This window comes from Methylomonas sp. BW4-1, from assembly GCF_052474385.1.
On record NZ_CP184125.1, the window covers coordinates 5001412 to 5228961 of the forward strand.

Below are 227550 nucleotides of genomic sequence, written 5' to 3' on the forward strand. Positions count from 1 at the left end.
CCAAAAGCGCGGCTTGATTCTGATCGATCCCAGTTACGAAATGCGCGACGAATACAAAAAAATCGTTGCCGCGCTGGCGACCGCATATAAACACTTCGCTACCGGTGTTTATGCGCTGTGGTATCCGGTCATCGACCGCGCGGCCACTGAAAACTTCATGCGGCAACTTGAGCAAAGCGGCATTCCTCGCCAGCTGCGCATCGAGCATTGTATAGCCGAAGACGGACCGGGGCGCGGCATGACCGGTTCCGGCATGTTATTCATCAATCCGCCGTGGCAACTGGATAGTCAAGCCGAAGCCTTGTTGCCTCGCTTGAATCAAGCGTTGGCGGATGGCCGGGGGCATTGGCGGGTAGAGTGGCAGGTGCCCGAAGCGACAGTGGCGAGCGCGGTAAGGAATTAGCCATGATTAGAAAGAATCTCGACTTGATCATCGTCGGTTTTGTGGTACTCGCTATCGTCATGTACGATGTGACGCTGGAGCTGCTGGGTGAATTGATGCATCTGGTGTTCGAAGGATTTCATGTGGCCTTCGAGTATGTCGAATTAGGTATTGAAGAAGCCGTCGAATTGGTATTCCACGTTTTGGATGTCGGTGAAATCATCGAGTATCTATTCGAGTCCGACCGCCACGGCAGCCAGGTGGTGACGTTTTATATTTTGGTCACCATTGCGTGGTTCGGTTTTTATCGACTTTCGAAATTAGTTCCCCGGCTTTGGGCCTCTTTTAAGCAAATGCTTTTGAATACCTGGGTACGGCGGAAGACCGAATTAGAGTTGTATTGGCTGTCGCTGACGATAAGGGACAAGGTGACTATCGCTTTTACTGCCGTGGCTGTTGCTTATATCGCGTCATTTTTCGTGATGTGATGGCGTGCATCGTTGACGAAACCGTTTTATTTTTAATTTTCTTATGCCATTACTAGAACAAGTTACCCAATCCATTCTGGCCGGCAACGGCCTGCAAACCCAGGACGTAGACCGAGTGATGGCGGCGCTGCTCAGTGCACCGGTCGACGCGGCCGATATTTATTTTCAGTCCAGTCATTTCGAGTCCTGGTCCATGGAGGGCGGCATTATCAAGGAAGGTAGTCATTCCATAGAACACGGCGCCGGGGTACGTGTGGTGAGTGGCGATAAGACCGGCTTTGCTTACAGCGACCGCATCGAATTGCCGATTCTGCTGGAGGCCGCCAATAACGTCAAAGCCATTGTCAGACACGGTCAGCAGGCGCGGCGCCAGATCGAAGTCGCCAAGAGTTGGCCGCAGTTATACCAACCGGTTAATCCGTTGAAGTCTCTGGACGATCAGGCAAAAATCGACTTACTAAAACGTGTCGATAGCGAAACCCGCAAGTTGGACAGTCGTATCGAAGAAGTGATGGTCAGCTTGATTGCGGCTTATGACAGCGTGCTGATTGCCAATCAGGATGGCTCGTTGGCGGCCGATGTGCGGCCCTTGGTGCGGATGAACGTGACGGTGATTATGGTCGAAAACGGTCGCCGCGAGCAGGGCAGCATGGGCGGCGGCGGGCGCAGCGATTACAGCTTTTTTCTGGAAAATGACCGGGCTTTCGAATACGGCCGCGAAGCGGTGCGTTTGGCCCAGGTTAATTTGCAGGCCCAGGAAGCACCGGCCGGCAATATGACCGTGGTGTTGGGGCCGGGCTGGCCGGGGATTTTGTTGCACGAGGCCATCGGCCACGGTTTGGAAGGCGACTTCAACCGCAAAGGCACTTCAGCATTTAGTGGCCGAGTCGGCGAGCGGGTAGCGTCGGATTTATGCACGGTGGTTGATGACGGTACGCTGGTTGGTCGGCGCGGTTCTTTGAATATCGACGACGAAGGCACGCCCACCGAAAACACCGTGCTCATCGAAAAAGGAATTTTAAAAGGTTATATGCAAGACAAGCTCAATGCGCGTTTGATGGGCGTAAAACCCACCGGCAACGGCCGCCGCGAATCGTATGCGCATTTGCCGATGCCGCGCATGACCAATACCTATATGCTGCCGGGGCAGAGCGATCCGGAAGAAATTATCCGTTCCGTTAAGAAAGGCTTGTACGCCCGTAACTTTGGCGGCGGCCAGGTGGATATTACCTCCGGCAAATTTGTGTTTTCCACCAGCGAAGCCTACTTGATTGAAGACGGCAAAATTACCCGCCCAGTGAAAGGTGCCACGCTAATTGGTAATGGTCCGGACGTGTTGACTAAAGTATCGATGGTCGGTAACGACATGGCTTTGGATAGCGGCGTCGGCACTTGCGGCAAGGATGGGCAAAGCGTGCCGGTCGGCGTCGGTCAGCCCACCTTGAAAATCGATGGTCTAACCGTCGGCGGCACCAGCGTTTAATGCCTCGGGCCGCTCGGCCTCGGCCCACACCTGCAATCGAATTCTAAGAGACTTACCGTGCAAAATCAGGAAGAAATTAATCGCTTAAAAAATGTCGTTCAGCAGTTACTGGACGAAGCCAAACAACAAGGCGCCAGTGGCGCCGAAGCGGCGTTCAGCGTAGACAACGGGCTGTCGGTGTCGGCGCGGCTAGGGGAAGTGGAAACCGTCGAGTATCACTGCGATCAAGGCATAGGGGTTACCGTTTATTTCGGCCAGAAAAAGGGGTCGGCCAGTACCAACGATATTTCCAGTGATTCGCTAAAAGAAACCGTCAAGGCAGCCTGTAGTATCGCCCGTTACGCCAGCGACGATGCCTATTCCGGCTTGCCGGATGCCGAGTTATTGGCAACCGAGTTTCCGGATCTGGATCTGAACCACCCCTGGGATATTAACGCCGAGCAAGCCATCAATATCGCCATCGAATGCGAAAACATCGCGCGCGGCTACGATAAAGCGATTAGCAATTCCGAAGGCGCGTCGGTGAATACGCATCAAGGCACGCGGGTATTCGGCAATTCGCTGGGTTTTTTGCAAGGTTACCAATCCAGCCGGCATTCTCTAAGTTGTTCGGTGCTGGCCGGCAGCGGCGACGCGATGCAGCGCGATTATTGGTACAGCGTGGCGCGTGATGCGGCAGCTCTGGAATCTGCTAGACAAGTCGGCGAAAAAACCGCGCAACGCACCATAGCTCGCTTGAACGCCCGTAGTCTGAGTACGCGGCAATGTCCGGTATTGTTTGCATCCGAAATGGCGTCCGGTTTGATCGGGGCGTTGATCGGTGCGATCAGCGGCGGCAGTTTATATCGCAAATCCTCGTTCTTATTGGATACGCTGGATACGCAAATTTTGCCGGATTTCGTGCGCATTCATGAGCAACCCTTCCTGCGAGGTGCGCTGGGCAGCGCCAGTTACGACTCGGAAGGTGTGGCGACTAAGGCCAGGGATATTGTCAGCGACGGTATTTTAAGATCGTACGTGCTCAGCACCTACTCGGCCCGCAAGTTGGGCATGCAAACCACCGGCAATGCCGGCGGCGTGCACAATCTGACCGTCGAACCCGGCAGCAACGATTTTGCCGGCATGCTGAAATTGCTGGACACCGGTTTGCTGGTGACCGAATTGATGGGGCAGGGCGTGAACCGGGTGACCGGCGATTATTCGCGCGGCGCCTCGGGGTTTTGGGTGGAAAACGGCGTGGTCCAGTATCCGGTGCAAGAAATCACGATCGCCGGAAATTTAAAGTCCATGCTGCGCAACATCGTTGCCATCGGCAACGATGTGGATTTGCGCGGTAATATCCGGGTGGGCTCGATTTTGCTGGAACAGATGGCGATTGCGGGCGAGTAAATGCCCGGTGGGTTGTCTGTTCAGCCGCTAATATAAGTCTAAGCGTCTCAGACCACTTCGGCATTATTAACCCGGCCCTTAAATCCCCATTCGCCCTGTCGAAAGGCAATCCAGCCAGGGCTTCCGCTCAGCCCGAACGGAATACCCGTGATAAGTAGGACCGGGTTAATAGGCAATCAACCCGTTACGCCAGGGGTCAGTAAAAAGTGACCTGCGGGTAGTTTTTCTGGGTATGTGTAAGGGCTAGCCTTATTTTCCGCAACCCAGCGCTTTTCCGCTATCGACTCGAACGGCGGTGGCAATTCGCCCTGTAGCGACCAAAGATCGAATGGGGTTTCGTCAATTGAAATCTCCCAATCGAAACCGCGTTCTTTGACAAAAGGCGCAATCACGTTGTCAAGCGTTCGCATCCACCATTCTCGTATGATCGGTCCCGGTAATGTCCGGGCGATTTGGTCAACCTTAAAGCGAATAAACTTGTCATTCCGCACACCACCGACAAAACAATTGCCTTTAACCACTTCTTCGAAAATGACCACCGCATAAAACCGTGGGATTGGCACCGCCGCATAGACGTTGGTGATTTGTTCAGCCAGTTCCTGTTTGTCTTCTGCGCTGAAGGCTCCGCTGGGATGATAGACTTTCCACAAAGGCATGATGATTCTCCTGATAATTGAGTAAGTTTTGGTGATCCACTGACCACCTTGTTTTTCTCAATCAGCATCCCGCCAAAATCCGGCGCTTGATGCACGATTGAGAGTCAGGCGACGCGCTACCGCGTTAACTTGCAAATTCCTTGGGGGGATCTAAACGCCGGCGGCTGCGTCGGCGAGTAATCTATGCCTGAGGAGGCAAGCGGTAAAATGCTTTGTATTCATGCGCCTATGAAAATAATTGATGCCAAACGCCCCAGGCATTTTCGGTAACATAGCCTGCGTTTACATTCAGGAAACCCAGCCATGGCCGACTTAAGAACGTTTGATTTGAATCTATTGATCGCCTTCGATCTGCTGATGAAGGAACGCAACGTGTCGAGGGCGGCGGAAAAAATGTTCATTAGCCAATCGGCAATGAGCCACGTGCTGCAACGCTTGCGGCAACAATTGGAAGACCCGTTGCTGGTGAAAACCCCGGAGGGTATGACACCGACGCTACGCGCCCTGTCGCTGGTGGCACCCGTGGCCGCGGTGCTTAAGGATGTGGAAGGTTTGATTCGAGCGCCGGCGCCGTTCGATCCCGCCAGTTGCCGGCGAGCTTTTACCATCGCGGCGACGGATTACGTGGAAGCCTTGCTATTGCCGATACTGGCGCCGCGCATCGCCCGCCAGGCGCCGGGCGTAGATATTCATTTCAAACGTACCAGCAGCCGCTTTCCGCTTAATGCGCTGGAGCAAGGCGAGATAGACCTGATACTGGGTTTTGAAGTGATGTTGAATCCACCCAAACATCTACATTGCGAACGCCTGTTCGACGATTTCATGGTCTGCGTGGCCCGCATAGGCCACCCGCGAGTGAATGCGGTATTGACGCTGGAAGACTATATCGACCTGCCGCATATACTGCTATCCAGAACCGGGGCCGGCATGGGCCAAGTGGACGCCTGGTTAGCGGAACACGGCCGCGAGCGGCGTGTGGCGCTGACCGTGTCGCATTTTCTGTCCGCATCGTTGATCGTGGCACAAACGGACATGGTCATGGCTTTTCCCAAACGAACGGCCGAGCAATTCGTCCGGAACTTGCCATTGCAATGGGTGCCCTTGCCGCTGGATTTACCGCATTACGACACGGTCATGGTCTGGCATCCGCTGCAAGACCAGGATGTCGCCAACCGCTGGCTACGTGATGAAATTCGCGACGCTTGCGCCATGCTGGACCATCATTCCCCAAACGTCGGTTCGCCCAGCTCTGGAAAATAGCGTTCTTGAATGCGTCGACAGTAATCGACTAAAGCGGATTGCGTTAAGGCGTAATCCTTGACTGGTGAACTGACGGGACAGGCCAATAGATTGATCAATACGCCAAAGGCCGAGGTATCGACACTGCTGGGCCGGTCTCCCAACAAAAACGCCTTGCCGTGAAGCGCGGCGGAAATAGCCGCCACATCGCACCGGCCCAATTCGAATATGTCGGCGGCGGGTAGCCGGCCAATCCCGTGGCCGCGCATCTGTCCCCGAATCCGCAGCCTATAGAAAGCGGCAACTATGTCCATCATGGGTTGCGACAACCCTTGAAAGATCGCCTGCTTATTGATTTGCCAATTCTTCGCCCCGTATTGCCAGCGGCTATACATGCACACCCAATACAAATGTTCTTCCAACAAGCGTTGCCAAGCCAGAGCTATGGCCTTTTGCTCGGTCGATAGATGCTCATCCAGGCTGTCGCCATAATGGTGTTGCAGATAGCGAATAATCATCCGGCTATCGGCAAGCTTTAGGCCGTTGTCTTCTATGAAAGGCAGTTTGCCCAAGGGCGCATAAAGCGGCAGGGTTTCGGCTATTTGATAGTCGATGCCGGCCATGCGTAGATACGTTTCCAGCTTTACGCAAAACTGACTGGGGTTGGGAATGTTCCAGGCTCTGGGAAATTGATACAACGTAATCATGCGGAACTTTGTTTATATCTCTGTAAACAGTGGCGACAGGCTCCGTAGAAATAGCTGGCCATTGCATTTTCTATAAAACAAACGGTGTCGTGATCCAATAGTACCATGCAGTGTTTGGCTGATCCGGCTCTTGACATGCGGTTGGCCAATACCCAGAAATGGTTCAAAGATTAGCCACCATCAGGTAACACAAAGCGGATCGGCCGTGAACCGATCTTTGCGCCAGTGACCTCGTCGATGGCCACTGGTTTAATGGCCTGCCCGGTTTCGGCGTCCTCGATATACACCAGTTTGCCGCCACTACGGTGTTGGCTACCCCATGCACCTATCATGATCAACACCGGCAGAAAATCGCGGCCGGCGGCCGTCAACACATACTCTTCGCGCGGCGGACGCTCCGAGTAAAGCCGCTTTTCCAAGATGCCTTCCTCTGTCAGCGTCGCCAAACGCCGGGTCAACATCGTCGGCGCGATACCCAGGCTTTTCCGAAACTGGTCGAAGCGCGTCAGGCCAAAATGCGCGTCCCGCAGAATCAATAGACTCCAGGTGTCGCCGAGAAAAGCCAGGCTGCGCGCGATAGGGCAAGGATCAGCACAAATATTTTTATCGTTCATACGTTTTTAGTAGTGACTTAATATTAAATTGATAGTAACATTGATTTCAAAATGATAGTAACACTTAAGCGATAGACAATCCACCCCACGGGAGACTTGATATGAACAATAAAGACCAAGCCGTAGCCTTGATCACCGGTGCATCCTCTGGCATTGGGTTGGTAACGGCCAAGGCCCTGCAACGCGCAGGTTACCGCGTGTTTGGAACCAGCCGCAAAGCGCTTGCTAGCACCGACGGCATCACGATGCTGAGCTGCGACGTGACCGACGAAACGTCGGTAAACAACATGGTGACCGAGGTGTTAAAACAAGCCGGACGCATCGACCTGCTGGTCAACAATGCCGGCGTCGGCTTGCTTGGCGGCGCGGAAGAGTCGTCCACCGCGCAGGCTCAGGGCTTGTTCGACGTCAATGTGTTTGGCATTACCCGCGTCACCAACGCTGTGTTGCCGACCATGCGCATCCAAGGAAAAGGCAGAATCGTCAATATCAGCTCAGCCCTTGGTTTTATCCCAGCGCCTTACAACGCGCTGTATGCCGCGACCAAGCATGCGGTCGAAGGCTATTCCGAATCGCTGGATCACGAACTGCGCAGCTTCGGCATCCGGGTGGTACTGGTTGAACCGGGATATACCCGCACCGCGTTCGAAGCCAGCCTAACCAAGCCCGATCAACCGCTGGCCGTCTACGACTCGGTGCGTGCCGGTATGGAAGTGGTCATGCGCAATGGCGTGAATGCGGGCGATGCTCCGCAGGTGGTCGCCGACACGGTGTTGAAAGCCGCGACTGCCGTGGCTCCCAAAAGGCGTTATACCGCTGGAAAACAGGCAACCCAAGTGCGCTTTCTGCGTCGTTTCATGCCGGAAGCCTTGGTCGACAAGAGCTTGCGCCAGTTTAACCAGCTGCCGATAGTCTGAATGATTGGAAGATAAGCATATGATCTATTCATCTAAGAATGCCATGACAGTGGGTAAGCATGTCCGAGAAGGAACGGTAGCGATATGAGTCTTGTAACCAAAACCGGCGCCGGGCTCAATGGCTTAAACCAGTTGCGTGCCCTGATGGCCTCTGAGCGTAAGCCGGGAATGTTGATGTCGCTGGATTTCGAGCTGGTGGAAGTCGATCTAGGCAAAGCCGTGTTTGCCGGCAAACCTGGCGAACATGCCTATAACCCCCTGGGCACCGTTCACGGCGGCTATGCGGCCACTTTGCTGGATTCCGCTTGCGGCTGTGCCGTTCATTCCAGATTAACCGGAAAGCAGGCCTATACCACCTTGGAATTGAAAATTGCCTATCATCAGGCCATGACCAAGCACACGGGCTTGGTAAGAGCGGAAGGCAGGGTTTTGTCGTTAGGGAGGCGAGTCGCTTTTGCCGAAGCCCGTTTGATTGATGCAGAAGACCAGCTCTATGCCTCGGCGTCATCGACATTATTGATTTTCGGGCGAGAGGCTAATTGATGGCCATTGCTTTGCCGAACCATTGCAGCGTAATTCCCCTGCAGCCGTCGATGCCAAGTTGGCCGCCGAGATCCTGATCAATAACAGCAGCGAATGATTATTTCGAATATCACTCAACCTTTTACCGAAGGAGGCAGCCACATGCCGAAACCAAATACGCCGTTTACACCGATTGCCCCTGACCGGCTGCAATTCCAATTCACCAACAAAGGCTGGCTGCTGGCTGGGCTGTTGCCGCTTATGATGAACGCCGGCTGCAGCGACCAGGACAAACCCACACAATCCGTTGTCCGCCCGGTGAAGGTGTTTCGCATCGAGCAAAACGCCGTCGCCGGCGCCAGAAGTTTTGCCGGGGAAGTCCGGGCCAGATTCGAGACGCCCTTATCCTTCCGAGTGGCCGGTAAACTGCTGGAGCGCAAAGTGGACGTCGGCGACTCCGTGCGTAAAGGCCAACTGCTGGCGATACTGGACGGCAACGATTACCGCCTGGCCGTGCAGGGCCTTAAGGCTCAGCTGGCTTCCTCCCTGGCCGACAGTAATTTTCTGCGCGACGATCTGGTGAGATACCGCGAATTACTGAACCAGCAAGTCATCAGTCCGCCGGAGTTCGAGCGTCACGAAACCGCTTATACCACGGCGCGGGAGCGGGCGGCGGCGCTGGCAGCGCAATTGGCCGAGGCGAACAACCAGCTGAGCTATACCGAATTGCATGCCGACCGCGACGGCGTGGTCACGGCCTTGGCTGTCGAGGCCGGACAGGTGTTGGCGGCGGGTCAGGCCGTGGTGACGCTGGCCCAGCTCGACGAAAAGGAAATCCACTTCGACCTGCCCGAACACCGGCTACGAGAAATCCAGCTTCAACAAGAAGTTAATACGTCTTTGTGGTCCGACGACAATCGACTGCTCAAGGCCAGAATCCGCGAGATCGCCTCGGCCGCCGACCCGGCCAGCCGCACCTATCGCGTCAAGGCCAGCTTGCTGGAAGGCCTGGACGCCGCGCAATTGGGCATGACGGCAACGGTGCATATCGATGCAAACACCGCCTCCGGCATCGCCATCCCACTTTCCGCCGTCTATACCCCGCAAAACCAGCCCGATCATCCTTTAGTCTGGCTGATCGACGAGCAGGCGGCTACCGTCAAATCCGTGCCAGTTAAGCTTGGCGAAACGCAGACCGGCGAACGCATTGCCGTCGAGGGAGTAACCGCAGGCCAATTACTGGTCAGCGCCGGCGTCCAACGTCTGGCAGAAGGTCAGGCCGTGCGCTTGCCGCAAGAAAATGCATCGGCTAAGCATGCTGCAAAAGAGGGGCAACTATGAAAGCATTCAACCTTAGTGAGTGGGTGCTTAACCATCGCTCCTTCACCGGCTTTATGCTGGCTTTGGTGGTGCTCGGTGGGGTGTTCGCGTATCACATGCTAGGTCAGCAAGAAGATCCACCGTTCACCTTCCGGATCATGGTGGTCAAGACCCTCTATCCCGGCGCCACCGCGCTGGAAGTCGAGCAACAATTGACCGATCGGCTGGAAAAGAAAATCCAGGAGCTGCCCAACCTGGATTATTTGCGCAGTTACTCCAAACCCGGCGAATCGGTGATTTTCGTCACCCCGCGCGAGGATATACCACCCAGCGAGATCCCTGAGCTTTGGTATCAGGTGCGCAAGAAGGTCGACGATATTCGCATGACCTTGCCACCCGGCAGCATCGGGCCGTTTTTCAACGACGAATTCGGCGATACCTACAGCCTGATCTACGCCTTTTCCGGCGAGGGCTTTAGTTATGCCGACCTGAAACTGGCAGCCGATTCGGTCCGCCAACAGTTGTTGCGGGGCAAGGATGTCGAGAAGGTCGATCTGATCGGCGTGCAGGACGAAAAGATTTTCGTTGAGTTTTCCGATAAAAAGCTGGCCGAATTGGGCCTGGATACGGCGGCGGTTGCCCAGGCCTTGCAGGCACAAAACGTCATGGCGCCGGCCGGCACGGTGTTTTCCGCGCAACGCAATCTGCCGATACGCCTGACGGGCTCGTTCGACTCGGAAGAGAGCGTCGCCAATATGGCGGTGCGCATCGCTAATCGCACCTTCAAGGTCAAGGATTTCGCCCAGGTGAATCGCGACTATATCGATCCCGCCGAATTCACGATGCGTTTCAACGGCAAACCGGCCCTCGGCCTCGGCGTGACGATGAACAAGAAAGGCAACGTGATCGCCCTGGGAAAAAACTTGGAGGACACGCTGGCCGGCATCAAAAACGAATTGCCGTTGGGCATGGACGTGGAGCCAGTCGCCAATCAAGCGCATGTGGTGAAAAACCAGATGGCGGAATTCGGCCAAACCTTCTTCGAAGCCTTGGCCACCGTGTTGGTAGTCAGCTTCTTGAGTCTGGGCTGGCGCACCGGCTCAGTGGTAGCGCTAACCGTGCCGCTGGTGCTGGCGGCCACCTTGCTGGTCATGCTGCTGTGCGGCATCGATCTGCAAAGGATTTCATTGGGCGCGTTGATTTTGGCGCTGGGCCTGCTAGTGGACGATGCGATGATTGCCGTCGAGATGATGGCCCGCAAGCTGGAAGAAGGCTGGGACCAGATGCGCGCCGCGACCTATGCGTATACTGCCACCGCCTTTCCGATGCTGACCGGCACCTTGATCACCATCGCCGGATTCCTGCCGGTGGGTCTGGCGCAATCCTCGGCCGGCGAATATACCGTGGCGATCTTTCAGGTGGTCGGCATTTCGCTGATCCTGTCGTGGATAGGCGCGGTGGTGTTCACCCCGTATTTGGGATTCTTGATCCTCAGGGTGCATGCCAACGCCGACGGCCCGATCCACGACTTGTTCGACACGCCGTTCTACAACCGGCTGCGGCGTTGGGTGGATGCCTGCGTGGCGCACCGTAAGAAAGTCATTATCGCCACGCTGGCTTTGTTCTGCCTCGGCGTCGTGGCCTTAACCCACGTTCCCGAACAGTTCTTCCCGCTATCTAACCGGCCGGAAGTCATCGTCAACCTGTGGCTGCCGGAAGGCAGTGCCTTCGAGCAAACCGAAGCCGCCGCCAAACGCATGGAAGCGCTGTTAGCCAAGGACGAGGACGTGGAACACGTCGCCAGCTATATCGGCAGCGGCACGCCGAGGTTTTTCATGTTGATCGTGCAGCAATTGGCGAATACCAATCTGGCCGAATTGGTGGTGATGACCAAGGATAACAAGGCGCGCGAACGGGTGATGCAGCGCGTCCGGCAGATTCTGGAGACGGATTTCCCGAATGTCAGGGGCCGGGTCAAACGGCTCAATGTCGGGCCGCCGATGGATTATCCGTTGGCATTCAGGGTGCTCGGCGAAAACCCCAACATCGTGCGCGGCATTGCCGAGCGGGTAGCAGAGGTCGTGCGTAACCATCCCGGCACCGTGGATGTCAACGACGACTGGCATGACCGCATGCCGTCGTTCCGGCTGATGTTGGATCAGGACAAGGCCCGCGCCCTGGGCGTGTCGACGGCCAGTCTGTCGCAAGCCTTGCAGGCGCATTACGCCGGCATCCCGGTCGGGCAATTGCGCGAACAGGATAAATTGATAGACATCGTCTGGCGGGCCAGCCCCGAATTGCGCACCGCCGCCGACCAATTGCCGGACGTCGCGGTGCGCACGGCCAATGGCAAGTCGGTAGCGCTGTCGCAGTTCGTCAAGTTCGAGACCGTGTTCGAGGACGGCGTGCGTTGGCGGCGCAACCGTTTCCCGACCATTTCGGTACGGGCCGACGTGGCCGACGGCAAGATGGCACCGGACGTGGCGGCGGAAATCGTCCCGAAACTTAAACCGATACAGGACAGCCTGCCGGCCGGTTATTTCATCGAAACCGGCGGTTCCAAGGAAGACGCGGTAAACGCGCAAAAGTCGATTCTGATCTGGATTCCGCTGGTGTTGATCGTCACGCTGATCTTGTTGATGATGCAATTGCAGAACCTGTCCAGGACGTTCATGGTGTTCAGCACCGCGCCGCTGGGCGTGATCGGCGCGGCCTTCGCCTTGCTGTTGTTCCGGGCGCCGTTCGGCTTCGTCGCGCTGCTCGGCATCCTGGCGCTGGCCGGCATGATCATGCGCAACTCGGTGATTCTGGTGGATCAGATCGATCAGGACGAACAATCGGGACTCGACACCTGGTCGGCCATCGTCGAATCGACGGTGCGGCGGTTCCGACCGATCATGCTGACCGCCGCTGCGGCGATCCTGGCGATGATACCGCTGTCGCGCAACGACTTCTTCGGCCCGCAGGCCATCGCCATCATGGGTGGATTGACGGTGGCGACTGTGTTGACGGTGTTCTTCCTACCGGCGTTGTATGCGGCGTGGTTCAGGGTGGAGAGTGCGAACGAAGGTCATAAAGCCCTCACCTAATGGCTTTTCATCAAGCCAACAATTCTTCCCCCTTTGAAAAAGGGGGATCGAGGGGGATTTATTAAAAAAATCTCCCCCAGCCCCTCTTTTTCAAAGAGGGGCGAAGAATAGCGGTAGGGTACGCAATGCGTACCTTTTTAAAGTCTCTGCAAATGTTAAAGCCCAGAAGGTACGCGGTGCGTACCCTACGCGGCGCCCACGGAGTTTTACAATGAATTACCAATATTTAACACCGCTAATCCTACTGTCCCTGGCTGGTCTAATCGCCTGTACGCCAACCCGTGTCGGCGACCAAGTGGCGCTCAATAGCCCGGCAACCTGGCAACACGCGCCCAACACCCAAACCACTAAAACGGCAGATCTGAAAACTTGGTGGCAAGGTTTCAACGATCCCTTGCTGAATGAGTTGATAGACAAGGCCTTGGCCGCCAACCACGATCTGAAAATCGCCACCGCCCGCGTCCGTGAAGCTAATTCGATGGTGATCGTCGCCGAAGCGGCGCTGTACCCCAGTCTAGATTTCTCGCTGTCCGGCGGCAGGGAAAAACGCATCGACCGCATCGTCGGCGTACCGAGCGGGCAAGGCATCAAATTGATTACGCCGACCGCCGATGCCGTCAGCGGCGGACTGGCGGCGCGCTGGGAAATCGACGTGTTCGGCGGCCGGCATTTGGAAGCAGAAGCCGCCGCCGCGCAAGCCCAAGGCAGCCAGGAAGGCTTGCATGCGGCGCAAGTCGGTTTGCTGGCCCAGGTGGCGACCAATTATCTGGAGCTGCGCGGCGTGCAGCAACGCATCGGCATTCTGCAAAACAATATCGCCTTGCAACGCGAACGCTTACGGACTTTACAGGTATTCCTTAAAGCCGGGCTGGCTAACGAGCCGGACCTTGCCCGTCAGCAAACGCTGTTGCAGGGCACCGAAGCGACGCTACCGCAACTGACCAATGCCGAGCAAAACTTGATCCATCGTTTGGGCGTGTTATTGGGTGAGCCGCCGGAAAGCCTCGGAAACCGCTTGGCCGTTGTTAGCCCTTTGCCGAAGCAAGCACCGGCCATCCCCAACCTGCTACCGGCCGATTTGCTCGCGCAACGGCCGGATCTGCGTTTGGCGCAAACTGAAGTCAGCGCGGCGGCGGCCAGCCTGGGTTCGGCGCGGGCCGATCTTTATCCCAAGATAGTTTTGTCGGCGAGTGGCGGTCTAGGCGCGATTGCGGTCGGCGGTTTTCCGAGCCTGGCCGATAGCGTTTATGCGCTGGGTTCCGGCCTTTCCGCACCCATCTTCAATGCGGGACGCATCCGCGCCCAGATTACCGCCGCCGATGCGCGGCTGGAGCAAGTTGCGGCTAATTATGAGAAGACTTTTTTGCTGGCTTTGGAAGACGTCGAAAATGCCTTCGTCGCGCACCGTTCCGCGAACGATAGCTTAGGAAAACTGACCGAAGCGGAAGCCTCGGCGGAAAAAGCCTACCGGCTTGTCGATACCTTGTATAGTCGCGGCGCAGGGAATTATTTGGCTGTTTTGGATGCCCAACGCAGCAAGCTGGCTGTCAGCGACGAACGCGCCAAAGCCGAAACGGCGGTCGGCGTGGCGATGGTGTCGTTGTACCGGGCTTTTGGTGGCGGCTGGACAGTTGATTCATTGGTGAGTGGGATCGACAATGAATCGATCGCTAGCCGCGACAAGCAATAGCAAAATCAACGAAAGTCATATCATTTTGCATACAGGAAACCACATGACGAAATTTTATCGGCAACCCTTAACCGCGTATTGTCCATGAATAACGACCCTATTATTTCCATACGAGGGGTCAGCAAGACCTACGCCGGTGGTTTCCAGGCATTGAAAAACATCAACCTGGACATAAAGCGCGGTGAGATATTTGCTTTGCTCGGCGCCAATGGCGCCGGCAAAACCACGTTGATCGGCGTCATCTGCGGCATTGTCAACGCCAGTGCTGGCACCATCATCGCCGACGGCCACGACACCGTCCGAGACTATCGCGCCGTGCGCGCCGCCATCGGCTTGGTGCCGCAGGAATTGCATACCGACGCCTTCGAGTCGGTGTGGGCCACGGTCAGTTTCAGTCGTGGCCTGTTCGGCAAGCCGCCCAACCCTGCTTATATAGAAAAAGTGCTGCGCGATTTATCGTTGTGGGACAAGCGCGACGCGAAAATCATGTCGTTGTCCGGTGGTATGAAACGCCGGGTGCTGATCGCCAAGGCTTTGTCGCATGAGCCGACGATATTGTTTCTGGACGAGCCGAGCGCTGGCGTGGACGTGGAATTGCGGCACGACATGTGGCGCATGGTCCGCGAGCTGCGCGCCAACGGCACCACCATCATTTTAACGACCCATTACATCGAAGAAGCCGAAGACATGGCGGACCGCATCGGCGTCATCAATAAAGGCGAATTGATCATCGTCGAAGACAAAGCCGTGCTGATGCGCAAGCTCGGCAAGAAGCAGCTGACGCTGACTTTACGCCAGCCCATGTCCGAGATTCCGTCCGAACTTGACGCTTGGTCGTTAGCGCTGACAGCAGATGGCGAACGCTTAGTCTACAGCTTCGACACCCAGGAAGAAGAGACCGGTATTGCCGAGCTGTTGCGCCGGCTAAGCGAACACGGTATCGATTTCAAAGACCTGAGCTCCAGCGAAAGCTCGCTGGAAGACATTTTCGTCAGCCTGGTCCAACAATCCCAAGGAACGCAATCATGAACATCTACGGCATTCGCGCCATTTACCGCTTCGAAATGGCCCGCACCTTTCGCACGCTGGCGCAAAGCATCGCCGCGCCAGTGTTGACCACCTCGCTGTACTTCATCGTCTTCGGCAAGGCCATCGGCTCGCGGATGGGCGACATCGACAGCGTCAGTTACGGTGCCTTCATCATCCCCGGCCTGGTGATGCTGAATCTGCTCAACGAAAGCATCTCCAACGCCTCGTTCGGCATCTATATGCCCAAGTGGGCCGGCACGATTTACGAACTACTATCGGCACCGGTTTCCTGGGTCGAAGTGCTAATCGGTTATGTGGGGGCGGCCGCGACCAAGTCGGTGATGTTGGGCCTGCTAATTCTAAGCACCGCCCGCCTATTCGTGCCCTACGAGATAGCTCATCCGCTGTGGATGATCGGCTTTTTGCTGCTGACGGCAGTGACCTTCAGCCTGTTCGGCTTCATCATCGGCCTGTGGGCCGACAGTTTTCAGAAGCTGCAAGTGGTGCCAATGCTAGTTGTGACGCCGCTGACTTTCCTGGGCGGCGCGTTCTATTCGATCAATATGCTGCCGCCCTTGTGGCAGAAAGTCACCTTGTTTAATCCGGTGGTGTATTTGATCAGCGGCTTTCGCTGGAGCTTTTACGGCATGGCCGACGTGGATGTCGCGATGAGCATAGGCATGACGTTTGGCTTTCTGACCGTCTGTTTGATTTTTGTCTGGTGGGTATTTAAAACCGGGTACAAGATTAGAAATTAAGTCTGAAGCAACGTAGCTTAGTAGGGTACGCAGCGCGTACCCTTTGGCTTATCAGATAGTGCTCAGTATCTCTTCGATCAACGCCGGGCCTTTATAGATCAAGCCGCTATAAATCTGCACCAGACTGGCGCCGGCCGCGAGTTTTTCCTGGGCGTCTGTGCCGCTTAATATGCCGCCGGCCGCGATAATCGGTAGTTTGCCGTTCAATTCTGCTGCCAAGTCTTTCACCACCCGAGTCGAACTGTCTTTAACCGGCGCGCCGCTCAAGCCGCCGGCTTCGTTGGCGTGGATATGGCCCTGGATTTTATCGCGGGCGATGGTGGTGTTGGTGGCAATCACCCCGTCGATGCCAAATTCCAACAACAACCCCGCGATGTGGCGGATTTCTTCATCCGTTAAATCCGGCGCGATTTTTACCGCGATGGGCGTGTACTTGCCCTGTGCCGCTTGCAACTTCAGTTGTTCTTCCTTCAATGCGCTGAGTAGTTGCTTGATCTCGTCCCCTTGCTGCAGTTGGCGTAAATTCTTGGTGTTGGGCGAGGAAATGTTGATGGTGATATAGCTCGCTGCCGCGTAACTTTTCCTGAGACCGATCAAATAATCTTCAGTCGCGTTTTCCAATGGCGTATCGGCGTTCTTGCCAATATTGATGCCCAAAATGCCGCGATATTGGCATTTACCGACTTGTTCCAGCAAATGATCGATACCCTGGTTATTAAAACCCATCCGGTTGATGATGGCCTGGTGTTCCGGCAGGCGGAACAGGCGCGGTTTGGGGTTGCCGGGTTGCGGGCGCGGGGTGACGGTGCCGATTTCGATAAAGCCAAAACCCAACTCGGCCAACGCATCAATGTAATCGCCGTTTTTATCCAGGCCGGCAGCCAAGCCAAGCGGGTTTTTGAAATTCAAGCCCATCACTTCGACCGGCTTGTCGCTGACTTTGGGTTTGCTCAAAACCGACAAGCCGCTGCGCTGGGCCAGTTTTAACAAATCCAGCGTGACATGATGCGCGGTTTCCGGGTCCAGGGAGAACAGTAAAGGGCGTAACAAAGGATAAAAATTCATGGCGCGGTTGCTCGAGTTAGCGAATACGGGGTCGGGTCTATTTCGGTGGGGCGCTGCAAAATCAGGTCCGCCAACAGCTTTGCGGAAGCCGGTCCCATCACCAAGCCATTTCTAAAATGGCCGGCATTGATGCTGAGATTGTCAATTTTGGGATGTTGTCCAACCGTCGGTATGCCTTGCGGGCTGCCTGGGCGCAGGCCGGCCCAATGATGGCAAACGGGATAGTTTTTCAAGGTCGGCAGTAATTCGGTGGCGAATTGGTAAAGCTGTTGCTTGGCGTCTTCTGTGGTGACTTTGTGAAAGCCGGCTAGCTCCACGGTGCTGCCCGCCAGGATTTTGCCGTCGCGGCGCGGGATCAAATATTGATCGCCGTCCAGCACCATATAAGGCAAGGTGCTGGGGGTGGCGTCGAACAGTAGCATCTGCCCTCTGACCGGCTTGATTTGCAGGTCTACCGGCCAATCCGGCAATAACTCCTGCATTAAATCGGTGGTCCAGGCGCCGGTGCTGACGATCAGGTGTTGAGCGGAGTAGGTCCCGTTGTTGGTGTCAATGCGTTCAACTCGGTGGTTGGCGATGTCGATCTTGCGAATTTCGGTGCTATCGAGAAATTTCACGCCGGCTTGTATTAAGTAAGCGTGGAGCGATTTTAATAATCTGGGATTGCGGGCCTGGGCAATTCCCGGCAGCCATAGCGGTTGGTCGAGATCGCTGGTAAACGGCTCGGTCAAGGCCGTTGCGGCCGGCTGGTAGTCGATGTGGTAATGCTCGCACCATTCTATGGCTTGTGCGTAGTCCGGATTTTTGCAGATCAGCATGCCGCAGTCATACCATTCAGGGTCGATACCGGTCGCGGCGAGCAGGTCCCGGCTTAAGGCCGGGTATTTTTTTAAGCTGTTGACCGCTAAATCAGAGATCGCTGCGGCTTGGCGCCAGGGATAAATCGGCAGCAAAATGCCGCCGCCGGCCCATGAGGATTCCTGGCCCGGTTTGGATTTGTCGAGGATGGTGACGTCGCGGCCGGCCAGGCGCAGTTCGCGAGCGGCTAATAGGCCGCTGATACCGCCGCCGATGATCAGAATATCCAGGTGTGTGGTCATGCAAATGCCGAGGAAAACGGGTGTAAGAAGGCTTTTTTAAGGTAACACGAAGGCGGCTTATTTTGATAGGGTTTGCCGATTGTCCATGGGTGTGTGAAAAAGCAAATGGCTGTTGTTAATTTTTGACAAATATGGATTATAGTTTACAAAGTATTTGTATCTTATTGATATAAAACAAATTTTTTGAGTAAAAAAAATAGACTTAAAACTTGTAAGGCTAGTGTTTTGCTGCTATTATTGCCCACGTGAAGAAATCCTGTGTTGCTTTAAAGCTATTCAGTCTTAACAATAATTACCCTTGGGGGGAACAACAATGAGTTTTACTAAAAGCAAATTAGCGCTGGGTGTTGCCGCAGCGTCTTTAACAATGGCTGGAGCATTCATTGCCCCACAAGCCCAAGCTGCCGGTTCCAGTGCCGAGCGCGTCGCTGACGCTGCCGCCAGAAAAACCGAAGCTCTGGAAGCGCAAATGCAACAAATGGCCGAGCAAATGCAAGCCATGCAAGCTGAATTGAGCCGTGTTAAATCTTCATCTGCCAGCTCCACTGCTGCGAATGCAAAAGTTCAAGAGTTGGATCAATGGATGGCGTCTGTTAAATCAACACCTGCTCAAGCGTCTGCAAAAGATAACTTGGTAGCGGTTCGTGGCGGTTGGCAAGCTTTGGATCACGCCAGAGGAAGCACTGTTTTTCCAACGCATAATGGCGCATTCTTATCCAACAACCAAAACAACGAAGGTTTTTACTTCGGTGGTGCGTTTGATTTTAACGTGAACAACGATTTGTTCGGATTGGTGGATGACACCTCTTTCGCTATTGAGTTGGGTATTGAATATGCTCAGTACGGTACTGGTGCAAACACTGTGTCGAGTGGTTACTATGTACCATCTCTCAATGCAACGGCGATTACTGATGACACTCAAGCAACCGATGCTCGCTTGAGAATCAATGCTTCTCCAAAAATCAAATTCATGCATGGCAGCAAATTCCGTCCTTGGTTGATTCCTGTCGGTCTGGATATCAACATTCTGGGCGTGCCTTCCAACGCGGTTTCCGTGTTGAATGCTGGTATGAACTTCGGTGCTGGCGCAGAATATGACATCTTCAGAGGCATCGTATTGGGTTCCGACGTGCGTTACCACTACTCCACAAGCAAATTGGACGGTACACCTACCGACGGTTTCAGTGCTGGCGGTTACTTAGGTTTCAAATTCTAAGTTAACACTTAGTTAGCATGCAAAAGGGAAGGTGTCACAGCCTTCCCTTTTTTTATGGATGAAAAACAATGAAAACCCTCTATCCGGATATTTCGCCGTTTCATACCTTTTTTCTGGAAACCGATAGCGAGCATCGCGTCTATGTCGAGCAATCCGGCAATCCGGCCGGTATTCCGGCGATTTTTTTGCATGGCGGGCCGTGTTCCGGCACCAAGCCGGATCATCGGCGGTTTTTCGATCCCGAGCGCTACCACATTATCCTGATGGACCAGCGTGGCTGCGGATTATCCGAGCCGTTTGGTGAATTGCAAGGCAATACCACTCAGGATTTGCTGGCCGATATGGAGCGTATCCGCACGCAATTACGGATTGATAGTTGGTTGTTATTCGGCGGTTCCTGGGGTGGTACGTTGGCTTTGCTTTATGCTCAGCAGCATCCGACACAGGTGTTGGCTATGATCTTGCGCGGCGTGTTTTTAGCGCGGCAGGCCGATATGGAGTGGTTTCTGGGTAACGGCGTCAATAAAATCTACCCCGAACGCTGGCAGATCTTGCTGGATGCTTTGCCCAATTTGCCGGATGCCAATGTCCTGGAGCGATTGGTGGAGGCGATTTTTGGTGCCGATCAGGATGTAGCTAAACGTGCTGCTCAACAATGGCAAGCCTGGAGCGGGCAAGTGGCGCTGGGCAATGACTATCTGGAAAGTATGGAGTCGGTTAGCGAGCAAATGCTACGGCAAGTAAAAATGGAATTGTCTTATGCCATCCATGATTATTTCATCCGCGAAAATCAAATCCTGGAAAACTGTGCGGCGTTACAGTCGATACCAACTATCATCATTCACGGCAGAAACGATTTGACCTGTCCTATAGAAGCCGGTTGGCGCCTGCATCAAGCGTTGCCGCAATCTCGTTACGTAGTGCTGCCAAATGCCGGCCACATTGCGCGGGGCGACGAAATGATCGATGCGTTAGTATCCGCGACCGATGAGATGGCCAGGCTTTTAGCGTAGACAAGGGCATTATGAGCAATAAAAAACGACTGGTCATCGGCATGACCGGCGCAACCGGGGCTATTTACGGCGTCAGGATGCTGCAAATATTGCGAGAGCAAGACGAATGGGAAACGCATCTGGTGGTATCGTCCGCCGGTTTGGTTAACCTGAAATACGAACTAGATATGGATCGGGCTGCTTTGTATGAACTGGCGGATGTTACGCATGGCATAAACGATATTGCTTCCTGTATTGCCAGCGGCTCTTTCAAGACCGAAGGCGTGGTGATTGCGCCGTGTTCGATGAAGACGCTGGCGGCGGTAGCGCATGGGTTTGGCGATAACTTGATTTCCAGAGCGGCGGACGTGGCGTTGAAAGAGCGCCGCAAAACGGTGCTGGTGCCCCGCGAGACCCCGTTAAATTTGGCGCATATCCGCAATATGGCCAGCGTCACGGAAATGGGCGGGATTATCTATCCGCCAATGCCGGCTTTTTACAACAAGACCGATTCCGTGCGGGCAATGGTTGATGAGGGGGTGGGGCGAATTCTGGATATGTTTGGGGTTGACGCGACGGGGCTATTCAAGCCTTGGACGGGTCTGGGCGGTTAAGTTTTTATCGGTCTCGACTAAATACGGGGTTTTTGCCGGGTAAATAGTCGGTCTTCAATTGACAGGGTGCCTTATTCTGATTTAGAGTTGCCGCACTCGCGAAAAATGCCCATCGACAAAGGCTTGCGGCGCTCTCGACTTAAAGACCTGAAAATGGTGTTTGGTTGGGGGGTGGGTCTTAAAACAATAACTGTAACTATAACAATCGGAGCACATAAATATGGCAAGACCATTAATTCAAATGGCGTTGGATTCACTGGATTTCAACCAAACTGTCGAATTGGCTGATAAAGTAGCGCCTTATGTCGATATTTTTGAAATCGGCACTCCTTGCATTAAATACAACGGTATCAACCTGGTCAAAGAACTGAGACAACGTTACCCAGACAAATTGTTGTTGGTTGACTTGAAAACCATGGACGCCGGCGAATACGAAGCAGGCGCTTTCTACGCTGCAGGCGCAGACATCTGCACCGTGTTGGGCGTATCCGGTTTGGCTACTATCGCTGGCGTTATCAAGGCAGCAAAAAAACACGCTGCCGAAACCCAAATCGACTTGATCAACGTGGCTGACAAAGCCGAGTGCGCGAGAGAGTCTGTTAAATTGGGCGCGCAAATCGTCGGTATTCACACCGGTTTGGATGCACAAGCGGCAGGCCAAACCCCATTTGGCGACTTGAACGACATTGCTCGTTTGGGCTTGGGCGTACGTATTTCTGTTGCCGGCGGTATTAAACAAGCGACTGTTCAACAAGTCGTTGAAGCTGGCGCTAACATCATCGTGGTTGGTGCTGCTATCTATGGCGCACCATGCCCAGCAACAGCTGCTCGCGAAATCCGCGAACTGGTTGACGCTGCTGCTGCATAAACCAGCTTTGTCAATTCCTATTTGTTAGGAAATATAAGGACGGGTGGTTTGCGCCACTCGTCCTTTCGTTCGTTATAACCCCCAGTTTTTACCGGGTACGGCCGATCACGAGCCGGCTCGCACTACCAGATTCAAAGGAGAATTAAACATGCCTTCGCGCCGAGACTTAGCGAACGCCATCCGCGCACTTAGCATGGACGCCGTACAGAAAGCCAACTCCGGGCACCCCGGTGCCCCGATGGGGATGGCCGACATCGCAGAAGTATTGTGGAATGATTTTCTGCAACACAACCCCAGCAACCCTAAATGGCCCAACCGCGACCGCTTCATTTTGTCCAACGGCCACGGCTCCATGCTGATTTATTCCTTGCTGCACTTGGCCGGCTACAACCTGCCGATCGAAGAACTGAAACAGTTCCGCCAACTGCACTCCCAAACCCCAGGACACCCTGAATACGGTTACACCGAAGGTGTGGAAACCACCACAGGTCCCTTGGGACAAGGCATTACCAACGCGGTAGGCTTTGCTTTGGCCGAACGTACCCTGGCCGGTCAATTCAACCGTCCCGGTCACGACATCGTCGACCACCACACCTACGTATTCCTGGGTGACGGTTGCTTGATGGAAGGTATCTCCCACGAAGCCTGCTCCCTGGCCGGCTCCATGAAACTGGGCAAACTGATCGCCTTCTACGACGACAACAACATCTCCATCGATGGCGAAGTCCGTGGTCATGGCAACGTTGCCGGCTGGTTCCTCGACGACACCCCGAAACGCTTCGAAGCCTACGGCTGGCACGTCATTCCTAAAGTCGACGGCCACAACCCCGACGCCATCAAAGCCGCGATTGAAGAAGCCAAAAAAGTCACCGACAAGCCCAGCATCATCTGCTGCCAAACCATCATCGGTTTCGGCTCGCCGAACAAACAAGGCAAAGAAGAATGCCACGGTGCGGCCTTAGGTGAAGCTGAAATCGCCCTGACCCGCGAACAACTGGGCTGGCCGCACGCGCCGTTCGACATTCCTGCCGACATCAAAGCCGGTTGGGACGCCAATGCCAAAGGCGCCCAACTGGAAAGCGCCTGGAACGCCAAATTTGCTGCCTACAAAGCCGCACACCCTGAACTCGCGGCCGAATTCGAACGTCGCGTGATCAAAAACCAACTGCCTGCCGATTGGGCTGAAAAATCCAAAGCGTTTATCGCTGCGGTGGATGCCAAAGGCGAAACCATCGCCAGCCGCAAAGCCTCACAAAACACCTTGAACGGCTTTGGCCCCTTGTTGCCCGAACTGCTGGGCGGCTCTGCCGACTTGGCGGGCTCCAACCTGACCCTGTGGTCCGGCTGCAAAGACGTCAACCAACCGGGCTTCGATGGCAACTACGCCTACTACGGCGTGCGCGAATTCGGTATGTCCGCCATCATGAACGGCATCACCCTGCACGGTGGCTTCAAACCCTACGGCGCCACCTTCCTGATGTTCTCGGAATACGCCCGTAACGCCCTGCGCATGGCCGCGTTGATGAAAATCCCGACCATCTTCGTTTACACCCACGACTCCATCGGTCTGGGCGAAGACGGCCCGACCCACCAACCGGTCGAACAAACCGCCACCCTGCGCATGATTCCCAACATGCACGTCTGGCGTCCTTGCGACGCGGTCGAGTCGGCTGTTTGCTGGAAAGCCGCTATCGAACGTCAAGACGGACCGAGCACTCTGATCTTCTCCCGTCAAAACCTGCCGCACGTGCCTCGCACCGCCGCACAAATTGACGCGATCAGCAAAGGGGGCTACATCCTGAAAGACAGCGATGGCACGCCGGACGCGATCATCATTGCCACCGGCTCTGAAGTGGAATTGGCATTGAAAGCGGCCGATGCACTGGCTGCGAAAGGCAAAAAAATCCGCGTGGTGTCACTACCGTCTACCAACGTCTTCGAAGCGCAAGACCAAGCTTACAAAGACAGCGTATTGCCGCCAAGCGTGACCCAGCGCGTGGTAGTAGAAGCGGGAGTAACCGACAGCTGGTGGAAATACGCCGGCAGCGCGGGTAGAGTCGTAGGATTGGACCGTTTCGGCGAATCGGCCCCGGCAGGTCAGCTCTTCAAAGAGTTCGGCTTTACCGTGGACAATGTCGTCGCTAATGTGGAAGCTGTGCTTTAATAGGCGCTAATTGAAAGGCCTGTCGGTGACGAGGTTGCCGGCAGGCCCGTCTTTAATCAATAGAGTAAGGTGGAATCATGATAAACACGCAATTGATTAAGAAGTTTTTAACGGGCTTGCTGTTTGCTGCATCGGCTGCCGTCAGTGCCCAGGAATATCCTGCCGCGGATTTTCAACCTAAGGTTCTCTACAGAGATCCTGCTATTGCGGAAGTCGCCAAGGCCAGTTCTCCGGTCGCCGCTACCAGTAATGCTAGTGCGCCTTGCGCCGAAGCAAAGCAGGAGCCGACGTCAGAAGTTGATGCCAAGTACCCGGCAGCCAGTTTTCAGCCTAAAGTAGTATTCAGCGCGGCGGGTTCCTAGTATTTTTAGGCTATACCGTGAATTTGATGAACTCGTCGTCTAGACACATAACAATTATTACATTCAGGAGTATTCTCAAATGGCAACAAACAGTTTGATGAATAGCTTATTCGGCTTTTTGTTCGACAATTCGAGCAGTAGTGATAGTCGGTCGGAAGCTTATTCTCGTGTCGACAGCGAAGACGCGCAATTGACCGGTGTAGCCCGTTATCTGCAAAAACTTGAGCCGCCAAAGCCGGAGCTGGACGAAAACGGTCAGCCGTTGACCGGGGTGGCGAAATATCTAGCCTTGCAAGCGCAATTGGAAAAAGCTCGGCAAGCCGTCGAAGAGGCGGCTGTCGTGGATCCGGTTGTCGAGGAAACAGTAGAAGAAGAAATTGAAGAAGTTGCCGAAGTAGTAGAAGAGCTTGTTGAAGAGGTGACCGAAAGCGAGCCGGTTGCGACGGGTGTCGATAAATATCTGACTCAACAAGCGGAAAATCCGGTTACTCGAGTTGCCAAATACCTGATCAAGCAGTTGATTTTGTCTAAAGAAGCGCCGGTGACTGGGGTTTCTAAATACATTACCAAAAATGATCGCGAAGACCATGCGGTGACCAATGTTGCTAAATACGTCATTCGGCAAAATATGCAGAGCGGTTCGACGCCATTGGTTACCGGCGTTGCCAAGTATGTGTTGAAGCAAGATGTCTTGGCAAAAGACGCGCCAATCGCAACTGGTGTGAGCAAATACGTCACCAAGCAAGCTTTGTTGGCGAAAGATGCGCCACTAGTAACCGGTGTGGCTAAGTATGTCGCTCAACAGGAGCGCTTATTAAAAGAGCAGGCACCTTTGACCGGCGTTGCTAAATTTTTGGCGGAGCAGGCGGCCGCGGATAGAAAAGCGGCAGCTGCGGCTTTGATTGCCCGATATGTTGCAGCGGAAGCACTAGCTCAACAGGAAAAAGCGGAGGCCCAATTGAATCAAGAACAAAATGCTCAGCAAGAATTGGCCGAGGAATTGGCATTTGAGGGTTCCGCTGTAGAGCGTTACCTGGCTAGGCAGGCTGCGTCTGCCCAACAAGCGCCAAAGCCAACCGGTGTTGCCAAATATCTGGCTAAACAGTTGCAATTGCAAAGCCAGGCAGAGCCTTTAACCGGTGTTGCCCGTTACCTTGCCAAGCAGGCAATATTGACCAGACAGTTGCCGCCGCCTACTGGTGTCAGCAAGTATTTAGCCAAGCAAATATTAGCGCAAAAACCTGTTGCCGAAGTGAGCTCGGTTAGCCGATATGTCACTAAGCATGAGTTGCTGGATAAGGATTCGAAAGAACTCACTGGTGTAGCCAGATACATGTCCAAACAGGACGCACTAGCAAAGGATGCGCCTGGCGTGTCGGGTGTGGCGCGTTACATGGCAAAGCAAGCCTTGCAGTCCAAGAATGAGGTCGTGGCTAGAACTACCGGGGTAGAGAAATACTTACGTAAACAGGCTTAGTACCTGCCTGAAGAAGCCGGCACTTTATTTTGGAAGTGCCGGTTTTTTTATGCCTGCTGGTTTTAGTGTGTCGAAGGGAGCCGGCAAGCCATGGATTTATACGGCTTTACCGAATCTGTATTATCATGACTACCCACATTCAAATTTTTTGCAGGGATCTTGATGTCTCGTTTATTGGGTTTTAGCTTGATGTTGTTTTTGCCGATCGTTGCTTTTGCCGCAGGCCCTGATGCCAACGAATTGGCGCCAGTTCCGGAACCGCCTGATTTACCGGCTCCGGTGCAGTCAGGGGAAGAGATGGAGCCCGACATTACCATTATTCGTAAAGGCAAAGATACTATTCAGGAGTTTCGCCGCAACGGCAAGCTATACATGGTGAAAATTCAGCCCCAGGTTGGCCCTGCTTACTACATGCTGGATACCAACGGCGACGAGCAGATGGATGTAAAAAAAAATGATTTGGACGAAAACACCAATATCAACAAGTGGACTTTGTTTGAATGGGATTTTAATTGAGCTTATTGAATGTATCCTCCCAATACGACGCCCTGAGATTACTCGGCAATTTTTAGCAGCCAGCCGCCGTCCGCATCGCATTTACTGACTTTTGCTTTGGCTTTCACCGAGATTCTGACGACCGTGTTTTTAAGGTCGTCAGACAGTTTACCTTTCACCAAATAGAACGTGTCCTTGTCTTCAATTTGAACCGCGACAGGTTGCTGTTTAATGCTGACATGAATGTGGCCCGGCCCATTGCTGCCGGAAACCGCAAATGAAAACTCCGAACCCGGTTTGACTGTGGCTAAATGTTCCGGCGTGTAGCGGCTAATTTTAGCGTTGATGCACCCGCTGCCCTCTGCGCCGCCGCTGGTTCCGCCGTGACCGCCATGGCTGGGTGTGGATTGCGACCAAGCAGAATTGCCGAAACCGATAGTCAGCAATACGATGGCAAAAAGACGTGCGTGCATGGGTGTTCCTCATGTTCTTGTTTTAGGATGGCTGCGATTATATGTTTTAAGCCTGCAAGTTTGAAGCGCAAGCTATAAATGGTCTGACGGTATTGATTTGATCTTTCTGCCGGGATTGGTTTACATTGCGTTACGGTTTGGTTTGCATATTAACAACAATAAAATGGGGGAGAAGATGTTATTTCTGGCTAAGTTATGCGGTATTTTGACCTTGGTTTGGTTTTATATGGCGGCGAAAAATCATGGCGGCCCGTTAATTAATTGGTCTGTGATCGGTCTGATAGGGTATTGGCTGACTTGGTGGTTATCTAAAATGCTGATCGTGGTGCCTTTGGCGGGTATGGTAACCCAGCATTCGGTGCCTGAGTTTTTGCTTACCCAATTACCCGTATTCGTCGCATTGGCAGCTTGCTATCTGATTAGAAAGAAATTGATCGCCAGTTTGCCGGCCGCTGGGCAATAAATGCCCAAAAATGTGCTGATAACCGGTGCGGCAAGACGCATCGGTGCGGCGTGTGCCCGCTTACTGCACGGTGAGGGTTGTAATGTGATTTTGCATTACAACCGCTCCGATGCAGACGCTTTACGTTTAGCTGCCGAGTTGAATGCCGTGAGAGCCGAATCGGCAAGGGTATTAAGCGGCGATTTATCGGTGTTCAGCGGCGTCCAGAAGTTGGCCGAAAATGCAGTAGCTCAGTGGGATGGTGTCGATGTTTTGGTGAATAACGCGTCCTTGTTTCAATCCGTACCCTTTGGGCAAGTCACGGAACAGGACTGGGATTTGGTCATGGCTAGTAATCTGAAAGCGCCGTTTTTTTTGACACAAGCGTTGTGGTCGTCACTAAAAGTTAAACACGGCTGTGTAGTCAATATCGCCGATATTCACGCCGAGACAGGTTTGCCGGGCTTTCCGGTTTACAGCATGGCTAAAGCCGGTTTGGTGGCAATGACGCGGATATTGGCCAGGGAAATGGCGCCGGAGGTCCGCGTTAACGCGGTGGCTCCGGGCGCTATTTTATGGCCGGAGCAAGATGTAGATGAAGCGGAGCGGGTGGAAATCTTAAAAAAAGTGGCCTTGCAGCGTCGCGGCGAAGCAGACGATATTGCCAAAGCAGTAAGGTTTTTGGTTGGCAGCGCCGATTATATTACCGGTCAAGTATTGACGGTAGATGGAGGACGGACACTGTTTCGCTGAAGTTTACAGGGTGTTATTTCTCGAGTTTGGTTTGGCGTAAATCGTGTTTGTCGAAATCGTGCCACAGATCTTTGTAACAACGCTTGCTTATCGGGTGAGTGGCGTTTGGCGCAATTTCCGCTAAAGGCTCCAGTACGAAGGCATAATGTTCTATTTCATCGCGCGGAATTTGCAGTCTACCGTCACTGATGATTTGGTCGCCGTATAAAATCAAGTCCAAATCCAGAGTTCGGGCCGAGAATTTTTGACTTTCCCTGCTACGGCCGTGGTCCAGTTCGATTTGCTTCAGCAATTTGGCGACTTCTTTCGCGGATAATGCCGATTCGAATTGCACGACGAGGTTATGAAAGCTGTCGCCGACAAAGCCAACCGGCTCGCTTTCGAAGATACTGGAAATGGTCAGCTCTCCGAACAATTCGCGTAGCGTGAGCAGGCTGGCTGGAATGTGAATTTCCTTATCTATATTGCTGCCGATGCTGATATATCCGGTAGGCATGACTATCTTTCGCCGCGTTCGATGATGATGCCGACGTCGCGAGCGCGGCTAATCGCGCCTTTCTTGTTTAGGGTGATTTTTACCCAGGGAATCGCAAATTCGCTGCGTAAAATGCCGGCAATTTCTTCTATCAGCTTTTCCACTAAATAAAATTCGCTGTGCTCGACAAAGCTGACAACGCGATCCGAAACGGCTTTATAGTCCAGTGTGTGGGCAATATCGTCGCTGGCGGCGGCTTTTTGGATGTCAAAGCCCATTTCAATGTCCAGGATGATTTTTTGTTTAATCTTCCTTTCCCATTCGTAAATACCTATCACAGTATCGATTTCAAGCCCGCCTAAAAAGATGATGTCCATCGTTGCTTTCCGGTTATTATATTTCTTGAAGAGGCGGCAGTATCGAGTAAATAGCGCCGCTGTACAAGTATTGACGAGAGGTTGATTAAATGATGGATTGGTTGTTGGTGCCTTTGGCTTACTTAACTGGCTCGGTGTCTAGTGCGATTATCGTCTGTAAGATGATGGGCTTGGCGGATCCTCGGGAAAACGGTTCCGGTAATCCGGGGGCAACCAATGTTATGCGTATCGGCGGTAAAAAGGCTGCGGCGATTACTTTGCTCGGTGACGCTTTGAAAGGGCTATTACCGGTGTTGTTGGCGAAGGCGTTGGCGGTCGATAGTATGGTTCTTTCCTTGGTCGTGTTTGCCGCTTTTTTGGGGCACCTTTATCCGATTTTTTTTGAATTTAAAGGTGGCAAAGGTGTGGCAACATCGCTGGGCGTGACACTCGGTGTCGCTTGGTTGTTGGGTTTGGTGGTGGCTGCCACCTGGTTTGTTGTTTACAAAATAGGCAAAATTTCGTCGTTAGCTGCTTTGGTGGCGGCAACATTAACGCCTCTGTATGTTTGGCTGATTGTTGGCGATGTCAAATTGACCACTACCTTTACCACTATTTCTCTGATTTTGCTGTGGCGGCATAAAAGCAATATTCAGCGCTTATTGGCTGGGCAAGAGTCTTGATCAAAGGCTGATTAGCTGCCCCATCGGCCAGCGCGGCCGGGCGAAAATTTCCAGGTTTTGGGTTTGCCCCGCCATTAAGCGCTGGCATCCTGCATAGGCAATCATCGCCCCGTTATCGGTGCAAAATTCTGGTCGGGGAAAGCGTATTTCGGCCCCTTCCTTGGCGGCCATCTGTTGTAATTGTTTCCGAATCTCGTGGTTGGCGCTCACGCCGCCGGCTACGATCAATGTTTTCAACTGCGTCTGTTGTAAAGCCCGTTTGCATTTGATGCTTAATGTTTCCGCGACGGCTTGTTGAAATGCGAAAGCGATATCCGCTTTGTCCTGCTCGGATTGCTCGGTGGCATGCAGCGCGTTCATTGTGAAGGTTTTCAGGCCGCTAAAACTAAATTCCAACCCTGGTCTGTCGGTCATCGGTCGGGGGAATTTGAAGCGATTTTGACCATCGCGCGCTAACTCAGCCAATTTGGGGCCGCCGGGATAGTCCAGGCCTAACAACTTTGCAGTTTTGTCGAAAGCTTCGCCCGCGGCATCGTCCAGCGATTCTCCGAGTAAGCGGTATTCGCCAATCGCGTGGACTTCAATAAGCAGGGTATGGCCGCCTGAAATGAGTAATGCGACGAAAGGGTAGGCGGGCGGATTATCTTCCAGCATCGGCGCCAATAAATGTCCTTCCATATGGTGCACGGCGATAGCGGGTATTTGCCAAGTCCAGGCCAGGCTTTGGGCGGTGGCGGCCCCAACCAATAATGACCCCATCAAGCCGGGGCCTGCGGTATAAGCAATGCCTTCAATGTCATTGGCTGTTAATTCGGCTTCTTTCAATAGCGCTTTGATTAGCGGAACCAGTTTGCGGATATGGTCTCTTGAGGCTAGTTCAGGAACGACGCCGCCATACTCGGCGTGCGTGGCAATTTGGCTGTATAAGGTGTGGGCAATTAAGCCCTTGCTAGCATGGTACACGGCGACTGCCGTTTCGTCGCAAGAGCTTTCTATGCCTAAAACGTACATTAGTTTTTGAATAAAAGAATTTTATGAGTATAATCGGCCGTTTTCGGCGGGCTTGCTATCGCCGATAGCGTCAAAAGATACTAACATAAATCGGATTATTGATAATGCCATCAGTTAAAGTTAAAGAGAACGAACATTTTGACATCGCGATTCGTCGCTTCAAACGTGCGTGCGAAAAAGCCGGTGTATTGGCTGAAGTGCGCCGCCGCGAGTTTTATGAGAAGCCAACCACCGAGCGTAAACGCAAAGGTGCTGCGGCAGTTAAGCGTCATTTGAAAAAGCTGGCTCGTGAACGCTATGCGCTGAAAAATCTGCGTCGCGGTCGTCCACAAATTTAAGGCAGACAATGGATGCGTTAAAAAAGCGTATCACGGACGATATGAAAGCCGCGATGAAAGGCGGCGAAAAAGGCAGGCTGGGTGTAATCCGTATGATTTTGGCTGCTATCAAGCAGGTTGAAGTCGACGAGCGTATCGAGCTAAGTGATGAGCGAATCATCCTTGTGCTCGATAAAATGCTGAAGCAGCGGCGCGAGTCCATCAAGCAGTTCCGAGACGCTAGTCGCAACGATTTGGCCGAAATCGAGGAAGCTGAAGTGCTGGTTATTCAAGATTTTCTACCACAACCGCTCAGTGATGCTGAAATCGATGGCATGGTCGCCGACGCTATCGCTAAAGTGGGCGCCACATCGGTAAAGGACATGGGTGGTGTGATGGCTTTGCTTAAGCCGCAAATGCAAGGTAGAGCTGACATGGCGAATGTCAGTGCGAGAATCAAGGCCTGTTTTATCGCTTAATATCTTGTCGGTAAGATGTCCGGCAGGATACCTCGTCAGTTCATAGATGATCTTTTGGTGCGGGTCGATATTGTCGATCTAATCGATTCGCGCGTCCCTCTTAAAAAGTCCGGCAGCAATTTTACGGCGCGCTGCCCGTTCCATACCGAAAAAACTCCCAGCTTTTCAGTCAATCGCGGTCGGCAGATCTATCATTGCTTCGGTTGCGGAGCCAGCGGTAATGCAATCGGCTTTTTGATGGAATTTAACCATCTGGGTTTTGTTGAGGCGGTCGAGGATTTGGCAGCCTTTGCCGGCGTGGATGTGCCTAGGGAGTTGATCGATGGCGAATCTGGGCGGCCGGATAAAAAAACTGTGTCGCACATTTACGAGGTGTTGGCGGGAGTTGCTGGGTTTTACGCCGAGCAATTGCGCGGAAATGCCGAGGGTAGGATCGCTGTAGATTATTTGAAAGCCCGGGGTGTCAGTGGTGAGGTGGCGCGGGATTTTTCTCTGGGGTATGCGCCAAATAAGTGGGACGCCCTGTTGGCGCGTTTCGATCAAGCGGATTTGATCGAGGCTGGTATGCTGGTGGTCAGGGATGATGGCAAGGTTTACGACCGCTTTCGCGGTAGATTGATGTTTCCGATCAGGGATAAACGGAAGCGAGTGGTGGGGTTTGGTGGTCGAGTATTGGATGATGCTTTGCCCAAATACCTGAATTCGCCGGAGACTGCGGTTTTTTCTAAAAGTAAGGAGCTTTATGGGCTTTGTGAGCTTTTAGAAAAGAATAGCAAGCCTGGTCGGATACTGGTGGTAGAGGGTTATATGGATGTGATTGCCCTGGCTCAGTTTGGTATTTCCAATGCGGTCGCTGCGCTGGGTACTGCAACTTCCAAAGCGCAAATCGATTTATTGTTCCGATTTACCTCTGAATTGGTGTTCTGTTTCGATGGTGACAATGCCGGCAGGCAGGCGGCCTGGAAGGCTGCCGATGCTGCTTTGCCTTGTTTGCGTGATGGCAGGCAAATCAAAATAATGCTATTGCCACAGGGTCAAGATCCGGATTCTCTGTTGCGTTCTGAAAATTCATCCGCATTTATGGAACGAATTGCTAATGCGCAGGTCTTGTCTGATTACTTTTTCGAGAATATTGTCGGGCAATTGGAATTGACAACCGTTGAGGGGCGGTCTCAGTTGCTAGCGACAGCAAAGCCTTTGCTGGAAAAAGTTCCTGCCGGGTTTTTTAGGGAAATGATGTTTGACCGATTGCAGAAGTTGTCGGGCTCCAGAGTTGCCGTGGATGTTGTCGAAAATCAGTCTAGACTTAAGGCTAAATTTAATGTCGGCAAAAAAGTTATTCCCTCGCCAAGAATCAGTTTGGCTCGCAAGGTATTAGGGTTGTTGCTTCAACACCCGCATTTTGCAAGCTTGATTGAGCGTGAGGGAGTTATTCTCGATGATTTGAGTTTTGCCGGAGTGGAGTTATTAAGAGAGGTGTTGCAACGGATTGCCCTTGAAAAGCCAGAAAATAGCGCCATCTTGTTGGAGTCTTTCCGAGGAACATCCCAGGAAAAAGCTGTAAAAGCTTTAGCTAGTTTAGATCTCGATGTACCGGTGGGCGGGGAAGAGTCCGAGTTTTGCGGTGCGTTGCGACAGCTTTGTAAACAGGCCAAGGAAGCTATGCTAACCCGATTGATCGAAAAGGAGGGTCGAGAAGGCTTAATGATTGAAGAAAAAGAGATGCTGCGGAAGCTTTTAAGGGATAAGGCCTAGGTGACCGCATTAATTTTTGCCGTTATAATTTCCTGTTCTGCGGCGCTTGGTGCTGAAAACGTATTGTGAGTAAAGAATGAATCAAGAACAACAGCAATCCCAACTGAAACAACTGATAGCAAAAGGCAAGGCGCAGGGTTATTTGACTTATGCGGAAGTCAACGACCATTTGCCTAGCGATATTATCGATCCCGAGCAAATCGACGATATTATCGGCATGATCAATGATATGGGGATTCAGGTTTATGAGGTGGCGCCGGATGACGATGACTCGCTGATAACCTCAGATGCCGTCGTTACTGCAGATGACGACGAGGAAGTGGCTGAAGTCGCAGCCTTGGCGTCTGTCGATAGCGAGTTCGGCCGAACCACCGATCCCGTGCGCTTATATATGCGTGAAATGGGTTCGGTTGAGTTATTGACTCGCGAGGAAGAATTAAAAATTGCGAAACGGATTGAGGAAGGGCAACGCCAAGTAGTGGGGGCCATTGCCCGATCCGGGTTTATTGTCGAGACTTTTATCGAAGCATTTGATTCCGTTCAGGTTGAAGACTCCGGCGTACGACTCAACGATTTGGTGTTGGGTTTTGTCGATCTCACTGAGGTTGAGGATATTGACGTCAGCGGTATCGAGATTGAAGAGCCTGCTGAGGATGCTGAAGAAGAGAGCAAAACCGTTGATTACGAAGAGGTTAAGCAAAAAGTCGAGTTGCTCAGAAAAGCTTTAAAAGCCGCGACGACCTCAGTTAAAAAACATGGTTACGGCCATGATAAAACCGAAAAACTGTTTGATGCGATAGACGAAATATTTTGTGAGTTTAAATGGACGCCGCAGTATTTGAAAAAAATGGTATCCATTTCTGAAGAGTTGATTTCAGCTATTCGCGAAGAAGAGCGTTTAATACTGGATGTTTGCGTCAAGAAAGCAAAAATGCCGCGTAAAGACTTTATCAACGCGTTTGCCGAGAATGAGGCTAACCTTGAGTGGTTGGATCAATTTATCGCTGCAAGGCCTAATTTTTCTGAGGTTTTCAGTAGTCACCGTGAGAATATTAGGGCGGCACAACAGCGATTGGCCGATATCGAGTCTCGCTACGGTTTGAGCATTGCTGTTCTGAAAAGTATTTGTCGTAGCATCTCCTTAGGGGAAGCTAAAGCCAGGCGCGCTAAAAAGGAAATGATCGAAGCCAATTTGCGCTTGGTTATTTCTATTGCCAAAAAATACACCAATCGCGGCTTGCAGTTTCTGGATTTGATTCAGGAAGGCAATATTGGTCTGATGAAGGCTGTCGATAAATTTGAATATCGACGCGGTTACAAATTTTCTACCTACGCAACATGGTGGATCCGTCAGGCGATTACCCGTTCCATCGCTGATCAGGCCAGAACTATTCGTATTCCGGTACACATGATCGAAACCATTAACAAGCTGAATCGCGTCTCCAGACAGATTTTGCAGGAGCTGGGTCGCGAGGCTACACCGGAAGAATTGGCTGAGCGTATGGAAATGCCCGAGGACAAAATTCGCAAAGTGTTGAAGATTGCCAAAGAGCCGATTTCAATGGAAACACCGATTGGTGACGACGAAGATTCGCATTTGGGTGATTTTATTGAAGATTCCAAGATGCTTTCGCCGGTAGAGTCTGCTACAATCGCCGGCCTTCGCGAGTCCACTCAAAATGTATTGGCGGGCTTAACAGCTAGAGAGGCCAAGGTGCTCCGGATGCGTTTCGGTATCAACATGAATACCGACCATACACTGGAAGAGGTTGGCAAACAGTTTGACGTGACCCGTGAGCGGATTCGTCAGATCGAAGCAAAAGCGCTGCGGAAACTAAGGCATCCTTCCAGATCAGAGCAGTTAAGATGTTTTCTTGATGGCGAGTAAGGCGTTTTCAGTGTTCTTAAGCTAGATAATTAAGGGCCCTTAGCTCAGTTGGTTAGAGCTTCCGACTCATAATCGGCAGGTCGTAGGTTCAAGTCCTACAGGGCCCACCACAGATAACAGGCCGTTTGCGCGGCCTTTTTTTATACGCGCAAGTTTTAATTTTGGCGAGGGTGTAACCGTGAATAAAAACTACCTTTTTACCTCAGAGTCTGTTTCGGAAGGTCATCCGGACAAAGTTGCTGACCAAATTTCAGATGCTGTCGTTGATGCCTTGCTGGCTCAAGACCCTCGTTCCAGGGTAGCCTGCGAAACACTGGTCAAGACCGGTATGGTGGTTTTGGCCGGCGAAATTACCACCAATGCTTGGGTGGATACCGAAGAGTTGGTCAGAAAAGTAGTTTGCGAGATTGGTTACGACAACGGCGAAATCGGCTTTGACGGTAATAGCTGCGCAGTATTGAACGCCATCGGTAAACAGTCAGCCGACATCGCGATGGGTGTTGATGAATCGGAAAACCACGAACAAGGTGCCGGCGACCAAGGTTTAATGTTTGGATATGCCAGCAACGAAACCGACGTGTTAATGCCGGCCCCTATTACCTACGCGCATCGTTTGGTTGAGAGACAAGCCTTGGTGCGGAAGAATAAAACCCTGACATGGCTGCGTCCGGATGCAAAAAGCCAGGTGACTTTCCGTTACGAAAACAACAAGCCGGTCGCCATTGATGCCGTCGTTCTATCTACCCAGCATTCCCCGGAAATAGGTGGCAAACAACTGGAAGAAGCGGTAATGGATGAAATCATCCTGCCGACCTTGCCGAAAGAGTGGCTGCACAAAGATACTAAGTATTTCATCAATCCTACCGGCCAGTTCATCATCGGCGGTCCCGTGGGCGACTGCGGCTTGACCGGCCGTAAAATCATCGTCGATACCTACGGTGGCATGGCTCGCCATGGTGGCGGCGCGTTTTCCGGTAAAGATCCGTCAAAAGTGGATAGATCCGCGGCCTATATGGGGCGCTATGTGGCAAAAAATATCGTTGCCGCCGGCTTGGCAGAGCGTTGCGAAATTCAGGTCTCCTACGCGATCGGCGTCGCTGAGCCTACTTCCATCAGCATCGAAACCTTCGGTACTGGCAAAATCGAAGAAGAACGCTTGGTGCAAATCGTGCGCGAGCACTTCGATTTGCGGCCGAAAGGCTTGATTGCCCAATTGGATTTATTAAAACCGATTTATCGTCCAACTGCCTCTTACGGCCATTTTGGTCGTAACGAAGCCAGCTTCAGCTGGGAAAAAACCGACAAAGCCGAAGCATTGAAAGATGCTGCGGGCATTTAATCCGGATCAGGAAAACATTATGAGCCAAGCCGATTACAAAGTTGCCGATTTAGCCCTAGCTGAATGGGGTCGTAAAGAAATTAATATCGCCGAAACCGAAATGCCAGGTTTGATGGCTTTGCGCGCCGAGTTCGGCTCGCAACAGCCACTGAAGGGCGCGCGTATCGCCGGTTGTTTGCATATGACCATTCAAACTGCGGTATTGATAGAAACCCTGACGGCATTGGGTGCGGAAGTCCGCTGGTCCTCCTGCAATATTTTCTCCACTCAGGATCATGCAGCGGCTGCGATAGCTGCTGCCGGAATCCCTGTTTTTGCCTGGAAAGGCGAGACCGAGGCGGAAGCGGAATGGTGTATCGAACAAACCATTCTTGGCCCTGACGGTTGGCGTCCGAATATGATTCTGGACGATGGCGGGGACCTGACCACCATGATGCACAATAACTTCCCCGAATTGATGGCGGATGTGAAAGGCTTGTCCGAAGAAACCACCACTGGTGTGTTGCGTCTGACCGAAATGGTGGCGAAAGGCACTCTGAAAGTACCGGCGTTTAACGTTAACGATTCGGTCACCAAATCCAAATTCGATAACCTTTACGGTTGCCGCGAGTCTTTGGTCGACGGTATCAAACGTGCCACCGACGTAATGGTAGCCGGCAAAATTGCCGTGGTCTGCGGTTATGGCGATGTAGGTAAAGGTTGCGCGCAATCCCTACGCGGTTTGGGCGCCACTGTTCTGATTACGGAAATCGACCCAATCTGCGCATTGCAGGCAGCAATGGAAGGTTATCGTGTAGTAACAATGGACGAAGCGGCGCCTATTGCCAACATCTTTGTTACGGCTACGGGCAACGTCGGGGTCATTACTCACGATCACATGAAAGCGATGCGTGATCAGGCTATCGTCTGCAATATTGGCCATTTCGATTCGGAAATCGATATTGCGTCCTTACGCCACTACACCTGGGAAAACATCAAGCCGCAGGTCGATCATGTCATTTTCCCTGACGGCAAGCGCATTATCGTGTTGGCAGAAGGTCGTCTGGTGAATTTGGGCTGCGCCACCGGCCATCCTAGCTTCGTTATGTCCAACTCGTTTTGTAACCAAGTATTGGCGCAGATCGAGCTTTGGACCAACGCATCCAGCTATGAAAACAAAGTTTACGTATTGCCGAAGAAACTTGATGAGAAAGTCGCGCGTTCGCATTTGGCGCAAATCGGCGTCAAGCTGACCGAATTGACGAAAGAACAGGCGGCGTATATTAATGTACCGGTGGAAGGTCCTTACAAACCGGATCATTATCGTTATTAAGGCTTAGATCAATCTAACCGGAAAGGGGCGCAAGCCCCTTTTTTATGCAAGCTATGAATAATCAAACTATCGCTCAGCGCGATCTTGCCGTGCTCTGGCACCCGTGTAGTCAGATGAAAGACCACGATGCTCGGGCATCTGCGCCGGATGCGTTGCCGTTGATTCCGATTAAATCGGGCCAAGGCGTCTGGCTGGAAGATTTCGACGGTAATCGCTATCTGGACGCAATCAGTTCCTGGTGGGTCAATCTATTCGGTCACGCCAATCCCATTATCAATCAAGCGCTTCGTGATCAGCTTGAGACGCTTGAGCATGTCATCCTCGGCGGATTTACCCATGAGGCGGCGTTAACACTGGCGGAAAAGTTGGTGGAAATTACGCCGCCGGGTTTGGATAAGTGCTTCTACGCGGATAACGGTTCATCGGCGGTCGAAATTGCGTTAAAGATGAGTTTTCATTATTGGCGCAATCTCGGACAAACTCAAAAAACTAAATTCATCACGCTGGAAAACAGCTATCACGGCGAAACCCTGGGGGCATTGGCGGTTGGCAACGTGGCTTTATACAAGGAAACCTACGCGCCATTGTTGATGGATGTGATCACGGTAGCTGGCCCCGATTGTTACTATCGCGAAAACGGCGAAAGTTGGGAGGCCTATTCCATCCGCCGTTTCGCGGCCATGGAGCAAGCCTTGGCGCGACACGCTGATGAAGTTTGCGCGGTAATTATCGAGCCTTTGGTGCAATGCGCCGGCAGTATGCGCATGTATCATCCGGTGTACCTAAAATTACTACGTGAAGCGTGCGACAAATACCAAGTACATTTGATCGCCGACGAAATTGCCGTGGGCTTTGGCCGTACCGGCGCCTTATTTGCCTGCGAACAAGCGGCCATCAGTCCGGATTTTATCTGCCTATCCAAAGGGCTGACCGGCGGCTATTTACCCTTGTCCGCCGTGTTGACCAGCAATCAGGTCTATAAAGCTTTTTACGACGACTACCAGAATCTCACTGCCTTTTTACACTCGCATAGCTACACCGGCAACGCATTGGGCTGCCGGGCGGCCTTGGCGACGCTGGGGATATTTGAGCAGCAAAATGTGATTGCCAACAATCGGTATTTGGCTGGGCTAATGACTAAAGCCGTAGCGCGATTTAAGGAGCATCCCAACGTCGCCGAAGTACGGCAAACCGGCATGATCGTCGCTATCGAATTGGTTAAAAATAAGCATACACGCGAGGCCTACCCGTGGCAGCAGCGACGCGGTTTGGCCGTTTATCGCTATGCTTTGAGTCGGGGCGTGTTGCTGCGGCCCTTGGGGAATGTGATTTATTTTATGCCGCCTTATGTGATCAACGAGCAGGAGATACAACTGATGGCAGACGTGGCCTGGCAGGGCATCCAACTGGCGGTGCAGGACTAATGCGAGTGTCGCGCTTATATGTTGCTGAGTCGCTCAATGTGGGCGGACGTGTCGAATTGGATGACGATGCGGCCCATTACGTGCGCAGTGTGCTGCGCTTAAAGCAGGATCAAAACATCGTGCTGTTTAACGGTCACGGCGGAGAATATCTGGGTCGTTTCTCTGAGGTCAGCCGTAAGACCGTGCGGGTAGAAATCGAGCAATTTGTTGAGCGCAATGTCGAATCATCGTTGGCGATCAATCTGGGTTTGGGTATTTCTCGCGGCGACCGGATGGACTGGGCGGTACAAAAAGCCGTTGAACTGGGTGTCACGCGCTTAACGCCCCTGGTAACGGAGCGTTGCGTGATCAAATTCAACGACGATAAAAAACAGCAACGCTTGCAGCATTGGCAGCATATTGTCCAGCACGCGGCCGAACAATCCGGAAGAACTTATTGTCCGCCAATTGGCGAGATAACGAATTTAGCTGATTGGGTTGCCAGCCAGCAAGGCTTAAGAGTGTTTCTCGATCCCTATGCCGAGCAATCCCTGGCGGACCTAAAGCTGGAAAATCCCTGTGTTACCTTGCTCTCCGGACCGGAAGGCGGATTTAGTGAGCAAGAACGACAAGCTGCCAAGGCGGCAGGATTCGTTCCGGTGCGGATGGGTGCCCGGATCTTGCGTACCGAGACTGCGGTGTTATCGGCATTGACCGCTGTGCAAACCTTATGGGGAGATTTTCGTTGATCCGCTGGATTGTCTATGCGTTGCTGCCGTTGCTTATATTGGTCATTGCCGCCACGACTGCGAGCCTGCTGGGTTTCGGTTTGCTGTGGCTTGCCGGCGATATTTTGCCGTTGGCAAAAGTTATCAGCAAAATTACCTTGGTGCTGTTGCTGCTGAGTATTTTTCCGTTAAAGAACTATCTGCAATTCAGTTGGGCGGATTTGGGATTTGCGCCCAAAGCGATATTTTTCAAACAAATGCGCCAAGGTCTGGCCTTGGGCTTATTGACCTTGCTGCCGGTGCTGTTGACGCTGTATTGGCTGGATGTTCATATCTGGGACGATACCCGGCATTGGACGGTGGGCAAAATAGCTGAAAAAATCGGATTGGGTTTGTTTTTTGCGATGCTGATTGCGGTCGGCGAAGAAATGCTATTTCGCGGCCTGCTGCTGGGGGCTTTAGGCCGGAAAATGTCAATGATGGCAGCCGTGACAATTAGCTCAATCTATTATGCGGCGCTACATTTTTTGAAAAGTAAGTCGCAACTGGTTTACGCCGATTTAACGCCGGGCAGTGGTTTAAAATTAATCGCCGAAGCTTTTGCCAATTGGTTGAATCCGCAGATAATCAGCGCCTTGCTGGCTTTATTTGTGGTTGGTGTGTTTTTAGCAATTCTCAGAAGTCGGGTGCCGCAAAGCCTGGGTCTATGTATCGGTTGTCACGCCGCGTGGGTCTGGCAGATTAAAGTGAGCAGAGATTTGTTCAACGTTAATTTGCAAGCGGATTCACTGTTTCTGGTCAACACCTATTACGACGGCGTGGTGGGCCCTTTGGTTAGTAGCTGGTTGGTATTCGCACTAATTGTTTATGGGGTATGGACCCAGTGGCCAGCTAAAGCCGCACGCGGCAATTAGATCAAAACGCCATACCAACTTGAAAAAATGATTGCCAGATACCATGGTGTTTTGCAATATTTCTCTCCATCATTTCCAGTGCATCATAAGAGGACATATTTATGCGCAGAGTCAGACCGAATACTTCCGTTCTTCTGTTAACTTTACTGGTCGCCGGTTGTGCTAGCGAGCCAGCCGCCCCGACCAAGCAGGCGGACAAAATTCTGTCCGGTGAACAAATGTTGCGGGATAGTCAGGGCATTGCGCAGTTGGGTAGCCGTTGGCAGGAAGGTAAGCAAATGGTCGAACGCGGACAAGTGATGCAACGTGAGGGTCAGATAAAGATTGACGAAGGCCGCAATCTGGTTGAGGAAGGCCAAAAAATCATGCGTGAAAGTGAAGAAGGTTATAAAAACATAAAACAGTAGGCAACCCGTATACCGTTACAGGATGCTTTTTATAAAGTTTAGCGATGATAGGGGTTTAAGTCCGGTGGCTACCAGCGTTTTGCTACCGGATTGAAGCGGTTAGGCGGCGTTGCTGTCTTGAGTCTTTGGGGTTTGCGGCACTAAGGTTAAGACGGTTTTGGATATTTTAACGCCTGAGTGATGGATATCCCGATATTCCAGCTGCGTGTTGTAGCAAAAAGCGCATAGCGAAGCATTTGGCAGAAATTGCAATTCGTCTGGCGGAATTTCATCCCCGCACCTTGAGCAAAAGCTTAACTGCGTTGCCTTTGGTTTCATGTTTCCCCCTCTTTCCCGTAAAAATCGCTGCTGAGGATAAACGGAATATTTCTTGCCTTCTGTTGGAACGCCGGCATTTTTCAACACTCCGTTGTTAGGGCAATGTGATAAAGTCCAAAGTTCCTGAACTAACCCCGTGTACCGGCGCTAATCGGTGCTTGCGACATAGTGCAAATATGCGAAATATCTAATGCGATTATCCAAGCACTGACGATTCCGTAGCAAGCTTTTTTCGCTGTGGGGCGCAAGAATTTTAAAAATATGCTACTCCAAGTGCTTTAGGGGGGATTATGCGTCGGAGCAAGCTGCTATGACAGATGAGATGAAGCAGGTGGGCCGGATTGAGGCCGCGCAGGGGCCGGTGGTCGATGTGCGTTGCGAATATCTGCCGCCAATCGGTCAGGCGCTTGATGTTGTGAACGGTGGCGGTCGCTATGTGCTGGTCGTGTTTCAGCATCTGGAGTCTACGCTGATTCGGGCAATTGCTTTGCATTCGGTTTCGGGCTTATTTCGCGGCATGCCGGTGTTTGATCGTGGCGACGCTTTAAATGTGCCGGTCGATCCCAGTTGTTTGGGGCGCATGCTCAATGTGTTCGGCGATCCGCTTGATGGAGGCCAGCCCTTACCTAACATTAATTTCCGCAATATTCTCTCCGCTCCGCCCTTGCTGTCCGATACGCTGCCGGCTTCGCAAATCTTGGAAACCGGCATCAAAGTCATCGACCTGCTTTGCCCGTTCGTGCGTGGCGGTAAAACCGGCTTGTTTGGCGGTGCTGGTGTCGGCAAGACCGTTTTGATGATGGAGTTCATGCACGCGGTGAGCGTGGCGATGCAAGGTGTATCGGTTTATGCGGGCGTTGGCGAACGCATGCGTGAAGGCCACGAACTCTGGCATGAAATGGCTGATGCCGGCGTATTACCTAAAGCACTACTGGTCTACGGGCAAATGGACGAATCGCCCGGGGTGCGTTTTCATGTCGGTTACACCGCTTTGGCGTATGCTGAATATTTGCGCGACACGCTGGATACCGAAGTGTTGTTTTTGATGGACAATATTTTTCGCTTCGTCCAGGCCGGTAGCGAAATTTCCGGTTTGCTGGGGCGGATGCCCGCCACGGTCGGCTATCAACCGACTCTACTGACCGAAGTTGCGTCGCTGGAAGAACGTATCGTCTCCACCAAATCCGGCTCCATCACCTCGGTGCAGGCTGTGTATGTGCCGGCCGATGACATGTCTGATCCGGCAGTGGCGACCATCCTTGGGCATCTGGATAGCGTGGTCATCTTATCGCGGCAACAGGCCGCCAAAGGAATATATCCGGCCATAGATCCGTTGCGATCCAGCAGCCGGATCATGGATCACCATATCCTGGGCGACCGGCACTACCAGGTGGCGCGTGCGGTCCGCGAGCATTTGTCGCGCTATCGAGAATTAGAAGATATTATCGCTATGCTCGGTATCGAAGAGCTCTCGCAAGAGGATCGCCGTATCGTCGAACGGGCGCGCCGCTTGCAACGCTATCTGACTCAACCGTTTAACACCGTTGCCGACCATACCGGCATGCCGGGCGTGCGCGTGCCGCTGGCGCAAACTATTGCCGACTGCGAAGCATTCATGGACGGCCAATATGACCAGCTCAGCGAAGCCGATTGCTATATGAAAGGCGCAATGTCGGCATGAGCAGTTTTACGTTAACTTTGTTGGATAGTCGTGGCGCCGAGCATTTCGATACCGTCACCCAGTTTATCGGCGCCGATGCCGACGGCAGTTTCGGGATTTTGGCGGGGCATATTCACTGCGTGGCTTTGCTGAGATACGGGCTGGCCCGTTTCTGCGATCAATCCGATGTCTGGCATTATTTGGCCTTGCCCAGCGGTGTGCTGCGTTTTGCCGACAATCAACTGACTGTGACGACGGTGCGCTATTTTCTCGGCAAAGACCGCGATAGCATCTGCGAACGACTCGCCGCGGAAATGGCCCAGGCCGATTCAGAAGTACATACCGCGCGGGCGACGTTGTCGGAAATTGAACATTCTTTGGTGCGGCGCCTAGCCGAATTGAGTAGTCGCGGATCAGCGGGAATAGTGCCATGAGTTTTCGCAACAAATTAATCGAACACACTCGTCGCGATCTGCGTCGCTTGGAAGATAAAACCCGCCGCCCGGCGACTTGGGTTGGCATGCTGTTTTATGGCGGCACCCTGGGTTTACTGTTTGTAGTGCCTATCGTCGCCGGTGCGTATTTGGGGCGGTGGTTGGATACATTGGCTACCGGTTATTCGGTGCGCTGGACTGTCAGTTTGATCGTGTTGGGTATTGGGGTTGGCGCTTATAATGTTTTTCGATTTTTGCAGGAAAAAAGCTGATTTTTTTCGGATTTATTCTTCACGAAAATTCGAAATGAGCGCTATTATTTATTGAAAATACACGAGGAATATTTTACGGCTCTTCGGCGTAGCAAACTTTACATCGATCAACGTTGCACTCAATAACCAGACTAAAATGAAACCACCCTTGCTGCGTTTAGCTCTTCCCTTATTAGCCTTATTTTTATTAAATGCTTGCACCAGCAGTTCGCCGGTAAAGCGAGAGAAAATGGCGTCGGTAAGGCCGAATATCGTCCAACAGCGACCGTCTTATCAACCGCAACCGACGCCGTATAAACCAGCATTTTATACGGGGACGTTCCCAAAACCGGCAGCGTTGGAGCCGGCCGTGGATTTCTGGCGAAAAACCTATGCGGTCTGGCAGCGTTCCGAAGTGGCGTTTCATGACGACCGTTATTTGGATGTCGTCTACGAAGTGATGACCTTACCGGGCTATGTCGCGGAAGGCCTGACAACTGAACAAAAAGACATGATCAGCCAGCGCCGCGAGTATTGGAAAGCACAATTGGCGGAATTGGAGAGTAAAGTGCGTTATGGCGCGGCGTTGAATGCCAACGACCGGCAATTGATCGCCAAGCTGGAAAGTAACGGCAGATCGCTCAATAGCGTATTGCCTGGGATTAGCGACAGATTGCGTTCGCAACGCGGTACTCGCGAGCGTTTTAAACGCGGCTTGGAGATCAGCGGTCGCTATGATTTGCAGTTTAGAAAAACCTTCCGCGATGCCGGCTTGCCTGAGGACTTGGCTTATCTGCCGCACGTAGAGTCCTCGTTTCAACCGTCCGCCAAATCCTCCGCCGGCGCGGTCGGTATGTGGCAATTTACCAAGGCTGCCGCCAAAACCTTCATGCCCGGCGGTGATCGCGTCGATCAACGTTATGATCCTTTCGTGTCCGCCAACGGCGCCGCCCGTTACCTGTCGTACGCTTACGGCAAACTCGGTGACTGGCCGGCGGCTGTGACTTCATACAACCACGGCATCGGCGGGATGAAGCGTGCGCAAAACCAAGTCGGCAGCGACTTCGTGCGCATCGTGGACACTTATGACGGTCCGGCCTTCGGTTTCGCCTCCCGTAACTACTATGCGCAATTCCTGGCCGCCCGCGAAATTGCTTCCAACCCTGAGCAGTTTTTCCGGGAAGGCGTCCGCTACGAAAGTCCGTTGGCTCCCGGTCAATACTTGGCTGTCGAATAAATCAGCGTCCAGCGAGGCTGTCGTAAAGGGTGGACTAGGCTGAACGCATGAAGCCCAACATTTATATTTTGTTGGGCTTCGCTGTGCTCTGCCAAACCTACATTGCTGTTCTGTTTGTTTAATTCTAGGTGCGGACATGAACAACTCAGAATCTGTTGCCACCACTGTTTTTCAACTCGGCCCACTGGCGATCAGTAACACGGTCGTGACTACCTGGGGCGTGATGCTGGTTTTTATGGTGTTAATCTTGTCGCTGCGCTTCAGTAGCCAGTCATCCCCATTGCATAACTTACTCGAAGCGGTAGTCGTGGCCATAGAAGGTGCAATTGCCGAAGTATTACCGGCAGCATCGGTACGGCGGGTGCTGCCGTTCGTGGCCAGCTTGTGGCTGTTTGTGTTGGTGGCTAATCTGGTGGGTTTAATTCCGGAACTCCACGCGCCCACCCGCGACTTGTCCGCCACCGCCGCCTTGGCGGTACTGGTGTTCGGGTCTACTCACTGGTTCGGGATCCGTGATCGCGGCTGGCGCCAGCATTTTCGCCATTATGTTGAGCCCAGCATCATCCTGCTGCCGTTTCACATCATCAGCGAATTTACCCGCACCCTGGCTTTAGCCATCCGCCTATTCGGCAACATCATGAGTCTGGAAATGGCGGCCTTGCTGGTATTGTTGATTGCCGGCTTTCTGGTGCCGGTGCCGTTATTGATGCTGCATGTCATCGAAGCAGTGGTGCAGGCCTATATCTTTGGTATGCTGGCGCTGATTTACATTGCCGGTGCGTTGGAACCTGGCGAATCCGATACATCCGCCATTCCCGAGGAATAGCCATGAACGACATCCATTTATTCAGCATGATTTCCACCGGCGTGGCCGGTCTGGTCATTGCTCTCGGCACTATGTTGCCGGCTCTGGCAATGGGCAAAGCCATCGCCGCCGCGCTGGAAGCTCTGGCTCGCCAGCCGGAAGCCGAAAAGACCATTACCCGTACCTTGTTCATCGGTTTAGCGATGATAGAGTCTTTGGCGATTTATTGTTTGGTGGTGGCCCTGATTGTGTTGTTTAGAAATCCGCTGCTTGAATATTTTTTAAAATAACTCAACGCAGATTGCTATATGACGCTCCAATCGTTTACTTGGACTCTTTGTCCAACCATTCGGTAAATTTGTCGAAAATAAATTTACTGCCGCGCATGGAAAGGTGATCGTCGTCGTAAAAATAAGACATGTCATCGTGCATGCCGCCGCAAGTCGATTCATCGCATAAATATTCGTAGGCGGGAAAAATCTTAATCCGCTTATGCGTGGCGGCATTGATGGCATCGACCGCGCGTCTGTAGTTTATATTCCGTTCTTCAAAAGACTTTCTGGACACATCGCACTCGGGCAGCGCTTTGTCTGTAATACGCAGTGGGCGCTCGTCCACACAGTTTTTAGCGCTTATACCAATCTCCGGTACGTCTTCAATAAAAACCACCGCTTTGCCCAGCTTTAAAATCTCATTGATGGTTGCGACATAGCCGGAAACAAATTGGTTGTAATTTTCCGTCAACACATCATCCGGGCTTCTAACAATCCGATACAGGTTTTTAGAATCAGTATTGCCGAAGCCAAAACCTTCAATATACATCGCGCCTCTGGTCGCAAACACTACGCGCTGAATGGATGGGAATTCCTTCAGCAGCTTTAGCACGATAGGAACGACTACCCGGCATCGTGTCGATTTTTCGGCAAATTCTTCCGTCGGATTAATGCTCACCAGATCGATGAATGGCAGGCAGCCATTGACCCCGACCAATGCCAGATCGTTCGAGCCCTTGGAAATGGAGTCGTAGACAAATTGCGCGGCGTGACTATCGCCGACCACCAGCATTTTTGGGGTGGCGGTGGTAAAGCGGCACATCAAATAATTGTAACTGGCTCCCTCCAATACCGTCTTACAGCGCTCATCGACCCAGTCCTCCGGCGTGTTGTAGAGCACTGTGCCGTTTACGTCGGCATACATTTTGGTTTTGGTCTGCGCATCGGCTTTACGAAAACCCAGTCCGTCCCGAGAATATGAGGCGTAACCGACATAGCCGATACCTAGCATCAGCAGCAGCAGTACCGCGGTCTTGGCTCTGCTGTGACTGCCCAAACGTATCGGTTTTTCAATCAGTATGTAGGTCAGCCAAGCCAATGCCACGGCCAGCAACACCGCAATGGCGCGGATATTCATACTGGGTACGTCGGTCTCGATGATTTGCGCAAAAGACAGCAAAGGCCAGTGCCACAAATACAACGGAAAACTGATCAGGCCGAACCAGACCGCCAGCGGGTGGGATAAGACGATGCGATTAACCCAGGCATTTGGTCCAGCCGATATGATCATGACCGCAGCCAACATCGGGATTACCGCCCAACGGCCAGGGAAATTGAGATCTTTATTGATGATGAAAAAACCGAAGGCCAGCAGCAGCATGCCCAGAATGGAAAGCGCGTTGGCCAGCGTTTTGCCGTCGGCGGCGTGAGAGTTTCGATAAACCGCGCCAGCCAGCCAGCCGTCGAGCTTGAGCTTGATAGCAGAGAACGAGTCCTTCTTGTAGAGCGTCATCCAGGCCAGCAAACTACCGCATAACAGCTCCCAAAACCGGGTTTGTGGGGAGTAAAACGTCGCGACAGGATGGGCGATGATGCCTGTGATATTCAGGCCGAAAGAGACGATGGCAATCAGAACCGTAATGGTCAACAGATTGAAGTTCCGCTCCCAGGCAAACCAAAGCAATAAGGGCCAGACTATGTAAAACTGTTCCTCAATGCCCAAACTCCAAAGATGCAGCAAGGGTTTAGTCTCGCCGGAGTTGTCGAAATAGCCGGCCTCGCTCCACAACACAATGTTGGAAACGAATCCCGCGCCGGCGGCAATATGCTTGCTCAACTGCTTGTACTCGTCGGCAAACAGCGCGAACCAACCGAAGACGTAACAGGCGACTAACACCAGAATCAGGGCCGGGAAGATCCGCTTAACCCTGCGGGCATAAAACTCGGTGAAGCTGAAAGTACCCTTTTCCAGGTTCTGAAAAATGATGGTCGAAATCAGATAGCCAGAAATCACAAAGAAGATGTCTACACCTATAAAGCCGCCTTGCAAACTGCTGGGAAAGGCATGAAAGGCGATAACCGAGAGCACGGCAATGGCTCTCAATCCGTCAATATCCGGACGATACTTGGGGTGTGACAGGTGTTCTTGCAAAGAGGTCATAGGGTAAAGAAATGCTAAGTGGGTTCGGACTTTCCATCTAATCTGCTCTAGCCTGGAAAGGCGGGCCGTATTCTAAGCCGTAAGTATTCGAGCCTCAAGACGTGCCTAAGCGGCAAACTGCGCAGGCTAAATTTTCAGACATCGAAACCATTGCGGGGTTTAAGATAGCGGATAAACAAAAGATCGGCGGTATTTTCGGAACAACACCGCAAGTTCATATCCAACAAAACGGGTTACCCATCCATGATGCAATTCGACTGGACAACCTTTATCCTGGAAATCCTCAACTTTCTAGTCCTGGTGTGGATACTGCAACGCTTTCTGTACCGGCCGGTGCTGGCCATGCTCGATGCCCGGCAGCAGCGCATCAAAGACGAAACCGAGCAGGCCGTGCTTTTGCGCAACGAAGCGGAAGCCCTGCGTCAACAATACGAACAACGATTAGCCGCTTGGAATCAAGAACAGGAGACCAGTCGCCGCCAACTAGACGAAGAGTTAACTCAGTTGCGCAATACTGCAATGGAGAATCTGAAACAAACCCTAGCCGATGAAGAAGCTAAATTGCGCGTCCGCAACCAGACGCTGATTGCGGCACGGGAAGCCGCTTTGATAAGGGAAGCTGCGGGCGCGGCTTACGGGCAAGCTGCGGCTATGTTGCAACGGCTGGCTTCGCCGCAATTGACGCAGACTATTGTCGAGGTATTTTTGCAGGATCTGCTTAACATGCCGGATAGCGAACTAGCGGCGCTGCGCAAAGCGGCGGCGATGCTGATTGCCGCTTCTGCGGTCGAGGTGCTTAGCGCGCACCCCTTGAGCGAAGCCGATCAAGCGCGAGTGACGGAGGCCTTGTCGACTGCTGCTGGACAAACCTTGCAAATCACCTTCAAGGAAGACTCGGCCTTGATTGCCGGGCTGCGCGCCATAGTCGGCGAATGCCAATTGCACGCCAATCTGGCCGACGAACTGGCGTTTTTCCGGCGCCAAGCCAATCATGGTTGAGTCGGTTAAACCCTACCAATTCGGCTTGCGCTTATCTGAGCGCGGCTGCGTGGCCGGCATCGGCGATGGCATCGCCTGGATCCGCGGCTTGCCAACGGCGCGGCTGGACGAACTGATCGGTTTCGACGACGGCAGCACAGGCTTGGTGTTTCAGTTGGGCCGGGAAGTGTTGGGAGCGATTCTGTTGTCGCAAAACCGTGGCGTCACCGCCGGCATGGCGGTGCAACATATCGGCCGCAAGCTGGAAATAGGTGTTGGCGACGCTTTATTGGGGCGAGTGGTCGATCCGCTCGGCAGTCCGTTGGACGGTTTACCGCCGCCGGAATTGCGCCAGTTTCGTTCCCTGGAAGCTGCCGCCCCGCCCATCATCGAGCGCGATTTCGTCTCCGAACCTTTATACACCGGCTGCAAGATCGTCGATACGCTGATTCCCATCGGTAAGGGCCAGCGCCAGTTGATCATCGGCGACGACGGCATCGGCAAAAGCGCGCTGGCCCTGGATGCTGTGGTGAACCAACGCGGTCGCAACGTATTGTGCGTGATGGTGTTGATCGGCCAGCCGCGTTCTTCCGTCGCCGGTACCCTAGAAGCGCTGCGTCAGGCCGACGCGCTGGCCTATACCGTGGTGGTGGTCGCCGAAGCCAACGCCTTGCCGGGTTTTCGTTATCTGGCGCCATTTGCCGGTTGCGCGATTGCCGAGCACTGGATGCGCATGGGCCGTGACACCTTGGTGATCTACGACGATTTGACGCGCCATGCCCAGTCCTACCGCGAGTTATCGCTGCTACTGCAACGGCCGCCAGGAAGAGAAGCCTATCCGGGCGATATTTTTTATCTGCATTCCCGGCTGCTGGAGCGATCCACCGTATTGTCGTCGGCCTATGGCGGCGGCAGCATGACCGCCTTGCCGATTATCGAAACCCGCCAGGGCGAGCTGTCGGCGTATATCCCCACCAACTTGATTTCGATCACCGACGGCCAGATTTATCTGGAAAGCAAGCTGTTCGCGGCGGGTATGCTGCCGGCCATCGACATCGGCCGTTCGGTGTCGCGCATCGGCGGCAAGGCCCAGCATCCAGCCATCAAAACCGCCTCCGCGCATATTCGTTTGGACTATTTGCAGTTTCTGGAACTAGAGTTGTTCGCCCGCTTCGGTACCCGTTTGGAAGCCGGTGTCGAGGAAAAGCTGCAACGCGGCCGCTTGCTGCGGGAAATATTGAAACAGGATCGCTTGCAACCCTTGTCCGAACGAGCGCACCTGGCCTGGTTGCTGGCCTATGGCGAGGGTTTGCTGGAAAATCTCAAACCGGAACAGGCGGCCGGCGTATTGGCAGAGCTACTTGCAAAATTGCCGGATACGTTGAGCTTGGATTCGCCGAAAAAGCAATGGCTGTCAGTGTTGAGGCAACTCTTGGCGGATAAAACATGAGCCAGCGCCGGGAAGTCGAGGCGCGCTTAGCCTTGTTTGACGATTTGTCCGGCATTCTCGGCGCGATGCGCAGTTTTGCCTTGGCCGAATTGCGGAAAGTGGGTAAGCGCGAAGCCGCGCAACAACAAGTCGTGCAATCGCTGGAAACGGCATTGGCCGATTTGGCCGACAGCTTGCCGGAGCCGGCTTTAAGCGCGCCAGCGAAAGACATCTGGCTGTTATTCGGTTCCGTGCGCGGCTTTTGCGGCAGCTTTAACGAAGACGTGATCCGTTACTGGCAGCAAAACGCCGATCAGCAAGGTCCGCTGATTCTGCTTGGCGAACGCCTGCACCCAATGGTTGAGGAACGCGCCGCATTGCAACGGCTGCGCGGTGCCGAAGGTGGTCTGGATGCGCCGGCAGCGATAGATAGTATTCTGGCGGCGGTGGCAGAGCTGCGCGGTGTCGAATTTGGGCTGATAGCTTGTATTCGTGACGAACAAGGTGCGCGCAGCCAACGTCTTTGGCCTCTGGCGAATGTTGCCAGCCACGCCCGGCTAAACCCGCCGTTGACTTTCGCGCCGGCAGCGGAAGTGGCGCAAGGCGTTGCCGAACATTATCTGTTTCATACCTTGCTGGCCTTATTGTTACGCTCGATTCGGGTCGAAAACTACATGCGGCTGATGCAGATGGAAACCGCGTTGCGGCATCTGGAGCGAGGCGGCGAAGAATTACAACGGCAACGCAACCGGCTGCGCCAGGAAGAAATCGTCGAGGAAATCGAGTTGATGGTGGGGCGGCATTAGTAGTCTGCGTTTAGCCATTCAGTGCTTATTCCCGTTGCAGATCTTCCTGTTTGAAGTCTCGCCGCTTATGAATCACACCATGGATATATAAGGTTTCGCCGATTATTTCGTAAAGTATCCGGTATGAATATACGCCGATTTCGCGCACATTTTCCTCGCCAATTTCGGAAACTGTCCTGCCCAGCTTTGGCATGATCGCCAGTACATCCACTTTAGCGAGAATGTCTTGCGTTACGCGGTTTGCGTAGAGTTTGGAATCACGAGCAATAAATTGATGTATCGAGTGGAGGTCTTCGCTTGCGGGTTTTGACCAAACAATCACCATTGTTCGATTTCGCGCTTTAACTCTTCGTGGTGAATGAATTGGTCTTCAGCGATAGCTTTGCGGCTTTTGCGTAACTTGTCGACGACGTACAACTGATACATGATTTCGTCCATGTCTGCGTTGTCAGGCAAACGGTCAATCGATTCCAGCGCTTCCTGTTTTAGAGTGGGTGCTTGCATGAATAGAGTCCCATTGATGACTGGAGCTACACCATAAAACGCAATCAATGGGACGTCAATACGATATTTGCGCGGCGTTGACGTGATTAACCTGCCAATTGAGCGAGCCTATAGCCCATACTTCCGCCGTTTTCGCCAAAAAGTCGCCCGGCTCATCCCCGCAAATTGCGCGGCCTGCTCCAGATTGTCCGGGTTATTTGCCAAGGCTTCGCGGATCAATTCCGCTTCGTTTTGACTTTTTGGACGCGGGGCAGAGTTTTGTTCAAGCGTTGCTGCCGGTCTAAGCGGCTCACGAAACTCGGGTGGCAAATCGTCTATGCCGAGTTCGCTGCCGCGGCCTACCGCATAGGCGTATTCGACGACATTATTCAGTTCCCGGACATTACCCGGCCAGCGGTAATCCAGCAACAGGCGCATCGCTTCCGGCGCGATGCGGTCGATATGGCGATGGCCTTGGGTGTTATGCCGGTCTATCAGGTGTTGCAGCAACAGGCTGATGTCCTGGCGACGTTCGCGCAGCGGTGGCAGAAAAATCGGCACCACTCGTAAGCGATACATCAAGTCTTCCCGAAACCGCCCGGCCTTAACCTCTTCGCGCAGCGATCTGTGCGTGGCGGCAATAATCCGCACATCCACGCTGACCGCGCTATCGCCGCCCACCGGCGTGAAATTACGCTCCTGTATCACCCGCAGCAACTTGGCTTGCAGCTCTAGTGGCAACTCCGCTATTTCGTCCAAAAATAAAGTACCGCCGTTGGCACGTTGAAACAAGCCGGCATGATTACGCACCGCGCCGGTGAACGCGCCCTTCACATGGCCAAATAGCTCGCTTTCCAACAGGCTGGGAGTCAAGGCCGCGCAGTTGATCGCCAGAAACGGCTGATAGTGTCGTGGGCTTTCCAGGTGCAAGGCATGCGCCACCATTTCCTTGCCGGTGCCGGATTCGCCGCGGATTAACACGGTGGCTTCGGTTTCGGCGACGTTGCGGATGATTTTGATGGCTTCTTTCATGGCCGGGTCGCGCGACAGAATGCCGTGAAAGCTGTCGCTGTCGTCCGGTTTTTGCTCGGGCGCTATGTCGCTTTGCGGTTGCAGAAATTCAATCGCCCCGGCGAAGCCGCCGTTGTTGTCGTAGAAGGCGCGCGCGGTTCGATAACAATTCAGCGTCCGGCCATCCGGGCGATGTATCCGCACCGCTTGCGACTTGACGATGCCGAGTTCGGCCAGATTGCAGGGATCGTTGCCGCTGTCGCAATTCAGTGCGGTTTTGCAAGGCTTGCCTACGGTCTCGGTTGCGTTCAGGCCGAACAATTGTTCGGCGCCTTTGCTCCACAGCAAAATGTCGCTATTGCTGTCTACGATAAAGGCTGCGCCGCTTTCGAATAAATCGGTCAACACTTCTACGACTTGATCGGCGCCGATTTGGCCGAGCCAGCGTTTGAATAGGGGGGAAGAAGATGCCATGCGTTCAAGCTCGTTTTGTTTCAGTGATGTTTCAAGTGTATCAGTATCGTTTCAATATTTCATATTGAAACGCCAAGCTTGGCCATCGCCAGGTCGCTTCATCAAACCTAGCGACTTAATTCTTTAAGGTAAGAAAACTAAAATAATCAGTTAAAACAAAGGTATATATCTATTTAGCCCATGCTGGATAGCGCTGGATTTGTGGGCCGTGCGGATATAAATACTGCCGGTAAACTGGCACGAGTATTGATATACAGCACTTATATTCTTTTTACTTTGCGCTTAATGAGGCGGGTCATGATTTTCAGACAACTCTTCGAAACAGAAACCTCCACCTACAGTTATTTGTTGGGATGCGAACGCAACCGTCGTGCCTGCCTGATTGATCCGGTGGCGTCGGAGCTGCCGATTTATATCGATTTGCTGCAAAGCCTGAACCTCAAGCTGATTTACACATTCGAAACCCATGTGCACGCCGACCACATTACCGGCGCTGGATTGTTGCGGGAAAAACTTGGCAGCAAGAGCGTGGTGCATCGGGATGCCGGCGCGCTGTGTGCCGATTTGCTGGTCACCGACGGGGTGTTATTGCAAGTGGGCGATTTGGATATTCAGGTGCGGCATACCCCCGGCCATACCAGCGGTTGCGTCAGTTATGTGATGGCTGACCGGGTGTTTACCGGTGATGCCTTGTTGATCGGCGGTAGCGGGCGCACCGATTTCCAGCAAGGCGATGCCGGCCAGCTGTATGACAGCATCACCGGCAAGTTATTCACATTACCGCCTGATACGCTGGTGTATCCGGGACATGATTATCAGGGCAATACCGTGTCTACCATCAAACAGGAAATGGCAAAAAACACCCGTTTGGGCCAGGGGCGCACACGTGACGAGTTCATCGGCATCATGAGCGAGTTGAAGCTGGCGTATCCCAAGTTCATTGATCAGGCGCTGCCGGCCAATCAGTCCTGTGGGACGCCGGCCGAGTAGGCGGAGTTAGCCGATGATCCTGACGCTAATCTTGGCAATCTGTATCGGCCTGCTGTTGGGCTTGTTGGGTGGCGGCGGTTCGATTTTGACGGTGCCGATGCTGGTTTACGTGCTGCATGTACCGCCCAAGACCGCTATCGTCACCTCATTTGTGGTGGTAGGCGTCTCCAGCCTGATGGCGTTGATCCCACATGCGCGGCGCGGCCATGTCTGCTGGAAAAGCGCGCTGGTATTCGGTTTGGCCGGGATGCTCGGCGCATTCGGCGGTGGCCGTTTGGCCGGGCATTTTTCCGGGGACTGGCTCATGGTGTTTTTTGGAGCGATTACCTTGTTGACGGGTCTGGCGATGATTTTCAAGAAAACGCCAAGCCAGCCGGCTGTTGAGCAGACGTTACCGATGTGTCCTTTACAAACACCGGTATTGCGATTGTTATTCGACGGGGTTTTGGTCGGCGGGCTGACCGGCTTGGTGGGGGTCGGTGGCGGATTTTTGATCGTGCCGGCATTGACCTTGCTGGTGGGTTTGCCTATGCCGGCGGCTATCGGTACGTCGTTACTGGTTATTGTCATGAACGCCAGCGCCGGCTTGAGCGGCTACGCGAATCACGCCCAACTGGATATTCCCTTGATGGCGTTGGTGACGGCGGGTGCGGTAATGGGCAGTTTTCTGGGTGGCTGGTTATCCAACTTCATCAGCGCGACCGCGTTACGCCGCGGGTTTGGTTGGTTCGTGATACTGGTGGCGGTTTATGTATTGTTTAACGCGCTGAGCTGGCAACTATGGGCATCGTTAGAGCTGTGGCAGGATGACGAACGTGCCTGGCGACGAGGCTTGGCAGGATTGGCCGCCTTGTTGGCGCTCGGTTTGATAGGTAACCGCATTCATAGCCATACGCCGCGCAGAGAAGCGTTGCCAATGTCGCCCCGCCATCACCTTTGAATTAGGCTAGACTAATATTGACGGTTGTGCTACGCCGTTGATTCCGCCATCCGGTGCCAACCGCCTGGCGTATAACTATAAAAAATCGTTTGAGGAGGGTATATGTCTTATTCAATCAATACGTCACGTCGGCGCTTTTTTGCACAAAGTGGAGCGGGATTAATGGCGTGGGCTGCGGCGCCCGCATGGCTGAGAGCGATGGAGAACATGGCCGAGATGCCGACGATGCCACCGCGCAAAGCCTCGGCCAACTTTCATCCGGACGTGGAATTGGACTTGATCTGCAAACCAAACGCGGTGGCTATTTTGCCCGGCCAGCCCACGCGCGTGCAGCAATATTTTGCCAAGTTGGTGAAGGGACCAGCGCAGACTTTAACGGAAATTCCCGGCTCTTATTTGGGGCCGATACTGCGCTTCGAAAAGGGCCAAAAGATCAGAATCAATCTGCATAATCAGCTTAACGAACCGAGCATTACCCACTGGCATGGTTTGCATGTACCTGCGGAAGTGGACGGGCATCCGCTGTACACGATAGACAGCGGCCAAGTGTTTGTGTACGAATTTGAAATGCTCAACCGCGCCAGCATGAATATTTACCATCCGCATCCGCACAACACCACCGCCAAGCAGGTTTATCATGGTTTGGCGGGTGCGATTTTGGTGAACGACGAGGAAGAACGGCGCCTGGAACTGCCTGGCGGCGAATACGAAGTGCCGATCGTGATTCAGGACCGCAAGTTCGACGCGAATAATCAATTGCAATATGTGCATGCCATGCACGACAGAATGATGGGTTTTTACGGCGACCGGATTTTAGTGAACGGTCGCCCCAATTTTCAGCTCGACGTAGCCAGTCGAGCTTATCGTTTCCGCGTCCTCAACGGCTCAACGGCGCGCATCTACAAACTGGCTTGGGACGACAAATCGCCTATCACCGTCATCGGCACCGATGGCGGTTTGTTGGAAGCACCGGTCAATAAACCTTACGTGATGCTGGCCCCCGGCGAGCGTTTGGATATTTGGGCGGATTTCAGCGGGCGTAAAGTTGGCTCTCAGTTGGTGTTGCGCAGCCGTTCTTTTTCCGGCGTATTGCCGGGCATGGCCGAACGGATGATGGGCGGTGGTCAAGGCGATCATGGCCGTATGGGTGGCGGCATGGGTATGCATGCTAGCGCCATACCGGTGGGTAGCGACTATCCGATTTTTACGGTGAAAGTCACCCGGCAGCAAAGTGACAGTCCAAAATTACCCAACAGCCTGGCGAAAATTAACCATTACAGCGTAAACGACACCGTCAACCCCGGTAAACCGGTGCCCATCGCTATTTCGGAAGGGCCGATGCGCATGGTTTTAAATGGCCGGCCTTATGCCTATAACGATGTTTTGCCGAGCGAGCGCATTCCCGTAAATACCGTGCAATTGCTGGAAATTTTTCATGCGCATGGCGGTGGCGGACACGGCGACAAAGCCGGTGGCGAGCACGGCAGTGCCGAAAAGGCCGATGCCGGTTCTCACAAAATGGGCGGTATGGGCATGATGGGTGGTATGCGGCATGGTGATAACAACCAGGGCGAAGGTGAGCATCGGCGCATGGGTATGATGGGCATGCATCACGGCGGCGAGAACGCAGAAGCCGGTGAGCATCAGATGGGCGGCATGGGCGGTATGGGAGGCGGTATGGGTATGATGATGTCTATGGCCCATCCGATTCATTTGCACGGCCAATATTTTCAAATCCTGAGCCGAACCATCGCCAATAACGAAAGCGCAGATTACGCCACGGTTAAAGAGGGTTTTATCGAAGGCGGCTGGAAAGACACGGTGTTGGTGATGCCGGGCGAGCGGGTCAAAATCATCAAGCCCTTCCAGGATTTTAAAGGTTTGTTCATGTACCACTGCCATAACCTGGAACATGAAGATATGGGCATGATGCGCGATTTCCTGGTGGTCTAACCGGAAAGCGCCAATTGTCAGGGATAGGGATATGACGATGATCAACAGGCATTTGACGATCCAGGGCATGCACTGCCCTGGTTGCGAAGACACCATTCGCCTAGCGCTGGCCGATTTGCCGAGTGTGATAACGCTGGATGTCAGCTATGCGCGCGCGACGGTGGATGTGCAATTCGACGACCAGCTTTCCGACGAAGCGGTGATAGACCAAGCCATTCGTGCCAAGGGTTACGCTGTGGCACTGACGCCGCGGCCTGCCGGCGGTAAGCTGAAAGGCCTGTTGATTTTTCTGTTGTTATTGTTGGCGGTCGGCGGCGTGACGTTCTGGGGCAAGAGTTTGATGCCCGGTGTGATGCAACAAATATCACCGCACATGGACCAAGCGGTATTGTTGGGCATCGGTTTTCTCACCGGTTTTCATTGTATCGGTATGTGCGGCGGTTTTGTGGTGGGTTACACCGATCCTCGTCAAGCCAAGTCCCGCCAACTGCTGGCGCATTTAAGTTATGCAGTCGGCAAGACCTTGTCCTACGGCTCACTCGGCGCCGGATTTGGCTTGTTGGGCGCTACTATTGCGATTACCCCGCCAATGCGCGGCGGACTGGCGTTGGCGGCCAGCCTGTTTTTGTTGCTGTACGGTCTGAAGATGCTCAACGTCTTTGCGGTATTGCGCCGTTTTACCTTGCGCATGCCCAAGGCTGTCAATCGCCAGCTTGCCGATGAAATGCGCAAACCGCGCAGTGCTTTGCGTACCGGCTTGTTGACCGGTTTTTTGCTGGGCTGCGGGCCGTTACAGGCTATGTATGTGATGGCCGCCGGCAGCGGCGACCCGCTACAGGGCGCGTCGATGCTGTTCTGGTTTGGTCTCGGTACGTTAGCGCCGTTGCTCGGATTTGGGTTCTTCGCCAGCCTGTTGTCGCAGGTTTTCATGCGCCAGTTGGTAAAGGTTTCCGCAATATTGTTGATCGCGATGGGTGTGATGATGGCGCAGCGCGGTTTGAAAATCGTCCAGGCAGGCCAGATGCCCGTGGCGATGCCAGCGCATAGCCAATCGGTTCAATGAGGTAAGGTGTTATTACTGGCCTGGTCGACCGTGACTATTCGCAAGCCAAGCGACGATACCTGAACGGGCAGTTACAGATAAAGGAAGACAGAGATGAAAAAATTATTACTGATTGCGGCGTTGGTGTTAACGGTTTCTACTGTCCAGGCCATCCCACCTTTCGATCCATCGCGCTTGGACGAAGTGCAAGAGCGCGGCAGCCATGTCATGCCGTTTGCGCTGGAAAAAACCCTGCACATCTTCAATAAGACTGACACTGGTGGTATTCAACAAGTGATCGCCAAGGATGCCGCTGACAGCCAACAAATTGGCTTGGTGCGTAGTCATCTTTCGCAACTGGCTACACATTTTGCGGCTGGCGATTTTTCAGGGCCGCAGCGCATTCATGGGGATGACATGCCGGGGCTAAACGCCTTGGCGTCGGCAGCCGGGAAAGTCAGTTTTGCCTATCGGGAATTGCCGAATGGTGCCGAGATCGAGTATCGGAGTGAAGATAAGCAGCTGATTGGGGCAGTGCACAGCTACTTCGATGCCCAACTCAGCGACCACGCCCGCCATGCTGTGCCAGGCGGACAACAAATGCATCACGGCAAACACCACCCCTGACAGTCGGGATTGAAATGCTGCGTGCATCTTCAAAGCCGCTATTTCGCCGGGATTCTCGGCATTCAGATGTGTAGGGATACGTTGGAGTTTATCCTAATTGGCTTTTGATGGTCGCTCTTAAACACAGGATCGAGCAGTGCTGCCGAAGACTAATTCTTCAACCATTCCTGGTTTGGTAGCCAATTTCTGATCCATTCCTGCAAGTCTCCGGCCGGCATCGGCCGGGCGATGCCGTAGCCCTGCGCGTTATCACAGCCAAGTTTCAGCAATAGCAAGCCATGTTCATCGGTTTCGACGCCTTCGGCTATTACTTGCCGATGAAAGGCGGCGGTGAGATTGATAATGCCGGCGACGATGGCCAGATCTTCCGGGTCGCCGAGAATGTCGCGAATAAAGGATTGGTCGATTTTTAAGGTGTCGGCAGGTAAGGCTTTCAGGTAAGTTAACGACGAATAGCCGGTACCGAAATCGTCCAATGCAAAGCCGACGCCCAGTTTTTGGCATTCCTTCATTACGGCGGTGACGCGGCCAATGTCTTCCAGTGCGGCTGTTTCCAATATCTCCAGCTCCAGGCAGTGGGGGCGCAGTTGCGGATGCGCGGCAAAGCCGGTTTTCAAGGTTTCGACGAAATCCTGGTGCAGTAAGTGGCGCGGGGCGATATTGATGCTGATGGCAATGTTCAAGCCCATGTCTTGCCAGGTTTGCAGGTGATCCAGGGCGCGGGCCAATACCCAATTGCCCAGGGCGATGACCAGTTCGGTGCCTTCTATGTCGGGTAAAAACGCCGCAGGCGACAATAAGCCGCGCTCGGGATGCCGCCAGCGAATCAATGCTTCCGCACCCAGGACTTTACCCAAGCGCATATTGACCTTGGGTTGGAAATACAATTCGAACTGGTTATTGAGCAGCGCGGCTTCGATTTGCGTTAAGGTTTCGCCGCGGACTAGCGCTATCCTGTCCAGTTCCTGATCAAACAGGTGGTAGCGATTTTTGCCGCGCTGTTTGGCGACATACATAGCTTGGTCGGCATGCCGCAACAGCGTGTCCGCGCTTGCCAGGTCGTCGGGGTATAGGGTAAGGCCCACGCTGGCCGATACGCAGACCTGGTTATCATCTATGCTGAACGGTTCCGCTACTTTGCAGAGCATGCGTTCCAATACCGCCTCGCATTCGCGGGGATCATTAAAATCCAGCAAGAGCAGCACAAACTCGTCGCCACCGATGCGGGCTACGGTATCCCCGGCTCTGAGACAGTCGCGGATCCGGAGGGAAATTTCTATTAGCAATTGATCGCCCGCTTCGTGGCCGAATTGATCGTTGACCGGTTTAAAACCGTCCAGATCCAGATAGCATACCGCCATATGGTTGCTAGCTCGGTGCGTGTGGGCCAGCGCTTGGGCGAGACGATCTGCCAGCAACACGCGGTTGGGAATGCCGGTCAGTGGATCGAAATGGGCGATGCGTTCTAGATCGTATTCATGGTTCTTCAGCGGCGTGATGTCTGCTGATAAACCGATGTAATGATGAATTTTTCCGTCTTCGTCTCGCACTACCGAAATAGAAGTTAGTGCCGCAAAAACTTCGCCTTTTTTGTTGCGGTTCCAGAGTTCGCCGCTCCAATGATCGTGTGCGTTTAGCGATTGCCACATGGCCTTGTAAAATTCCGCGGATTGCCGACCGGATTTGAGGATGCTGGGGTTTTTACCTAAAACATCCTCGCGGGCGTAACCGGTAATTCGGCTGAATGCCGCGTTAACATCAATGATGCGGTTCTCGCTGTCGGTAATGACGACGCTGTCGTGAGTGTGGGCGAACACGCTGGCCGCCAAGCGTTGTTCAGCTTCGCGGCGTTGCAGTTCTTGACGAAATTGTTCGCGTTCCAACAGGTTGCGAATCCGCAAGCGGGCGATTTCGATACTGATGGGTTTGGTCAGATAGTCTGCAGCGCCCAAGGAAAAGCCCAATGCTTCAGCTTGAATTTCGTTCAATGCGGTAACGAACACAATCGGAATGTCTTTTAACAGCGGATTGACCTTGAATCGCCGACAGGTTTCGTAGCCGTCCATATCCGGCATCATGATGTCGAGCAGAATTAGGTCAGGCGGCTCATCCAGCGCCAGTTCCAGGCCTTTTGCGCCAGAGGTGGCGATTTGAATTTGATAATCGTCCTGCAACGCTAAACCCAACAAGGCCAGATTGGCTGGGGTGTCGTCGATGGCGAGAATTTTTAACTGTTTGCTGTTCACTCGGTTTGTACTCCGTCCCAGCCCAAGACAAAATAAAGCTGCCGTAATTGCTGGTGTGCCTGATCGAATTTCATTTCGTTAACCGATTGAGCTATTTCGGAAAACTGCGGCTCTAGCGCACTAGCGCGGAGTAAATTCTGCAATGTCTTAACGTGGTTAATGGCATGGAACATGTTTTTGGCTAACAAATTATCGAGCTCGTCCATTAGTGGCCGCATTTCTTCGTTGCTATTAAGCAAGGCGATGTCTTCTGTGCTGATTGTCGGATCGGCCACCGCAAAGACAGTTTGCGCGGGATAGACAGGCGTATCTCGATAATGCCCGGCCTTGACTGCTTTGGAATACAATTCCGCGCAAGGCACAGGTAAGCGCTGTTGTTCTGAATTATGGCTATGCAGTTGACAGTCAACGAGCTCGCAGCGAATTCTGAACCAGAATCGGGCGCCCCTGCCGGGACTACTTTCCACGCCGGCTTCCCCCTGCATCAGTCCGGCAAAGCGTTGGACGATGGATAAGCCCAGACCGGTGCCGGCGTAACGCCGTGTCGAACTGGCGTCAATTTGGCTAAAGGGTTTAAACAGCAGGCGCTGTTGTTCGGCGGCAATCCCGATGCCTTGATCGGACACGGAAAATTCCAGTTGTGCTTGCGAACCTTGCCGATGCAACTCTATTACCTGGATTTTGATCGCGCCTTGATTAGTAAATTTGATGGCATTACTGACCAGATTTGACAGCATTTGCCTGACTCTGATTTGATCCAGTAGGTAGCATTGCTCGCTGGGTCCGAGCCAGATGGTTTCGAGTTGCAGGTTTTTCTGATGTGCGCTTTCCCCAAACAGCGACTGGACTTCGGTGATGATTTGCCGAGGCTGCGCGGCAGAGTAAACCAGCTCCAGCCTATTCGCCTCGATTTTAGACAAATCCAACACATCGTTTAACAGGGTTAATAGAGTCTGTCCGGATGCGAGGATAGTGCGGGCGCATTCTTGATGCTTGCTTGGGTCGCAGTCAGGTAGACTCAGCAGTTGCGCCATTCCCAAGATACCGTTCAACGGGGTGCGGATTTCGTGCGACATGGTGGCCAGGAAATTACTTTTGGCCTGGTTCGCGCTTTCCGCGATGCGGGTTTTGATTTCATTGCTCAATATCAGCGCCATGTGCGAGAAAAACGGCGATAGATAATCGCGCATTTGCGCGGAGCCCAACATATCGGTCATTTTGATGGCACCGATTAATTCTTTGCCCACCTGCAAGGGCATGACCCAGGTGCAGGCAATAGCCGGCGTCATGCCGCGCAGTAGCGTGTGCTCAGAATCCGTGGCTTGTTCGACAAAGCGGCGCTGCTGAAAAACTTCGTTGATTAAGGGATCGTCGATATGATCAATAATTTGGCGTTCGCCGGCTAAATTGGCGTAATGGATTGCCCCCGCGTCCAGATAATAAATTTCGACATTACTGCCGCCCAAACTGCCGCACAAAGCAGTCATTAAGCTCTCTAACAATCCTTCGACGCCGGCGATGGGGTTTAACAACTCCAGCATGTGCAGGATCAGATACAGATTGGCTTTTTCTTCCGAAAGTTTGCGGACGCGGGTTTCCAATTGCTTGACCCGTTCCTGCAACTCTTGATGGGAAGGTGCTTGGGTCATTGTTCCGCAGCAAGCCGGCGTTGAATGGCATCCGCCAAAACGGTTTCCAAATGCTCCAGACCGACATCCATCCATGCCAGCGGCAAATCCACGAAGCGCGCAGCGGTTTCGGCGGCGGCGCTGAAATCGCCGTTACACGGGGTACGCAGCGCCAGAATATATTTATGGCTACTGTGAAATATCTCCCTGATCACCGTCATATTGGCGCCGAAGCAGGCGGTGATCATGGGTTCCCAGGTCAAGGCCCAGTCTTCCAGTAAAAAATACGCGCCTTTTTCCAGTTCCTGCATGAATAACTCGTAGCCGAGCAGCATGACGATACAGTTTTGGCCGTGGGTGCGGCAGGTGTGGTGGCCCTCCAGATATTTTTCCATCAACGGGTGGCAGCCGCCGTAAAACACCACGGTTTTTTCGCCGAGTTTCTCGCGTTCTTCCAGCGCCTGATTCAGCTCGGTCGACAAACGATTCAGGTAATTGTGCAAGGCCGAATCCAGATAATGGGTATGCACGTTCCAGTGATTTTTCGCGATTAGTCCGTCCACCTCCTTACGCAAAATGCCGCAGCCCACCATGGTCAGCGGAGTTTGATTTTCCGGATGTATCGCGAAGGTTTTCATGGCAGTCTCCCGTATTCGAATGCTGCATCGACCATAGTCCGAATGTTGGCCTCGGGCACGGCCATTGGCATGACACCGTTACCGAACAAAAAATGGCCGCCGGTTTTGCCGATTTCGACAATACGCTGCACTTCGGCGCGGGTTTGCTCGGCGCTCCAGTGAATCATTTTAATATCGTCGATCACCCCACAGGTCAGGCCGCGATTACCGATCAGGCGTTTGGCTTCGGCTAAGTCGGCAAGTGGGCTAATGTAGTGAGTTTTGATGTGAAGTTCATCGAAAACCAAATCGATCACATCGTTAAAACCTGCCATGCCGCAGTAATAAACGATGTCCTCATTTCCGCCCGGCAGCAAGTCCCGCCGCATCCAGGGCATCACCTTTTGCTCAATTTGCTTACGGCTGACGAAATACGGCGAGCCAAACGGCGTGGAGTAAATCAACACATTGGCGCCCAAGGCCCGTAAGGCGGCGATTTCTTGCCGGCAGAAATCCGAGCATTTGCGCAGCAGTTCGTCGCGGACATCAAAAGGGCCGAGCAGGAATAACTCCATCCATTTATCCATACCCATCAAGATGGCCGGCAAGGTGGTCGAGGCCGTGACGTAGGCGCAAATCGGATGCGTGCCGCCGACTTCGCTGTGCAAAATCTTTAGACAGTCGGAAACCGATTGCCAGGCCGGATGCTGTGTAATGTCGGTGGGAATGTTGAGTTTGGCAATGTCGTCCAGGTTTTTGATGACGAAGTCCGCGACATTTGGAACGCCGTCGTCGGCAAACAGGATTTCCCGGCAACCCAGCAACTCCGCTTCCTTGCCAACATAATGCAGGCTCCAGATGTTGTCGTAGCCGTAGCGCCGCAACAGGCGTAATTGGCCGTCGGCCACATATTCGCCCCTGCTGAAGTATTGCTTGGCGGGCATACCCAATTCTCGGGCGCCATGATCGGACATATTGCAAAAAACCGGAATGCGCGGCGCGGGGTTGCCGGTCGCCGTCGCGGTGAGGATTTCCAAAGGTGTCATGGCTTGACCTCGCGAATCAGATCGACGATGACTTTGGCGGCGGTGACGCCATCCGGCGCCCAGGCATCCGCGCCGACCTTGGTGTACAACTCCGGATCGAAACGGTAGGGAGCGCCGCCTACCGCCAGTTTGATTTGTTGTTCCAGACCACGTTCTTGTAACAATCTGCGCACACCCAGGCTGCCTTTTTCGCTGGTGGCGGTGTGGACCATCATCGCGGATACCGCGATGACTTGGGCGTTCTCAGCTATCGCGGTATCGACGAATTTTTCGGCAGTGACGTTGGTGCCCAGATCGACCACATCCACCATCAGCGACTTCAAGCAGCCGCTAACGATCCGTTTGCCCAAGGAATGCAAGTCGCCGTAGGCGGCACCGATGACGACCCGGCCTATCATTTCCGGCGGTTTACTGAATTTTTCCAGCATTTTTTCGGTGACGTCGGCCGCAATTTGCGCGGTCATGAAATGCTGGGCCAGATTGGCGTCCGGATCTTTTTCGATTAAGGTCATCATCAACTCGATGGCCGGGATGACTAATTTGAAGACGATATCCTCGGGGCTGAATCCGTCGTTTAAGGCGTGATTGACGACCTCCAGGGCGGCCGGCTTATCGGTTTCGAATACCGCCTGGTTATAGGATTGAATATAAGCGTCGAGCATTATTCGAATTCCTCGATGGACATGGGCTGCAAGCGTAAATTGTCGATAAAGCAGTTTTCATATTCGAAAACCCCGCCAAGATTGACCACGCGCGCCCGTTGCACAATATTGTTTAACAGACTTGGCCCGGCCGGATTCAACAGCAGTTGTTCGCAGCCGGCCAGACTGGCATTGGCCAGCAGGCTGACCCGTTCGGGGGGTATAGGAGGCAGTAAGCCAACTCGGAACCCGCTGTTTAGGTCCAAATGTTGACCAAAACTTCCGCAAATCCACAGACGATTCAAATCGCTTATTGCCAAGCCTGCGTACGACATCAATTGTGACATGGCAGCGGCTGTCGATGCCTTGGCACGCTGGAAAATATCGATGTCGCTCGCAAAAATGGCACTTTTGGGAATGTCGGCTTGCAATAAAAAGCCTTGTTCGGACAGCGGTTCGGCGAAGCGTCCGGACGGTTTCAGATGCTTTTGGTCCAGTAGCAAGGCAATGGCATCAATGAAGCCGCTGGCGCAGTAGCCGCGCGCCTGGACATCTCCTATCGTCCGTAAGCCGCTTGCCGACACTTTGCAAATCGCGCCGGCTTCTGCGGTTAAACCGTTGCGCATACCTACACCTTCGAAAGCGGGGCCGCCCGGCACGGAACTGACCCACAGGTTGCTGCCGTCCCACACGGCGATTTCGGTATTAGTGCCGAAGTCGGCCAACAGCATCGGTTGCGATTGTTCAGTAATGCCGGTTGCGAGCAGGTCGGCCAGTAAATCTGAGCCGATAAAACCAGCCAGCGGTTGGGCGATGTCGATGTCGGCATGCGGTGTGCGCCATGTCTGCCGCCAGGCATCGGCATCGGCGGGCAGACAGGCGATAGGGCTTTGCCAGTTCTCGGGCTGGTAGAGGCAGTCGCCGCTATTGCCGCAAATCAGCGTTAACATCGCGGTATTGCCCACTATTAATACTTTGCCCAGTTCCGCCAGTATCGGCGCTATTTCGCCCATATCGCGGCTGAGAATGTCGCGTATGCCGACGATGATGGCCGCGCGCGCTTCCCGGCCTATACGGCGGCAATCTTGATCGTCCAGGCGCTCGGCATCCAGCCGGGTCAGAATGTCCGCGCCATGCGCGACTTGTGGATTGATGCTGTAGCGGGTGCCGATGCGTCGGCCGGATTGCCGATTCCACAATGACAGGCGGATATGTGTCGTCCCCAGATCGACCGCCACGCCGTAGACATATTCGGAAACGGTTGGATTGCCCTGGGCTTGATAAAGCGGGGTGGGGTCCAGACTTTTCCAGGCGGAATGCGGCGCCGGATTGTCCAGATAAAGCGTGCAGTCGCTGCGTGCCCGCAACTGGCAGGCTAAGCGTATGCCGCCAGCCAAATCTTCAGGAAGCAGCTTTTGCCGTTCCGCCAGCGTCGGCGGATTAAACTCGCCGCTTACGGTTTGAATCAGACACGCGCCACAGGTGCCCAAACCGCCACAAGCAGCGCGTACCCGCAAAGCGGTGGTGTCGAGGGCTTGGCGTACCGACAGATCGGGTTTGAGCAGTATGCGTAACGTCTGATCGTTACTGCCGACCGTCGCCAGCATATCGCCAGCTGGGGGTGCCGGCCGTCCGGTATCGGGAGGGATGGTGGTCATAGGCGATGGAAACCTGTAGGAGTAGTAGCAATTGCGCTTTCGCTTTCGTTGAGGCCTGGCATGATGGGGTTTGATCTATTCGGCATGGGCAAAACAGCCAGTGGTTTTCCCCTTTTATTTTAGTGTGTATTGGTGGTTTCGCTGATCCAATCTTGCGGTGTAAGCGATTTGTCTTTATTAGATCGGGTTTTACGGCATAAACTCCGTGATATGCGGTTATAAGCAGTGCCAAAAGGCACTTTAGGCTATCGGCACACTGTTCATGCTGGAATGTCATCAACAATCGGGTAAACTTTGCCGATGCGCCAAAAAGCGGGTTCGTGACCGGAATCGGCTTGCCTGAGACGCTTGCAGTCAATCCAGATCATGGTTCACCCAAGCCAACGGAATTTAGATGGAATCCGATAAACAATCGACAGAGCGCCAAGCCACCATTCTGTTAGTCGATGACGAGTCTATCAACCTGTCGGTTTTCGGGCAGTTTCTCGCCCCGTATTACCAGATTTTGGTAGCGACCAACGGGCAGCGTGCGTTGCAATTGGCGGGTGGTGCGCCAAAGCCGGATTTGATTTTGTTGGATGTGATGATGCCCGATATGGATGGGTATGAAGTCATCGGCCAGCTAAAAGCCGATCCCAAAACCGGCGATATTCCCGTGATATTCGTGACCGCCTTGACTTCTGATCTGGAGGAAGAGCGGGGTTTGTCACTGGGTGCGGTGGATTATCTTTACAAGCCGTGTCATTTGTCGATTCTATTGGCCAGAATCAAAACCCAGCTGGAACTGAAGCATGCCCGGGATTGGCTAAAAAACCAAAATACCTATCTGGAAGCCGAAGTGCAACGCCGGCATCAGGAGAATCAGTCTGTACATTTGCAACTATTACAATCGGAAAAATTGGCGGCGATAGGGCAACTGGCGGCCGGCATTGCCCACGAAATCAATAATCCGATTGGTTTCGTCAATTCCAATTTGAACACGCTGAACGGCTATTTGTGCGACGTTTTTTGCGTGATGGATGCTTACAACGCTGCTTTAGCCGAAAAAAACTTTTCGGAGGAGGCGCTGCAAAACTTGCGCACGCTGAAACAAACCAAGCAGCTTGACTATTTGCGCGGCGATATTCCGGAATTGATTGCTGAGTCCATGGAAGGTTTGTCGCGGGTGCGTGACATTATTCAGGATTTGAAGGATTTTGCGCATGCCGATAAAAACGATTGGGAATTGGCCGATTTGCATAAAGGGTTGGATTCCACGCTGAATATTATCAACAACGAGCTGAAGTACCATTGCACCGTGCACAAGCAATACGGCGAGATACCGGAGATTTATTGCCTGCCTTCGCAATTGAATCAGGTGTTTATGAATTTACTGATTAACGCCGCGCACGCAATTGATACCAAAGGCGATATTCATATTAGTACCGGTTGCACGGAGCCGAATGTCTGGGTGGAAATCCGCGATAACGGCAAAGGTATTGCCCCGGAGAACCTGCCGCGTTTGTTTGAGCCGTTCTTCACCACCAAGCCGGTCGGCAAGGGCACCGGGCTAGGGTTGTCGGTTTCTCAGAATATCGTCCGTAAGCATGGCGGTAAAATCGAAGTAAGCAGCCAGCTTGGGCAGGGTAGCCGGTTTCGAGTCTGGCTGCCGATTCGGCCGCCGGAATCGGCGTCTGCCGAATAGTCCGGTGCGTCTGGCGGTTTTTGAATACTAAACTTGCAGAAGGGGCTTTACCTGCCAGACTATGTCATCAATAGACCACTGTTAGTGCAAAATCATGAACCAGGCAGATATTAAAATACTCATCGTCGACGACGAGCCGAACGTGCTGAAAGCGCTGGCGCGGTTGCTGAAACAGTACGAACCCGTTACCGCAACCAGCGGCGAGGAAGCGCTGCTGTTAGCTGAGGAACATAGCTTTGATTTGGTGATTTCCGATTACCGGATGCCGGGGATTAACGGTATCGACTTTTTGATTTTATTCAAGCGCATGCAGCCGGATGCTGTGCGCATTGTGTTGACCGGCTTTGCCGATCTGGAAGGCGCCCAGCACGCCATCAATGAGGCGGAAGTGTTTCGCTTTATCAACAAGCCCTGGAGCAATCTGGAAATTGTCAATGTGGTCGAGAACGGTCTGGCGCACAAACGGATGTTGTTGGAAAACCGGGCCTTGGCCGATCAGGTGCGGGCGCAGCAAATACTCCTGAATGAAAAAGAAGCGATTATTAAAGCGCTGGAAGCCGAGGAGCCGGGTATCACCCAAGTGAATTGGGCGCAGGACGGCTCGATTATTCTCGACGACGAAGATTTTAAATAGACAGTTATTGGTAATTCTTTCCGCGATACCGTTACCCCTGCGAAACCAGAGGTCTAGGTATAAACCGATCTCCCATCTATGCGGGAGCTGTTTTGTTTAGAGTGGAGTTACAGCTGTTCGGTACGCTCGTCATTACTAAAGGCATTGAAAAATTGCTTCGCGGTTCTGCCGTTTTTGGCGGCATTCTGATGGGCAAAATCCAGCGCCGATTTGTGTAAAGCCTCGCGGTTGCCGCGATAATCGACGAAATAGCTGTCGACAATATCCAGGTATGTCTGAGTATGCTGCGGGTAAAACGCCAGCCGCAAACCGAAGCGGTCGGACAGTGAGATTTTTTCCTCGATGGTGTCTGAATAATGCACCTCGTTGTCCATCAGCAGCGTATCCAGATTGTCGCGCATATGTTCCGGCAGCAAATGGCGGCGATTGGACGTGGCGTAAAACAGCACATTCTCCGGCGGCATTTCAATAGAGCCTTCCAGCACGCTTTTCAGCGGCTTGTAGAGAGCGTCGCCGTTCTCAAACGATAAATCGTCGCAATAAATAATAAAACGCTGATTATGTTCGCGAATGTCGTCGACGATTTCCGGCAGATACAGTAAATCTTGTTTATCGACTTCGATGACTCGTAAACCTTCGTGCAAATATTCGTTCAACAAGGCTTTCACCAGCGAGGACTTGCCAGTGCCGCGCGCGCCCCACAACAAGGCATTATTCGCCGGCAGTCCCGCCAGAAAGCGCAGCGTGTTGTCTATCATTTGCTGCTTTTGCGGCTCTATGCCCAGCAGTTGATCCAGCCGGATCGGATCGATTTGCCGAACGGGACGCAGAAACGCCTGGCGCTGGCGCCAAATTGCCGCATAGGTGTGGTTCCAATCTATCATCTGTGATCCTTGGCTGGGGCCGGTCGAAGTGCCGGTTTGTGTAAAGAAATGAATATTGTATAAATTTTAGACAATTTAACACCACTCTAAGCACAGCAACAACTTAGCGTGGCTTTTAACGGGTTGCCAACAGAGTTATCCACAGATTTTGTGGGAAAGTTATAGCTGTTGTGGAAATGTGGCTGCCCACTGTAGCCAGTATATGCCGCTTGTGCCGGTAACCAAGGACTGCTTAGACTTTATTTTAAGTCGCGGCTTTGGCGGCCGAGGCGCGTTTCTGCGCGATGATCGACTTATAATCGATTGTTATCATTTAAACGATAGCTATTGGCTATTTACGGGGTGGCTATGAATCTGCGGGATTTACATTATTTAATCGCCGTTGCCGACTTGCGCAGCTTTGTGCAGGCTGCCGACCGTTGTTGCATCAGCCAGCCGACTTTGAGTACCCAGATTAAAAAGTTGGAAGATGAATTGGGTATCCAGATTTTCGAGCGCACCAATAAAAAAGTGCTGCCTACCGAGTTGGGCGAGCAGATCGTGGCGTCGGCAAGGCGGATCTTGAAGGAGCAAGACAATATCAAGGAACTGGCCGCTACAGCCCAGGACCCGCTGGCCGGCAATCTGCGTTTTGGCGCGTTTCCGACCTTGGCGACCTATTTGTTTCCGCCATTGGTCCCCCTAATCAAGAGAGATTTACCGCGCATCCGGCTGATTCTGGTCGAGGAAAAAACCGAGCAATTGTTACAGCAACTCCGCAGCGGACAGATGGATTGCGCCTTGCTAGCCTTGCCGATTTACGAGGATTTTCTGGAAAGCCAGGCCTTGTTCGACGATGAGTTTTTACTGGCGGTGGCGGACGGTCATCCGTTGGCGGCCAAGCCGCAAGTCGAGCAAGATGATCTGAACGGCGAGCATTTACTGCTGCTTGAGGAAGGTCATTGCTTACGTGGGCATGCCCTGCAAATCTGCCAAACCATCGGTGCCGACGAAGAACAGGATCTTCGCGCCACCAGTCTGGAAACCTTGCGGCAAATGGTCCACGCCGGCACAGGCATTACCTTTATGCCGCGAATCGCCGTTCGCGAGGAACCGGGTATCCGCTATTTACCTTTCGCGGAGCCGGCGCCGAGCCGGACCATAGGCATGGTTTGGCGCAAAACCAGTGCCAGAGGGGAGCTGATTCGGCGCTTGAGCGGCTTGGTGCGGGATGCGGCTAAGGACATTTAGGTATACACCGCTGGCGTGGCGACTATTTTATTAGCAGTTAGTGAACCGACGGCCAAATGACATTTTCCACGAAAACCTTTGATGTTCTTTTGCTCTGTATGGCAGCCTGTCGGCTGCGAGTATTCGCTAGAAGTAAACTTGTATTTAGCCGAAAAAAGGCGGCCCTTGTCTCGTATGTCCGTTTAAAAACTGAGAGAGGTACATACTGCGGCATACTGGAGTAATCCCCGACGTGAAATTACAAATCGTCTAATATTCGCAAAGTCCTTAACCCTTATCGCGCCTGATAACAGCCTGATGCTTTGAATATTCGAAGGCGGAGATAAGAGGCGCGACAAAAATTGCGACTATTGCCACCAATGCCTTGAGTCTTATGGCCAAGCAAGCACGTTGCCCGATCTCAATGCCGGGCTTTTACCTTAGGAGTACCGACCATGAACAAAAAACAGTTATTACCTGTTGCTATCGCCCTGTTGACTTCGCAGCCGATTCTCGCCAGCGTGTCCAGTTCGTTCGATGTCGACAGCGAGAACTGGCAAATCGTCAGTTTTGCCGATTTCAGCCAGAACAATTATTCGATCATTGGTCAATACCAACCCAGTTACGTGTCAGGTGGTGGCAATCCCGGCAATTATCTCGCCGCCAGTGATCCGGACAGTGGCGATTTTACCTTCTCCGCTCCCGCTGCGTTCCTGGGGGCGCAGACCAGTGCTACCGGATTATCCTACGATCTCACGTATCGCGATGGTGCTGTCAATTGGCAAACCACCGACGTCATGTTAGTTGGCAACGGCCAACGCCTACTCTGGAAACGCGACCCGAATATCGTACCGGATAGTAGCTGGACTCATATCAGTCTGACTTTTGCGCCCTCCTCGGAATGGCGGTTGGGCAGCACAGGCGGGGTGTTCGCCAGTCAAAGTGATTTTCAAAATGTCCTATCCAATTTGAGTGGGTTGTACATTCACGGCGAATTTACCAACGGTATCATCGAAACCGCCGGCCTGGATAATGTGGTTTTGCAAACGGTGCCGTTGCCGGGGGCGTTTTGGTTATTTGGCGTGGGGGTTGCGGGATTTTGGTCGTTCACTCGCAAGGGGTAATAAGGTCAATTGTTAAGTAGTTGTGTCGCTGGTGCGACGGTTTGTTTTGGAGTCGGGTCTCGGCCCGACAGCCGAGATACTTTCTTTTGCTCCGCCAAAAGAAAGTATCCAAAGAAAAGGCGGCCCGGATGCCGCTTGTCCCCTGCGCTCCGAAGCTTTTGAACGGGGTTGCCGAAAGGGGCTTCCTGCCCCTTCGGCAACGCGCCGCATCCATGCGTCGCCCCTACGGGCTAATCCGTTCAAAAGCTCCGGTGCTCGGCACGGCATACGGGAAAACCCCGCCGCGAAATTGAAAGTCCCTTAATATTTGCAAAGCCCGTAACTCGTATGGCGCATTAGCGATAGCGTCATGCGGTGTACCCAGCATAGGCCAAAACTTATTACCTGGAAAGAGATAATCGGAAGAAGTAACGACAGCCGTAGCGAAACGCAAGGGGGACACCGCATGTACGGTGGTGTGGGAGAGGTGACGCACGAAATCCCGTTACCCCGATCCGATCCGAATGCTTTACGCCTATTGACGCCACGCACATTGTGCCTTTCTGCCATTTGATCGTATCTTATGGTTTTGATAACACGAAGGAAAATTTGGTAATGGATATTGACAAACGCCCCTTATCTGAAGACTTACCGATGAGTATTGATGATGCTCGAAAAATTATGTGGCTTCGTAGCAACCCCAGGCCAGTGGGGGAGCTGCTGGACGAAGGTTATCTGAATGAAGCCAGGCTAAGATGGGCTGCCGAAAAAGCCTACGCTCCAGAACTAAAACTAGCGGCAGGAGTGCTCTTGCAGTCGTTAGGAAAAGCAGAAAAAATTCCAGAGATTAGGCCGACCTCATTTTCTTCTAACTCCTTTCCAATAAAAATCTCTCTTGACCAAGCTCGCAATACTATTTGGCCTTTTCATCCCTACAAAGACAAGTTAATGGGCTGGTTATTGGATACTAAGCAATTAACCCTTAAAGATCTCGGTTATGCCATTGAAAATGCATGGGATGAGCGTGTCCGGCAAGCCGCTATTACCTTAAATTTGGTCGAGTTAAAACAAACGCTTGAAACACCGGTTTCATCTGCCGGATTTTTAAATGTAGTCGAATCGAAGGAAAGGAACTATTCCGAAAGGCGGCAATTGGCCTTTTCCTTCTTACAAGGAGCAATACTTGGAGCTATCCTAGCCGGTTGTATAGCACTCGTTGTTTATATATTCAGCCAAAGACCGCCAGCGCAAGCAATATCAAAACTCGCGGCAATTCCTTCTGGATGGGGCATCTTGATGTTAGCAATCGCGGTATTGCTGGGATGGGGTGGGGCTAAGTTGTGCATATTTTGCCTGGATTGGATAATAGAACGGCTGGAAAAACAGATAAATAACCATCGACTGGGGCAAGAGGGTGAAAACAATGTGGTCGATCGAATGCGTCACCTGTTGGATGGGAATTGGTATTTATTTCGCAACATAGTGCTTCCTGGTCAAAACAAATCAGATATCGATGCCGTGTTAGTTGGCCCTTCTGGTTTATGGGCGTTGGAGGTTAAAACTTTTAATGGGCAATATCGAGTGATTGGTGATGAATGGCGCTACAAGAAAAACCAGACGTGGAAGCCTGTTAAATCAGATCCAACAAGGCAAGCCGTGAACAATGCTAAACGATTGTCTGATTTCATCAGCAATAATAGCCAGATAAAAGTATGGGTTACACCTGTTGTCGTTTGGGCTAATCCCGAAAGTACACTGACAGTTCAGAATTCAACTGTGAACATTTGGCGACTTGAACAACTTGCAGATGAAATTGGGAATTTGTGGGGCAGTCAAAAAGTTTCGGATGCCGATCAAAAAAAACTTATTGATAAATTAAGACAACTTTGCGTTAACCAACTCGAGAACGTGCGCCGATAGGAGGCTCATCGCTCGCGATTTGATGCCCCTCTTAGCGTCCGTAAATTCAATATTTTGGAACTGTACCCTGTCATAGTGGCCTTCCGATCAAGTTCGGGATGGTTATGTTCTCGTTATCTTGGCCCGAGCATCGAAGCTTTTTGCCTAGCATCAGAAAGTATCGGACTGTCGGTTCTGGCCGACATATATAAATCCATCGCGAAAACGACACAAAAATTAGTCTAGCGCCGCCAAAGCCGCTTCCGGTGCCCTGTCCAATACTTTCAGCAACGCCTTGGCGGCTCCGGTGGGTGAGCGTTTGCCTTGTTCCCAGTTACGAATCGTCTCAAGCGATACGTCAATCCGTTTGGAGAATTCGGCTTGGCTCAAACCCAGGCGATTGCGGACTCTACGTGCAAAGCGCGCAGAATCCAGCATCGCATTGGTTTCGTCCTGGACGATTTGTTGGGCTATATCGGCTTCCGTGGTGGTATCGATACGAGCCGGATCGACACGGCCAATTTCTGAATCCGGTTCAATTGTCATGCGTACTATTTTCATAGAATTTGATCTCTCGTTGATTGGCTTTGCGGGCCGAGATAATCCGAAGGGACTCTGGGCGCGGTGTGTAGGCCACGACAAATAGGCGCTGGTGAATCATTCCCATTAGTTGATACCTGTCTTCGCCGTAAACGCGGCGGTTATCGGCTCAAACCAGTCGATTGGGGTCAAAAAACGCCTTGGCCGCATAGGCAAAATCGAATCCACGTTCCCGAAAACAGGTTTCGCTTTTGGTGTCGTCCCATTCAAAGTGCGTGGGATTAGCGTAGTTCATTGGCCTAGTGAGAGCAAGGTCGATGTGTTTTAGGTAGAAACTCTAAAATTGGCTTGCTGGTTTATGATTTTGCGAAGGGTTTGTACCGTTATTTCGCACTGAGCATCGAAGCTTTTGGCCTCGCAAAAGAAAGTATGTTGGCTGTCGGGCCCAGCCCCAGCCCCGACTTCTAAAGAACCCCGTTGCGATAGCGACACAAAATCACTTTTCGTATAAACAAAAACTTGCTCTAACCAGTTTTTGTTTATACATTAATGCCTCATGATCATCGAGTTCGATCCTGTAAAAAACGCCAGAAACATAATCGAACGTGGCTTAAGCTTCGAGCGAGTGGCCGATTTCGATTGGTCTAGCGCCATTGCGACAGAAGATGTTCGTCAGGATTATCCGGAGCGACGTTTTGTTGCGGCGGGTTACCTGAATGATCGGTTGCATATTCTGTGCTTTACGCCAATCAGCGGTGGAATCCGCGTGATTAGTTTCCGAAAAGCAAATTTAAGAGAGGCCCGTAAATATGGCAAAACCATTACCGTTGACTGATGCTGACGGCGAAGTCCGCGAATTGACCGAAACCGATTTTAAACAAATGCGCCCCGCCGGCGAGGTGTTTGCCGAGTTATTTGGGATGGAGCAGGCGGTTGAAATGCTTAGGCCTAAAGGTGGCCGGCCACGTAAGGATTCACCGAAAGTATTTACCGGGATTAGGTTGGATGCAGAGGTGCTGGAGGCGTTTCGTGCTACCGGCAAAGGCTGGCAGACTAGGATGAACGATGCCTTGAAAGAATGGCTGAAGGATCATTCGCCAGCATAATTTGCAGGCCGGAAATACTTTCGCTTATCCGGCCTCCGCGAGTTTGTTGATTAAATCCTAAATTCCGCCGACCGCGCGTGCGCAGTAAGACTCTCGCCCCGCGCCAACACTGAAGCAATCTTGCCCAAGTTCTGCGCGCCAACCGCTGAGCAATTGATCAAACTGCTGCGCTTTTGGAAATCGTAAACCCCTAAAGGCGATGAGTAGCGGGCGGTGCTGGAAGTCGGCAGCACATGGTTCGGTCCGGCACAATAATCGCCTAGCGCTTCGGCGGTGAAGCGACCCATGAAGATGGCGCCGGCGTTATGGATTTGCTCGCACAAGGCTTCCGGCTCCGCCACGGACAACTCCAAATGTTCCGGGGCGATGCGATTGGCTACCTTTGCGGCTTCGGATAAGTTAGCGACTTTAATAAACGCGCCGCGGCCGGTTAGAGAGGCGCGGATGATGTCGGCGCGCTCCATGTCCGGCAGTAATTTGTTGATGCTGGCTTCCACTTGCTGCAGAAATCCGGCGTCGTCGCTGATTAAAATGGCTTGGGCATTTTCGTCGTGTTCGGCTTGTGAGAATAAATCCATGGCAATCCAGTCCGGGTTGGTCTGGCCGTCGCAGATGATTAAAATCTCGGACGGGCCGGCGATCATGTCGATACCCACCTGGCCGAACACCAGTTTTTTCGCGGTGGCAACGTAAATATTGCCGGGGCCGACGATTTTATCGACCGCCGGCACGGTTTCGGTACCGTAAGCCAGGGCTGCCACGGCTTGGGCGCCGCCGATGGCGAATACTCTATCCACGCCGGCGACATGCGCGGCTGCCAATACCAAGGCATTGGTTTCGCCGCGCGGGGTGGGGACGACCATGATCAATTCGCCGACGCCGGCGACTTTGGCGGGAATCGCGTTCATCAATACCGAAGACGGATAAGCGGCTTTGCCGCCCGGTACGTAGAGGCCAGCTTTATCCAATGCGGTGACTTTTTGGCCCAGTACGGTGCCGTCTAGCTCGGTGTATTGCCAGGATTGCAGCTTCTGATGCTCGGCATAAGCGCGGACGCGGTCGGCGGCGGTTTGCAAAGCAATGGCTTGGGTGCTGGGTAAAGTATCCCAGGCCTGTTGTAATGCAGCTCGGTCCAGTTCCAGTTCGGATGCGGCTTTAAATGCGGTGCCGTCGAAGCGGTTGGTGTATTCCAGCAAGGCTTTGTCGCCAAGTTTTTTGACGTCGGCAATAATGTCCAGAACCCGTTTGTGTATTTCCAGATCGTCGCTGGCATCCCAGGCCAAACGGGCTTGCAATTGTTTGTCAAAATCGATTGCCGCGCTGTCTAGGCAGAGCATTTTGATCGCAGTCATGATTACGCCCTCTGGGCCAACGTGGTTTCGAACTGGTCGATGAGCGCTTGAATGGCTTGATGTTTCATTTTCATCGCCGCTTTATTCACCACTAGTCGAGAGGTGATGTTGGCGATTAGTTCCCGTGGCTCCAGGCCGTTGGCTTTTAGGGTGTTGCCGGTATCGACCAAATCAACGATGCAATCGGCCAATCCGACCAGCGGCGCTAACTCCATCGAACCGTAGAGCTTGATGATTTCGGCTTGAATGCCCAAATTGGCGTAATAGCTCTGAGCGGTTTTCACGTATTTGGTGGCGACCCGCAAACGACCTTTTACTTCCGGCGCATTGACCGGGCCGGCAGTCATCAAGCGGCAACCGGCGATGCCTAAATCCAACGGCTCGTAAAGACTTTCCGCGCCGTGTTCCATCAACACGTCCTTGCCGGCGATGCCCAAGTCCGCCGCGCCGTACTCCACAAAGGTCGGCACGTCTGTAGCGCGGATGATCACCAACTGCACGTCGGGGCGGGTGGTTTGCAGAATCAGTTTCCGGCTCTTGTCCGGATCGTCAATCGGCGTGATGCCGGCTTGTTCCAGAAACGGCAGGGCTTCTTCGTAAATACGGCCTTTGGATACGGCAATGGTCAACATGGTTTTGCGATGGGTTTAGTTAGGAACGCGGCGAATGGTAGCGCCCAGTTGTGACAATTTTTCTTCGATATGATCGTAGCCACGGTCGATATGGTAAATCCGATCCACCAGGGTTTCGCCCTCTGCGACCAGAGCGGCTAAGACTAGGCTGGCAGAAGCCCGCAGATCGGTAGCCATGACCGGCGCTGCTTTCAATTGTCCGCTGCCTGTACAAATGGCGGTATTAGATTCCAATTTGATTTGTGCGCCCATGCGTTGCAGTTCTTGCACGTGCATGAAGCGGTTTTCGAATACGGTTTCAGTGATCAGACCCACGCCCTCGGCGACGGAATTCAGCGCGGTAAATTGTGCCTGCATGTCGGTCGGGAACGCCGGATAGGGCGCAGTGCGCACGGTGACGGCTTTTGGGCGCTTACCGTGCATATTCAATTCAATCCAATTCTCGCCGCAGGTGATGTCGGCGCCAGCTTCTTTTAATTTGACCAATACCGCGTCTAGGGTATTGGGGTCGGTGTTTTTCAGTTTGACGTGGCCGCGGCTGATCGCGCCGGCCACCAAATAGGTGCCGGTTTCGATACGGTCGGGCAGGATGTCGTAATGCAAGCCTTCTACACCCAGTCTTTCTACGCCTTCCACGGTCAGAATGTCGGTACCGACACCGGTGATTTTGGCGCCCATTTTATTTAGAAAATGCGCCAAATCGGTGACTTCCGGTTCTTTCGCGGCGTTTTCGATGATGGTCACGCCTTCGGCCAGTGTGGCGGCCATCAGAATGTTTTCGGTGCCGGTCACGGTGACTTTATCCAGCACCAGATGGCAGCCTTGCAAGCGTTTGACCTTGGCGTGGATATAGCCGGCTTCGACGGTAATGTCGGCGCCCATTTTGAGCAGCGAGTCGATGTGAATATCTACAGGCCGTGTGCCGATGGCGCAGCCGCCGGGCAACGAGACATACGCTTCGCCGAAACGCGCCAGCAAGGGGCCCAATACCAGAATCGAGGCGCGCATGGTTTTCACCAGCTCATAAGGCGCTTCGTATTTGTGAATGGTGCTGGTATCGACTTCGATGTTCATTTTTTCGTCGACGGTCAGGCCCACACCCATTTGTCCCAACAATTCCATGGTAGTAGTAATGTCGTGCAAATGCGGAATGTTGCCGACGCTGACCGGCACATCGGACAATAAAGTAGCGGCCAGAATCGGCAGGGCGGCGTTTTTGGCGCCGGAGATTCTCAGTTCGCCGTGTAGCGGTTGGCCGCCGGTAATCAGTAATTTATCCATGGATTTTTATTGGTTTGTAAATTGGAATGCAGCTTAATGCGTGTGGGTTGCAAAATATTCGGTTTCGTCCAAGCCGCTGAGTTTGGCCAATGCCAGCAGCTGAGCCGGGATGTTCTTGAAGGACAGCTTGACCCGGCCCATCCGGCTGAGCCTGATCCATTCGATCATCAAGGCCAGGCCAGCACTATCGGTGGTCTGGACTTTAGCTAGATCGATGCACATGCTGTCCATGCCTTTCAGAAACTTAAAGGATTGCAAGGTTTGTTTGTCGATGCTGGCAAAAGTCAGGCTGCCTTCCACGGTAAAGTGACCGGGCGACTGTTCGGTTAATGTCAGCTTGGACATTATTTGCCTTCCGCTTTGTTCAGCATGAATTTGCCTATCATTTCTTCCAGCACGATGGCGGAGCTGGTGATGTCGATGGTGCTTTTATCCTTTAAATATTCGTCCGACGAGCCTGGGTCCAGGCTGACGTACTGCTCACCCAGCAGGCCTGCGGTATAAATGCTCACGCCGGAATCGCTGGGTAGATTGTTGTATTGCGATTCGATGCGCATTTCCACGACCGATTCGTGGCTGTCCTTGTCCAGCCTGATTGCGGATACCCGGCCGATGCGCACGCCGGCAACCGACACCGGGGATTTGACTTTTAGACCGCCGCTGTTTTGAAAATGGGCGATGACCGTGTAGCTGTCGTCGCTGCTGTAGCTGCCGAGATTGCTGACTTGCAGCGCCATGTAAAACAAGGCGGCGATGCCGCTGGCGACAAAAAAACCGACCAGAGTATCCTGGGTTTTGGAATGCTGCATGTTAAATGTCTCCAAACATGAGTGCGGTTAAAATGAAATCGAGGGCCAGTACCGAGAAGGCCGAATTGACCACGGTGCGGGTGGTGGCGCGGCTGACGCCTTCTGAAGTGGGGATGGCATCGTAGCCTTCGAACAAAGCAATCCAGGACACTACGAAGCCGAACACCACGCTTTTCAGTACGCCGTTGATGATGTCTTCTTGAAAATCGATACTGGCCTGCATTTGTGCCCAAAACGCGCCGTCATCTACGCCGAGCATGCCGACACCAACCAGATGGCCGCCCATGATGCCAATGGCGCTAAACAAGGCGGCAAGCAAGGGCATGGACAGAAAGCCTGCTAAAAAACGTGGGGAAATGATGCGTTTGATCGGGTCAACGGCCATCATTTCCATGCCTGACAATTGTTCGGTGGCCTTCATCAAGCCGATTTCGGCGGTCAATGCCGAGCCTGCCCGGCCGGCAAACAATAGTGCCGACACTACAGGGCCTAATTCGCGTACCAATGAGGCAGCCACCATCACGCCCAGCGATTCCTCGGCGCCGAAGTCGGACAGAATATTAAAGCCTTGTAAACCTAAAACCATGCCGACGAACAGGCCGGAGATGGTGATAATCAAAAATGACAAAACGCCTACCGAATACACCTGTTTGATCAGCAGGTTGGGGCGTGGCAGCACGTCGCTGATGCCGGTCAGCGTGTGGCTCAGAAAAAACGAAGCGCGGCCGAGCTTAGCAAAGCTGCTGCGCGTGGTTTTCCCCAAATTTTGCAAATATTGAAGCATGGTTGGATTCTGGGTGGTTATTTGGTGGCCAGCAGGTCATCAAGGTAATCGGGCGACGGATAGTGGAAGTGTACAGGGCCGTCGGCATCGCCGTGCATAAACTGTTGCACCCACTCCGAATCGGATTGTTGTAATTCTTGCGGGGTGCCTTGGCCGATGATTTTGCCTCCCGACAAGACATAGATGTAATCGGCGATGGCGGCAGTTTCTTGTACGTCGTGCGAGACGATGATGCTGGTCAGGCCCAGTGTGGTGTTCAGCGCCTTGATCAAGTGTACCAGCGCGCCCTTGGAAATGGGGTCTTGGCCGGTAAACGGTTCGTCGTACATGATCATTAGCGGATCCAGAGCGATGGCACGGGCTAAAGCTACCCGCCTGGCCATGCCGCCGGACAACTCGTTGGGCATTAAATGGCGGGCACCGCGCAAACCGACGGCGTGCAGTTTCATCAATACCAAGGTGCGAATCATCGATTCCGGTAAGTGGGTGTGTTCGCGCATCGGAAACGCCACATTGTCATAGACGCTCATATCCGTGAGCAGCGCGCCGCTTTGAAACAACATGCCCATGCGTTTGCGCAATTCGTAGAGTTCCCGATGTTTCAGGCGGTGAACATTTTGCCCGTCCACGTGGATTTGGCCGCGATCCGGGGCCAACTGGCCGCCGATCAATTTCAAAAGCGTGGTTTTGCCGGTGCCGCTGGGGCCCATAATGGCCGTGACTTTGCCGCGCTGAATCTCCAGGCTGACGGCGTCGAAAATTTTCCTGGGGCCTCTGGAAAAGCTCAAGTTGCTAATCGAAACGATATTGTCTTCAGGACTTGCGCTATTGGCCATTTACCGGAATCAAAAGAGTTTTTGGATTGGGAACAGGCTATTTTCTATGACTGGCCGAGAATAAGTCAATGACTTGGGGTGAAAAGTCGGTTAATAACATGCAATAATGGTTCCTTTTTGTTTGGGTGCGTGGAGTTAATTTCCGTGGGTTGTGATCAAGACATACAGGCGTTGGCGTTGGCGGTGATTCAGACCGAAATGCAGGCGGTTGCCGGCTTGGCTGCACGCATCGATGAGCAATTTGTCAGTGCCTGCCGGTTGCTGCTGGCCTGTAAAGGCCGGGTGGTGGTCACCGGTATGGGCAAATCCGGGCATATAGCCGGTAAAATTGCCGCCACGCTAGCTAGCACCGGCACCCCGGCTTTCTTTGTGCACCCCGGAGAAGCCAGTCACGGCGATCTGGGCATGATTACCCGGCAGGACGTGGTGCTGGCATTGTCCAATTCCGGCGAAACCGAAGAAATCCTGACGATATTGCCTATTATTAAGCGACTCGGCGTGCCGCTGATTGCGTTGACGGGTAATCCAGAATCGGCCTTGGCCAGGTTTGCTAGTGTGCACATCAATGTAGCTGTCGAGCATGAGGCTTGCCCGTTGGGTTTGGCGCCGACTGCCAGTACTACGGCGGCATTGGTGATGGGCGATGCGTTAGCCGTGTCACTATTGGAAACCAAGGGTTTTACCCGCGACGATTTTGCTTTATCGCATCCGGGCGGTAGCTTGGGTAAGCGCTTGTTGTTACAGGTTAACGACATCATGCACCGCGGCAGTGAAGTGCCGGTGGTGACGGATAGTGTTTTAGTGAGCGATGCCTTGCTGGAAATGACCGGCAAGAAGCTGGGCATGACCGCAGTGGTCGATGGCGAAGGCAGGGTCGCCGGGATATTTACCGACGGTGATTTGCGGCGCATGTTGGAAAAAAATCTGGATGTGCATGCGACACGCATCGCCGAAGTCATGACGGGTCCTTGTAAAGTGATCGATGTGAATATGTTGGCGGCGGAGGCCATGCAAATCATGGAAAGTAAAAAAATCAATGCCTTATTGGTCGTCGACAACCAACAAAAATTGTTGGGCGCCTTGAATATGCACGACTTGCTGCGGGCCGGCATAGTCTGAGAGTGACGAGTGATGTTCGATTTAAGCCCCCAATTACTGAGTGCTGTTAAGCGGCTAAAGCTGTTGATTCTGGATGTGGATGGCGTGCTGACCGACGGTCGTTTGTTTTTCGACGATAACGGCAAAGAATACAAATGTTTTCACGCGCGCGACGGGCATGGCATTAAATTGTTGCGTCAGACTGGTGTAGAAGTGGCGGTGATTTCCGGCCGCAAATCCAATTCGGTCGCGCTGCGTATGCAGAGTCTTGGAGTCGAGCTTGTCTACCAAGGTCACGAGAACAAGCGGGCGGCATTCGCGGAAATTTTGCAGCGTCTGGTCCTAACGCCGGAACAAGTGGCGTATATCGGCGATGACATTCTGGATTTGCCGGTGATGCGTCAAGTGGGTTTTGCGGTGGCAGTGCAAGATGCCAATTTCGTGCTAAAGAATTATGCTCATTGGCAAACACAGACAGCCGGCGGTTTAGGCGCGGTTCGGGAAGTATGCGATTTAATCATGCAAGTCCAGGATAGCTTTGACGGCGTACTGCAAACCTATTTATGACCGTACTCAAAAATCTACAGATTTTTATTTATGTTGGCTTGGCCGCATTGTTGTCATGGTGGCTGGTACAGCTGAATGAACAGCGTGACGCCGAAATGAAAATTGTCGAAAATAGCCCGGATTTTTTTAGCTTGGGTTATTTCAAAAAGGAAATGAATATCGACGGTGTGCCGAAAAGCGAATTGGCCGCGGAAAAAATGCAGCACTTTAAAGCCGATGGCAGTACGCATTTGGAAAAACCGGTGATGACTTTGTATAACCCCAACCAGATGCCTTGGCTGATCAAGGCCGAAAGCGGCGTGATGGCGGCGGACGGCGATAATTTGCAACTTAACGGTAGTGCTTATATCAATCGGGAAGCGTCGAAAACCAATTCGGCGCTGACCATCAATACATCGGATCTGCGAGTAAAACTCGCCAGCCATTATGCGGAGACACAGGCGTGGACGGAGATCATCAGCCCACCCAACAAAACGGCGGGAGTAGGAATGGAAGCGACTTTTGTTAGTCCGATTCACCTGAAATTGTTGTCCAAAGTGAAAGGTCGCTATGAAATTAAGTAAAATGGTCGGTGTAGGCCTGTTATTCTCGGCGCGGATGGCGTTTGGTCTGGAGTCGGATTCCGAACAACCCATCTACATCGACTCGGATAATGCGGTTTACGACGAAAAGGCGCAGATCAGCACCTATACCGGCAATGTGGTCGCTACGCAGGGAACGATCAGAATCGATGGCGATAAATTGGTGGTTTATCTGAAAGATGGTGCGATTATCAAATTGATTGCTACCGGTAAACCGTCGCGATTCAAGCAGTTGCCGGCGGTGGGCAAGGAAGAAATGCACGGGGAGGGCTTGATCAACGAATTTTATCCCGACCAGAATTTGCTGAAATTTATGAAAAATGCCTCGGTCTGGCAGGGCGATGCTAAACAATCCAGTGAGTATATCGAGTACGATACCAAGAACTCCTTGCTGAAGGCGGGTGAAGCGCAATCCGACGGCAAGCGCGTGCACTCGGTGATTAAACCCAAGCCTAAGCAGGCGCAATAATGGCGCGATTGGTTGCGGAACAGCTGTTTAAACGCTACAACAATCGAAATGTGGTCGATGGGGTCAGTCTGCGGGTCGATACCGGAGAAGTGGTCGGTTTGCTGGGTCCGAACGGAGCGGGGAAAACCACCAGCTTTTACATGATGGTGGGCTTGGTCAAAGCCGATAGCGGCGAGATTTTTTTTGACGAGCAGCGCATCACGCATCATCCGATGCACCGGCGGGCGCGTTTGGGTATAGGGTATCTAGCGCAAGAGGCTTCGGTCTTTCGTAAACTGAGCGTGGCCGACAATTTACGCGCGGTATTGCAGATTCGGGCCGATTTGACCGATGGGCAAATCGAGTTGTTGATCGATGAGTTATTGACAGAGTTTAATATCAACCACTTGCGTAATCAGGTGGCGCTGGGTTTGTCAGGTGGCGAACGGCGCAGGGTGGAAATTGCGCGAGCTTTGGCCAGTGAGCCGCAGTTTATCCTGTTGGACGAGCCGTTTGCCGGGGTCGATCCGATTTCGGTGCTGGAACTGCAAAAAATTATTGCGCATCTGAAGCATCGCGGTATCGGGATTTTGATTACCGAGCACAAAGTGCGGGAGACTTTGGAGATTTGTGATCGCGCTTATATTTTGAACAATGGGAAGGTTATCGCCGAAGGCCAGTCGCGCCAGTTGGTGGATAACGAAGAGGTGCGTAGAGTGTATCTGGGCGAGAAATTTAGTTTATGAAATTCGAATAGTCATGAAGCAATCTCTACAACTCCGTATCGGTCAGAGTCTGACCATGACGCCGCAATTGCAACAGGCTATTAAGCTGTTGCAGATGTCGACTTTGGACTTACAACAGGAAATTCAGCAAGCCTTGGAATCCAACATGATGTTGGAGATCGACGAAGAGGAGCTGCCTAATCTGGAGTTTCGCGATAAAAAGCTCGAAAACACCGATCAGCAAACCAGCGAAGGCTCGCAAACCGATATGCCGGACGAATTACCGGTCGATGTCAGTTGGGACGATGTTTACGAAAGCTCTTTGCCCAGCGGCGGCGATGAGGGCGATAGTCCGGAATTCGAGGCCTTTCGCGGCAAATCCGAGTCTTTACGTGATCATCTGGTTTGGCAGCTGGAGCTGATTCCGATTTCTGACCGCGATTATGCGATAGCTACCGCTATCATCGACGCGATTAACGATGACGGTTATGTGACCAGCGAATTGGCGGATATTTTTCAGGGACTCCAGGATCAACTGGAAGGCTTGGAAATGGATGAAGTCCTGGCCGTGTTGCATAGGGTGCAAAACTTTGATCCCGTCGGTGTGGCAGCGTTGGATTTGGCTGACTGCCTGGGTTTGCAACTGCAACAGTTACCGGCTACGACGCCTTATCGGTCGGAAGCTTTGGAGTTTGTGCACAGGCATTTGGATTTATTGGCCAGTTGCGATCAAGCGCGCTTGATGAAGCGGATAGGGATGACCGAGGATGTATTAAAGGGGGTGCTGGCGTTAATCAGAACCCTGGATCCCAAGCCTGGCGCTCGCTTGCAGGATTCTGATGTCGAATACGTGGTGCCTGATGTGTTCGTCGCCAAAGTCAACGGACAGTGGCTGGTTAATCTGAACCCGGAGATAGCACCCAAATTGCGCGTCAATCCTTTTTACTCCGGGATGATCAAACGCGCCGACAATAGTCATGACAATGTCAGCATGAAAAACCATCTGCAGGAAGCGCGCTGGTTTATTAAAAGTTTGCATAGCCGCAACGACACTTTGTTGAGAGTGGCGAGAAGCATCGTCGAAAAACAAGGCGATTTTTTCGAGCACGGTGCGATTGCGATGAAGCCGATGGTGTTGCGCGATATCGCCGAGGAATTGGAATTACACGAATCCACCATCTCTCGGGTAACCACGCAAAAATACATGCACACCCCGCACGGTGTGATCGAGTTTAAATATTTTTTCTCCAGTCATGTCAGTACCGATGGCGGGGGAGAGTGTTCGGCGACCGCGATTCGGGCGCTGATAAAAGAGTTGGTCGGCAGTGAAAACCCGGCCAAGCCATTGAGCGATAGTAAAATATCGGACTTATTGAATGAGAAGGGCATTAACGTCGCGCGCCGCACCATTGCCAAATATCGGGAAGCGATGTCCATTCCTTCAACCAGCCAGCGGAAAAGGCACATTTGATCAATCTGGAAGAATAATTTTTAAAAACAGGAGTATTCCATGCAAGTCAGTATCACAGGTCATCACGTAGAAGTCACCGAAGCATTAAAAGCCTACGTGGATGAAAAAATCAGCAAAATCAAACGTCATTTCGACAATGTCGTTGATGTTCACGTCATTTTGACCGTTGAGAAATTGGAGCAAAAAGCCGAAGCGGCGGTACAAATCAGCGGTGCCAAACTGTATGCCGAAGACGTACAGGAAGATATGTACGCGGCTATCGACAACATGGTCGACAAACTCGACAGACAAATCGTCAAACATAAAGAAAAAAATCAGAACCATCGTTAAGTTGAGGTCGAGCGGTACAGAGTGAAGATCATTTGCTCTGTATCGTTTTGCATATGAAACTAGTCATCGTCAGCGGCTTATCGGGGTCGGGTAAAAGTATCGCGTTGGATACTTTGGAGGATTGCGGCTATTACTGTATCGACAATCTTCCCGTGACCTTGCTTGAGGATTTTGTCGATCATGTGATGCTGAAAGACCCGGCGACCTATAGTAAAACCGCTATCGGTATCGATGCCAGAAACCGTAACCAGAAGTTAGCCGATTTCCCGGATAGCCTGACTTTTATTCGCAGCAAAGGTATTGATTGCGAACTGGTTTTCATGGAAGCGGATGAGAACATCATTCTGAAGCGCTACAGTGAAACGCGCCGCCGCCATCCGTTGACCACCGAAAGTAGGCCGCTGCGCGAGGCTTTGGAAATCGAACGGGAAATGCTGCGACCCCTGGCAGCTCGTGCCGATATACTTATAGATACCAGTTTCACCCACTATCATCAGTTACGGGATTTGCTGAAAAACCGTTTGGGCGAAAAAGGCAAAAGTTCTTTGTCGATTTTGTTTCAGTCTTTCGGTTTTAAATACGGTATCCCGTTGGATGCCGACTTCGTGTTCGATGCCCGCAGTTTGCCCAATCCCTATTGGGCGCCGGAACTGCGAGGATTGACCGGTAAACACGCCGAGGTCATCGATTTTTTGCAGAATGAAGTGATCGTCAAAGAGTTTCTGCATGATATAGGTTATTTCATCGGTCGCTGGGCGCCGCGCTTCGAATCGGATAATCGCAGTTATTTAACCATAGCGATCGGTTGTACCGGCGGGCAACATCGTTCGGTTTATCTGGTCGAGGCATTGAGTAAGCACTTTCAAACTATTACTCCTAACGTTATCGTCAGGCATAGGGAATTGCGTTAACGCAATTCCCTAGCCCAATTTCTTGGTTTTTACCCATGACATCAGCAGCAAAGCTTGAAAATACCGAGCATCTTTTAGATCGCGCCATCGAAGTGCTGACAAAAGACTCTCTGATCGAGATTAGGAACCTAGTGCGTTCCTTATACCCGGCGGAAGCGGCGCATATTCTCGAGTCATTGGAGCCGGAACTGCGAGCCAAGCTGTGGGCGTTGATTCCGCCCAGCGTGATCGGCGAAATTCTGGTCGAGATAAATGTCGAAGTGGGTAGCAGCTTGCTGAAAATTACCGACAGGAAAGATTTGATTGCCGCGACTGAATCCATGGGCCATGACGGTATGGTCGATCTGCTGCATGTATTGCCTGAGCCTTTGCTGTCGCAAGTGATGGAATCTATCGGTGTACATAACCGCAATCGCATCGAAAAGGCGCTTAGCTATGACGAGCATACCGCCGGCGGCTTGATGTCTGACGATGTGTTAACCATTCGCGCCGATGTAACGCTGGACGTGGTGACGCGATATTTGCGCTTGCGCGGTAATATGCCGACTGCAACAGACAGTCTAATCGTGGTGGATCGCAAAGAGCAGTTTCAGGGCTTGTTGCCGATTAATCAATTGTTGACCCACGATCCGCATACCAAAGTTGAGTCGATTATGGATACCCGTAGCTCAGGTATTCCCTACGGTATGCCTAGTCGGGATGTGGCTGGTTTGTTTGAGCGCCGAAAATTGTTGTCCGCGCCTGTGTTAGCGAATGACGGTAAGGTTTTGGGGCGCGTCACTATCGACGATGTCGTGGGTTTGATTCGCGAAGAAGCCAATCACTCCTTAATGAGCATGGCCGGCTTGAGCGAAGAGCAGGATATGTTTGCGCCGGTATTTAGTAGTGCCAAGCGTCGTGCGCTTTGGTTGGGCGTGAATTTGCTTACCGCATTCTTGGCGGCTTCAGTCATCGATTTGTTTGAGGCTACTATTCAACAGATCGTCGCATTGGCGGTATTGATGCCGATTGTAGCGTCTATGGGGGGTATAGCCGGCAGTCAGACTTTGACACTGGTTGTCAGGGGCTTGGCCTTGCGACAAGTCACCACCGGTAACGCCGTGAGTTTATTGTTTAAAGAGGTCTCGGTCGGCCTGCTAAACGGCTTGGTTTGGGCTGCTGTGGTGGCGGTAGTGGCTGGGCTGTGGTTCCACAATCCGCATATCGGTATGTTGCTCGGCGTGGCGATGATGATCAATTTAGTGTGCGCGGCTTTGTCCGGCGTGGCGATTCCGGTGTTGTTGGATAAGATCGGTGTAGACCCTGCGCTGGCTGGCGGTGTGTTGCTGACCACGGTGACCGATGTGGTTGGATTCATGGCCTTTTTGGGCTTAGCAACCTTGTTTTTACTGTAAGGAACTGTGCTTTTTGTCACGGAAAATGATAGTATTTCGGGCATTCAGTAGCGGATTTTCCAAACTCGATGTCAACCGGCGCACCTACTTCGCAAAAAATAGCTTTGGAGTTTAAAAGCACGTCACTGACCGTGCCGGTGTTGCTGCTAGCCAGTAACGACATCTCTCTGATCGATCAGCAGCTCAAGGAAAAAGTGGTTCAAGCTCCCGAGTTTTTTAAAAACTCGCCCTTGCTGATCGATCTGCAAAAACTTAACGCGCAAAATCTGCCAATTGATTTCACCGAAATAGTCACTATCGTCCGTCAGCACGGCTTCATGCCAATAGGGGTGCGCGGGGGTAACGAACATCAGAACGGCGACGCTTTGGCTATGAATTTGCCCCAGCATTCCCTGCACGGCAGCAATGTGCCCTTAGTCAATAAAGCACCGGCAAAAACCTTGCCGACACCTGCTGCGGAAGAGCAAAAGCAAGCTAATCAGTCAATTGAAAATAAGTTGGTGACACAGCCGATACGCTCGGGCCAGCGGGTTTATGCCAAAGGCGACTTGATCGTCACAGCAACCGTTAGTGCCGGCGCGGAAATCATGGCGGAAGGTAATATTCATATATACGGATCCCTGCGCGGACGAGCGCTTGCCGGCGTGCTGGGTAATGTCAATAGCCGTATTTTTTGTTCGGATTTGCAAGCCGAACTGATTTCGATAGCCGGCATTTACCAGCTCAGCGACGATTTGAGCAAGTATCCAGCACACAAGCCCGTACAGATCAGTCTGGATAACCAGACGCTGATTATCAAAGATATTTAAGCTTTTCTTGGAGGAACAACATTGGCCAGAATTATCGTAGTAACATCGGGAAAAGGTGGTGTGGGCAAAACCACAACCAGCGCCGCTATCGCGATGGGCTTAGCGAAGCGCGGACATAAAACCGCTGTGATTGATTTCGATGTGGGGCTGCGTAATCTCGACTTGATTATGGGATGCGAGCGTCGTGTAGTTTATGATTTGGTCAATGTGATCAACAACGAAGCCACCCTAAATCAGGCCCTGATCAAGGACAAGCGTTGCGACCAGTTATTTATATTGCCGGCATCGCAAACCCGTGATAAAGATGCTTTAACAACGGAAGGTGTCGGCAAAATTCTGGAAGAGTTGTCCAAAGACTTTAAATACATCGTTTGCGACTCGCCGGCAGGAATAGAGCGCGGTGCTACACTTGCCATGTACTTTGCTGATGATGCATTTGTGGTAACCAACCCGGAAGTCTCTTCCGTTAGGGATTCGGATCGTATGCTGGGTATCTTGTCCAGCAAATCGCGCCGCGCCGAGAATGGCGAAGAGCCGATCAAGGAGTATTTGTTGTTGTCGCGTTATTCGCCGGATCGGGTGAAATTGGGCGAGATGCTCAGCGTTGACGATGTACAGGAAATTTTGTCGCTACATTTGTTGGGCGTTATCCCGGAGTCCAAATCTGTGTTGAATGCGTCAAACTCAGGCACACCGGTCATTCTCGACGAGCAAAGCGATGCAGGGCAGGCTTATGCAGACATCGTGGCGCGTTATTTGGGCGAAACCAAACCACATCGTTTTATCGAGGAAGAGAAAAAGGGCTTATTCAGTAAGCTATTCGGGAGCAAGTGATGAGTCTCTTAGATTATTTCAGATCCTCGAAAACCAATACGGCATCGCTGGCCAAGGAGAGATTGCAAATTCTGGTCGCCCATGAGCGTGCATCCAGAAATCAACCGTCCTATTTGCCCGAGTTGCAGCAAGAATTGCTGGCGGTGATCCGTAAATATGTCAATGTCGGGCAGGATGCCATTACCGTTAATTTTGAACAGGATGGAAACCAGGAAACCCTGGAACTTAATATTGTGCTGCCTGATGAGCGTTAGTTTTGCTGACTAGCTTTTGCCGCGGTTTGTGTTGCGTAAGGCTGGATAGCACGACTAAACCCCCCCCCCGATTTTTTTTGTTGTTTAAATGATGAGGAGTTGAAATGGTGGATACAATTGGCGAAGCAGCTGGAGCAGTCTGGCAATACTTGCATACGCATGGCGAAGCTAGCGTTAATAAAGTCACGACCGAAACCGGCTTGGGTAAGAACGACGTCCAGCGAGCGATCGGTTGGCTGGCTAAAGAAGACAAACTGAATATTGAAATGAAAGGCCGCGTAGAAACCCTTTCGTTGAAATAAAAGTTTTCCCGCAACCTGCTTAAGGTTGAGCTAAGCGTGGCGACATTCAATACCGGCTCTTTGCCGGTTTGAGCGTCGCCGGGGTTTGCCCTTGGGCGGGTTCCTAAATGCCGCTGTGTTTTGTTGGTAAATCTGTTACCTGACAGGAATGCGTGGCCCGCTTAGACACGCGCCAGTCGCTCTGTCGAAATCAGATACCTTAGCAAACGCATTTAAATTTGCCGACGGAATGGCTGCGTAATGCCGTGAAAATTAAAAAATACTGATTCTAATAACCCTCTATTGCGGAGTCTTTCTGTCGAAATGAAAGCCAAAATTGCCACATTTTTCACCTTGGTGCTACTGGTTGTCATCAACCTGGGTATCTGGTCTTACGTCAATAATCCGTTAAAACTGCCATCCTGGAGCGATACCATGATGGGGGTGACCTTTAACCCCAAGGGGCGCGATTTCAATCCTGCGGACGGCGTATTTCCCACCAGAGAACAAATTCAATCCGATCTGGAGTTATTGTCCGGTAAAGCCCATTCGATAAGAACCTATACCGCGTTGGAAGGTATGGAGGTTGTGCCTGAGTTGACAGCCAAGAATGCGATCAACCTGGCGATGGGCTGTTGGGTGGATTTGGTTGATGACGATAGCGCCGAGGACGATCCGCAAAAAAAGTTAGAGAACACGCAGAAACGGCTGGATAAAAATCAGCGCGAAGTCGAAAGTCTAATCAACCTAACCAATCAATATCCAAAAACCATTGTTCGCACGCTGGTGGGTAACGAATCCTTGTTACGGTATAGAAACAAGGTTAGTGGACCTATCGCACAGAAAGTCCGTCAAGAATTTTCCGGTTCGATGAGCGAACAAGATTTGCAGCTGAAAATCGAGGCGGATGTTAAGGCGGAAGTGGCCGGCAAAGCCAACGAACTGATCGAGTACGTTCGCGAAGTAAAAAAGCGCACCTGGAAACCGGTTAGTACAGCTGAAACCTGGGATATATGGGTAGCAAACCCGGCCTTGGCGGCGGAAGTCGATTACATCGCTGTGCACATTCTGCCTTATTGGGAAGGTGTGCCGGTCGATTTACCCAAAGGTGCGGAAGGCGATAACGCAGTCGAATATGTGTTCAAGCGTTATTACGAATTGCAGCAGTTGTACCCCAACAAAACCATCGTGATTACCGAGGTGGGTTGGCCATCCGACGGTCCTCCGCAAAAAGCCGCCACTGCTTCGTTGGCGAATCAAGCCAAGTTTTTGCGTGAGTTCCTAAATCGCGCGACTGCCGAAAACATTATTTACTATGTGGTTGAAGCGTTTGACCAGCCGTGGAAGATCAAGCTGGAAGGTACGGCCGGTGCTTACTGGGGCTTATTCAATGCTGATCGTCAGCCTAAGTTCCCGATGGAAGGTGACGTACTGGCCAATCCAACCTGGCGTAACTGGGCTAGTGGCGCTGCAGTACTCAGTATTATCTTGATGGCGGCCTTCTTGTTTACCCGTAAGAGCTTGAAGCTGCCGGGTAAATTTTTCTTCGGTATCGTCGCCAACTTGGCGGCGTCGGTATTGTTTTGGTCGGCATCGATTGCCGCCGCTCAATACCAAACCAGTTTTTCGGTGGTGTTCTGGGCGATTTTGCTGATGATGCAGGCCATGGCCATCTTGGTGTTGCTGACCGAGAGCCTGGAGATTTCCGAAGTCATCTGGCATCGCAAGGGTCGCCGTACCTTCCAGCCGTTGACGCCACCGGTCGGCTTCCGTTATCCGAAAGTCTCGATCCACTTGCCGATCCACAACGAGCCACCGGAAATGGTGCGCAAGACCCTGAATGCGCTGGCTAAGGTCGATTATCCGAACTACGAAGTATTGGTGATGGATAACAACACCAAAGATCCGACAGTTTGGCAGCCGGTGCGTGACGATTGCGACCGCCTTGGGGCGAAGTTCCGCTTCTTCCATCTGGACAACTGGCCCGGTTACAAGGCCGGCGCGATCAACTATGCGTTGACCAATACCGCCGAAGACGCTGAAATCATCGCGGTCATCGACAGCGACTACATTCTGAACCCCGATTGGCTGAAAGCGATGGTGCCGTATTTCGACCAGGAAAATGTCGGCTTTGTGCAGTCGCCGCAGGATTACCGTGATTCTGGCCAAAGCACTTTCAAGGATATTTGCTACTGGGAGTATGCAGGCTTTTTTAATATCGGCATGGTGCAACGTAACGAATTCAACGCCATCATCCAACACGGCACGATGACCATGGTCCGCAAGTCGGCATTCGACAAAGTCGGTCCGTGGGGCGAATGGTGTATCTGCGAGGATAGCGAATTGGGTCTACGTCTTTACGAAGCCGGTTACGACTCGGTGTACTGCAAGGAGTCTTTCGGTCGTGGCCTGATGCCGGATACCTTCTCCGGCTATATGACGCAGCGTTTCCGCTGGGTATACGGCGCGATGCAGATCATCAAAAAGCATTGGCGGCATTTTTTGCCCAACAAAAAGTCTTCGCTTACTTCGGCGCAGCGCTATTACTTTGTGGCGGGTTGGTTGCCTTGGTTTTCCGATGCGTTGGCGCTGTTGTTTACCGGTACCAGCTTGATATTGACCGCGCTGATTGTGTCGGATCCTATTCACAGTGAGCTGCCGGTAAATGCCTTCCTGTTGCCGACCATAGGCCTTTTTGCATTCAAGATTTTGCGCGGTTTGTGGTTGTACAAAGCGCGGGTGGCTTGTTCAATGCTGCATGCATTGGGTGCGGCGCTGGCCGGGTTATCGCTGACGCATACCGTGGCACGGGGTACCTTGCAAGGTTTGTTTACCTCCGGCAAACCCTTCATGCGCACGCCGAAATACGAGCAGCAAGGGCCGTTGGTGGCGGGGTTGTTGATTATTTGGCAGGAGTTGTTATTGCTGACCTTGTTGCTTGCCGGCATCTTGGCGATGCGCTCCATCGAACATTTCGATAACTTGAGCGGCAGGTTGTGGATGGCTGTATTGGCGGTGCAGTCAGTGCCTTATGTCGCCACGCTGCTGACGATTCTGATCAGCGTTGCGCCCAACTACTTTCCTGGCAAAAAGCTCTCTGCCGATGAGTTAGACGCGGACGAATAAGTACCGCTTGCTTGGTATCCGAAGACCCTTGTCGGCTGAAAGGCTGGCAAGGGTTTTTATTTAGCGGGCGAGGGCCGGTTCCAGTTGCTACCTGAGCTGTTGTCGCTGTTTTGAGTGTCAGCATCAAAACAATGGATATGGCGGCGAATAAAATAAACTGTGTTATATGATCTGTTTTTAGTGAGTCATTTGCCGCATAAATGGGTGGTTGTAGTGGCGTATTTGATGATGTGTTGTATTAATTGATTGATAAAAAAGCACAATTGTATTTAGGGTTATAAATTGCTTATATCTACAAATGGTTGTTTTAAAGTGTGTGAGATCACCAGAAACTGTTGGTGTTTTAAATAGCGCTTTTGCCGACAATTAGTCCTTAGCAAGAACAAACCGCATACCTTCGCAATTTTTAAACCTATGAAACACGCAAAAATCAAACTTGGCGCCAAGCCCTATTTAATGGGGGCAATGCTGCTTACTGTGTTGCCGGGAGTCTCGGCGACCGAAGATGGCAAGGCAGACAACAAAACCGGTAGTAATCAAACCGCAGTATTGCCGGAAATGACGGTTACCGCCGAAAGCGGAAAAGCCGCTACGCAAACGGCTACCGAAAAATACAAATTGCCTGCTGTTACCGAAAGCGTTACCCGCGAGAAGATGGAAGATACCATCAACGTAATGAACACTGAGGATGCCATCAAGTATTTGCCTAATATCCTGGTGCGCAAACGTTATATCGGCGACAAGGAAATGCCCGTGGCTATGCGTACTTCCGGGACCGGTTCCAGTGCGCGCAGCTTGATTTATGCGGACGGCATTTTGCTATCGTCGTTGCTGGGCAATAACAACAGCATGACCGGTTCGCCGCGCTGGAATATGGTCTCACCGTCAGAAATTGAGCGGGTTGATGTGATGTACGGACCGTTTTCCGCAGCCTACGGCGGAAACTCGATAGGCGGTGTCGTTGATATTACGACGCGGATGCCTGAGAAATTCGAGGCTGGCGGCGGCGTGCAGTCTACTTGGCAAGAATACGATGTTTACGGCCATACCGATGTCTATGACTCCCAGCAGTACACGGCCAATCTGGGTAGCCGACACGGCGACTTTTCCTGGCGCTTTGACGTCAGTCATTTGGATGCGCACAGCCAGCCTATCAGTTATACATATCTTCCCACTAGTTCCGGCACGGGTGGCGTACCCGTTACCGGCGCCGTCGGCGATGTCGATAGAAGCGGCTCCCAAAGAATCTTTGCCATAGGCGAAGGCAATATCAGGCATACGGTGCAGGATAATTTTAAGTGGAAACTGGCTTACGACATTACGCCCACGCTAAAAGCCTCCTACACATTGGGTTTGTGGCAAAACGACGAAAGCGGGGGCTTCAATAGCTACTTGCGCAGTGCCACTACCGGAGCGCCGGTTAATAGCGGCCTAATCAATATGAACGGTCGAAACTATAATCTGGGTTCGACGTTTGCCGAGAACGATTACCAGCAGATGCATTGGTCGCACGGTATGGCTCTAAAATCGAACACCGGCGGTATTTTCGATTGGGAACTGACCGGCAGTGTGATCAATTATGGTCAGGATGAGCAACGCGCGCCCACTGTTGCGCCCAATCTCGCCGCAGCAGGCGGTGCGGGAACTCTTACCAGCCTAAACGACACCGGTTGGCATACTGTGGATGCTAAAGGTATATGGCGTCCGGATTCCGCATGGGGACCGCATCATGTCAGCTTTGGGTTTCATCATGATCTTTACGAATTAAACAACCAACAATATGTAACCTCCAATTGGATCTACGGTGCACCAGTCCGCTTAAATACCAATTCGCAAGGCAAGACCGAAACCAACGCGGTCTGGATTCAAGACGCATGGACATTTGATCCGGATTGGACGCTGACCTTGGGCGGACGTTTGGAGAACTGGAACGCCTTCGATGGCACTAACACCGGTTCAAACGGCAGAACGATCAATCAGTCTAACCGTAGCGATTTAAGATTTTCGCCAAAAGCCTCGCTGGCCTGGAAGCCGACTGATAGCTGGAAATTTACCAGCTCTATTGCTCAGGCTTACCGTTTCCCAACGGTGACGGAACTGTTCCAGGGTACCAATATCACCGTCAGCGGCACCTCAAATATTGTGAATCCCAATCCAACGCTAAAGCCTGAAGAGGCATTGTCTTCCGAGCTTTCCGCGCAATATTTTCTGAGCGAAGGTTCGTTGCGTTTGAGCTTATTCCACGAAAAAGTCTACGATGCCATCTACAGTCAAACGACTTTCAGTCCTGTCACTAACTCGACATTATCGTATGCGCAGAACATCGACCAGATCAGCACCTACGGATGGGAGTTTTCCGGCGAGCACAGTAATGTCGTTATCGATGGCCTGGATTTGTCGGGTAACGTGACCTGGGCGAATTCGCGCATCGATAAAAATGCGGCCCTGCCTGCGTCTGTCGGCAAGTATCAGCCCAGAGTGCCGGAGTGGCGCGCTAGTGCCACGGCCACATATCATGTGACTAAAGATTTTACGTCCTCTATCAGTGGACGCTATAGCAGTCAACAATATGGGCAAATCGATAACAGCGACGTCAATCCGGATACTTATACCGGCACCGGCAGCGCGTTTTTCGTTGTGGATACCCGTGCCAAATATCAACTGACCAAGCAACTGACGCTTTCAGCAGGTATCGACAATATTACCAACGAAAAATATTGGCTGTTCCACGTGTTTCCGCAGCGCACCTATATCGCAGAATTGAAATTTAACTATTAAGCGGTTATTAAATGTATTCAACCAGGATAGGCAGAGCTCATCTAATCCTGGTCGTGCGTTAAATGACACAGTTTAATTTTTCCCGGTCAAACGGGTAAAAATGTTCGTAACTTTCCGGACACTTACTAAAAGACGATGATGAAATTTCAACTTCCTTTGGCAATGGTTGCCTCGTTGATTTTGACTGCATGTGCCAACGAGCCGATCACAAGTAAGCAAGGCGCTGAGGCAGCTAAGCTTGAACAGCATACCGACCAAAAAGCATTGTGCGCTGATCTGCAAACCAGTCCGGCAATTGGATGTTCCGAGACGGTCACCGCGACTTTCGACAATAGCGGCGTGCTGTGGTTGGCTTGGGTGGTTCGCGATCATATCTATGTGCAATCGTCTACCGATAAAGGTCGGAGCTTTTCCTCACCGGTTGCGGTAAACGCCGAGCCGGAAGCTATTGCTGCGCGCGGTGAATACCGGCCAAAAATCAAACTCGATGCGCAAGGCAATATCTACCTGACCTGGACCCAAAATTTGGAAAAACGCCATACTGGCAACATTCGCTTCAGTCGCTCGACGGACGGCGGAAAAAGTTTTTCCAAGCCGGTGACGGTCAACGACAATCTGGACGTAATCGGCCACCGTTTCGATGCGTTGGCGGTGGGGAAGAATGGCGAGATTTTTGTGGCTTGGCTGGATGCGCGCGACAAGGAAAAAGCCAAGGCCGCTAAGCAAGAGTTTGCAGGTACTGCCGTGTATTACGCCTGGTCGGACAATGGCGGCAAAAGCTTCTATCCCAACAAAACCGTGGCACCGCATAGCTGTGAATGCTGCCGTTTGGGTGTAGAAATAGATGCCGACAATTTGCCGGTGGTGCTGTGGCGGCATGTTTATGAAGGCAATATCCGCGATCATGCGCTGGTTAAATTTAAGGATTGGCACACCCCTGGAGCGGTGCAGCGCGTCAGCCAAGAAAACTGGAAAATCGATGCTTGTCCGCATCATGGCCCGGCCTTATCAGTTGCCGACAATGGCGTTTACCATTCGGTATGGTTCAGCGGAGCCGCTGATAAACAAGGCTTGTTTTACGGCCACTCCAAGGATGGCGGCCTAAGTTATTCGCCGGCCTACCATTTCGGCAATCAAGGCGCCAAACATCCCAACGTGTTTGCCAAGGGCGAGCAGGTAGTGGTGGTCTGGTCGGAATTCGACGGCAGCCATAATCTGTTGCAGTTGATTAAGTCTAATGATGGCGGACTGAGTTGGTCGCAACCCGAAGTCGTGGCTAAAACGGCGGAAAGCGCGGACGATGCTTTTCTGTTGAGCGATGGTGAGAGTGTTTTTCTATCCTGGCAAACCGCGCAGGGTTATCAATTCAAGCCGATTTAGGTTTTAGTGATCCAAAGCCATCCCGCTAGTGGCGCGGGATGGCTTTGGCTGAACGGCTCTTCAATTTCCGATCAGTTTCAACTCGGCTTCCCGATATTTTTCCGCGCATTTTCTGCTAACTTCTTCCGGCAATTTCGGACCAGGCGCGGTTTTGTTCCAATCCAAGGTTTCCAGATAATCGCGTAGATATTGTTTGTCGAAGCTAGGCGGGCTGATGCCGACTTGATATTGCTCGACCGGCCAAAAGCGCGAGGAATCGGGGGTCAACGCTTCGTCGATCAAGTATAGGGTGCCGTCTTCGTCCAGGCCAAATTCGAATTTGGTATCGGCGATGATGATGCCGCGTTCGCGAGCGTAATCAGACCGCGGTTGTGTAGAGCTGCAAACTGGCGTCGCGCACTTTGTCGGCCAGTTCCTCTCCCATTAACGCTACCGTATCGGCGAAGCTGATGTTTTCGTCATGGGTGCCCATTTCGGCCTTGCTGGACGGCGTGTAAATCGGCTGCGGCAATTGTTGCGCCTGTTGCAAGCCGGCCGGCAATTCGATACCGCACACCGAGCCGCTGTTTTGATAATCCTTCCAACCCGAGCCAATCAGGTAGCCGCGCACGATGGCTTCCACCGGTAGCGGTTTCAGGCGTTTGACGATGATGGCCCGGCCTTCCACTTGCGCTCTTAAATCAGGGTCGGGAATCACGTCTGCTAGCGTCAAATCGTCGCTTAAATGATTGGGAATAATATCGCGCATTTTTTCGAACCAAAAATTACTCACTGTAGTCAACACGCGGCCTTTGCCGGGAATCGGATCGGGCATGATCACGTCGAACGCCGACATCCGGTCGGAGGTGACGATCAGCAAATGCTTATCGTCTATTTCGTACATGTCGCGGACTTTGCCGCGGCCGAGCAATTTCAAATGCGGCAGGGAAGATTCGTAAAGTGCGGCGGGGGCATTCATAATACGTGTGTGGAGTCAGTGAAAAGTGGCTGCAATTTTATCATTAAACCTGTTGAGGGTAGGAAACGCATGAGTTGGCTGGGCAAGTTGGTAGGTGGGGCGTTTGGATTTATGTTGGGTGGGCCGTTGGGGGCGATTTTCGGTGCGTCGGTAGGGCATCAGTTCGATGCCGGACTGGACGGGATGGCCGGCGAGTCATTTAATCCCGGCGATCAGCAGCGCGTGCAAATGGCGTTTTTCACCGCCACTTTCGCGGTGATGGGCCATGTCGCCAAGGCCGACGGGCGGGTTTCCAATGAGGAAATCGGGCTGGCTAAACGGGTGATGGACAATATGGAACTCAGTGCCGAGCTGCGCGAAGCCGCTATTCAACTGTTTCAGCAGGGCAAGCAGGTCGATTTTCCGTTGACGGAAGTGCTGCGGCAATTTCGGGTGGAATGTCATCGCCGGACTAATCTGGTGCGGATGTTCGTGGAAATCCAGATTCAAGCGGCGTTTGCCGACGGCGTTTACGATGCCAAGGAAGAAAAGCTGTTACTGGATATTTGCGCGCAACTGGGCGTATCGCGTTTTGAATATCAGATCATCAAAGGCCAAGTACAGGCGCAACATCGTTTTCAGCAGTCGGGCGAGCAGTTTCACGCGGCCAAAGCCGGCTCGTCAAAACTGGAAGATGCTTATGCGGTGTTAGGCATCTCCGCGACGGCGGACGATGCTGAAGTGAAAAAAGCCTATCGGCGCCTGATGAGTCAGCACCATCCGGACAAGTTGGTGGCCAAAGGTTTACCTGAGGAAATGATGCAGATGGCCAAGCAAAAGACTCAGCAAATCAGGAAAGCCTACGAAACGATACGTGAAGCAAGAGGATTTTAAAAAGAGCCCGCCAGCCACGGAGGCGGCTGACGGGCTTGAAATAAACAGATTAACTGCTTAACAACGAGGGAGGTACAACAAAACTTAAGCGCGAAACGAGTCGCTAAAATCCAGATTGCTGGCGATGGTTGCAGCGCCGAATAGCATGGTGGAGATGATGAACTCGCCAGACATGAAGCCAAACACGCCGGTGGTGAAAAACAGGCCGGTGAGTACGTCTTTATACAGATTGTTCGATTTGTTCATTTTTGCTCCTAGACTGAATACAGTCGATACCAATGAAGACGACTTTAATATAAGCTTTATTTTTTTATTTACAATGCCGGCAATAGTGGATTGCTTGTTTCTTTTTGGGAAACAATATTGAAATAAAGCTGTCATCTAGGCTTGTTATAAGCTTGTTTAATCCAGGAAGGCGTTGAGCGCGGGTAGATTGCTCTTGGGGAGTTTGACGGTTAACCTGACCGAATCGGAAAAATCCTGACCGATAATGCTGCCGTCCAGTTTTTTTAACTGGTATTCCAGCGCTTGTAGTCGGTGGTAATCCAGATTCAATGTCAGCTCGGCGAATTCAATGTATTCGACAATGTCGGCAGCTTCTATGACTTGCTTGGCGACATTGCCGTAGGCGCGGGTCAAGCCGCCCGCGCCCAGCTTCACCCCACCAAAATAGCGAATCACCGCCACCACCAGATTGATCAGTTGCTTGCCTTCCAGATGCTGAAAGATCGGCTTACCGGCGGTGCCGCTGGGTTCGCCGGCATCGTGAAAACGGCAGATCAGACCGTCCGGCGATTGGATGCGATAAGCGTAAACGATATGGCTGGCGTCGGGGAAGCGTTGATGCAAATCCTTTAATAACAACAAAGCTTCGCGCTCGGTCTGGCAGGGGCTGATGATGCCGATGAAGCGGGATTTCTTGATGATCTCCTCGACTTCACAAGTCTTGACGACGACACGCACCTTACAATAGCCCGGTAATTGCCGGATACTGGCTCAATAGATGCTCGCGAAACGCTTCGATTTGCGCTTCGTCGTTACGCCGTTCGCGCGGAATGTTGACCGGAATATCGCTGATGATCCGCATCGGCGGCGGCGATAGAAAAATCAGGCGGTCTGCTAGCGCAATCGCCTCGCGCAGGTCGTGGCTGACGAAAAGTACTGTATGCGGCCGCTGTTGCCACAGTGAATACAACAGATTTCTGACCTGCCGGGCGCTGGGCGCATCCAGCGAGACGAAGGGTTCGTCCATCAGCAGAATGTCCGGATTAATGGCGAAGGCGCGGATGATGGCGACTCGCCGCTGCATGCCCAGCGACAAGCGCTCCGGATAAACCTGCTGCACGTCGCTCAGTTGCATGTCTGCCAATAACGAATCGATCAAGGCGGCGGGCGGCGTTTCCTCGAATACCACTTCGATATTCTGCCGGACGGTATACCAGGGCAGTAATCTAGGATTCTGAAACACATAACCAATTCTGGCAGTTGTAGCTTGGCGGCCTATTTGAATTTGGCCCTGATAGTGACTATCCAGTCCGGCAATCATATTCAGCAAAGTGGTTTTACCGCAGCCGGACGGGCCGAGCAGGCAGACGAATTCGTTGCGGCCCACGCCGAGTTGTAAATCGGCAATCGCTTGGTGTTGGCGGTCTTCGGCATGCCCAGAGCGATAAGTTTTATCCTGGATGCTGATGGTAATATCGTTCATCGCCGCCACCGTAAAGCCTTGCGGTCCAGCGGCCGTAGCAACAGCCATTCGATCAGTTGGATGACTGCAACGAAGGCAAAGGTATAAGCCAGCAGGCTGGCGACATCGAACAATTGAAAAAACAGATGCAGCTGATAGCCCATCCCGTTGCTGCGGCCGAGCAACTCCACGACCAAAATGATTTTCCAGATCAGCGCCAGACCGGAGCGCGTGGCCGCCATCACGAACGGATGCAATTGCGGCCAGATCACATGCGCCAAGGTTTTTCTGCGGTCGAAACGGTAGCTTGCAGCCATTTCCAATAAATCCTTGTCCAGTGCCCGCGTGCCTTCACGGATGGTGACAATCACATTCGGCAGTTTATTGATGACCACGGCCAGAATCGCCGCCGATTCGGCCAATCCGAACCAGACGTAGCAAAGGATGATGGTGACCAGCGCAGGAATGTTCAGGAAGATTACCAACCAGTGATCGAAGAACGCATCGAGGGTTTTGTTGTTACCCAGCGTCACCCCTATCGCGCAGCCCAATACCATCGCAATCGAGAAGCTGACCAGCAGCCGCAGCAGCGTAACCCCTAAATGGTAGGGTAGTTCGCCGGATTGAGTTGCTTGCCAAAATACCTGGGCGACCTGGAGCGGATAGGGTAATGTTGGGCTGTGGACCAAGCCAGCCGCCAGCTGCCAGATGCCTAGCAGCGCTAACAGCGATAGCAGTGTGACGGCAGACTGGTTAAGTTTAAAAGTGCCCGTCAACATTAGTCAGCCGACCAGAACGTCCCCGCTTGTATTTGCGCCGATTGGCCGGTCAGCTTGTTATTGCTGAGTTGATGCAGCATGGCGTAGATTTTTGCGGCGGCGCTTTGCTGAGTGGCGCCCCATTGTTCAACGCGGCCTTGGCAGTAACGCTCCCGGAGTTTTTGTTGTTCTTTCGGACTGGTCGCGTCGGTGAGCGGCACAATTTTCTGCCATTCCGCATCGGAACTGCACAGGGTGTCGTGAGCTTGCTTGCCGAGACTCAAGAATTGTTTGAACGCCGCTTTATGTTGATCGGCCCAGTCCTGTTTGAACACATAGCCGATGCTGGGCACTGTCTCGCTAATGCCGAGTTGGCGGATGATCTCCTCGCCGCTCAACAGCGCCCGGTAACCTTGCGCTTCAAGATGCGCGGCAAATTGCCAGAAGGTCAGCAAGGCATCGACGCGCTTTTCCAGTAGTTGCTGGCTCAGTAATGGCGGCGCGCCGTAGATTTTTTCCACACCGGTATTCAGGTCCACATGCTGTTGCTGTCCCAGCGCTTGTAACAGCAGCCAGTTCTTATCCAGCTCGCCACCGGCTATGCCCAGTTTTTTACCTTTTAAATCGGCCAGCGACTTGATCGGGCTATCGGCCGGTACCAGCAATACGCCGGAGGTATCGGAAAACGGGTAAAAACTCAAATTGGTGCCGGTGCTGCGCATGCTGGACGTCCAGATCCAGTCGGAGACGATCACATCGACTGAGCCAGCTTGCAGCGCAACCTTACCGGCTTGCTGATTGGCAACCGCGATGTTTTCCACGTTGAATTTTGCATTGTCCAGTAGTCCTTGGTTGCGCATCGCCGCCAGCTCCCAGTTTAAGGTGCCGGCGGCCATAGCGCCTATGCGGATGGTGGGTTTTTCATCGGCGTTGGCAAATTGCGGCAATAAAGCGGCAATGGCAAACAGGCAAGTTTTTATATTCATCTGCAAAGTCCCTAGTCGGATGGTTAACGCAACGATTTTAACGCAGCCGCCCCCAATACGAGAATGTTTGTCGGATTTGTCTGGAGCGGAATGCGTTGTCCAAGGTTTAAGGGCAAACCGTTTGACCGATATTCCCAAAAGCCCGAGGCCACTAGACCACACGAGTAACCAGGGGTTCCGGCATGGCGGGGCTGGGAGGAATTTAGGGCCTAGGTTAAAACAGCTGATTGGCAAGCTGCGCTACCGCCGCAAAATCGGCCTTTCGGCAAGGCATGCTGATAGCGCTGGGCTTACCGATTCTGGAATATTAAAAGCTGTGGCGTAGACATTTCCCGTGGCTTAACAGCCTAGGATGCAGTGGGAAGTAATCTGTCTTCCCGCTCAAATCTGGCAGCGGCTACCGGCCGGCCGGTGTAATAGCCTTGGTAGGATAGGCAGCCTTTATCACGTAAGAAGATCATTTGTTCCTGGTTTTCCACGCCCTCGGCAATCACGTGTAAACCTAAGTTTTTAGCCATATTGATAATGGTCTCCACAATTACCGCGTCGTTGGGGTCGCTGGCGATGTCGCGGACGAAACTCTGATCGATCTTTAATTGGCTGATGGGCAATTTTTTTAAATAAGACAGTGAGGAATAGCCGATACCGAAATCGTCGATGGAGGTTTTTACGCCCAGGGTTTGCAAATCGCGCATTTTTTCCACGGTGTCGTCTATGTCGCTGATCACGCAGCCTTCGGTCAGTTCGATGACCAGACGCTCAGCCGGCAGTTCGGCGTCGATCAAAATGCGTTTTACTTGGTCGACAAAATCGGCCTGGCGGAATTGCCGGGAACTGACGTTGACCGCCACATGATGAATAGGCAGGTTCTGCGCGTCCCACACTTTGATTTGCCGGCAGGCCTCGCGCATCACCCATTCGCCTATCGGCAAAATCAGCTGGGTATCTTCGGCAATGGGGATAAATTCCGCCGGGGAGATCATGCCCTTTTCCGGATGCTGCCAGCGGATTAGCGCTTCGGCGCTGATTACTTTGCCGAGGTGATCGACCTGAGCCTGATAGTGCAGTAAAAACTGCCGCTGTTTCAGCGCCTGACGAATCTCTTTTTCCAAGGTTAAACGGCGGTCGGCCGTTTCCTGCATCGACGGACGGTAAAAACTGATGCCGTTACGGCCGCTTTCCTTGGCCCGGTACATCGCCGTATCCGCCTGTTGGATGACCGCTTCAGGCTGTTCGGCCACCTCGGGAAACAGGGTCACGCCTATGCTGGTGGAAAAGTGATGTTCGCTGCCCTGAACCGTGAAAGGTTGATTGATGGTGTGCAGGATTTTTTCCGCCAGCATCGCCGCGTGACTGGTCGCTTGCGACAGTTGCGAGTAACGGCCAGGCACCATCACGATAAATTCGTCGCCACCCAGCCGGCAAGCGGTGTCTTCGTCGCGGATAATGGATTTGAGGCGTTGGGCAACCTGGATCAGCAATTCGTCGCCCACTTGATGGCCGCGCGAATCGTTAAGGGTTTTGAAGTGATCCAAATCCAGAAAAAACAGCGAACCGTAATAACTTTGGCGTTTGGCGGCAGCGATCTCCTGTTTCAGGCGGTCCAGCAGCAAACGCCGGTTCGGCAAGCCGGTCAGCGGGTCGTAAAATGCCAGTTCATGGATTTCCCGCTCGGCGGCTTTTTTCTCGCTGATGTCGGAAAAAATCGCCACATAATTGAGCAGGCGATCCTGTTCGTCCCTCACGCCGGTCACCGTCAGCCATTCCGGAAACACGTCGCCGTTTTTGCGCCGATTAAAAATTTCGCCCTGCCATTGGTTATCCTTGGCCAAGGCTTGGGTCAAAGTTTGAATAAATCCGGGAGCTTGATGGGTCGACGACAGAAAATCCGGTTGCCGGCCAATCACTTCTTCCGCGCTATAACCGGTGATTTTGTTAAAAGCATTGTTGACGCGCAAAATTGCCCCATTGGCATCGGTGACGATAATGGCCTCGTGCGACTGGAATGTGGTTGCGGCGATGCGGAGTTCGTTTTCCTGCTGTTTACGGCGTTCGATCTCGGTATTCAGCGCTTGGTTGCTACGCAGCAAATCGCGGGTTTTTAGGGCCACTAAATCTTCGATGCGGGCGGTGCGTCCGCTCATCAGCATTAAACCGAAGCTGGTCAGGCCGCAGAGCAAAAAGCTTCCGGACAACAGCCACCAAACCGTCCAGGGATTTTGTTGCGTATAAAACTCCGGCAGCGGTTTATATTCAAGCGTCCAATTCCGGTCGGCGACCGCCAGCGCTTGCCGCTTGCTTGGAAGGAAATAATGCGTTTTCGATTCAATGCCTTCGGGAGTGCTGCGGTATAACAGCTGGTCTTGATCATAGATCGCTACCGACAAACGTGTGCTTTGTAAGCGTCCGGACAGTTCCTGAATCTCGTTGCTTAATTTAAAAACATTCGAGACCAATCCGACAAAAAACTGTTGACGCTGGGCGCTGGTGTTTAGCGATTTTCCTTTGAGATAAATCGGGGAGTAGATGGCGAAACAGGGCTGTTTGTCGTCGCAGACCATGCCGTCAGTCACCACCGTTTCGCCGGAATTAATCGCTTTTTGGATTGCCGCTAATAGTTTTGGGTTGCTGGCAACGTCGAAACCAATGTTTTGCTGGTTGCCGAAGGCGTAAGCAATGGGTAAATAAACATTCCGCTTACCAGCTGGTATCAATTGCTGATTGCGGTTGCGCTCGTGAATGGTGGTTTCTGTCTGTTGTTCGAATGCGCTACGGTCTTCGGCATTGACTCTGGGTATCCATTCCAGTGCCTCCAGCTCGGGATGTTTGCTGAAAATGGTATGGGCAAATAGCCTGAACTCGTTGGGATTGACCGATTCCGAGCTGTCGAACAAGGCTTTCAATAACTGATTATTCAGAATATCGTCGCTGAAATGTTCCTGGAGGTTGGTATGGGTCAGATTAATCTGGTTGTCGAATAGCCCATTGAGGCGTTGATTTTCCAGATTGCGGCTGTAGACGAAGGCGATGACCACCAACAATAGCGAAATCGATAACGGATAGGCCACGAATTTTTGCCGTTGCCGCCAGATATGCCGCGGGGTACCGATAAACAACAGTAGCAAGGGCGCGAAGATCACCGTACCTATTGCATCGCCTATCCACCAGGTACACCAGTTCAGGCCGATTTCTTCCGCATCGATGGTGTCGAAAATGTACAGAAAACTGGTGCCGACGCTAGCCGATATTAAGCAACTGGCAATTGCCAGCAAGAAAAACCAGACGACATGCCGATCTTCCATCAACGGATTGTGTCTGCCAATCCAGCGGTTGATCAGGGACGCTCCGAGTAAGGGCTGGGCGATGGCGCCGACGCTGGCTGCGGCGCCTACCCAAATCGGTGTAAACCAATCTTCCGGGGTGGCCAGATCGCCAAAAGCGTAAATTTGCGTGCCCAAGCTGCCGATGATCAGACCCGGCAATAATTTGGGGCCATAACCAAGCAGCGCGGCTAAAGCGATACCCGCTGACGGCCAGATTGGGCTGGCATGGCTGGGCTGCATCGCCAGCATATGCCCGAGATAGCCGCCGATAAAATAGGCCAGGGCCAAGGCGCTGTTCAGCAGAAAAAATCTAAAAGCTGTCGGCATGATTAAACAGGCGGACTCTGATTCTCACCGAGGCTGGGCGAAGCAGTCGCTTTAGTGAGTTGCGGGCAACAGAACGCCATTCTCGACATCCATGCTAAATGCTTTGCCAAAGCCGGCGACATATTGGCCGCGCAAAGGCGTCAGTGCCAGTAAATGAAAATCCGCTAGGGAGCGTAAAACCGCGACTGTTTCGCCGAACCGCTGTTGCAGCTTATCTAACAACTGGGTATATGCTGCGTGGGTTTTGTCGATTTCACCAACCTCACATTCGATTATCAAACGGCGTCTGGCAAACGGGTTGACCGCTTCGGCCTCGGGTTCGATAAACATGATGGATGCTTGACGTTGGCGCAGCATATTGCCGGTATGCCGGGCCAATTGGCTGACGTAGATGTAATAAGTATTTTGGTAATCCAGAAACGGCGCATAGCTGACTTCGGCTGTCCCGAGCTCGGAACTGCTGGCGATTATCAGGCTTTGGCTGTTGGCAATTAAAGTCCGGTAATCGGCGGCTAGCGGTTCGGAACTCATGGTGTTGTGGTAGCAGTCAGTTGCGCGTGGCGGAAGCAATCGACGGTGTGATCATTGACCATGCCCACCGCCTGCATATAAGCATAGCAGATGGTTTTGCCGACGAATTTAAAGCCGCGTTTTTGCAGGTCTTTGCACATGCTGGCCGATTCCGGGGAATAGGCCGGTATTTGACTATGGCTCAGCCAACTATTTTGCCGGGTTTCGCCATCCACAAAGCGCCAAATGTACTGATCGAAACCGCCGAATTCCTGTTGTACCCTTAAAAAAGCCTGGGCGTTGCTTACCGCGGATTCAATTTTCAGGCGGTTCTTGACGATGCCGGGATTTTGCAGCAATGACGCCAGTTTTTTGTGATCGTAAGCGGCGACCTTAAGCGGATCAAAATGATCGAAAGCGGCGCGATAAGCCTCGCGTTTATCGAGAATGGTTCGCCAACTGAGGCCGGCTTGTGCGCCTTCCAGCACCAGAAACTCGAACAGCTTTTGCTCGTCGTGCAGCGGTACGCCCCATTCGTGATCGTGATAATGCTCTTCGTTGGAGCTATTCAGCGCCCACACGCATTTGCCTGGCATCAGTCTTTTTTCATCAGGTTTTTCAAATCGGCGAAGGGATTGAAGGTGGCAGCAGGCGCTTTGCCTTCTGAAGTAGCTTTGCCGCCGTAACGCACGTGCTCTTCAAAACGTTGATGTTCGTTGTCGTGGCAATACAGGCACAGCAACTCCCAATTGCTGCCGTCGGGCGGATTGTGGTCGTGATCGTGATTGATGTGGTGGACCGTCAATTCGCGCAGGTTTTTATGATCGAATTCTCTTGAGCAGCGTCCGCATATCCAGGGATAGAGTTTTAAGGCTTGCTCGCGGTAGCCTTTTTCCCGCTCTTCCTTGTAGCGCCGGGCTTCGGCGACGATGTGATAAGCTTTGTTATCCGACATGAGGTCCTCCGTTTGTCAGCCGCCGGTGGCGTTCATGTGCCGCAAAATAACCGGCTGTTCGTGAATATTGAATTCGTGTTTTTCCGGTTTGATTTGCATGGCCTCGACGATGGCTTGTTTCAACATCGATTTGTCGCCGGGGTGGTCTCTCACAACCTGTTTCAGATCCACCGAATGTTCGTTGCCCAAGCAGAGCAATAAACGGCCCTCGGCGGTCAGGCGCACCCTGTTGCAACTACCGCAGAAATTGGCGCTGTGCGGCGAGATAAAACCCACTTTACTAGCGCTGCCCGCCACCCGGTAATAAGCCGATGGCCCGCCGGTCGAGTCGGCGACGGCTTCCAGCGTAAAGCGCTGTTGCAAATCCTGCCTGATCAAATCGCTGGGATAAAAAGCGTCGCCGCGATGATGGTTGTCCACCGCACCCAGCGGCATTTCCTCGATAAAACTGATGTCTATGCCACGCTCGACGGCAAACTGCACCAGATCGCAGACTTCCTGGTGGTTGCGGTTTTTCAGTATCACCGCGTTGAGTTTGATGCGCTGAAAGCCGGCGGTTCGGGCTTTTTCTATGCCTTTCAGCACTTGCTGCAAATCGCCGGTTCGGGTTAGCTCCCTGAATTTGACCGGGTCCAGGGTGTCCAGGCTGATGTTGATGCGTTTCACGCCGGCGGCTTTCAAGTCATCGGCCATTTCGGCCAGATGCGAGCCGTTGCTGGTCATTACCAGTTCATTCAAACCCGGTACGCGCCCCAAGTCTTGCATTAAGCCTAACGCACCTTTACGCACTAGCGGTTCGCCGCCGGTAATCCTGATTTTGCCGACACCTAGTTCGACGAAGGTTTCGCAGATAAAGCGGATTTCCTCTAGGCTAAGAATATGGCTGCGCGGCAGAAACGTCATGTCCTCGGCCATACAGTAAACGCAACGAAAATCGCAGCGGTCGGTAATCGATACCCGCAGGTAGTTGACCACTCTGCCAAAGCGGTCTATCAGTTGCAACGGTTTGCTAGGCGCCATTACATTCGAACAGAAAAAATAAAGGAAGAAAATAGTAACACAGCACCGCGCTGTGTCATCGCCGATTGCGTAAAGAGTTGACTTGATGTGAGAAGTTCCAGGACGGGACGGCGCCAAATAGTCTGGTTAAGATTTAAAGCTGTACCGACGGCTATTACCAGTTTCTCTCTTGATTTGATCATGACTGGATCCTCGTGGCTGATGAGATGGAACAGGGCGTGGTTTAATCGGCAATAACCGGGGCGGGCGGGCAGCAACGGTATTCTTGCGACTTTTCCAGCAATTCGATTTGCTTGCGCAGCAAATCATTTTCCAGTTGCATGCGTTCTTTTAGTAAAGGTTCGCAGACGTCGCATTCGTCCAAACAACCCTTGACGATAATGCCGGGGGTAGGCAATGAAAATTCCATTTCGAACTCGATGGTTTGCTTGGTTTCTTGGGAAACCTTGCCATCTTTGTCGATCAGGTTTTTTGCCAGCAATTGGCTGTCGACTTCTTTTATCGCTTTGGCTCTAGTCTCCGCATCCAATGGAACGCCGAAATTTTGGTTAGTTCTGAACGGCGAAACCGTATCCTGATTAATGTTGCTGGCCGTCTCGCGGGCATTTAGGCTGACCGCTTTTAGTGCGCTGGTGGCTGGAATATCCTGAGGAACCAAGGCTATCGGTAGGCGCGTGCCGCCGGGTTGCAGCAACCCGCCTATCGGTGCGTTATCGTCCAGTACCCGTCTTTCTATCGCAACCAACTCGAATTTGATTTTTTGCTTTTTATTGAGCCGATAAAACAAATAAGACACGGCGTGGCATTTATTAAAATTGGTAAATTCGCGCGCTGATGCCTCGAAATGGTCTTCCGATTCTCCCTCGATATGTGTACGGCTGCTGACTTCGCCAATGGAAAGCGAATAAGCTTTGTGGGTAGCGCTGACGGCTTGCGAAGCCGAACTCTGTACATGCGTTCTTTGTTGATTCAGATAATCGGCGATTGAACTGCTATTGTGGTTCCCACTGGCATTGGTACTGGCGCTGGCGCTTAAACTAAAAGGATTGATACTGCCGTCGGCATCCCCGTGGAAATCCCAATGGCCCTCTGATGAATTGGACGCATGCCCCGATTGGGCGGCGGATGAATCGGCCAGGTATTTTTGGGTGGCCGTCATAAAATATTGGTCTTCGGAAATTTGTTCGCTGCGATAACTTAGCTTTGTCTCGCTGTCGTAACTGAAGCGGCTTCTTCTGTCCGTTGTGGATAAGCGGACCTTTTCGCCCGGTAGCAGCGTAGTGCTGTAAACAGGATCGCCTAAAGTCAATCCCAGGGTGCAGCGCGAGTATTTAAAATGCAGAATGACTTCCACATTGACGCTGCGGCGGTTGTTGGCGGCTAGCGCTGTCGGATAAGTCAGCACCCGGCTAAAATTGATTACGTCGCAGTGGTCGTCTTTAATTAAGTCAGGGTAGCATGGAATGGCTGATGCGTTTTGAGTTTCCATAGTCGTTCTCCGTCATGAGTGGTTAAGTGTTTGGGGCATGACGAATTTATAACTGCGGCAGTCTGGCGTCTGTGACTTAATACCTTGAGAACCAGTGCATCAGTTCACCCCCTCTATCATTTCCGGGGGTGTTGAAACGCTTAGTTGGCCCCGACATTCAAAGGAATCGAACCGGTCAGTTGGTTGCGTTTTGAGAGCTTAATGGCTCAGCTGGGCGTGAATCTGCAATATTAGATGATCGGCAGTCTTAGAGATTGACTTTCCGCGCACGTCAACGCTTGTTGATCGAGATTTTCGCAAACGGGTATTGGTTTGAATCTGCTGGATGGGCCTAGGTTAGGATGTGGCGTACGGCTCTAGTTTGCACAGAAAGTGTTTTTGCTTCCTTAGCTTCTCGACTCATTGGTCAGACGACGTAGTAGCGCCAATACCGCCGCTTCTATCTGCGGCAAGGCCTCGCTCGGATGGACGTCTTCTATATCGTCTACCTGCCAGTATTCCACGCGATCCACCCAGTTTGGGAAGCGGCTATGCAGCAAGGGTTGATGCTCGGTTAGCTTCAAGGCGATGATGTGGCGGGCGGCGGCCAAGTCCTGCTCGGTCAGTGCAAGCGGCGCGCGGACGGGCTCGATGGGGATCTCCCGCAAAGCCAAGCCATGCCGGGTATGCGGCGAAATCGGCCCGGCATCGTCTTTCAGCAGCTCGATAGCCAGCCCGCGCGAAAACGCCCGCCACGGCAGGGCATAACCTGGCGCATGATGATTGAACAAATACTCGGCAAACCGGCTGCGGTAGTAGTTGCCGGTGCAGAGGAATAGGACTTGGGAGTGAGTGTTTGTCATAAAACTCCTTTTGGCGAGGCTGTTTGCATGAGAGCAGGCAGTAAAGAATTTGTTTGAGTCATTATAATCGTGATACCGTATGTGGTATGTTTGAGATTGTACTGGATACCAATGTTCTGTTCGCCGGCTTGTATTCCGCTAACGGCGCATCCTTTAAATTGCTGGAGCTTTTAGCCGGTGGGCAGTTGCAAACAACCATATCGACACCGCTTTTGTTCGAGTATGAGGACGTTTTGAAACGCAACCGTTCCATGCTGCAACTGACCGATGCTGAAGTAGACATAGTACTCGATAACTTGTGCGCGTTTAGCCGTCATCAAAAGGTGTATTTTTTATGGCGACCTTATTTGCCGGACCCGAAAGATGATTTAGTCTTGGAGTTGGCCGTTGCTGCCCGAGTAAACGCCATTGTTACCCATAATTTAAAAGATTTTGCCCGTATCGAAAAATTCGGCGTCGAAGCCATCACGCCAAAAACCTTGCTGGAGCGTCTACCATGAGTGCATTAAGTCTGAGATTGCCCGATTCCATACACCGCCACATCAAGGAACTGGCGAGTAAGGAAGGTGTATCGATCAATCAATTTATTGCCAGCGCCGTTGCCGAAAAAGTCTCGGCTATCGCCACCGAAGACTACCTGCAGGCCCGAGCCGAACGAGCCGACAAAGCCGCTTTCCAGACCATTTTGGCCAAGGTACCCAAACGTGAGCCGTTGGTGGGGGATGAGTTTTAGCGTTGGCGGGCATCATAGGCAGATAGAGCTGTTTCTGTAGAAAGTACTACGAGCTGGGGCTGATTGATTGGATCGATGACTTAAATCTGCTGAATGACTAAGCTTTTATATTTAGCTTAAGTTGACGGCATTCGTCTAGCGCTGATTTAACCCAACAATTCCGAGAGTGTTTGCCCTTTATGAAGCCTTTTCTAAATACGACCGTCAAGGCAGTCTTCGACGGCTATCCTCCGGAAATTCTCCGGAAAATGCTGGTGCTTCGCGAAGCGATCTTTGCTGTGGCGGCTAGCGAGGGTGTCGGACAACTTGAGGAAACTTTAAAGTGGAGCGAGCCTGCTTACATGACCGCCGAAACCGGATGTGGCAGTACGATCAGAATGGCATGGAAGAAAGACAAGCCGTCCCAATACGCCATGTATTTCATCTGTACGACGAATTTGGTTGAAACCTTTCGGACGCTTTTTCCGCACCAGTTTAAATACGAAGGCAATCGGGCGATTGTCTTTCAAGAAACCGAAGACGTCGACATGGATAGCCTGTCAATTTGTATCGCTATGGCCTTGATCTATCATCGGAACAAGCGACGAAAGCAACCGTAGGTGCTGAGCCGGCTTCAGGTTTCTTCGCCAAGAGTATTTCAACTTGCAGTTAGAGAAGGTAGGTGTTGCCTTAGAAATCCACCAATCCGCGCCTCCAGCCAATACGCCGGCCTGAACAATCCTCCGCTCACAAATCCCACATGCCCGCCGCCGGCGCACACTTCCAGTTGCACCTGGTCGGATAATTCCGTGGCGGTCGGCAATACTCGTTCGGTCATGAACGGATCGTCCCTGGCTTGCAAAATTAAAGTTGGAACGCGGATATGCTTTAAAAATTGCCGGGAACTGCTGCGCCGGTAGTAATCGTGGGCGTCTTTAAAACCGTGCAGGCCGGCCACGACTTTGTCGTCGTATTGCCAGAACGATTTGATGCCGGAAAGATCGCCTAATTCTGCGATCCGTTCGGCTTGTTCGTGTTGGCCGATGCCTTGCAAATGCTTGAGCTTGACGCGCATGTACTGTTTCAACTCGCGCAGTAAATAGTCGCGATAGAGTTTTGAGAAACCACGATCAAGCTTGTCGGCGCATTCGTTTAACAACAACGGCACGGATACCGCCACTGCCGCCGATAACCCAATCTTATCGCCTTGTTCGCCCAGCCATTTTAATAAGACGTTGCCGCCCAGGGAAAAACCTATCGCCGCCATCGCCCGGTCCGGAAAACGCTGGCGCAAGGTCTTATATAAAAAATCGATATCCTCGGTTTCGCCGGAGTGATAGCAGCGCGCCATCCGGTTCATCTCGCCGCTGCACCCACGAAAATTCAGCGCCACGCTGGCAAAGCCGGCGGCCAGCAAACTGTGTTGTAAACCCTTGATGTAACCGGAACGGCTGCTGCCGGCCAGGCCGTGCAACAGAATCACCAGCGGCCGGCCGCCGTTATCGACCCAATCGATGTCCAGAAAGTCGCCGTCCGACGTGTCCAGCCGCTCGCGGCGGATGCCGGCCGGTGGCGAGATGCGCCGCAAAAACGCCGGATAGATCGTCTGCAAATGCGGGCTGTTCAGCCACCAGGCCGGGCGGAAGGCGTTGTGCATGATTGTGGACCTGCTTTATAGTAGTGGTTGGGCGATGGTTTGGAAGAGGAATATACCTTTTGTACCGCCAAACGCCAGCGCGCCTTTGCAGCGGATGTATTGCTCTTATCCGCCTGAGATTTTCCAAATCATTTCCAACCCTGTTTCACTGTTCTTGATGAGTCGGCCCATTCCTATTGCCAAAACACCGGTTAAAACTGTCCCGCCTAGCCGGGCAAAAGCCGGTGCGGGGCGTAAGCCGGGCAAACCGCGCCGCAAAGCCAAATCTCTGCGCAAACCAAAGTGGTGGCTGATGGTTGTGGAAGGCTTGGCGTTGATGATTGCCGCTGTACTGGCGACGATGTTCGTACTCGGTTACTCGGCCAGTTGGCTATCCGGCCCCGGTTTTTTTACCAGTTTGCTGCCGTTCGCGATTGGCGTGGTGATCTTGATGTTGGCGGCGGCGGCGCTGTTGCTGGCCTGGTCGCGCTTGCGCGGCTGGTTGCATGGCCGATTGGATTATTTACCCGCCGCGTTGGCCGTGGTGCTGGCCGCTTCGACCGGTTGGTTTGTGATGCACGGTGGCTACACCCAAGTTTTTACGCATTTTCGCACCTTGGTCGGCGGCAAGCAGGAAGCCGAAAAAGTCACCCTGGCGCATCAAGTGTACGCGGCTTATCGGCGCCACGGCATAGGCGGGTTGCAAAAAATGATGGTGCGCGCTGATGCCTTCAATCCGGCAATCGAGGATGCGGCCAAGGCTTTTGATGTCGATGTCAATTTGCTACAAGGCATCGCCGCGACCGAGTCCTCGTTTATGCCGCGCGACAGTTTTGATGGCGGCAAAGGCTTGTTTCAGATTACCGCCGTGCCCAAAGCCATTACCCGCGAAGCTGCCGACGAACTAGACGTGGAGGAATTGCAAGTCAACGATCCCAGGCATAACGCCTTTGTCGCCGCCGCTACCTTTAAACATTATCTGCAAGAAATGAACGGCGATTTGTTTTTAGGCCTGCTGGCTTACAACATTGGGCCGCGCAACGGCGGCTTGCGTTTTATCATGCAGCAATACGGCGCTACCGATTTTGTGACCATGCAACCCTACCTGCAAACTCTGCCGCGCGACTACCCGATTCGGGTATTGTCTTATGCCTTGGCTTTCAAGCTATATCAGAAGGACGGCAAGCTGCTGGCCTATGAAGAAGGCGATAACGCCATGCGGATTCAGCAGATGGGGATCCCCGGTTTGTAGGTTTGCTGCCTGGTTCTGGCCTCTAGCGGGTAGCCGTCGGGTAGCCGTAACAGTCAGGAAAATTTAACGATAATATCCTGTTGGATATGGCGCACCCTGTGATGGAGCTTTTCCGACTTAACCGGGATGTGTCGCAATGGATCATGCTGGCGCATCACAAATTCACGAATCGCTTCATCGTTCCAGGACTGATGGTTGTCATGCACCATACGCAATACAGCATTCAATTTATTGGCGGTGTAAATCACATCGTCTTCGTTATCGTCATAATCCGAGTGTATCAAATCTTTTATGGCGTACTTAACTTGAGCAAGGGCATTATTGGCATCGAATGATGTGGCCTGTCTCATGATTATTTCTCCGGCTTTCAGTTTGTGTTGGCGGCTACTATCTCCTCAGGTCCTTAAATTAAACTTAATAAATGACGATTGAACGACATGCTGCCGACAGCATCGAGAAAATAGTCGATGGCAGGGATTGACATAGCGCTGTATCAGCAAACACGGCGTTATTGCTGCAACAGCGCTTCAAGAAAAGCTTGTGATACGAATTGGTGTTTGGATTGGTGTGAAACGGTCTAATAAATCCGGATATCTCGAAAGGCAGAATTTATACTGTCAGTAGAGGTAACGATGAGTAACGACAAAAACACAAGCGCGCCAAATACAAGCTGGCATTCAAACAAGATGCAACCCCAGGCTGGTTCTTGAAAAAGGTTACAGCCAACAGCAAGCAGCCGGTCATCTGGGTATATCATTAAGTGCTCTCCCCGCTCGAATTCGAGCGGACATTTTTTAGAAACGCTGTCTAAACAGGTGTCCGGCTTTTGTTGGTCATTACAACCAGTATTGGCCTCACCATGAATCACAAGTACAGTGGTTAAATCAGATATCTTTACCAACCTTAACGTCTTTGAAACTTTCCGGATCAGTTTTTTCAGTGAGTTGGAATACCCCTTCGCCAACGTGTCTCCTCATCTGAACCTCTATCATCAAGGTTTGATTGGGTTCAATATAGCTTTTCAGCGCGTCGAAAGTGCCCTTATATTCCGCGGCTGTGTAATAAGCAAAACCCGAATGCGGTCTCACGACGATTTTGATGCCAAATTCGCCTTTACTCGGATCTTTATTAAGACCTTTATTCAAAATATCATAATCGACATAATAGGTTAATTTACCCGGATTATTACTATTACGCTGCCTATCAACGAAGAATCCCTCGGGCAGGTGATTTTCGTCATAGTTGGGGCCGCCGGTAAATAACACATCGTAGTCCGATAGGTTATTACCGCGATCATCAATCAAGCGGAATACCAGCATGCAATATCTGCCGGTCTTGAACGTGCGTTCGACTAAAAATAGTTCTTTTATCTTTTCGATGCGTTCGTCTTTTTGAGTTTGTGCTGTGAGTTTGTCGAAATCCTTCACCGCCGCCGCGTAGCTTGCCGAATCTTTAACGGCCAAACACTTTAAAATCGCGTCGACAGTGGGGTGAGTCTGTGCGCTATCGGTCGCTTTTACGCTGCGCAATATGCCCATCTTGTCGCCGGAATGCGAGCGTCCTGGCAAGATTCCCAATGCTGTTTTTGCCGGGCGGCTCTGTTCATCCACCACCAAACCGCCGTCGGTCTGAGCCAGACGAAGGAATCCGTAATTCATGTTGGCTGCCGTTATCCTGACCACGCCATCAGAGCCGGCCTCACCGGTATAAGAATTGAGATTGTCGTAAAAGGAGCGGTCGATACGCTGCCCCGTCAAGGTAAAAACATATAGCCCATCGGCGGTACAGTCGTATTCCAGCCATTGTCGGTTTAAGGCCCAGCTTTGGTCGCTGCCGAGTTCCAACCAGTCTAAGACACCAATACCCGGCTCGACACCTTCGGTAAAAAACTTCATTCTGGCCAGTTTGCCTTTGCCAAGTTGCGCCAGCGCCGAACCGTGGTTAGCCGGTGCCAGCATGATCAAGTGGCTCATCGGGCATTGTGGGAATTTGTGTTCGTAATACTGGCTCAGCCAATCCCTGACCACCGGACCGCCGGTCGAATGCGTGATGCAAACGAATTTCTCCCCTGGTTTTAGCCTCGATAACACTTCAGTATTGACCGCATGCTGCATACCGCGGGCAATGTCGTCGATTTTAACTTCGTCGGCGAAACTGACATATTTGGCCAACCTCAAGTGTTGCACTTGAATATTCAACTGTCCAGCGACCGAGGATTGCAAGGCCAGCGGCAAGCCACCGTAAGTATCGGTATTGGTGACGCTCCAGCCATGTACAAAAACGATTAACATAAATTGCTCCTTTTATTATCTGATGGCGCTTGAATTATTACTGTTCTATCCTGCATTACTCGGCGGTGGGAGTTTATTGGTCTAATAACAGGCCATTATTTGCTGCATTATTGCTCCCCGGTGAAAACTATCGCCTTTACAATCAACGGCTTTTTTTGCGGGGCTTGCTTAGCGGTCTGGCTTGAGGTGGTTGATCCGGCGTTTTTTCTTTAATGACCGGAGCCGGTAGCAACAGGTCATCAGGATTGACGGCATGGTCATTATCGGCAACCTTGCCGCAATCGACATAGCGGCTTGAAGTATTGTCGACATATACTTGCAAGCTGTTGTTAGCGGCATAACTTTCCTGATCCGAACAGCTTGCCGACTGAGTAGGGCCTACAACAACCAAGGTGCCGGGCTTGAGCTTGCATTTGGTGACCCAACGCAATTCGTTCCACTTCTTACAAATGGCGTTTTGCGCCCGATAGTGGTCGACGTTACCCGACGGCCGCTCGGCGGACCACCAGGCTCCGATGCGGTTGCTGCCACCGTATTCGTTGATGCCTTTATCGGCACCATCCCATAAGCGGTACACCTCAATGTCTTCCTTGAGCTTCAGTAATACACCGGAGGAAATCCCGCCTTGGCCTTCTTTCATAATGGCATGGGATAGGATGTCCTGCTTACAATCCTTCTTGCAGGAGGCAATAACTTCTACCTTCCCCATCATCGCCGCGGGAAGGAATAACGGCTGTTGTTGCTCGCAATTACAAGCCACGAGCAAAGCCATACCCAAAAACCAAGTAATCGAGCGATACGATTTCGAAAATGTCTGACGCATTGACTTTGCCTTTTTTGGAGTTTAATTGCTTTCGGCGAGAAGTATCTTATTTAGACTCTATTAAGCTGAAGCCCGGCCTTTTGTATTTGCGAAAACCTTCTTTGGCGCAGAACAATCAGCTTTTCTTTGTAACCTCACCCGTTATGGTCGTTTCTGCTTTGCCGATTAAAGCCGGTAATACCCGTTCGCTAAAGCCGGCGGCGAAGGCCAGAAAAAACCGTAGCGCCGGGGTATTGACTAACTCCTGGCCTAAAATCAGGTGTCCGTCGATGGCAAGCGAAGTCAGCGCTCCGGCGGTGGCGCCGAGAATGGCGCGCGATAAGGCTTCCGTGAACAAACCCAATTGCCCTGATCGCGGATCAAGCCCTATCTGTTGGGTCCTGGAAATCGCCGACACCAATGCACCAATGGTGCCGGCACCTAATGCCAACATGGCGTGAGCGTGGCCTTGTCCCCATTTTTGCATACATAAGGTCGTTACATCCGGCCAACAAGAAAGGCTGAAATGCGGCAAAAAATTAGCCAAGATGACCGGCACTAAAAACCAAAAGATAAACCAAGGCCGGCATCTTCGGTCTTTCGCCAGCGTGACCTGTTTTCGGGCTTCATCGATTACCCGCCCCCAATCTTCCTGTTTGCCGCCGTTCATGGCAATCGCCGCCGCTTCTCCCAGCATCGCGCGAATACCGATTAATTCGCTGGACGCTTGAAAAGGCAAGGATAGCGTTGCAGAGTCTGCATCCGCTTGAGTGTTACGAAAAAAACTCGGAAATTGCCAAGGTTTGCCGACTTTCTCCATCAGGAAATTACTGTCGGTTTCAATTTGGGTAATATGGGTTTGCAGCAAGGTCAGATTATCTAAATCCGCCGGCGGACTCGTCCACCACCATTGAATTTCGAAATTCTGGTCCAGATAAATAATATAGCGGGTACTCTTACGGATAATCAGCTGAATCTTCCCCAGCATCCAGGGGTCGGTATCATCGGGTTTTAGTTTCGAGATAGCGCGTATCGCCACTAGATAGGCATCTTTAACCTCTTGCGGCGCTTCGATGAGAGGCACGCGGCTGCCATCCGCCTTAATCCCTTCAATTTGCCGCCAAGCGCTAATTCTAGCCATGGCGTCAGTAAATAATTGTTGGTCGCTGATACTATTTTCAGTCGTGCTGACCATGGTTATCTCTTAGGATTATCAGGCGAATAAAAATTGGTCGAGACTTGCGCTTTCGCGTCCGCGGCCAGTCGCCGCAATTCGCTGGCTAGGTGTTCATGTTGGGCGGCATATTCGGTGGCAGGCCCGAAAATGGCAGCATCCGCAGCGACAGCGATACTCTGGTAAGCCTGGCTCAATCGTAAACACTCTGCCTGATACTCTTCACATTTCAAGGCCTTATGAATAGCAGTCAATACAGCGGCAAGTCCGGCGAGCAATGAAACCAGCGGCATGGAATAGCAAAAAACACTTATTTGATATTGCTCTTCCTTGGCCGCCAAAACCGCGGCTATAGTCGACGAAACCGCAGGTAGCACGACAAAGCAAAGATTTGCATACCATAGCCACGCCAGGCGAATTCTATAGGCTTCGGATAGGGCAACTGACCGTTGTTTAGTCTGTTCAAACCATAAACAAAAATCATCTTTCATCGCAATATTTTCCAGATATTTTAGATGGCAAGTATCAGTATAATTTCGATCCCAACGTTAATTAGTCTAGTGAAGCTTCTACATTTTTCTATTCTATAAAATGTACTAGTACGAAAGTACTGGATATCCAAGATACTAAATCGCTATGTTATAGCCGAAATGATGTAGTAGTGATGGTTGATTAGTAGGTATGTGAACAGCACTCCAGCGCTCGTGATTCGGTTGAATAGATCCACCAGCTGAGTCAGCTTTTCACCACAATCCTGCCATTCACTACCTTAGTTTGTTAGCTTGTTGAATGTCGTAAACTGGCCGATAGTCCCCCCAACACAGACACAAGCATTCAAACCCGCAAGCAATTTTTTCTCCGCGTATGCGGGCATCATTTATTTCTACTGCCCAGCAGATAATCAAACCCCGGCCAGGTGACGCACCAGTTGCCGGAGCCTGGCTGGGTGTGATGTTGGTAATGCCAGGGTAAATGCTGTTTAGCCCAGTCAGGGTCGAGATGGGCTTTGCGGTGCAGAATGTAATAAAGCGTCAACGAGCCGTATAAACCCATCACGAAAATCGGCCAATACCAAAATAGCGGCAGATGCACCATGACAATGGCGGCCAATACCGCCAACTCCTTGGTTTGCGCATTCCAGGTCGATAAGTCCAAATGGCGATAGCCGGGATCCAGCATCTGGTGTTTAGCGCAGATCGCATGGTGTTCATACCAATGGTAAGCCCAGATGCTGCCTGGCTGTTTGCCAAAGCGATGCAAGATGAATTTGTGCATCAGCCATTCGCCGAGATTGGCGTACAGAATGGCTAGTAAAAATTGTAGGCTCACTGAGATCATGGTTCGGCTGGGGCTAATGGTTTGTAGTGGGGATTATCTTCACCCGGTTTGCCGTGCTCGGCATAGTTGTTTTATTCCTGCTGCTTTGGTTGTGTACTTTTGGTTCCGGCTCTTACCTTTTCCAAATGGTGTTCCATTTTTAATCCGATTTTAATGACTTCTGCACCAGCAATTTCCAAAAGCTCTGCTAAAAACTAATACCATTATTTGATTGAGGCACGGAATTTAGCCGGCCAGTTTGCTGTAGATCGCTTTTTTCGATTTTTATCGGCGGATAGCTTCACAAAATCGACTTGCGTACAGTAGACCTATGTACTAGGCTATGCTACCGCTCAAGTGGGGGAGGAGAAATGGCTTCGTACCGGGGAGTGACCGGCGCGCTTTTGGCGTTGGAATCGTTCTTGACCAGCAGATTACCTGCCGAGCTGAGCAGCGAGCCCACCAATGCCCAAGCAAAACTGCTGGGCAGCGCCGACATTGCCAATATCCTGACCGGCAATCTGCTGGGTATTTACCTGCATCGCATCACCATCGATCCTCACGGCCGGCAGCGCACCTTTGCGTCGCGCGGTTCCGACCAAAACGCCCCGCAAGCCGAACTGCCGGTCAATCTGCATTTCCTGTTAATCGCCAACGCTGCCAGCGCCACCATCGAAGCCGATCTTTTGAGTTGGGCCATGGTCGAACTCGCCAACGAATGTCAGCTCGACATCTCGCATATTCAAGACATCGACGACGAATGGGGCCAGGCGGAAGTGCTGAATATCGCCCCGGACGAGATGACTACCGAAGATTTGATGCGCATCTGGGACGTCTTCAAATCGCCTTACACCAGTACCGTACCCTATGTGGCGCGCACCGTGCGCTTGCGGCTGCGCCGGCCGCGTACGGAAGGTCCGCCGGTTTCGACGCGGGTATTTCCTGGAGGCTCGGTATGAAAGCCGTCAAGGTTCTGGAAACCAATATCCTCTACGCCAGCGACGTGATTTATTGGCTGGACGGCAGCAGTGCCGCACAGGAAGCCGATATGCGACGGCTCAGCGAAGCCGTTGTGTTGCAACTCGATACCCGCCCCGCCGATCTGCAATGGTTACACACGCCAGGCAAAACGGCCTTGTGGCGGCGCTCGGCCGGTAAAACGGTGCAAGGCACGCCTAATGAGGCGGATAAATTACGGCCGGCTGAAGCGGCATATGCCATCGCCGGTTCGGTGGCGGACAGTCAAAGCCGCTACGTCCCGCGCCGTTTTGCAGTTCAAGCCGGCAATGCCGCCGGGCACAGCTTGGTGCTTTATCCGACCCCTTTCGGTACCAAGCTCGGCCGCGGCGGCGGTTTGCGCGGCACTCTGAGGTTTACCGGCAGTAATGCGCCGGCTATCTGGGCATTGCTGACGCTGACGGTCAATCTGGGCGTCGGCGGCAATTTGATCTGCCGTGCCCAAGCCGACGCCAACGGTGATTTCATTATCGCGATGCATCGCCTGCCGCCCTTACCGGAAGGCGTAACCGAATACAACGCAACACTGAGCATTGCGGCCTCGGCTGCGGCCAGCGCTGCGCAACCGGTCGACCCGGCCGACTTGCAGCCGATGCTGCTCGGCGCTACTAACGCTAACAGTTTTGCCGCCGCACTAGCCCTGACCGTGGTGCCGGGCGATTTGAGTTTAATCCGGTCCTTTAATCGGGATCATCTTGCCGTTCAACCCAATTGAGTCATCCATGAGTTGAGTTCGTCCTTTAAACGCTGGTCCACATAAAAATTAAGGAGGGGAGCATGCCTGAATATCTTGCACCGGGTGTGTTTGTAGAAGAAGTTAGCTTTCGCGCCAAATCGATCGAAGGGGTGGGGACCAGCGTCACGGCGGTGGTCGGTCCTACCCGTTTCGGACCGTTGCGGGGCAATCCCGAGGTAGTGACTAGCTTTGGCGAATTCACCCGCATCTACGGCGACATCCAAAATCTGACGCTGGCCGGCGTATCGGTACTTAACCATACCGCGATTGCCGCGAAAGCCTTTTTCGACGGCGGCGGCAAACAGCTCTATGTGTCGCGGGTCGGCAATTTTCCGCAAAACGCCCCAGGGGTGTCGACGCGGTCCGTGCCGAATGTGTTGAGTTTCAGCAGCCGCTTTCCGGGAGCGATGGGCGATTTCACGCTGGAACTTCTGTGGCGCGATAGCGAAAATCTGTTAAAAACCGAGGCCACTTCGGCGCCCGCCGAAGGCGAAGTGGTGTTTTTGAATGCCACCGGCCTGACCAACGCGGTGCGCTCGGCGGGCATCGCCGCGCAATTCCCCGACGAACGCTTTCCTTTAAATATCCGCGCCCTGGTGCGCCGGGAAGGCGATCATTTCGTCATCGTCAATAACCGTTGCGAACTGGATACCGCCGACGATGTCGCAGCGGGCGGTACCGCCTTGCGTCCCAACGGCCAAGCCGACGGCAGTCAGGGCGTACTGATGACGGCCGGCTTGGTGAACGGTCCCGGTGTTGTGGTCAGCTACACCCGAGTGTTTGCGAAAAATCCCAGCAGCGGGTCCTTGGCTAACGGCACGTCGGCGGTGTTAACCCTGAGCGCGGAAACCAACTTGTCGGTGTATACCGGCGCGGCGCATTGGGGCACCCTGACCGCGCTGCGCGGTACGTTAAATGCGGCCGGCAGCGAGTTTGTGGTGGACGGCGGCGGTTTGAATGTGGGCGTCAATGCCGACATCACCCTGCCGTTGGCGGCATTGGCCGCTGCGCCGAATACGGTAAGGGCGGTAGTGGTGCAGCGCAATTTCGATATTGCCGTACATGCCGGCGGCCGCGACGGCCCGGTAATTTACAGTTACGGCGATATTTCCAGCGCCCCCGATGCAAAAAACAGCCTCAGCGCCGTAATGCCCGTCACGCCGGACAAGCGTTACGACCAATTGACCAGTCCGGTCAGTTGCACCCTCAGCCCCGGTATCAGCGGCGCCGACGTGGTGGCAGCCTTGTACAGCCTGTTCGAGTCGAATGGCTTAAATCCCGGCCCCATGTCGGTTCAAGGTCCGCGTTATTTGATTAATCTGTCCGGCGGCAGCGACGGCAACGTGCCCGGCGCCGTGCAATACGGCGGCGTGGAAGACGAGGTCAACGGCAGCAGCGGTTTCGTGGCCTTGGAAAATATCGAGGATGTGTCCATCGTGATGACTCCGGCAGCGGCGGCTGACGCCACTAATCATCAAGCCATCGTCGCCGAGGTGCAAAAACACTGTCTAAAAATGCGTTACCGGGTCGGCATCGTCGATAGCCGCGACGGCATGGCGCTGTCGGAAGTGCGCGAGTTTCGTTCCAACTTCGACGATTCCAGATTGGCGCTTTATTACCCCTGGGTGGTCATCGCCGATCCACGCGGCCTGCTCAGCACTATCACCGTGCCACCGTCCGGCTTTATTGCCGGCGTCTACGCCAATACTGACGTGCAACGCGGCGTGCACAAGCCGCCGGCCAACGAACCGGTGATTGGCGCTTTGCGCTTTGCTCAGGAAATCAACCGCTTCCAGCAGGAATTGCTGAATCCCAACGGCATCAACTGTTTGCGCTCGTTTCCAGGACGCGGGCATCGGGTATGGGGCGGTCGGACCCTATCCAGCGATCCGGAATGGAAATACGTCAACGTCCGCCGTTACTTTTTGTACCTGGAGCGTTCCATCGACAAATCCACACAATGGGCGGTGTTCGAACCGAACGGCGAGCGCTTGTGGGACAACATTCGCCAGACCGTGGAAAGCTTTTTATACAACGAGTGGGTCAACGGCCGACTGTTGGGTGGTAGCGCCAAAACCGCTTATTTCGTGCGTTGCGACCGTAGCACGATGACCCAAAACGATCTGGACAACGGCCGCTTGGTTTGCGAAATCGGCGTGGCGGCCTTGAAGCCGGCCGAATTTGTGATTTTCCGTATCGGCCAAAAAACCGCCGACGCCTGAACCCTGGACTGGAGATAAACCATGGCTACATATCGCGAAACACCCTATGGGGTGTTCAATTATCTGGTCAACCTGGGCGACGGCAGCGAAGGCGAAGTGCAGGGCGGCTTTTCGGAAGTGTCCGGTTTGAATGCGGAAGTGACGGTGGCGGAATACCGTAACGGCAACGACGCGGTCAATTACGTGCGCAAGATCCCGGCCATCAACAAGGCCGGCGACGTGACGTTGAAGCGTGGCGTGATCGGTGCGGACAACATTTACAGTTGGCTGGAGCAAATTCGCGGCGGCGATGTGACCGCCAAGCGCGATGTGGTGATCAAGCTTAAAAACGAAGATCCCACCAGCGCCAGCGCCGTGGTCACCTGGAAACTGGTCAGGGCCATGCCGATTAAATGGACCGGGCCGACCTTAACGGCCAAGGGCGGCAGCGACGTGGCGATGGAAGAGCTGGTGCTCTCGGTCGAAACCATCATCCAAAGCTAAGCGGAGCGGCAGCGGATGGAATGGCTAGCCGGAGCGCGCATCGCCCTGACGCCACGGCCGGTTGAACGCCGGATCGCGGCGCTGGAAGCGGCCATGCTTGGGCATTGCCCAGGCCGGGTCAGGCTTGAGCGCCTGCTGCAATTGCCGGCAGCGCTGGAGGATATGCGCGCGGTCGGATACGGCCGGGTAGTTGATGACTTGCTGCTGCCCGGTGCGGTCAGCGAACTGTACCGTCTGCCGATACCCTTGCAGTCCAGCGCCGAATTTCACGACATTTTCCCGGATGCGCTTACCGCCACCACCCAATATGTCAGCCTGCTGGCTGGTAATAAAGCCTGGCTGGGCCTGGCGGTTGACGATTTTTTTGCCAACGGCGGCGAAAAACTCTGGGTGGTGCGGATACCCGAAAGCGCCGGGCAAGCCGGTTTCCTGCCTGCCGACAACACGCAATTGCACGATAATACGACGCTCCAGGGCTTGGCTTGTGTGCTGGTCATTCCGGCTTTGGGCGTGGTGGGTTTTCCGGATTTGGAACGCCTGCAAATACCGCCGCGTCTGCCGGATATTCCCAGGGTACGCCTGGAAAACAACGACCCGCAGTTTCTGCCTTGCACGCAAAATACCGATGACGATCACCGCGAACGCCGGTACAGCAGCGAGCTAAGGGACATGCCGCAGCCTTGGCAATTGCCGCAGGTGTTGCGCGGCATGCTGCAATTTATTAGCAGCCATCGGCCAGATCTGCAATGTCTGTTTACCTTGCCGCTGGCCTATTCCGGCGAGTTGGACAGCCCGGTGCTCGACCCGGCGGCGTTGAGCGCACTGGCTGGGTATCAAGGCAATCCGGATATGGGGCAAGCGTTGCGCTATGTGCAGTTTTTGTTCCCCTACTTGCGCGGGCCGCGTTTTGCCTTGCATAGTCCGGTAGGATTGATCGCCGGGCAGCAGGCGGCGGTGGCCCGTCGCGACGGGCCTTGGCGCTCGATGGCGGCCAAGCCCTTAAACACCGACGCTTTGCCTTACCCGCGTTTGTCCATCGCCCAAACGACAGGCTTGCGCGATAAACCCGGCATCAGCGTGCTCAACTACCGCAACGCGGTTAGCGGTGGCGCACAGCTCAGTCTTGATGACGAGCGCCTGGTGGTACCGGCCTTGCCGAACGCTGATTATCCGTTCGACCGCCAGCGTTACGATGGGTTTCGTTCGGCGGAAGTGATGCGTTTTCTGGGCTTTTTGCGCCGGCAATTGCAGGCCTTGGGCGAGCAATTGATCTTTAATCTGGATTACCGCGACCCCCGCCCGCGTTTGCTGCTGGAACAGTTTTTCCGCCGCTTGTACAGCCAGGGCGCCTTGCGCGGTGCGTCCGCCGAGCAAGCCTTTTCGATTCGCGAATCGACGCCGCAGGAAGGCGCGATGCTTTACGAAATCATGCTGGCCCCGGCGTTTCCGATAGACAGGCTGTTTTTGACTTTTGCCAATTTAAACGGTGAGTGGCGCTCGGAGGTGGTCGATGGCTGAAGTTAGCGAATTCGTCGCCTTTCGTTTCAAGGTCAATTTGTACAACAGCGACCAGAGCAGTTTGTTGTGCAGCGGTTACTTCAGTGAAGTGACCGGCTTTGAATCGACGATGGAGCCCAAAGTGATCAACGAGGGCGGCCACAATTGGGGCGAACATCACCGCTGCGGGCCAACCAAATTCGCGCCGATTATTTTGAAACGCGGCGTCACCGACATCAACGATTTATGGTCCTGGTTCGACATCACCACCCGCCAGGCCAACTACGGCTACCGGCTGAGCGGCGAGATTATCGTGTTCGGCAATCCCAGCGTCAGCGGCGGCAACGTCACCGATAACGCGGTGCTGGTCTGGAAACTCAGCGGCGTGCTGCCGACCAAATTCAAAGGCCCTGATTTGTCGGCCACCGCCAGCCAGGTAGCCATCGAAGAATTGCAGCTGGTGCATCAAGGCCTCGAATTGCAGCGGCCGGCGCCGGCCAGCACCCAAGGCAGGGGGGCGGCATGATAGCCATCGAACGCGGCAAACTGATTCCGGTCAGCGGCGACAACGATAGTCCTGATTTGGATAACGCGATTGACGTGCAATTCAACCCATCCAGCCTGAAAGTCAGCCTGTCTAACACCTTGAAAGAAAACGCCCGCAACGGCAATAGCCGCTCGGCGCAGTTCGTCGATAAAAGCTCGTCCAATCTGACTATAGAGTTGATTTTTGATACCACCTATATCGAAGCGCCCGGCGGCGCGGGCCAGGGTAGCGGGCAAACCGCCAGCAATGCCGGCAGCAACAGCAGCGCCAAGAAAGCTATCGAGCAAGGTTCGGATGTGCGGTTGGAGACCAAAAAAATCGCCGATACCTTTATCAAGCCGATAGAAGACGGCAAAAAAATGAAAGCGCCTAAGCGCTGCTTGTTTCAATGGGGCGCGTTCGAGTTTTTGGGTTTGGTGCAAAGCTTTGACGAAACTCTGGATTTCTTTTCCCCGGAAGGCCGGCCATTGCGGGCTACTGTGTCCTTAAAGCTCAGCGAGGACCGCTACCAATTCCGTAACCGCGCCGTCGAACAAGCCGCCCGCAATACGCCCAGCTTGAGTTCCACCGGTGCCGGGCCGCAAGGCGGTTCCGGGCAAACGGCCGCGCCGGTGCCGGGTACTAGTGGCGAAGGCGCGGGCAATTGGCGCGATACCTCGCTGTTTAACGGCATAGAGTCGCCCAGAATGCCGTCGCTATCGGTGGTGGCGGTGCCGAGTGTGAGCCTGAGTACGTCGATGGGGGTTAGCTCGGGGATAGGCTTAGGCCTGGGTGCCGGCGTCAATATCAGTGGTGGCATCAGCGCCAATGTTTCGGCAAGCTTGTCAGCCTCGGTGAATGTTGGTGCTGGTTCAGTCAATAGTGCAGGGGGGGCAAAAGCGGCACCACCAGCAGCGCCATCGCCAAGTCCGGCGTTCAAATTCGGCAACTCCGCCAGCCTGGGCACCGGCATCGAAGGTGCGTTTAACCCGGCTGGAAACAAGGGCAGTCTGAATGCCGCCCATATGCAAGCCGGCAGTACGTTGTTAAGACCAGCAGCAATGCAAACCGCCAGTAGCAGTCAAAGCGGGCCATCGGCCTCTGCGATGACTGGCGAGAGGCCTTTGTCAACCGCTGCAGCTAACCAAGCAGGATCAGCAACTGTGGGCCGCAAAAGTAGCGGCGTATCGGTCAGCAGTTTATTAAAAGCCTCCGCCGACGCTGGCGTTGGATTCGATTGAGCAGGAATCAGACATGCCGGTATTGATAGATGAAGTGATATTAGAGGTGCAAGACGGCGTCACCGAAACCGCTGAGCAACAACCGGCCGCGCAGCAAACACCGTTGGCACCGGCTGAGATCGAGCTGGCGCAAATGTTGGAGTTGATCAGGCAGAGGCAGGAAAGGTTGAGGATTGATTGAATAGATGGGGGTGAGTGAGAGATTTGGTAATGAAGTTTTATATACCCTCACCCTAGCCCTCTCCCGGAGGGAGAGGGGATGTGTCGAAGGGTTTTAGGAGGCTTTGTGTGGCGGAAGGGTTTCCTTCCCGTATGCCGCGCCGAGCACCGGAGCTTTTGAACGGATCCGCCCGTAGGGGCGCCGCATGGATGCGGCGCGTTGCCGAAGGGGCAGGAGCCCCTTTCGGCAACCCCGTTCAAAAGCTTCGGAGCGCAGGGAATAAGCGGCATCCGGGTCGCCTTTTCTTTGGATACTTTCTTTTGGCGACGCAAAAGAAAGTATCGCGGTTGTCGGTCCGCGAACCGACATTAGAAAAACCGTCGCGATAGCGACACATAATAATTAAACGACAATAAACAAGAACAACACTATGCCCGATTCCGCCTTCACCAGCTCCCGCCCAACGATCAAAATCGACGGCGAACAACGCGAAGACCTGCAACAGGCCTTGCTGGCGATGCATGTCAATCTGCCCTTGCACGGCTGCGCGCATGCCGAATTGCAGCTGTCTAATTGGGGTAGGCCGGAAGGCGGGCAAGATCCCGACTTTACTTTGAACGACATTGCCTTGGGTGCCGGCGTGGAAATCGAAATGGGCAGCGACACCCCGCAAAATCTGTTCAGCGGCGAGATTACCGCCATTGAAGAAAGCTACGGCGAAGGCGCGCCCAACATCGTGCTGCTGTTGCAAGACAAGTTACATAGATTAGCCCGCAGTCGGCATAACCGCAGCTTTGAAGATCAAAGCCCGGACGAACTAGTGCAAGCCATCGCCGGCGAGGCGGGCCTGCAAACCGATGCGTCACTGTCCGGCATCACTGCCACCTGGCATCAACTCAACGAAAGTGATTTGGCCTTTCTGTTGCGCATCGGCAATCGTTTCGATATAGCCGTGCGCTTGGAGGGGAATACCCTGCGGGCAAAAGTTGAGGAGAGCGATCCGAACCCGGTTGAACTCAGCGCCCAGGACAGCGCCCTGAAAGTGCGTTTAATCGCCGATTTAAATCACCAATCTCTTAGCAGCCAAGTCAACGGCTATAACCTGGCTAGTGCTGAACCAGTGGATTTTACCGCCGACGCAATGACATCGGCGCCCAGCGGCACCAGTGCGGCGGCGGCTTTAGGCAATCTGAGCTGGCCCGGCCCGGAAATTGTCCCGCAGCCGTTTCCCGGCACCAGCAGCGAAGCTGAAGCCTATGCCAAGGCCGCGTTCAAACGCCAAGCCAAACGCTTTATTCAAGGCGAGATCGTCTGCCAAGGCGAGGCGACCCTAAAACCAGGCCGGGAAGTGGAATTGGACGGTGTGTCGCCGCGCCTGAAAGGCCGCTACCAAATCGTGCATTGCGTGCATCGTTTCGATAACAACAGCGGTTTCGAAACCCATCTTAAAGTCAATAAAGGCGGGTGGCAGTCATGAACAGTCACGCCTTGGGTAATCTGCACAGTTTGCAACTCGGCCAAGTCACCGACAACGCCGACCCGGACAGCCGTGGCCGCATCAAGGTACGCTTGCTGGCGACGCAGATGGAAGTTTGGGCCGGCGTCGTCGCACCGTCAGACCGGCCAGGGTTACGGTGCCAGTTTCGTGCCGCGCCTGGAAGAAATCGTGGTACTGGCTTTTATCACCCCGGAAATGCCGCTGGTGCTGGGCAGTGTATGGGCCGGCAGCAGCAGCGTGCCGGCAGACGCCGATCCGCAGGAAGATCATTACGTGATCCGTACGCCGCAGGAAACCGTGTTGGATTTCGATGACGGCAGCGGCCCGAAAGTGGAGTTGCGTACCCGCTCCGGTTACAAGATTTCGATAGACGAAGCCGGCGGCGGGGAAATTGTCATCGAGCGCGCCGACCAAAGCGTCACCCTTAATAGCTCAGGCATTGCAGTGCGCAGCAGCGGCAGCGTCACGGTCGATGCCAGTACGGTGACCATTAACGCCAGCATGGTGACGGTGAATGCCAGTATGTCCAAGTTCAGCGGCGTGGTGCAAGCCGACACAGTGATCGCCACTTCAGTGGTGGGCAGTTCCTACACGCCGGGCGCCGGCAACATTTGGTAAGGGATTATGAAAACCGAACAAGTTCTGCATCCCATTAAACTGAAACCGCCGTTTTATCAGGAGGGCGGGCAATGCGGCTTGCATCGCTATCTGGATGCGGAGTTTATCAACCGCTTCAAGCAGGATATGCAACGCCGCCAATTCGATCTGCTGCAGTTCAACGCTTGGCAACAGGAAGAACGCCATAGCCGCCACGGCCAGCAGCCGGTGCTCCGGCTACCGTTGCATCGGGCCTTTCACATCGTCAGCTGCGAAGTGGTTTGCGACCGCTTCGGCGAGCCGGCGCTGGACCCGCAAAAAATCAGCTCGGCTGGCTTCGTGATTCGCCGGCTCAGCGGCGGCCGTGAACAGGCCTGGATGCTGGAAGACGGCGAGGCGCTGGGGTGGCAAGACGCGCCCAGCGAATTGCGCGACCCGGATTTGCATCGCCGCTTGTGCGCCAACGGCGTAGTGCACAAACGCGATGAGCAGGCGGCGTACAGCGGCGAGGAAGTGCACCCCTTGCATGTATTAAAAACCAGCGACGCCAATCGTAAAACCCACACGCTATTATTTGGTTATCTACCCTTAGGCGGTTTTTATTATCTGCGCGATGCCAGTCAGGCGTTCGATAGTACCGACCAAGCGCAAACCGCCAACGTCGCGGCGGCGATGTTGCCTTGGCCGTTCGGTTATCGGCAACCGCTGAATCAAACCTGGCTAAGCGAACACAGCAAACCGTTGGCGCAAGGCCTACCCAGCAAAGCTTTTTTCGAATTACTGAGAATATTAGTCAACCGTTATCACCTCGGCGAAGCCGGCATTGCCGAGAACACCGCGCTGGAAAACCAATGCCAGCAGTTGTGGCTGTACGACGAAGCTAAACTGCCCGCCGGTTTGCCAAGCCAAGCCTATACCGAAACCAGCCTGGGCTTGTTTACGCCATATCGGCAACAAACCTTGTTTAGCTATCTGCAAGCCTGCTTTGCGATGGGTGGCGATAACCCGCTGGTGCGTTGGTTGATTCAACAAGAACAATCGATAGACGCGGTCGGCGGGCTGGACAAACTGGCGGCATTTCCGGCCTTGCCGAATGCCAATGGCGTCGGCAATCTCAATCTGACGCTGTTGCTGCTGGCCGCCGATGCCCAGGAAATCCGGGTTTTGTTGGACCAACGCCTCAGCGATCAGGCTCTGAGCAAGGTCAAGGAAATTCCATTGCCCAAGTTCGCGCAGAATGCCGGCGATGTCTATCAAATAGTGGCCTTCGTCCGCGCCAAAAACGATCAGGGTCAGGAACAGATTCAATGGGCCAATGCCGACACCCGCAGCATACAGTTCCGGGTCGCTGCGCCCTTCGATCCGGATGCCAGCCGGCCGGCCTTGATTCAGATGCCGTCGTTGGCCGATCTGCGCCGCGGTCTGGCTAAAGGCGCGGCAATGATCACCCCGGCCGATACTTTCGATTTGATGAACAAGCTGAAATTGAACAAAGGCGCCAGCGAAGACACCGTAAAAGACACTTCCGGCCCGGATTTTGGCATTCAATGGATTTGTTCGTTCAGCCTGCCGGTGATTACGCTGGTGGCGATGATTTTGCTAATGATCATGATCTCACTGCTGAACATCGTGTTTTTCTGGTTGCCGTGGGTACGTATTTGCCTGCCATTTCCAAAAATCAAAGGAGATTGAAAATGCGTACGCCGGTACCGGAAATTTTGAGTTGGCCCCTGGGGAATATCGACGCCGACGGGCGTCTGAGCTGGACCCGCGACGATCAAAGCATCCGCGAAGTGATGCTTAACATCCTACTGACCCGCCCCGGCGAGCGTTTGCAACGGCCAAACTTCGGCGCCGGTTTATTAAACTTCGTGCATCAACCCAATAACGAAACCACCCGGCATTTGATCGCGGGTGTGGTGCGCAAATCGCTGGAGACCTGGGAGCCTAGAGTGGAAATCGACGAAGTGCAAGTGCAGGCCAGTCCGGCCAGCGTCGCCGATGTGCATATCAATATCCGCTACCGGCTGCGCAACAGTCAGCGTCCGGCGGAACTGGGATTCACGCTAAACCTGAGCCTGCCGGCTTGAGGCTGCAAGAGAGGCCGCTATGCCATTACCGGTACCGAATTTAGACGACAGACGCTTCGACGACCTGGTTGCCGAGGCCAAGGCGCGGCTGGCGAGCCATTTGCCGGAATTGACGCAGATTGCCCCCGGCGACCCGCTCAACAGCTTTGTGGATTTATTCGCCTGGCTGACCGAAACCATTTTGTATCGCGCCAATTTAATTCCGGAGCGCCAGCGCCGGGTATTTTTGAATTTGTTGCAAATTCCGGTGCGTGCCGCCCGGCCGGCCAAAGGCATCGTCAGCGTTGACGCCGGGCCCACCAGCGTGTTGCCGGCGGCATTGCTGGCGGATGGCAGCCAGCTGCGGGCCGGCAAACAGATTTTGACGGCGGTTGGCGAATTGCAACCCACCTGCCTGAGCTTACAGGTGTTGATCAAACAAAAGCTGGAGGCTGCCGATCTGGCCGCGCTGGGTTTGACTTTGCAGGACTTGCAGGAGCAGTACGGTTTGCGCAACGGCCAACGGCCCGAGCCGTTTCAGCCGCGCCGCTTCCAGCCAGTTAAGGAAGTGCTGGATCTGACCGGCAGTCTGGATCGCAGCTTTTACCTGGCCTGCATCTCCCCCCGGCAACTGGAAGGCCAGATTGCCTTGCTGCGCAGTCATCTGGCCGGTATCGCCTTTAACATTGGCATCGCGCCCGCCGACGATTTGGACGGCGAAGCGATTAACGAGCTGAACCCGCGTAAGCTGATCTGGGAGCTGGTTTCCACCGGCGAGGCCGGCGAAACGATTTATCTACCATTGGATGTGTTGGCCGATAGCTCGAAAGGCGGTCGGCAGACCGGCGTGGTGCGCTTGCGCTTACCCAAAAATCCGGCGCTGTTCCAGGCTTTCGTGCCCACCGATCCGATGTTCAGCGGTGTCGGCGATAGGCCACCGGAACTGGCCGATCAAGTCGAAGCTGGTCGGGTGGCGTTTTGGTTGCGCTTGCGTTGCCCGGAACATCCCAAATTACAACTGGGTTATCTGGCGCTGAACGCCGTTGATGTGCTTGCCCAAGGTTTGCAGCAGGATTTGCTGGTGGGTATGAGTACCGGTCAGCCCGATCAGGTGGTGGTATTACCGGATCAAAATATAGAGGCGGCGACCTTGCAATTGGATGTCGAGGAAAACGGTGCCTGGGTGCGTTGGCAACAGGTGGCTTTTCTGGCGGGTCAAGCCGCCGATGCCAGGGTGTATCGGCTCAATCCGCAGTCAGGTTATGTGTATTTCGGTGACGGTACGGCCGGGCGACGGCCGCCGTCGGGTAGCCGGATTCGCATCGCGGCTTATCTGTTTGGTGGCGGTAGCGCCGGCAATTTGCCCGCCGGCACCATCAAGGAAGTGGTCAACGGCAGCTCGCGCTACAAGCTTCGTCACGAATGGCCGTTGAGCGGCGGGCTGGATGCGGAAACTATCGAGCAGGCCGAAAAACGCATTCCGCAATTTTTGACGCACCGCAACCGAGCGGTCACCCAGCAGGATTTCAAAATCATCACCGAGGCCAATCCGCTGAATCCGGTGGCCCGCGCCGAAGTATTGGTCGGTTTTCTGCCCGGCGCCAGCATCCGCGCGGCGCGCGACGGCGTGCCGGGTGTGGTTAGCGTGTTCGTGCTGCCGCCGGCCGAACCGGCTGTGGGTCACACGCCCAAACCTAATCAGGGCTTGTTGAAGGACGTGTTTGCCTATCTATTGCAGCGGACCATGGTCGGCACCGAGCTGTATGTATTAAGTCCGGAGTTTGTGCCGATTGCTGTCAGTGTAAAAGTGCAGGTGCGGGACATTGAAACCGAGCAACAAACCCTGCGCGAAGTGCAGCAGACTTTGCTGGAATATCTGTGGCCCCTGGCGCCCGGCGGCGCGCGCGGTGCTGGGTGGCCCTTGGGCGGTGCGGTGCGCGGCAACGAATTATTGACTCAAGCAGCACGGGTGGCCGGGGTGCAGGCCGTGAATAGCTTGAGTCTGTTTCAACGCGGCAGCAATGGCTGGCGCCGCTTGCCAGCCGATGAGACTGTCAGCCTGACTAAATTCCAGTTGCCCGAGTTGCTGGGGGTGCGCGCCGACAGTGGTTCCGGCGCGCCGGCCTTGCCGGACGGCATCGGTTTGCTGGAAGGCCAAACCCCGGACGACAGTCTGGGCGTCGCGGTGCCGGTAATTCCGGACCTTTGTTGAGGAAGGGCGATGGACGTCAACAACACGCCTTATTTTTTGCTACGCGGCCAGACCGATTTCGAGCAGGGCTCCAGCCATTTGAGTTGGAATACCGGTGTGCAGGCGTTGACGCTGGCACAAAACCAGGCCTTGCGCTTGCCTGCTGCCGATTCGGCGGCGGCCTTGCTGGCTTGGCAGAACAGCGTGCCGCTGGCCTTGGACAGTTTTAATCAGATTGGCCGCTTGAGTGTCGACGGTACTCGCGTCGAATTCAATAGCGGTCGCGGCTATCTGACTTTGCAGGACAATGAATTGCGGGATGTCACGGCGCCGCAGGGCCAGTTTACCGATATGGCTTTCGCGGCGGTCGCGACCAGCGGCAAGCCCGGCTTCGGGCAACCAGACCGGCGACGGCAGATTGGCCTTGCCGTTCAGCGATGGCAATAATCAGCATGGTTTGCTGTTGTTTCATCTGGCCCGGCGCTGGCAAACCTTTTGCGAATGGGACAATGTGGAAGGCGAGGGCGCCGCGTCGCAAATGCCGCTAAGGGCGTGTATCGACGTGGAACAACGGGTTTGGCTAATCTCCGCGACAGGCTTGATGTTATGCAGTGGCGAACAGCTACCTTTACCCTACAAGCCGCAACCGGTGCGCTTTGAGCCCGAGCAGGCCAATCCACATCCCCTACGCCGCATCTGGCAGCAAGCCTTGCCGGAGGGTCTGCAGGCGCTGGCGCTATGTTGCGATTTGCAGCAGATTTTTATCTTGTGCCACGACGGTATGGGGGCGCAGACCATAGTGACGCGGCCTCTATCGGCATTGGCCGATGCGCCATTCAAAACCTACGCCTGTCCGGCCGAGTTGACGTTTGCTGTCGATCTGGCGCTGGCTGCCGATTCGGCTTTACCGGACCGCGGCCGGCTGGCGGCTTTGGTACCGCGCGCGGCGGATGATGCGAATTTCACGCAACGCGATTGCCCGGTATTGACGCTGCATTGGGATAGCGCAACCAACACCGGCCAAGCCCGCCTGCTGCACGAACGCTATCCAATGTTGTCGCAAAGCGTACCGCGTTTTGTCAGCAGCGCCGACGGCCAGTTGCGTTATCAAGCCGAGGCCGATGCGGATTTTCCTCAGATTGTGCCGCGCCCCAGAGAACTGCATGCCTTACGCCGACCGCAGTTTTTTCTGGAAGGCACGGCTTTACTGCATGAGCTGGATTCCGGCCAAGTCGATACGCAGTGGCATAGAGTGTATCTGGACGCCTGCATTCCGCCGGGCTGCGATATTCAGATTGCGGTGCGGGTATTTGCCAGCCGGCAGGCGGTGCGGCCCAAGCCCATCGAGCAACCCGCGCCACTGTGGAATCCGCTACCGTCCGAACTGCCGTTCGCGGCAAGTCTGGCCGGCCAGCAAGCCGGCACTAGCGGTTTATTCGAGATTTTGTTGCAACAGCCTTCCGGTCGGGTGCGGCAGTTGCGCGGGCGCTATCTGCAAATTCAAGTGACTTTGCGCGGCGACGGCCGGCAAAGTCCGGCCTTGCACGCCATCAGAGTCTATTACCCGCGCTTTTCCTACCAGGAAGCTTATTTTCCGGAATTTTACCGGCAGGAACTCAGTTACGACCCGGTGCAAGCCATCGGTCCGGCCAATGGCGCCGATGTGCGAGAGCGTTTGCTGGCAGCCTTCGAAGGGGTATTGACCCCGCTGGAAGGCCGGATTGCCGCCAGCGAGCAATTGCTGGCTCCGGAGGCAACGCCTGCCGCTAACTTGCCTTGGTTGGCCGAGGCCGTCGGTGGTCGCTTACCGAGCCACTGGCCGGAAGTCCGGCAGCGGCGCTGGCTGCGGGACTTGACTTTGATGCAACAATACAAAGGGACGCTGGCCGCCTTGAATCTGGCTTTGGACATCGTCAGCGACGGTGGCGTGCAGCGTGGCGAAATTGTGGTGTTAGAGAATTTCCGTTTGCGGCGGACCATGGCGACGATCTTGGGCATAGACATGGACGACGGCGATCACCCCTTGACTTTGGGCACCGGCATGAGCGGTAACAGCATCATCGGCGACAGCCTGATTCTGTCGGAAAGCGATGCCCGGCAATTTCTGGCACTGTTCGCCCCGGAGCTGGCGACAGTTGACGAAGCGGCGCAGGTCAAAGCGTTTTTTGCAGAATACGCGCACCAAGTCAGTATCTTGCTGCACGGGCGGGCGGTGAGTTTGCGCACTGCCGTCGAAGACATTTTGACGGAACAGCTACCGGCGCATTTGCAATACCGGATCATCGAAACCGAACATCCCTTTGTGCTGGGTATCGCGCCGCTGCTGGGCATGGATACCTTCATCGAAACCACGCCGCCGTTCCGCCGCGTCACGCTGGATGACACTTATCTGGGCCGCGAAGGGATTTTGAAAAACCCGGCGGCATTTTCTCCGGAGGACATCAATGCACAGGCTTAGCGGTTTTCCTGGGTTGGTTAACAACCCGGTCCTGTCTATCACGTTGATTTCCTTTGGGCTGAGTCATTCGACTGGTTCGGCGCAACCGGCTTGGCGGATTCCGGTTCCTGTCAGAGGCTGGGGAAGAAGCTCCCTCTCCTCGCGGGAGAGGGTTGGGGTGAGGGGGCTCGAGCAATGTGATCCAGCTGTTTTTAGCCCCTCACCCTATCGTCTCCCGGAGGGCGATGGGATTTATGCTGCCGGATTCCGAGATTTTGGCATTTCCTATTGGGCACCACACACGGAGGCCGCATGGACACCCTAGACGATTTCACCACGCTGGAACAGGATGCTACTTTGGCAGAGCCCCTGCGCCGCGTGGCTTACGAAGCCGGGATGATGCTGGGTCTGGAAGCAACCCGCGACGAGCAGGCCTACCACCGCCGCCGCCTGACCCGGCATCAATACTGGCTGCAAGGCTACGGCACGTTGGCGGGCATGGTGGTCAGCATGGCGCCGGCCACGCATCCCAATAACACCGACAATCTGACGGTGCGATTGCTGGTCAGTCCCGGCATCGGCATCGACGGTCTGGGCCGCGAGGTGTTGATTCACGAGCCTTATTGCATCAATCTCGGCGACTGGCTGGCCGCGCAATCCGAGAGCCATCTGCGTGAAGGTTACAGCGACGCCGATAACCTGCTTTGGCTGAAAATCTGCGTGCGGCAAAAAGATTGTCCGGTGGCGATGCAGCCGGTGCTGGCGCGCAAGCTCAATCTTAGCACCGACGCGGTGCAACCCAGCTGCACTGCCGACAGCGTGCGCCTGGAATTGATTCCGGAATTGCCGCCGCCGGCGGCAGACGATGATTATCAACCCTGGGCTTGCCATCAGGGGCTGCCGGCGGCGATGCCGGCACTGTCGGCCGCCGAACAAGCCTTGTTGCAGCAAGTGCAAAACGATAATGTCGAAGCCGGTGCGCAATTGGCGCTGCATGCCCGTTTGCTGCACGCACTGGATAGTAGTGGCGTGAATCCACAACAACTGCAAGACGAGTTGGTGGAGGGCGCCCGCTTGCTGCTAGCCAGGATTAGTATTAGCGTCGCCGACATCAACGCCATTCTGGTCAACCCGCAATTAATCTCGATCAACAACTTGGTGCGGCCGTTCCTGGCCACCGCCAGCCAATTGGCCTGGCTGGCGCGCCAGCCCTGATCATGGAGGGACTATGAGCGAAATTTTATTTCAACCTCTCGGTAATCCGATTGCCGCCGGGCTGGCGCTGGATCAGGTCGCCGACATCGATCCGCGCTTGACTCGCAGCCATTATTTCGATGGCCGCTTGCTGACCGCCGAAGACCTGACTCGCGATCAAATCTATCTGGATCAGCGCTTGCGTGAGCTGGGGCGGGTGCTGGGCAGCGGCATCGTCGCCGGTTTGGCCTTAAGCTTCGACCGCTTCACCGGTTTGCTGACTTTGGAACCGGGTTTGGCAATGACGCCGGCAGGCCGGGTACTGGAGCTGGGTAGCCGGCTGATCGTTAATCTGCGCGACCGGGCCTTGATCAGCGGCTTGAATGAGGGCAATTTTTCCAATCTGAACCGGGGTTTGTACGCCGTCGTGCTGCGTTATGTCGATGTCGGCACCGACATTGCCGAAGTGTTTCCGAAGGATTTGAGCGCCAAGCGCGGCTTTCAATACGCGATGATCACCGAGTCGGTGCAAATGGGTCTGGTGCCCTTGCCGATTCCGCTTCCGCAGCAAAGTCCTTTGCAGGTCCGCGCCCGTTTGATGCGGGAGTTGCTTGGCGACGATCAATTGCACGGTTTATTACCGGAAGATGCTGTGGCTTTGGGTTTGGTAGCCATTCAAGAAGGCGCGCCGCAATGGTTGGACGCACAATTGCTGCGTCATCCCTTGCGCGCCGAAGCCGGCATCGATTCCTTGCAAAGCGATTTGTCGCGGCAATATGAAGCATTGCTGGCCGACATTCTGGTTAATCGCCGTAGCGGCGGCCTGACTGGCGACTTTCATGCCAGCGATTATTTTTCCTTGCTGCCGCCGGTCGGCAGTTTGCCCAAGGAAGCGGTCGATCCGGTCAACGGTCGGCAGGGCTATTTCCCGGAAAACTACCAAGTGGCGATTGCGCCGTTACGGCAATCCGATGTGGAACAGATCCGTGCCGAATCCCTGGCTTTGCCGCCCATCGATTTAAGCAACGGCGAGCCGGTGGACATCGTGGTGCTGGTGCCGCTGTCCAATCTGGATTACGGTCATTACGCCGCGCAACTGGAACGTAATTTCGATCCGAACAAACGCTTGTTGCCACAAATGGATCTACTGCGCTTAAAGCTTTATCCGGTCAGGCCGGTGCATGCGCTGGACACCGACCAGGCCGCTTGGCAAGCGATCTGGGACCGCTTTGGCAGCAACGCGCCGCTTTACGTGCGCCGGCCCAGCCGCGCCGCAGAAACCTCGATCAGCGGCATCGTGTTAGCGCTGGGCACTTCGTTGCCGACGCCGCCCGAAGTGGTGGGCGGCCCAGCCGATGGCGGCGGCTTGATCGACGACGAAGACAGCGTGTTCTTGAAACGGGTGAATTACCCGATGCTGGCCGAGCTGCGCCCCCCCAGCGACGACACCGGCCGTGCGGCCTTGGCGGCGTTGGAGGCGTCCTTCAATGAATCAACATTGGTCGCCGCCAGCCAGCGCATATTGCTGTTGGTGGAACGCCAATACGACGCGGTAATCTGGCAAACCCTGCAACAACTGGCCGTCGCCAACAATCTTGAAGCATTTGTGGCAGGAGTGCGCGCCAAGCCAGCCAACCAAACCACCGGCTCCTGGGTTGGCGAGAACGGTGCAGGATTGGGTTTGGATAATGGTTTAATCGGGCAATGGGCTGCGTTGGTGCCGTGACGGGGATTAAGAAAGATTTAGTTGCTTTGCAATGCTTTCAGAGGATGGGGAAATTGGCGGTTTTATATCACCTCACCCTAGCCCTCTCCCGGAGGGAGAGGGGACTGTTTCGACTTTTTATGAGTACTCAATAGCTTCGAGTTGGAGACGAGTTTTATCCCGTATGCCGCGCTGAGCACCGGAGCTTTTGTCGAGAATAGCCCGTTAGGGGAGCGGCATGGATGCCGCTCGTTTTCGGAGGGGCAGGAAGCCCCTTTCGGCAACCCCGTTCAAAAGCGAGGAGCACAGGGGATAAGCGGCATTCGGGTGTCTTTTCTTTTGGATACTTTTCTTTGGACAAGCAAAGAAAAGTATCTCGGCTGTCGGTCCGAGAACCGACATTAAAAACATCTGTCGCGATAGCGACACAATAAAAGCTGTTCCAGGTCGGGGAAGGTTTATGCAAACAAAATTTCCCCAACAAATATGGAAAGAAGAGTAAGGAGTAGCCATCATGTCCATGATTCTGCTGCATAACCCCATCGCCAGCTCCCGCAGCTTGCAGCGGGTACACATGTTTCCCGGCCGGCATCTGGGCGAGGAAGAGTTCGACCGCGAGCAGGCGTATGCCGATGCGCGGCTGGCTACTGTTTTACAGAGCAAAACCGCCGGTATCGTCCATGGCTTGGATTTACAACTGGGGCCAAATGGCGTAGCCGAGCCGGGCTTCAGTGTCAGTTCCGGTCTGGCATTGGCAGCCAATGGCCAGGCACTGGGGCTGTACTATCCGCTACGCGCCGAGTGGCAGGATTTGATCGACAGCTACTTAAACCGCAATCAGGTCGCCAGCGCGGTGGGTGTTTATTACTTAATGCTGACGCGCGGCGACCGGGAAATCGACGGGCCGGGTGTCGATGCCTGCCAACGTACCGAACTGGATCCAACTCGCGACACCCAAAGAGTGTTGGCCGGCAGCCTGGCTTTACAGCGCATCAATATCAGCGACACGGCAGTAAATACCTGGCCACGAGACCGCATCGAAAACTGGGTAGTCGCTGACCGGGTCGATGCGGGGTTCATGGCCAAATTGGGATATGCCGTGCCGCTGGCTTTGCTGGCGGTAGTGAGCAACGAGGATGCCAGCTACCGAATCGCCTGGCTCTCGCAGGAAGCCGGCCGCTACGAAGCGGTGTCGAACAGCGGTTACCGGGTGTTGCTGAATCAAAGCGGCGCGGCGATGCGGCGGGTGATGCAGGCGGCCGGTTTGCCGGCTAATGCCGGGATTCCACTGCCGCAGTTTTTACAAGACAATCTGCATCTGGATTTTCTACCGGCAGCCGGTCAGTTGCCGCTGGACTGGCTGCAAAACCCTGCGACGCCGACACCAAATCTACTTTGGCTGCCAAGTCATCTGGGCATAGATATGGTGCCGGTGCCGGAAGAAGCGGTGATCGAGCTGTTGAACGGCCATATCGCCAGGCGGGTGATCGATTTGCGCCAGCCGGCCGGCGACAAGATTAGATTGTTGCTGGCGGTTAACGAGCCGGATTATCGGCCCAATCTTTTGGATATTCCGCAAACCGACAGCGTGCTGGAAAGCGATATTTTCCGGTTTTACATGCGCGCTTACGAAGCCTGGCGCAAATGGCGCCAACAATTCGATGCGCTCTATTTCGTCGAACCCTCCAACACCCCGCCTCTGGCTGGCGGCATAGGTGTTATCGAACATGCGGTGCTCGATCCGGCGCAATTCAAAAATCTGGATTTGCCTAAACCGGAAATTCCGCCGGCCTTGCCTTTGACGATTTTTCAGAAAGTCATCGCCCGCGCCAACAGCGAACAACAAGATCCGCAAAATCCCGGCACGCCTTATCCCTACAGCAAAGGCGTGCCTGCCTTACCCAATTTTTACAGTAACTGGATGGGTGCAGACGGCAATCCGCCGCCGGTTGTCACGCCCAGCGACGACGGCCTGGTGGTGCAGTACGCGGTGGCTTTGGTGGAACTGGAAGCCATCGAAAACCAGATTCGCGCCATCCGCAGCCGGGTCGAGAAAACCCGCGATTTTTTATTATTGCAACGCCAGCAACTGGATTCGCAAACCGTGGCTTTGGCCGCGCTGGCTGGCGGCGTGGCCGGCGACGGCACAGGCTTGCAGGTGGCGCGTTGGTTGCCGTACGCCAATCTCAACGCCACCGAAATTCCCAACAACGTCGAAAAAGCTGTCAACACCGAAAGCGTGGTCAGCAATGCGCCTAAAGCGGTCTTCGCCACGGCGTCCGCGGGCCTGTTCAATAGCGCGATCAGTCAGATGGCTGCGCCGAAAATCAGCGCCAGCAGTGCCTTGAGCAACAATCTGTTGAGCAACGCCTTGGCGTCTACGTCGTCGGTGTCCAAGTCGGCGTTTTTGTTGACCAGCAAGCCGCAAACCTATTCGGCGTTTGAATTGGGCATCAATAAAAACCGCCTGGATATGTTGTCGCGCATTACCAAGGAAGCGGTCAGCAAGCCGGCTTTCGAGGCCAAGGAATACCGGTTCGGGGTGATCGATCACATCAGCCCGGAAATCAATGAATACGCCAAGGCCTATTACGGGATGAAGGAATTGCTGGCGACGCTGACCGATTTATTCGACCCCACCGATGCCGCCACCTTGCGCAAACAGATGGAAAAAATCGGCGTGGTGGAAGACGATCAGGCCGGCGCCAATGCCACTAACCCCTTCGAACGTAGCGGCAAACTGGAGTCGCCGGCGGTGCTGGATAATCTGGCCGACAAAAACGCCCCGAACAATCCGCAGCGCTCCAGTCTGTTAAAAACCCAATATCGCTACCACGCCTTGTTCAAGGCCGGGCGGATTTTGACGCAATGGATCGCGATTTTCGAGGCGCGCTACAACAATATCGAACGCAAATTGCAAGGCAAGTTACGCGAGCAAGCCAATAAACTGGCGCAGATCGACAAATTGGCCGGCCTGATTCGGGTAGCGCGGGAAACTTTGGAAGGTATGGACAGATTCCGCGTCGAACAACTCGGCGACTACGGCGTCGCGCAGCGTTTGTTGGACGAAGACTGGCGGCAGGTTTGGACACTGAATAACGAACGTACCCGTATTCTGACCAAGGCGTTGCGCGGCTTGTATTACGTCAGAGTGCGCGGTACGCCGGTCAGCGCCGCCTTGGCCGATCCGCTGGCCTTGCGGTATGGCAGTAGCAATGACATTGTCCCCGGCTGTGACTGGGAAGAAGACGTGGATTTGCCGGCGGCGCTGGATCCGTTTTTTGCGGCGATCTGCGAGATTCCGATGGACGACTGGGCCGGCCTAAAGCCGTTGCGGCCCAAGTTGCCGCCGTTTCAGCAATTCGATTATTTGGGGCAATTGCGCCAGGCTCGCTTCAAAGCCAGACCCGCCAGCCTGTTGACGCCGGCCAATACCGATACCTTGCAGGCCCGCCTGCAGACCGTGCATTTGCAAACCCAGATCGTCATGCAGCAGTGGGCCGGTTTCAGCTTGCCGGCATTTACCGCCAGCAGTTTGCAAACTCAGGCGGCAGCCGCCAAAGTGTTGGCCTTGGCAGACCTGGCCGGCGCTGCCGGACCGCTGCGCAAACCAGCCCACGAATTGCGCGAGCAGTTGGAGCACTGCCAGTTTTGTTTGCTGGAAAAACTTAACCTTTTACCGCCGTCCTTGCGTTTGCAATGGGGGCAACTGGCCGAAGACGATCAGATTCGCGTCGAGGACGTCTCCTGGTGGCCGGGTATGGATAGAGCGGAAGCCGACGATTTTAACGCGGCCCGCACCGTGTCCGAATTAATCGCCTGGTGGTTCCGGCAATTGGACCGCGATGCCTCCGCCGCGAGCCGCAGCGCGATGCGTAATATGATACGGGCCGTGCTGATTCATGCTTCCTTGGGCGATCCGCAGGAAATCATTCGCGGCAACGTGCATGTGCCGCCACGCTTGGCGGCAATCGGCGAGCGCTTGCAAGTCAAACTAAACCGGCCGCCGTTGCCGGGGACCCGGTTGCAATTGCTGGATACCGAGCAGCGCGTCGTGGCGGTGCTGGCGGTGGAAGACCATAGTCCGCAAAGCACCCAGGTCACCATCGTCGATATGCTGCAAAGTGGCGTGAAGATCAACACCCGCTTTAGCGTAGTGGCGAATAAGCTGACGCAGCAACGCTTGTAAATTGCAGTTATGACCAAGCTGGCCGCCGACACCGTTGCGATACACCGTCTGACCGTTCGGGCCGGGCAGCAACGGGCGGCTGAAAGCGTGCGCGACAGTTTGCAAAGTGCGGATTGGCCGCAAGCCGGGCAGGACAACTGGGTGTTTATCCGCCGCCTACAAGTTAGTGGTACGGCGCGGCAACTGCCCAGGCAGTTGCTCGAGCAAACCCGGCAACACTTAAATTCCGGCAATCATCCCGAACAGCTGATGCGCTTCGCCAGCCTGGCCGAGCTATTGGCGGCTTTGCTGACGGATCTGCTGCGCGGCCGCGCCGGCTTGCATTGGTATTGGCGACGCTGGGCGCATTGGTTTGATTTGCCGGTGTCGCGGGCCATATCCGGCATAGTGTCCGAACATCTGGCGTTATTGCCGGCGGTTTGTGCCCGTTTGGCGCAACGGGGTGAATTGGCGGCTATTTGGTTGAGTCTGGCCGACAGCGATGCTCGGCAATTAGCGGTCGAGCTGGCCGGAATGAGTGGTTTTCGCTTGCCGTCTGTTTTGGAAATCGCCGAACTGCATTTTTCTGAAATCGATAACGCAGACAAGCGATCCTCCTCCGATGACCAGACGTGGGCTGAGCAACTGACGCCAAGGCCCGGATTGTTGGCGCTTTGGCGACCTCTATTGCAAGAGCTGGATGTTGCCGACGGCCGCTATCAATTGGCTTTAGTGCTGATCGGCCAAGACTTGGCACCGCTGCTGTTGCAACAACAGCCGGCTAGGCTGCTGGCTATTCTATCCGCCCGTTTTGCGGCTATGCTGAACGCCAAAAAAGCGCAGACGAGTGGTGACCCCAAGCCCAAGCCCGTAAGCGCGAATGAAACGATCCAGCCCCGGCAAGCAAAACCCCCTTTGCAAGCGCAGCAGCTTAACCAAGCCCATCAAGCCCTTGCGCAAACAGACGGCGAGGCCAATCCGAAACTGGATGCCGACACCGAGCGGCAGATACCGGCGCCATTACCGCACAAGCCCCTTGCCGAGCATGATGGCAAAGATGTCCGGCAAACGCCGATGGCTGCAAACCTAGCATTGGCCGACTATTCTCGTCCTGCCAAGGCGCTTGCCCAGGGCTCTTCTCCAGAACCGGCCAGCGCAGGCCTGGAGTTTGCGGGATTTCATACCCGGCAAGGCGGCTTGCTGTATTTACTGAATATGCTCAACCGGTCTGAGATGCGCTGCTTGATGCGGGAACATGCCGAAACCTTGCCTAGCGGCTGGGCCTGGTTGTACCGGCTTGGGCAAGAATTGCAGTTGGACGAGGACGATGCGCTGGTCGATTTCATCGCGCGGCAATTGGGCCTGGACGATAGCGGCGAACTGGGCCGATTGCCGCCGCTACCAGCCCGCGAACAGGTGTTGGATTTGGCCCAGCGCTGGTATGGCAAGACCGGGGTTTGGCAGCCTGAGTTGTTGGCGCTCACCGGGCAAATTCACTACAGCCCCAGCCATATCGATTTATACGCGCCGATGTCGGCGATCCGATTGCCCGTGCGCCTGGCCGGGCTGGACATCAATCCGGGCTGGCTGCCGTGGCTGGGCCGAGTTGTGAGTTTTCACTATGACTAAGCCGCCGCAGCCCTTTGCCGAATCGCTAAATCTGCAAGCACCTAACCGGCAGCAACCGTTGGCGGCCTTGGTGCGCGTCGGTTTGGCAGAATTCTGGGAACGGATGATGCCGGGCGACAGCGAATTATCCGAGCAATTGCGGCAGCAAGCCGCCCGGCTGTTAAACGTGGAAGTGCTGCCGAGTTGGATACAAATGCGCGAACACGCGGCCGCCCAGTTACGCGCCTTGCCCGGACCGTTTGGATATTGGTTGCGGGAACAACATATCGACCTGCCGCAAGCCTTTTTGCTGGCCGTAGTTGGCAGCGCCGAGACCGATTATCTGGTGACCTTGACGCTGAGCGAGTTGCAAGCACCCAATCCCGGCAACCGCCTCGCGGTGCATCTGGCGCTAACGATGCTGGACGAATTATTCGGTGCCGGCACACTGGATGCGCTGGATTTGCATGCTACGCCGTTGGTGCAACAGCAGGTGTTGTTGCTGGAAGGATCGGGGCCGTTGTCGCTCCGGCCATTGCGCATCGAGCCGGCCTTGTGGTCGGTATTGTGCGGCCGGCCGGCGATTTGGCCGGGTTGCCGAGTGATTGCGTTGACAGACCGTGAGTTGCTGCCGCAACGTATCCGCAAGCAATTACCGCATTTGGCGACCTTATTGGCGAAAGGCGAAGTGCGCGGCTTGGCAATACGCGGCAACAGCGGCTGCGGCCGGCGGGCTTTGGCCGCCGAGCTGGCCGGTTTGTTGGGATTAACGGCCATCGAAGTGCCGAGTGATTTGTGGCAACAGCAGCCGGCCTTACCGCTGGCCTGCCAACTGGCCGGCTGGCTGCCGGTCATCAAGGTGCAGGTCTCGGCCGGTGAAAGCTGGCAGCTGCCGGCGATAAAACCCAATATCGCCCATGTGATTGTGCTGGGGATGAGTGATGCGGTGTCCGGTCAGGATTTGCTGGAATTGGAAATGGGTGTGCCCGACGAAGCCGAGCGCCGCCAGCTTTGGGCGCGTTACCTCGCCGATGCGGAATTGGCCCGCCGTGCCGCCAGTGCCTTGCTGAGCGGTCCGGTGATCCAGAAAGTGGCGCGCAATGCGGTGCTGCGCGCGGAACAAAGCCGCAGCGCATTGCATGCCGAACACATTGCCCAAGCCCGCCGCGATTTGGGCGCGGAACGCTTGCGCTTGCTGGCCGAGCCGGTGCGGCGGCGCGTCGAACGCGAAGCGGTGGTATTTCCGCCGCTGGTGGAGCAATACCTGCACGATTTCATCGCCCGCGCGCACAGCCGCGAATCGTTGTGGGAAGCTTTGGGCGTAACCTTGCAAGCCTCGCGCAATGCCGGCCTGCGGGCCTTATTCGTTGGCGACAGCGGCACCGGCAAAACCCTGGCCGCTAGTTATGTCGCGACCGCGCTGGGCGCGCCGCTGTACCGTGTGGACTTGGCGGCGATCATGAACAAATATGTCGGCGAATCCGAGAAAAATCTGGGCCTTTTGTTGGATCTGGCTGCCGCCGCCGATGCCATCCTACTGTTCGACGAAGCCGATTCCTTATTCGGCCGCCGCACCGAGGCCCAGCAAAGTGGCGAACGTTACGCCAATATGCTCACCAACTTTTTATTAACCCGCATCGAAAACCACCCCGGCATCACGATTCTGACCACCAACAGCCGCGAGCGTATCGATAATGCTTTTACTCGCCGGTTGGATGCGATTGTGGATTTTCCCATGCCGGTGTTTCAGGAGCGCCTGGATTTATGGCGCAGCCATTTCGGTCAACGCAACCCCAGCGACGATTTATGCAAAACGCTGGCTAGCTATTGCGACATCAGCGGCGGCCAGATTCGGAATGTGGTGTTGACCGCTGCCGGTAGCAGTCCAGCGGATCAGCCTATCGGCATTGAGACCTTATTGTCGGCTTTACAGCGCGAATATCAAAAACTGGGCCGCAATCCGCCGGCGCAGTTAAAACAGTTAAGGAGTTAGCTTATGGCAACCTTGGCGTCCAAACTCCGCAAAAAGCAGCCGCAGCGCAAAACCAGCGCGCCGCCCAAACCCAATGAAGAGAAAAAGCAGCGCCAGCCGGCGTATCTGCAACGCAAGATGGCCGTCAGCCAGCCGCATGACCCCGAAGAAAAGGAAGCGGACCAGGTGGCTCAGGAAGTCAGCCGCGCCCAAAAAACTGACGAACAGCCGGGGGTGAAGGAAGACAAAGAGATGATTTCCAGCAAGCCGGTGCCCAGCGCTCAACGCTTGTTGCGGCGGCTGAACCGGGCTGCGGCTAATGCCGCAAAACCTGAAGAGGAGCAAAAGCCGGTGCGCCGGGCGAAACAGCCGGATGAGGACAAGAAAAGCCCTGCCGCGCAGCGCTCTGTGGAAACCGAGGATAAAAAACAAGATCAGCTCAAACGTCTGAGTCGTAAAACCAAGGAAGAAGAAAAGCCCAAGGCCGCTCGGCTATTTCGTAAGGCCGCAGGACCCGAAAAAACAGACGAACAACCAACGTCCGCCGCGCGTTTGTTACGTAAATCCAAACCGGCGGATGAGGAGCAAACGGTCGCGCAAACCCGTTTGAATCGTGCTGCCGCCGAGCAAGCGGAACAGTCTGAAGATACCGAATCAGCCGCGTCAGCAAACACAGTCGAGCAGTCGGTGGAGGCGCGAATCGAGGAAAGCCGGGGTAAGGGGGCGCCGTTACCGGAAAATATCCGGCGCGAGATGGAGCAACAACTCGGGGCGGATTTTGCCGGGGTGACCATTCATAACGATGCCGAAGCGGCGGATTTGTGCAAACAACTGAATGCCCGCGCCTTTACCGTTGGTAACGATGTGTACTTCGCGCCCGGCGAATTTGCGCCGGATGCCGATGCCGGGCGCGAACTGCTGGCGCATGAACTAAGCCATGTGGTGCAACAAGGCGGCGGGGTGCAGCGCTTGATGCGCGCGCCGCCGGCGGCACCTGCTGCCGCTCCCGCGGCGGGCGGTGCCAAAAGTGCCGGTAAAGGTACGCTGAAGGGTGGGGAATTGCATGTGCCCCTGCTGACTTTGCCGCAAAAACCGGGCATGCAGGAAAAGTTCAGCGCCAAATACGGCGGCCTGACCAATTGGAAATTGCCGCAAGCCGACGAGCGTACCAACCAGATTGACGACTGGAAAAAGCAGATCAAACCGTCGTCCGGTGGCTGGGATTTAAAACCCTACCTCGGCAGCGATAACACCTTGCCGGATACCAATGGTGCCAGCACGCAATATGCGTTGAAGCTGAAAGCCGGGGGCGGCGGGCAAGGCTATCTGATCGGCAGCGAAAGCGAGATTCGCGAGCAGGCCATTCTGCCGTGGTGGAATAGCCAGGGCGCGCCACATCTGTTCGATGTCGATCATATTCTGGAACTGCAATTGGGCGGCGATGCGGACAAGCTGGAAAACTTCCAATTACTGGATGCCAGCGCCAATCGCAGTTCGGGTAGCAAGATTAAAAACGCCATCGATAAGGCGATACGCGCGGCCATTCCGCCCGAAGTGGAAGGTGGTGGCGACTTGCCGGAAAATCTCTCCAAACCGTTGCCGGGGCGGGGCAAAGCCGCCCCTGGAGTTGCACCGGCACCGGCTGCGAATGCCGCGGCGCCTACTCCGGCCCCTGCCGCGGGAGGCGGCGCAGCACCGGCTACCGCCGCCAAAGATCCGGCGTCGGCTGCACTGGACGCGATTAAAACCAGCTATCAGGACAAACTGTTTTTCGACGAAGTGAAATTCGAGGGGGCCGTCGGCGGCAATCCGGGCATCTGTTGGCAGGCGGACCGCGTCACGAAGATGGAACACCTGAAGCCTCTGGAAAAAGCCACCAAATCTAATGCGCCCGATCTGTTTGCCAACGATAAATTGCGGCTGCTGCCGCGTCCCGGCGCCGGGGTGATGTTTGTGAGCGCCTTGAAGGGCGACCCCGGCAGCGAAACTTTCGACGCCGGCAGTTGGGGCGGCATGTCGGTGGTTGGCGGAACCTTCAACCGCACCGCCGGCAGCGGTACGGTGACGCTGACCATGCCCAAAACCAAAAAAGTCGATGCACAAAACACTACACTAAATTTTGTCAGCAGCGGTGCGCCGACGCTATGCCATATTCCGCCCGGTCAGGTAGCAGATGCTTATCGCAACGCTTTTAAAGCCAAGACTTTGAGCCCGATTGCGCTGAATAACGCCGATATGGATGCCAGCGCCAATATCGTCGGCGGCGGCGTCTTAACCATCGACGGTATTCCGCTGTTGGCCGGCACGACTGTCGACGTGGCGTTGGTTGGCGGCGACCTGGTGTTCTCGAAAACTTTTTCCACCGATGAATTCGATATGAAAGGGCCTATCCAATTGGATAGCAGTTCGCTGACGCTGAGTGCCGGCGCAGCCACGCCGATTGCCGCCGCCGGCTTGGTGGAGTTTCACATTGGCGAACTAGCTAAAGGCTCTTTGGAAGGCAGTGCCACCGCCGGCGGCTTTGCGATGGCCGGCCAATTGGAATTTGATAAACAGCTGTTCACGGGTGCGGGGCGTATCGACTATGACAGCGCCAAAGGCATTAAAGCCTCCGGGACGCTGGGCCTGAAGCCGGGCGCATTGAAAGGCATCAAAAAAGCCAGTTTTACCCTAGCTTACGACGATGCCAAAAAAGCCATCGATTTTGCCGGCGACGCCGAGGTTTCCGTGCCCGGCTTTAAAGGCGCCAAACTGTCTGCGCATGCCGACGATACCGGCAATATCAGCTTGGGCGGCGAGGCGACGCTGTCCGACACCATCCCGCGTATCAAGGCCGGCAAGCTGAATGTCTCGGCGGAGCGCAAGGGCGACGTCTGGTCATTGGGCGGCGGCGGAGAGTTAGAGCCCGATTTGAGCGGATTGGACGCCAGCGCCAAAATCAAACTGGATTATAAAGACGGCTTATTGAATGGCAAACTCACGGCCAATTACAAACGCAGCATGCTGGCCGGTAATATCGATTTGAATGCCAAAGCCGTGGTCGGTGAAGGTGGCGGCGAGGCCGAACCGATCAAGGTGTGGGGCAGCGGCACGGTCGATGTCACTGCCGCGCCGTGGTTGAAAGCGACTGTTGGATTGACATTGGACGAGAAAGGCGAGATTACTGTGTCCGGCGAATTGGGTTTACCCAGTTCGTTGGAGATCTTTCCGCGCAAGGAGATCAACAAATCGCTGTTTGCCGTTGCCACGCAAGTACCGATTGTGCCGGGTATCGTCGCGGAAGTGGGCGGCAATCTGAGTGCGACGGCGGGCATTGGCCCCGGTAGCCTGGATCAATTGAAAATCGGTTTGACCTACAATCCCGATCACGAGCAAGACACCAAAATTACCGGCGACGCGCATCTTAAAGTGCCGGCCGATGCTGGGTTGCGCTTGGCGGTGCGGGCCGGTATCGGTCTGGGCATTACCGGCGCCAGCGCCACCGGCGGCCTGGAGATAGGCGGCAAACTGGGTATTGAGGGTGCGGCGGAGGCGGGGGTGCATGTGGATTGGACGCCGGCCACAGGCCTGGATTTGACCGCCAAGCTGGCGGTATCCGCGCAACCCAGCTTTACCTTTGATATTTCCGGTTACGTGGCGGTGACGGCGCTGGGCTTTAGCGTTTACGACCAGCGTTGGCAACTGGCTTCGTATCAATTTGGTTCGGATTACAAGTTTGGTATCAGCCTGCCGGTGCATTATCACGAAGGACAACCCTTCGATGTATCGCTGGATGACGTGCAGTTCGAGGTGCCGGACATTTCGCCGGGCGACATTTTGAGTGGTTTGATTGCCAGGATAGCCTGATGAATGCGCTTAACGATCTGCTCAGAGAAGGAGTAATCGCCCATCAGGCCGGTAACCTGGCCGAAGCGGCGCGTTTGTATCGGGCGGCGCTGGAATTGGACGCTGACAATGCCAGCGCGCATAACAATCTGGGTTTTGTGCTGGCGCAGCGGCAAGAGTGGCCGGAGGCCTTGGTGCATTTGCGTACCGCCTTGCGCCTGAAGCCGAATATGGCGATGGCGCATTGCAATATCGGACAGGTGCTGGTGAATATCGGTCAGGCCAGTCAGGGCCTGGCACATCTGGAGCAGGCTACCGTTTGCGATCCAGACAATGTGACGGCTTGGGATAATCTGGCCCGCATCAGAGTCTTACTCGGCGACTTTCAGGGCGGCGAGTATGCGGCGATCCGCGCCTTGAAACTACAACCCAACGCGCCGCAGCTGCATACCCGCTTGGGCATCGCCGTGGCCGCTCAGCAACGGCTGCCCGAGGCCTTGCAGCATTATCAGCAGGCTTTGGCACTGGACAACAGACATCAAGAAGCCTGGGCGCAACTGGGTATTACCTGTTTCCTGCGTAACGATCTGGGCAGCGCCCGCGAAGCGCTGGAAACCGCACTGGCGCTGAATCCGGACGATAGTAACGCCTTGCGGCATCTGGCCTTGGTGAATCTGAGTCTGGGTAAGCGCGATGTCGCCATCGCCCAGTTCGAGCATTTACTGGAACATAATCCGGACGATGACGATTCGCGCCTTGATTTGGCGGTGGTGTTGTTATCCGGCCAGCATACGCTTGCGGCGCTGGAGCAGCTGGCGGCTATAAGCGAGGCCGCGCGCGCGTCCAGCAAATATCAATTCTATTTAGGCCTGGCCTTGCAACAAAACGGCGAGCAGGAATCCGGCACGCAATTGCTGCGGCAACTGGCGGATTTGCCGGATGATGTTTACGGGGTTAAGGCGCGAAAGATGTTGTTGGTGAGTTGAGTTTATTGAGGCAGGTGGGTGTTCTAATTCGAGTCGGAAGGTTTCGAGTATTAAAGTATTTAAGCGATTTGCTGAAATGGAATATTTGAGGGGCGGGCAACGGCCAATTTCGGACGGATGGTTCTTCTGACGAATGTCTGTTGATTGATCTAACGCCTATAGGTTATGCCGAGCCATGCGAGGCGCAATGATCGCGAACGGTGCGCCTGACGGCAGCACCCTATAGTCTGCGTACCTCATGGTCTTGGAATTAAGCGGCGGCGGAGCCGTCTGCTTGGATGTATTAGTCACGACTTGATCTGACACATCGACTTGAAAAGATGAGAGTTACCGGTTTTGATAGGGGTGTCGAATCCTTACACAAAACACAAAAGGTAACTCTCATGATCCATACAAACAATCCGATCATTAAACACAAAGCGGGGCTGTTAAATTTAGCCCAAGAACTGAATAACGTCTCCAGAGCCTGCAAGGTGATGGGTGTCTCGCGCGATACGTTTTATCGTTATCAAGAGCTGGTAGCCGAAGGTGGCATTGATGCCTTAATCGACAAAAACCGCCGGTCTCCGAATCTGAAGAATCGCGTCGATGAAAGCATTGAGCTGGCAGTGAAAGCCTATGCGGTTGAGTGGCCAGCGCATGGACAGCATCGAACCAGTAATGAACTGCGTAAACAAGGGGTATTCGTATCCGGCAGCGGCGTTCGCTCCATCTGGTTACGGCATGACCTGGAGAACTTTAAAAAGAGGCTTAAAGCACTGGAAGCCAAGGTAGCCGCCGAAGGGTTAATGCTGAGCGATGCGCAGATTGCGGCGTTGGAGAAAAAGCAGCAGGATGATCAAGCCTGCGGCGAAATCGAAACAGCCCATCCCGGTTACCTGGGTTCGCAGGATACTTTTTACGTCGGCAACCTCAAAGGGGTTGGGCGGATATACCAGCAGACTTACGTGGACACCTACAGCAAAGTCGCACACTGCAAGTTGTATACAACCAAAACGCCCATTACCGCAGCGGATATCCTGAATGACAAAGTATTGCCGTTCTACGAAGCCAACGCATTACCCGTTCTACGCATTCTGACGGATCGCGGCACAGAATATTGTGGCAAGGTCGAACAGCATGATTATCAGCTATACCTGGCGATCAACGACATCGACCATACCAAAACCAAGGCCATGTCACCGCAAACCAATGGGATTTGCGAACGCTTCCATAAGACCATCTTGCAGGAGTTCTATCAGGTCACGTTCCGCAAAAAGCTCTATAGCGACCTGGATGAACTCCAAAAAGATCTGGACGAATGGCTGGTTTATTACAACAATGACCGAACTCATCAGGGCAGAATGTGCAACGGCAGAACGCCGATGGATACCTTGCTGGATGGAAAACAGATTTGGGCTCAAAAAAATCTGAACCAAATCTAATCTGACAGACACCCCGCAAAAACGGTAACTGTCAGATCAGGTCTGAGCTAATACAACTTTACAAGTTTCTTGTCAATCAACTCAATATCCTTCTGCCAATCACCAGAGTTATTCCTTCGCTCCTCAAATCCAGCCTTCGCCGCAAGCAGATACTCGATGGCGGAATTGATATCACCTAACTTGATATATGCCTCCGCCATGTCCTTCTGAAAGATTGGAGTTGCGATCTTCAGGAAGTTAGCTTGCTTGTCCAATTCAAGAATGCTCGACCCGACAGAGAGAACGCATTGATAGTTCTTTTCCTTCTTTGCTGCCCTAAGCGCGTTTCGTAACAGAACAAACTTTTTTAATAGCTCGTCATTCCACTGGCTGGTCATTCATTCCACCTCTAATGATCTAGGATGTTGGTGCATTTACCTTTAGCAGCTCTTGCGCCTTGTGCATGAAATATTTCCGAAGTGGCTCGTTGATGATTAGTTCTTGAGCTCGATATTCGACCTCATTCATGGAGCGATATTCTTGGTTGGACAATAGATCCCTTAGAAAAGCATCTGCCTCGGATTCGCTTTCAATTTTAAATTTTTCGATCATTCTTACTCCAATGTGATGGTGGTGCCTAACAAGTTATTAAGCTGTTAACCGTATATCTACCAGAAAATAGTCTTCGGCACGGTATTTTATTGATCTGCATCTAAGTTTCCTTTCTGTTTATTATCGGCCACAGGTGCCTATGACTGGTAACGGTCAAATCCCCGGCATTAGATCACTTTGGCTGACAGGCGGCAAAGGGTCGGTTGTGACAATTTGCCAATTCAAATTCCATGATTTCAATACCGGTGCAATCGTATCGGAATATTTGGCCTACTTTAGATCAGGGCAGGTAGCGGCTTTTAGTTGCGACGTATGGCTTGGTCTAGGGTGGAATAGCAATCACAAAGGCTCGAAATATTCGCATCTGTTGGCGCGTTGCTTGTTGGTAATCAATTTGGCCTTTGGTTCACTGCATTTGTTCGGGGCGCTATTACTAAAGAATCTACAATTGCGGCAGACGCGCGTGGCTGTGCGGCAGCCGGCGCATTTCGATTCGTACGCATAATCGGGTTGCCGTAGTTTGTAAGCACAGCGCCAACATTCGCCATTACCCTTGATACTCATCGCTACCCAGTGCTATCAGACAATATCTTGATTGGCATACGATTTTCCTGTCCTTTTATCATCTGAGATAGTTAGCCACCAAGCTTTTGTCATTGAAGCAGATCGAACGGCAGACCGCAACGGGCCGCATTAAGGCCATTGCGCTTTCCAGGCCTGATTTTCAATCCGCGCTAAACGCTTTATAGCGTCCCAAGGTTATTAGTAAGCGTGCCTAATTTGTTTCTAATTGGTATCAAGTCTAAGGGATACGGCGTTAGTTTCAACGTCCCGCTTGATGCCTTAATTGTTGAAACTGCGTCAATAACCGCCCGCAAAATCAATATTCCCGCTTGAAAAAATCGGCGGGAAGGCCAGAATGAAACGCAGAGCGCTACTGCGGTGTTAAAACCGCGCAAGCGGTCGATGACGAGTGGAACAAATGAGCGGCAACGCGTGTCCTGTCTGAGGATTGAACGTTAGGGGCAATTACCACGTAAAGAGCGGGTACGGAAAGATTCAAATTGGTGCATAGTGGCGTCGAATCCCTCGAGCAATCGTGGTTTCGTATTGTGTTCATAATTGGCTGAAATGATGGCAGATGTCTTGGTTAGTGCGGCCTCACGGTAAATTTCGGAATTTCTGACTGACTACAGACCTTGAGTCTGACCTCGTCAACGGCATCGGCGGTAGGCTGGCGGGTTGGAGACTACAGTTTAGGCTGTGGAATCCCCCGCCGGCGGGCTCATCATCCAACTCCGGTTATTTCTCCCTTCCTGCTTCTCGAATCGCATCCCAACTGTTTCTCGGTGTTAGCGGCAAACCTCTGGAACCTTGCCTCCGTATCCAAACATGCACCGATTACATTTAAAATTCCGTGGAATAGGCCTAACCGGTCAGCATTGATACAATAAGGCATTATTTCTCAAAGCCACATTATCCAGGGAGTACTCATGATTCGCTTTCCAGCAGAATGGGAAACACAATCAGCCGTGATCATCGCTTGGCCGCACCACAGCGGCGACTTTACCAATCTGTCCGCCGTCGAAGACACCTACCATTTTGTCGCGACTACCATCAGCCGTTTTCAGCCCTTGGTGATTATTTGCAAAGACGGCGAGCATCAGCAGCATATTCAGACGCAACTGGGCCACAACGAAAAAATTCATATGGTGCAGGCCGATTACAACGATATTTGGCTGCGGGATACGGTGTTTTTGACGATGGAATGGCAACATCCCAAAGCCAGCGTGCAGCTGCTTAACTTTCGATTCAATGGCTGGGGTAAAAAATATCCGCATGCGGCCGACGACGCCTTGAATTTGGCCTTGTTTGCGCATCCGATTTTTAAAGGTCATCCCACTGCCACGCTGGATCTGGTGCTGGAAGGCGGCAGCGTGGAGTCGGACGGGCAAGGTACCGTGATGACCACTAAAAATTGTCTACTCAATCCCAACCGCAATCCGGATTTGTCGGAAGCGGCGATAGCCGGTCAACTGCAAAATTATTTGGGCGCGAAGCGGATTTTGTGGGTCGAGCAAAGCAATCTGGCCGGCGACGACACCGATGCGCACATCGATACGCTGGCGCGGTTTTGCGATGCCAACACTATCGCTTATACCAGTTGCGACGACAGCGCAGACCCACATTTCCAAAGCCTGAAAAATATGGAAGCGCAGCTAAAAACCTTTAAGACAGAAGGCGGCGATGCCTATCGGTTGGTGGCGCTGCCATTACCAAAACCGATTTTCGATGAACAAGGCCAGCAGTTGCCGGCCAATTACTCGAATTTCCTGATTATCAACGGCGCGGTATTGGTGCCGGTTTACGACGACGCGATGGATGCGGTGGCGCTGGAACGCTTGAAGGGCTGCTTCCCGAATCTTGAAATCATCGCCACGCCATGCCGGCCGCTGGTGCATCAATACGGCAGTTTGCATTGTGCCAGCATGCAGGTGCCGGCGTTCGTTAAATTGAATTTCTAAGAATCTGTCCGACTCATGAAAAAATCGATTATCGCCTGCGCCGTGCAGCAGCCTTGCAATCGCGGCCGGGAAGCCAATCTGGCTTATTCGATCAGCCAAATCGAAACAGCCGCTCGGCAGAATGCCGATCTGGTGGTGCTGCCGGAGCTGCATCTGGATCATTATTTTTGCCAAAGCGAAGACACCGGGTGTTTCGATTTGGCGCAGCCGATTCCCGGCCCAACTTGCGACACGCTGGCTGAAGTGGCGAAGGCCAATAAGGTGGTGATCGTTTCGACCATTTTCGAGAAACGTGCGCCGGGTTTGTACCATAACACGGCGGTGGTGTTCGATAAGGACGGCAGCATCGCCGGCACCTTCCGGAAAATGCATATTCCCGACGATCCGGGATTTTACGAGAAGTTTTATTTCACGCCGGGCGATCTGGGCTTTACGCCGATCAAAACCTCGATAGGCAAGTTGGGCGTGCTGATCTGTTGGGATCAATGGTATCCAGAAGCGGCGCGGCTCATGGCGTTGGCTGGCGCCGATTTGTTGATTTATCCCACCGCTATAGGTTGGAATCCCGAGGACGATGCGGCCGAAAAGCAGCGTCAATGCGATGCTTGGATTACCGTGCAACGTGCGCATGCGGTGGCGAACGGCATTCCGGTGATTTCCTGCAATCGTATCGGTTTTGAAGCGGCGCCGGATCAAGCGCCCGGTATTCAGTTTTGGGGACATAGCTTTATCGCCGGCCCGCAAGGTGAGATTTTAAGCAGCGCTGGCGATAATCAGGATGTGTTGTTATTTGCCGAGCTTGATGCGCAGCGCAGCGAGGACGTCAGACGCATCTGGCCGTTTTTGCGTGATCGCCGGATAGATGAGTATGCGGATTTGAAGAGACGCTTTATCGATTAAAGACTGATGATGCCAGCGCTTTGAGAAAGCCGGACAACAGCTAGAACTGTTGTCCGGCTTTTTTATCAGTCTTCGCTGGCGCTGCGGCTGACAGGTTCTTGAGGTGTTTCGCTGTGGCGATTGTTGCTGCGCTCGGCGAACTCTCTGTCATAAGAGCGCGGTTGGCTACTCGCTTCGCCGCTTTCGGAATAGCTTGGAGCTGGGGCTGGACGTTCGCCGCCTTGATTGCCTGTTGGGCTATTTTCGCCCGCTTCGCCAGCGGCGCTTTGCTCGGGGCGTCTCTCGCCGCCGTTGCGCGGGCCCCGTCTGCGGCTGCGGCTGCGGCGGCTGCGTTCTTGGCCACCGTTGCCGTTTTCTCTTTTTGCGGTTGTAGTCGCGTCGTCGGTATTTTCCTGGTCAATCACCACGGCTTGCTTTGGCTCGACTGGAGCGCTGCCCGTAGCTTCGGTATTTGCCGGGTTGTTGGGCGGACGGCGATTGTTGTTACGGCGGTTGTTGTTACGGCCTGATGCTGAGCGCTCGCCCCTCTCTCCTCTGTCGCCGCGATCACCACGGTCCCGGCGATTGTTTCTGCCGGATCTGGGTTTGTCTTCGTTGCTTTTTTCAGAGGCTTCGCCGTTTTCGGCGGCTTTGCTATTCCCGATCAGACGCTGCCAGAAACGTTGAATTAGACCGGCAGAGGTCTTTTTGTTTTGTACGGGGGCGGGGGAGTCCGGTAAAAACTCCTTAATCGCGGCTTTTTCGGCTTTAGGGCCGGCCTGCTTGGCAAATTCCGGTACCGTGATGTCTTCTTCCTTGATATGCAAATGGCTGGCTTTTTCTTCGCTGCTTTCGCCTGCGGATTTGATGCGTTCGATGTCGTAAGACGGGGTTTCCAGGTGTTTGCTCGGCAGCACGATGATGCCGACTTGCAATCTGGTTTCGATTTCCTGAATTGCTGCGCGCTTTTCGTTGAGCAGGAAGGTGGCGCAATCGATAGGCAAATGGGCGATGACGCGCTCGGTGCCTTTTTTCATCGCTTCTTCTTCGATCAAACGCAATACGGCCAGCGTGACGGATTCGACGTTACGGATGGTGCCTTGGCCCTTGCAGCGCGGGCAGGTCAGTTGTGTGGAGTCGCCCAGCGAGGGACGCAGACGTTGTCTGGACATCTCCATCAAACCAAAGCGCGAGATGCGGCCGGTCTGGATACGGGCGCGGTCGATTTTCAAGGCGTCGCGCAAGCGGTTTTCCACTTCGCGCTGGTTTTTGTTCGACATCATGTCGATGAAGTCGATGACGAACAAGCCGCCCAAGTCGCGCAAGCGCAGCTGGCGGGCGATTTCGTCGGCGGCTTCCAGGTTGGTGTTCAGCGCGGTTTCTTCGATGTCGCTACCTTTGGTGGCGCGCGCCGAGTTGATGTCCACAGAAGTTAAGGCTTCGGTGTGGTCGATGACGATCGAGCCGCCGGATGGCAATGACACTTCCCGGCGATAGGCCATTTCAATCTGGGTTTCGATCTGGTAGCGGCTGAATAGCGGCACGCTGTCCTGATACAGTTTGGCCTTATGCAGATTATGCGGCATCACCTGCTTCAGGAAGTTATGCACCAGTTTGAAGGCGCCTTCCTGGTCGATCAGGATTTCGTCGATGTCGCCGCGCAAGTGATCGCGCAGGGCGCGGATGATGACGTTGCTTTCCTGGAAAATCAGGAAGGGCGCGGTTTGCTCGGTGCTGGAGCGGTCGATGGCTTCCCACAGTTGCAGCAGGTAGTTCAAATCCCATTGCAGTTCTTCGACGTTTTTGTCGGAACCGGCGGTGCGGATGATCAAACCCATGCTGTCCGGGATTTCCAGGGCGGCCATGGTTTCGCGCAATTCGCTGCGGTTATCGCCTTCGATACGGCGGGAAATGCCGCCCGCTTTGGGGTTGTTCGGCATCAGTACCAAATAGGTGCCGGCCAAACTGATGTAAGTCGTTAGCGCCGCGCCTTTGTTGCCGCGTTCTTCTTTTTCAATCTGAACGACAATTTCCTGGCCTTCGCGAATATTGGATTTAGAGGATTTACCCTCTTCGCTGTCGCCGGTCCGGTATTCGGGGGCGATTTCCTTGAACGGCAGAAAACCGTGTTTCTCGGCGCCGTAATTAACGAAGGCGGCTTCTAGGCTGGGTTCTACCCGAGTGATGATACCTTTATAAATGTTGGATTTTTTTTGTTCTTTTGAAGGAACTTCGATGTCGAAATCATAGAGTTTCTGACCATCTACCAATGCCACTCGCAGCTCTTCGGGCTGCGTGGCGTTGATAAGCATTCTTTTCATTAAATTATCCTTATTGTAATTTGTATCCTACTTAGAGCTTAAACAGGTTTGGTTGTCGCGGACAAAGGCGGCGTGTTTCCCCATATGTACTTAAGTGAGCGGCCAGACTGACGGAAAACTGCAATTAGTTGTAGTAATTGTCGCAGCGGGTTATCGGCATTGCCGAGGGTGGCGCTTGAAAAGTGGGAGGTCTGTTATACCGAACTCTATTCTAAGGATGCAGCTCGCTCATCATGGGTTGAGCGATAAAACCCGAAAAAATTCTTTTAGGTCAGCGCGAAGACACAACGCTGAAACCCCGGTCTTTAAATTTTTATAGCTAAAGTCTATCCAAAGATAAACTAGCCTAATATAGCAATGTTTATTGACAGCAGCAATTTTAAACATGGCTGGCGGATATGTTGTTATTATTTGCCGCATGAATACCGCAGAAAATCAGACCAATCCGCAAGTCCAATGGCTGGAGATTACCGAGGCAAACAGCGAACAAAGGCTCGATAATTTTCTGATCACTTATCTCAAAGGCGTTCCCAAAACCCGCATCTATCGCATGGTCAGAAAGGGCGAAGTTCGAGTCAATAAAGGCCGGATCGACGTCAGTTACAAGTTGCAGTTGGGCGATATTGTGCGAATCCCGCCGGTCAGAGTCGCGGAAAAAAAAGACGAAATCATCGTCCAACCCACCTTGAAGTTCAGCCTGGAAAACCACATTCTTTACGAAGACGACGGCTTTATCGTGCTGAACAAGCCGGCCGGCTTTGCCGTGCATGGCGGTAGCGGCGTCAGTTCCGGCGTGATCGAGGGGCTAAGACAGATTCGGCCGCAGCAGAAGTTTTTGGAATTGGTGCATAGGCTGGACAAGGAAACCTCCGGTTGTCTGTTGATTGCCAAGAAGCGTTCGGTATTGAAGTTATTGCATGAACTTTTTCGCGGCGATGGTATTCAGAAGACGTATCTGGCCTTGCTGGTTGGGCAGTTCCAACGCAAGAAGCAGTTAGTCGAGGTGCCCTTATTGAAAAACGTCGCCCAGGGCGGCGAGCGGATGGTAGTGGTCAGCCAGGCAGGCAAATCCGCCGAAACCTTGTTCACGCGGCTGAAGCAGTTTCAGGATGTCACCTTGGTACATGCCGCGCCTAAAACAGGCCGTACCCATCAGATTAGGGTACATGCTGCTTGGCTGGGGCATCCGATTGTGGCTGATGATCGGTATGGCGATGACGATACGAATAAAGCCTTTAAAAAGCGCGGATACAAGCGTTTGTTTTTACACGCCGAGCAACTGCAGTTTGCGCATCCCGTCAGCGGTGCCTTGCTGCACTTTACCGCGCCATTGTCCGAGGATTTACAAGAATTGCTGAATCATGAAAAACCGCTTTGATTTAATCATTTTTGATTGGGACGGTACTTTAATGGATTCGGTGGACTGGATCGTGCATTGCATCCAACAAGCGGCGATGAGTTGTGAATGTGCAGTGCCGGAAGCGCAGGCGGTCAGAGACATCGTCGGCTTGAGCATCGAAAATGCGATGAAGCAACTGTTTCCGAATGAAGAGTCCGAGATCCGGCAAAAGATCGCTGCCGATTACACGAAAACTTTTTTTAGCAAACAAATCGGCCCTGACGACTTGTTTCCCGGTGTGCATGAAATGTTGAAGCAGTTTCGTGACCAAGGGTATCGTCTGGCTGTGGCGACCGGCAAGAAAAACGCGGGTTTGCATGCAGCAATGAATGCGACCGGTGCAGCGGATTTGTTTTGTACTACGCGCTGTGCGGACCAAACGGCTTCCAAGCCCAATCCGCTGATGCTGGATGAAATCATGGCTGAACTGGGTGTGGAGAAACAGCGCACCTTGATGGTCGGCGATTCGGTGCATGATTTGCAAATGGCCTTAAATGCCCGAGTCGCGTCAATCGGTGTCACTTGCGGGGCGCATTCCGCTGCAACCTTGCAAAAATACAATCCCTTGTTGTGTGTGAACTACCCCACCGACTTAATCGGAATCATATAGGAGACAAATGGTGGAGAATAAACAAGATCTTCCCGGAGATATTGCTGAAAACAGTCCCGGTTGGGAAAAATCGGTACTGGAGAAATTGGCGTTTGCCGCAATCGACGAACAGAAAGCGGCGCGCCGTTGGGGAATATTTTTCAAGTTGCTGACGTTTGCTTATTTGGCCGTTGTGCTGGGTATAGCGATTTATCCGAAATTCAAGGAGGATATCGAGTCCGGCACCTCCGAGCATGTGGCTATCGTTGATGTGCTCGGGCAGATTGTCGAAGGTGAGGCCGCCAGTGCGGATGTGGTGATCGAGGGCTTACGTGATGCGGCCAAGGATAAAAATGTCAAGGGTATCATCCTCAATATCAACTCACCCGGCGGCAGTCCGGTGCAATCCGCTTACATTTACGATGAAATCAGGCGCTTGAAAGCCAAGCATCCGCAATTGCCGATTTATTCGGTGGTGGGCGATATGTGCGCATCCGGCGGTTATTATGTCGCCTCGGCTACCGACAAAATATTCGTGAATCAGGCCAGCATCATCGGCTCTATTGGCGTCATCATGAACGGCTTTGGCTTTACTAATGTATTGGACAAACTGGGCGTGGAGCGGCGTTTGTTAACCGCCGGCGCACACAAAGCCATGCTCGATCCGTTCTCGCCGGTCAATCAGCAAGAAAGCAAGCATATGCAGTCATTGCTCGACCAAGTACACCAACAATTTATAGGTGCGGTGCGGGAAGGACGCGGCAAGCGTTTGAAGGAAACCGAAGCGCCCGAGATGTTCTCCGGGCTGATTTGGACCGGCACGGAAGGCGTCAGGCTGGGATTGGCGGATGATTTCGGTAGCGTCGATAGCGTGGCCCGCGACCAGTTCGGCACCGAAGAGAAAGTAAACTTTACTCCTCAAGAGCGTCTGATCGACCGCTTGGCCGGCAAGTTCGGCGCTTCGTTCGGTCATGCTATCGCCAGCCGTTTGCCTGTGCCGGCGATGCAGTAGTCCGGCGCGTGTTATCCATTTATTTACTTAATTTTTGGCAAGACAGTTGCTTATCGATGAACTTTTATGGATAATGCGCCACTCTTCAGCGTCTTGCTGATGTTTTATGGTTACTGTGTCGGTCCTCTCGCAACGATACGCTGTAAACCCCGCCAGGTCCGGAAGGAAGCAACGGTAGCAGCGGACTCGTGTGCCGGGATGTGGCTGGCGCAGTAGCCGCCCAACTCTTGCCTTTCCGCGTTGCTAATGGCTTATCAGGTTCTTGCCAGAAAATGGCGTCCCAGCAACTTCAAGCAGCTTGTCGGTCAGGAGCATGTCAGTCAATCGTTAATGCACGCCTTGCAACATGATAGATTGCATCACGCCTATCTGTTCACAGGCACCCGCGGCGTCGGCAAAACCACGGTGGCGCGGATTCTCGCCAAAGCCATCAACTGCGAAGATCTAAAAGATTTCAACCCTTGCGGCGAATGCCAGGTTTGTCGGGATTTCGAACAAGGTCGGTTCATGGACCTGATCGAAGTCGATGCCGCCTCCCGCACCAAAGTCGAGGATACCCGCGATCTGCTCGACAATGCCCAATACGCACCCAATCAAGGCCGTTACAAAGTCTATTTAATCGACGAAGTACACATGCTGTCCGGGCATAGCTTTAACGCCTTGTTAAAGACCCTGGAAGAGCCGCCGCCGCACGTCAAATTTCTGCTGGCTACCACCGATCCGCATAAAATTCCGGTCACGGTATTGTCGCGTTGCCTGCAATTTAATCTAAAACGGTTGCTGCCGGAGCAAATCGACGCGCAAATGCAGTTCATCTTGGGCCAGGAACAAATTGCCTTCGAGACCGGCCGCGCTAAAAATGTTGGGCAGAGCCGCTGACGGCAGCTTGCGCGATGGCTTGAGCTTGCTCGATCAAGCCATCGTGTACGGTAGCGGTAGCGTTACAGCGGAAGCGGTGATCGGCATGCTCGGCACCGTGGCTCAGAAGCCTATCGACGACATGTTGCAGGCCTTGGCGGCAGGCGATGCACGGGCCTTGCTGGCAAAAATCGCCGATGTGGCCGAGCTTACGCCGGATTTCGCCGATATTCTGCAGCAGATGTTGCGGGTATTGCATCGGGTCGCGTTGTCACAGCAAATGCCGGATTTCGTCGATCAGGAATTTGATAAGCAATTGTTGGATATGCTCGCCAAGACTTTATTGCCGGAAGATGTGCAACTGTACTATCAGATTGGCTTGCTTGGCCAACGCGATCTGCCGCTGGCGCCCGATCCGCGCAGCGGGTTTGAAATGGTGATGTTGCGGATGCTGACTTTCCGGCCGCAAACTGCGGAAGCCCAAACGCTTGAGCCGGCCAAACCGCCGGTCGTTAAGTCGGTTGCCAGTACGCCGGCGCCGGTTGCGGTTGTGGAGAGCAGCGCCAAATCCATCGAAGAGCCGCGTCCGTTATCAGTCTCACAAGTCGTCAAACCGAGCAATTGGACCGAGATTATAGCCGCGTTGAATATCAGCGGGCGTACCCGCGAACTGGCGAATAACTGCGTGTTGGACGGGATCGACGACAGCAGTTGCCGCTTGCTGCTCGATCCGAGCTTCCAGCAAGTCGGGACTAAAGCCGAGGACAACCTAAGGGTAGCATTGCAAAATTATTACGGTAAACCTTTAAAACTGTTGATAAGCAAGCAAGTAGAGCAGCAAATGACACCGGCGCTGGAAATTCAAAAAGCGCGCGAAGATCGGCAGCAAGCGGCAGTCGATAGCATTAATAGCGATGAAAATGTGCAGGCTTTGAAAGACACGTTTGGCGCCAGAATCATGCCTGGCAGTATCGAGCCACTGAATTAATATTGGAGAGACAATGATGAAAAATGCGCTAGCGGGCATCATGCAACAAGCCCAAAAAATGCAAGACAACCTTAAAAAAGCCCAGGAAGAATTGGGCGCGATGGAAGTGCAAGGCGAGTCCGGCGGAGGCTTGGTGACGATAGTGATGACCGGCAAACGCGAGGTCCGCAAGGTCAGTATCGACCCGTCTTTGGTGGGTGACGACAAGGATATGTTGGAAGACTTGGTGGCGGCGGCGATCAACGACGCGGTGCATAAAGTCGGTAAAATGAAAAAAGAAAAAATGGCCGATGTTACTGCCGGCATCCCGATCCCACCCGGTTTCCAAATGCCATTCTAAGCATGCAAAACCAGGGTTTGCTGAAAGAGTTAATCCAAAGCCTATGCTGCCTGCCGGGCGTAGGGCCGAAATCGGCGCAACGCATGGCTTTTCATCTATTGCAGCGCAACCGCGACGGCGGCATGCAGTTGAGCAAAATGCTCGCAAAAGCCGTCAACGAAATCGGCCATTGCCGCGAATGCCGGACTTTGACCGAAGCGGAGTTGTGCGAAGTTTGCGCCAATCCGCTGCGCGATGCGGAGACGATCTGCGTGGTCGAAAGTCCTGCCGACGTTTGGGTGATCGATCAGGCCACTACCTTCAAGGGCAAATACTTTGTATTGCACGGCCGCTTGTCGCCGTTGGATGGCATTGGTCCCGATCAGCTTGGTTTCGAGTTGCTCGAGCAACGCATGGCGAGTGGGCAAATCAAGGAAATCATTCTGGCCACCAATTCCACCGTGGAAGGTCAGGCTACTGCGCATTTCATCGGCGAAGTCGCCGGCAAATTCAATATCCGCGCCACCCGCATTGCTCACGGCGTACCGATGGGTGGCGAGTTGGAGTTTATCGACAGCGGCACTTTGGCGCACGCCTTCAACGGTCGCCGCGAATTTTAGGAGGACACATGAGCGATTGCCTGTTTTGCAAAATGGCTACTGGTGACATCAAACCAGATGTGGTTTACGAGGATGAGCAACTACTGGCGTTCAGGGATATACATCCGCAAGCGCCCTTGCATGTGCTAATCATCCCTAAGCGCCACGTCGCTAATTTAAATGATTTGGACGATGCTTTGCTGGGCGGATTGATGTTGCAAACTGCCGCTAAAATTGCCGGCCAGTTGGCGTATGCGGAAAGCGGTTATCGAACGGTATTCAACTGCAACGGCGATGGAGGACAGACTGTCCACCACTTACATCTACATCTGCTAGCGGGCAGGCAAATGCATTGGCCACCGGGTTAACCCGGATATAAAAAGCATAAAAAAGCCGCGAAATTCGCGGCTTTTTTATGTTTGTGCGGCTTGCCGGGGCATCAATGCTGTTCCAGCCAGTCCTTGATCTCCAGCGGGGTCATGGTCGTGCCACCCAATTCCCGCATAAAAAAGTCGAAGTAGCGCCGGCACTTTTCCAGAAACCGTTCAAGGTCCGCATCGCTGTTCACGTAAGGCGTACCGCCGGGCATCACCGACGGCGAGTGAAAGCTGAATACAAAGATTCGCACACCGTCAGCCAGCAAGGATTTGGTTAAGCGGCGCATTTCCGGCTCGCTATAATCTTCGGGCGAGAGCCTAATTCGTTCCAGCAATCGCAGCCTAGCGACGGCCCCGGATATTTTCGCCTTACGTAGCCAAGGGTGCATCAAGCGTCGGTAAAGCGGCGTGCCGCCGGCGCGTAGGGTTCCCACATAACCGCCCGAGCCGGGCAAGCTAAGCAGACGGCGCTGATTGCCAAACCAAAACGGATCACTGGTATAGCTGGAGTAGTCCGGGCCGCCGTCGGCGCTGTAATCGATAGACGCGGCCACGCTGATGTCTACCTCGTAGCCCAGTTCTTCGAGAATCTCGCCGGTGTTGGGACCGAAGCCGTAGCGGCCCGCCAGATAGGTTAAAGGTGAGGTGCCGAACGAGCTTTTGATTTGTTCGGTAAGTATCCTGAGTTTTTCATACTCCAACTCGCGCGGCAGGTTGCCGGGATAGGAGTTGCGGGCATTGAGTGCTTCATCGTGCGGTGGCGACACCCAGGGATGCAGATGCGCTCCGATCAGCGCTCGTCCCGAATCTGTGTAGGCTTTCAGCGGACCGAAGGCTTCTTCTTGCGAAGCAATCGGATAGTCGACCACGTAGTTCGGCACAATCCCGAAACTATCGAAAACATTCTGCGCCCGGTCGATGTGGCGCATATGTTTAACGCCGGTGGCCTGCCTGTCGTGCGGCTTGTTCCAGTCGAACTCCTCTTCGGTATGGATGACTACCGACAGGACAGGGCGGGTTTCGCTGTCTACGCGAATAAGTTTGCGTTCGCTCACTGGTTTAGCCCCACGATCTCGGAATAAAAATTGCTGATATCGGATTCGCTCAGGGTGTCGCTACGAAACACTTTGTTGCGGTAGCCGGCCAGTTCGTGACAGATCAGTGGCAGTCTGGGTAGCAGGCGAGACTCGACTCGGGTGTAAAAACAGCCTTTCTGTAACAGGTGTGAGCCGATACTATGGCGGTAACTCAAAAACAGCTTGGGATCGCTGAATCCCAACACCAGCGCGCCGGGTACGCCTTTCAATCGGTTCGGTTTCCAGGTCACGAGGCAATACGCGCCGGGTTTTCCAACTGCCAAGTGTCTAAGCCAGGGTAGATGCCGGTGGTCATGGAATACCTTGGCATCGGCGGGCGCAAGTGCTTGTTCGATAGCATCGTGATCGGTAATGACGCCGATACCGCCGAGTCGGGCAAATGGCCAGGGAAGATTGGGCCAGAGTGCGTGGCGTTCGTTCATGGGCTTGAACTTCAGGAACTGTAGCGTCTTCGATACCACTTCCGTCGGCGTCAGGTCGGTGAAATGGAAGCCGGGTTGCGACACGACAGCCATCGCCAGCCGCATGCTTTGCGAACGGAAGGCCTCCAGCACGCACCAGCTGGTGATGTTGCAGAATTGTTCCGGTTTACCGTGAATAATTCGCTCCGCATAAATCGCGCCGATGCCACCGACAATTTTGCCTTCGTCGCGGATCAGAAAACCGTTGTTGGGCTTGGTTACGCCCCAGTTCTGCTGGAAAGCTTGCGCCCATTGCTCGGCACTGCGCTCAGAGCTCAGGTGTTCCGTAAGAAATTGGCAGAAAGCGAGCAGGTCGCCGTCTTGAATCGGTTCCAGCGTCGGCATGGCCATGATTATTCCTTCAGCGCGGTTGCGTCAAATAGGCTGCGGTAGATTGTTTGGCTTACGCTTGTTTGCTGGATAGCAGAAAGTCGGTCATCGCATTAATAGAGCCGAGATTGTCGATGTTCATGTCTTCCTGTTTGATCCGAAAGTCGTAGCTGGCCTCAAACCAGACCACCAGTTCCAGAATGGCGCCGGAATCCAGCAGGCCGGTGGCCGGCAGAATGTCGTCGTCAGTGACGCCCGAGGCGTCCATGTCCAGCGCTTTGGCTAGCTCTATGACTTTGTTGCGTATCGCGGCTTTGATTTCGTCGGGGTTTAGGTTCATTTATCGGTGGCCTCTGGTTTATGTGAGTGATTATGCCGGACGGGACAACGCCAGCAACACCTGTGCGACGTCGAAACCCGTGAGAACGCGATGATCGTAAGTGGCGCCTAGTACGGCCTTGTCCGAATTTTTCGGCGCGGCGTGAGCAATAATCAGCGATGTTTGCGGCGGTAGAATAGGGGTGTGGCGGCTGACATTCCAGCGTGCCATGCTCGAAAATGACAAGGTCGCGCCGGTGGCTTCCTGTGGCGGCAGCTTGTGTGCCATCGCGTGGCGCTGCACCTCGCCTAGGGCGCTGATGAATTGCGCAGCGTCCATGTCTTGCGTGTCGCGTACCACGGTTAGGTACAGCATCGCGCCGGCCTGCACGGTAAAGCCGATATTGACGGGTGTGTATTGAAAGCGCTGACCGTTGACTATCGTGGAGTTTATTATAGGGCGTTCGCGGCCCAATTCCGCCAAACGAAAGGCCATCAACGGCAGCAAGGGCGAAAGCATCAGCTTATGTTGGGCAGCATAGGCGGCGGCGCGTTCTTCCCAAGGTTTGGGGTCGTATTCGACTTCCAGATAGGCGGAGGCCGCAAAATCCCGATGCCAGGCAACTGTATGCAGCATGCCTGCCGCTTCCGGCGACAATTCCTGCAAGTCTCCTGCAACGGTTGGCGTGTCTTCCCGGCGGTTTACCGTTTGAGTGGATACTGCGGCTTTACCGGGCTTACCGCCCTTGCTCAGCCATGCTTCGATGTCGGCCACCGACAGACGCTCGCCGCTGACGGGGACGCGGGACGGGTCGATGTCCAGTTCCTTCAGCATGGCTCTGGCTTTTGCCGTGGGTTGGCGCACGGCGCTTGCTGTTGACGAAGTGTCCTTGGTTTCTTCCGGGATCGCTTCGTCGCGCGTCTCACCCAGCCAGAACATCACGGCGCCGACACGGATTTTTTGCCCTGGTTCGCAGTCGACTCGCAGCACGTAGCCGTCTTGTTCGGCGACCACATCTATCATGGATTTGTCGGTTTCGACGGTGGCGACCACGTCGCCGCTATTGACGAACTCGCCTTGCTTGACGTCGATGCTGACGACGTCCACGAACTCGTCGTTGATGTTCACGCAGGGAACGGTTTGGAAAGTGGGCATGGCTGTCCTTTAAAAAAGGTCGAGAATTTGCTCGATAATCGATTGTTCGTCGGGAATAATGCTGCGCTCCAGGCTGCGGGCGGAGGCAATGGGCACGGGCGGTGTGCCGATGCGCAGAAACTGGCCCTTGAATCCGGATTCGAGCAAAGCGGCGGCGATTTCGGCGCTGACGCCGAAGTCGTGGTGAGATTCCTCGATCACGACCACGCATTCTCGGGTGGCTAGATGCTTGATCAGCGATTCGCGCGGTAATGGCGACAGCAATGACGGCGAGACGATTTCAACTTCCAGCTCTTCTTCGCTTTCCAGTCTGTTCGCCACGGCTTCCGTCATCGTCAGCATGCCGCCGTAGCTTACTAACGTTACATCAGGTTCGGTCGCACCGCGACGTAATGTGGGGAACAGGTGGGTAGCCACATCATCCGTGGCCGGCAGCGTGACATAATCCGCCGGGTCCATTTTTTCGCCGTACAGCAGTTTGTGTTCCAGAAACAGCACCGGGTAGTGCCAGCGTAGTACGGCGTCGATCAAGAGTTCGGCAACATTATGTCTATGGCTGCCGTAAACCACGGTCAGGCCCGGCACCGAGGTAAACAGGTGCTCCGGGCTTTGGCTATGCGTGGGGCCGTAACCGCGCCGGCCGCCGCAAGGCGTGCGGATGACGATAGGCACCGAGGTATCCGCAAACATGCCCGGAAACTTCACGGCGTGGTTGAGCAGTTGATCCAGACATAAGGACAGGAAGTCGGCGAACATGATTTCCACGATCGGCAGGTAGCCGTCAAGCGACAAGCCTATAGCGGAACCGGTGATGCCGGCTTCGCTGATCGGCGTGGAAATGACTCGGCCGGGAAATTCGCTGGACAAGCCTTGAGTTACTTTGAAGGCGCCGCCGTAAGGATCGTGCAGGTCTTCGCCGATTAACAGTGTGCGCCGATCAGACTTGAGCAGGAATTGCAAGGCAGTGTTCAAAACCTGCCGTACGTTACTGCCCGCCGCGATGGGCGGATAGCTGGGCAAAGGGTGTTCAAGTTGGGCGGTGAAGATGTGGCTCGGGGTTTCGGCGAGCGTGGCTTCCGGTGAGGCATTGGCCGCTTGGCGTACCGTTTCCACGAATTCGCGATTGCGGGCTTCGATAGTTGCCAGCGTATCTGCCGGCAATTGCTTGGCCAATGCGGCCAACGGATCGCGGGCGCGAATTTCGTTAAGTTCATTTGGATCGCGCAGATCGTCGCCCTTGCTGTGCGGGCCCATCCGTCGGGTATCGATTACCAGGAAGCCGGGGCCGCGACTCGCGCGCACTGCGCTGACTACTTCCGCTACTTTGCGGCAAAATTCCGGATCATCGTCGGCAAGACGCCAAGTGGGTAGTCCAAATGCTGCGCCACGGGCTTGGATGTCGCCGCCCAGATTGTCGCGACTGACGGTAGTCTGAGAAATACCGTTGTTCTCGACCACGACCAGCAGCGGTGCATTCCAGACCGACGCCAGATTCATGGCTTCGTAGACCAAGCCCTGGCCGAGCGTGCCGTCACCTATGATGGCGGCCACGATTCCGGCGCTGTCTTGCAGCTTGCGCGCCAAAGCCAGGCCGGCACCTATGCCCAGCATGCCGCCCTGCACACCGTTACTGTGAAAATTGCGATGGACCAGATGTTGACTGCCGCCCCAGCCGCCGCAAGCGCCGGCCTCCCGGCCCATGATCTCCGCGACCAGTCCGACAAAGTCTCCGGAATACGACAGGAAATGCCCGTGATTGCGATGATTGGAAAGGACGGCGTCATCTGGATGGTCCAAGGCGCGCACCACCGATAATGCGGTGAGCTCCTGGCCGATGCAGGTGTGGGTAGTGCCTGAAACGAGGCCGCGGGAAAATTGATCCAGCACCAATTCTTCGGTCAGGCGTATCAGGTGGCCATATGCATAAAGACTTGCCGGGTCGAGCCCGATTTGCGGCTTGCCGTGCTGGTCGCGCGTGAAGCCCGGCACTTGCCAAGTTTTATCGTCCGGAAGGCGAGCTACTGTGTGTGTATCCATGTATTGGTTCCGGCGGTCTTGGCTAGCGCTTTAGTCAAAAGAATATAATTTACGCGAACCTACTGTAGCACGCAAGATGGGATTGAGCTGGTCCGGAATGCAGAATCATGTGTTGGAAGGGACTAGTTGCGATTGCCCGGCGGCATCTTTTCTCTGAGTTTTAAGAAGCGCTGGTAGCGCTCTGCGGCAATTTGGCCTGCTTCTACCGCTAGCCGCACCGCGCAATCCTTGTCGTTGACATGCCGGCAGTCGTTGAAGCGACATTTGCCGATGTGCGGCTGAAACTCTCTATAACCCCAAGCCAGTTGCCCTTCCGACAAACCTGCCAAGCCAAATATCGCGACGCCGGGGCTGTCGATCAGATCGCCGCCGCCCGGTAAATGGTAAAGCGTCGCGGCCGTGGTGGTATGGCGGCCGTGACGGGTGATTTCCGAGACACTATTGATTTTTAAATTGCGCTCCGGCAATAGCGCGTTGGTCAAGGACGATTTGCCGACCCCGGATTGGCCGGCAAACATGCTGGTTCGCTGCGCCAAAACCTGTTGCAAGCCGTCGATGCCGATTTTTTGATTGGCGCTGACTCTATGCAGGCTGTAGCCCAAGTTTTGGTAATACGCCAGCCCTTCTTCAACCGCAGGTGACAGCGGCAGATCGACTTTATTCAGCACCAGCGCCGCATCGATATTGCAGTTTTCGCAGATTGCCAGATATTGATCCAGCAGCAAAAAGTCGCATTCCGGTTCGGCGGCGAAGACGATGAAAATCGTATCCAGATTGGCCGCTACCGGCCGGGTGTCGTTACCTCGGCTGGGACGCTGCAACACCGAGCGCCTGGGCAGTATCTGCTCGATGCGGCCTTGCTCGGGTGAGGACATCGATAGCAGCACCCGGTCGCCGACCACCACGGTGTCCAGTTTGCGCAGTGTTTGGCAAAGCACGAGCTGCTCGGCGGCTAAACCGGCATCGTCGTTCACCTCGACAGCAATGCCTTTGCCGAGATGGGCGACGACCAAACCCTGGTGCAAGTCTGCCATCAGGCGGACTGCATCTTTTCTTCGATATGCGCTATGCGGATCGCGGCGGGCGGGTGGCTGTAATGGAATGCTGAATACAAGGGGTCGGGCGTCAGCGTGCTGGCGTTTTCTTCGTAAAGTTTCACCAAGCCGCTGATCATTTTGCTGCCTTGGGCATTGCGGGTGGCAAAGTCGTCGGCTTCGAACTCGAATTTACGTTGAAAGTAGGCGCTGATAGGTTGCATGAAGGTGGTAAACACCGGCGACACCAGCATAAACAGCAACAGAGCGGCGGCATTTGAGTGAGTGCTGACGCCCAAACCGTCGAAAAACCAGTCCTGGGTAATCAACCAGCCTAACACCGCAAAGCTGATCAATGTCATCACAGACGAAGCCACCAGCATTTTAATGGTGTGCTTGCATTTGAAGTGGCCTAGCTCGTGCGCCAGCACTGCTTCCAGTTCTTCCTCGTCCAATGAATTCACCAGCGTATCGAAGAACACAATACGCTTGTTATTGCCCAGGCCAGTGAAATAGGCATTGCCGTGGCCGGAGCGGCGCGAGCCGTCCATGATGAAAATGCCTTGGCTGTTAAAGCCGCACCGTTCCAGCAAACCCTGAATGCGTTGTTTCAGAGAGCCTTCCTGCATAGGCTCGAATTTGTTGAACAGCGGGGCGATCACGGTCGGAAACAGCCAGCTCATCAACAGCGAAAAACTCATGATGATGGCCCAGGCATACAGCCACCATAGGCCACCGATGCTGTCCATCACCCACAAAATCAGCGCCAGAATCGGTAAGCCGATCACCAAGGTTAAGCCCATGGACATTAGTTGGTCTTTCACGAACTGCGGCAGTTTGCTTTTATTAAAACCGTATTTTTCTTCGATTACGAAGGTTTGGTAGAGACTGAAGGGGATTTCAACTACGGTCATCAACAGAAAAACACTGGCCATGGACAGCAAACTGGCCACTAACGGCGACAAATCGAAGGTCGACCAGAAATCGAAGACCAGGCTGATGCCGCCACCCAAGGTCAGCGCCAGCAGAAATACCATGCCGACCACGCTGTCGATGTCGCCCAGTTTGCTTTTCTCTATGGTGTAATCGGCAGCCTTTTGGTGGGCGCTGAGCGACACCCGGTCTTGAAAGGCGGTCGGCACCTGTTCACGATGCTGTAAAACGTAGGATTTCTGGCGCATTGCCAGCCAGAATTGGATGCCGTAGGAAAGGACTAAAGCTACTAAAAAAATGCCGGTAAACGTGTTCATCAAGCCTATGTAGGTGGGGTTAACAATTAGCGGTACAGATTAGCTAATGCTACAATTTGCCGCAACATTATTAATACCATGGAATGAAAATGGCTCAAGATGCAGACAATCTTATCTGGATCGATCTGGAAATGACAGGCTTAGATCCTGATAACGATCTGATCATTGAAATCGCCACGGTAGTCACCGATAAACATTTGAACATTCTTGCCGAAGGGCTGGTGATGGCGGTGCATCAATCCGACGCGGCGTTGGCGGCAATGGACGACTGGAACCAGCAGCATCATGGTCAATCCGGCCTTATTCAGCGGGTCAAAGACTCCAAAATCGATGCTGCCGAAGCGGAGGCTCGCACCATCGCGTTTTTGCAGCAATGGGTGCCCGCCAAAACCTCGCCGATATGCGGTAACAGCATTTGTCAGGATAGGCGGTTTTTGTATCGCTACATGCCCAAATTAGAAGCGTTTTTCCACTACCGTAACCTGGATGTGTCTACCGTGAAAGAATTGGCCGCGCGCTGGGCGCCGCAGTTGAAGGACGGCTTCAACAAGCAGGCCTCGCACAAAGCCTTGGACGACATTATCGAGTCCATCGAAGAACTGCGTTACTACCGGGAAACGTTCTTTAAATTCTGATGTTGCAATTGTTCGCGGTCGCTCTCGGCGGCGCTATCGGTTCCATGTTGCGCTACCTGGCCTCCAGCGGCGTGTATCTGTGGCTGGGTAGGGGCTTTCCTTACGGTACCTTAACCGTCAATTTGCTAGGCTCGTTTTTGATCGGGCTGATGACTGAAGCACTGATTCTGCAACGTCTGACCATTGCCTTGGAGTACCGCACCGCGATTCTGGTCGGCGTGATGGGGGGATTTACCACTTTTTCCAGCTTTTCCCTGGAAACCTTTTATTTGCTCGAACAAGGCCAACTCGGCAAGGCCGGTCTGAATATTTTGGCTAGCGTGTTCGGTTGTCTGTTGGCGGTATGGGCTGGTTTGGCGCTAGGCAAAGGCTTGTTTTTCTATTCGCAGGGCACAATTCGTTTGTTCGATTGGCCTTTTCCCTATGCATTGACGCTGGTTAACGGCGTCGGCGCGTTTTTGATCGGCATCGTCGCCACGGTGTTGATGCACAAACTGTCCATTTCAATAGAATACCGGGCAATTTTGGTGACCGTTCTGATTGGTTTGTTCATCACGCTGTCCGGCTTATATTTGATTCTCTATCTGCTGGAGAGTGGTCATTCCTTCGAATCGCACATGGGTGCGATGCTGACCGTTTTTCTAAGCAACATCGTGTTTTGCGCCGCCGCACTGTGGACCGGCTTGTGGCTGGGCAAGCAGGTATAGCCGTCGTTTTATCTCTTTTTTCAATTCAGGATCTTTAACATCATGCTAGACCCCCGTTTATTTAGAAGCGACCTGGAACTGGTTGTGCAACAGCTGCAAAGACGCGGTTTTCAATTCGATGCCGCTGCCTATCAAGCCCTGGAAGACCGGCGCAAAGGTGTGCAGGTCAAAACTCAGGAACTGCAAAACGAACGCAACACCCGCTCCAAAGCCATCGGCCAGGCTAAGGCCAAGGGCGAAGACGTGCAACCCCTGCTGGATCAAGTGGCGGACTTGGGTGATCAACTGAAAGCAGCGGAAACCGAGTTAAACGACATTCAAAATCAATTGAGCGTGCTATTGGAAGGCATCCCCAATATTCTCGATGAAGCAGTACCTGCCGGTAAAAGCGATGCGGATAACCAGGAAGTGAGCCGCTGGGGCGAGCCGCGCCAATTTACATTTACGCCAAAAGACCACGTCGACTTGGGTGAGCCGCTGGGCATGAATTTCGAGCTGGGCGCGAAAATCGCCAGCGCCCGTTTCGTGGTGTTGGCCGGCAAGCTCGCGACCTTGCAGCGCGCTATCATTCAGTTGATGTTGAATACGCATATCAACGAGCACGGCTATCAGGAAACCTATGTGCCCTTTTTGGCCAATGCCGATAGCTTACGCGGCACCGGCCAATTGCCCAAATTCGAAGCCGATCTTTTCACCGTCAAAAACGATCCGACGTTTTACCTGATCCCGACCGCCGAAGTGCCGGTCACCAATATCGTCCGCGATGTGATCGTCGAGGCCAAGCAGATGCCGCTGAAATTCGTATGTCATTCGCCGTGTTTTCGCAGTGAAGCCGGTGCCTACGGTAGCGACGTGCGCGGCATGATACGCCAGCATCAATTCGAAAAAGTCGAGCTGGTGCAAATCGTCACGCCGGAGCAATCGGCGCAAGCGCATGAAGAATTGACCGCCCATGCCGAAACCATTCTGAAAAAGCTGAACCTGCCGTATCGCAAGGTGCTGCTGTGCGCGGGCGACACCGGCTTTTCATCGTCCAAAACCTACGATTTGGAAGTCTGGTTGCCGGGCCAGCAGAAATACCGCGAGATTTCGTCTTGCAGCAACTTCAAGGATTTCCAGGCGCGGCGTCTGCAAGCGCGCTGGCGCAATCCGGAAACCGGTAAGCCGGAGTTGGTGCATACCTTGAACGGTTCCGGTTTGGCAGCCGGACGCACCTTAATAGCGGTGATGGAGAATTATCAAAACGAAGACGGTTCCATCACGGTGCCGGAAGCTTTGCGGCCTTATTTGGGCGGTATCGAAAAGATTCAATAACTTACAAACAGTCAGGTCTTTGGTGGCGGTGAAATAGTTTGGATACGAAACTATCATCGGGTATTATCGCCGCCGAGGCCGTTAAATCAGTCAAAAATCAATAGTTTGCCGATTTAACAGACGCCTCGTAAATTAAAAACTATAACGAGGGGGTATTATGAGTGAAGCAAATGAAGTGCAAGGACCATCTTTGTATGAACGCATCGGCGGCGAAGCGGCGGTGAATGCCGCAGTAGATGTGTTTTACGGCAAAGTGATGGGGGATTTTCGGATCAACCGCTTTTTTGAAAGAACCGACATGGCTAAACAAGCCGAGCATTTAAAAACCTTTATGACGGTGGCTTTCGGCGGTCCCAACAACTACACCGGACGTTCCTTGCGCGACGGCCACGCTCGCTTGGTAAAAATGGGTTTGAACGACTCCCATTTCGACGCGGTCATGGAGCATCTAGGCGCGACTATGCAAGAGCTGAATGTGCCTGCCGAACTCATCGCGGAAGCCGCGGCACTGGTAGAAAGCGTTAGAGGCGAAGTGCTGGGTAAATAGAATGGGTTCCGCTACCTGTGTGCCTGCACAAATCGGGTAGCGGCTTCTCTTGCTAGATATTCAGTTTGAATTGCGTGGTTAGTTTTTGTAAGTTTTCCGCTAGCTGATTCAGCTGGCGGGCTTCGGCGGTAGTCTGATTAGCCCCGCTACTGGTGTGTTCCGACAAATTGGTAATGTGGACGATATTCCGATTGATTTCCTCCGTCACAGCCGTTTGCTCTTCGGCCGCGCTGGCAATTTGCAGGTTCATCGCGTCGATGGTTTCCACCGATTGGCTGATCGCTTCCAGGGATTGCATGGCCTCCCGAGATTTCTCCACACCTACATTAGCTTGCGTACGGCTTTGCTGCATCACAGTGACCGCTTTGCGCGATCCGGCCTGTAATTCGCCTATCATATTTTCGATTACGGCAGTCGATTCTTGGGTACGGCTTGCCAGGCTGCGAACTTCATCCGCCACTACCGCAAAACCGCGGCCGTGTTCGCCGGCGCGGGCGGCTTCAATGGCGGCATTCAATGCCAATAAGTTGGTTTGTTCGGCGATACTTTTAATCACGTCCACCAAAGAGCCTATGGATTCGCTGCTTTTTTCCAGACTTTGAATCACATTGGCAGCACCTTCGATGTCTTTAGCCAATTGGCTGATCGATAGTGTGGCGCTTGCCACTATGCTCTGACCGTTTTTTGTTTGCTCGTTAGCGGTGCTGGCCGCTTGGGCCGCCGTATTGGTGGTGGAGGCAACGTCCTGGATGGTCGCGCTCATCTGGTTCACCGCGGTCGCAACCGAGGTGATTTCTTCGCGTTGCCGGTCGAGATGAGTCGCACTTTGGTTGGCAACTGTGTAGACTTTTTGTGCCGACGTATGCAATTCGGCACTGGTATGAATGATTTCTTTCAGCAAAGCCGAACTAGTCTCTATCATGGCGTTAAAGTTTTCGGCAATCTCCCGCATTTCATCGTTGGCATCAATATGTATTCTCGCGCTCAGGTCGTTTTGGGCAACGCGCTTAGTTGCGAGGTTAATTGCGGTTATGTTGCGATTGACCGACTTGGTTAAGCCCAGCAATAGCACAATGACCACCAACAACACCCCGATTAGCCCGGCCAGCGTAAATTGTAAAAACTGTTCGGCTGCCGCGCTGCGGGTGCGAAAAAGCAGGTCGAGTTCGGCTATCAGTCCGGTGTAGAGCTGGTAAGACTGGGTGATGGCTTGGGTGGAGGTTTCGAATACTGTATCGCTACCAACAGAAATGGTTTCGCTTTCGACCAATTGCTGGCGTAATAAACCGAGCATGGTTTGCAAGGCTGTTCGGTAGTTTTCATTGGTGCCGCGCAAGTTTCGCGACACCTCGGGGTTTTCCGCAAACGCCACGGCCAAGCCTTCATCCACCTTGCGGGCATAGGTTTCTATATTAGCGATTAAGATCAACAGCTTGGTCAAGGATTGCGGTGTGTGACTACCTTTGGCGGCGATGCCGGACGCCAGCGCCCGCGTTTGCCCCATCACTTCGATTAATTCGGGCAAATCGGCCGTCAGTACGAAGCCCATATGAAAGCTATCCAGTTTGGGGTCGAGAATGATGCCGGATGTATTCGAAATATGGTTTAGTAGCTTCAAACCATCGGCAATCAACACGTTATGAGCGGTTATCACTGCACTTAACTCTTGATCCTGGGAGTGTGTTTTGATGTCGTTCCACTGTTGGCGGAGCTTGGCGAGCATGTCGTCGGTTTGCAAGGCCTCATGCAGCTCGCGGTCGGTTTTTTCCAGTTCCGCAAAATAGCCATCGATTTCTTCGCGTTTACTCGTGATGCGTTCCTTAAATTGGGTTGCGCCGTTGCGAAACGCGCTGGTCATGCCCCGATGCTGCTGAATGTGTTCGATTGGTTTTCTGAGGGCGGCGATGTAACTTAGGCCATGGCGTTCTTGCGCCAAGGAGTCGATTTCCTGTTGAAATTGTCTGATCAAGGTGCCGGCCATGAACAGCATCGGGATCAGCACGATGCTGAATAGCAGCGCAAATTTTGCGGGATAGCGCAGCCTATCCATCAAGGCGATTGCGGGCGAAATGACAAAATCCATAGTTAAGATCCTGGCGATGTTGTGGAGGCGCGTGTCTGGGCAACTATAGTTGCTTTATGTTTTTTGGAAAGTATCTAGTAAATTTAATCGGCGGCGTGTTTGTTAAGCAGTTTTATGTTCTATAGGCGGGCAATCAGCAGGATCGCCGCCGAAACGATTAAACAGCTTCCCGCCAGCCAAGCCCCTGGACGGGACGGCTTCTTCGAAACTCGCAACATGATGAGGGTTGTCAGGGAAATCAGTAAGGCCGGATACGCTATCATAATCGCCAACGCCGGCAGCGCGGTGTTTGGGCCGGCTTCTTCAAGCGTGTAATAGCTGAAGCAGCCTAAACCGGGCAGCGCTAGTATCAGCCCCAAAATCAATAATTTATGATAGAAAGCGTTCACGCTAAACAGCCTTTAGCAGGCTGGTGAAAAACCCGCCGATATTTCCCCTTACCCACGATGTTCGTGATTTTTTCGAGTTGAAATCGGTCATGACATCGAGTTTCAAGCGTTTTGCCCCGGTTTCAAGGGCTTTTTATTCGCCTGAAGCCGTCTGTGGACGGTTTTCAGGCGAACTTCACCCTAGGCGGGCGCACTCCACGCCGGTTTCGGCGTGAACACCAATAGGTTGAGCATGCGCGTCAGGTTGTAGGCGGCAAAGCAAAACAAGGCCTGACCCGCGACGTTGGCTAAGCCGATGTGACGGGTTTTGCGCAGGCCGCCGACCGTTTTGACCCAGCCAAAGGCTTCTTCGACGATTTTGCGGCGCTTGAGACTTTGGGCGTAACCTTTGCCGCGAGCGGTCCGGCCATCGACGGCACTGCCGGTCTTTTTGCGGGCCACATGGGCTTTGATGTCACGGGACTCGAGTCCGTTGACGAACGCCGCTTGGTCGTAGCCTTTGTCGGCACCGACGCTGCCACCTTGGGGCACGCGGCGTTTGATCATTTTTTGCGCGGCTTCGATTTCGGCGGTGCCGGTGGCTTGAGTGGTTTCGACATCGACAATCAGGCCGTTGCGATTCTCGGACAAGGCATGGGTGATGTAACGCAGTTTGGCCTCGGTGTATTCGCCTTTCTTGTAAAGCCGGGCTTCGGGATCGGTTGTACTTTGATGGGTGGCGTTGCTGCGCTTTTCGCCACTGAAGTCGATCTCGGGATTGCGGCCGGCGGGTTTGTCCGGGCCGCTGCCGTCTTTTTTAACGAAGCTTTTGTGCGAGGCCCAGGCTTCAATGAGGCTACCGTCGACGCTGAAGTGTTCGTCGGACACCAGATTTTGCCATTCGGCTATGGCCAGTACCCGCTCAAAAAATTCGCGACTCAGGGCTTCGGACAGCAGGCGTTCGCGGTTGGCACTGAACACTGTGCGTTCCCACACGGCGTCGTCGATGCCCAGACCGACAAACCAGCGAAACAACAGGTTGTAGTCCAGTTGTTCCATCAACTGACGCTCGCTACGGACCGTATACAGGACTTGTAACAGCAAGGCGCGCAGCAGTTTTTCAGGGGCCATCGAGGGACGGCCTGTGTGCGAGTAACGCTCGGCAAAGACGGCATCCATAGAGGCCAATACGCCATCAACCAGTAGCCGTAAACGACGCAACGGATGCTGTTTGGGAATACGGTCTTCCAGGCTAACATAGCTGAACCAGCTGTTTTGAATGGCATCGTGTCCGCGCATTGAAAGGCTCCAAATTTAGGTAGCCTATTTTAACAGTTGGCCGCTCATCTATGCCTTAGCTTACTTGGCTTTTCGAGTTTTTCACCAGCCTGTTAGTGGTTGTGTTGCCAAAAATATATAACTTGTCAAAAACCTTGATCATGGCTGGCCTGAAGTAGCGCTTCTATAGGGCGGGAAAATTTGCCTAAAGCCTGATTTATTGGATTATGATGCACTGAAACTCGCAAGATGGCGGTTATTTTTTGACCGTCTAACCCGATTTGAGGAGTAGTTATGCAATACGATTCCGGTGTTTGCCGAACATTGGTAGCTTTCAGTTTGGGTTTTTGGCTATTGCCATGCGCTGCGGCGGAACTCACTCGAGAAGGCGTTATCGCGATTATAGCCGAGGCCGGCAGTCAGCAGCCGAACTTGATCAAGAAAGACCTGTCGGGTTTGGATTTATCCGGAATCGATTTCAATAAAGCCGACCTGTTTTCCAGCAATCTTGACGGGGCAAAGCTAACGGCAGCTAAAATGGTAGGTGTCAATCTCAATCTTGCGCAGATGCGTAATGCAAATTTGCAGAATGCCGATTTATCCTATGCCAGCCTATATGGCGTACTGATGGATTATGCCGACTTATCCGGAGCGGACCTGAGCCGCAGCCGCGTCACCGGATCGCTGAACAATGTTAATTTCGCCGGCGCCAAATTAAAACAGGCCAATTTAGGTCCCAATTCGGCGAGTCCGCGGCAACTGCGCGATAAGCTGGAAATGAACAATGCGATACTGAACAATGCGGATTTGAGCGAGGCTAATTTTAATTACGCGCTGATGAGCAACACATCGCTCCGCCATGCCAATTTGAGCGGCGGCCAGTTTATCTGGGCGGACTTGTCCGGCGCCAATTTAGACGGCGCGACCATTTCCGGTGCGGATTTTAGAAGTGCCAAGTTTGATGATGCAAATTTGACTAATGTGACAGGGGCCGATACAGCCCTGGGCTTTAAAAAATGAGAGTATGGCCGGTCAGGCTGAGTTCAAGCAACAGCGCATTAAGACATTGCTGCAATCATTGCGCCGGATGTCGATAATCGCAAAGCCGACAAAGCGGGCAGCGGATAGAAGCCGGCGCAATTAATATCGGCAAAATGCGCGTCATCGGCAAAAACTAGGTTCAATTGCGATGTTAGCCGGTTGGGGACACGATACCAAGGCATTAAACCGCTCGGTTGAGCATCGACTGGGCCAGTTGCGCTGAAATCCAGCTTGCCTTGTTCATTGCAATAGGCCATTTGCGTATAGGCATTGGCAATAAAATTCAGCCGTTTCCAGCCGCGCAGTTTGGCATGCCAGCGCGACTGGTCTTGCTTGCGGTTTTCCAGAAACGCCGCGTAATTGCTTCCCGATAAAACCGATTCCACTTCATACGCAAAAGTCAGCGCCTGGCTGAAAGTCCATTCGCCGGGAATCCCGGCATGCACCAGCGTAAAATTAAGCTTGGTATCGTGATGAATCAGGCTGCGCAGTCGTAGCCATTTCAATAATTCGTCCCGGTCCGGGGCGTTAAGAATTTCATGCAAGGTATCTTCCGGGGCCAATGGCGTATAGCCCAGCGCAACGCTCAAGAGATGGAGTTCTTGTTTGCCCAATACCACAACAGCGGCTTTGCCCAGGCTTTTCACGTAACGCAGTACTTGTAAAGATTCCGGCCCGTGATTGACAAGATTGCCGGCAAACCACAGTCGATCTTCCAATGGGTCAAAGCCGATGGTGGTCAGCCGTTGCATCAGTGCTCGGTAATCGCCGTTTACGCTGCCGATGGCATAGGTAGTCATAGGTATTTAAATTCCAAAGCCAGGTCTGAACAAATCTCCGGCCATGACCAGAAGGTCAGCGCAAAGCCGGCATATTGCCTGAACCCTATCAATTTTGATGCCATTAATCTTGGCGCCGGATTTCAGCGGAAGATGATCCTGCCAACTCACTGATTATGCGTTGGAAATAGATGAAAAATCGGCAATATGCCGATGGGTTTAACTTGGTCAACCTGGTTCGTTCCCCACTAAATCCGCAGTTTTGCCGCTGAAATGTAAAGTAATCGACACGTTTTGCAGCGCTGATTAACTAAGCCCATCATTCCTGCTGGTGATATTCAGACTGTCGCTTTATTCCACAAGCCGGCAAGGAATTCACTATATGTAAAATCTATTGAATCCATAAAAACAATCAATTTTATTTACTCCAGGAGTTTGTTCACAATGGTCTCCAAGCTGGATCGGTTGAAGTTTCAATCGGAGTTCCAGTGATTTATTAACCCAGGCCGACATACCGTTCTTATCGAACGAGATGCAGAAACAGATAGGGCCGGGTTCATAACCATTATTACCAGGAGACCTATCATGAAAACCTTAAATACCATCCAATTGGCTATCGTCCTTACTGCCGCTCTTGTCTCGACAAGTGTTCAAGCACAGGGTGATCGCATCGCCTCCGGCGGCTTTTTAAATAGTTGGGTTGCTGAAGTGGTTTACGACAATCCCGCGCACAATCGCGGCATACACAGTTATCCCAATCCGCTTGCGCCGGTTGTGGTAGCGGAAAAAGATATGATTTATGTTGATAAAGCCCATGGTCAAGCTATTTACAGCTATCCCAGAAATACCAAATGAGCTCAACTCACGGCGGACGCCTTCGGGCGTCCGCCAGTATTGCCCAAATAGTCACTTCGCTGTAATGCTCACGAAAGCGGGAATCCAAGATTACCATTGAGCGAAGATAATTAAGGGCCGGGCTAAAAGAATTTTATCTTCCCGGAAACCAAGGTTTTAGGCGCGTCTAAGGGCGAGGTTGATAATCTTGAACTGGTTCAAACCAGCTGATTGGAATAAGCGCTTACAAAGCCCGTACTAATAGCACCGGCATCCACGGGCTCACCAATAACAGAAAGCCGGTAAACCAGATATCGAAGGTAGGGCGCAACGCTGGCGCTTCCAGTTGGTCGGCGGCCGGATTACTGGGGGCGAATATTAATACCAAAGCGACCAACAGCATCAGCGGTGGCGCGAACAAAAATCCGAGCAATATTCCCCAGGCCGAAGAGCCGATGTCGCGGCAGCGTTTTATCATGGCGGATACCCCGAATAAGCCGCATGCCAGGGCGATAATCAAATAGAACGGCACGGCATATTCGTCGGACGACCCGCTGGTCGTTATCTGCTGCGCATACAGGGGTAGCGCCAAAGCATTCAGCAAAGCCGGCAGGCCTAAAGCGATGTATCGAGAACGGTCGTAACGCAGCATGGTTCTATCTATTCCCTAAATTTGCAGTTAACCGGATCGCCTAGGTTAGCTCAGCGGCTGGCGATTGCCAATTTTTGTGTGTTTTTTGATGACCCCGGCACTAGGATTAGGGATTGTTTTAGTGGCTTTATTGGTTACTGCTATGGCAACCACCAGTACTGATACACTTACAGCTAACCCGCTATGAATCCGGCCCTTCAATATCGTCGCTCGTGTATTCGCGGGAATGACGATTCCAGGGAATTTAAGCGCCGGGGTAGTAAACGTACAGAAATTCAGTCGCAATCCGCCAGGCAAATGCGCAATGATCAAAAAAATCGATGTAGCTGATCTGAAGCCCAAGATGTTTATCCACGACATCAACTGCCCGTGGATAAACCACCCGTTCTTGCGCAACAGCTTTTTGATCGAATCCGCTCAAGACATCGAAAAAATCGCCGCCTACGGCATTTGCCAGGTCTACATAGACACCGCGCTCGGCCCGGATATGCCGGAAGCTCCATCCGTTCATGACATAAACCGGCAGCTTGACGAACATATGCAGCACTTGGGGCGCACGCTCAAGCGCGTGCCGCCGCCGGTTAGCGTCGAAAAAGAACGGGTAAAAGCCAAGCAAGTCTGCCGCGAAGCCAACCGTATCGTACACAACGTCCTCCAGGATTGTCGCTTGGGTAAACAGGTCGAATTGGAGCAGGTAGAGCCGGTAGTTTCCAATATCATTGATTCGATTTTCCGTAACCCGGACGCCATAGTCAGTCTGCTCAGAATCAAGCAGGCTGATAAATATACTTTTCAGCATTCCGTGGCGGTCGGCACCTTGCTGATTAGTTTTTGCAGAGCTTTGGATATAGACCGCAAACTTATCGAACAGGTCGGCCTGGGCGGTTTATTGCACGACATCGGCAAAATGCAGGTGCCGAATAACATTCTGAACAAACCTGGAAAACTGACCGAAAGCGAATTTGAGATCATGAAAAATCATGTGCGCTATGGCTGTCAATTATTGGAGAAAACGCCGGGTATTTCACCCATCACGCTCAATGTCGCAGCCGAACACCACGAATGCTACAACGGCAGTGGTTATCCACTAGGCCTGAAGGGCGATGAAATCAGCCTTTACGGGCAGATGGCTGCGGTAGTGGACGTATACGATGCATTGACTTCCACGCGGGTTTATCACACCGGCATCGAACCCACCGAAGTGCTAAGAAAGTTATTGGAATGGAGCGACCATCATTTCAATCTGACGCTGGTGCATCAATTTATTCGCAGCATCGGCATTTATCCGGTCGGCACCTTAGTACGACTGGAGAGCGGTTATTTGGCCGTCGTAGTTGAGCAACATCATGAAAACCTGCTGCATCCCCGGGTGAGAGTGGTATTCAATGCCCGGACGCGCTGCTACACACCTCCGGCAGATTTTGATCTGTCCAAACCCGGTTGTAATGATCGGATTACCTCGTTTGAGGTGCCCGCGAAGTGTGGGGTCGATCCTCAGCGCTATTTATAGCCACGGTGAAGTTGTCGTATGATTTCATGTCGCTGTATTGGGCCAATTACGCTGCCCAATACAGGTTTATGCATGTCTTGGCTGGCAATCAGCTATTCAGCTTCTATGGCTATAGGTGCGCCTGATTCATCGACTGGCTGCACAAATTCAAACAACTTGGAGCCGGTATTGATCACTTCGACGTTACCCTGAAAACCACTGCGCGCAGCAACATTTTTGCAGAATGTTCTTTTGATAAAGCCGGTCGTACATTTATTGGTGCCGTTGCTCAGATCGTCGGCAATGGTCCAGCCATCGGGACAAATAATCGTGGGAATATCGAAGGTTTTACATACCGGTTTAGGTGTGGTGCCGCCACCGGTCGGCTGGGCATGGGCAATGGCGCTGGCGCCGAACAAAACAGTGCTTAGGAAAAATAATTTTGGCGTTTTCATGTGATACCTCTTCGATGATGATCATTGATCAAGCTCCCTGGGATTTGGGGTGGCATGAAGAATCCCTTTCGAAGAGGAGGTTAAGATTTAGGCGCGGGTTTTGATATGAACTATTCCATCCAGTTCGGCGGCATTAATTCACAGCTATAGCCTGCGCTATTGGATTTATTTGAGCACCTATTAGGCTAAGCACAATCTTGCTGCCAATCATTGATGATCTGACATATCTGGGCCAAACCATCGCTAAGTGCCGCCGGTCCTGGCTGTAAAATATCGCAAGATTTAATTTCGTAGACCCGCTGTTGCTGCAGAGCGGGAATGCTATCCCAACCGGGGCGGGCAGCCAGATGATCCGGGCGGAATTTTTTACCGCACCAGGAGCCAATGATAATGTCCGGCGCGCGCCTTACCACTTCCTTAGGATCGGCGATGATGCGCTGTTTGGCGGAGTGTTGGGTGGACAGTTCGGCAAAACAATCCTCGCCACCGGCGATGCCAATCAACTCCGATACCCAGCGAATACCGGAAATCATCGGCTCGTCCCATTCTTCAAAATACACTTTCGGACGTTTGGCAAAACTCAGGCTGTGCAGGCGGGTGGTTTCCAGTTGCTGCCGGTACTGCGCCACCAGCGTAGCGGCTTTTTCCGGGACGCCGACCATCGCGCCCAGCAAGCCTATCATCTGCAAAATACCGTTGACTGAGCGTTGATTGAACACATGCACAGCAATACCGTTACGGATTAACTCCGCCGCAATCTCAGCTTGCAAATTCGAAAAGCCCAGCACCAAATCCGGCTGTAACGCCAGAATTTTGTCGATTTTGGCGCTAGTAAACGCCGAGATTTTGGGTTTTTCCAGGCGAGCCTGCGCTGGTCTGACCGTATAGCCGGAAATGCCGACGATCCGGGCTTGCTCACCCAGCAAATACAAGGTTTCGGTGGTTTCGTCGGTTAAACAGACGATGCGTTCGGGGTAGTCCATAGGGTCATCCAAATTAGGTCAGCAGAGGCTTTACACCAATTTCTATCGGCCAATAAAAACCGCCTAACAGCGTAAGCCGAAAGGCGGTGTCATCGGCTCAGAATGCTTTACGGTTTAGCTGGCTTTGATCAAGCTAGGATCGTAATCTTCCGGTGCTTCAAAACCCAGCAGATTCAAAATAGTCGCAGCCACATTAGACAAGCCGGCTTTTGGTAAATCGTCGCGGAGTGTGTGGCCAGAATTTTCCCCGGATACCAACACAAACGGCACCGGATTCAATGTGTGCGAGGTTTTGGCCTTGGTGCGGCCTTCGGCGTTGCGGGTGACATTGCCTTTTTTATCCAGCTCGTACATTTCATCGGCATTGCCGTGGTCGGCGGTGATGATCGCCGTGCCGTTCATCTCCAAAATCACCGGAATCAGACGTGCCAGTTGCAGATCCAGGCCTTGCATTGCCGTCACTGCCGCTTCGAAATTGCCGGTATGGCCGACCATGTCGCCGTTGGCGTAATTGACCCGCAGATATTTGTATTGGCCGCTACGCACCGCGTCGATCAGGGTGTCGGTGATCTCGGCGCATTTCATCCAGGGCCGTTGTTCGAAAGGCACTACATCGCTGGGGATTTCCACATAGGTTTCGGAGGCTTCGTCGAATTTGCCGGAGCGGTTGCCGTTCCAGAAATAGGTCACATGGCCGAATTTTTGGGTTTCGCTGATGGCGTATTGGCTGATGCCGTTTTTGGCTAAATATTCGCCCAACGTGCGGTCAATGGTGGGCGGCTCGACCAGAAAGCGCGGCGGCAATTTGGTGTCGCCGTCGTATTGCATCATGCCTGCGTAAGTCACTTTCGGCAGCGGGCCGCGCTCGAATGGGCTGAATTGTTCTTCGATAAAGGCGCGGGAAATTTCGATCGCCCGGTCGCCGCGAAAATTGAAAAACACCACCGCGTCGCCGTCGACGATAGTACCCAGCGGCTTGCCGTCTTTGGCAATGACAAAGCCGGGCAAATCCTGGTCGATGACATTGGTTTCATTGCGGAAAGTTTCGATGGCTTCGTGGGCGCTGGCAAATTGCCTGCCCAAACCCAGCACGTGGATGTCCCAGCCGCGTTTGACCATGCTCCAATCAGCTTCGTAGCGGTCCATCGTGATTTGCATACGACCGCCGCCCGAGGCAATAGCCACATCAAAATCCGCGCCGCGCAAGCCGTCCAGATAAGCTTCGAACGGATCGACGTACTCTAATGCAGACGTTTCCCCCACATCGCGGCCATCCAGCAAAATGTGGATACGCACTTTAGCCACGCCTTCTTGCTTGGCTTGCTCGATCATCGCTTTCAAATGGTCTATATGCGAATGCACGTTGCCGTCGGAAAACAATCCAAGGAAATGCAAAGTGCCGCCTTGTTTGGCGGTAGCGACGACCTCGTGCCAGGCTTGGCCTTGCCAAAGGTGGCCGCTGCTGATGGATTCGGCGACTAATTTTGCGCCTTGCGCAAACACCCGGCCGGCGCCGAAGGCATTGTGGCCGACTTCGCTATTGCCCATGTCTTCGTCGCTGGGCATGCCCACTGCGGTGCCGTGTGCCAGCAGTGTGGTCATCGGGTAGTTGGCCATGTAACGGTCCAGATTCGGGGTGCGCGCGGCTTTAACCGCGTCGCCGTCTTCACGTGGCGAAATACCGACGCCATCCAGGACGATGGTGACGACAGGACCGGAGCAGGCGGGAAAACGGGAAGATTTTTCTAGTTTCATGGTGTTATTTCAGTGATTGGTACGTCAGAAGTTAAAAGAAACAGGGGTTGGCGATTTCGATTTGTGTGACGGCTGAGTGGTCAAAATGCCCGACATCATACCTGATCGGCGACGTTCAGCAGGGCGCGTCATTTAGTGATTGATCTGCGGATGCCTTGCTTTGCAAATAATCATCGCGCTTAATGTTAATTTCTCTGCCAGAGCCATCTCGGATTTGCCTTGGATATACAAAACGATTCTAACGGTTGCCGATGCAATGTGGAACCCTTGTGCTAAGTATTTCGTTCGAACTAAAGATCGAAAAAAATCCGTGCATTTCAAATCCACTTTGTCACATCAGCGAGCGTACAATTTAAACCATCACGCTATTTACCTAGATTGCATTCATCAGAAAGGTGCCGTCATGAACATCGCCCAACCGCAAAACCCGCTTGAACCCTTGCTGGAAAATGGCTGCTATTTTGAATATACCCAAGCCGCCGATCCGCTTGGCTCCGGCGCTATCACCAAACTGCCGTTCGCCAATTTCGGCAGCGAATTGCATCAAACCGGCGGCACCCGGATTATCCCGCTGGATGTCAGCGAGCAATTGCGTTGTCCCGGTCCGGCCACCAGCCCGGCGCTGTGCGCGAACTTTGTCAGAATTCTGACCGGCGAATCGCTGGCGACTAATTTCAATGCCACCTCGCTGTTGTTTTACGTCATGTACGGCAGCGGCCAAACTGAATTCGATGACCTGACCATCCCCTGGCAAACCGGTGATTTTGTGGTTCTGCCGGTGGGCAAGGATATTCGACATTTTGCCGACAGCGATGCAGCCTTTTATTTGGTGCACGACCAGCCGCTGTTGACTTATCTGGGTGTGACAGCCGATAGACAATGCTTTAAACCGACGCTTTATACCGCAGAGGATTCGCTGCGTGAGTTGGCCGCAGCACAAAAAGCGGCGGAGACGGTGAATCGCAACCGCATCAGCGTGTTGCTGGCCAACAAAGCCATGGACCAAACCCTGACCGTCACTCACACCCTCTGGGCGATGCTGGGCGTGCTGCCCAAAGGCGCGGTGCAATTGCCGCATAGGCACCAATCGGTGGCCTTGGATTTGATTCTGGATTGTGCGCCGGGTTGTTACACCCTGGTCGGACCGCAGATTTCGGCAAACGGCCAGATCGTCAATCCCACCCGCGTCGATTGGCAACCTTATTCCGCTTTCATCACTCCGCCGGGCTATTGGCATGCGCATTACAACGAGTCCGGCAAAGAGGCGTATTTGCTTCCGCTACAGGACGCCGGCTTGCAGACGTATTTACGGAGTTTGGATATTAAGTTTGTGTTGCCGGATGGGAGTGTTTCGAGGTGAGTTTACGAATCGCAAGGTTCGCGAACGATGCGGTACACGTTGTTTACCGCATCCTACGGGCTTGGAACCGCTTAACTAAGGGGGCATAAGTCAGTTACCATTTTTTTCGCTTTGCCGGCGGAGAAGTACCTCTACAATCAAGTTTCGCTGGCTCATTGTCATTTGGTACTGTAGTTCCATTAGGCAGAGGTACCCAGCCATGATAACAATATCGCGCGGCGTGCTTATGAGCATGCTCTCATATTCTTGGATACCGTTAGGCAGAGCACAGATATGTATTAGCTCAGACCTGATCTGACAGTTACCGTTTTTGCGGGGTGTCTGTCAGATTAGATTTGGTTCAGATTTTTTTGAGCCCAAATCTGTTTTCCATCCAGCAAGGTATCCATCGGCGTTCTGCCGTTGCACATTCTGCCCTGATGAGTTCGGTCATTGTTGTAATAAACCAGCCATTCGTCCAGATCTTTTTGGAGTTCATCCAGGTCGCTATAGAGCTTTTTGCGGAACGTGACCTGATAGAACTCCTGCAAGATGGTCTTATGGAAGCGTTCGCAAATCCCATTGGTTTGCGGTGACATGGCCTTGGTTTTGGTATGGTCGATGTCGTTGATCGCCAGGTATAGCTGATAATCATGCTGTTCGACCTTGCCACAATATTCTGTGCCGCGATCCGTCAGAATGCGTAGAACGGGTAATGCGTTGGCTTCGTAGAACGGCAATACTTTGTCATTCAGGATATCCGCTGCGGTAATGGGCGTTTTGGTTGTATACAACTTGCAGTGTGCGACTTTGCTGTAGGTGTCCACGTAAGTCTGCTGGTATATCCGCCCAACCCCTTTGAGGTTGCCGACGTAAAAAGTATCCTGCGAACCCAGGTAACCGGGATGGGCTGTTTCGATTTCGCCGCAGGCTTGATCATCCTGCTGCTTTTTCTCCAACGCCGCAATCTGCGCATCGCTCAGCATTAACCCTTCGGCGGCTACCTTGGCTTCCAGTGCTTTAAGCCTCTTTTTAAAGTTCTCCAGGTCATGCCGTAACCAGATGGAGCGAACGCCGCTGCCGGATACGAATACCCCTTGTTTACGCAGTTCATTACTGGTTCGATGCTGTCCATGCGCTGGCCACTCAACCGCATAGGCTTTCACTGCCAGCTCAATGCTTTCATCGACGCGATTCTTCAGATTCGGAGACCGGCGGTTTTTGTCGATTAAGGCATCAATGCCACCTTCGGCTACCAGCTCTTGATAACGATAAAACGTATCGCGCGAGACACCCATCACCTTGCAGGCTCTGGAGACGTTATTCAGTTCTTGGGCTAAATTTAACAGCCCCGCTTTGTGTTTAATGATCGGATTGTTTGTATGGATCATGAGAGTTACCTTTTGTGTTTTGTGTAAGGATTCGACACCCCTATCAAAACCGGTAACTCTCATCTTTTCAAGTCGATGTGTCAGATCAAGTCGTGACTAATACAACAGATAGCTTGACCAAATTCTGTCTTAAATTTCTTCTTCTCGCTTGCTGTATGCGTTGAAACATATGTCTCAACCTCGAATGAAACGTTACTTATGTTATGAACTAGTCTGTTTCTAAGTTCCGATAGTCCTCGGAGAAAGGCCACCTCTTTTTTGTCGATTAGGCCGAGGGATCTAGCAAACGCGACCTTCCCAGATTTTACATTGTTGAAGTCGAGATTTGCGATCAACTCTTCGAGCTCTGGTTTGCCTAGCCGCTTCAAAATCAGCGACGCTAGAACAGCCTCGAATAGAGCGTGGAGCTTTATTATGAGTGACCAGTCGGATTCCATGGAGAGATTGAAGAAGAAGTCTTCCGGCAAGCCAACGCCGTGGAGTAGGCTTATTATGTAAGGGTGATTTGAAGCTAAGGAAGGCACCTGTCGTCTCCTATGACGCTTAGCCAGGCAGGTCAGGGTGCGCGCTAGCGTTCCCTGACAATTTGGCTTCGATTTATCACGTAACCGCTATCGCGTCAACGTGACCTACAAAACTGTTCATGTTAAGTGACGCTAGGACGCCTAACTTTCGGCACAGTACCTAGCCGTGGCGGCTCAAGTTCCAAAGTAATTTTACGTCCAAGTAATGATACGCGCGATTTTGGGCAAGTCATTCCGACCGGACAATCGATGATTTGATAGCTGACTTGTTTCAGAAAATCAGCTCCGCGAAGCGCTTGGTCATTCCAGCCGTAATACATATTTAAATAAGCGCCCTTCCAACTGATAGCGATCGCCTTTAATTTCACCTTACCTGGTGCTGCTTGTCGCAAACAATCTAACCAGGATTCGAGTAAATGATTTTGGTAGGTTTGATTCATTTCAATCGGAGCCCACATAATCCCAGCGCCGGCTTCGTCACCGAATCTAGGTGCCCAAAGGTGCGCTAATTCCCAATCTTCGCTTAAGCCCAGTTCACCTCGTTGGAAGTAATCCGTACGACCTTGAAAGTTTTTCCGTTTGGCAAGAGCGGGTTTCAACCAGCCCACGATTTCAACGATATGGCCTTCGCTCTCGACGTTGCTAGAATATTTAGCAATACTGATTATTCCACCTGTCCTTGCAGTTTTACGTTCGGCATTCAGCAGATTTGGAGTGAATTCAATCATCTTTCCGTCCTTAGCGGATTTATGCCCGCTAAAAGTTCACTATGTTTCGCAATTTCAAAGCCATTGCACCCAGATCTCGGTATGCTTAACTTTAGCATGGTATCTATTTAGCCCGCGTAGATAAGCGGTAGCGTAATCGTACGCATGAGGTTGCTCACATTCTCTCCGATTACGCTACCGCTAATCGGAGCTACATTTCTAAGCTTTCGCTCCCAACCTCGCCAACAACTTCTCCAAAAACACCACCTTATCCTCCATATCTTTAAAGGCTTGGGTAAAGCGTAATTTATCCGCGCCGTCGAATTTATAAACCTGCGATTGGCTTTGAATCATCAGGATCAACTCGCCAGTATCGATTTGCGGTGTGGCGGTAAAGACGATGCGGCCGCCGGTGGCGTGGGCTTCGATTTTGCGGATGCCCAGATGCGCGGCTTGTTGTTTCAGTTCGGTGATGGCGAACAAGGCTTTGACTTGATCCGGCAATAAGCCGAAGCGGTCGATCATTTCGATTTTAAGCTTGCGCAAATCGTCTTCGGTTTCGGCGCTGGCGATGCGTTTGTACAAAACCAGGCGGGCGTGGATGTCCGGCAAGTAGTCTTCCGGGATCAGCGCGGCGACTTGCAAATCCACTTCCGGGCCGGTATCCAGCGGGGCGTCCAGCTCCGTTTGTTTGCCGGATTTCAAGGCCTTGACTGCCCGTTCCAGCAACTCGGTGTACAAGGTAAAGCCGATTTCCTGAATCTGCCCGCTTTGTTCGTCGCCCAGTAACTCGCCGGCGCCGCGGATTTCCATGTCGTGCGAAGACAGCATGAAACCGGCGCCCAGTTCACCGGAGGTCTCGAAGGCTTCCAGACGTTTGATGGCGTCCTTGGTCATTAAGGATTTCGGCGGCACGATGCAATAGGCATAGGCGCGGTGGTGGGAACGGCCGACCCGGCCGCGCAACTGGTGCAATTGCGCCAGACCGAGTTTATCGGCGCGGTTGATGACGATGGTGTTGGCGCTGGGGATGTCGATGCCACTTTCGATGATGGTGCTGGCGATCAACACGTTGAAACGCTGGTGGTAAAAATCCAGCATGATCTGCTCCAGCTCGCGTTCGGCCATCTGGCCGTGGGCGATCTGGATGCGCGCTTCCGGCACCAACTCGCCCAGTTCGCGCATCATTTTGTCCATGCTCTTGACGTCGTTATGCAGGAAAAACACTTGGCCGCCGCGCTTGATTTCGCGCTGGCAGGCTTCTTGGACTTGCGAGTCTATCCATTCGGTGACGAAGGTCTTGATGGCGTGGCGGTTCGGCGGCGGGGTGGCGATGATGGAAATATCGCGCAGGCCGGCCATGGCCATGTTCAAAGTGCGGGGGATTGGTGTCGCGGTCAGCGTCAGCAAGTCCAATTCGTGGCGCAGCTTTTTGAAATGTTCCTTTTGAGTGACGCCAAAGCGGTGTTCTTCGTCGATGATCACTAGGCCCAAGGCTTTGTATTTCATCTCCTTCGACAGCAATTTGTGGGTGCCGATGACGATGTCCACCTTGCCGTCGGCCAAATCGTCGGCGATGGCTTTTTGCTGTTTGGGTGTGACAAAGCGCGAGGTGACTTCGATGCGTACCGGCCAGTCGGCAAAGCGGTCTCGGAAGTTTTGATAATGCTGTTGGGCGAGTAGGGTGGTCGGCACCAGCACCGCGACCTGTTTGCCGCTTTGTACCGCCACAAAAGCGGCGCGCATCGCTACTTCGGTTTTGCCGAAACCAACGTCGCCGCAGACCACGCGGTCCATCGGTTGGCTGGCGGCCATGTCTTGCAAAATGGCTTCGATGGCGCTGAGTTGGTCCGGGGTTTCTTCGAAGGGGAAGGCGGCGGCGAAAGCGTTGTAATCGCTGTTTTCGATGTTAAAGGCAAAGCCTTCGCGGGCGGCGCGTTTGGCGTGGATGTCCAGCAACTCGGCGGCCACGTCGCGGGCACGCTCCATAGCCTTTTTCTTGGCCTTGCTCCATTGGTCGGTGCCTAGGCGGTGCAGTGGCGCGTTTTCGGCGCTGACCCCGCTGTAGCGGCCGATCATGTGCAAGGAAGCCACCGGCACATAAATCTTGTCGTTATTGGCGTATTCCAACATCAAAAATTCGGCGTCGATGCCACCGACGTTGAGAATCTGCAATCCCAGGTAGCGGCCGACGCCGTGCTCCTGATGCACCACCGGCGAACCGATGGTCAGCTCGTCGAGGTTGTTGAAGATGTTTTCCAAAGCACGCGCGGCCGATTTTGCCCGGCGCCGGCGCTGCTGGACTTTTTCGCCGCTGAGTTGGCTTTCGGTGATGATGGCCAGCGGCGGCAATTGTTCCAGACAATTTGCCGCACTTCCACCATCCATGGCGGTCGTTGCCTTATCCAGCCAAAGGCCATGGTCCATCGGCGCCACGACAATACACGGCGAATGATCGGTTTTTAGAAACTCCGTCCAGCTTTGTACTTGTTTCGCAGCGAGTTTGACGCTTTTTAGTTTGTCGGTCAGGCCTTCGCGGTGGCCGGCGGTTTCGGCGACGAACAGGATTTTGCCGTCAAAACCTTCGATGAACTGGCGCAGGCGTTGCGCGGGTTCTTTCAAACGGCTGTCGATGGCGACATCCGGCAGCAACTTGCAGTCGAAGGCGTGGGCGGTTTCTGCTTGGTTATCCAGCACTACGCGACTGAAGCTATCGGTGTGCTGCTGGATTTCCGCCGCTGACAAAAATAGGCGGGTTGGCGGTAGTAAGGGGCGGTCGGTATCGTATTTGCGTTGTTGATAGCGTTCGTCGGCTTCGCTGTAAAAACGTTGGGCGTTTTCGGCAAAGTGGGCCGGCAGCACGAACAATGCAGTCTTCGGTAAATAGGCAAACAGCGATTCGGTGCGTTCGACGAACAGCGGCAAGTAATATTCGATGCCGGCCGGGGCGATTTGTTTGGAGACGTCGAGGTACAGATTATTCTTGGGCGAAGCGTCCGGGAATTGCTCGCGGAAGGCTTGGCGGAAGCGTTTGATGGCTTCGTCGGTAAACGGAAATTCGCGGGCCGGAAATAGCTCGACTTTTGGCATTTTGTCCTGCGACATTTGTGTGTCGGGATCGAAGCTGCGGATCGATTCCACGTCGTCGTCGAACAATTCGATACGGTACGGTTGCTTGGATCCCATCGGAAACAAATCCAAAATCGAGCCGCGCACCGCAAATTCACCGTGTTGATAAACTTGCGATACGCATTGATAGCCCACTGCTTCTAGCTTGGCGCGGGTGACTTCCAGGCTCAATGTGCCGCCGACTTCGATGGCAAAGCTGTGCGCCAGAATATGTTCGCGCGGAGCAAGGCGGTGCATCAAGGTAGCGACAGACAAAATCAGCGCGCCGCGCTTGGTGTCTGGTAGCAAGGCCAGAGTGCGTAAGCGTTCGGAGATAATCTCCGGTAATGGCGAGAATACGTCGTAAGGCAGGGTTTCCCAATCCGGAAAATGCAGAATCGGCAGGCTATTGTCCAAAAAGAACGCCAGCTCGTGCTCCAGGCGCAACGCGGTTTGCGTGTCTGGGGTGACTATGACTAGCAGGCGCTTTTCCTGAGCAATCGTTTGCGCCAGCGTCAGCGAGTCGCCGCAGCCGCTCAGACCACTCCAGTATATTGTGGTGCCTTGTTGTGGCAATGCAGTTGCGGGGATTGTTGGTAAGGACATGGCGTTAAATCAGATTTTTGAAGCGCGCAATTATAACCAGTAAGGTCAGGCTTGAAATAAGCATCCGCGCTTTGTCAGTGGCCGGCCTTGGGGGGCTTTTGCCGCAATTTCGCGGCCTAAAACCTATGCTCAGCTGTTTTTGGGATTTAAATGCTTAAATTCTTTTGCTGTAATTCGATTTCCTGCATGTAGCGTTGGAGGTTGTTTTCGAACACCTGCGGGATATGGGTGAATTTGCAGCCTATGCGATGTTGATAGGTTGTGGCGCTGGCTCGAACATTGTTCACGCTTTTAATGACAAAACCCACGTGTGCCCTGCTGCCATCGTGCAAATACAAGGCGCATTCGTCTATGACGGTATCCGGCACTAAAAGGTCGGCAATTTTTGTGTCGGGATTTAAAAACGAAAATCCGGAAATACTGATGTCTGCCACGCTGAACACTTTGGCTTGCGTATCGACTTCGCCCGCTTCGTTTTTTGTGGCAAGGTTGAGTTCGCAGGTGCTGTTTTTATGAGAAAGTGGCACTTTAACGCGATAATACTGGCGGCGTTGCATCCAAAAAATGGCGTCCGGGATAGGCATCGCAAACACCGGGTGGCCGTCGCTTTGCGACTTTTTGATTGCTTTGCCGCGGAATGAAACTTTAATGCCTTCGTATTCGGTGCGGAACAGCACTTTGGCTGAACCTAGCAGCTGCTTATTCAGTAATTCTGTCGGTGCAACATCCAGTGTAATCAGATTGGCTTTTTGATCGAGATCGATAATGGTGGTCAAAAATGATTGGTTATGTTCGCCAAAATGCGCAGAGATAATGCATTTCTTTTTGACTAGATCGCTCAAGTGGCCAAAAATCAGCCTCGCGCTTCTAACAAGATAGTCGGATTCTTTTTCCATTAAATTACTAAATATTGCGGATAGGTAAGAGCACTGCTGTAAAATACCGCAGATTATAGTGCATAGGAAAGGAGTTTTGATGGGTTGGTTGCTATTGTTCGCCGCGGGTTGCTCGGAAATCGTGTTTGCGATAAGTCTTAAATACAATGACGGGTTTACCAAGCTATGGCCGAGCGTAGTGACCGGCGTATCGGGGGCGGGCAGTTTTTACCTGTTAATGCTGGCTATCAGAACCTTGCCCTTGGGTACGGCTTATGCGGTGTGGACCGGTATGGGGGCAGTGGGTGTCGCGATAGTCGGGATTTTTCTGTTTAAGGAATCGGCGGACTGGTTCCGCTTAGCGTCCATCCTGTTAATCATCGTCGGCATCGTCGGTTTGAAGCTGACGCATGTGGAATAATGCTGCATTTGTTATCGCAATTGCCGTTGCAAGCGGCGCTTATCGAGCGCATTGGCAGCGGTGACGATGTTGTCTTGATGGATGGTGCGGTGTGTGCTGCGCGGATCGGGCATAGCGGTAATGCGTTGTTGCGGCAATTGTTGAGTCGGTCGTGTCGGGTTTATGCCTTGCAAGAGATGTTATCGGTTCACGGCGTCCAGCCGCAATTTTTGTTGTCAGGTTTGGAAGTGGTTGATTATGCGGGCTTGGTCGAACTGACCGTGCGGAATCCGGTAATTCATTCGTGGAGTTGATGGTCGGTGGGGTTGCGTTGCCAACCAGTGACGATGGCTTTTTGCGCGATGCCGGGCAATGGAATCGAGCGGTGGCTGACGAGTTGGCGCGGCTAGAAGGTATCGCGATTAGCGATGCGCATTGGGAAATCCTGCTGTACATTCGCGACTACTATCAAAAATTCCAACACCTGCCCAATGCCCGGATGTTTGTGGCGGCTATCCGCAAGCAATTCGGCGAAGACAAGGGCAATAGCCGCTATCTGCAAAAACTGTTTCCGCAAGGGCCGCTGAAATACGCCTGTAAAATCGCCGGCTTGCCCAAGCCGCCCACCTGTTTATAAAAATGTTTTCAAGAGAGTTTCATGAGTAACCCCCGTGTTGGATTTATCAGTTTAGGTTGCCCAAAAGCCCTGGTCGATAGCGAGCAAATTTTGACCAAGCTGCGTAGCGAGGGCTATCAGGTGTCGCCGAATTACAAAGATTCCGATCTGGTGATCGTCAATACCTGCGGCTTTATCGACGCGGCGGTGGAGGAGTCGTTGGACAGCATCGGCGAGGCTTTGGCGGAAAACGGCAAGGTCATCGTCACCGGTTGTCTCGGTGCGCGCCAAGACGAGATTTTGGCTCGGCATCCGCAGGTTTTAAAAATCACCGGCGCCCACGCGACTGACGAGGTAGTTTCAGCGGTGCACGAGTATCTGCCGCCCGCACACAACCCATTTACCGACATAGTCCCGCCACAAGGCATCAAGCTCACCCCCAAACATTATGCTTATCTGAAAATTTCGGAAGGCTGTAATCATCGCTGCACGTTTTGCATCATCCCATCCATGCGCGGGGATTTGGTGAGCCGGCCTATCGATGATGTGATGCAAGAGGCCGAAAAGTTGGCCGATGCCGGCGTTAAGGAACTGCTGATCGTTTCGCAAGATACCAGCGCTTACGGTTTGGATTTGAAATATCAAAGTCGGCGCTGGCGCGGCCGGGAAATGCAAACCCGGTTTTACGATTTGGCCGAAGCCTTGGGTGATTTGGGTATCTGGGCGCGGATGCATTATGTCTACCCGTATCCGCATGTTGATGACGTCGTGCCGCTGATGGCTGAAGGCAAGATCCTGCCGTATTTGGATATTCCGTTTCAGCACGCCAACAGCCGAATTTTAAAACTGATGAAACGTCCGGCTGCGGCGGAAAATAATCTGGAACGCATCAAAGCCTGGCGGAAGATTTGTCCTGATTTGACCATCCGCAGTACGTTTATCGTCGGTTTTCCCGGCGAAACCGAGCAAGAGTTTGAAGAGTTGTTGCAATTCCTGAGTGACGCGCAAATGGATAGGGTGGGTTGTTTTGCCTATTCGCCGGTGAAGGGGGCTGTCGCCAATGATTTGCCGGATGCTGTGCCGGAAGAGCTTAAACAGGAGCGCTTGGCGCGTTTCATGGAGCATCAAGCGGCTATCAGCGCAGAACGCTTGCAGCGTCGGGTTGGCCGGATCGAAACGGTTTTGGTCGATGAGGTGGTCGAGGAGGGTGCGGTGGCGCGCAGCAAAAGCGATGCACCTGAAATTGACGGCCAAGTGTTTATCGATGGCGCAAGTCATTTACAAGTCGGCGATTTCGTCGATGTCGAAATCGAGGAAGCCGACGAGTATGACTTGTGGGGTAAACTGATCTAACGAAAAAGCCGCTGGTTAGGCGGCTTTTTCAGTTCAATTTACAGCGGTGTTACGTTTTCCGCTTGTGGGCCTTTTTGACCATTGGTCACTTCCATCGTGACTTTTTGGCCTTCTTTCAAGGTTTTGCGGCCGTTGCCGTTGATGGCGCTGAAGTGTACGAATACATCTTTGCCGCCTTCTTGCTCAATGAAGCCGAAGCCTTTTTCGTCATTGAACCATTTTACTTTGCCTTCTACTTGAACTGACATAAATCTCTCTTGCTAATAAAGTGCTATTCGCTGGTTTGTAACTAGGGTTGGTGAATAAAGCAGGTAGTGGAAAACAATGTTTGTTGATCCGATTGCAGACTTGAAAAGCGACAACGATACCGAGCTAAATCGCCTCCATTATACATCGCAATTGGCGGGTATCCACAAAAACTAGCTAGATTTTGCTTGTTAAATGATTGTGACAATAGGTTGTCGGCTGTCTTTGGTAGGTGCAAATGTCAGGCTAACGTAGGTTGCGGGTGGCTATTGGCGGGCTAAGATATTGAAATGAAGTGGTTTTTTTAGGCTTTTATGGAGAGTCGGCTTGACTGAAATCCGCTTTTGGCCGCTTGCAAATGCAAATTTGATTGCCGCAAAAAAACAAAAAAAATACTGAATTTTGCAATTGGCCTATTGGGCAGGCCATGAAACAGACTGCCCAATAGAGCTTGTCGCGTCAAAAATAGCTGCCGTTAATCAGGAAATGCGTGGCAATGCTACCGAAAAAACCGATCAAAATGACCGGCATCCATTTCAAGTGTGCGCTAAAGGTGTAAAGGCCTTTCATTTGTCCCATCAAGCCTACGCCTGCTGCCGAGCCGATTGCCAATAAGCTGCCGCCCACGCCTGCGGTTAATGTGACTAACAGCCATTGGCCTTGCGAGATGTCGGGATGCATAGTGAGTACCGCAAACATGATGGTACCGTTATCAATGAAAGCCGACAGGATGCCGACCACAATGTTGGCGATGGTGGGATCCATGCCGACGTATAACACATCCGAGGCCATGGTCAGATAACCAATGAAACTCAGGCCGCCGACGCTGATCATGACGCCGTAAAAAAACAGCAGGGTGTCCCATTCCAGTGTGGCGACGCTTTTAAATACATCGAATTTTTGGCTTGGTCTCGCGTCGGGAACCGCAACGTTAAATAATTTATACACGTGGGCGAAATCGCTAATTTTGCCGTTGTCTTTATCAGCGGTTTTTTGCAAATAAAAGCCCAGGAATTTTAGATAAGTCAGGCCCGCCAGCATGCCGGCCGCGGGTGGTAGTTTCAACATGTTTTCGAAGCAGACCGCAGTAATAATCGTCAGTAAAAACAGCACGATCATGGTCATTGCGCCGCGTTTCATTTTTGGGGCTTTACCGACTGCGGCAGGTTGCTGTTTGGGTATCCAGAAATGCATGATTATCGCGGGCAGTGCGAAATTGACTATGGCCGGGATGAAAAGCGAGTAGAAATCTTTGAACGGTACAACCCCGCTTTGCCAAACCAATAGTGTGGTGATGTCGCCGAATGGGCTGAACGAACCGCCGGCATTCGTGGCTACCACGACGTTGATGCAAGCCAACGTAACGAATTTGCGATTGTCTTTGCCCATGGCTGCGATCACTGCGCCCATCAGCAGAGCAGTGGTCAGGTTGTTGCAAACCGAAGACATAAAGAACGACATGATGCCGGTAATCCAGAATAGTTTTCTGTAGCTGAAACCTTTACTGAGCAACCAAACTCGTAGATTATCGAAAACGCCGCGATCTTCCATTGCGTTGAGATAAGCCATCGACACCATGATGAACAAAAACAGTTCCGCATAGCCTTCCAGACAAGCACGGAATGCGTGTCCGGCCTGCTCGCTCATGCCGTTATTCACGTAAATGCCGGCGATAAAGGCCCAGATCAAGCTCGCAGCTAATACCATGGGTTTGGATTTGTTTAATTCGGTGACCTCTTCGGTCATTGCCAGCAGATAGGCAACGGCAAATATGCCGATAGCCAAATAACCCACCCAATGCTTAGTCAGATTAAGGGCTTGTGCTGCTTGTTCTGCGTCTGCCCAAGCTATTAGTGGTGAGCAGGTGAGTAAAATGAGTAGAAGGATGCGCGAAAACACGGGTGAACTCCTTTCAATAACTGGGTGCTGGACAGCCACGGTAGGGAGTGAGTTCCTCGACCGTGACTGCTTTTGCCGTGCCCGCTTAACTACGGGTTTGGCTATCACGATAGTACAAAGTTTGTAACTTTACAGCGAGTGTAGTTTAGCATCGCTAAAGCTCGGATATTCCGCAAGGAATGCTTCGGTTTTATATGCTTAACCCTGCCATTAAATCCAATATATTCGTCACTCCCGCGCAGGCGGGAATTCGTTAAAGCCTTTTGTCTCCGGCCTTTGCGGGAGCGACGATATGGATCGGGTCTGTAGTCTACCGGGGATAGGCTTAAAGTCTGCCTATCTTGTTATCATTGGGCTTCGAGTAAATACGTCAGCCAGAGTGAGGACAGTTTTTCCTGTACCGTGTTTTGCCGCAGACGGGCTGCCAGGTTCGGGAAATCCACATAATCCAGTGCCTGATCCTGGTTGTAACAAGAATACATAAAGCTCTCTTCGCCGCTTTCCGGATCCACGTGTTTGCATAAGCATTGGGCGCACACGCCTTTCATCATGCATTGCATCGGCGAGTTGATCGAGCCGACCGCTTCGTGGCCTTCCTTCAAGTACGGTTTTAAAGCGGCAAAGCGGGCCGCTTTTACCGCTGCCATCATCCGATCCGAGCCGATGACGATCAGGTGATCGACGTCTTGCAGGCGTATGCTGGTTTCACCCAATTTCCCGGTGGCATAGGACACCATGGCTTCGACGATATTGCCGACAAAGGTTTTATCCTGTGGCCGAGTGACCGGGATCGCTTCGTTGCCGGGTCTGTCGTCTACCGCCCAAACAATCACGTCGGACGCTTCTTCAATTTCCGGCACCTTGAACAAGTCTTCGCTGTTACGGTAACCGGCAAAATACAGCACCTTGTTACCGGCATTGCGCATGGCTTTACCGATTGAGAACAATACCGCGTTACCCAAACCGCCGCCCAGTAACAAAACGGTTTTGCCGGTTGGGATTTCAGTTGGCGCACCGGTTACGCCCATTAATACAAGTGGGTCGCCGACTTTCCAGGTGGCGCATAAGCGGCTGGAGCTGCCCATTTCCAGGGCAATCAAAGACACCAAACCTTTCTCTTTATCAACCCAGGCGCCGGTGAGTGCTAAACCTTCGGCAGCCAGAGTCGTGCCTTCGACTACAGGAGCCAGTGATTCGTAATTTTGCACCCGGTAAAACTGGCCGGGCTCAAAATGTTTCGCAGCGGCGGGCGCTTTGATGACCACTTCGATGATGGTGGGTGTCAGACGATTCACTTCGACGACATGCGCCAGGAAAGTCGCATCCAGTCTGTCCTGTAAGTCGCGTAACTGCGCATCGCGTTGCGGTTGTTGCGCGGCATCCAATCCAGCAAGCTCGTTGGCAAACAGTTGAACGATATACGGATAACCATCTTTGGCGCTGGCCATGGCTTTTACCACGTTGCCGGCATAAACCGGATGGTTGTCGCCATAGAAAGTGATGTAGCGGCCGTTGCTGGCATAAGACGTAAACGGTGCCGGTTTGCCTACTTTGACTTGCGCTTCATCGGCCATCGGCGCCAATTGCGCTTTGCCGTCCAACCAGTCGGGCTCGTGACGCTTGTAGAATTTGCCTTCCATCGCGAAAGTGCGGGGATGTTCGGACTGGTAGATAGTGTTGGGCGCGGTGCCGGCGGCGATGAACAGGCCGCGCAGTTTCACTTCCACTTCATCGGTTTTGCGCCATTTACCGTCTTGCTCGGTCAGCCTCTCAAAGCGTACGGCTTGCAAATGGCCGTATTGGTCTTCGATAGCTTCCAGCGGACTCATGCCTTCGGCCAGGTAAATACCTTCCGAGAGCGCTTCGTGGATTTCTTCGTGGTTTTGCCGGTACGCTGGCGAATCTTTAATACCTTTGCGGTAGAACAGTGTCACGCCGCCCCACTGTTTCAGGAAAGGCAGGAAATTAGGTGTTTCACCAGCGGCATCGGCGCGTTCACGCTCCTGTTCGATGACGCGGCCATGCGCCAGGAACTCTTCCAGAATTTCCAGTTCTTCACCATCGTAACGGCTGCGCACCGTCGCTTCGCCGTATTTGGCCACCAGTTTTTCGTAACGATGCAAAATCTTGCTGACTTGACCAGGATAGTAAGCTAGTAATTCGGTGGTGGTATCGATGGCTGTCAAGCCGCCGCCGATGACGCCGGCGGGTAGACGCACCTGCAAATTAGCCAGTGAGGATTCCTTGGCTGCGCCAGTCAGTTGCAGGCCCATCAAAAAGTCTGAGGCCTTGCGGATGCCGCGGGTCATGTTGTTTTTCAGGTCGATCACCGTCGGCTTGCCGGCGCCGCTGGCAATGGCGATGTGGTCGAAACCCATCTCCCAGGCTTCGTCGATGGTGATGGTGCCGCCGAAACGCACGCCACCGTAGCATTTGAAAGCGTTGCGGCGTAGCAAAGTCAGGTAAATGACTTTCAAAAAGTTTTTGTCCCAACGCACGGTAATGCCGTATTCGGCCACGCCGCCGAAGCCCAGCAATACGCGCTTATCCAGGTCTTCGTAAAGGTCTTGGAAGTCCATGATAGGCATCGGCACGTTGTCGCGGTCGCCGGTCAGATGCAGGGGAAGTGGCTCGATTTTCAAGGCATCGATACCCACCACGCCAAAGCCTTCGTTCAGCAAATAGTGCGACAAGGTATAACCGGCAGGACCCATACCCGCCACCAGTACATTTTTGCCGTTATACGGTAGGGCGGTGGAGCGCTTGATGTTCAGGGGGTTCCAGCGGGTCAACAGGCTGTAAATTTCAAAGCCCCAAGGCATGAACAATACGTCTGTCAGCACATTGGTTTCGATTTGCGGAATATTCACCGACTCGGTTTTTTGGTAAATACAGCCGCGCATGCAATCGTTGCATATCCGGTGGCCGGTGCCGGGGCACATCGGATTGTCGATGATGATCATCGCCAGCGCGCCGATATTGTCGCCTTGGCGTTTGACCACGTGCATCTCGGAGATTTTTTCTTCCAGCGGGCAGCCGGTCATCAGTGCGCTCAAATGATTGGTTTTGAACGTGCCGTCTTTTTTGTTCTTGATGCCTTTGGAGCAGGAATCGTTATCGCGGTCGTGGCAGTAAATGCAATGATCCACTTCATACAGCACCTGACGTTGTTTGAAGCGCTTGTCGGTCAAGGCAAAGCCGTCGCGGCGACGGTGATGGTGATCGTCGCAAGCCCAGACGTCATAATCGTTTTGTGCAACGGTTTCGTGGTCAACCAGATTGTCCAGATTGGTTTTTTCCGGCACCTTGAAACTCACCCATTTGGCGACATAGGCTTTTAATTCCGGGTCGTGCTGGGCGGCAAAACTCCAGCGACGGACGATGTCCAGCAGGCCGGCTACCAGCGCAGCAGGGCTGTCGTAACCGGTCAATTGGTCTTTGAACGCGGCAAGCTCGGCATCAGTAATGTCTGCCTGTTGCGACAAGCGCCATAAATCGGCACCTAGTTGGCTGATTGCCAATTCCGGATCGGCCTGGAATAAATCCTGTTTGTCAGCAGCGGTCAATAAGCCATTCAGTTGGCTGCGCAATGCGGCAATATCCCAGCCTTCGATGGTTTGACCTTTGAAAAGCTTGCTCAAATTGCCAACGATTTCGGTGCGATAAACAAATATTGCGTCGAATTCGCCGCGAATATGGCCGATTTGTTGGTCGCGCACATCGCTGACATTGAATAAACGCGCGACGAAGGTACCGACTAGCGGTGCCATTCTTACCAACAATTCGGAAATTTCCTCGGGCTTCATGCCTTCGCCGCCGCAGGCGCGGTAAGCAGTAATTTCCGCAAACAAGGCGGCATCGTGTTGCTGTACCGACTGATCGAATACCGTCAACAAATCAGACAGGCGTTTGGCATCGTACAAATCTTCATAGGCAAAGCCGGGGATGCCGAGGGTGAGTTGGGTAAGGTCGCGAGTATTAAGCTTTTGTGTCATCAAGTTATTCCGTGAGCGTTCGCTTGAAGTGATAAATGAAAATTCGGGTTAAGGCATGTCGTCGACGACGCTGTCTTTGGCGGGCGGCATCAGGTCGTCGCGGCTCAAGCCCAGGCTCAAAGCGAGTGAGCTGGCGATGTAAATCGACGAGTAGGTGCCTTTAACGACGCCGATCAGCATAGCAATCGCAAAGCCGTGGATGGTTTTGCCGCCGAGGAAAGCTAGGGCCAACAGTGTTAAGAAGACGGTTAACGAGGTCAGAATGGTCCGGCTCAGCGTGTCGTTCAGTGCGGTGTTAACGATGTCGTTGATTGATTCCTTGATGCGACTGGTGCGGACGGTTTCACGAATCCGGTCGTAGACCACGATGGTGTCGTTGATGGAATAACCGATCAACGCCAAAATCGCCGACAACACGGTCATGTCGAATTCCCAGCCAAATACCGAGAAAAAACCCATCGTGATGATACTGTCGTGGAATAAGGCAGCGATCGCGCTCAAGGATAATTTCCACTCAAAGCGAATGCTGACGTAAAACATGATGCCGACAAAAGCGAAGAACAGGGCCAGGCCGCCATCGTTGACCAAGTCATCGCCCACTTGCGGGCCGACGAATTCCACGCGGCGCAGTTCGCCGGGTTGGCTTTGGCTGCTGTTAGCGACATTTAGCACTTTTTCGCTAAGCTCTTTTTGGCTGATGTTTTCTACCGGCTTCAAGCGGATTAACACGTCAGCCGCGCTGCCGAAATGTTGCAGATTGGCATCGGCGAAGCCTTGTTGTTCCAGAGTGCTGCGCATTTTGTCCAGATCGGCGGCTTGGTTGTAATGCAATTCGTAGACGCTGCCGCCGGTAAAGTCTATGCCCAGATCCAGACCCTTGACGAAAAATGAAACAATGGAAATTAACAGCAGCGTGCCGGAAAAGTAAAAGGCCAGCTTTCTTTTACTAAGAAAATCAATATGTGTAGCGGAAGTCATGCCAATGTTCCTGATAAGTGGTGAGTGTTGCGATCCGGTCACGCTAAGTCTATGTTGTTTTTATAGAGGGCTTGCGGACGATAAGGCGACGAATTGTACTATTTTCTCCAGAAAGTGGGTGTAAAAAGCACGATTAGCGTAAAGACTTCCAGACGGCCGAGTAACATGGTTATTGCGCAAATCCAGGTTTGGAAATCACTGAGGCTGGCGTAACTATGTGATGGGCCTAGCTGGTTTAGGCCGGGGCCGGCGTTATTAATACAGGCGATTACGGCGCTAAGGGCGGAAATCGGGTCCAGTCCGGTAAAGATCAGGGTGAAAGTCATCACCACGATAGAGATGAAATACAGAAAAATAAACGCCAGAACGGCAAAGATGATTTTGTTGGCAATCGGCGTGTCGCCAATCCGAATGGGATTGACTGCGCGGGGATGCAGCAGGCTGAACATTTCCCGTCCCGCCTGTTTCCAAAGCAGTAGGGTTCTGAACATTTTGATGCCGCCGCCGGTCGAGCCGGTGCAGGCTGTGATGCAGCTTAAATACAGCATCCACCAAGGGACAAAGGGTGGCCATGTGTCAAAATCCGCGCTCATCAACCCGCAGTCGGTGGCTATTGATACCAGGTTGAAGGTCACGTGGCGCAAACTGATAAAGAAATCAGGATAGGTATTGAAATGCCATAGATAGCCGCTGCAAAGCAAAATGCTGCCGGCTAACACACCCAACATTGGTATTGCTTCGGGGTCGGAGAGATAAGGCTTAAGGCTGCGATTGTGCAGTACGGTGTAGTGCGTCGCGAAATTCATCGCCGCGATCAACATGAAAATAGTCAGTACCAATTCAATGGCTGGCGAATCGTAAAAGCTGATGCTGGCGTCATGCGTCGAAAACCCACCCAGGCCGAGAGTGGAAAATGAGTGGCAAATGGCGTCGAACCAACCCATGCCGGCCAGATTTAATGCCAGGATACAAGCCAAGGTGGCGCCGGCGTAGACCAGCCACAGTAGGCGGGCGGTTTCGGTGATGCGTGGTGTGATTTTGCTATCTTTAACCGGGCCGGCAATTTCAGCTTTGTAGAGCTGCATTCCCCCAACGCCCAACAACGGCAGAATCGCCACGGCCAGGACGATGATGCCCAATCCACCTATCCAGTTTAGCTCGTGTCGCCAGAGGTTCAGTGACGGTGCCAAATTGTCCAGACCGACCAATACCGTGGCGCCGGTGGTGGTAAAGCCGGAAACGCATTCAAAAAAAGCGTCCGTGAATGACAGTCCGGGTATGCCCCAAATCAGCGGCAATGTGGCCGCGGAAGACATCAATACCCAGAACGAAGCCACCAGTAAATAGCCGTCTCGGGTTTTCACATCGCCGCGAAAACGCATCGTCACGCCCGAAAGCAGACTGCCAATCCCTATATTCAGCGACATGCCGTTTACAAAGTGATCGACCATGCCATCCTCGAAATACAGCGAAGTGGCTATGGGTAGCGCGTAGGTCACGCCGAAGACCATCAAGATCAGGCCGAGTACAAAACCTATAGTGCAAAAACGTTGCATAGTGCCCTGATTAAAACCGAAAAGGTTTTGCCGTGTTGTTATAGATCGCCGGTCTCGAACGCGCCAAACAGCCGAGCGCGTCGCAGCCGGCAATTGTAACAAACAATCGCCGAAATGGGCCTGTCACATAAGCTTAAACAAAGCTTCATATTGTTGTCACAAAGCATCTCTAAGCTGGCCTCGTCATCAGGGATAAACGTGAAACGGAAAATCGACGATTTCCAACTGCTGCGTGAAGATCGCGGTCGACGCGCGCGGCAAACAACGAGGGCCAGACGATGAAGCTGATTTACTCCATTCATAAGTACGACGTGACGATGTTTACCTGGTTGAACAGCGTTGCCATCCATGCCTACCTAGTGCGCTTTTGCCGCATGATTTCCCGCACCGCCGACGGTTTGCTGTATGTGCTTCTCGCGGCTTGGCTGTATTGGGATCAAGGCAGCAACGATGCGTTGTTACGCGCCATGATATTAGCGTTTCTAATCGAAAGACCGGTCTATACGCTGCTAAAAAAAGGCTTTAAACGCAACCGTCCGCAACAAGCGCTGCAGGATTTCCAGAGCGTGATTACGCCATCGGACCAATTCAGTTTTCCCTCCGGACATACTTCGGCCGCATTCATGGTGGCAACCTTAGTGGGCTATTTCGCGCCTGCGTTGCTGCCGGTTCTTTATGTTTGGGCCGCGCTGGTCGGTTTTTCCAGAGTGGTTTTGGGCGTGCATTTTCCCACCGACACGCTGATGGGCGTGGTCTTGGGAGTTGGCGCGGCAATTTTTAGTCTCAATTACATTTTATGATGAAAATTTTTTATGGCGTGCAAGGCACGGGCAATGGTCATATCACCCGCGCCCGAGTGATGGCGAAAGAACTATACGCGGCGGGTTTTGATGTCACCTTCCAATTTACCGGCCGGCCGGCGGACAAATACTTCGACATGGAAGTGTTTAACGGCTATCAAGTCAAAACCGGCTTGACCTTTAACACCCATAAAGGCCAGGTCAGCTACGTAAAAACCGCATTGGAAGCCAGTCCGATCCGCTTTGTCAAAGATATTAACAGTCTGGATTTAAGCGCTTACGATCTGGTGATCAGCGATTTCGAGCCGGTTACCGCTTGGGCCGCGAAACGGCAAAAGAAAAAAGTCTTGGGTATCGGCCATCAATACGCCTTTGGACACAAAATTCCCCGCGCCGGCGGCGATCCGATTGCCGAGCAGGTGATGAAGTATTTTGCCCCGGCGGACATCGGCATAGGTCTGCACTGGCACCATTTCGGCCAACCGATTTTGCCGCCGATTATCGAAACCCCGGCGTTTCCGCAAAACACCCAGGCCAATAAAATATTGGTGTATTTGCCTTTCGAAGATCCGCAAGTAGTGGTTAAGCTGCTGTGCCCATTCGAAAATTTTGAGTTTCATGTTTACTCGCCGGAACCGGCGGTGTCGAAATATCCGCACATCGTTTGCAAGCAACTGTCCAGAGCAGGTTTCCAGCGGGATTTGTACGATTGCGCCGGCATCATCAGCAATGCGGGCTTCGAATTGGCCAGCGAGTCCTTGCAATTAGGCAAGAAGATTCTGGTCAAACCCCTGCACGCGCAAATGGAGCAGATTTCCAACGCCGAAGCATTAAAGCAGCTCGGCTACGGTCACACGATGTTTGATTTGGATGACGCGGTGATCGAGGACTGGCTGCACAATCCGCATGCGGTACATGTTACCTATCCCAATGTCGCTAAAGTGATCGTGCAGTGGCTCCAGGATGGCATGCCGGCGATGGATGCGGAGTTTACTGAGCGGGTGTGGGAATCGGTCCAGGTGCTGCAGATACAACACTAGGCCGGCGCTAATCTTTATCTTCGTCGGGTATCAGTCCTTTCAACTGCTGCGATAACAGCGTTTGCGCGCCAGTGGTGACGATTTCTTCGCCGGGCCGCAAATCGTCGGCCACGAAATAACCCTGGCTAGTGCTGCTGTATTGCTTAAGCGGCCGGCGGCTGAAATGCTCCGCATCGGTTTTGATAAACACAAAAGCTTGGCCCAGATGCCAGACCAAGGCTGGTTGCGGGATAGTGACGCCGCTACTGGCTTGGCCGCCCTCCGGAACCCAGGCTGTAATATGGGTGCCGAAAGGCAGTTGGCAGTCTGCACACTTGAAAAAATAACGCGGACCTTGCGATACCGGATCGATTTGCGGGGCGGCGGAAATCAGCTCGGCAGGCAAGGCAGCTTGGCGCTGGCCGCGTTCGTGGATATGAATAAGTTTGACGCCGGGATCGAGCCGGCTATTCGCGGGCAGGGTGATTTGCAGTAACTGGGCGCGATGTTCCAGCAGTTGCATGGCGTTTTTATCCTGAGCATGGGTAAACCAGTTGCTCAGGGTGTCGCCCCACACTAGGCGGCTGTTGGCTGCTATGAGTTGCTGCTGGTAGCTGTTGGCGGCCAGATTGGCTTTGTCCGCCTGCCAGATAGCTTGCTGCTCCTGCAAGCGGCGGGTGGAAACGATGTCTTGCTGATGCAGATCGCGGGTGCGACTCAGGTTTTGCGCCGCTTCGCTATAGCGGGCTTGCGCGCTGTCTTGCTGGGCGCTGGCGGCCAGGAATTGCTGGCGGATGCTCAGCAGTGGTTCCGGATTGACCACCGTGCCGTAAGCGGCAAATTCGGGCGTTTGTTTAACCGTTACCAGTGTTTGGGTTTGAATGCCGGCCCGCTTTTGCGCGGCGCTGTTCAGCTGTAACACGTCGCCGGCGGCGTTGCCGTCGGCCGGTTTAGTTCGGTCGGTGCTTGTGGGGGCGTCGTCATGGTCCGCCCTGGCGGCGGTCGGAGTCAGGCTAACAAAGCCAAGCCAGCCTGCTAGGAAAAGTGCTATGCGCATGAGTTTTGCTGAATGTAGTTTGACGTCTTAAATGGCCGGACTTAGATAAGTGCTTTCCAATTTGTTGGGATTATAAAGTTTGGGCTGGCGTCTGTAATTTTTTGTTGTGTTAAAAAAATAGCCGGTTATCCTTGCGGATTACTGTGACGGCTTGAGGGAAATGCAAATGAGTGAAACACCTGAAAATTTGAAATATGCACAAACCCATGAATGGGCCAAGCTGGAAGACGGCAATGTCGTGCGCGTCGGTATCACCGACTTCGCGCAGTCTGAGTTGGGCGACATCGTTTTTATCGGCTTGCCGGATGTGGGTCGGGTCGTAAAAGCGGGCGAACAACTGGCAGTGGTGGAATCGGTAAAAACCGCTTCCGATTTGTTCAGCCCGGTCAGTGGCAGCGTGGTTGAAGTCAACGAAGCGGTGACGGACGAGCCGGAGTTGGTAAACGACGGCGCGTATCAAACCTGGCTGTTTGCCATCCAAGCCGATAACCCGGCGGAACTGGAACAATTATTGGATGCCGATGCCTATCGGACCCTGATCGAGGAGTAGGAATAAGCAATGGCAAATCAAAATGCAAAGGGATTTAAGCGGCTGATTAATGCCTGCTTTTTTTCGGTCGCCGGCTTTAAGGCCACCTGGCAGCACGAGGAAGCGTTTCGCCAGGAAGTGGCCTTGTTCGTGTTCACAACGCCGCTGGCGATCTGGTTGGGGCAAACCGCTGTCGAAAAAGTCTTGTTAATCGGCAGCGTGGTTTTGGTGTTGCTGGTGGAGTTGCTGAATTCCGCGGTAGAAGCGGTCGTGGACAGGGTCGGTTTCGAGCATCACGAGTTATCCGGACGCGCCAAGGATATAGGTTCGGCGGCTGTCATGTTGTCCTTGATTTGGGCCGGCGTGACCTGGGCGTTGATTCTTTGGTAAGCGGTAAAGACGAAGACGAGCGGCTGATTTTGTGGCTTTCGTCTTGTGCCTGTTTCAAACATCCGTTACCTTAGGGCGGCTGAAATCGTCAAACAAGGATAATAATGAGTGCATTGATCTGTGGCTCCATGGCCTACGACACCATCATGGTGTTTCACGACAAATTTAAACATCACATCCTGCCAGAGAAAGTACACATGCTTAATGTGTCTTTCCTGGTGCCGGCCTTGCGCCGCGAATACGGCGGTTGCGCCGGTAACATTGCTTATAACCTGAAATTGTTGCAGGAAGAGCCGTCTATCATGGCGACCGTCGGCCACGATTTCGAACCCTACGCGCAATGGCTGAGCCAATGCGGCATTTCCAGCCGTTATATCAAGGTGCTGGACGATCATTACACCGGTCAAGCCTATATCACCACCGATGTAGACGATAACCAAATCACAGCTTTCCATCCCGGTGCCATGAGTTTTTCGCATTTAAATACCGTGCCGTCTGACTCGGGCATTACCATTGGTATCGTCTCCCCGGACGGTAAGCAAGGCATGCAAGAGCACGCCCAGCAATTCGCCGAGCAAGGCATTCCGTTTATTTTCGATCCCGGCCAAGGCATGCCGATGTTTGATGGCGACGAGTTGTTGGCGTTTCTGGAACTGGCTAATTACGCCACCTTTAACGACTACGAGTCGGAGTTGATGCAGCAGCGCACCGGTCTGACGCTGGAGCAAATTGCCGAAAAAGTCAACGCCTTGATCATCACCCTGGGCGGCAACGGTTCCAAGGTATACACGCGCGGCGAAGTGATCGACATTCCGCCCGCCAAGCCTAAACAAGTGCTGGATCCCACCGGTTGCGGCGACGCCTACCGCGCCGGTCTGCTGTACGGTTTGATCAACGATTACGATTGGGATGTCACCGGTCGGATCGCTTCATTGTTGGGCGCGATCAAAATCGAGCACAACGGCACCCAAAACCACACCTTTACGATGGCGGAGTTCAAAAAACGCTATCAGGATACCTTCGGTTCCACATTTTGAGTTTGACTAAAACCCAGGAATTGCTGGCGTTGATGGCCCGCTTGCGCGACCCGAAGACGGGTTGCGCCTGGGACGTCAAGCAGGATTTCCATAGCCTGATTCCTTACACCATCGAAGAAGCCTATGAGGTGGCCGACGCCATCGAACGTAACGATTTCGACGATTTACGTGGCGAATTGGGCGATCTTTTGCTGCAAGTCGTATTTCATTCGCAAATTGCCGATGAGCGCGGTTTGTTCGATTTCGAGCAGGTGGCGGCGGCGATAGGCGAAAAATTAGTCAGCCGGCATCCGCATGTGTTTGCCGATGTTAAATTCGATACCGATGAGCAGCGCCAGCAAGCCTGGGACGAGGCCAAGGCGCAAGAACGCCGCTTGAAACAGCCTGCGCCGCACACCGAAAGTGTGTTGGCCGGCGTCGCGCAAAGCCTGCCGGCCCTGGTGCAATGCGAGAAAATTCAGAACCGCGCGGCCAGCCACGGTTTCGATTGGCCGGACATCGAGCCCGTGTTCGACAAAGTGCGCGAGGAGTTGCAGGAAGTCCACGAAGCTTGGCAGTCCGGCGATCAAGCGCATATTCAGGAAGAAATTGGCGATTTGCTGCTGGTGGTTGTCAACCTGGCCCGGCACCTGAAAGTCAATCCGGAAATCGCCTTGCGCGAGGCCACTAAAAAATTCACCCGCCGCTTCAATTACATCGAAAAGCAAGTGGAAGCTTCCGGCCGAGAGCTGCGCGATTGCGAATTGGCGGAACTGGATGGCTTATGGGACGCAGCCAAACGTCATTTAAAGCAATTGCAGCCCCATGGCTAGTTTGCGTAGGAGCGATGTCAGTCGCCTAATACACCTCAGTTTGCTTTTTAGCGTTTGGGCATACAGTGAAACAGCCGCGGCCGAATTATTGGGCACAATCTCGGACGACACCGCTCCGGTTGTTAAGCCGTTAGAGCCTAAAACTGGTAAAAACGACGACCGGAAAATTATCTATCGAGTCATTTGCTCGCCTGAAGACCAAGATTTACCCGACTGCGACCGGTCAGCCGTCGATGATGGCAACGACGCGGCCGCATTGCCGATGCCGGATTTGCCGCCGGATAGCGCGGACCTGGCAGATCAGTCTGCGCAAACTGAGGCCGCGAAACTTACAGCGGAGGAAAAGCCGCAGCAATCCGCGCATAAAAAAGTCGCCAAGCCCGGTAAGTCCGCAAAAAAGACTGCCACAAAAAAGGCGGCAGCCAAAAAGTCGGACAGCAAGAAAAAGCCGCACAAATAGAGCGGATGGCTATAGCAAAGCCCATGGCCTGATTTTGCCGCAAGCGGAACTGCCGGCCCGGTTTACGGTCGAGTGGTTCTAAACTTTTCAAGAGGCGTCACCATGAAACTTCCCGGCATCCCCAAAATTCCCGCTTCCGAAATCACGCCCCGCGAGCTGTTTTACCAGCGCCGGCATTTCATGCAATTGGCGCTCGGCGGCTCTACCGCCTTACTTGCCAGCGCTGCTTTCAGCGGCGAAAAGCTGGCAAGCAGCCTCTCCGAAGCCTATGGTCTGACCGATAAATTGACGCCTCTGGAAGATGTCAGCCAATACAATAATTTTTACGAATTCGACACCAGCAAGGAAGGTCCGGCCAAAATGGCCGGACGCTTGAAAACCCGGCCCTGGACGGTGAGTGTCGAAGGAGAGGTCCGCAAACCCAAACAATTTGCCATAGAGGATTTGCTGAAATTGGCGCCGATGCAGGAGCGTATTTATCGCCTGCGTTGCGTGGAGGCTTGGTCGATGGTCATCCCCTGGTTGGGTTATCCGTTAGCGGAGCTGTTGAAACAAGTGGAACCGACTAGCGATGCGCGTTATGTGGAATTCGTCAGCCTGCACGACCCCGAGCAAATGCCCGGTCAACGGCGGGCGGTATTGGAGTGGCCGTACCGGGAAGGCCTGCGCATCGATGAAGCCATGCATCCCTTGGCTTTGCTGACTTTTGGTTTGTACGGCGAAGTCTTGCCCAATCAAAACGGCGCACCGGTCAGAATGGTGGTGCCGTGGAAATACGGTTTCAAAAGCGCCAAATCCATCGTCAAAATTCGCTTGCTCAAGCAGCAGCCGACCACCAGTTGGATGCAAGCCGGCCCCAGCGAATACGGCTTTTACGCCAACGTCAACCCGGCAGTCGATCACCCACGCTGGAGCCAAGCCAAGGAGCGCCGCTTGGGCGAGTTTCTAAAACGGCCGACCTTGCCGTTCAATGGCTATGCCGAGCAAGTCGCCGGTTTGTATGCCGGGATGGATTTGACTAAAAACTTTTGACTGTGAATTGGAAAGCGCTTGACGATACTCACCTGCGGCGTCTAAAACTGCTGGTGTTTTTGGCGGCTTTGCTGCCCCTGGGGTTATTGCTGACGGCGGCCTGGCAAGACCAATTGGGTGCTAATCCCATCGAAAAAATCACCCACAAAACCGGTTATTGGACCTTGACGTTTTTGTTGATCAGTCTCGGCGTCACGCCCCTCCGGCAGCTGAGCGGCGCAAATTGGCTGGTCCGGCTCAGGCGTATGCTGGGCTTGTTTGCATTTTTTTATGCTTGCCTGCATTTTTCGACGTATTTGGTTTTGGACCAGTTTTTCGATTGGCCGGCAATTGCCAAGGACATTCTCAAGCGACCCTATATCACAGTCGGTTTTGCGGCGTTTGTGCTACTGATTCCGCTGGCGGTAACCTCTACCAACGCCATGCAGCGCCGACTCGGCGGCAAAAACTGGAAACGCTTGCACGGTTTGGTTTACCCGATTGCCGCGGCCGGCGTGGTGCATTTTGCCTGGCTAGTCAAAAAGGATCTGAGCCGGCCCTTGCTGTTCGGCGGCATACTGGTTTTGTTACTGGTTTTACGCTGGTTTTATAAAATTAAATCCGTCCGTTTACGTCGATCTTATTCGTCGATTTAGGCTAGGCTTACACGTTTTAAGATTTGCAAAGGGATGCTCAGTTGCAAACCATCAGACCCAATGTCATCGATTTTGAAGCCTCCGGGTTTGGCTTCGATAGTTATCCTATCGAAGTGGGCGTGGTGTTGGGCAACGGGCAAAAATATTGCGCGCTGATCAAGCCTGCCAGCGATTGGACTCACTGGGATGCGCAGGCTGAGTGCGTGCATGGCCTCAGTCGGGAGATCTTAATCAATTATGGAAAACCCGTCGCCCTGGTGGCCAGCGAATTGAATGATTTTTTAGCCGGTAAAACGGTGTATAGCGATGGCTGGGTGGTCGATAAGCCATGGTTATCTCGCTTGTTCTTCCGCTGCGGCGTACAGCCGGGTTTTTATCTCAGCGCGTTGGAAATGATATTAAAAGAAGCGCAAATGGACATCTGGAGCCAAACCAAACGGCAAGTGATGCAGGATATGGCCTTGATGCGGCATCGAGCCAGCACCGATGCCTTAATCATTCAGGAAACCTATGCCCGTACCCGGCAATTGATCAGCGGTGGCTTAGCGCCGGCTTGATCTTGGATTGATTGTTAAAATTTGCCTCTTGGCGCGTAACGAATCTGCCTAAAGTTGATAACTGGCCTTGGCCTTGATAGCCTATGCCGCCGGTCGAAGCTTAGCGGCGTATTTGGCGGAAAAGAATTAGAGCCAGGGTTGGCGCCAACCCGATAATTATAATAAACGAGAAAATCGAGAGCTCGCATCATGAAACTGGAAACCCAATTTAGCAATCAACAACTCAAACGTATCAACGTCCAGGGGATTTTGTACATGTGTTCCTGCCCGTCGCAAGTGGGCGGACAGATCGATAGCTTGCGTAAACTGTTTGATTACCAAGCCCATTGTTCAGAGCGCAGCGGCAGCGAGGTGCAAACCAGGGTGCATCAACGGATTGCCGATGCCACGCAACAAGCCCATTTGATCATGGAAGAATGCCTGAAAGATGTGCTGGAGCTGGAAGGCTGGGATCCGGAAACCCTGGAAATGCCGGCCGGTCTGCGGACCTTGCTGGAACAAGAAATAGACGGCGAATAAGCCAGGGCCGGCAGTTCCTTTGCCGGGAGTGTGAACGGATGAATCTCTAGGCTAGGGATTATTTATCCGAACGGCGGGCGCGAGGCACTTTCCTCATTGCCCGTATTTCTTTTCCAATTCCCGAGACAGGGCCTCGGCTTCTTCATCGGACATATTTTCCAATTCCTGCAGGCTTTTGCCGGTTACTTGTTTTACCGCCGCTGCGCCTTGGCCTTGGCTAAGCGCACTGCGAGCTTCCTGAGCCAAGCGATTGGCCTCGTCTGTGGTTTGTTTGATCTTGGCGTCGTACAAACGATTCACTTCCGCATCCGATTTACCCTTGGCCGCTGCGCCGAGGTTTTTGCGCTTGCTGTCCATCATTTCCCGATTGCCTTTGGCGTTGGCCTCGTCGACCATTTTTTGCGCCTCGCGTTCTCTGGCTTGTTCGGCGCGCTGCGTGGCCTCCCGCTGTGCTTGTTCTTGCGCTTCCAGTTCCGGGTCCCAATCGGCCAAGACATGGGTGTTACATAAAGTCAGTAACATGAGCATGATAAAGCGGTTCATAAGGGGGCTCCTGGCGTTGTTTCAGCTAAATTATTTTGGGTTAATCCAGTTCGCGAAGGCTTTGCGGGCGGTTATTCACTGTAGCCGCCCCTCCTCAGACCTGTCAACCAAGTGCGGAGAGGTTTTTCGACGCCATTCTTAACTCAACCTCAATGTAGTATTTCCGGCAATTTTCGCGTGGTTTTGTGAGCTTTGTTGCTTAGCAGACAGAAGTAGAGCAAGGTTAAATGCTAAATGTCTCACGATCTTAAAGGTTTTAGCGCTACCCGCTGATCGGCATGGATGTTGCTCAGGGATGGCGGGGCAACGCCGGTCTTAAACGAGCAGGATGTTGTCGTCCAAATAATAACAACCAAACGTTTTCAACCGTCCGGGAGTAGCTCGGTCGGAACAGCTGCGGGGGCGGCTTTGAAAACTTGCTGTTGAAGCCACTGGATAACAACAATCAACGCCCAGGCTCGCTTGGTGTCGTCAAGCCAGTCACTTCGATTAGCCATAACGACGACTGGAGTATCCATGATCGAAACCTTTTACGACGTGATGCGCAGGCAAGGCATCACCCGCCGCAGTTTTCTGAAATTCTGCAGTTTAACGGCTGCCTCGCTGGGCTTGTCTCCAGCATTTGCGCCGAAAATCGCCCATGCGATGGAAACCAAACCCCGGATTCCGGTGCTGTGGCTGCACGGCCTGGAATGCACTTGCTGCTCTGAATCCTTCATCCGCTCCGGCCACCCCTTAGCGAAAGACGTTATCTTGTCGATGTTGTCGCTGGATTACGACGACACCATCATGGCCGCTGCCGGTCATAACGCCGAAGCCATCGTTACCGAGATCGTCGAAAAATATAAAGGCAATTACATCCTGGCCGTGGAGGGCAATCCGCCGTTGGCCGAAGACGGCATGTATTGCATAATTGGCGGCAAGCCCTTCGTTGAGCAACTCAAATACGCTGCTGAAAGTTGCAAAGCTATTATCTCCTGGGGTTCATGCGCCTCCTGGGGTTGCGTTCAAGCCGCCAAGCCCAATCCGACTCGCGCCACACCGGTACACAAAGTCCCCGGTTTAGCTGACAAACCGATTATTAAGGTGCCTGGTTGCCCACCGATTGCGGAAGTGATGACGGCGGTGGTGGCTTATCTATTAACGTTCGACAAGCTGCCGACCCTGGACAAACAAGGCCGGCCGCAAATGTTCTATAGCCAACGCATCCACGACAAATGCTATAGAAGGCCGCATTTCGACGCCGGCCAGTTCGTTGAGCAATGGGACGACGAAGCCGCCCGTCAAGGCCACTGCCTTTACAAAATGGGCTGCAAAGGCCCGACTACTTATAACGCCTGCTCCACGGTGAAATGGAACGAAGGCACCTCCTTTCCGATTCAATCCGGCCACGGCTGTATCGGTTGTTCCGAGGATGGTTTCTGGGATAAAGGCAGCTTTTACGACCGCCTTACCGGCATCAATCAATTCGGTATCGAAGCTAACGCCGATGTGGTCGGCGGCACCGCCGCCGCGATTGTGGGTGCCGGCGTCGCCGCGCATGCCGGTTTGACGGCTTTAAATAACGCCAAACAAGCCGGGGATAAACAACCAGGAGCGCAGCAATAATGACAGTCAGAAATACCCCCAACGGTTTTAACTTAAACGATGCCGGCCGCCGCGTGGTGGTCGATCCGGTCACGCGCATCGAAGGCCACATGCGCTGCGAAGTCAATATCGACGACGACAACATCATCCGTAACGCCATCTCCAGCGGCACCATGTGGCGCGGGCTGGAAGTGATTTTAAAAGGCCGCGATCCGCGCGACGCCTGGGCCTTCGTGCAACGCATCTGCGGCGTCTGCACCGGTACCCACGCATTGACCTCGGTGAGGGCTGTCGAAGATGCCTTGAAAATAAAGATCCCGGAAAACGCCAACTCGATCCGCAACATCATGCAACTTAGTTTGCAGGCGCACGATCACTTGGTGCATTTCTATCATCTGCATGCCTTAGATTGGGTGAATCCGGTCAATGCTCTGAAGGCCGATCCGGTGGCGACCTCAGCTTTGCAGCAACAGATTTCACCGAGCAACCCCAAATCCTCATCTGGCTATTTTCGCGACACACAAAACCGCCTGAAAAAGTTTGTCGAATCCGGTCAGCTCGGCCCGTTCAAGAACGGTTACTGGACCAATCCGGCCTATTTGTTGCCGCCGGAAGCCGACTTGCTGGCGGTAACCCATTATCTGGAAGCGCTGGATTTTCAAAAAGACATCATGAAAATCCGCACGGTGTTCGGCGGCAAGGATCCGCATCCGAACTGGCTGGTCGGCGGCGTGCCGTGCGCGATCAATCTGGACGGTGTCGGCGCGGTCGGCGCCATTAATATGGAACGGCTGAATCTGGTGTCCTCCATCATTGATCGCACCATCACCTTTATCGATCAGGTTTATATTCCTGATTTACTGGCGATTGCTCAGTTCTACAAAGGCTGGCTATATGGCGGCGGTTTGTCAGGCGCCAGCATGTTGTCTTACGGCGACATCCCGGACAAGGCCAACGACTATTCCGCCGCCAACCTGTTAATGCCGCGCGGCGCGATCATCAATGGCGATTTGACCAAAGTCCACGAAGTCGATTTGACCGACCCTGAGCAGATCAAGGAATTCGTGCCCCACTCCTGGTACAAATATCCGGACGAAGCGCTGGGTTTGCATCCTTATGACGGTATCACCGAGCCGAACTATAAAATCGGCTCCAAAACCAAGGGTGACCGCACCAACATTCAGGAACTCGACGAAAGCGCCAAATACTCCTGGATCAAAGCGCCGCGTTGGCGCGGACACGCCATGGAAGTCGGGCCGCTGGCTCGTTACGTGATTGGCTATGCGCAAGGCAACAAGGAAATTACCGAGCAAATCAATTTTGTCCTGAAAACCCTGGACGTGCCGGTCAGTGCCTTGTTTTCGACTTTGGGCAGAACCGCCGCACGCGGCTTGGAAGCGCAATGGGCCGCCGGCAAGATGCGTTATTTCATGGACAAACTAATCACCAATCTGAAAACCGGCGATTTAAGCACGGCTAATGTCGAGCGTTGGGACCCGGAAACCTGGCCGAGCAGCGTCAAAGGTGTGGGTTTCACCGAAGCGCCGCGCGGTGCCTTGGGCCACTGGCTGAAAATCGAAGACACCAAAATCGCCAACTACCAATGCGTGGTGCCAACTACCTGGAACGGTTCTCCGCGCGACGAGCAAGGCAATATCGGCGCGTTCGAGGCTTCGCTGATGAACACCAAAGTCGAGGTGCCGGACGAACCCGTGGAAATTTTGCGCACGCTGCATAGTTTCGATCCGTGCCTGGCCTGCTCGACTCACGTCATCAGTCCGGACGGTACCGAATTAACCCGCGTCCAAGTCAGATAAGGAATAGCCATGAAAAATTTGTTTTCGCTTCTGTTTCTGCTGGCGCTGGCCGGCAATGCCCAAGCCCACAGTCATCCCGGTATAGATAGTCTGACCCATGCTATGGAACATCTGTTTTTTATCCAAGGCTTGTCTATGCCTTATGCCCTGGGCGGCACGTTAATATTACTGGTGCTGGCTGTCATCGCAGTCTGCTGGGCTAGTCGGTGGCGGAGACCTTTATGAGCGCGCCCTTGGCTCCGGTTTATGTTTACGAACTGCCGGTCAGACTCTGGCACGTTGTTAACGCGCTGGCGATCACAGTGTTGGCGGTCAGCGGTTATCTGATCGCATCGCCGCTGCCTTCTCCAGTTGGCGAAGCTAGCGAGCATTATCTGATGGGCTATATCCGCTTCGCGCATTTTGCGGCGGGCTATGTATTAGCGATTGGTTTACTGGGGCGCTTGTACTGGGCGTTTGCCGGCAACGAACATGCCCGGCAGATTTTTCTGCCGCCCTTGCTGCAAGCGCATTTTTGGGATGGCGTTTTGCAAGAAGTGCTGTGGTATTCCTTTCTGACCAAGTCGCCGCGCCACTACATCGGTCACAACCCGCTGGCAATTTTGGCGATGCACTTTGTGTTGGTGTGGGGCTCTCTGTTCATGATCTTCACCGGCTTTGCCTTGTACGGCGAAGGCGAGGGCCAAGGCAGTTGGCAATACACGCTGTTCAGCAGTTGGCTATTGCCGCTGTTTGGCGATAGCCAAACCGTGCACACCTGGCATCATCTGGTGATGTGGTTCATCGTCTGCTTCGTGCTGATTCATATTTACGTCGCAGTGCGCGAGGACAAATTGTCCGGACAAAGCATGCTGTCCACCATAGTGAACGGCTGGCGCACTTTCAAGGACGACAAGCCGGTCGATGATGCGCATTGAGTATGAATACTCCTCAAAAAAACCGTCATTCCGGCAGGGATTGCCGAAATCCAGACTACAGGGATGTTTCGAAGCTTGCCATCCGTGGCACTGGATACCCGCTTCCCGGCGGGTATGACTACTGTGGTTTTAATGCATGATTGAGCTACCAAAAATCCTGCTACTCGGCATCGGCAACCTATTATGGGCCGACGAAGGCTTTGGCGTGCGGGTGATTGAGCATCTGCAAAAGCACTATCGTTTCCCGGATAACGTGCAAGTGGTGGATGGCGGTACGCAGGGCGTGTATCTGATCGAACATGTGCAGGCGGCGGATGTATTGGTGGTATTCGACGCGGTCGATTACGGCCTGCCGCCGGCAACGATGAAGCGGGTCGAAAACGACGAGGTGCCGAATTTTCTCGGCGCCAAGAAAATGAGCCTGCATCAAACCGGTTTTCAGGAAGTCTTGGCGCTGGCGCAAATGCTTGGTCAATATCCCCAGCATTTACTGCTGATTGGCGTGCAGCCGGAAGAGTTGGAAGACTACGGCGGCAGCCTACGACCCGCCGTCAAAGCGCAAATTCAACCGGCTATTGAAATGGCTCTGTCTTATCTGCAAACCTTCGGCGTCGTTGCTGAGTGCGTGGACACGCTGCAAGTATTGGCCGATCCGATCTTGAATATCCAACGCTACGAGCAAGAACGCCCTTCTCCCGAACAAGCCTGCCGCTTGGGTGATGAGCGCATCGTATTATCCGCTGCATTCGAGGTGAAACCGCCTCCCGCTTCCGACCTGCCCAGTCTGCAAGTCGATGTCGATTACCGGGGCAAATACTGATGTGCATCGGCATCCCCATGCAAGTCATCGAGCCGCGCGGCGATTCCGCGCTGTGTGCGTATCGCGGTCAAGCCACGCTGATCGACATGATGTTGGTGGGCGAACAAGTCGCCGGCACTTGGTTGCTGGTGTTTCTGGATGCGGCACGGGAAGTTATTTCCGCAGAGCGCGCCGCGCAAATCGCCGATGCCTTAGAAGCCATGCGCTTGGCGATGCAAGGCGAAACCAACTTCGATCATTTGTTTGCCGATTTGGTAGATCGCGAACCCGAACTGCCGGAGTTTTTAAGAACATGAGCACGCCCTTGTTGGAACAACTGCAAACCCGCCACGGCCTGCCGCTGCTGGATGCCGACGGTTATGATTTGTTCGTACACGGTCATGACACCGTCGTACTGTTCTTTGCCAACGATCCCGTGATGTTTCCCGAAAGCCACGATGTGGCAGTGATTTTGCCGGAGTTGTTAAAAGCCTTTGCCGGGCGCTTGCACGGCGCGCTAATCGATAAATCTATTGAGCGGGAATTGCAGGCCAGATTTCACTTCACCAGTTGGCCGTCCTTGGTGTTTTTGCGCGGCGGCGAGTATTTAGGCGTGATTACCGGGATCAAGGATTGGGCGGAATACGGGCAGGAGTTTGCGCGGATTTTGGCCGCCGAACCGGGGCAGCCGCCGGGGTTTGATCTGGGGAAAGTTTGTGGTGTTGGGCAGGCTTAGGTTTGTTTTTTTGGTGGTGCTTGCTGTCGGCGTTCGAAGGCTTTAAAGAATTTAGCGGTCTAATTCCCTTGTATGTTGTGTGAGCAGGATCAATAAAGGTTTTGAAGAAAGACAGGTCGTTAACCCTCTCCCTGCGGGAAAGGGCTAGGGTGAGGGGGAATCTCATCGGCTCTTTAACAATTTGGTGTCACTATTGCGCAATACTCCAACAGTCTTTATGTTGGAGTACAATGCGCATAATAAAGCCTTACTCATGGAGACAACATCATGGCAGCCACGAACAGCGCCTCAAAGAAAGCCACCAATATCACCTTGTCTGCCGATGTGCTCGCAGAGGCCAAGGCATTGAATATCAATATTTCGCAGGCCTGCGACCGATACCTGCGCGAGTTGGTGCGCGGCGAAAGAGAAAGGCGTTGGCAGCAAGAGCATGCCGAGTTTATCGCAGCCTACAACCAAACGATTGAGCAAGACGGTTTGCCGCTAGACGAATGGCGGTCTTTCTGACATGGCGCGTTTCGATGTTTATCGCAATAGCAGTACAACGTCCGACGACGTACCGTATCTACTGGATGTGCAAAGCGATGTCTTAAATTCTTTGGACAGCCGAGTCGTCGTACCGCTCCGCCGGCTTGATCGCTTTCCGGCAGTCAAATTACCCACTAATTTGAGCCCGATTGTGGTGGTCGATGGTCTTGAGTGTGTGTTGGAAACGCCGAAATTGGCAGCTGTTCCGGCTCGGATTTTGAAATCACCGATGATGTCGTTGGAAGCGCAGCGGTTTGAGATTGGGGCAGCGTTGGATTTTTTGTTTCAGGGGTTTTGATTGATTTTGTGTCGCTATCGCGACGGGTGTTTTAAAGTCGGGTCTCGGCCCGACGGCCGAAATACTTTCTTTTGCGTGGCCAAAAGAAAGTATCCAAAGAAAAGGCCACCCGGAATTCCGCCTATTTCCTGTGCTTCTCGCTTTTGGCGAGGGTTTTCGGAAGGGGCTTCCCAGCCCCTCCGAAAACGAGCGGCATCCCTGCCGCTCCCCTGCGGGTCTGATCTCACCAAAAGCTGCGATGCTCGGGGCGGAATAACGGGAATACTTCACTCCAACGGTTATTGTGTGTATCAAAGGTTTTTTGGTAGGCTGGGTTGGAATGATCGTGTAAATCCAGCTTGGGCCTATATCGCTGGGTTTCGCGTTGCTCTAACCAGTCTGCGGACCTCACTAATCAATTGATATAATTAAAAATATGGACATGCACGCAATAAATAAATTGACAGGGGAGCAATTTGAGATTTTCCTTGAAAAGATTTTACATAAAATAGGGTTTGATTCTATCGAGAGAACACGGTTATCAGGGGATTTTGGCGCTGATTTAATTGCAAGCAGAGACGGTAAGAAATTTTGTATACAGGCCAAAAGGTATAATAGGCCTGTAGGAAATAAAGCTGTACAAGAGGTTTTTTCCTCAATGCCTATCTACAAAGCTGATTCATGTATGGTTATATCAAATCAAGAATTTACAAACGCGGCCAAAAAACAGGCGTTGGAGTGTAAATGCATATTATTTGGAAGAAAAGAGCTCCAAGCTCTTTTAAATGACAATTTTTTAAACTTCAATGAGCTTATAAATTTTTTATGTAATGAAGAAATTTCAAAGTTTAAAATATCAAACAATCAATTGATAGATGCCTATTTTTCATTAAAAAAAGAACTTAGCACTGCTGTTCGGATTGAAGATATGGAGTCTTTAGGCTTGTACTCTTCATCTGTATACCGAAGGCGATGGGGATCTTGGAACTCATTCTTAAAAAGCATTGATGAACCTGTTACCCAAGAAAAAAGTATAAAGAAAGATGTTTTACTGGATGAGTTTAGAAGAGTGCAGAAATTACTTGGAAAAGTACCTACTAGAAGTGAAATGTCAAAGCATGCAAACTTTTCTGTGTCGACATTTGAACGATCCTTTGGAAGCTGGAATAAAGTAATTGAAAGTGTAGGAGGTAAAGTTAATAAAAAGAACAATATCCCAAAAAATAGTTTTATTGTTGAATTTAAGAGGGTTAAACAACTTTTGGGGCATACCCCATCGTCAGCAGAAATGTCGAAACATGGGAGCGTTGCACCGAGTTCCTATAAAAGAATTTGGGGAAGCTGGAGTGAGTTTTTGAAAGAATCAGGAGAGCCATACCAAAAACGAAACATTTCGGACGAAGAATTAGTAATGGAATATCTGAAGTTAAAAAAATTATTAAAAAAAACATCTCTCACCCAAAAAGACATGAATGAATTTGGAAAATACTCTTCGTCCGTTTACGAAAGACGTTATGGAAATTGGAATAAATTTCTAAATACAATCGGAGATAAGCTCAA

At 53.2% G+C, this 227550-nt stretch carries 217 protein-coding genes, 1 tRNA gene, 1 other RNA gene and 3 pseudogenes (2 of these 222 cut by a window edge); 142 read left to right on the forward strand and 80 right to left on the reverse strand.

The window, feature by feature from the left end; translation table 11 throughout:
- The 4 genes in view from ACH5Y9_RS23235 to pmbA are tightly spaced (at most 57 nt apart) and all read left to right on the forward strand, a layout consistent with a single transcriptional unit that may run on beyond the window.
- Positions 1–403: the end of a 23S rRNA (adenine(2030)-N(6))-methyltransferase RlmJ gene (locus tag ACH5Y9_RS23235; RefSeq protein ID WP_445367749.1), read on the forward strand. Its footprint begins 464 nt before the window's first position; only the last 403 of its 867 coding nucleotides appear in the window; the start codon falls outside the window, past its left edge; it ends in the stop codon at positions 401–403.
- Positions 404–405: 2 nt separating this feature from the next.
- Entirely contained in the window at positions 406–870 is a 465-nt protein-coding gene (locus tag ACH5Y9_RS23240) for a hypothetical protein (protein WP_033159385.1), read from the forward strand.
- Between the two features lie 43 nt (positions 871–913).
- Positions 914–2353, forward strand: a complete 1440-nt coding sequence (tldD, locus tag ACH5Y9_RS23245; protein ID WP_101053255.1) for a metalloprotease TldD — start codon at positions 914–916, stop codon at positions 2351–2353.
- A 57-nt stretch (positions 2354–2410) separates the two neighbouring features.
- On the forward strand, positions 2411–3742 hold the full coding sequence (gene pmbA, locus ACH5Y9_RS23250) for a metalloprotease PmbA (protein WP_445367750.1): 1332 nt from the start codon (positions 2411–2413) through the stop codon (positions 3740–3742).
- Between the two features lie 176 nt (positions 3743–3918).
- Here the strand turns inward: pmbA and ACH5Y9_RS23255 are convergent, their stop codons facing one another.
- Positions 3919–4398 carry a tautomerase family protein gene (locus ACH5Y9_RS23255; protein ID WP_445367751.1) on the reverse strand — a complete coding sequence of 160 codons (480 nt, stop codon included), beginning with the start codon at positions 4396–4398 and terminating at the stop codon, positions 3919–3921.
- A 303-nt stretch (positions 4399–4701) separates the two neighbouring features.
- Here ACH5Y9_RS23255 and ACH5Y9_RS23260 point away from each other — a divergent pair, with 303 nt between their 5' ends.
- Entirely contained in the window at positions 4702–5658 is a 957-nt protein-coding gene (locus ACH5Y9_RS23260) for a LysR family transcriptional regulator (RefSeq protein WP_445367752.1), read from the forward strand.
- On the opposite strand, the gene ACH5Y9_RS23265 is transcribed toward ACH5Y9_RS23260, so the two are convergent.
- Together ACH5Y9_RS23265 and ACH5Y9_RS23270 are read right to left on the reverse strand one after the other, a co-directional pair.
- Positions 5619–6344, reverse strand: a complete 726-nt coding sequence (locus tag ACH5Y9_RS23265; RefSeq protein WP_445367753.1) for a glutathione S-transferase family protein — start codon at positions 6342–6344, stop codon at positions 5619–5621. The genes ACH5Y9_RS23260 and ACH5Y9_RS23265 overlap by 40 nt on opposite strands.
- A gap of 170 nt (positions 6345–6514) precedes the next feature.
- On the reverse strand, positions 6515–6958 hold the full coding sequence (locus tag ACH5Y9_RS23270) for a winged helix-turn-helix transcriptional regulator (RefSeq protein ID WP_445367754.1): 444 nt from the start codon (positions 6956–6958) through the stop codon (positions 6515–6517).
- Between the two features lie 101 nt (positions 6959–7059).
- On the opposite strand from ACH5Y9_RS23270, the gene ACH5Y9_RS23275 reads away from it, so the two are divergent.
- The 7 genes from ACH5Y9_RS23275 to ACH5Y9_RS23305 all read left to right on the forward strand — a co-directional run bounded on the left by ACH5Y9_RS23275 (position 7060) and on the right by ACH5Y9_RS23305 (position 16283).
- Complete coding sequence (locus ACH5Y9_RS23275) at positions 7060–7875, forward strand: oxidoreductase (RefSeq protein WP_445367755.1); 816 nt, start codon at positions 7060–7062, stop codon at positions 7873–7875.
- Between the two features lie 84 nt (positions 7876–7959).
- Positions 7960–8418, forward strand: coding sequence for a PaaI family thioesterase (locus ACH5Y9_RS23280; protein WP_445367756.1), 459 nt, complete (start codon positions 7960–7962; stop codon positions 8416–8418).
- A 141-nt stretch (positions 8419–8559) separates the two neighbouring features.
- Positions 8560–9738 (forward strand): efflux RND transporter periplasmic adaptor subunit, encoded by a 1179-nt coding sequence (locus tag ACH5Y9_RS23285; RefSeq protein ID WP_445367757.1) that lies wholly within the window; start codon positions 8560–8562, stop codon positions 9736–9738.
- Positions 9735–12806: an efflux RND transporter permease subunit gene (locus tag ACH5Y9_RS23290; protein WP_445367758.1), complete on the forward strand. Its 3072-nt coding sequence runs from the start codon at positions 9735–9737 to the stop codon at positions 12804–12806. The genes ACH5Y9_RS23285 and ACH5Y9_RS23290 overlap by 4 nt, the downstream gene beginning before the upstream one ends.
- 211 nt (positions 12807–13017) lie before the next feature.
- Complete coding sequence (locus ACH5Y9_RS23295) at positions 13018–14496, forward strand: efflux transporter outer membrane subunit (protein WP_445367759.1); 1479 nt, start codon at positions 13018–13020, stop codon at positions 14494–14496.
- 84 nt (positions 14497–14580) lie between these two features.
- On the forward strand, positions 14581–15525 hold the full coding sequence (locus tag ACH5Y9_RS23300; protein ID WP_445367760.1) for an ABC transporter ATP-binding protein: 945 nt from the start codon (positions 14581–14583) through the stop codon (positions 15523–15525).
- Positions 15522–16283, forward strand: a complete 762-nt coding sequence (locus ACH5Y9_RS23305; RefSeq protein WP_445367761.1) for an ABC transporter permease — start codon at positions 15522–15524, stop codon at positions 16281–16283. Before ACH5Y9_RS23300 ends, ACH5Y9_RS23305 begins: the two co-directional genes overlap by 4 nt.
- Before the next feature lie 51 nt (positions 16284–16334).
- Here the strand turns inward: ACH5Y9_RS23305 and ACH5Y9_RS23310 are convergent, their stop codons facing one another.
- Together ACH5Y9_RS23310 and ACH5Y9_RS23315 are read right to left on the reverse strand one after the other, a co-directional pair.
- Entirely contained in the window at positions 16335–17348 is a 1014-nt protein-coding gene (locus ACH5Y9_RS23310; RefSeq protein ID WP_445367762.1) for a quinone-dependent dihydroorotate dehydrogenase, read from the reverse strand.
- Positions 17345–18448, reverse strand: a complete 1104-nt coding sequence (locus ACH5Y9_RS23315) for an NAD(P)/FAD-dependent oxidoreductase (RefSeq protein WP_445367763.1) — start codon at positions 18446–18448, stop codon at positions 17345–17347. The genes ACH5Y9_RS23310 and ACH5Y9_RS23315 overlap by 4 nt, the downstream gene beginning before the upstream one ends.
- A 313-nt stretch (positions 18449–18761) precedes the next feature.
- Between ACH5Y9_RS23315 and ACH5Y9_RS23320 the strand changes: the two genes are divergently transcribed.
- From ACH5Y9_RS23320 to ACH5Y9_RS23355, 8 genes are all read left to right on the forward strand, one after another.
- Positions 18762–19664 carry a hypothetical protein gene (locus ACH5Y9_RS23320; protein ID WP_033159370.1) on the forward strand — a complete coding sequence of 301 codons (903 nt, stop codon included), beginning with the start codon at positions 18762–18764 and terminating at the stop codon, positions 19662–19664.
- 68 nt (positions 19665–19732) lie between these two features.
- Positions 19733–20677, forward strand: a complete 945-nt coding sequence (pip, locus tag ACH5Y9_RS23325; protein WP_205451511.1) for a prolyl aminopeptidase — start codon at positions 19733–19735, stop codon at positions 20675–20677.
- Positions 20678–20688: 11 nt separating this feature from the next.
- Positions 20689–21270, forward strand: coding sequence for a UbiX family flavin prenyltransferase (locus tag ACH5Y9_RS23330; RefSeq protein ID WP_171697371.1), 582 nt, complete (start codon positions 20689–20691; stop codon positions 21268–21270).
- 220 nt (positions 21271–21490) lie between these two features.
- Positions 21491–22138, forward strand: coding sequence for a 3-hexulose-6-phosphate synthase (hxlA, locus tag ACH5Y9_RS23335; protein WP_033159367.1), 648 nt, complete (start codon positions 21491–21493; stop codon positions 22136–22138).
- Positions 22139–22286: 148 nt separating this feature from the next.
- Complete coding sequence (tkt, locus tag ACH5Y9_RS23340; protein ID WP_445367727.1) at positions 22287–24302, forward strand: transketolase; 2016 nt, start codon at positions 22287–22289, stop codon at positions 24300–24302.
- Positions 24303–24379: 77 nt separating this feature from the next.
- Positions 24380–24664: a hypothetical protein gene (locus ACH5Y9_RS23345; protein WP_051670148.1), complete on the forward strand. Its 285-nt coding sequence runs from the start codon at positions 24380–24382 to the stop codon at positions 24662–24664.
- A 79-nt stretch (positions 24665–24743) separates the two neighbouring features.
- Positions 24744–26141: a hypothetical protein gene (locus tag ACH5Y9_RS23350; RefSeq protein ID WP_445367764.1), complete on the forward strand. Its 1398-nt coding sequence runs from the start codon at positions 24744–24746 to the stop codon at positions 26139–26141.
- Between the two features lie 189 nt (positions 26142–26330).
- On the forward strand, positions 26331–26657 hold the full coding sequence (locus ACH5Y9_RS23355) for a DUF2782 domain-containing protein (protein ID WP_253734768.1): 327 nt from the start codon (positions 26331–26333) through the stop codon (positions 26655–26657).
- A 38-nt stretch (positions 26658–26695) separates the two neighbouring features.
- Here the strand turns inward: ACH5Y9_RS23355 and ACH5Y9_RS23360 are convergent, their stop codons facing one another.
- Complete coding sequence (locus ACH5Y9_RS23360) at positions 26696–27109, reverse strand: hypothetical protein (protein WP_445367765.1); 414 nt, start codon at positions 27107–27109, stop codon at positions 26696–26698.
- A 175-nt stretch (positions 27110–27284) separates the two neighbouring features.
- Between ACH5Y9_RS23360 and ACH5Y9_RS23365 the strand changes: the two genes are divergently transcribed.
- Both ACH5Y9_RS23365 and ACH5Y9_RS23370 read left to right on the forward strand, forming a co-directional pair.
- A complete protein-coding gene (locus tag ACH5Y9_RS23365; RefSeq protein WP_445367766.1) occupies positions 27285–27572 on the forward strand; it encodes a hypothetical protein in 288 nt (95 codons plus the stop codon).
- On the forward strand, positions 27573–28304 hold the full coding sequence (locus ACH5Y9_RS23370; protein WP_445367767.1) for a pteridine reductase: 732 nt from the start codon (positions 27573–27575) through the stop codon (positions 28302–28304).
- A gap of 13 nt (positions 28305–28317) precedes the next feature.
- Here the strand turns inward: ACH5Y9_RS23370 and folK are convergent, their stop codons facing one another.
- Together folK and folB are read right to left on the reverse strand one after the other, a co-directional pair.
- Positions 28318–28800: a 2-amino-4-hydroxy-6-hydroxymethyldihydropteridine diphosphokinase gene (gene folK, locus ACH5Y9_RS23375; protein ID WP_033157688.1), complete on the reverse strand. Its 483-nt coding sequence runs from the start codon at positions 28798–28800 to the stop codon at positions 28318–28320.
- 2 nt (positions 28801–28802) lie between these two features.
- Positions 28803–29156 (reverse strand): dihydroneopterin aldolase, encoded by a 354-nt coding sequence (gene folB, locus ACH5Y9_RS23380; RefSeq protein ID WP_033157689.1) that lies wholly within the window; start codon positions 29154–29156, stop codon positions 28803–28805.
- Between the two features lie 89 nt (positions 29157–29245).
- Here folB and plsY point away from each other — a divergent pair, with 89 nt between their 5' ends.
- Positions 29246–29818, forward strand: a complete 573-nt coding sequence (gene plsY, locus ACH5Y9_RS23385) for a glycerol-3-phosphate 1-O-acyltransferase PlsY (RefSeq protein ID WP_445367768.1) — start codon at positions 29246–29248, stop codon at positions 29816–29818.
- On the opposite strand, the gene tsaD is transcribed toward plsY, so the two are convergent.
- On the reverse strand, positions 29819–30829 hold the full coding sequence (gene tsaD / locus ACH5Y9_RS23390) for a tRNA (adenosine(37)-N6)-threonylcarbamoyltransferase complex transferase subunit TsaD (protein ID WP_445367769.1): 1011 nt from the start codon (positions 30827–30829) through the stop codon (positions 29819–29821). It abuts the gene before it with no gap.
- A gap of 104 nt (positions 30830–30933) precedes the next feature.
- Here tsaD and rpsU point away from each other — a divergent pair, with 104 nt between their 5' ends.
- From rpsU to ACH5Y9_RS23445, 11 genes are all read left to right on the forward strand, one after another.
- Positions 30934–31167 carry a 30S ribosomal protein S21 gene (rpsU, locus tag ACH5Y9_RS23395; RefSeq protein ID WP_020483611.1) on the forward strand — a complete coding sequence of 78 codons (234 nt, stop codon included), beginning with the start codon at positions 30934–30936 and terminating at the stop codon, positions 31165–31167.
- A gap of 8 nt (positions 31168–31175) precedes the next feature.
- Positions 31176–31625: a GatB/YqeY domain-containing protein gene (locus ACH5Y9_RS23400; RefSeq protein ID WP_033157692.1), complete on the forward strand. Its 450-nt coding sequence runs from the start codon at positions 31176–31178 to the stop codon at positions 31623–31625.
- 15 nt (positions 31626–31640) lie between these two features.
- Complete coding sequence (gene dnaG, locus ACH5Y9_RS23405) at positions 31641–33380, forward strand: DNA primase (RefSeq protein WP_445367770.1); 1740 nt, start codon at positions 31641–31643, stop codon at positions 33378–33380.
- A 76-nt stretch (positions 33381–33456) separates the two neighbouring features.
- On the forward strand, positions 33457–35268 hold the full coding sequence (rpoD, locus tag ACH5Y9_RS23410; RefSeq protein ID WP_445367771.1) for an RNA polymerase sigma factor RpoD: 1812 nt from the start codon (positions 33457–33459) through the stop codon (positions 35266–35268).
- A 33-nt stretch (positions 35269–35301) separates the two neighbouring features.
- A tRNA-Ile gene (locus tag ACH5Y9_RS23415) sits at positions 35302–35378 on the forward strand.
- Positions 35379–35446: 68 nt separating this feature from the next.
- Positions 35447–36607, forward strand: coding sequence for a methionine adenosyltransferase (gene metK / locus ACH5Y9_RS23420; RefSeq protein ID WP_171697380.1), 1161 nt, complete (start codon positions 35447–35449; stop codon positions 36605–36607).
- Between the two features lie 19 nt (positions 36608–36626).
- Positions 36627–37919, forward strand: coding sequence for an adenosylhomocysteinase (ahcY, locus tag ACH5Y9_RS23425; RefSeq protein WP_171697381.1), 1293 nt, complete (start codon positions 36627–36629; stop codon positions 37917–37919).
- Between the two features lie 53 nt (positions 37920–37972).
- Entirely contained in the window at positions 37973–39343 is a 1371-nt protein-coding gene (locus ACH5Y9_RS23430; RefSeq protein ID WP_445367772.1) for an adenosylmethionine--8-amino-7-oxononanoate transaminase, read from the forward strand.
- The gene (locus tag ACH5Y9_RS23435) at positions 39343–40071 is read left to right on the forward strand and encodes a 16S rRNA (uracil(1498)-N(3))-methyltransferase (protein ID WP_445367773.1); all 729 of its coding nucleotides are present in this window, start codon (positions 39343–39345) and stop codon (positions 40069–40071) included. The genes ACH5Y9_RS23430 and ACH5Y9_RS23435 overlap by 1 nt, the downstream gene beginning before the upstream one ends.
- Complete coding sequence (locus ACH5Y9_RS23440) at positions 40068–40964, forward strand: lysostaphin resistance A-like protein (RefSeq protein WP_445367774.1); 897 nt, start codon at positions 40068–40070, stop codon at positions 40962–40964. Before ACH5Y9_RS23435 ends, ACH5Y9_RS23440 begins: the two co-directional genes overlap by 4 nt.
- A 101-nt stretch (positions 40965–41065) precedes the next feature.
- Positions 41066–41371, forward strand: coding sequence for a hypothetical protein (locus tag ACH5Y9_RS23445; RefSeq protein WP_033157699.1), 306 nt, complete (start codon positions 41066–41068; stop codon positions 41369–41371).
- Positions 41372–41470: 99 nt separating this feature from the next.
- Here ACH5Y9_RS23445 and ACH5Y9_RS23450 read toward each other — a convergent pair whose 3' ends face one another.
- Positions 41471–41689: a TraR/DksA C4-type zinc finger protein gene (locus ACH5Y9_RS23450; RefSeq protein ID WP_445369920.1), complete on the reverse strand. Its 219-nt coding sequence runs from the start codon at positions 41687–41689 to the stop codon at positions 41471–41473.
- Positions 41690–41999: 310 nt separating this feature from the next.
- Between ACH5Y9_RS23450 and atpD the strand changes: the two genes are divergently transcribed.
- From atpD to ACH5Y9_RS23480, 6 genes are all read left to right on the forward strand, one after another.
- On the forward strand, positions 42000–43370 hold the full coding sequence (atpD, locus tag ACH5Y9_RS23455) for a F0F1 ATP synthase subunit beta (RefSeq protein WP_445367775.1): 1371 nt from the start codon (positions 42000–42002) through the stop codon (positions 43368–43370).
- Positions 43367–43783: a F0F1 ATP synthase subunit epsilon gene (locus ACH5Y9_RS23460; protein ID WP_445367776.1), complete on the forward strand. Its 417-nt coding sequence runs from the start codon at positions 43367–43369 to the stop codon at positions 43781–43783. The genes atpD and ACH5Y9_RS23460 overlap by 4 nt, the downstream gene beginning before the upstream one ends.
- A complete protein-coding gene (locus tag ACH5Y9_RS23465) occupies positions 43780–44055 on the forward strand; it encodes an AtpZ/AtpI family protein (protein ID WP_033157702.1) in 276 nt (91 codons plus the stop codon). The genes ACH5Y9_RS23460 and ACH5Y9_RS23465 overlap by 4 nt, the downstream gene beginning before the upstream one ends.
- 136 nt (positions 44056–44191) lie before the next feature.
- Positions 44192–45271 (forward strand): lytic transglycosylase domain-containing protein, encoded by a 1080-nt coding sequence (locus ACH5Y9_RS23470; RefSeq protein WP_445367777.1) that lies wholly within the window; start codon positions 44192–44194, stop codon positions 45269–45271.
- A gap of 136 nt (positions 45272–45407) precedes the next feature.
- Positions 45408–46097, forward strand: a complete 690-nt coding sequence (locus ACH5Y9_RS23475) for a F0F1 ATP synthase subunit A (RefSeq protein WP_445367778.1) — start codon at positions 45408–45410, stop codon at positions 46095–46097.
- Positions 46098–46099: 2 nt separating this feature from the next.
- The gene (locus tag ACH5Y9_RS23480; protein ID WP_020483596.1) at positions 46100–46366 is read left to right on the forward strand and encodes a F0F1 ATP synthase subunit C; all 267 of its coding nucleotides are present in this window, start codon (positions 46100–46102) and stop codon (positions 46364–46366) included.
- 34 nt (positions 46367–46400) lie between these two features.
- On the opposite strand, the gene ACH5Y9_RS23485 is transcribed toward ACH5Y9_RS23480, so the two are convergent.
- A complete protein-coding gene (locus ACH5Y9_RS23485) occupies positions 46401–48509 on the reverse strand; it encodes an acyltransferase family protein (protein WP_205451497.1) in 2109 nt (702 codons plus the stop codon).
- A 243-nt stretch (positions 48510–48752) separates the two neighbouring features.
- Between ACH5Y9_RS23485 and ACH5Y9_RS23490 the strand changes: the two genes are divergently transcribed.
- The 3 genes from ACH5Y9_RS23490 to ACH5Y9_RS23500 are packed head-to-tail and all read left to right on the forward strand — an operon-like array spanning position 48753 to position 51722.
- Positions 48753–49508 (forward strand): F0F1 ATP synthase subunit delta, encoded by a 756-nt coding sequence (locus ACH5Y9_RS23490; protein ID WP_445367779.1) that lies wholly within the window; start codon positions 48753–48755, stop codon positions 49506–49508.
- The gene (locus ACH5Y9_RS23495) at positions 49501–50937 is read left to right on the forward strand and encodes a F0F1 ATP synthase subunit alpha (protein WP_445367780.1); all 1437 of its coding nucleotides are present in this window, start codon (positions 49501–49503) and stop codon (positions 50935–50937) included. Before ACH5Y9_RS23490 ends, ACH5Y9_RS23495 begins: the two co-directional genes overlap by 8 nt.
- Positions 50934–51722 (forward strand): F0F1 ATP synthase subunit gamma, encoded by a 789-nt coding sequence (locus ACH5Y9_RS23500; protein ID WP_445367781.1) that lies wholly within the window; start codon positions 50934–50936, stop codon positions 51720–51722. The genes ACH5Y9_RS23495 and ACH5Y9_RS23500 overlap by 4 nt, the downstream gene beginning before the upstream one ends.
- A gap of 25 nt (positions 51723–51747) precedes the next feature.
- Here the strand turns inward: ACH5Y9_RS23500 and ACH5Y9_RS23505 are convergent, their stop codons facing one another.
- The 3 genes from ACH5Y9_RS23505 to ACH5Y9_RS23515 all read right to left on the reverse strand — a co-directional run bounded on the left by ACH5Y9_RS23505 (position 51748) and on the right by ACH5Y9_RS23515 (position 53690).
- Positions 51748–52047: a type II toxin-antitoxin system RelE/ParE family toxin gene (locus ACH5Y9_RS23505; protein ID WP_445367782.1), complete on the reverse strand. Its 300-nt coding sequence runs from the start codon at positions 52045–52047 to the stop codon at positions 51748–51750.
- Complete coding sequence (locus ACH5Y9_RS23510) at positions 52041–52226, reverse strand: hypothetical protein (protein ID WP_171697394.1); 186 nt, start codon at positions 52224–52226, stop codon at positions 52041–52043. Before ACH5Y9_RS23510 ends, ACH5Y9_RS23505 begins: the two co-directional genes overlap by 7 nt.
- A 108-nt stretch (positions 52227–52334) precedes the next feature.
- A complete protein-coding gene (locus ACH5Y9_RS23515) occupies positions 52335–53690 on the reverse strand; it encodes a sigma-54 interaction domain-containing protein (protein WP_171697395.1) in 1356 nt (451 codons plus the stop codon).
- Positions 53691–53987: 297 nt separating this feature from the next.
- On the opposite strand from ACH5Y9_RS23515, the gene ACH5Y9_RS23520 reads away from it, so the two are divergent.
- The 5 genes from ACH5Y9_RS23520 to ACH5Y9_RS23540 all read left to right on the forward strand — a co-directional run bounded on the left by ACH5Y9_RS23520 (position 53988) and on the right by ACH5Y9_RS23540 (position 59242).
- Positions 53988–54680 carry an MBL fold metallo-hydrolase gene (locus tag ACH5Y9_RS23520; protein ID WP_445367783.1) on the forward strand — a complete coding sequence of 231 codons (693 nt, stop codon included), beginning with the start codon at positions 53988–53990 and terminating at the stop codon, positions 54678–54680.
- A 13-nt stretch (positions 54681–54693) separates the two neighbouring features.
- Positions 54694–55620, forward strand: a complete 927-nt coding sequence (locus ACH5Y9_RS23525; RefSeq protein ID WP_445367784.1) for a sulfite exporter TauE/SafE family protein — start codon at positions 54694–54696, stop codon at positions 55618–55620.
- Between the two features lie 102 nt (positions 55621–55722).
- Complete coding sequence (locus ACH5Y9_RS23530) at positions 55723–57573, forward strand: multicopper oxidase family protein (RefSeq protein ID WP_445367785.1); 1851 nt, start codon at positions 55723–55725, stop codon at positions 57571–57573.
- A 31-nt stretch (positions 57574–57604) separates the two neighbouring features.
- Entirely contained in the window at positions 57605–58636 is a 1032-nt protein-coding gene (locus tag ACH5Y9_RS23535; RefSeq protein WP_445367786.1) for an urease accessory protein UreH domain-containing protein, read from the forward strand.
- Between the two features lie 93 nt (positions 58637–58729).
- Positions 58730–59242 (forward strand): aspartate carbamoyltransferase, encoded by a 513-nt coding sequence (locus ACH5Y9_RS23540; protein ID WP_445367787.1) that lies wholly within the window; start codon positions 58730–58732, stop codon positions 59240–59242.
- A gap of 149 nt (positions 59243–59391) precedes the next feature.
- On the opposite strand, the gene ACH5Y9_RS23545 is transcribed toward ACH5Y9_RS23540, so the two are convergent.
- From ACH5Y9_RS23545 to ACH5Y9_RS23570, 6 genes are read right to left on the reverse strand one after another with little or no spacing between them, the layout of a single operon-like run.
- Complete coding sequence (locus ACH5Y9_RS23545) at positions 59392–61488, reverse strand: EAL domain-containing response regulator (protein WP_445367788.1); 2097 nt, start codon at positions 61486–61488, stop codon at positions 59392–59394.
- Complete coding sequence (locus ACH5Y9_RS23550; protein WP_445367789.1) at positions 61485–63137, reverse strand: sensor histidine kinase; 1653 nt, start codon at positions 63135–63137, stop codon at positions 61485–61487. The genes ACH5Y9_RS23545 and ACH5Y9_RS23550 overlap by 4 nt, the downstream gene beginning before the upstream one ends.
- Positions 63134–63754, reverse strand: a complete 621-nt coding sequence (locus ACH5Y9_RS23555; protein ID WP_415879221.1) for a DUF1638 domain-containing protein — start codon at positions 63752–63754, stop codon at positions 63134–63136. The genes ACH5Y9_RS23550 and ACH5Y9_RS23555 overlap by 4 nt, the downstream gene beginning before the upstream one ends.
- Positions 63751–64779, reverse strand: a complete 1029-nt coding sequence (locus ACH5Y9_RS23560) for a uroporphyrinogen decarboxylase family protein (RefSeq protein ID WP_445367790.1) — start codon at positions 64777–64779, stop codon at positions 63751–63753. Before ACH5Y9_RS23560 ends, ACH5Y9_RS23555 begins: the two co-directional genes overlap by 4 nt.
- Complete coding sequence (locus ACH5Y9_RS23565; RefSeq protein WP_445367791.1) at positions 64776–65441, reverse strand: cobalamin B12-binding domain-containing protein; 666 nt, start codon at positions 65439–65441, stop codon at positions 64776–64778. Before ACH5Y9_RS23565 ends, ACH5Y9_RS23560 begins: the two co-directional genes overlap by 4 nt.
- On the reverse strand, positions 65441–67078 hold the full coding sequence (locus tag ACH5Y9_RS23570; protein WP_445367792.1) for an ASKHA domain-containing protein: 1638 nt from the start codon (positions 67076–67078) through the stop codon (positions 65441–65443). The genes ACH5Y9_RS23565 and ACH5Y9_RS23570 overlap by 1 nt, the downstream gene beginning before the upstream one ends.
- Before the next feature lie 394 nt (positions 67079–67472).
- Between ACH5Y9_RS23570 and ACH5Y9_RS23575 the strand changes: the two genes are divergently transcribed.
- Complete coding sequence (locus ACH5Y9_RS23575; protein WP_101054488.1) at positions 67473–68762, forward strand: ATP-binding protein; 1290 nt, start codon at positions 67473–67475, stop codon at positions 68760–68762.
- A 94-nt stretch (positions 68763–68856) separates the two neighbouring features.
- Positions 68857–69396, forward strand: a complete 540-nt coding sequence (locus tag ACH5Y9_RS23580; RefSeq protein WP_445367793.1) for a response regulator — start codon at positions 68857–68859, stop codon at positions 69394–69396.
- 107 nt (positions 69397–69503) lie between these two features.
- On the opposite strand, the gene ACH5Y9_RS23585 is transcribed toward ACH5Y9_RS23580, so the two are convergent.
- Positions 69504–70280: an ATP-binding protein gene (locus ACH5Y9_RS23585; protein WP_445367794.1), complete on the reverse strand. Its 777-nt coding sequence runs from the start codon at positions 70278–70280 to the stop codon at positions 69504–69506.
- Positions 70281–70628: 348 nt separating this feature from the next.
- On the opposite strand from ACH5Y9_RS23585, the gene ACH5Y9_RS23590 reads away from it, so the two are divergent.
- The 3 genes from ACH5Y9_RS23590 (at position 70629) to ACH5Y9_RS23600 (ending at position 74512) form a co-directional block, all read left to right on the forward strand.
- Positions 70629–71510, forward strand: coding sequence for a LysR substrate-binding domain-containing protein (locus ACH5Y9_RS23590; RefSeq protein WP_445367795.1), 882 nt, complete (start codon positions 70629–70631; stop codon positions 71508–71510).
- Between the two features lie 434 nt (positions 71511–71944).
- Positions 71945–72613, forward strand: coding sequence for a laminin B domain-containing protein (locus ACH5Y9_RS23595; protein WP_445367796.1), 669 nt, complete (start codon positions 71945–71947; stop codon positions 72611–72613).
- Between the two features lie 594 nt (positions 72614–73207).
- Positions 73208–74512 (forward strand): NERD domain-containing protein, encoded by a 1305-nt coding sequence (locus ACH5Y9_RS23600; RefSeq protein ID WP_445367797.1) that lies wholly within the window; start codon positions 73208–73210, stop codon positions 74510–74512.
- A gap of 216 nt (positions 74513–74728) precedes the next feature.
- On the opposite strand, the gene ACH5Y9_RS23605 is transcribed toward ACH5Y9_RS23600, so the two are convergent.
- Positions 74729–75037, reverse strand: coding sequence for a helix-turn-helix domain-containing protein (locus tag ACH5Y9_RS23605; RefSeq protein ID WP_445367798.1), 309 nt, complete (start codon positions 75035–75037; stop codon positions 74729–74731).
- Positions 75027–75185 (reverse strand): annotated as a pseudogene (locus ACH5Y9_RS23610) (BrnT family toxin); the annotation flags it as partial. The pseudogene ACH5Y9_RS23610 and the gene ACH5Y9_RS23605, both read right to left, overlap by 11 nt.
- A gap of 402 nt (positions 75186–75587) precedes the next feature.
- Here ACH5Y9_RS23610 and ACH5Y9_RS23615 point away from each other — a divergent pair.
- Together ACH5Y9_RS23615 and ACH5Y9_RS23620 are read left to right on the forward strand one after the other, a co-directional pair.
- Positions 75588–75866, forward strand: a complete 279-nt coding sequence (locus tag ACH5Y9_RS23615; RefSeq protein WP_445367799.1) for a BrnT family toxin — start codon at positions 75588–75590, stop codon at positions 75864–75866.
- Positions 75841–76137, forward strand: a complete 297-nt coding sequence (locus ACH5Y9_RS23620) for a BrnA antitoxin family protein (RefSeq protein WP_445367800.1) — start codon at positions 75841–75843, stop codon at positions 76135–76137. Before ACH5Y9_RS23615 ends, ACH5Y9_RS23620 begins: the two co-directional genes overlap by 26 nt.
- A 50-nt stretch (positions 76138–76187) precedes the next feature.
- Here the strand turns inward: ACH5Y9_RS23620 and hisD are convergent, their stop codons facing one another.
- Genes hisD through ACH5Y9_RS23655 form a run of 7 tightly spaced genes read right to left on the reverse strand, consistent with a single transcriptional unit; the run spans position 76188 to position 81831 of the window.
- Positions 76188–77489, reverse strand: a complete 1302-nt coding sequence (hisD, locus tag ACH5Y9_RS23625) for a histidinol dehydrogenase (protein ID WP_445367801.1) — start codon at positions 77487–77489, stop codon at positions 76188–76190.
- A 2-nt stretch (positions 77490–77491) separates the two neighbouring features.
- Entirely contained in the window at positions 77492–78121 is a 630-nt protein-coding gene (hisG, locus tag ACH5Y9_RS23630) for an ATP phosphoribosyltransferase (protein ID WP_026603145.1), read from the reverse strand.
- 15 nt (positions 78122–78136) lie between these two features.
- Complete coding sequence (murA, locus tag ACH5Y9_RS23635; protein WP_205451477.1) at positions 78137–79402, reverse strand: UDP-N-acetylglucosamine 1-carboxyvinyltransferase; 1266 nt, start codon at positions 79400–79402, stop codon at positions 78137–78139.
- Positions 79403–79435: 33 nt separating this feature from the next.
- Complete coding sequence (locus tag ACH5Y9_RS23640; protein WP_033157731.1) at positions 79436–79747, reverse strand: STAS domain-containing protein; 312 nt, start codon at positions 79745–79747, stop codon at positions 79436–79438.
- Positions 79747–80211: an outer membrane lipid asymmetry maintenance protein MlaD gene (mlaD, locus tag ACH5Y9_RS23645; RefSeq protein ID WP_033157732.1), complete on the reverse strand. Its 465-nt coding sequence runs from the start codon at positions 80209–80211 to the stop codon at positions 79747–79749. The genes ACH5Y9_RS23640 and mlaD overlap by 1 nt, the downstream gene beginning before the upstream one ends.
- Position 80212: 1 nt before the next feature.
- A complete protein-coding gene (gene mlaE / locus ACH5Y9_RS23650; RefSeq protein WP_445367802.1) occupies positions 80213–80995 on the reverse strand; it encodes a lipid asymmetry maintenance ABC transporter permease subunit MlaE in 783 nt (260 codons plus the stop codon).
- 17 nt (positions 80996–81012) lie between these two features.
- The gene (locus tag ACH5Y9_RS23655) at positions 81013–81831 is read right to left on the reverse strand and encodes an ABC transporter ATP-binding protein (protein ID WP_445367803.1); all 819 of its coding nucleotides are present in this window, start codon (positions 81829–81831) and stop codon (positions 81013–81015) included.
- 144 nt (positions 81832–81975) lie between these two features.
- On the opposite strand from ACH5Y9_RS23655, the gene ACH5Y9_RS23660 reads away from it, so the two are divergent.
- The 16 genes from ACH5Y9_RS23660 to ACH5Y9_RS23735 all read left to right on the forward strand — a co-directional run bounded on the left by ACH5Y9_RS23660 (position 81976) and on the right by ACH5Y9_RS23735 (position 98818).
- Positions 81976–82950 (forward strand): KpsF/GutQ family sugar-phosphate isomerase, encoded by a 975-nt coding sequence (locus ACH5Y9_RS23660; protein ID WP_445367804.1) that lies wholly within the window; start codon positions 81976–81978, stop codon positions 82948–82950.
- A gap of 12 nt (positions 82951–82962) precedes the next feature.
- Positions 82963–83496 (forward strand): 3-deoxy-manno-octulosonate-8-phosphatase KdsC, encoded by a 534-nt coding sequence (gene kdsC / locus ACH5Y9_RS23665; RefSeq protein WP_445367805.1) that lies wholly within the window; start codon positions 82963–82965, stop codon positions 83494–83496.
- Positions 83493–84059 carry an LPS export ABC transporter periplasmic protein LptC gene (lptC, locus tag ACH5Y9_RS23670; RefSeq protein ID WP_445367806.1) on the forward strand — a complete coding sequence of 189 codons (567 nt, stop codon included), beginning with the start codon at positions 83493–83495 and terminating at the stop codon, positions 84057–84059. The genes kdsC and lptC overlap by 4 nt, the downstream gene beginning before the upstream one ends.
- Positions 84046–84546 carry a lipopolysaccharide transport periplasmic protein LptA gene (gene lptA / locus ACH5Y9_RS23675; RefSeq protein WP_171697419.1) on the forward strand — a complete coding sequence of 167 codons (501 nt, stop codon included), beginning with the start codon at positions 84046–84048 and terminating at the stop codon, positions 84544–84546. Before lptC ends, lptA begins: the two co-directional genes overlap by 14 nt.
- Positions 84546–85271 carry an LPS export ABC transporter ATP-binding protein gene (lptB, locus tag ACH5Y9_RS23680; protein WP_033157737.1) on the forward strand — a complete coding sequence of 242 codons (726 nt, stop codon included), beginning with the start codon at positions 84546–84548 and terminating at the stop codon, positions 85269–85271. The genes lptA and lptB overlap by 1 nt, the downstream gene beginning before the upstream one ends.
- 13 nt (positions 85272–85284) lie before the next feature.
- On the forward strand, positions 85285–86721 hold the full coding sequence (locus tag ACH5Y9_RS23685) for an RNA polymerase factor sigma-54 (protein WP_171697420.1): 1437 nt from the start codon (positions 85285–85287) through the stop codon (positions 86719–86721).
- Positions 86722–86760: 39 nt separating this feature from the next.
- Entirely contained in the window at positions 86761–87051 is a 291-nt protein-coding gene (gene hpf / locus ACH5Y9_RS23690; protein ID WP_020483551.1) for a ribosome hibernation-promoting factor, HPF/YfiA family, read from the forward strand.
- A 53-nt stretch (positions 87052–87104) separates the two neighbouring features.
- Entirely contained in the window at positions 87105–87962 is an 858-nt protein-coding gene (gene rapZ / locus ACH5Y9_RS23695) for an RNase adapter RapZ (RefSeq protein WP_033157739.1), read from the forward strand.
- Between the two features lie 35 nt (positions 87963–87997).
- Positions 87998–89356: a magnesium transporter gene (gene mgtE / locus ACH5Y9_RS23700; protein WP_205451470.1), complete on the forward strand. Its 1359-nt coding sequence runs from the start codon at positions 87998–88000 to the stop codon at positions 89354–89356.
- 68 nt (positions 89357–89424) lie between these two features.
- Entirely contained in the window at positions 89425–90165 is a 741-nt protein-coding gene (gene minC / locus ACH5Y9_RS23705; protein WP_101054456.1) for a septum site-determining protein MinC, read from the forward strand.
- Positions 90166–90186: 21 nt separating this feature from the next.
- Positions 90187–90999, forward strand: coding sequence for a septum site-determining protein MinD (gene minD, locus ACH5Y9_RS23710; protein ID WP_033157742.1), 813 nt, complete (start codon positions 90187–90189; stop codon positions 90997–90999).
- Positions 90999–91253 (forward strand): cell division topological specificity factor MinE, encoded by a 255-nt coding sequence (gene minE / locus ACH5Y9_RS23715; protein ID WP_020483546.1) that lies wholly within the window; start codon positions 90999–91001, stop codon positions 91251–91253. The genes minD and minE overlap by 1 nt, the downstream gene beginning before the upstream one ends.
- 104 nt (positions 91254–91357) lie before the next feature.
- The gene (locus ACH5Y9_RS23720) at positions 91358–91555 is read left to right on the forward strand and encodes a winged helix-turn-helix domain-containing protein (RefSeq protein WP_020483545.1); all 198 of its coding nucleotides are present in this window, start codon (positions 91358–91360) and stop codon (positions 91553–91555) included.
- Positions 91556–91858: 303 nt separating this feature from the next.
- Positions 91859–94660: a glycosyltransferase gene (locus ACH5Y9_RS23725; RefSeq protein ID WP_445367807.1), complete on the forward strand. Its 2802-nt coding sequence runs from the start codon at positions 91859–91861 to the stop codon at positions 94658–94660.
- A gap of 414 nt (positions 94661–95074) precedes the next feature.
- On the forward strand, positions 95075–97438 hold the full coding sequence (locus tag ACH5Y9_RS23730) for a TonB-dependent receptor (protein ID WP_445367808.1): 2364 nt from the start codon (positions 95075–95077) through the stop codon (positions 97436–97438).
- 135 nt (positions 97439–97573) lie between these two features.
- On the forward strand, positions 97574–98818 hold the full coding sequence (locus ACH5Y9_RS23735) for a sialidase family protein (protein WP_445367809.1): 1245 nt from the start codon (positions 97574–97576) through the stop codon (positions 98816–98818).
- 60 nt (positions 98819–98878) lie between these two features.
- On the opposite strand, the pseudogene ACH5Y9_RS23740 reads toward ACH5Y9_RS23735, so the two are convergent.
- A pseudogene (locus ACH5Y9_RS23740) lies at positions 98879–99776 on the reverse strand (phosphoribosylaminoimidazolesuccinocarboxamide synthase).
- 69 nt (positions 99777–99845) lie between these two features.
- On the opposite strand from ACH5Y9_RS23740, the gene djlA reads away from it, so the two are divergent.
- Positions 99846–100649 carry a co-chaperone DjlA gene (djlA, locus tag ACH5Y9_RS23745; protein WP_445367810.1) on the forward strand — a complete coding sequence of 268 codons (804 nt, stop codon included), beginning with the start codon at positions 99846–99848 and terminating at the stop codon, positions 100647–100649.
- An 84-nt stretch (positions 100650–100733) separates the two neighbouring features.
- On the opposite strand, the gene ACH5Y9_RS23750 is transcribed toward djlA, so the two are convergent.
- The 12 genes from ACH5Y9_RS23750 to ACH5Y9_RS23805 form a co-directional block, all read right to left on the reverse strand.
- Complete coding sequence (locus tag ACH5Y9_RS23750; RefSeq protein ID WP_020483539.1) at positions 100734–100895, reverse strand: hypothetical protein; 162 nt, start codon at positions 100893–100895, stop codon at positions 100734–100736.
- Positions 100896–101051: 156 nt separating this feature from the next.
- On the reverse strand, positions 101052–101612 hold the full coding sequence (locus tag ACH5Y9_RS23755; RefSeq protein ID WP_445367811.1) for a YigZ family protein: 561 nt from the start codon (positions 101610–101612) through the stop codon (positions 101052–101054).
- A gap of 1 nt (position 101613) precedes the next feature.
- Positions 101614–102357 carry an ABC transporter ATP-binding protein gene (locus tag ACH5Y9_RS23760; protein ID WP_445369921.1) on the reverse strand — a complete coding sequence of 248 codons (744 nt, stop codon included), beginning with the start codon at positions 102355–102357 and terminating at the stop codon, positions 101614–101616.
- On the reverse strand, positions 102354–103115 hold the full coding sequence (locus ACH5Y9_RS23765; protein WP_445367812.1) for an ABC transporter permease: 762 nt from the start codon (positions 103113–103115) through the stop codon (positions 102354–102356). Before ACH5Y9_RS23765 ends, ACH5Y9_RS23760 begins: the two co-directional genes overlap by 4 nt.
- The gene (locus ACH5Y9_RS23770; protein ID WP_445367813.1) at positions 103115–104080 is read right to left on the reverse strand and encodes an ABC transporter substrate-binding protein; all 966 of its coding nucleotides are present in this window, start codon (positions 104078–104080) and stop codon (positions 103115–103117) included. The genes ACH5Y9_RS23765 and ACH5Y9_RS23770 overlap by 1 nt, the downstream gene beginning before the upstream one ends.
- A gap of 347 nt (positions 104081–104427) precedes the next feature.
- A complete protein-coding gene (locus tag ACH5Y9_RS23775; RefSeq protein ID WP_445367814.1) occupies positions 104428–107730 on the reverse strand; it encodes an EAL domain-containing protein in 3303 nt (1100 codons plus the stop codon).
- A gap of 51 nt (positions 107731–107781) precedes the next feature.
- Positions 107782–108261: a HugZ family pyridoxamine 5'-phosphate oxidase gene (locus ACH5Y9_RS23780; RefSeq protein ID WP_445367815.1), complete on the reverse strand. Its 480-nt coding sequence runs from the start codon at positions 108259–108261 to the stop codon at positions 107782–107784.
- Positions 108258–108836, reverse strand: a complete 579-nt coding sequence (locus ACH5Y9_RS23785) for a DNA-3-methyladenine glycosylase I (protein WP_445367816.1) — start codon at positions 108834–108836, stop codon at positions 108258–108260. The genes ACH5Y9_RS23780 and ACH5Y9_RS23785 overlap by 4 nt, the downstream gene beginning before the upstream one ends.
- Positions 108836–109195 carry a YajD family HNH nuclease gene (locus ACH5Y9_RS23790; protein WP_033157754.1) on the reverse strand — a complete coding sequence of 120 codons (360 nt, stop codon included), beginning with the start codon at positions 109193–109195 and terminating at the stop codon, positions 108836–108838. Before ACH5Y9_RS23790 ends, ACH5Y9_RS23785 begins: the two co-directional genes overlap by 1 nt.
- 15 nt (positions 109196–109210) lie before the next feature.
- On the reverse strand, positions 109211–110215 hold the full coding sequence (gene moaA / locus ACH5Y9_RS23795) for a GTP 3',8-cyclase MoaA (protein WP_445367817.1): 1005 nt from the start codon (positions 110213–110215) through the stop codon (positions 109211–109213).
- Between the two features lie 223 nt (positions 110216–110438).
- On the reverse strand, positions 110439–111704 hold the full coding sequence (locus tag ACH5Y9_RS23800) for a hypothetical protein (RefSeq protein WP_445367818.1): 1266 nt from the start codon (positions 111702–111704) through the stop codon (positions 110439–110441).
- A gap of 386 nt (positions 111705–112090) precedes the next feature.
- Positions 112091–112546: a low molecular weight phosphatase family protein gene (locus ACH5Y9_RS23805; RefSeq protein WP_445367819.1), complete on the reverse strand. Its 456-nt coding sequence runs from the start codon at positions 112544–112546 to the stop codon at positions 112091–112093.
- Positions 112547–112632: 86 nt separating this feature from the next.
- Here ACH5Y9_RS23805 and ACH5Y9_RS23810 point away from each other — a divergent pair, with 86 nt between their 5' ends.
- The 3 genes from ACH5Y9_RS23810 to ACH5Y9_RS23820 all read left to right on the forward strand — a co-directional run bounded on the left by ACH5Y9_RS23810 (position 112633) and on the right by ACH5Y9_RS23820 (position 113878).
- The gene (locus tag ACH5Y9_RS23810; protein WP_445367820.1) at positions 112633–113046 is read left to right on the forward strand and encodes a putative toxin-antitoxin system toxin component, PIN family; all 414 of its coding nucleotides are present in this window, start codon (positions 112633–112635) and stop codon (positions 113044–113046) included.
- Positions 113043–113279, forward strand: a complete 237-nt coding sequence (locus tag ACH5Y9_RS23815; RefSeq protein WP_026603172.1) for a toxin-antitoxin system HicB family antitoxin — start codon at positions 113043–113045, stop codon at positions 113277–113279. The genes ACH5Y9_RS23810 and ACH5Y9_RS23815 overlap by 4 nt, the downstream gene beginning before the upstream one ends.
- Before the next feature lie 179 nt (positions 113280–113458).
- Complete coding sequence (locus ACH5Y9_RS23820) at positions 113459–113878, forward strand: DUF1801 domain-containing protein (RefSeq protein WP_445367821.1); 420 nt, start codon at positions 113459–113461, stop codon at positions 113876–113878.
- A gap of 38 nt (positions 113879–113916) precedes the next feature.
- Here the strand turns inward: ACH5Y9_RS23820 and ACH5Y9_RS23825 are convergent, their stop codons facing one another.
- Positions 113917–114915, reverse strand: a complete 999-nt coding sequence (locus ACH5Y9_RS23825; protein ID WP_445367822.1) for a hydrolase — start codon at positions 114913–114915, stop codon at positions 113917–113919.
- Here ACH5Y9_RS23825 and ACH5Y9_RS23830 point away from each other — a divergent pair.
- Complete coding sequence (locus ACH5Y9_RS23830; RefSeq protein ID WP_445367823.1) at positions 114914–116146, forward strand: transglycosylase SLT domain-containing protein; 1233 nt, start codon at positions 114914–114916, stop codon at positions 116144–116146. The genes ACH5Y9_RS23825 and ACH5Y9_RS23830 overlap by 2 nt on opposite strands.
- 53 nt (positions 116147–116199) lie before the next feature.
- On the opposite strand, the gene ACH5Y9_RS23835 is transcribed toward ACH5Y9_RS23830, so the two are convergent.
- From ACH5Y9_RS23835 to ACH5Y9_RS23860, 6 genes are all read right to left on the reverse strand, one after another.
- A complete protein-coding gene (locus ACH5Y9_RS23835) occupies positions 116200–116496 on the reverse strand; it encodes a hypothetical protein (protein ID WP_033157761.1) in 297 nt (98 codons plus the stop codon).
- 534 nt (positions 116497–117030) lie between these two features.
- On the reverse strand, positions 117031–118437 hold the full coding sequence (locus ACH5Y9_RS23840; RefSeq protein ID WP_445367824.1) for an esterase/lipase family protein: 1407 nt from the start codon (positions 118435–118437) through the stop codon (positions 117031–117033).
- A gap of 142 nt (positions 118438–118579) precedes the next feature.
- Entirely contained in the window at positions 118580–119260 is a 681-nt protein-coding gene (locus ACH5Y9_RS23845) for a hypothetical protein (protein ID WP_445367825.1), read from the reverse strand.
- A 115-nt stretch (positions 119261–119375) separates the two neighbouring features.
- Positions 119376–120434, reverse strand: a complete 1059-nt coding sequence (locus tag ACH5Y9_RS23850; RefSeq protein WP_319962369.1) for a hypothetical protein — start codon at positions 120432–120434, stop codon at positions 119376–119378.
- A gap of 2 nt (positions 120435–120436) precedes the next feature.
- On the reverse strand, positions 120437–120904 hold the full coding sequence (locus ACH5Y9_RS23855) for a hypothetical protein (RefSeq protein WP_445367826.1): 468 nt from the start codon (positions 120902–120904) through the stop codon (positions 120437–120439).
- A gap of 382 nt (positions 120905–121286) precedes the next feature.
- Positions 121287–121751 (reverse strand): hypothetical protein, encoded by a 465-nt coding sequence (locus ACH5Y9_RS23860; protein WP_445367827.1) that lies wholly within the window; start codon positions 121749–121751, stop codon positions 121287–121289.
- A 350-nt stretch (positions 121752–122101) separates the two neighbouring features.
- Between ACH5Y9_RS23860 and ACH5Y9_RS23865 the strand changes: the two genes are divergently transcribed.
- The 23 genes from ACH5Y9_RS23865 to ACH5Y9_RS23975 all read left to right on the forward strand — a co-directional run bounded on the left by ACH5Y9_RS23865 (position 122102) and on the right by ACH5Y9_RS23975 (position 155286).
- The gene (locus ACH5Y9_RS23865) at positions 122102–122689 is read left to right on the forward strand and encodes a DUF4255 domain-containing protein (RefSeq protein WP_445367828.1); all 588 of its coding nucleotides are present in this window, start codon (positions 122102–122104) and stop codon (positions 122687–122689) included.
- On the forward strand, positions 122686–123462 hold the full coding sequence (locus ACH5Y9_RS23870; protein WP_445367829.1) for a hypothetical protein: 777 nt from the start codon (positions 122686–122688) through the stop codon (positions 123460–123462). The genes ACH5Y9_RS23865 and ACH5Y9_RS23870 overlap by 4 nt, the downstream gene beginning before the upstream one ends.
- 62 nt (positions 123463–123524) lie before the next feature.
- Positions 123525–125705, forward strand: coding sequence for a phage tail sheath family protein (locus tag ACH5Y9_RS23875; RefSeq protein ID WP_445367830.1), 2181 nt, complete (start codon positions 123525–123527; stop codon positions 125703–125705).
- Positions 125706–125726: 21 nt separating this feature from the next.
- Positions 125727–126188, forward strand: coding sequence for a phage tail protein (locus ACH5Y9_RS23880; RefSeq protein WP_033157779.1), 462 nt, complete (start codon positions 125727–125729; stop codon positions 126186–126188).
- 15 nt (positions 126189–126203) lie between these two features.
- Positions 126204–127706, forward strand: coding sequence for a hypothetical protein (locus tag ACH5Y9_RS23885; protein ID WP_445367831.1), 1503 nt, complete (start codon positions 126204–126206; stop codon positions 127704–127706).
- A complete protein-coding gene (locus ACH5Y9_RS23890; protein ID WP_445367832.1) occupies positions 127699–128211 on the forward strand; it encodes a phage tail protein in 513 nt (170 codons plus the stop codon). The genes ACH5Y9_RS23885 and ACH5Y9_RS23890 overlap by 8 nt, the downstream gene beginning before the upstream one ends.
- A complete protein-coding gene (locus ACH5Y9_RS23895) occupies positions 128208–129452 on the forward strand; it encodes a CIS tube protein (RefSeq protein ID WP_445367833.1) in 1245 nt (414 codons plus the stop codon). Before ACH5Y9_RS23890 ends, ACH5Y9_RS23895 begins: the two co-directional genes overlap by 4 nt.
- Positions 129453–129465: 13 nt before the next feature.
- On the forward strand, positions 129466–129633 hold the full coding sequence (locus tag ACH5Y9_RS23900) for a hypothetical protein (protein WP_165786375.1): 168 nt from the start codon (positions 129466–129468) through the stop codon (positions 129631–129633).
- Between the two features lie 409 nt (positions 129634–130042).
- A complete protein-coding gene (locus tag ACH5Y9_RS23905) occupies positions 130043–131089 on the forward strand; it encodes a phage late control D family protein (RefSeq protein ID WP_445367834.1) in 1047 nt (348 codons plus the stop codon).
- 72 nt (positions 131090–131161) lie between these two features.
- Positions 131162–131728 (forward strand): phage baseplate assembly protein V, encoded by a 567-nt coding sequence (locus ACH5Y9_RS23910; protein WP_445367835.1) that lies wholly within the window; start codon positions 131162–131164, stop codon positions 131726–131728.
- 6 nt (positions 131729–131734) lie between these two features.
- Complete coding sequence (locus ACH5Y9_RS23915) at positions 131735–133399, forward strand: hypothetical protein (RefSeq protein ID WP_445367836.1); 1665 nt, start codon at positions 131735–131737, stop codon at positions 133397–133399.
- Positions 133400–133401: 2 nt separating this feature from the next.
- On the forward strand, positions 133402–133797 hold the full coding sequence (locus tag ACH5Y9_RS23920; RefSeq protein ID WP_445367837.1) for a GPW/gp25 family protein: 396 nt from the start codon (positions 133402–133404) through the stop codon (positions 133795–133797).
- 19 nt (positions 133798–133816) lie between these two features.
- Complete coding sequence (locus ACH5Y9_RS23925) at positions 133817–135988, forward strand: putative baseplate assembly protein (protein ID WP_445367838.1); 2172 nt, start codon at positions 133817–133819, stop codon at positions 135986–135988.
- Between the two features lie 9 nt (positions 135989–135997).
- Positions 135998–136414, forward strand: a complete 417-nt coding sequence (locus ACH5Y9_RS23930) for a hypothetical protein (protein WP_445367839.1) — start codon at positions 135998–136000, stop codon at positions 136412–136414.
- Positions 136392–138425 carry a phage tail protein gene (locus ACH5Y9_RS23935; protein ID WP_445367840.1) on the forward strand — a complete coding sequence of 678 codons (2034 nt, stop codon included), beginning with the start codon at positions 136392–136394 and terminating at the stop codon, positions 138423–138425. The genes ACH5Y9_RS23930 and ACH5Y9_RS23935 overlap by 23 nt, the downstream gene beginning before the upstream one ends.
- Positions 138426–138716: 291 nt before the next feature.
- The gene (locus tag ACH5Y9_RS23940; RefSeq protein ID WP_445367841.1) at positions 138717–139619 is read left to right on the forward strand and encodes a hypothetical protein; all 903 of its coding nucleotides are present in this window, start codon (positions 138717–138719) and stop codon (positions 139617–139619) included.
- A gap of 13 nt (positions 139620–139632) precedes the next feature.
- Complete coding sequence (locus ACH5Y9_RS23945; RefSeq protein ID WP_445367842.1) at positions 139633–141324, forward strand: hypothetical protein; 1692 nt, start codon at positions 139633–139635, stop codon at positions 141322–141324.
- A 493-nt stretch (positions 141325–141817) separates the two neighbouring features.
- Positions 141818–145492, forward strand: a complete 3675-nt coding sequence (locus ACH5Y9_RS23950) for a hypothetical protein (RefSeq protein ID WP_445367843.1) — start codon at positions 141818–141820, stop codon at positions 145490–145492.
- Between the two features lie 9 nt (positions 145493–145501).
- Positions 145502–147100: a hypothetical protein gene (locus ACH5Y9_RS23955; protein ID WP_445367844.1), complete on the forward strand. Its 1599-nt coding sequence runs from the start codon at positions 145502–145504 to the stop codon at positions 147098–147100.
- A complete protein-coding gene (locus tag ACH5Y9_RS23960; RefSeq protein WP_445367845.1) occupies positions 147093–149072 on the forward strand; it encodes an ATP-binding protein in 1980 nt (659 codons plus the stop codon). Before ACH5Y9_RS23955 ends, ACH5Y9_RS23960 begins: the two co-directional genes overlap by 8 nt.
- 3 nt (positions 149073–149075) lie before the next feature.
- Entirely contained in the window at positions 149076–152897 is a 3822-nt protein-coding gene (locus ACH5Y9_RS23965; RefSeq protein ID WP_445367846.1) for an eCIS core domain-containing protein, read from the forward strand.
- On the forward strand, positions 152897–153862 hold the full coding sequence (locus ACH5Y9_RS23970; RefSeq protein ID WP_445367847.1) for a tetratricopeptide repeat protein: 966 nt from the start codon (positions 152897–152899) through the stop codon (positions 153860–153862). The genes ACH5Y9_RS23965 and ACH5Y9_RS23970 overlap by 1 nt, the downstream gene beginning before the upstream one ends.
- 383 nt (positions 153863–154245) lie before the next feature.
- The gene (locus ACH5Y9_RS23975; RefSeq protein ID WP_205450216.1) at positions 154246–155286 is read left to right on the forward strand and encodes an IS481 family transposase; all 1041 of its coding nucleotides are present in this window, start codon (positions 154246–154248) and stop codon (positions 155284–155286) included.
- 47 nt (positions 155287–155333) lie between these two features.
- Here the strand turns inward: ACH5Y9_RS23975 and ACH5Y9_RS23980 are convergent, their stop codons facing one another.
- Together ACH5Y9_RS23980 and ACH5Y9_RS23985 are read right to left on the reverse strand one after the other, a co-directional pair.
- On the reverse strand, positions 155334–155663 hold the full coding sequence (locus ACH5Y9_RS23980) for a hypothetical protein (RefSeq protein ID WP_445367848.1): 330 nt from the start codon (positions 155661–155663) through the stop codon (positions 155334–155336).
- Positions 155664–155682: 19 nt separating this feature from the next.
- Positions 155683–155877 (reverse strand): hypothetical protein, encoded by a 195-nt coding sequence (locus ACH5Y9_RS23985; protein WP_445367849.1) that lies wholly within the window; start codon positions 155875–155877, stop codon positions 155683–155685.
- A 1493-nt stretch (positions 155878–157370) separates the two neighbouring features.
- Here ACH5Y9_RS23985 and ACH5Y9_RS23990 point away from each other — a divergent pair.
- Together ACH5Y9_RS23990 and ACH5Y9_RS23995 are read left to right on the forward strand one after the other, a co-directional pair.
- Positions 157371–158402, forward strand: a complete 1032-nt coding sequence (locus ACH5Y9_RS23990) for an agmatine deiminase family protein (protein ID WP_445367850.1) — start codon at positions 157371–157373, stop codon at positions 158400–158402.
- Positions 158403–158417: 15 nt separating this feature from the next.
- Complete coding sequence (locus tag ACH5Y9_RS23995) at positions 158418–159302, forward strand: carbon-nitrogen hydrolase (RefSeq protein WP_445367851.1); 885 nt, start codon at positions 158418–158420, stop codon at positions 159300–159302.
- A gap of 65 nt (positions 159303–159367) precedes the next feature.
- Here the strand turns inward: ACH5Y9_RS23995 and ACH5Y9_RS24000 are convergent, their stop codons facing one another.
- On the reverse strand, positions 159368–161602 hold the full coding sequence (locus ACH5Y9_RS24000; protein ID WP_445367852.1) for an Rne/Rng family ribonuclease: 2235 nt from the start codon (positions 161600–161602) through the stop codon (positions 159368–159370).
- 418 nt (positions 161603–162020) lie between these two features.
- Here ACH5Y9_RS24000 and rluC point away from each other — a divergent pair, with 418 nt between their 5' ends.
- From rluC to ACH5Y9_RS24040, 8 genes and pseudogenes are all read left to right on the forward strand, one after another.
- Positions 162021–162980: a 23S rRNA pseudouridine(955/2504/2580) synthase RluC gene (gene rluC, locus ACH5Y9_RS24005; RefSeq protein ID WP_445367853.1), complete on the forward strand. Its 960-nt coding sequence runs from the start codon at positions 162021–162023 to the stop codon at positions 162978–162980.
- A complete protein-coding gene (locus ACH5Y9_RS24010) occupies positions 162964–163611 on the forward strand; it encodes an HAD-IIIA family hydrolase (protein WP_445367854.1) in 648 nt (215 codons plus the stop codon). Before rluC ends, ACH5Y9_RS24010 begins: the two co-directional genes overlap by 17 nt.
- Before the next feature lie 7 nt (positions 163612–163618).
- Positions 163619–164602 carry a signal peptide peptidase SppA gene (sppA, locus tag ACH5Y9_RS24015; RefSeq protein ID WP_445367855.1) on the forward strand — a complete coding sequence of 328 codons (984 nt, stop codon included), beginning with the start codon at positions 163619–163621 and terminating at the stop codon, positions 164600–164602.
- 116 nt (positions 164603–164718) lie between these two features.
- Positions 164719–164815, forward strand: an RNA gene (gene ffs, locus ACH5Y9_RS24020) — signal recognition particle sRNA small type.
- 33 nt (positions 164816–164848) lie between these two features.
- Positions 164849–166448, forward strand: a pseudogene (gene dnaX / locus ACH5Y9_RS24025) (DNA polymerase III subunit gamma/tau).
- 16 nt (positions 166449–166464) lie between these two features.
- Complete coding sequence (locus ACH5Y9_RS24030) at positions 166465–166788, forward strand: YbaB/EbfC family nucleoid-associated protein (RefSeq protein ID WP_026147014.1); 324 nt, start codon at positions 166465–166467, stop codon at positions 166786–166788.
- 2 nt (positions 166789–166790) lie between these two features.
- On the forward strand, positions 166791–167387 hold the full coding sequence (recR, locus tag ACH5Y9_RS24035) for a recombination mediator RecR (protein ID WP_192392987.1): 597 nt from the start codon (positions 166791–166793) through the stop codon (positions 167385–167387).
- 8 nt (positions 167388–167395) lie between these two features.
- Positions 167396–167734, forward strand: coding sequence for a histidine triad nucleotide-binding protein (locus tag ACH5Y9_RS24040; RefSeq protein ID WP_445367856.1), 339 nt, complete (start codon positions 167396–167398; stop codon positions 167732–167734).
- Between the two features lie 71 nt (positions 167735–167805).
- On the opposite strand, the gene ACH5Y9_RS24045 is transcribed toward ACH5Y9_RS24040, so the two are convergent.
- From ACH5Y9_RS24045 to ACH5Y9_RS24075, 7 genes are all read right to left on the reverse strand, one after another.
- Entirely contained in the window at positions 167806–168798 is a 993-nt protein-coding gene (locus ACH5Y9_RS24045; RefSeq protein WP_445367857.1) for a polysaccharide deacetylase family protein, read from the reverse strand.
- Entirely contained in the window at positions 168795–169652 is an 858-nt protein-coding gene (locus tag ACH5Y9_RS24050; RefSeq protein WP_445367858.1) for a hypothetical protein, read from the reverse strand. The genes ACH5Y9_RS24045 and ACH5Y9_RS24050 overlap by 4 nt, the downstream gene beginning before the upstream one ends.
- Positions 169653–169704: 52 nt before the next feature.
- Positions 169705–169971 carry an acyl carrier protein gene (locus ACH5Y9_RS24055; RefSeq protein WP_445367859.1) on the reverse strand — a complete coding sequence of 89 codons (267 nt, stop codon included), beginning with the start codon at positions 169969–169971 and terminating at the stop codon, positions 169705–169707.
- A gap of 30 nt (positions 169972–170001) precedes the next feature.
- Complete coding sequence (locus ACH5Y9_RS24060) at positions 170002–171105, reverse strand: 2-oxo acid dehydrogenase subunit E2 (RefSeq protein WP_445367860.1); 1104 nt, start codon at positions 171103–171105, stop codon at positions 170002–170004.
- A gap of 9 nt (positions 171106–171114) precedes the next feature.
- Positions 171115–173142: a dehydrogenase E1 component subunit alpha/beta gene (locus tag ACH5Y9_RS24065; RefSeq protein ID WP_445367861.1), complete on the reverse strand. Its 2028-nt coding sequence runs from the start codon at positions 173140–173142 to the stop codon at positions 171115–171117.
- 122 nt (positions 173143–173264) lie between these two features.
- On the reverse strand, positions 173265–174176 hold the full coding sequence (gene rsgA / locus ACH5Y9_RS24070; protein WP_445367862.1) for a ribosome small subunit-dependent GTPase A: 912 nt from the start codon (positions 174174–174176) through the stop codon (positions 173265–173267).
- On the reverse strand, positions 174176–175426 hold the full coding sequence (locus ACH5Y9_RS24075) for a M48 family metallopeptidase (protein WP_445367863.1): 1251 nt from the start codon (positions 175424–175426) through the stop codon (positions 174176–174178). Before ACH5Y9_RS24075 ends, rsgA begins: the two co-directional genes overlap by 1 nt.
- Before the next feature lie 89 nt (positions 175427–175515).
- On the opposite strand from ACH5Y9_RS24075, the gene orn reads away from it, so the two are divergent.
- The 4 genes from orn to ACH5Y9_RS24095 all read left to right on the forward strand — a co-directional run bounded on the left by orn (position 175516) and on the right by ACH5Y9_RS24095 (position 178629).
- Positions 175516–176061 (forward strand): oligoribonuclease, encoded by a 546-nt coding sequence (gene orn, locus ACH5Y9_RS24080; protein ID WP_445367864.1) that lies wholly within the window; start codon positions 175516–175518, stop codon positions 176059–176061.
- A complete protein-coding gene (crcB, locus tag ACH5Y9_RS24085) occupies positions 176061–176768 on the forward strand; it encodes a fluoride efflux transporter CrcB (protein WP_445367865.1) in 708 nt (235 codons plus the stop codon). The genes orn and crcB overlap by 1 nt, the downstream gene beginning before the upstream one ends.
- A gap of 42 nt (positions 176769–176810) precedes the next feature.
- Positions 176811–178082, forward strand: coding sequence for a serine--tRNA ligase (gene serS / locus ACH5Y9_RS24090; protein ID WP_445367866.1), 1272 nt, complete (start codon positions 176811–176813; stop codon positions 178080–178082).
- Between the two features lie 157 nt (positions 178083–178239).
- Positions 178240–178629 (forward strand): group I truncated hemoglobin, encoded by a 390-nt coding sequence (locus ACH5Y9_RS24095; protein WP_171697483.1) that lies wholly within the window; start codon positions 178240–178242, stop codon positions 178627–178629.
- A gap of 52 nt (positions 178630–178681) precedes the next feature.
- Here the strand turns inward: ACH5Y9_RS24095 and ACH5Y9_RS24100 are convergent, their stop codons facing one another.
- From ACH5Y9_RS24100 to ACH5Y9_RS24110, 3 genes are all read right to left on the reverse strand, one after another.
- Positions 178682–180712, reverse strand: a complete 2031-nt coding sequence (locus ACH5Y9_RS24100; protein WP_445367867.1) for a methyl-accepting chemotaxis protein — start codon at positions 180710–180712, stop codon at positions 178682–178684.
- A 119-nt stretch (positions 180713–180831) separates the two neighbouring features.
- The gene (locus ACH5Y9_RS24105) at positions 180832–181101 is read right to left on the reverse strand and encodes a hypothetical protein (RefSeq protein WP_033157811.1); all 270 of its coding nucleotides are present in this window, start codon (positions 181099–181101) and stop codon (positions 180832–180834) included.
- A 180-nt stretch (positions 181102–181281) separates the two neighbouring features.
- Complete coding sequence (locus ACH5Y9_RS24110) at positions 181282–182379, reverse strand: IS5 family transposase (RefSeq protein WP_445367868.1); 1098 nt, start codon at positions 182377–182379, stop codon at positions 181282–181284.
- Between the two features lie 273 nt (positions 182380–182652).
- Here ACH5Y9_RS24110 and ACH5Y9_RS24115 point away from each other — a divergent pair, with 273 nt between their 5' ends.
- A complete protein-coding gene (locus ACH5Y9_RS24115) occupies positions 182653–183378 on the forward strand; it encodes a pentapeptide repeat-containing protein (protein WP_171697485.1) in 726 nt (241 codons plus the stop codon).
- Positions 183379–183416: 38 nt separating this feature from the next.
- Here the strand turns inward: ACH5Y9_RS24115 and ACH5Y9_RS24120 are convergent, their stop codons facing one another.
- Positions 183417–184199 (reverse strand): symmetrical bis(5'-nucleosyl)-tetraphosphatase, encoded by a 783-nt coding sequence (locus tag ACH5Y9_RS24120; protein ID WP_445367869.1) that lies wholly within the window; start codon positions 184197–184199, stop codon positions 183417–183419.
- 564 nt (positions 184200–184763) lie between these two features.
- On the opposite strand from ACH5Y9_RS24120, the gene ACH5Y9_RS24125 reads away from it, so the two are divergent.
- Complete coding sequence (locus tag ACH5Y9_RS24125) at positions 184764–185033, forward strand: hypothetical protein (RefSeq protein ID WP_033157813.1); 270 nt, start codon at positions 184764–184766, stop codon at positions 185031–185033.
- 223 nt (positions 185034–185256) lie between these two features.
- Here ACH5Y9_RS24125 and ACH5Y9_RS24130 read toward each other — a convergent pair whose 3' ends face one another.
- Positions 185257–185664 carry a DUF805 domain-containing protein gene (locus ACH5Y9_RS24130; protein ID WP_445367870.1) on the reverse strand — a complete coding sequence of 136 codons (408 nt, stop codon included), beginning with the start codon at positions 185662–185664 and terminating at the stop codon, positions 185257–185259.
- A 304-nt stretch (positions 185665–185968) separates the two neighbouring features.
- On the opposite strand from ACH5Y9_RS24130, the gene ACH5Y9_RS24135 reads away from it, so the two are divergent.
- Positions 185969–187174, forward strand: coding sequence for an HD-GYP domain-containing protein (locus ACH5Y9_RS24135; RefSeq protein WP_445367871.1), 1206 nt, complete (start codon positions 185969–185971; stop codon positions 187172–187174).
- Between the two features lie 92 nt (positions 187175–187266).
- Here ACH5Y9_RS24135 and ACH5Y9_RS24140 read toward each other — a convergent pair whose 3' ends face one another.
- The 3 genes from ACH5Y9_RS24140 to gpmI all read right to left on the reverse strand — a co-directional run bounded on the left by ACH5Y9_RS24140 (position 187267) and on the right by gpmI (position 190346).
- Positions 187267–187608, reverse strand: coding sequence for a hypothetical protein (locus tag ACH5Y9_RS24140; RefSeq protein ID WP_033157816.1), 342 nt, complete (start codon positions 187606–187608; stop codon positions 187267–187269).
- Between the two features lie 185 nt (positions 187609–187793).
- Entirely contained in the window at positions 187794–188591 is a 798-nt protein-coding gene (locus tag ACH5Y9_RS24145; protein WP_445367872.1) for a cobalamin-binding protein, read from the reverse strand.
- A 114-nt stretch (positions 188592–188705) separates the two neighbouring features.
- Complete coding sequence (gpmI, locus tag ACH5Y9_RS24150; RefSeq protein ID WP_445367873.1) at positions 188706–190346, reverse strand: 2,3-bisphosphoglycerate-independent phosphoglycerate mutase; 1641 nt, start codon at positions 190344–190346, stop codon at positions 188706–188708.
- Between the two features lie 403 nt (positions 190347–190749).
- Here gpmI and ACH5Y9_RS24155 point away from each other — a divergent pair, with 403 nt between their 5' ends.
- Positions 190750–191706, forward strand: coding sequence for a cupin (locus tag ACH5Y9_RS24155; RefSeq protein WP_445367874.1), 957 nt, complete (start codon positions 190750–190752; stop codon positions 191704–191706).
- A gap of 329 nt (positions 191707–192035) precedes the next feature.
- On the opposite strand, the gene ACH5Y9_RS24160 is transcribed toward ACH5Y9_RS24155, so the two are convergent.
- From ACH5Y9_RS24160 to ACH5Y9_RS24180, 5 genes are all read right to left on the reverse strand, one after another.
- Positions 192036–193076 carry an IS481 family transposase gene (locus tag ACH5Y9_RS24160; protein WP_205450216.1) on the reverse strand — a complete coding sequence of 347 codons (1041 nt, stop codon included), beginning with the start codon at positions 193074–193076 and terminating at the stop codon, positions 192036–192038.
- 80 nt (positions 193077–193156) lie between these two features.
- A complete protein-coding gene (locus ACH5Y9_RS24165) occupies positions 193157–193600 on the reverse strand; it encodes a hypothetical protein (protein WP_445367875.1) in 444 nt (147 codons plus the stop codon).
- Between the two features lie 122 nt (positions 193601–193722).
- The gene (locus ACH5Y9_RS24170) at positions 193723–194328 is read right to left on the reverse strand and encodes a polymorphic toxin type 4 domain-containing protein (protein ID WP_445367876.1); all 606 of its coding nucleotides are present in this window, start codon (positions 194326–194328) and stop codon (positions 193723–193725) included.
- A gap of 198 nt (positions 194329–194526) precedes the next feature.
- Complete coding sequence (mfd, locus tag ACH5Y9_RS24175; protein ID WP_445367877.1) at positions 194527–198021, reverse strand: transcription-repair coupling factor; 3495 nt, start codon at positions 198019–198021, stop codon at positions 194527–194529.
- Positions 198022–198167: 146 nt separating this feature from the next.
- Positions 198168–198917 (reverse strand): flagellar brake protein, encoded by a 750-nt coding sequence (locus tag ACH5Y9_RS24180; RefSeq protein ID WP_033157824.1) that lies wholly within the window; start codon positions 198915–198917, stop codon positions 198168–198170.
- Positions 198918–198996: 79 nt separating this feature from the next.
- On the opposite strand from ACH5Y9_RS24180, the gene ACH5Y9_RS24185 reads away from it, so the two are divergent.
- The 4 genes from ACH5Y9_RS24185 to rimO are packed head-to-tail and all read left to right on the forward strand — an operon-like array spanning position 198997 to position 201265.
- Positions 198997–199317 (forward strand): DMT family transporter, encoded by a 321-nt coding sequence (locus ACH5Y9_RS24185; protein ID WP_033157825.1) that lies wholly within the window; start codon positions 198997–198999, stop codon positions 199315–199317.
- Positions 199317–199610 carry a DsrH/TusB family sulfur relay protein gene (locus ACH5Y9_RS24190; RefSeq protein WP_445367878.1) on the forward strand — a complete coding sequence of 98 codons (294 nt, stop codon included), beginning with the start codon at positions 199317–199319 and terminating at the stop codon, positions 199608–199610. The genes ACH5Y9_RS24185 and ACH5Y9_RS24190 overlap by 1 nt, the downstream gene beginning before the upstream one ends.
- A complete protein-coding gene (locus ACH5Y9_RS24195; RefSeq protein ID WP_201799005.1) occupies positions 199601–199933 on the forward strand; it encodes a TusE/DsrC/DsvC family sulfur relay protein in 333 nt (110 codons plus the stop codon). The genes ACH5Y9_RS24190 and ACH5Y9_RS24195 overlap by 10 nt, the downstream gene beginning before the upstream one ends.
- 21 nt (positions 199934–199954) lie before the next feature.
- Positions 199955–201265, forward strand: a complete 1311-nt coding sequence (gene rimO, locus ACH5Y9_RS24200; protein ID WP_445367879.1) for a 30S ribosomal protein S12 methylthiotransferase RimO — start codon at positions 199955–199957, stop codon at positions 201263–201265.
- A 38-nt stretch (positions 201266–201303) separates the two neighbouring features.
- Here rimO and ACH5Y9_RS24205 read toward each other — a convergent pair whose 3' ends face one another.
- The 5 genes from ACH5Y9_RS24205 to ACH5Y9_RS24225 form a co-directional block, all read right to left on the reverse strand.
- Positions 201304–201513: a cold-shock protein gene (locus ACH5Y9_RS24205; RefSeq protein WP_020483452.1), complete on the reverse strand. Its 210-nt coding sequence runs from the start codon at positions 201511–201513 to the stop codon at positions 201304–201306.
- 457 nt (positions 201514–201970) lie between these two features.
- Complete coding sequence (nhaD, locus tag ACH5Y9_RS24210; protein ID WP_445369922.1) at positions 201971–203257, reverse strand: sodium:proton antiporter NhaD; 1287 nt, start codon at positions 203255–203257, stop codon at positions 201971–201973.
- Positions 203258–203757: 500 nt separating this feature from the next.
- Positions 203758–207405, reverse strand: a complete 3648-nt coding sequence (locus tag ACH5Y9_RS24215) for a pyridine nucleotide-disulfide oxidoreductase (protein ID WP_445367880.1) — start codon at positions 207403–207405, stop codon at positions 203758–203760.
- Positions 207406–207453: 48 nt separating this feature from the next.
- Positions 207454–208383, reverse strand: a complete 930-nt coding sequence (secF, locus tag ACH5Y9_RS24220) for a protein translocase subunit SecF (RefSeq protein WP_033157829.1) — start codon at positions 208381–208383, stop codon at positions 207454–207456.
- Between the two features lie 98 nt (positions 208384–208481).
- Positions 208482–209939 carry a TrkH family potassium uptake protein gene (locus ACH5Y9_RS24225; RefSeq protein WP_445367881.1) on the reverse strand — a complete coding sequence of 486 codons (1458 nt, stop codon included), beginning with the start codon at positions 209937–209939 and terminating at the stop codon, positions 208482–208484.
- Positions 209940–210217: 278 nt separating this feature from the next.
- Between ACH5Y9_RS24225 and ACH5Y9_RS24230 the strand changes: the two genes are divergently transcribed.
- Entirely contained in the window at positions 210218–210739 is a 522-nt protein-coding gene (locus ACH5Y9_RS24230; protein ID WP_445367882.1) for a phosphatase PAP2 family protein, read from the forward strand.
- Positions 210739–211779, forward strand: coding sequence for an MJ1255/VC2487 family glycosyltransferase (locus tag ACH5Y9_RS24235; protein WP_445369923.1), 1041 nt, complete (start codon positions 210739–210741; stop codon positions 211777–211779). Before ACH5Y9_RS24230 ends, ACH5Y9_RS24235 begins: the two co-directional genes overlap by 1 nt.
- A gap of 7 nt (positions 211780–211786) precedes the next feature.
- Here ACH5Y9_RS24235 and ACH5Y9_RS24240 read toward each other — a convergent pair whose 3' ends face one another.
- Entirely contained in the window at positions 211787–212815 is a 1029-nt protein-coding gene (locus ACH5Y9_RS24240) for an efflux RND transporter periplasmic adaptor subunit (protein WP_445367883.1), read from the reverse strand.
- A gap of 166 nt (positions 212816–212981) precedes the next feature.
- Here ACH5Y9_RS24240 and gcvH point away from each other — a divergent pair, with 166 nt between their 5' ends.
- From gcvH to ACH5Y9_RS24285, 9 genes are all read left to right on the forward strand, one after another.
- The gene (gene gcvH / locus ACH5Y9_RS24245; protein ID WP_445367884.1) at positions 212982–213365 is read left to right on the forward strand and encodes a glycine cleavage system protein GcvH; all 384 of its coding nucleotides are present in this window, start codon (positions 212982–212984) and stop codon (positions 213363–213365) included.
- Between the two features lie 9 nt (positions 213366–213374).
- Positions 213375–213734 (forward strand): diacylglycerol kinase, encoded by a 360-nt coding sequence (locus ACH5Y9_RS24250; RefSeq protein ID WP_445367885.1) that lies wholly within the window; start codon positions 213375–213377, stop codon positions 213732–213734.
- 104 nt (positions 213735–213838) lie between these two features.
- Positions 213839–214771, forward strand: coding sequence for a carbohydrate kinase family protein (locus ACH5Y9_RS24255; protein ID WP_445367886.1), 933 nt, complete (start codon positions 213839–213841; stop codon positions 214769–214771).
- A complete protein-coding gene (mazG, locus tag ACH5Y9_RS24260) occupies positions 214768–215583 on the forward strand; it encodes a nucleoside triphosphate pyrophosphohydrolase (RefSeq protein WP_445367887.1) in 816 nt (271 codons plus the stop codon). Before ACH5Y9_RS24255 ends, mazG begins: the two co-directional genes overlap by 4 nt.
- Positions 215584–215671: 88 nt before the next feature.
- Positions 215672–216043: a hypothetical protein gene (locus ACH5Y9_RS24265; protein ID WP_445367888.1), complete on the forward strand. Its 372-nt coding sequence runs from the start codon at positions 215672–215674 to the stop codon at positions 216041–216043.
- Between the two features lie 102 nt (positions 216044–216145).
- Complete coding sequence (msrP, locus tag ACH5Y9_RS24270) at positions 216146–217075, forward strand: protein-methionine-sulfoxide reductase catalytic subunit MsrP (RefSeq protein WP_445367889.1); 930 nt, start codon at positions 216146–216148, stop codon at positions 217073–217075.
- A gap of 2 nt (positions 217076–217077) precedes the next feature.
- Positions 217078–217710, forward strand: coding sequence for a sulfite oxidase heme-binding subunit YedZ (locus ACH5Y9_RS24275; protein WP_445367890.1), 633 nt, complete (start codon positions 217078–217080; stop codon positions 217708–217710).
- Between the two features lie 41 nt (positions 217711–217751).
- The gene (locus ACH5Y9_RS24280; RefSeq protein WP_205451386.1) at positions 217752–218267 is read left to right on the forward strand and encodes a hypothetical protein; all 516 of its coding nucleotides are present in this window, start codon (positions 217752–217754) and stop codon (positions 218265–218267) included.
- 189 nt (positions 218268–218456) lie between these two features.
- Entirely contained in the window at positions 218457–218786 is a 330-nt protein-coding gene (locus tag ACH5Y9_RS24285; RefSeq protein WP_205800421.1) for a hypothetical protein, read from the forward strand.
- 93 nt (positions 218787–218879) lie between these two features.
- Here ACH5Y9_RS24285 and ACH5Y9_RS24290 read toward each other — a convergent pair whose 3' ends face one another.
- Positions 218880–219329: a hypothetical protein gene (locus ACH5Y9_RS24290; protein WP_445367891.1), complete on the reverse strand. Its 450-nt coding sequence runs from the start codon at positions 219327–219329 to the stop codon at positions 218880–218882.
- 516 nt (positions 219330–219845) lie between these two features.
- Here ACH5Y9_RS24290 and ACH5Y9_RS24295 point away from each other — a divergent pair.
- The 10 genes from ACH5Y9_RS24295 to ACH5Y9_RS24340 all read left to right on the forward strand — a co-directional run.
- Complete coding sequence (locus tag ACH5Y9_RS24295; protein WP_192376338.1) at positions 219846–220937, forward strand: hydrogenase small subunit; 1092 nt, start codon at positions 219846–219848, stop codon at positions 220935–220937.
- A complete protein-coding gene (locus ACH5Y9_RS24300) occupies positions 220937–222733 on the forward strand; it encodes a nickel-dependent hydrogenase large subunit (protein WP_445367892.1) in 1797 nt (598 codons plus the stop codon). The genes ACH5Y9_RS24295 and ACH5Y9_RS24300 overlap by 1 nt, the downstream gene beginning before the upstream one ends.
- 9 nt (positions 222734–222742) lie before the next feature.
- Positions 222743–222958, forward strand: coding sequence for a hypothetical protein (locus tag ACH5Y9_RS24305; protein ID WP_445367893.1), 216 nt, complete (start codon positions 222743–222745; stop codon positions 222956–222958).
- Complete coding sequence (cybH, locus tag ACH5Y9_RS24310) at positions 222955–223650, forward strand: Ni/Fe-hydrogenase, b-type cytochrome subunit (protein WP_445367894.1); 696 nt, start codon at positions 222955–222957, stop codon at positions 223648–223650. Before ACH5Y9_RS24305 ends, cybH begins: the two co-directional genes overlap by 4 nt.
- 136 nt (positions 223651–223786) lie before the next feature.
- A complete protein-coding gene (locus ACH5Y9_RS24315) occupies positions 223787–224470 on the forward strand; it encodes a HyaD/HybD family hydrogenase maturation endopeptidase (protein ID WP_445367895.1) in 684 nt (227 codons plus the stop codon).
- Positions 224470–224766: a HypC/HybG/HupF family hydrogenase formation chaperone gene (locus ACH5Y9_RS24320; RefSeq protein ID WP_445367896.1), complete on the forward strand. Its 297-nt coding sequence runs from the start codon at positions 224470–224472 to the stop codon at positions 224764–224766. The genes ACH5Y9_RS24315 and ACH5Y9_RS24320 overlap by 1 nt, the downstream gene beginning before the upstream one ends.
- Positions 224763–225185, forward strand: coding sequence for a hydrogenase (locus ACH5Y9_RS24325; protein WP_445367897.1), 423 nt, complete (start codon positions 224763–224765; stop codon positions 225183–225185). Before ACH5Y9_RS24320 ends, ACH5Y9_RS24325 begins: the two co-directional genes overlap by 4 nt.
- Before the next feature lie 267 nt (positions 225186–225452).
- Positions 225453–225692, forward strand: coding sequence for a type II toxin-antitoxin system CcdA family antitoxin (locus ACH5Y9_RS24330; protein ID WP_445367898.1), 240 nt, complete (start codon positions 225453–225455; stop codon positions 225690–225692).
- Position 225693: 1 nt separating this feature from the next.
- Positions 225694–226011 carry a CcdB family protein gene (locus ACH5Y9_RS24335; protein ID WP_445367899.1) on the forward strand — a complete coding sequence of 106 codons (318 nt, stop codon included), beginning with the start codon at positions 225694–225696 and terminating at the stop codon, positions 226009–226011.
- A 421-nt stretch (positions 226012–226432) separates the two neighbouring features.
- Positions 226433–227550, forward strand: the 5' portion of a protein-coding gene (locus ACH5Y9_RS24340) for a homing endonuclease associated repeat-containing protein (RefSeq protein ID WP_445367900.1). It continues 184 nt past the right edge of the window; the window shows 1118 of its 1302 coding nt (coding positions 1–1118); it begins with the start codon at positions 226433–226435; its stop codon lies beyond the right edge, outside the window.

What these genes read in the sequence shown, in the direction of transcription:
- ACH5Y9_RS24215 (WP_445367880.1), bottom strand. Translation starts at nt 207,405, where the DNA reads ATGACACAAAAGCTTAATACTCGCGACCTTACCCAACTCACCCTCGGC.
- folB (WP_033157689.1), bottom strand. Translation starts at nt 29,156, where the DNA reads ATGGACATCATCTTTTTAGGCGGGCTTGAAATCGATACTGTGATAGGT.
- ACH5Y9_RS23505 (WP_445367782.1), bottom strand. Translation starts at nt 52,047, where the DNA reads ATGGTGATTGTTTGGTCAAAACCCGCAAGCGAAGACCTCCACTCGATA.
- ACH5Y9_RS23445 (WP_033157699.1), top strand. Translation starts at nt 41,066, where the DNA reads ATGCGCAGAGTCAGACCGAATACTTCCGTTCTTCTGTTAACTTTACTG.
- secF (WP_033157829.1), bottom strand. Translation starts at nt 208,383, where the DNA reads ATGACTTCCGCTACACATATTGATTTTCTTAGTAAAAGAAAGCTGGCC.
- ACH5Y9_RS23900 (WP_165786375.1), top strand. Translation starts at nt 129,466, where the DNA reads ATGCCGGTATTGATAGATGAAGTGATATTAGAGGTGCAAGACGGCGTC.
- ACH5Y9_RS24010 (WP_445367854.1), top strand. Translation starts at nt 162,964, where the DNA reads ATGAAAAACCGCTTTGATTTAATCATTTTTGATTGGGACGGTACTTTA.
- ACH5Y9_RS24155 (WP_445367874.1), top strand. Translation starts at nt 190,750, where the DNA reads ATGAACATCGCCCAACCGCAAAACCCGCTTGAACCCTTGCTGGAAAAT.
- ACH5Y9_RS23835 (WP_033157761.1), bottom strand. Translation starts at nt 116,496, where the DNA reads ATGAGACAGGCCACATCATTCGATGCCAATAATGCCCTTGCTCAAGTT.
- ACH5Y9_RS24330 (WP_445367898.1), top strand. Translation starts at nt 225,453, where the DNA reads ATGGCAGCCACGAACAGCGCCTCAAAGAAAGCCACCAATATCACCTTG.
- tsaD (WP_445367769.1), bottom strand. Translation starts at nt 30,829, where the DNA reads ATGTACGTTTTAGGCATAGAAAGCTCTTGCGACGAAACGGCAGTCGCC.
- ACH5Y9_RS23945 (WP_445367842.1), top strand. Translation starts at nt 139,633, where the DNA reads ATGAGCGAAATTTTATTTCAACCTCTCGGTAATCCGATTGCCGCCGGG.
- ACH5Y9_RS23760 (WP_445369921.1), bottom strand. Translation starts at nt 102,357, where the DNA reads ATGAACGATATTACCATCAGCATCCAGGATAAAACTTATCGCTCTGGG.
- hxlA (WP_033159367.1), top strand. Translation starts at nt 21,491, where the DNA reads ATGGCAAGACCATTAATTCAAATGGCGTTGGATTCACTGGATTTCAAC.
- ACH5Y9_RS23940 (WP_445367841.1), top strand. Translation starts at nt 138,717, where the DNA reads ATGGACACCCTAGACGATTTCACCACGCTGGAACAGGATGCTACTTTG.
- ACH5Y9_RS23475 (WP_445367778.1), top strand. Translation starts at nt 45,408, where the DNA reads ATGAACAACTCAGAATCTGTTGCCACCACTGTTTTTCAACTCGGCCCA.
- ACH5Y9_RS24145 (WP_445367872.1), bottom strand. Translation starts at nt 188,591, where the DNA reads ATGGACTACCCCGAACGCATCGTCTGTTTAACCGACGAAACCACCGAA.
- ACH5Y9_RS24160 (WP_205450216.1), bottom strand. Translation starts at nt 193,076, where the DNA reads ATGATCCATACAAACAATCCGATCATTAAACACAAAGCGGGGCTGTTA.
- ACH5Y9_RS23580 (WP_445367793.1), top strand. Translation starts at nt 68,857, where the DNA reads ATGAACCAGGCAGATATTAAAATACTCATCGTCGACGACGAGCCGAAC.
- mfd (WP_445367877.1), bottom strand. Translation starts at nt 198,021, where the DNA reads ATGTCCTTACCAACAATCCCCGCAACTGCATTGCCACAACAAGGCACC.
- ACH5Y9_RS23520 (WP_445367783.1), top strand. Translation starts at nt 53,988, where the DNA reads ATGATTTTCAGACAACTCTTCGAAACAGAAACCTCCACCTACAGTTAT.
- moaA (WP_445367817.1), bottom strand. Translation starts at nt 110,215, where the DNA reads ATGGCGCCTAGCAAACCGTTGCAACTGATAGACCGCTTTGGCAGAGTG.
- ACH5Y9_RS23460 (WP_445367776.1), top strand. Translation starts at nt 43,367, where the DNA reads ATGAGCAGTTTTACGTTAACTTTGTTGGATAGTCGTGGCGCCGAGCAT.
- ACH5Y9_RS24185 (WP_033157825.1), top strand. Translation starts at nt 198,997, where the DNA reads ATGGGTTGGTTGCTATTGTTCGCCGCGGGTTGCTCGGAAATCGTGTTT.
- ACH5Y9_RS23965 (WP_445367846.1), top strand. Translation starts at nt 149,076, where the DNA reads ATGGCAACCTTGGCGTCCAAACTCCGCAAAAAGCAGCCGCAGCGCAAA.
- ACH5Y9_RS23895 (WP_445367833.1), top strand. Translation starts at nt 128,208, where the DNA reads ATGATAGCCATCGAACGCGGCAAACTGATTCCGGTCAGCGGCGACAAC.
- mlaD (WP_033157732.1), bottom strand. Translation starts at nt 80,211, where the DNA reads ATGCAGCATTCCAAAACCCAGGATACTCTGGTCGGTTTTTTTGTCGCC.
- pip (WP_205451511.1), top strand. Translation starts at nt 19,733, where the DNA reads ATGAAAACCCTCTATCCGGATATTTCGCCGTTTCATACCTTTTTTCTG.
- lptB (WP_033157737.1), top strand. Translation starts at nt 84,546, where the DNA reads ATGGCGCGATTGGTTGCGGAACAGCTGTTTAAACGCTACAACAATCGA.
- mgtE (WP_205451470.1), top strand. Translation starts at nt 87,998, where the DNA reads ATGACATCAGCAGCAAAGCTTGAAAATACCGAGCATCTTTTAGATCGC.
- nhaD (WP_445369922.1), bottom strand. Translation starts at nt 203,257, where the DNA reads ATGACCGAAGAGGTCACCGAATTAAACAAATCCAAACCCATGGTATTA.
- ACH5Y9_RS23450 (WP_445369920.1), bottom strand. Translation starts at nt 41,689, where the DNA reads ATGAAACCAAAGGCAACGCAGTTAAGCTTTTGCTCAAGGTGCGGGGAT.
- rluC (WP_445367853.1), top strand. Translation starts at nt 162,021, where the DNA reads ATGAATACCGCAGAAAATCAGACCAATCCGCAAGTCCAATGGCTGGAG.
- ACH5Y9_RS23985 (WP_445367849.1), bottom strand. Translation starts at nt 155,877, where the DNA reads ATGATCGAAAAATTTAAAATTGAAAGCGAATCCGAGGCAGATGCTTTT.
- ACH5Y9_RS24285 (WP_205800421.1), top strand. Translation starts at nt 218,457, where the DNA reads ATGAAACTGGAAACCCAATTTAGCAATCAACAACTCAAACGTATCAAC.
- ACH5Y9_RS23530 (WP_445367785.1), top strand. Translation starts at nt 55,723, where the DNA reads ATGTCTTATTCAATCAATACGTCACGTCGGCGCTTTTTTGCACAAAGT.
- ACH5Y9_RS23655 (WP_445367803.1), bottom strand. Translation starts at nt 81,831, where the DNA reads ATGGCCAATAGCGCAAGTCCTGAAGACAATATCGTTTCGATTAGCAAC.
- ACH5Y9_RS23925 (WP_445367838.1), top strand. Translation starts at nt 133,817, where the DNA reads ATGCCATTACCGGTACCGAATTTAGACGACAGACGCTTCGACGACCTG.
- ACH5Y9_RS23330 (WP_171697371.1), top strand. Translation starts at nt 20,689, where the DNA reads ATGAGCAATAAAAAACGACTGGTCATCGGCATGACCGGCGCAACCGGG.
- ACH5Y9_RS23720 (WP_020483545.1), top strand. Translation starts at nt 91,358, where the DNA reads ATGGTGGATACAATTGGCGAAGCAGCTGGAGCAGTCTGGCAATACTTG.
- ACH5Y9_RS23860 (WP_445367827.1), bottom strand. Translation starts at nt 121,751, where the DNA reads ATGATCTCAGTGAGCCTACAATTTTTACTAGCCATTCTGTACGCCAAT.
- ACH5Y9_RS24120 (WP_445367869.1), bottom strand. Translation starts at nt 184,199, where the DNA reads ATGACTACCTATGCCATCGGCAGCGTAAACGGCGATTACCGAGCACTG.
- ACH5Y9_RS23975 (WP_205450216.1), top strand. Translation starts at nt 154,246, where the DNA reads ATGATCCATACAAACAATCCGATCATTAAACACAAAGCGGGGCTGTTA.
- ACH5Y9_RS23995 (WP_445367851.1), top strand. Translation starts at nt 158,418, where the DNA reads ATGAAAAAATCGATTATCGCCTGCGCCGTGCAGCAGCCTTGCAATCGC.
- ACH5Y9_RS23480 (WP_020483596.1), top strand. Translation starts at nt 46,100, where the DNA reads ATGAACGACATCCATTTATTCAGCATGATTTCCACCGGCGTGGCCGGT.
- ACH5Y9_RS24320 (WP_445367896.1), top strand. Translation starts at nt 224,470, where the DNA reads ATGTGCATCGGCATCCCCATGCAAGTCATCGAGCCGCGCGGCGATTCC.
- kdsC (WP_445367805.1), top strand. Translation starts at nt 82,963, where the DNA reads ATGTTCGATTTAAGCCCCCAATTACTGAGTGCTGTTAAGCGGCTAAAG.
- ACH5Y9_RS23490 (WP_445367779.1), top strand. Translation starts at nt 48,753, where the DNA reads ATGATGCAATTCGACTGGACAACCTTTATCCTGGAAATCCTCAACTTT.
- hisD (WP_445367801.1), bottom strand. Translation starts at nt 77,489, where the DNA reads ATGACTGCGATCAAAATGCTCTGCCTAGACAGCGCGGCAATCGATTTT.
- ACH5Y9_RS23295 (WP_445367759.1), top strand. Translation starts at nt 13,018, where the DNA reads ATGAATTACCAATATTTAACACCGCTAATCCTACTGTCCCTGGCTGGT.
- ACH5Y9_RS23525 (WP_445367784.1), top strand. Translation starts at nt 54,694, where the DNA reads ATGATCCTGACGCTAATCTTGGCAATCTGTATCGGCCTGCTGTTGGGC.
- ahcY (WP_171697381.1), top strand. Translation starts at nt 36,627, where the DNA reads ATGAGCCAAGCCGATTACAAAGTTGCCGATTTAGCCCTAGCTGAATGG.
- ACH5Y9_RS23780 (WP_445367815.1), bottom strand. Translation starts at nt 108,261, where the DNA reads ATGAGTTCCGAACCGCTAGCCGCCGATTACCGGACTTTAATTGCCAAC.
- ACH5Y9_RS24240 (WP_445367883.1), bottom strand. Translation starts at nt 212,815, where the DNA reads ATGCGCATAGCACTTTTCCTAGCAGGCTGGCTTGGCTTTGTTAGCCTG.
- ACH5Y9_RS23820 (WP_445367821.1), top strand. Translation starts at nt 113,459, where the DNA reads ATGAAGCCTTTTCTAAATACGACCGTCAAGGCAGTCTTCGACGGCTAT.
- ACH5Y9_RS23905 (WP_445367834.1), top strand. Translation starts at nt 130,043, where the DNA reads ATGCCCGATTCCGCCTTCACCAGCTCCCGCCCAACGATCAAAATCGAC.
- ACH5Y9_RS23725 (WP_445367807.1), top strand. Translation starts at nt 91,859, where the DNA reads ATGAAAGCCAAAATTGCCACATTTTTCACCTTGGTGCTACTGGTTGTC.
- ACH5Y9_RS23365 (WP_445367766.1), top strand. Translation starts at nt 27,285, where the DNA reads ATGTTATTTCTGGCTAAGTTATGCGGTATTTTGACCTTGGTTTGGTTT.
- ACH5Y9_RS23890 (WP_445367832.1), top strand. Translation starts at nt 127,699, where the DNA reads ATGGCTGAAGTTAGCGAATTCGTCGCCTTTCGTTTCAAGGTCAATTTG.
- ACH5Y9_RS23255 (WP_445367751.1), bottom strand. Translation starts at nt 4,398, where the DNA reads ATGCCTTTGTGGAAAGTCTATCATCCCAGCGGAGCCTTCAGCGCAGAA.
- ACH5Y9_RS23260 (WP_445367752.1), top strand. Translation starts at nt 4,702, where the DNA reads ATGGCCGACTTAAGAACGTTTGATTTGAATCTATTGATCGCCTTCGAT.
- ACH5Y9_RS23285 (WP_445367757.1), top strand. Translation starts at nt 8,560, where the DNA reads ATGCCGAAACCAAATACGCCGTTTACACCGATTGCCCCTGACCGGCTG.
- ACH5Y9_RS23825 (WP_445367822.1), bottom strand. Translation starts at nt 114,915, where the DNA reads ATGCACAACGCCTTCCGCCCGGCCTGGTGGCTGAACAGCCCGCATTTG.
- ACH5Y9_RS23370 (WP_445367767.1), top strand. Translation starts at nt 27,573, where the DNA reads ATGCCCAAAAATGTGCTGATAACCGGTGCGGCAAGACGCATCGGTGCG.
- hisG (WP_026603145.1), bottom strand. Translation starts at nt 78,121, where the DNA reads ATGTTGACCATTGCCGTATCCAAAGGCCGTATTTACGAAGAAGCCCTG.
- ACH5Y9_RS23355 (WP_253734768.1), top strand. Translation starts at nt 26,331, where the DNA reads ATGTTGTTTTTGCCGATCGTTGCTTTTGCCGCAGGCCCTGATGCCAAC.
- dnaG (WP_445367770.1), top strand. Translation starts at nt 31,641, where the DNA reads ATGTCCGGCAGGATACCTCGTCAGTTCATAGATGATCTTTTGGTGCGG.
- ACH5Y9_RS24060 (WP_445367860.1), bottom strand. Translation starts at nt 171,105, where the DNA reads ATGCCCACTTTCCAAACCGTTCCCTGCGTGAACATCAACGACGAGTTC.
- ACH5Y9_RS23280 (WP_445367756.1), top strand. Translation starts at nt 7,960, where the DNA reads ATGAGTCTTGTAACCAAAACCGGCGCCGGGCTCAATGGCTTAAACCAG.
- ACH5Y9_RS23435 (WP_445367773.1), top strand. Translation starts at nt 39,343, where the DNA reads ATGCGAGTGTCGCGCTTATATGTTGCTGAGTCGCTCAATGTGGGCGGA.
- ACH5Y9_RS24000 (WP_445367852.1), bottom strand. Translation starts at nt 161,602, where the DNA reads ATGAAAAGAATGCTTATCAACGCCACGCAGCCCGAAGAGCTGCGAGTG.
- djlA (WP_445367810.1), top strand. Translation starts at nt 99,846, where the DNA reads ATGAGTTGGCTGGGCAAGTTGGTAGGTGGGGCGTTTGGATTTATGTTG.
- ACH5Y9_RS24130 (WP_445367870.1), bottom strand. Translation starts at nt 185,664, where the DNA reads ATGCTGCGTTACGACCGTTCTCGATACATCGCTTTAGGCCTGCCGGCT.
- rapZ (WP_033157739.1), top strand. Translation starts at nt 87,105, where the DNA reads ATGAAACTAGTCATCGTCAGCGGCTTATCGGGGTCGGGTAAAAGTATC.
- ACH5Y9_RS23615 (WP_445367799.1), top strand. Translation starts at nt 75,588, where the DNA reads ATGATCATCGAGTTCGATCCTGTAAAAAACGCCAGAAACATAATCGAA.
- mlaE (WP_445367802.1), bottom strand. Translation starts at nt 80,995, where the DNA reads ATGCTTCAATATTTGCAAAATTTGGGGAAAACCACGCGCAGCAGCTTT.
- ACH5Y9_RS24095 (WP_171697483.1), top strand. Translation starts at nt 178,240, where the DNA reads ATGAGTGAAGCAAATGAAGTGCAAGGACCATCTTTGTATGAACGCATC.
- ACH5Y9_RS23465 (WP_033157702.1), top strand. Translation starts at nt 43,780, where the DNA reads ATGAGTTTTCGCAACAAATTAATCGAACACACTCGTCGCGATCTGCGT.
- tkt (WP_445367727.1), top strand. Translation starts at nt 22,287, where the DNA reads ATGCCTTCGCGCCGAGACTTAGCGAACGCCATCCGCGCACTTAGCATG.
- lptA (WP_171697419.1), top strand. Translation starts at nt 84,046, where the DNA reads ATGAAATTAAGTAAAATGGTCGGTGTAGGCCTGTTATTCTCGGCGCGG.
- ACH5Y9_RS23770 (WP_445367813.1), bottom strand. Translation starts at nt 104,080, where the DNA reads ATGAATATAAAAACTTGCCTGTTTGCCATTGCCGCTTTATTGCCGCAA.
- ACH5Y9_RS24305 (WP_445367893.1), top strand. Translation starts at nt 222,743, where the DNA reads ATGAAAAATTTGTTTTCGCTTCTGTTTCTGCTGGCGCTGGCCGGCAAT.
- ACH5Y9_RS24135 (WP_445367871.1), top strand. Translation starts at nt 185,969, where the DNA reads ATGATCAAAAAAATCGATGTAGCTGATCTGAAGCCCAAGATGTTTATC.
- ACH5Y9_RS23640 (WP_033157731.1), bottom strand. Translation starts at nt 79,747, where the DNA reads ATGTCCAAGCTGACATTAACCGAACAGTCGCCCGGTCACTTTACCGTG.
- ACH5Y9_RS23810 (WP_445367820.1), top strand. Translation starts at nt 112,633, where the DNA reads ATGTTTGAGATTGTACTGGATACCAATGTTCTGTTCGCCGGCTTGTAT.
- ACH5Y9_RS23845 (WP_445367825.1), bottom strand. Translation starts at nt 119,260, where the DNA reads ATGCGTCAGACATTTTCGAAATCGTATCGCTCGATTACTTGGTTTTTG.
- ACH5Y9_RS24235 (WP_445369923.1), top strand. Translation starts at nt 210,739, where the DNA reads ATGAAAATTTTTTATGGCGTGCAAGGCACGGGCAATGGTCATATCACC.
- ACH5Y9_RS23800 (WP_445367818.1), bottom strand. Translation starts at nt 111,704, where the DNA reads ATGGAAACTCAAAACGCATCAGCCATTCCATGCTACCCTGACTTAATT.
- ACH5Y9_RS23735 (WP_445367809.1), top strand. Translation starts at nt 97,574, where the DNA reads ATGATGAAATTTCAACTTCCTTTGGCAATGGTTGCCTCGTTGATTTTG.
- crcB (WP_445367865.1), top strand. Translation starts at nt 176,061, where the DNA reads ATGTTGCAATTGTTCGCGGTCGCTCTCGGCGGCGCTATCGGTTCCATG.
- ACH5Y9_RS23585 (WP_445367794.1), bottom strand. Translation starts at nt 70,280, where the DNA reads ATGATAGATTGGAACCACACCTATGCGGCAATTTGGCGCCAGCGCCAG.
- ACH5Y9_RS24065 (WP_445367861.1), bottom strand. Translation starts at nt 173,142, where the DNA reads ATGGATACACACACAGTAGCTCGCCTTCCGGACGATAAAACTTGGCAA.
- ACH5Y9_RS23840 (WP_445367824.1), bottom strand. Translation starts at nt 118,437, where the DNA reads ATGTTAATCGTTTTTGTACATGGCTGGAGCGTCACCAATACCGATACT.
- ACH5Y9_RS24110 (WP_445367868.1), bottom strand. Translation starts at nt 182,379, where the DNA reads ATGCGCGGACACGATGCCATTCAAAACAGCTGGTTCAGCTATGTTAGC.
- ACH5Y9_RS23815 (WP_026603172.1), top strand. Translation starts at nt 113,043, where the DNA reads ATGAGTGCATTAAGTCTGAGATTGCCCGATTCCATACACCGCCACATC.
- ACH5Y9_RS23555 (WP_415879221.1), bottom strand. Translation starts at nt 63,754, where the DNA reads ATGAAAACCTTCGCGATACATCCGGAAAATCAAACTCCGCTGACCATG.
- ACH5Y9_RS23875 (WP_445367830.1), top strand. Translation starts at nt 123,525, where the DNA reads ATGCCTGAATATCTTGCACCGGGTGTGTTTGTAGAAGAAGTTAGCTTT.
- ACH5Y9_RS23600 (WP_445367797.1), top strand. Translation starts at nt 73,208, where the DNA reads ATGGATATTGACAAACGCCCCTTATCTGAAGACTTACCGATGAGTATT.
- ACH5Y9_RS23315 (WP_445367763.1), bottom strand. Translation starts at nt 18,448, where the DNA reads ATGACCACACACCTGGATATTCTGATCATCGGCGGCGGTATCAGCGGC.
- ACH5Y9_RS23575 (WP_101054488.1), top strand. Translation starts at nt 67,473, where the DNA reads ATGGAATCCGATAAACAATCGACAGAGCGCCAAGCCACCATTCTGTTA.
- ACH5Y9_RS23915 (WP_445367836.1), top strand. Translation starts at nt 131,735, where the DNA reads ATGAAAACCGAACAAGTTCTGCATCCCATTAAACTGAAACCGCCGTTT.
- ACH5Y9_RS23980 (WP_445367848.1), bottom strand. Translation starts at nt 155,663, where the DNA reads ATGACCAGCCAGTGGAATGACGAGCTATTAAAAAAGTTTGTTCTGTTA.
- ACH5Y9_RS23265 (WP_445367753.1), bottom strand. Translation starts at nt 6,344, where the DNA reads ATGATTACGTTGTATCAATTTCCCAGAGCCTGGAACATTCCCAACCCC.
- ACH5Y9_RS24075 (WP_445367863.1), bottom strand. Translation starts at nt 175,426, where the DNA reads ATGAACACGTTTACCGGCATTTTTTTAGTAGCTTTAGTCCTTTCCTAC.
- ACH5Y9_RS24300 (WP_445367892.1), top strand. Translation starts at nt 220,937, where the DNA reads ATGACAGTCAGAAATACCCCCAACGGTTTTAACTTAAACGATGCCGGC.
- ACH5Y9_RS23570 (WP_445367792.1), bottom strand. Translation starts at nt 67,078, where the DNA reads ATGACCACCATCCCTCCCGATACCGGACGGCCGGCACCCCCAGCTGGC.
- rpoD (WP_445367771.1), top strand. Translation starts at nt 33,457, where the DNA reads ATGAATCAAGAACAACAGCAATCCCAACTGAAACAACTGATAGCAAAA.
- ACH5Y9_RS23870 (WP_445367829.1), top strand. Translation starts at nt 122,686, where the DNA reads ATGAAAGCCGTCAAGGTTCTGGAAACCAATATCCTCTACGCCAGCGAC.
- ACH5Y9_RS23685 (WP_171697420.1), top strand. Translation starts at nt 85,285, where the DNA reads ATGAAGCAATCTCTACAACTCCGTATCGGTCAGAGTCTGACCATGACG.
- ACH5Y9_RS23270 (WP_445367754.1), bottom strand. Translation starts at nt 6,958, where the DNA reads ATGAACGATAAAAATATTTGTGCTGATCCTTGCCCTATCGCGCGCAGC.
- ACH5Y9_RS24140 (WP_033157816.1), bottom strand. Translation starts at nt 187,608, where the DNA reads ATGAAAACGCCAAAATTATTTTTCCTAAGCACTGTTTTGTTCGGCGCC.
- tldD (WP_101053255.1), top strand. Translation starts at nt 914, where the DNA reads ATGCCATTACTAGAACAAGTTACCCAATCCATTCTGGCCGGCAACGGC.
- ACH5Y9_RS24225 (WP_445367881.1), bottom strand. Translation starts at nt 209,939, where the DNA reads ATGCAACGTTTTTGCACTATAGGTTTTGTACTCGGCCTGATCTTGATG.
- murA (WP_205451477.1), bottom strand. Translation starts at nt 79,402, where the DNA reads ATGGATAAATTACTGATTACCGGCGGCCAACCGCTACACGGCGAACTG.
- ACH5Y9_RS23240 (WP_033159385.1), top strand. Translation starts at nt 406, where the DNA reads ATGATTAGAAAGAATCTCGACTTGATCATCGTCGGTTTTGTGGTACTC.
- sppA (WP_445367855.1), top strand. Translation starts at nt 163,619, where the DNA reads ATGGTGGAGAATAAACAAGATCTTCCCGGAGATATTGCTGAAAACAGT.
- ACH5Y9_RS23855 (WP_445367826.1), bottom strand. Translation starts at nt 120,904, where the DNA reads ATGAAAGATGATTTTTGTTTATGGTTTGAACAGACTAAACAACGGTCA.
- ACH5Y9_RS24100 (WP_445367867.1), bottom strand. Translation starts at nt 180,712, where the DNA reads ATGGATTTTGTCATTTCGCCCGCAATCGCCTTGATGGATAGGCTGCGC.
- ACH5Y9_RS23540 (WP_445367787.1), top strand. Translation starts at nt 58,730, where the DNA reads ATGAAAAAATTATTACTGATTGCGGCGTTGGTGTTAACGGTTTCTACT.
- cybH (WP_445367894.1), top strand. Translation starts at nt 222,955, where the DNA reads ATGAGCGCGCCCTTGGCTCCGGTTTATGTTTACGAACTGCCGGTCAGA.
- ACH5Y9_RS23275 (WP_445367755.1), top strand. Translation starts at nt 7,060, where the DNA reads ATGAACAATAAAGACCAAGCCGTAGCCTTGATCACCGGTGCATCCTCT.
- ACH5Y9_RS23750 (WP_020483539.1), bottom strand. Translation starts at nt 100,895, where the DNA reads ATGAACAAATCGAACAATCTGTATAAAGACGTACTCACCGGCCTGTTT.
- ACH5Y9_RS23850 (WP_319962369.1), bottom strand. Translation starts at nt 120,434, where the DNA reads ATGGTCAGCACGACTGAAAATAGTATCAGCGACCAACAATTATTTACT.
- minC (WP_101054456.1), top strand. Translation starts at nt 89,425, where the DNA reads ATGTCAACCGGCGCACCTACTTCGCAAAAAATAGCTTTGGAGTTTAAA.
- plsY (WP_445367768.1), top strand. Translation starts at nt 29,246, where the DNA reads ATGATGGATTGGTTGTTGGTGCCTTTGGCTTACTTAACTGGCTCGGTG.
- ACH5Y9_RS23495 (WP_445367780.1), top strand. Translation starts at nt 49,501, where the DNA reads ATGGTTGAGTCGGTTAAACCCTACCAATTCGGCTTGCGCTTATCTGAG.
- ACH5Y9_RS23990 (WP_445367850.1), top strand. Translation starts at nt 157,371, where the DNA reads ATGATTCGCTTTCCAGCAGAATGGGAAACACAATCAGCCGTGATCATC.
- ACH5Y9_RS23290 (WP_445367758.1), top strand. Translation starts at nt 9,735, where the DNA reads ATGAAAGCATTCAACCTTAGTGAGTGGGTGCTTAACCATCGCTCCTTC.
- ACH5Y9_RS23430 (WP_445367772.1), top strand. Translation starts at nt 37,973, where the DNA reads ATGAATAATCAAACTATCGCTCAGCGCGATCTTGCCGTGCTCTGGCAC.
- ACH5Y9_RS24040 (WP_445367856.1), top strand. Translation starts at nt 167,396, where the DNA reads ATGAGCGATTGCCTGTTTTGCAAAATGGCTACTGGTGACATCAAACCA.
- ACH5Y9_RS24055 (WP_445367859.1), bottom strand. Translation starts at nt 169,971, where the DNA reads ATGAACCTAAACCCCGACGAAATCAAAGCCGCGATACGCAACAAAGTC.
- ACH5Y9_RS23960 (WP_445367845.1), top strand. Translation starts at nt 147,093, where the DNA reads ATGACTAAGCCGCCGCAGCCCTTTGCCGAATCGCTAAATCTGCAAGCA.
- ACH5Y9_RS24325 (WP_445367897.1), top strand. Translation starts at nt 224,763, where the DNA reads ATGAGCACGCCCTTGTTGGAACAACTGCAAACCCGCCACGGCCTGCCG.
- ACH5Y9_RS24335 (WP_445367899.1), top strand. Translation starts at nt 225,694, where the DNA reads ATGGCGCGTTTCGATGTTTATCGCAATAGCAGTACAACGTCCGACGAC.
- ACH5Y9_RS23350 (WP_445367764.1), top strand. Translation starts at nt 24,744, where the DNA reads ATGGCAACAAACAGTTTGATGAATAGCTTATTCGGCTTTTTGTTCGAC.
- ACH5Y9_RS23560 (WP_445367790.1), bottom strand. Translation starts at nt 64,779, where the DNA reads ATGACACCTTTGGAAATCCTCACCGCGACGGCGACCGGCAACCCCGCG.
- ACH5Y9_RS23885 (WP_445367831.1), top strand. Translation starts at nt 126,204, where the DNA reads ATGGAATGGCTAGCCGGAGCGCGCATCGCCCTGACGCCACGGCCGGTT.
- serS (WP_445367866.1), top strand. Translation starts at nt 176,811, where the DNA reads ATGCTAGACCCCCGTTTATTTAGAAGCGACCTGGAACTGGTTGTGCAA.
- ACH5Y9_RS24190 (WP_445367878.1), top strand. Translation starts at nt 199,317, where the DNA reads ATGCTGCATTTGTTATCGCAATTGCCGTTGCAAGCGGCGCTTATCGAG.
- ACH5Y9_RS23805 (WP_445367819.1), bottom strand. Translation starts at nt 112,546, where the DNA reads ATGACAAACACTCACTCCCAAGTCCTATTCCTCTGCACCGGCAACTAC.
- ACH5Y9_RS23485 (WP_205451497.1), bottom strand. Translation starts at nt 48,509, where the DNA reads ATGACCTCTTTGCAAGAACACCTGTCACACCCCAAGTATCGTCCGGAT.
- ACH5Y9_RS23620 (WP_445367800.1), top strand. Translation starts at nt 75,841, where the DNA reads ATGGCAAAACCATTACCGTTGACTGATGCTGACGGCGAAGTCCGCGAA.
- rsgA (WP_445367862.1), bottom strand. Translation starts at nt 174,176, where the DNA reads ATGGCAGACTTGCACCAGGGTTTGGTCGTCGCCCATCTCGGCAAAGGC.
- gpmI (WP_445367873.1), bottom strand. Translation starts at nt 190,346, where the DNA reads ATGAAACTAGAAAAATCTTCCCGTTTTCCCGCCTGCTCCGGTCCTGTC.
- ACH5Y9_RS23865 (WP_445367828.1), top strand. Translation starts at nt 122,102, where the DNA reads ATGGCTTCGTACCGGGGAGTGACCGGCGCGCTTTTGGCGTTGGAATCG.
- ACH5Y9_RS24250 (WP_445367885.1), top strand. Translation starts at nt 213,375, where the DNA reads ATGGCAAATCAAAATGCAAAGGGATTTAAGCGGCTGATTAATGCCTGC.
- ACH5Y9_RS23510 (WP_171697394.1), bottom strand. Translation starts at nt 52,226, where the DNA reads ATGCAAGCACCCACTCTAAAACAGGAAGCGCTGGAATCGATTGACCGT.
- folK (WP_033157688.1), bottom strand. Translation starts at nt 28,800, where the DNA reads ATGCCTACCGGATATATCAGCATCGGCAGCAATATAGATAAGGAAATT.
- ACH5Y9_RS24115 (WP_171697485.1), top strand. Translation starts at nt 182,653, where the DNA reads ATGCAATACGATTCCGGTGTTTGCCGAACATTGGTAGCTTTCAGTTTG.
- ACH5Y9_RS24170 (WP_445367876.1), bottom strand. Translation starts at nt 194,328, where the DNA reads ATGATTGAATTCACTCCAAATCTGCTGAATGCCGAACGTAAAACTGCA.
- ACH5Y9_RS23500 (WP_445367781.1), top strand. Translation starts at nt 50,934, where the DNA reads ATGAGCCAGCGCCGGGAAGTCGAGGCGCGCTTAGCCTTGTTTGACGAT.
- ACH5Y9_RS24315 (WP_445367895.1), top strand. Translation starts at nt 223,787, where the DNA reads ATGATTGAGCTACCAAAAATCCTGCTACTCGGCATCGGCAACCTATTA.
- ACH5Y9_RS23970 (WP_445367847.1), top strand. Translation starts at nt 152,897, where the DNA reads ATGAATGCGCTTAACGATCTGCTCAGAGAAGGAGTAATCGCCCATCAG.
- ACH5Y9_RS23775 (WP_445367814.1), bottom strand. Translation starts at nt 107,730, where the DNA reads ATGCCGACAGCTTTTAGATTTTTTCTGCTGAACAGCGCCTTGGCCCTG.
- minE (WP_020483546.1), top strand. Translation starts at nt 90,999, where the DNA reads ATGAGTCTCTTAGATTATTTCAGATCCTCGAAAACCAATACGGCATCG.
- ACH5Y9_RS23550 (WP_445367789.1), bottom strand. Translation starts at nt 63,137, where the DNA reads ATGACCCAAGCACCTTCCCATCAAGAGTTGCAGGAACGGGTCAAGCAA.
- ACH5Y9_RS23920 (WP_445367837.1), top strand. Translation starts at nt 133,402, where the DNA reads ATGCGTACGCCGGTACCGGAAATTTTGAGTTGGCCCCTGGGGAATATC.
- ACH5Y9_RS23880 (WP_033157779.1), top strand. Translation starts at nt 125,727, where the DNA reads ATGGCTACATATCGCGAAACACCCTATGGGGTGTTCAATTATCTGGTC.
- ACH5Y9_RS23830 (WP_445367823.1), top strand. Translation starts at nt 114,914, where the DNA reads ATGATTGTGGACCTGCTTTATAGTAGTGGTTGGGCGATGGTTTGGAAG.
- rimO (WP_445367879.1), top strand. Translation starts at nt 199,955, where the DNA reads ATGAGTAACCCCCGTGTTGGATTTATCAGTTTAGGTTGCCCAAAAGCC.
- ACH5Y9_RS23360 (WP_445367765.1), bottom strand. Translation starts at nt 27,109, where the DNA reads ATGCACGCACGTCTTTTTGCCATCGTATTGCTGACTATCGGTTTCGGC.
- ACH5Y9_RS23345 (WP_051670148.1), top strand. Translation starts at nt 24,380, where the DNA reads ATGATAAACACGCAATTGATTAAGAAGTTTTTAACGGGCTTGCTGTTT.
- ACH5Y9_RS23605 (WP_445367798.1), bottom strand. Translation starts at nt 75,037, where the DNA reads ATGACAATTGAACCGGATTCAGAAATTGGCCGTGTCGATCCGGCTCGT.
- ACH5Y9_RS23400 (WP_033157692.1), top strand. Translation starts at nt 31,176, where the DNA reads ATGGATGCGTTAAAAAAGCGTATCACGGACGATATGAAAGCCGCGATG.
- ACH5Y9_RS23515 (WP_171697395.1), bottom strand. Translation starts at nt 53,690, where the DNA reads ATGGCATCTTCTTCCCCCCTATTCAAACGCTGGCTCGGCCAAATCGGC.
- ACH5Y9_RS24205 (WP_020483452.1), bottom strand. Translation starts at nt 201,513, where the DNA reads ATGTCAGTTCAAGTAGAAGGCAAAGTAAAATGGTTCAATGACGAAAAA.
- ACH5Y9_RS23320 (WP_033159370.1), top strand. Translation starts at nt 18,762, where the DNA reads ATGAGTTTTACTAAAAGCAAATTAGCGCTGGGTGTTGCCGCAGCGTCT.
- rpsU (WP_020483611.1), top strand. Translation starts at nt 30,934, where the DNA reads ATGCCATCAGTTAAAGTTAAAGAGAACGAACATTTTGACATCGCGATT.
- ACH5Y9_RS24050 (WP_445367858.1), bottom strand. Translation starts at nt 169,652, where the DNA reads ATGGCCATGCCGACGCTGGAACCGATTCAAGACGGCGACCTGCTCGCT.
- ACH5Y9_RS24180 (WP_033157824.1), bottom strand. Translation starts at nt 198,917, where the DNA reads ATGGAAAAAGAATCCGACTATCTTGTTAGAAGCGCGAGGCTGATTTTT.
- ACH5Y9_RS23595 (WP_445367796.1), top strand. Translation starts at nt 71,945, where the DNA reads ATGAACAAAAAACAGTTATTACCTGTTGCTATCGCCCTGTTGACTTCG.
- ACH5Y9_RS23535 (WP_445367786.1), top strand. Translation starts at nt 57,605, where the DNA reads ATGACGATGATCAACAGGCATTTGACGATCCAGGGCATGCACTGCCCT.
- hpf (WP_020483551.1), top strand. Translation starts at nt 86,761, where the DNA reads ATGCAAGTCAGTATCACAGGTCATCACGTAGAAGTCACCGAAGCATTA.
- msrP (WP_445367889.1), top strand. Translation starts at nt 216,146, where the DNA reads ATGAAACTTCCCGGCATCCCCAAAATTCCCGCTTCCGAAATCACGCCC.
- ACH5Y9_RS24030 (WP_026147014.1), top strand. Translation starts at nt 166,465, where the DNA reads ATGAAAAATGCGCTAGCGGGCATCATGCAACAAGCCCAAAAAATGCAA.
- ACH5Y9_RS23765 (WP_445367812.1), bottom strand. Translation starts at nt 103,115, where the DNA reads ATGTTGACGGGCACTTTTAAACTTAACCAGTCTGCCGTCACACTGCTA.
- ACH5Y9_RS24255 (WP_445367886.1), top strand. Translation starts at nt 213,839, where the DNA reads ATGAGTGCATTGATCTGTGGCTCCATGGCCTACGACACCATCATGGTG.
- atpD (WP_445367775.1), top strand. Translation starts at nt 42,000, where the DNA reads ATGACAGATGAGATGAAGCAGGTGGGCCGGATTGAGGCCGCGCAGGGG.
- recR (WP_192392987.1), top strand. Translation starts at nt 166,791, where the DNA reads ATGCAAAACCAGGGTTTGCTGAAAGAGTTAATCCAAAGCCTATGCTGC.
- ACH5Y9_RS23590 (WP_445367795.1), top strand. Translation starts at nt 70,629, where the DNA reads ATGAATCTGCGGGATTTACATTATTTAATCGCCGTTGCCGACTTGCGC.
- ACH5Y9_RS23305 (WP_445367761.1), top strand. Translation starts at nt 15,522, where the DNA reads ATGAACATCTACGGCATTCGCGCCATTTACCGCTTCGAAATGGCCCGC.
- ACH5Y9_RS24290 (WP_445367891.1), bottom strand. Translation starts at nt 219,329, where the DNA reads ATGAACCGCTTTATCATGCTCATGTTACTGACTTTATGTAACACCCAT.
- ACH5Y9_RS24230 (WP_445367882.1), top strand. Translation starts at nt 210,218, where the DNA reads ATGAAGCTGATTTACTCCATTCATAAGTACGACGTGACGATGTTTACC.
- ACH5Y9_RS23790 (WP_033157754.1), bottom strand. Translation starts at nt 109,195, where the DNA reads ATGTCGGATAACAAAGCTTATCACATCGTCGCCGAAGCCCGGCGCTAC.
- ACH5Y9_RS23955 (WP_445367844.1), top strand. Translation starts at nt 145,502, where the DNA reads ATGACCAAGCTGGCCGCCGACACCGTTGCGATACACCGTCTGACCGTT.
- ACH5Y9_RS23950 (WP_445367843.1), top strand. Translation starts at nt 141,818, where the DNA reads ATGTCCATGATTCTGCTGCATAACCCCATCGCCAGCTCCCGCAGCTTG.
- lptC (WP_445367806.1), top strand. Translation starts at nt 83,493, where the DNA reads ATGACCGTACTCAAAAATCTACAGATTTTTATTTATGTTGGCTTGGCC.
- ACH5Y9_RS23930 (WP_445367839.1), top strand. Translation starts at nt 135,998, where the DNA reads ATGGACGTCAACAACACGCCTTATTTTTTGCTACGCGGCCAGACCGAT.
- ACH5Y9_RS24125 (WP_033157813.1), top strand. Translation starts at nt 184,764, where the DNA reads ATGAAAACCTTAAATACCATCCAATTGGCTATCGTCCTTACTGCCGCT.
- ACH5Y9_RS23785 (WP_445367816.1), bottom strand. Translation starts at nt 108,836, where the DNA reads ATGCCAGGCAAATGCGTGTGGGCGCTGAATAGCTCCAACGAAGAGCAT.
- ACH5Y9_RS23470 (WP_445367777.1), top strand. Translation starts at nt 44,192, where the DNA reads ATGAAACCACCCTTGCTGCGTTTAGCTCTTCCCTTATTAGCCTTATTT.
- ACH5Y9_RS24295 (WP_192376338.1), top strand. Translation starts at nt 219,846, where the DNA reads ATGATCGAAACCTTTTACGACGTGATGCGCAGGCAAGGCATCACCCGC.
- ACH5Y9_RS23310 (WP_445367762.1), bottom strand. Translation starts at nt 17,348, where the DNA reads ATGAATTTTTATCCTTTGTTACGCCCTTTACTGTTCTCCCTGGACCCG.
- orn (WP_445367864.1), top strand. Translation starts at nt 175,516, where the DNA reads ATGGCTCAAGATGCAGACAATCTTATCTGGATCGATCTGGAAATGACA.
- ACH5Y9_RS23300 (WP_445367760.1), top strand. Translation starts at nt 14,581, where the DNA reads ATGAATAACGACCCTATTATTTCCATACGAGGGGTCAGCAAGACCTAC.
- ACH5Y9_RS23730 (WP_445367808.1), top strand. Translation starts at nt 95,075, where the DNA reads ATGAAACACGCAAAAATCAAACTTGGCGCCAAGCCCTATTTAATGGGG.
- ACH5Y9_RS23565 (WP_445367791.1), bottom strand. Translation starts at nt 65,441, where the DNA reads ATGCTCGACGCTTATATTCAATCCTATAACCAGGCGGTATTCGAAACC.
- gcvH (WP_445367884.1), top strand. Translation starts at nt 212,982, where the DNA reads ATGAGTGAAACACCTGAAAATTTGAAATATGCACAAACCCATGAATGG.